General features: G+C 62.7%; 144 protein-coding genes and 2 pseudogenes. 88 read left to right on the top strand and 58 right to left on the bottom strand.

Translation table 11 applies throughout. The features are described 5' to 3' along the window. Positions 1-98: 98 nt before the first annotated feature. Positions 99-920 carry a substrate-binding periplasmic protein gene (locus tag ACIPOO_RS20530; protein WP_400609415.1) on the bottom strand — a complete coding sequence of 274 codons (822 nt, stop codon included), beginning with the start codon at positions 918-920 and terminating at the stop codon, positions 99-101. Positions 921-1,077: 157 nt separating this feature from the next. On the opposite strand from ACIPOO_RS20530, the gene dnaX reads away from it, so the two are divergent. From dnaX to recR, 4 genes are all read left to right on the top strand, one after another. Then, positions 1,078-3,198, top strand: coding sequence for a DNA polymerase III subunit gamma/tau (dnaX, locus tag ACIPOO_RS20525; RefSeq protein ID WP_400609413.1), 2,121 nt, complete (start codon positions 1,078-1,080; stop codon positions 3,196-3,198). Positions 3,199-3,274: 76 nt separating this feature from the next. After that, complete coding sequence (locus tag ACIPOO_RS20520; protein WP_062385680.1) at positions 3,275-3,601, top strand: YbaB/EbfC family nucleoid-associated protein; 327 nt, start codon at positions 3,275-3,277, stop codon at positions 3,599-3,601. Positions 3,602-3,885: 284 nt separating this feature from the next. Beyond that, on the top strand, positions 3,886-4,914 hold the full coding sequence (locus ACIPOO_RS20515) for an NADP-dependent oxidoreductase (protein WP_400609411.1): 1,029 nt from the start codon (positions 3,886-3,888) through the stop codon (positions 4,912-4,914). Positions 4,915-4,981: 67 nt separating this feature from the next. After that, the gene (recR, locus tag ACIPOO_RS20510; RefSeq protein ID WP_274132495.1) at positions 4,982-5,584 is read left to right on the top strand and encodes a recombination mediator RecR; all 603 of its coding nucleotides are present in this window, start codon (positions 4,982-4,984) and stop codon (positions 5,582-5,584) included. Positions 5,585-5,744: 160 nt separating this feature from the next. On the opposite strand, the gene ACIPOO_RS20505 is transcribed toward recR, so the two are convergent. From ACIPOO_RS20505 to ACIPOO_RS20485, 5 genes are all read right to left on the bottom strand, one after another. After that, a complete protein-coding gene (locus ACIPOO_RS20505; RefSeq protein WP_274133675.1) occupies positions 5,745-6,293 on the bottom strand; it encodes an adenine phosphoribosyltransferase in 549 nt (182 codons plus the stop codon). A 64-nt stretch (positions 6,294-6,357) separates the two neighbouring features. Next, positions 6,358-7,092 (bottom strand): fumarate/nitrate reduction transcriptional regulator Fnr, encoded by a 735-nt coding sequence (gene fnr / locus ACIPOO_RS20500; protein WP_274133676.1) that lies wholly within the window; start codon positions 7,090-7,092, stop codon positions 6,358-6,360. Positions 7,093-7,213: 121 nt separating this feature from the next. After that, positions 7,214-8,596 carry an oxygen-independent coproporphyrinogen III oxidase gene (gene hemN / locus ACIPOO_RS20495; RefSeq protein ID WP_400609408.1) on the bottom strand — a complete coding sequence of 461 codons (1,383 nt, stop codon included), beginning with the start codon at positions 8,594-8,596 and terminating at the stop codon, positions 7,214-7,216. Between the two features lie 93 nt (positions 8,597-8,689). After that, a complete protein-coding gene (locus tag ACIPOO_RS20490) occupies positions 8,690-10,054 on the bottom strand; it encodes a heavy metal sensor histidine kinase (RefSeq protein ID WP_400609406.1) in 1,365 nt (454 codons plus the stop codon). Continuing rightward, positions 10,054-10,734, bottom strand: a complete 681-nt coding sequence (locus tag ACIPOO_RS20485; protein ID WP_274133679.1) for a heavy metal response regulator transcription factor — start codon at positions 10,732-10,734, stop codon at positions 10,054-10,056. The genes ACIPOO_RS20490 and ACIPOO_RS20485 overlap by 1 nt, the downstream gene beginning before the upstream one ends. Before the next feature lie 160 nt (positions 10,735-10,894). Between ACIPOO_RS20485 and ACIPOO_RS20480 the strand changes: the two genes are divergently transcribed. Both ACIPOO_RS20480 and queF read left to right on the top strand, forming a co-directional pair. Continuing rightward, the gene (locus tag ACIPOO_RS20480; RefSeq protein WP_400609404.1) at positions 10,895-11,410 is read left to right on the top strand and encodes a plastocyanin/azurin family copper-binding protein; all 516 of its coding nucleotides are present in this window, start codon (positions 10,895-10,897) and stop codon (positions 11,408-11,410) included. 99 nt (positions 11,411-11,509) lie between these two features. After that, positions 11,510-12,340, top strand: a complete 831-nt coding sequence (gene queF, locus ACIPOO_RS20475) for an NADPH-dependent 7-cyano-7-deazaguanine reductase QueF (protein WP_400609402.1) — start codon at positions 11,510-11,512, stop codon at positions 12,338-12,340. Positions 12,341-12,546: 206 nt separating this feature from the next. On the opposite strand, the gene ACIPOO_RS20470 is transcribed toward queF, so the two are convergent. Together ACIPOO_RS20470 and ACIPOO_RS20465 are read right to left on the bottom strand one after the other, a co-directional pair. Continuing rightward, the gene (locus tag ACIPOO_RS20470; RefSeq protein WP_274133682.1) at positions 12,547-12,810 is read right to left on the bottom strand and encodes a DUF4404 family protein; all 264 of its coding nucleotides are present in this window, start codon (positions 12,808-12,810) and stop codon (positions 12,547-12,549) included. Between the two features lie 116 nt (positions 12,811-12,926). Next, entirely contained in the window at positions 12,927-13,562 is a 636-nt protein-coding gene (locus tag ACIPOO_RS20465; protein ID WP_274133683.1) for an HAD family phosphatase, read from the bottom strand. A 205-nt stretch (positions 13,563-13,767) separates the two neighbouring features. Here ACIPOO_RS20465 and ACIPOO_RS20460 point away from each other — a divergent pair, with 205 nt between their 5' ends. Next, on the top strand, positions 13,768-14,469 hold the full coding sequence (locus ACIPOO_RS20460) for a VacJ family lipoprotein (RefSeq protein WP_400609400.1): 702 nt from the start codon (positions 13,768-13,770) through the stop codon (positions 14,467-14,469). 100 nt (positions 14,470-14,569) lie between these two features. Here ACIPOO_RS20460 and ACIPOO_RS20455 read toward each other — a convergent pair whose 3' ends face one another. Further along, complete coding sequence (locus tag ACIPOO_RS20455; protein WP_400609398.1) at positions 14,570-14,869, bottom strand: PilZ domain-containing protein; 300 nt, start codon at positions 14,867-14,869, stop codon at positions 14,570-14,572. Positions 14,870-15,135: 266 nt separating this feature from the next. Between ACIPOO_RS20455 and rssB the strand changes: the two genes are divergently transcribed. Together rssB and rssC are read left to right on the top strand one after the other, a co-directional pair. Next, positions 15,136-16,317 (top strand): two-component system response regulator RssB, encoded by a 1,182-nt coding sequence (gene rssB, locus ACIPOO_RS20450; protein ID WP_274133686.1) that lies wholly within the window; start codon positions 15,136-15,138, stop codon positions 16,315-16,317. Further along, the gene (gene rssC / locus ACIPOO_RS20445; protein ID WP_081569474.1) at positions 16,317-16,799 is read left to right on the top strand and encodes an anti-sigma factor antagonist RssC; all 483 of its coding nucleotides are present in this window, start codon (positions 16,317-16,319) and stop codon (positions 16,797-16,799) included. The genes rssB and rssC overlap by 1 nt, the downstream gene beginning before the upstream one ends. A 237-nt stretch (positions 16,800-17,036) precedes the next feature. On the opposite strand, the gene tal is transcribed toward rssC, so the two are convergent. Beyond that, complete coding sequence (tal, locus tag ACIPOO_RS20440) at positions 17,037-17,963, bottom strand: transaldolase (RefSeq protein ID WP_274133687.1); 927 nt, start codon at positions 17,961-17,963, stop codon at positions 17,037-17,039. 551 nt (positions 17,964-18,514) lie between these two features. Here tal and dusA point away from each other — a divergent pair. Beyond that, positions 18,515-19,525: a tRNA dihydrouridine(20/20a) synthase DusA gene (gene dusA / locus ACIPOO_RS20435; RefSeq protein WP_400609395.1), complete on the top strand. Its 1,011-nt coding sequence runs from the start codon at positions 18,515-18,517 to the stop codon at positions 19,523-19,525. Positions 19,526-19,606: 81 nt separating this feature from the next. Here the strand turns inward: dusA and ACIPOO_RS20430 are convergent, their stop codons facing one another. From ACIPOO_RS20430 to xylA, 7 genes are all read right to left on the bottom strand, one after another. After that, complete coding sequence (locus ACIPOO_RS20430) at positions 19,607-19,891, bottom strand: type II toxin-antitoxin system RelE/ParE family toxin (RefSeq protein ID WP_274133689.1); 285 nt, start codon at positions 19,889-19,891, stop codon at positions 19,607-19,609. Beyond that, entirely contained in the window at positions 19,881-20,123 is a 243-nt protein-coding gene (locus ACIPOO_RS20425; RefSeq protein WP_274133690.1) for a CopG family ribbon-helix-helix protein, read from the bottom strand. The genes ACIPOO_RS20430 and ACIPOO_RS20425 overlap by 11 nt, the downstream gene beginning before the upstream one ends. 108 nt (positions 20,124-20,231) lie before the next feature. Next, positions 20,232-20,822: a DUF4157 domain-containing protein gene (locus ACIPOO_RS20420; RefSeq protein ID WP_400609392.1), complete on the bottom strand. Its 591-nt coding sequence runs from the start codon at positions 20,820-20,822 to the stop codon at positions 20,232-20,234. Between the two features lie 187 nt (positions 20,823-21,009). Further along, the gene (locus ACIPOO_RS20415) at positions 21,010-22,146 is read right to left on the bottom strand and encodes a sugar ABC transporter permease (RefSeq protein ID WP_274133692.1); all 1,137 of its coding nucleotides are present in this window, start codon (positions 22,144-22,146) and stop codon (positions 21,010-21,012) included. Continuing rightward, the gene (xylG, locus tag ACIPOO_RS20410; RefSeq protein ID WP_400609390.1) at positions 22,147-23,715 is read right to left on the bottom strand and encodes a D-xylose ABC transporter ATP-binding protein; all 1,569 of its coding nucleotides are present in this window, start codon (positions 23,713-23,715) and stop codon (positions 22,147-22,149) included. A 152-nt stretch (positions 23,716-23,867) separates the two neighbouring features. Beyond that, positions 23,868-24,869 carry a D-xylose ABC transporter substrate-binding protein gene (gene xylF / locus ACIPOO_RS20405; protein WP_400609388.1) on the bottom strand — a complete coding sequence of 334 codons (1,002 nt, stop codon included), beginning with the start codon at positions 24,867-24,869 and terminating at the stop codon, positions 23,868-23,870. Between the two features lie 235 nt (positions 24,870-25,104). Beyond that, complete coding sequence (gene xylA / locus ACIPOO_RS20400; RefSeq protein WP_400609386.1) at positions 25,105-26,424, bottom strand: xylose isomerase; 1,320 nt, start codon at positions 26,422-26,424, stop codon at positions 25,105-25,107. Positions 26,425-26,595: 171 nt separating this feature from the next. On the opposite strand from xylA, the gene ACIPOO_RS20395 reads away from it, so the two are divergent. Both ACIPOO_RS20395 and ACIPOO_RS20390 read left to right on the top strand, forming a co-directional pair. Next, entirely contained in the window at positions 26,596-27,783 is a 1,188-nt protein-coding gene (locus ACIPOO_RS20395) for a XylR family transcriptional regulator (RefSeq protein ID WP_274133696.1), read from the top strand. Positions 27,784-27,837: 54 nt separating this feature from the next. Further along, on the top strand, positions 27,838-28,764 hold the full coding sequence (locus ACIPOO_RS20390) for a Gfo/Idh/MocA family protein (protein ID WP_400609384.1): 927 nt from the start codon (positions 27,838-27,840) through the stop codon (positions 28,762-28,764). Between the two features lie 151 nt (positions 28,765-28,915). Here ACIPOO_RS20390 and ACIPOO_RS20385 read toward each other — a convergent pair whose 3' ends face one another. The 3 genes from ACIPOO_RS20385 to ACIPOO_RS20375 form a co-directional block, all read right to left on the bottom strand. Continuing rightward, entirely contained in the window at positions 28,916-30,013 is a 1,098-nt protein-coding gene (locus ACIPOO_RS20385) for a D-alanyl-D-alanine carboxypeptidase family protein (protein ID WP_400609424.1), read from the bottom strand. 181 nt (positions 30,014-30,194) lie between these two features. Further along, positions 30,195-31,595 (bottom strand): sensor histidine kinase, encoded by a 1,401-nt coding sequence (locus tag ACIPOO_RS20380; protein ID WP_400609382.1) that lies wholly within the window; start codon positions 31,593-31,595, stop codon positions 30,195-30,197. Then, a complete protein-coding gene (locus tag ACIPOO_RS20375) occupies positions 31,573-32,250 on the bottom strand; it encodes a response regulator transcription factor (RefSeq protein ID WP_400609380.1) in 678 nt (225 codons plus the stop codon). Before ACIPOO_RS20375 ends, ACIPOO_RS20380 begins: the two co-directional genes overlap by 23 nt. Positions 32,251-32,407: 157 nt before the next feature. Here ACIPOO_RS20375 and ACIPOO_RS20370 point away from each other — a divergent pair, with 157 nt between their 5' ends. Continuing rightward, positions 32,408-33,211 carry a molybdate ABC transporter substrate-binding protein gene (locus tag ACIPOO_RS20370; RefSeq protein WP_400609378.1) on the top strand — a complete coding sequence of 268 codons (804 nt, stop codon included), beginning with the start codon at positions 32,408-32,410 and terminating at the stop codon, positions 33,209-33,211. A gap of 477 nt (positions 33,212-33,688) precedes the next feature. On the opposite strand, the gene ACIPOO_RS20365 is transcribed toward ACIPOO_RS20370, so the two are convergent. Further along, positions 33,689-35,434 carry an OPT family oligopeptide transporter gene (locus tag ACIPOO_RS20365; protein ID WP_400609376.1) on the bottom strand — a complete coding sequence of 582 codons (1,746 nt, stop codon included), beginning with the start codon at positions 35,432-35,434 and terminating at the stop codon, positions 33,689-33,691. 209 nt (positions 35,435-35,643) lie between these two features. Between ACIPOO_RS20365 and ACIPOO_RS20360 the strand changes: the two genes are divergently transcribed. Next, a complete protein-coding gene (locus tag ACIPOO_RS20360) occupies positions 35,644-36,213 on the top strand; it encodes an NUDIX domain-containing protein (RefSeq protein WP_400609374.1) in 570 nt (189 codons plus the stop codon). Positions 36,214-36,271: 58 nt separating this feature from the next. Here ACIPOO_RS20360 and ACIPOO_RS20355 read toward each other — a convergent pair whose 3' ends face one another. The 7 genes from ACIPOO_RS20355 to ACIPOO_RS20325 all read right to left on the bottom strand — a co-directional run bounded on the left by ACIPOO_RS20355 (position 36,272) and on the right by ACIPOO_RS20325 (position 42,598). After that, positions 36,272-37,399: a hypothetical protein gene (locus tag ACIPOO_RS20355; RefSeq protein WP_400609372.1), complete on the bottom strand. Its 1,128-nt coding sequence runs from the start codon at positions 37,397-37,399 to the stop codon at positions 36,272-36,274. A 243-nt stretch (positions 37,400-37,642) separates the two neighbouring features. Further along, positions 37,643-37,996 carry a hypothetical protein gene (locus ACIPOO_RS20350; RefSeq protein WP_400609370.1) on the bottom strand — a complete coding sequence of 118 codons (354 nt, stop codon included), beginning with the start codon at positions 37,994-37,996 and terminating at the stop codon, positions 37,643-37,645. Positions 37,997-38,717: 721 nt separating this feature from the next. Then, complete coding sequence (locus ACIPOO_RS20345) at positions 38,718-39,389, bottom strand: DUF2931 family protein (RefSeq protein ID WP_400609368.1); 672 nt, start codon at positions 39,387-39,389, stop codon at positions 38,718-38,720. Further along, complete coding sequence (locus ACIPOO_RS20340) at positions 39,382-39,507, bottom strand: hypothetical protein (protein WP_400609366.1); 126 nt, start codon at positions 39,505-39,507, stop codon at positions 39,382-39,384. Before ACIPOO_RS20340 ends, ACIPOO_RS20345 begins: the two co-directional genes overlap by 8 nt. Next, complete coding sequence (locus ACIPOO_RS20335; protein ID WP_400609364.1) at positions 39,494-40,165, bottom strand: DUF2931 family protein; 672 nt, start codon at positions 40,163-40,165, stop codon at positions 39,494-39,496. The genes ACIPOO_RS20340 and ACIPOO_RS20335 overlap by 14 nt, the downstream gene beginning before the upstream one ends. Continuing rightward, the gene (locus tag ACIPOO_RS20330) at positions 40,158-42,014 is read right to left on the bottom strand and encodes a phospholipase effector Tle1 domain-containing protein (protein WP_400609362.1); all 1,857 of its coding nucleotides are present in this window, start codon (positions 42,012-42,014) and stop codon (positions 40,158-40,160) included. Before ACIPOO_RS20330 ends, ACIPOO_RS20335 begins: the two co-directional genes overlap by 8 nt. 98 nt (positions 42,015-42,112) lie before the next feature. Beyond that, the gene (locus ACIPOO_RS20325) at positions 42,113-42,598 is read right to left on the bottom strand and encodes a hypothetical protein (protein ID WP_400609360.1); all 486 of its coding nucleotides are present in this window, start codon (positions 42,596-42,598) and stop codon (positions 42,113-42,115) included. Between the two features lie 583 nt (positions 42,599-43,181). On the opposite strand from ACIPOO_RS20325, the gene ACIPOO_RS20320 reads away from it, so the two are divergent. From ACIPOO_RS20320 to ACIPOO_RS20285, 8 genes and pseudogenes are all read left to right on the top strand, one after another. Then, positions 43,182-43,685, top strand: coding sequence for a sigma-70 family RNA polymerase sigma factor (locus ACIPOO_RS20320; RefSeq protein WP_274133710.1), 504 nt, complete (start codon positions 43,182-43,184; stop codon positions 43,683-43,685). 49 nt (positions 43,686-43,734) lie between these two features. Then, complete coding sequence (locus ACIPOO_RS20315) at positions 43,735-45,429, top strand: multidrug ABC transporter permease/ATP-binding protein (RefSeq protein ID WP_400609358.1); 1,695 nt, start codon at positions 43,735-43,737, stop codon at positions 45,427-45,429. Positions 45,430-45,591: 162 nt separating this feature from the next. Further along, positions 45,592-46,920: a lysine N(6)-hydroxylase/L-ornithine N(5)-oxygenase family protein gene (locus tag ACIPOO_RS20310; protein WP_400609356.1), complete on the top strand. Its 1,329-nt coding sequence runs from the start codon at positions 45,592-45,594 to the stop codon at positions 46,918-46,920. Between the two features lie 126 nt (positions 46,921-47,046). Then, complete coding sequence (locus ACIPOO_RS20305) at positions 47,047-56,763, top strand: amino acid adenylation domain-containing protein (protein WP_400609354.1); 9,717 nt, start codon at positions 47,047-47,049, stop codon at positions 56,761-56,763. Further along, positions 56,763-70,502, top strand: a pseudogene (locus tag ACIPOO_RS20300) (non-ribosomal peptide synthase/polyketide synthase); the annotation flags it as partial. The gene ACIPOO_RS20305 and the pseudogene ACIPOO_RS20300, both read left to right, overlap by 1 nt. After that, complete coding sequence (locus ACIPOO_RS20295) at positions 70,482-72,905, top strand: condensation domain-containing protein (RefSeq protein ID WP_400609422.1); 2,424 nt, start codon at positions 70,482-70,484, stop codon at positions 72,903-72,905. The pseudogene ACIPOO_RS20300 and the gene ACIPOO_RS20295, both read left to right, overlap by 21 nt. Then, positions 72,898-74,304 carry an aspartate aminotransferase family protein gene (locus ACIPOO_RS20290; RefSeq protein ID WP_400609352.1) on the top strand — a complete coding sequence of 469 codons (1,407 nt, stop codon included), beginning with the start codon at positions 72,898-72,900 and terminating at the stop codon, positions 74,302-74,304. Before ACIPOO_RS20295 ends, ACIPOO_RS20290 begins: the two co-directional genes overlap by 8 nt. 182 nt (positions 74,305-74,486) lie before the next feature. Further along, positions 74,487-76,703 carry a TonB-dependent siderophore receptor gene (locus tag ACIPOO_RS20285; RefSeq protein ID WP_400609350.1) on the top strand — a complete coding sequence of 739 codons (2,217 nt, stop codon included), beginning with the start codon at positions 74,487-74,489 and terminating at the stop codon, positions 76,701-76,703. Between the two features lie 596 nt (positions 76,704-77,299). Here ACIPOO_RS20285 and ACIPOO_RS20280 read toward each other — a convergent pair. Together ACIPOO_RS20280 and ACIPOO_RS20275 are read right to left on the bottom strand one after the other, a co-directional pair. Then, positions 77,300-78,616 carry a methyl-accepting chemotaxis protein gene (locus ACIPOO_RS20280; protein WP_400609348.1) on the bottom strand — a complete coding sequence of 439 codons (1,317 nt, stop codon included), beginning with the start codon at positions 78,614-78,616 and terminating at the stop codon, positions 77,300-77,302. Positions 78,617-78,864: 248 nt separating this feature from the next. Beyond that, positions 78,865-79,674 carry a TatD family hydrolase gene (locus ACIPOO_RS20275; protein WP_274133718.1) on the bottom strand — a complete coding sequence of 270 codons (810 nt, stop codon included), beginning with the start codon at positions 79,672-79,674 and terminating at the stop codon, positions 78,865-78,867. A gap of 185 nt (positions 79,675-79,859) precedes the next feature. On the opposite strand from ACIPOO_RS20275, the gene ACIPOO_RS20270 reads away from it, so the two are divergent. The 3 genes from ACIPOO_RS20270 (at position 79,860) to ACIPOO_RS20260 (ending at position 82,560) form a co-directional block, all read left to right on the top strand. After that, positions 79,860-81,284 (top strand): transglycosylase SLT domain-containing protein, encoded by a 1,425-nt coding sequence (locus ACIPOO_RS20270; protein ID WP_400609346.1) that lies wholly within the window; start codon positions 79,860-79,862, stop codon positions 81,282-81,284. Between the two features lie 100 nt (positions 81,285-81,384). Then, positions 81,385-81,822, top strand: a complete 438-nt coding sequence (locus ACIPOO_RS20265; RefSeq protein WP_274133720.1) for a DoxX family protein — start codon at positions 81,385-81,387, stop codon at positions 81,820-81,822. A 420-nt stretch (positions 81,823-82,242) separates the two neighbouring features. Further along, positions 82,243-82,560: a class I SAM-dependent methyltransferase gene (locus ACIPOO_RS20260; RefSeq protein ID WP_274133721.1), complete on the top strand. Its 318-nt coding sequence runs from the start codon at positions 82,243-82,245 to the stop codon at positions 82,558-82,560. Here the strand turns inward: ACIPOO_RS20260 and ACIPOO_RS20255 are convergent. Both ACIPOO_RS20255 and ACIPOO_RS20250 read right to left on the bottom strand, forming a co-directional pair. Beyond that, positions 82,547-83,479: a hypothetical protein gene (locus ACIPOO_RS20255; RefSeq protein WP_400609343.1), complete on the bottom strand. Its 933-nt coding sequence runs from the start codon at positions 83,477-83,479 to the stop codon at positions 82,547-82,549. The two genes, ACIPOO_RS20260 and ACIPOO_RS20255, sit on opposite strands and share 14 nt — an antisense overlap. Before the next feature lie 153 nt (positions 83,480-83,632). Further along, positions 83,633-84,649 carry a zinc-dependent alcohol dehydrogenase family protein gene (locus tag ACIPOO_RS20250; RefSeq protein ID WP_400609342.1) on the bottom strand — a complete coding sequence of 339 codons (1,017 nt, stop codon included), beginning with the start codon at positions 84,647-84,649 and terminating at the stop codon, positions 83,633-83,635. A 181-nt stretch (positions 84,650-84,830) separates the two neighbouring features. On the opposite strand from ACIPOO_RS20250, the gene ACIPOO_RS20245 reads away from it, so the two are divergent. Beyond that, the gene (locus ACIPOO_RS20245) at positions 84,831-85,307 is read left to right on the top strand and encodes a RidA family protein (RefSeq protein ID WP_400609341.1); all 477 of its coding nucleotides are present in this window, start codon (positions 84,831-84,833) and stop codon (positions 85,305-85,307) included. A 3-nt stretch (positions 85,308-85,310) separates the two neighbouring features. Here the strand turns inward: ACIPOO_RS20245 and ACIPOO_RS20240 are convergent, their stop codons facing one another. After that, positions 85,311-86,213 (bottom strand): LysR family transcriptional regulator, encoded by a 903-nt coding sequence (locus ACIPOO_RS20240; RefSeq protein WP_400609340.1) that lies wholly within the window; start codon positions 86,211-86,213, stop codon positions 85,311-85,313. A 98-nt stretch (positions 86,214-86,311) separates the two neighbouring features. On the opposite strand from ACIPOO_RS20240, the gene ACIPOO_RS20235 reads away from it, so the two are divergent. Beyond that, positions 86,312-87,541 (top strand): aspartate aminotransferase family protein, encoded by a 1,230-nt coding sequence (locus ACIPOO_RS20235; RefSeq protein ID WP_400609338.1) that lies wholly within the window; start codon positions 86,312-86,314, stop codon positions 87,539-87,541. A gap of 84 nt (positions 87,542-87,625) precedes the next feature. Here ACIPOO_RS20235 and ACIPOO_RS20230 read toward each other — a convergent pair whose 3' ends face one another. Further along, positions 87,626-88,864 carry a M20/M25/M40 family metallo-hydrolase gene (locus ACIPOO_RS20230; RefSeq protein ID WP_400609336.1) on the bottom strand — a complete coding sequence of 413 codons (1,239 nt, stop codon included), beginning with the start codon at positions 88,862-88,864 and terminating at the stop codon, positions 87,626-87,628. Between the two features lie 156 nt (positions 88,865-89,020). On the opposite strand from ACIPOO_RS20230, the gene ACIPOO_RS20225 reads away from it, so the two are divergent. From ACIPOO_RS20225 to ACIPOO_RS20215, 3 genes are all read left to right on the top strand, one after another. Continuing rightward, entirely contained in the window at positions 89,021-91,390 is a 2,370-nt protein-coding gene (locus tag ACIPOO_RS20225) for a DNA polymerase II (protein ID WP_400609334.1), read from the top strand. A 303-nt stretch (positions 91,391-91,693) separates the two neighbouring features. Beyond that, complete coding sequence (locus ACIPOO_RS20220; protein ID WP_274133729.1) at positions 91,694-91,966, top strand: DUF1652 domain-containing protein; 273 nt, start codon at positions 91,694-91,696, stop codon at positions 91,964-91,966. 142 nt (positions 91,967-92,108) lie between these two features. After that, entirely contained in the window at positions 92,109-92,438 is a 330-nt protein-coding gene (locus ACIPOO_RS20215) for a hypothetical protein (protein ID WP_400609332.1), read from the top strand. 66 nt (positions 92,439-92,504) lie between these two features. Here the strand turns inward: ACIPOO_RS20215 and ACIPOO_RS20210 are convergent, their stop codons facing one another. Together ACIPOO_RS20210 and ACIPOO_RS20205 are read right to left on the bottom strand one after the other, a co-directional pair. Further along, positions 92,505-93,191: a tetratricopeptide repeat protein gene (locus ACIPOO_RS20210; protein ID WP_400609330.1), complete on the bottom strand. Its 687-nt coding sequence runs from the start codon at positions 93,189-93,191 to the stop codon at positions 92,505-92,507. Between the two features lie 14 nt (positions 93,192-93,205). Continuing rightward, positions 93,206-93,871 (bottom strand): hypothetical protein, encoded by a 666-nt coding sequence (locus ACIPOO_RS20205; protein WP_400609328.1) that lies wholly within the window; start codon positions 93,869-93,871, stop codon positions 93,206-93,208. 160 nt (positions 93,872-94,031) lie between these two features. On the opposite strand from ACIPOO_RS20205, the gene ACIPOO_RS20200 reads away from it, so the two are divergent. Together ACIPOO_RS20200 and ACIPOO_RS20195 are read left to right on the top strand one after the other, a co-directional pair. Next, positions 94,032-95,603 carry a gamma-glutamyltransferase family protein gene (locus tag ACIPOO_RS20200; RefSeq protein WP_400609326.1) on the top strand — a complete coding sequence of 524 codons (1,572 nt, stop codon included), beginning with the start codon at positions 94,032-94,034 and terminating at the stop codon, positions 95,601-95,603. A 119-nt stretch (positions 95,604-95,722) separates the two neighbouring features. Beyond that, complete coding sequence (locus ACIPOO_RS20195) at positions 95,723-96,415, top strand: GntR family transcriptional regulator (RefSeq protein ID WP_400609420.1); 693 nt, start codon at positions 95,723-95,725, stop codon at positions 96,413-96,415. A gap of 688 nt (positions 96,416-97,103) precedes the next feature. On the opposite strand, the gene ACIPOO_RS20190 is transcribed toward ACIPOO_RS20195, so the two are convergent. Genes ACIPOO_RS20190 through ACIPOO_RS20175 form a run of 4 tightly spaced genes read right to left on the bottom strand, consistent with a single transcriptional unit; the run spans position 97,104 to position 102,921 of the window. Further along, positions 97,104-98,330: an amidohydrolase family protein gene (locus ACIPOO_RS20190; protein ID WP_400609324.1), complete on the bottom strand. Its 1,227-nt coding sequence runs from the start codon at positions 98,328-98,330 to the stop codon at positions 97,104-97,106. Continuing rightward, the gene (locus ACIPOO_RS20185; RefSeq protein ID WP_400609322.1) at positions 98,327-100,819 is read right to left on the bottom strand and encodes an ATP-binding cassette domain-containing protein; all 2,493 of its coding nucleotides are present in this window, start codon (positions 100,817-100,819) and stop codon (positions 98,327-98,329) included. The genes ACIPOO_RS20190 and ACIPOO_RS20185 overlap by 4 nt, the downstream gene beginning before the upstream one ends. Further along, a complete protein-coding gene (locus tag ACIPOO_RS20180; protein WP_400609320.1) occupies positions 100,816-101,685 on the bottom strand; it encodes a branched-chain amino acid ABC transporter permease in 870 nt (289 codons plus the stop codon). The genes ACIPOO_RS20185 and ACIPOO_RS20180 overlap by 4 nt, the downstream gene beginning before the upstream one ends. Before the next feature lie 42 nt (positions 101,686-101,727). Next, a complete protein-coding gene (locus ACIPOO_RS20175; protein WP_400609318.1) occupies positions 101,728-102,921 on the bottom strand; it encodes an ABC transporter substrate-binding protein in 1,194 nt (397 codons plus the stop codon). A 241-nt stretch (positions 102,922-103,162) separates the two neighbouring features. Between ACIPOO_RS20175 and ACIPOO_RS20170 the strand changes: the two genes are divergently transcribed. The 7 genes from ACIPOO_RS20170 (at position 103,163) to xylB (ending at position 110,575) form a co-directional block, all read left to right on the top strand. Beyond that, positions 103,163-103,507 carry a nuclear transport factor 2 family protein gene (locus ACIPOO_RS20170; RefSeq protein ID WP_400609316.1) on the top strand — a complete coding sequence of 115 codons (345 nt, stop codon included), beginning with the start codon at positions 103,163-103,165 and terminating at the stop codon, positions 103,505-103,507. Positions 103,508-103,662: 155 nt separating this feature from the next. Beyond that, positions 103,663-104,043 (top strand): hypothetical protein, encoded by a 381-nt coding sequence (locus ACIPOO_RS20165; RefSeq protein ID WP_274136328.1) that lies wholly within the window; start codon positions 103,663-103,665, stop codon positions 104,041-104,043. Positions 104,044-104,327: 284 nt separating this feature from the next. Further along, positions 104,328-105,878, top strand: a complete 1,551-nt coding sequence (locus ACIPOO_RS20160) for a sugar ABC transporter ATP-binding protein (RefSeq protein WP_400609314.1) — start codon at positions 104,328-104,330, stop codon at positions 105,876-105,878. A gap of 180 nt (positions 105,879-106,058) precedes the next feature. Beyond that, a complete protein-coding gene (locus ACIPOO_RS20155; protein ID WP_400609312.1) occupies positions 106,059-107,051 on the top strand; it encodes a ribose ABC transporter permease in 993 nt (330 codons plus the stop codon). Positions 107,052-107,109: 58 nt separating this feature from the next. After that, the gene (locus ACIPOO_RS20150) at positions 107,110-108,051 is read left to right on the top strand and encodes an ABC transporter substrate-binding protein (RefSeq protein WP_400609310.1); all 942 of its coding nucleotides are present in this window, start codon (positions 107,110-107,112) and stop codon (positions 108,049-108,051) included. Between the two features lie 14 nt (positions 108,052-108,065). Continuing rightward, positions 108,066-109,064, top strand: a complete 999-nt coding sequence (locus ACIPOO_RS20145) for a LacI family DNA-binding transcriptional regulator (protein WP_400609308.1) — start codon at positions 108,066-108,068, stop codon at positions 109,062-109,064. A 29-nt stretch (positions 109,065-109,093) separates the two neighbouring features. Beyond that, positions 109,094-110,575, top strand: a complete 1,482-nt coding sequence (gene xylB, locus ACIPOO_RS20140; protein WP_400609306.1) for a xylulokinase — start codon at positions 109,094-109,096, stop codon at positions 110,573-110,575. A 4-nt stretch (positions 110,576-110,579) separates the two neighbouring features. Here xylB and ACIPOO_RS20135 read toward each other — a convergent pair whose 3' ends face one another. The 5 genes from ACIPOO_RS20135 to ACIPOO_RS20115 form a co-directional block, all read right to left on the bottom strand. Next, positions 110,580-110,843 carry a hypothetical protein gene (locus tag ACIPOO_RS20135; RefSeq protein ID WP_400609304.1) on the bottom strand — a complete coding sequence of 88 codons (264 nt, stop codon included), beginning with the start codon at positions 110,841-110,843 and terminating at the stop codon, positions 110,580-110,582. Between the two features lie 147 nt (positions 110,844-110,990). Then, positions 110,991-111,416, bottom strand: a complete 426-nt coding sequence (locus ACIPOO_RS20130; protein WP_400609302.1) for a cupin domain-containing protein — start codon at positions 111,414-111,416, stop codon at positions 110,991-110,993. 98 nt (positions 111,417-111,514) lie between these two features. Next, positions 111,515-112,846 (bottom strand): OprD family porin, encoded by a 1,332-nt coding sequence (locus ACIPOO_RS20125; protein ID WP_274136318.1) that lies wholly within the window; start codon positions 112,844-112,846, stop codon positions 111,515-111,517. Between the two features lie 226 nt (positions 112,847-113,072). Next, positions 113,073-113,387 (bottom strand): putative quinol monooxygenase, encoded by a 315-nt coding sequence (locus ACIPOO_RS20120; protein WP_274136316.1) that lies wholly within the window; start codon positions 113,385-113,387, stop codon positions 113,073-113,075. 202 nt (positions 113,388-113,589) lie between these two features. Beyond that, positions 113,590-114,753: an acyltransferase family protein gene (locus ACIPOO_RS20115; RefSeq protein WP_400609300.1), complete on the bottom strand. Its 1,164-nt coding sequence runs from the start codon at positions 114,751-114,753 to the stop codon at positions 113,590-113,592. 250 nt (positions 114,754-115,003) lie between these two features. Here ACIPOO_RS20115 and ACIPOO_RS20110 point away from each other — a divergent pair, with 250 nt between their 5' ends. The 5 genes from ACIPOO_RS20110 to ACIPOO_RS20090 all read left to right on the top strand — a co-directional run bounded on the left by ACIPOO_RS20110 (position 115,004) and on the right by ACIPOO_RS20090 (position 120,373). Further along, positions 115,004-116,020, top strand: a complete 1,017-nt coding sequence (locus ACIPOO_RS20110; protein ID WP_400609298.1) for a 2-dehydro-3-deoxygalactonokinase — start codon at positions 115,004-115,006, stop codon at positions 116,018-116,020. Between the two features lies 1 nt (position 116,021). Then, positions 116,022-116,657, top strand: a complete 636-nt coding sequence (locus ACIPOO_RS20105) for a 2-dehydro-3-deoxy-6-phosphogalactonate aldolase (protein WP_274136310.1) — start codon at positions 116,022-116,024, stop codon at positions 116,655-116,657. Between the two features lie 58 nt (positions 116,658-116,715). Next, entirely contained in the window at positions 116,716-117,864 is a 1,149-nt protein-coding gene (gene dgoD, locus ACIPOO_RS20100) for a galactonate dehydratase (RefSeq protein WP_400609296.1), read from the top strand. A gap of 329 nt (positions 117,865-118,193) precedes the next feature. After that, positions 118,194-119,507 (top strand): MFS transporter, encoded by a 1,314-nt coding sequence (locus ACIPOO_RS20095; protein ID WP_274136307.1) that lies wholly within the window; start codon positions 118,194-118,196, stop codon positions 119,505-119,507. Between the two features lie 65 nt (positions 119,508-119,572). Beyond that, complete coding sequence (locus tag ACIPOO_RS20090) at positions 119,573-120,373, top strand: IclR family transcriptional regulator (RefSeq protein WP_400609293.1); 801 nt, start codon at positions 119,573-119,575, stop codon at positions 120,371-120,373. Between the two features lie 134 nt (positions 120,374-120,507). On the opposite strand, the gene ACIPOO_RS20085 is transcribed toward ACIPOO_RS20090, so the two are convergent. After that, positions 120,508-121,560, bottom strand: coding sequence for an NAD(P)-dependent alcohol dehydrogenase (locus ACIPOO_RS20085; RefSeq protein ID WP_400609291.1), 1,053 nt, complete (start codon positions 121,558-121,560; stop codon positions 120,508-120,510). 177 nt (positions 121,561-121,737) lie between these two features. Here ACIPOO_RS20085 and ACIPOO_RS20080 point away from each other — a divergent pair, with 177 nt between their 5' ends. Beyond that, positions 121,738-122,643 carry an AraC family transcriptional regulator gene (locus tag ACIPOO_RS20080; RefSeq protein WP_274136304.1) on the top strand — a complete coding sequence of 302 codons (906 nt, stop codon included), beginning with the start codon at positions 121,738-121,740 and terminating at the stop codon, positions 122,641-122,643. A 151-nt stretch (positions 122,644-122,794) separates the two neighbouring features. Here ACIPOO_RS20080 and ACIPOO_RS20075 read toward each other — a convergent pair whose 3' ends face one another. Further along, entirely contained in the window at positions 122,795-124,459 is a 1,665-nt protein-coding gene (locus ACIPOO_RS20075; RefSeq protein WP_400609289.1) for an electron transfer flavoprotein-ubiquinone oxidoreductase, read from the bottom strand. Positions 124,460-124,997: 538 nt separating this feature from the next. Between ACIPOO_RS20075 and ACIPOO_RS20070 the strand changes: the two genes are divergently transcribed. The 9 genes from ACIPOO_RS20070 to ACIPOO_RS20030 all read left to right on the top strand — a co-directional run bounded on the left by ACIPOO_RS20070 (position 124,998) and on the right by ACIPOO_RS20030 (position 132,373). Then, positions 124,998-125,747, top strand: a complete 750-nt coding sequence (locus ACIPOO_RS20070; RefSeq protein WP_274131418.1) for an electron transfer flavoprotein subunit beta/FixA family protein — start codon at positions 124,998-125,000, stop codon at positions 125,745-125,747. Next, positions 125,747-126,676 (top strand): electron transfer flavoprotein subunit alpha/FixB family protein, encoded by a 930-nt coding sequence (locus tag ACIPOO_RS20065; RefSeq protein WP_400609287.1) that lies wholly within the window; start codon positions 125,747-125,749, stop codon positions 126,674-126,676. The genes ACIPOO_RS20070 and ACIPOO_RS20065 overlap by 1 nt, the downstream gene beginning before the upstream one ends. Before the next feature lie 142 nt (positions 126,677-126,818). After that, on the top strand, positions 126,819-127,646 hold the full coding sequence (locus ACIPOO_RS20060) for a substrate-binding periplasmic protein (RefSeq protein ID WP_400609285.1): 828 nt from the start codon (positions 126,819-126,821) through the stop codon (positions 127,644-127,646). Between the two features lie 49 nt (positions 127,647-127,695). Beyond that, positions 127,696-128,022, top strand: a complete 327-nt coding sequence (locus ACIPOO_RS20055; RefSeq protein WP_274131435.1) for a DUF4398 domain-containing protein — start codon at positions 127,696-127,698, stop codon at positions 128,020-128,022. Then, positions 128,019-128,834 (top strand): OmpA family protein, encoded by an 816-nt coding sequence (locus ACIPOO_RS20050; protein WP_400609283.1) that lies wholly within the window; start codon positions 128,019-128,021, stop codon positions 128,832-128,834. Before ACIPOO_RS20055 ends, ACIPOO_RS20050 begins: the two co-directional genes overlap by 4 nt. Before the next feature lie 230 nt (positions 128,835-129,064). Then, on the top strand, positions 129,065-130,504 hold the full coding sequence (locus ACIPOO_RS20045) for a PLP-dependent aminotransferase family protein (RefSeq protein ID WP_274131414.1): 1,440 nt from the start codon (positions 129,065-129,067) through the stop codon (positions 130,502-130,504). Positions 130,505-130,623: 119 nt separating this feature from the next. After that, positions 130,624-131,343, top strand: a complete 720-nt coding sequence (locus ACIPOO_RS20040; protein WP_400609281.1) for a translation initiation factor 2 — start codon at positions 130,624-130,626, stop codon at positions 131,341-131,343. A gap of 96 nt (positions 131,344-131,439) precedes the next feature. Continuing rightward, on the top strand, positions 131,440-131,697 hold the full coding sequence (locus tag ACIPOO_RS20035; protein WP_400609279.1) for a YkgJ family cysteine cluster protein: 258 nt from the start codon (positions 131,440-131,442) through the stop codon (positions 131,695-131,697). Between the two features lie 70 nt (positions 131,698-131,767). Beyond that, the gene (locus ACIPOO_RS20030) at positions 131,768-132,373 is read left to right on the top strand and encodes an START domain-containing protein (RefSeq protein ID WP_400609277.1); all 606 of its coding nucleotides are present in this window, start codon (positions 131,768-131,770) and stop codon (positions 132,371-132,373) included. A 74-nt stretch (positions 132,374-132,447) separates the two neighbouring features. On the opposite strand, the gene gltA is transcribed toward ACIPOO_RS20030, so the two are convergent. Beyond that, positions 132,448-133,737, bottom strand: coding sequence for a citrate synthase (gene gltA / locus ACIPOO_RS20025; protein WP_274131409.1), 1,290 nt, complete (start codon positions 133,735-133,737; stop codon positions 132,448-132,450). Positions 133,738-134,100: 363 nt separating this feature from the next. Between gltA and sdhC the strand changes: the two genes are divergently transcribed. The 10 genes from sdhC (at position 134,101) to brnQ (ending at position 147,364) form a co-directional block, all read left to right on the top strand. Next, positions 134,101-134,475: a succinate dehydrogenase, cytochrome b556 subunit gene (sdhC, locus tag ACIPOO_RS20020; RefSeq protein ID WP_274131408.1), complete on the top strand. Its 375-nt coding sequence runs from the start codon at positions 134,101-134,103 to the stop codon at positions 134,473-134,475. Beyond that, positions 134,469-134,837: a succinate dehydrogenase, hydrophobic membrane anchor protein gene (sdhD, locus tag ACIPOO_RS20015; protein WP_274131406.1), complete on the top strand. Its 369-nt coding sequence runs from the start codon at positions 134,469-134,471 to the stop codon at positions 134,835-134,837. Before sdhC ends, sdhD begins: the two co-directional genes overlap by 7 nt. A gap of 3 nt (positions 134,838-134,840) precedes the next feature. Beyond that, complete coding sequence (gene sdhA, locus ACIPOO_RS20010; RefSeq protein WP_274131404.1) at positions 134,841-136,613, top strand: succinate dehydrogenase flavoprotein subunit; 1,773 nt, start codon at positions 134,841-134,843, stop codon at positions 136,611-136,613. A gap of 11 nt (positions 136,614-136,624) precedes the next feature. After that, on the top strand, positions 136,625-137,329 hold the full coding sequence (locus ACIPOO_RS20005) for a succinate dehydrogenase iron-sulfur subunit (RefSeq protein ID WP_274131402.1): 705 nt from the start codon (positions 136,625-136,627) through the stop codon (positions 137,327-137,329). 287 nt (positions 137,330-137,616) lie between these two features. After that, complete coding sequence (locus ACIPOO_RS20000) at positions 137,617-140,448, top strand: 2-oxoglutarate dehydrogenase E1 component (RefSeq protein ID WP_274131401.1); 2,832 nt, start codon at positions 137,617-137,619, stop codon at positions 140,446-140,448. A gap of 41 nt (positions 140,449-140,489) precedes the next feature. Further along, on the top strand, positions 140,490-141,728 hold the full coding sequence (odhB, locus tag ACIPOO_RS19995) for a 2-oxoglutarate dehydrogenase complex dihydrolipoyllysine-residue succinyltransferase (RefSeq protein WP_400609273.1): 1,239 nt from the start codon (positions 140,490-140,492) through the stop codon (positions 141,726-141,728). A gap of 166 nt (positions 141,729-141,894) precedes the next feature. Further along, entirely contained in the window at positions 141,895-143,334 is a 1,440-nt protein-coding gene (lpdA, locus tag ACIPOO_RS19990; RefSeq protein ID WP_274131396.1) for a dihydrolipoyl dehydrogenase, read from the top strand. Between the two features lie 205 nt (positions 143,335-143,539). Then, positions 143,540-144,706, top strand: coding sequence for an ADP-forming succinate--CoA ligase subunit beta (sucC, locus tag ACIPOO_RS19985; RefSeq protein ID WP_274131394.1), 1,167 nt, complete (start codon positions 143,540-143,542; stop codon positions 144,704-144,706). Next, a complete protein-coding gene (gene sucD, locus ACIPOO_RS19980; RefSeq protein ID WP_274131393.1) occupies positions 144,706-145,590 on the top strand; it encodes a succinate--CoA ligase subunit alpha in 885 nt (294 codons plus the stop codon). The genes sucC and sucD overlap by 1 nt, the downstream gene beginning before the upstream one ends. Positions 145,591-146,050: 460 nt before the next feature. Beyond that, positions 146,051-147,364 carry a branched-chain amino acid transport system II carrier protein gene (gene brnQ / locus ACIPOO_RS19975; RefSeq protein WP_274131392.1) on the top strand — a complete coding sequence of 438 codons (1,314 nt, stop codon included), beginning with the start codon at positions 146,051-146,053 and terminating at the stop codon, positions 147,362-147,364. A gap of 63 nt (positions 147,365-147,427) precedes the next feature. Here the strand turns inward: brnQ and ACIPOO_RS19970 are convergent, their stop codons facing one another. Beyond that, positions 147,428-147,682 carry a hypothetical protein gene (locus tag ACIPOO_RS19970; RefSeq protein WP_074753404.1) on the bottom strand — a complete coding sequence of 85 codons (255 nt, stop codon included), beginning with the start codon at positions 147,680-147,682 and terminating at the stop codon, positions 147,428-147,430. Positions 147,683-148,013: 331 nt separating this feature from the next. Between ACIPOO_RS19970 and htpG the strand changes: the two genes are divergently transcribed. Together htpG and ACIPOO_RS19960 are read left to right on the top strand one after the other, a co-directional pair. Further along, complete coding sequence (gene htpG / locus ACIPOO_RS19965; RefSeq protein WP_274131390.1) at positions 148,014-149,918, top strand: molecular chaperone HtpG; 1,905 nt, start codon at positions 148,014-148,016, stop codon at positions 149,916-149,918. A 77-nt stretch (positions 149,919-149,995) separates the two neighbouring features. After that, a complete protein-coding gene (locus ACIPOO_RS19960) occupies positions 149,996-150,721 on the top strand; it encodes a dienelactone hydrolase family protein (protein WP_400609269.1) in 726 nt (241 codons plus the stop codon). Between the two features lie 147 nt (positions 150,722-150,868). Here the strand turns inward: ACIPOO_RS19960 and ACIPOO_RS19955 are convergent, their stop codons facing one another. Next, a complete protein-coding gene (locus ACIPOO_RS19955; RefSeq protein WP_400609267.1) occupies positions 150,869-151,732 on the bottom strand; it encodes a pirin family protein in 864 nt (287 codons plus the stop codon). Positions 151,733-151,938: 206 nt separating this feature from the next. Between ACIPOO_RS19955 and ACIPOO_RS19950 the strand changes: the two genes are divergently transcribed. Together ACIPOO_RS19950 and ACIPOO_RS19945 are read left to right on the top strand one after the other, a co-directional pair. Then, positions 151,939-153,564 carry a methyl-accepting chemotaxis protein gene (locus tag ACIPOO_RS19950; protein ID WP_274131387.1) on the top strand — a complete coding sequence of 542 codons (1,626 nt, stop codon included), beginning with the start codon at positions 151,939-151,941 and terminating at the stop codon, positions 153,562-153,564. A 312-nt stretch (positions 153,565-153,876) separates the two neighbouring features. Next, positions 153,877-164,481 carry an autotransporter-associated beta strand repeat-containing protein gene (locus ACIPOO_RS19945; protein WP_400609265.1) on the top strand — a complete coding sequence of 3,535 codons (10,605 nt, stop codon included), beginning with the start codon at positions 153,877-153,879 and terminating at the stop codon, positions 164,479-164,481. A gap of 559 nt (positions 164,482-165,040) precedes the next feature. Here the strand turns inward: ACIPOO_RS19945 and fabB are convergent. The 3 genes from fabB to ACIPOO_RS19930 form a co-directional block, all read right to left on the bottom strand. Then, positions 165,041-166,261 carry a beta-ketoacyl-ACP synthase I gene (gene fabB / locus ACIPOO_RS19940; RefSeq protein ID WP_274131385.1) on the bottom strand — a complete coding sequence of 407 codons (1,221 nt, stop codon included), beginning with the start codon at positions 166,259-166,261 and terminating at the stop codon, positions 165,041-165,043. A gap of 10 nt (positions 166,262-166,271) precedes the next feature. Further along, entirely contained in the window at positions 166,272-166,787 is a 516-nt protein-coding gene (gene fabA, locus ACIPOO_RS19935; RefSeq protein ID WP_274131384.1) for a 3-hydroxyacyl-[acyl-carrier-protein] dehydratase FabA, read from the bottom strand. 197 nt (positions 166,788-166,984) lie between these two features. Continuing rightward, positions 166,985-168,910: a response regulator gene (locus ACIPOO_RS19930; protein ID WP_400609262.1), complete on the bottom strand. Its 1,926-nt coding sequence runs from the start codon at positions 168,908-168,910 to the stop codon at positions 166,985-166,987. Between the two features lie 283 nt (positions 168,911-169,193). Between ACIPOO_RS19930 and ACIPOO_RS19925 the strand changes: the two genes are divergently transcribed. From ACIPOO_RS19925 to ACIPOO_RS19890, 8 genes and pseudogenes are all read left to right on the top strand, one after another. Then, positions 169,194-170,219: an NAD(P)H-dependent glycerol-3-phosphate dehydrogenase gene (locus ACIPOO_RS19925; protein ID WP_274131382.1), complete on the top strand. Its 1,026-nt coding sequence runs from the start codon at positions 169,194-169,196 to the stop codon at positions 170,217-170,219. Positions 170,220-170,240: 21 nt separating this feature from the next. Next, positions 170,241-170,585: a DUF4389 domain-containing protein gene (locus ACIPOO_RS19920; RefSeq protein WP_274131381.1), complete on the top strand. Its 345-nt coding sequence runs from the start codon at positions 170,241-170,243 to the stop codon at positions 170,583-170,585. Further along, entirely contained in the window at positions 170,582-171,049 is a 468-nt protein-coding gene (sixA, locus tag ACIPOO_RS19915) for a phosphohistidine phosphatase SixA (protein ID WP_400609259.1), read from the top strand. The genes ACIPOO_RS19920 and sixA overlap by 4 nt, the downstream gene beginning before the upstream one ends. 180 nt (positions 171,050-171,229) lie before the next feature. Further along, positions 171,230-171,673 (top strand): hotdog fold thioesterase, encoded by a 444-nt coding sequence (locus ACIPOO_RS19910; protein ID WP_274131379.1) that lies wholly within the window; start codon positions 171,230-171,232, stop codon positions 171,671-171,673. A 117-nt stretch (positions 171,674-171,790) separates the two neighbouring features. Beyond that, complete coding sequence (locus ACIPOO_RS19905; RefSeq protein ID WP_274131378.1) at positions 171,791-172,624, top strand: alpha/beta fold hydrolase; 834 nt, start codon at positions 171,791-171,793, stop codon at positions 172,622-172,624. Continuing rightward, positions 172,621-173,474: pseudogene (locus ACIPOO_RS19900) on the top strand (alpha/beta fold hydrolase). The gene ACIPOO_RS19905 and the pseudogene ACIPOO_RS19900 overlap by 4 nt, the downstream one beginning before the upstream one ends. Before the next feature lie 150 nt (positions 173,475-173,624). Continuing rightward, positions 173,625-174,455 carry a DUF4892 domain-containing protein gene (locus ACIPOO_RS19895; protein ID WP_274131376.1) on the top strand — a complete coding sequence of 277 codons (831 nt, stop codon included), beginning with the start codon at positions 173,625-173,627 and terminating at the stop codon, positions 174,453-174,455. Positions 174,456-174,552: 97 nt separating this feature from the next. Beyond that, on the top strand, positions 174,553-175,605 hold the full coding sequence (locus ACIPOO_RS19890) for an AI-2E family transporter (RefSeq protein ID WP_400609256.1): 1,053 nt from the start codon (positions 174,553-174,555) through the stop codon (positions 175,603-175,605). A gap of 55 nt (positions 175,606-175,660) precedes the next feature. On the opposite strand, the gene xopAW is transcribed toward ACIPOO_RS19890, so the two are convergent. The 3 genes from xopAW to ACIPOO_RS19875 form a co-directional block, all read right to left on the bottom strand. Further along, positions 175,661-176,197 carry a XopAW family type III secretion system calcium-binding effector gene (xopAW, locus tag ACIPOO_RS19885; RefSeq protein ID WP_400609254.1) on the bottom strand — a complete coding sequence of 179 codons (537 nt, stop codon included), beginning with the start codon at positions 176,195-176,197 and terminating at the stop codon, positions 175,661-175,663. Between the two features lie 252 nt (positions 176,198-176,449). After that, complete coding sequence (locus tag ACIPOO_RS19880) at positions 176,450-177,535, bottom strand: sensor histidine kinase (protein ID WP_400609252.1); 1,086 nt, start codon at positions 177,533-177,535, stop codon at positions 176,450-176,452. Beyond that, positions 177,532-178,284 carry a response regulator gene (locus tag ACIPOO_RS19875; protein ID WP_274131372.1) on the bottom strand — a complete coding sequence of 251 codons (753 nt, stop codon included), beginning with the start codon at positions 178,282-178,284 and terminating at the stop codon, positions 177,532-177,534. Before ACIPOO_RS19875 ends, ACIPOO_RS19880 begins: the two co-directional genes overlap by 4 nt. 377 nt (positions 178,285-178,661) lie before the next feature. Between ACIPOO_RS19875 and kdpF the strand changes: the two genes are divergently transcribed. The 6 genes from kdpF to ACIPOO_RS19845 all read left to right on the top strand — a co-directional run bounded on the left by kdpF (position 178,662) and on the right by ACIPOO_RS19845 (position 186,852). Beyond that, positions 178,662-178,757: a K(+)-transporting ATPase subunit F gene (gene kdpF / locus ACIPOO_RS19870; protein ID WP_037009437.1), complete on the top strand. Its 96-nt coding sequence runs from the start codon at positions 178,662-178,664 to the stop codon at positions 178,755-178,757. 5 nt (positions 178,758-178,762) lie between these two features. Further along, on the top strand, positions 178,763-180,457 hold the full coding sequence (gene kdpA / locus ACIPOO_RS19865) for a potassium-transporting ATPase subunit KdpA (protein ID WP_400609250.1): 1,695 nt from the start codon (positions 178,763-178,765) through the stop codon (positions 180,455-180,457). Positions 180,458-180,467: 10 nt separating this feature from the next. Further along, positions 180,468-182,531 carry a potassium-transporting ATPase subunit KdpB gene (gene kdpB, locus ACIPOO_RS19860; protein WP_274131369.1) on the top strand — a complete coding sequence of 688 codons (2,064 nt, stop codon included), beginning with the start codon at positions 180,468-180,470 and terminating at the stop codon, positions 182,529-182,531. Positions 182,532-182,604: 73 nt separating this feature from the next. Further along, positions 182,605-183,156, top strand: coding sequence for a potassium-transporting ATPase subunit KdpC (gene kdpC / locus ACIPOO_RS19855; protein WP_400609247.1), 552 nt, complete (start codon positions 182,605-182,607; stop codon positions 183,154-183,156). 200 nt (positions 183,157-183,356) lie between these two features. Continuing rightward, positions 183,357-186,017 carry a DUF4118 domain-containing protein gene (locus ACIPOO_RS19850; RefSeq protein ID WP_400609244.1) on the top strand — a complete coding sequence of 887 codons (2,661 nt, stop codon included), beginning with the start codon at positions 183,357-183,359 and terminating at the stop codon, positions 186,015-186,017. A gap of 145 nt (positions 186,018-186,162) precedes the next feature. Next, the gene (locus tag ACIPOO_RS19845; RefSeq protein WP_400609242.1) at positions 186,163-186,852 is read left to right on the top strand and encodes a response regulator; all 690 of its coding nucleotides are present in this window, start codon (positions 186,163-186,165) and stop codon (positions 186,850-186,852) included. Here the strand turns inward: ACIPOO_RS19845 and ACIPOO_RS19840 are convergent. Next, a complete protein-coding gene (locus tag ACIPOO_RS19840; protein WP_400609240.1) occupies positions 186,849-187,907 on the bottom strand; it encodes a patatin-like phospholipase family protein in 1,059 nt (352 codons plus the stop codon). The genes ACIPOO_RS19845 and ACIPOO_RS19840 overlap by 4 nt on opposite strands. 177 nt (positions 187,908-188,084) lie before the next feature. On the opposite strand from ACIPOO_RS19840, the gene ACIPOO_RS19835 reads away from it, so the two are divergent. The 6 genes from ACIPOO_RS19835 to ACIPOO_RS19810 all read left to right on the top strand — a co-directional run bounded on the left by ACIPOO_RS19835 (position 188,085) and on the right by ACIPOO_RS19810 (position 194,229). After that, entirely contained in the window at positions 188,085-188,363 is a 279-nt protein-coding gene (locus ACIPOO_RS19835; protein WP_166595210.1) for a hypothetical protein, read from the top strand. Positions 188,364-188,647: 284 nt separating this feature from the next. Beyond that, a complete protein-coding gene (locus tag ACIPOO_RS19830) occupies positions 188,648-189,565 on the top strand; it encodes a MoxR family ATPase (protein WP_274131364.1) in 918 nt (305 codons plus the stop codon). Beyond that, positions 189,535-190,518: a DUF58 domain-containing protein gene (locus ACIPOO_RS19825; protein ID WP_274131363.1), complete on the top strand. Its 984-nt coding sequence runs from the start codon at positions 189,535-189,537 to the stop codon at positions 190,516-190,518. Before ACIPOO_RS19830 ends, ACIPOO_RS19825 begins: the two co-directional genes overlap by 31 nt. A gap of 13 nt (positions 190,519-190,531) precedes the next feature. Continuing rightward, on the top strand, positions 190,532-192,535 hold the full coding sequence (locus tag ACIPOO_RS19820) for a DUF3488 and DUF4129 domain-containing transglutaminase family protein (protein ID WP_400609417.1): 2,004 nt from the start codon (positions 190,532-190,534) through the stop codon (positions 192,533-192,535). Positions 192,536-192,555: 20 nt separating this feature from the next. Beyond that, a complete protein-coding gene (locus ACIPOO_RS19815) occupies positions 192,556-193,335 on the top strand; it encodes a CHAD domain-containing protein (RefSeq protein ID WP_400609237.1) in 780 nt (259 codons plus the stop codon). A gap of 99 nt (positions 193,336-193,434) precedes the next feature. Then, the gene (locus ACIPOO_RS19810; RefSeq protein WP_400609235.1) at positions 193,435-194,229 is read left to right on the top strand and encodes an acyl-CoA thioesterase; all 795 of its coding nucleotides are present in this window, start codon (positions 193,435-193,437) and stop codon (positions 194,227-194,229) included. Positions 194,230-194,284: 55 nt separating this feature from the next. Here the strand turns inward: ACIPOO_RS19810 and ACIPOO_RS19805 are convergent, their stop codons facing one another. Next, positions 194,285-194,506, bottom strand: coding sequence for a hypothetical protein (locus ACIPOO_RS19805; protein WP_274131360.1), 222 nt, complete (start codon positions 194,504-194,506; stop codon positions 194,285-194,287). Positions 194,507-195,134: the final 628 nt, after the last annotated feature.

Below are 195,134 nucleotides of genomic sequence, written 5' to 3'. Positions count from 1 at the left end.
CGGTCTGTACTGCGGCTAACAGTCAGAAGCTGGCTTTTGGTCCCACCCACCCCTTCGAGTCCTACCATACAAGCTGGCTTGCCAGCGAAGGCGTACTGTCAGTCGCCGCCAGCGGTACATGACACACCGCTTTCGCGGGCGAGCCCGCTCCCACAGTGGCGAGGCGTATCGGGGGGCAAGCCGGTCACGGTGTTGTAGCGCGCCGTGATGCGGTCGATTTCTCCGGACATGCGCATGCGCAACAATACCCTCATCAAAAGCTGCGCCGGGACGTTGCTGTCATTGCGTACGATACAGCCCACCGGCTGCTCGTCGATGACCGCGACGCTGCGCAGCTTCTGCTCCTGGGGCAGGTTGCGGTTGAACCAGTCCAGTGACCACTGGTTGGCGACCGCGTAGTGATAGCGGCCGATCAGCAGCTTTTGCAGCACCTGGTCTTCGCTGCGTGCGTCTTCGCGCAGCAGTCTGCGAGTGTCGAACGCCGGTTGCAGGGTAGGGTAGGCGTAGCCCAGCACGGTCCCGACCACTTCATTGTGCAGTTGGGCGGGGTCCACCGGCGAGGCGTTGTCAGGAGTGCTGATCAAGAGGTCGCGCTGCACCAGCAGCGGCAGGCTCCAGGTCACGTCCCCGGAAAGGGTCGGCATCCAGGATTGCGCGGTGTAGCAGCGCACATCGATCTGGCCCTGCTCCAGCGCCCGCTGCACGCGGTTGATCGACAGCACCCGAAACTGCGCAGGCTGCCCGGCGTGGCTGGCGAGGCTGCGCATGATGTCGACCATGATCCCGCCTGTCGCCTGATGGTTCACCACCTGCGCCATGGGCATCGACCAGGAATCGGCGACGGCGAACCGCAGCGGCACAGGTTCCGCGCGAAGGGGCCCGCTCATCAACAGCAAGGCGCTCAGTGCCAACAGACGCATAGCATCCCTCAGTGTGTCCATGACATGGCGGTTTGGCATCGGTGGCAGTTTAGCGCCAGATGATTTAAATGCGCGCGGGCAAATCGTCCCGGATGCAATTTTGCCCCCGCTCCGCTAGCATTAGCGGTCTTCCGCAACCCAGTCGCGACGGTTTTCAATGAGTTATCAGGTTCTTGCACGTAAATGGCGTCCGCGCTCGTTCCGCGAAATGGTCGGCCAGACCCATGTGCTCAAGGCCTTGATCAACGCGCTGGACAGCCAGCGCCTGCACCATGCCTATCTGTTCACCGGCACGCGCGGGGTCGGCAAGACCACCATCGCGCGGATCATCGCCAAGTGCCTGAACTGCGAAACCGGCATCACCTCCTCGCCGTGCGGCGAATGTTCGGTGTGCCGGGAGATCGACGAGGGGCGTTTCGTCGACCTGATCGAAATCGACGCCGCCAGCCGCACCAAGGTCGAAGACACCCGCGAGCTGCTGGACAACGTGCAGTACGCGCCAAGCCGCGGTCGCTTCAAGGTCTACCTGATCGACGAAGTGCACATGCTCTCCAGCCACTCCTTCAACGCCTTGCTCAAGACGCTGGAAGAGCCGCCGCCGTACGTCAAGTTCATCCTGGCGACCACCGACCCGCAGAAGCTGCCCGCGACCATCCTGTCGCGCTGCCTGCAGTTCTCCCTGAAAAACATGACGCCGGAGCGTGTGGTCGAGCACCTGACCCACGTCCTGGGCGCCGAAAACATTCCGTTCGAAGACGACGCCCTGTGGCTGCTGGGCCGTGCAGCCGACGGCTCGATGCGCGATGCCATGAGCCTGACCGACCAGGCGATTGCCTTCGGTGAGGGCCGGGTGCTGGCCGCCGACGTGCGCGCCATGCTCGGCACCCTCGATCACGGGCAGGTGTATGACGTACTCACCGCGCTGATCGATGGCGACGCCCGCAGCCTGCTCGAAGCCGTGCGTCACCTGGCCGAGCAGGGCCCGGACTGGAGCGGCGTGCTGTCGGAAATCCTCAACGTGCTGCACCGCGTGGCCATCGCCCAGGCGCTGCCGGATGGCGTCGACAACGGCCATGGCGACCGCGAGCGAGTGCTGGCCCTGGCCCAGGCGCTGCCTGCCGAAGATGTGCAGTTCTATTACCAGATGGGCCTGATCGGTCGTCGTGACCTGCCCTTGGCGCCGGACCCTCGCGGCGGTTTCGAAATGGTCCTGCTGCGGATGCTGGCGTTCCGCCCGGCCGATGCCGAGAACGCGCCGCGACAGCCGTTAAAGCCAGTGGGGATCAGCCCGGCCACGGCTGATTCCCAGGCAGCGGTGGCCCCTGCTGCACCGGTCTCGTCCACGCCCGCGCCTGCACCGGCTTACATGCCGGCGCCGGTTGCCGAGCAGCCTGCGACGGTCATCGAACCCCCCGCGCCTGTGCCTGCGCCCGCCGCCAAGCCTGTCGAAGACCTCGACCTGCCCTGGAATGAGCGCGCGCCTGCTGCTGAGCCCGAGCCCGAGCCGGTTGCGGCGCAGGTCGCCGAAGACATCCCGGAGCCGGTGCTCGACACCGTGGCCGAGCAGCCTGACCTGACGCCGATGCCTGCCCCCGCACCGGCCAGCCCCGTGCCGGACGCGCCGGAAGTGGAGTCGCCCGAGCAGGTGCAGGCCGCCGCCGAAGTGGTGACGCCGGCCATGCTCGAACACGTGCCCGACGCCGTGGCCTACGTGCCTGCGCCCATGGAGCGCGATGATGAGCCGCCACCGGACGACGACTATTACGAGCCGGACGTGGACATCGACCCCGCCTCGTTCGCCTATCTGGATGACCTGGCCCATGACACCGTCGAAGCGGTGGAGAAGGAGCCGGAGTTGCTGCCAGCGGCGGAGCCCGCGACCGGCCTGGCTGCCGAGTGGCTGGAGCTGTTCCCGAAACTGCCGGTATCGGGCATGACTGGCAGTATCGCCGCCAACTGCACGCTGATCTCCGTCGATGGCGACAACTGGCTGCTGCACCTGGACCCGGCCCACAGCGCCTTGTTCAACTCCACGCAACAGCGCCGCCTGAACGATGCGTTGAACCAGTATCACCAGCGCACGATCAACCTGAGTATCGAGCTGATCAAGCCATTGCAGGAAACCCCGGCCCAGGCGGCTGCGCGCAGGCGTGCCGATCGTCAGCGTGACGCCGAGGCGTCGATTCATGGCGATCCGTTCATCCAGCAGATTTTGCAACAGTTCGGTGCCAGCATCCGTGAGGATACGATTGTCCCGGTGGACAGTCCGGCGGCCTGAGCCCTTTAACGACCGCGAGGCGCTAAGCTGATTTGGCGCCACGCAAAGACCCCAACGACTTTCGAGGAGAACTCCCATGATGAAAGGTGGCATGGCTGGCCTGATGAAGCAGGCCCAGCAAATGCAGGAAAAAATGGCCAAGATGCAGGAAGAGCTGGCCAATGCCGAAGTGACCGGCCAGTCGGGCGCAGGTCTGGTGAGCGTGGTGATGACCGGTCGTCATGACGTCAAGCGCGTGAGCCTGGACGACAGCCTGATGCAGGAAGACAAGGAAATCCTGGAAGATCTGATCGCCGCCGCCGTCAACGACGCCGTGCGCAAGATCGAAGCCGCCAGCCAGGAAAAGACCGCCAGCATGACCGCCGGCATGCAACTGCCGCCAGGCATGAAGCTGCCGTTCTGATCCTGCGACAAGTGCGTCACCCAATGCCAGGCCCAGTGCCTGGCATTTTTGTTTGTGGTAATTACCGATTTCGTGGCGTTCCCATTACCTGTAGGAGCGCGCTTGCCCGCGACGGCGTCAGGTCAGAGACACATGGATGGCTGACACACCGCCGTCGCGGGCAAGCGCGCTCCTACAGGCGGGCGCAGGGTTTATGATATGTGTCATATCGGCCTGCAGATCCAACCGAACCCCTCCTGACCGCCACGGTCTGCTTTCTATAGCCATTCAAGGAGCCGCGCCTCATGTCGCAAGAAATGATCCTCAACCAACGCATCGTCCTGGCCTCCCGCCCGCAGGGGGCGCCGGTGCCCGAGAATTTTCGTCTTGAGCGCGAGGCATTGCCTGACCTGCAGGACGGCCAGATTCAACTGCGCACCCTCTACCTGTCCCTCGACCCCTACATGCGCGGGCGAATGAGCGATGCGCCATCCTATGCCGCGCCCGTGGAGCTCAACGCGGTCATGGAAGGCGGAGCGGTGAGTGTGGTCGAGCAGTCGCTCAACCCGGCATTCAAGGTGGGCGACCTGGTGGTCGGGCAGACCGGCTGGCAGACCCACAGCATCTCCGACGGCAAGCAACTGCTGCCGGTACCCAAGGACCTGCCCAGCCCGTCGATGGCCGTAGGTGTGCTGGGCATGCCGGGCATCACCGCCTACATGGGCCTGATGCACATCGGCCAGCCCAAGGCCGGTGAAACCCTGGTGGTGGCCGCAGCGTCCGGCGCGGTGGGTTCGGTGGTCGGCCAGGTCGCCAAGCTGCATGGCCTGCGGGTGGTGGGCATCGCAGGCGGGATCGACAAGTGCCGCTACGTGATCGATGAGCTGGGTTTCGACGACTGCATCGACCACCGCAGCCCACATTTCGCCGAGCAATTGGGTGAAGCCTGTCCTAGTGGCATCGACATCTATTTCGAGCTGGTGGGCGGCAAGGTTTTCGAGGCGGTGATCCCGCTGCTCAACCAGCATGCGCGGATTCCCCTGTGCGGCGTGATCGCCCAGTACAACGCTCAAGGTCAGTCCGATGGCCCGAACCAGCTACCGCTGCTGATGCGCACTTTGCTGACCAAACGTGCGCGGATCCAGGGCTTTATCGTCTATGAGGAGTACTACCATCGCCTGGACGAATTCATGCAGGCCATGGTGCCGCTGGTGAAGGACGGCAAGGTCAAGTTCCGTGAAGACGTGGTCGAAGGCCTGGAACACGCACCTGATGCGTTCATCGGTCTGCTGGAAGGGAAGAACTTCGGCAAGCTGGTGGTCAAGGTGTCCTAAGTGATTTGACGCTGTCCGGAGGCGCGGGTATAAACCGCGTCTCGTGTTTTTGTGAGATTTTTCTTCAATGAGCTTCAGCCCTCTGATTCGCCAGTTGATCGATTCCCTGCGCATTCTGCCGGGCGTGGGTCAGAAAACCGCCCAGCGCATGGCCTTGCAGCTGCTCGAGCGTGATCGCAGTGGCGGTTCGCGCCTGGCGCAGGCGTTGAAGCAGGCGATGGAAGGGGTCGGGCACTGCAAGCAGTGCCGCACGCTCACCGAAGACGAACTCTGCCCGCAATGCTCGGACCCGCGCCGCGATGACACGCTGCTGTGCGTGGTGGAAGGGCCGATGGATGTGTACGCCGTCGAGCAGACGGGCTTTCGCGGACGTTACTTCGTGCTCAAGGGGCACCTGTCGCCCCTCGACGGCCTGGGCCCGGAAGCCATCGGCATTCCGCAACTTGTGGCGCGCATCGAAGAGCAGGGCACGTTCAGCGAAGTGATCCTGGCCACCAACCCGACGGTCGAAGGCGAGGCCACCGCCCATTACATCGCCCAGTTGCTGTCCAACAAAGGCATGGTCACCTCCCGCATCGCCCACGGCGTGCCGCTGGGTGGCGAGCTTGAGTTGGTGGACGGCGGGACGCTGGCGCATTCGTTTGCGGGGCGCAAACCGATCCAGCTCTGACAGATACACCGCCGTCGCGGGCAAGCGCGCTCCTACAGAGGCGATGCACCCGTAGCAGCACGGCTTGCCGGCGGGAGCGATCTTGAGGGCGCTCCTGCCGGCAAGCCGTGCTGCTACGGGACGGATGACACAATACGGGCGTGGTTCGGGCTCGGCGTTGTTACTTATCGGTCAACGCAAACTGCGTCAGGCAGAAGGTCGGGATTTCCATGTCTTGCAGGCGTTGCGAGCCGCCCAGTTCCGGCAGGTCGATGATCGCGGCTGCTTCGTGAACCTTGGCGCCCATGCGGCGGATCAGGCTGGCCGCAGCGATCAGCGTGCCGCCGGTGGCGATCAGGTCATCGAACATCACCACCGAGTCGCCGTCGCACAGGCTGTCGGCGTGCACTTCCAGAAAGGCTTCGCCGTATTCGGTCTGATAACCTTCGGCCAGCACGTCCGCTGGCAGCTTGCCTTGTTTGCGGAACAGCACCAGTGGCTTGTTCAGCTCATAGGCCACAATGGAACCCACCAGAAAGCCCCGCGCGTCCATGGCGCCGACGTGGGTGAAGTCCGAGTCGATATAGCGTTGCACGAAGCTGTCGATCACCAGGCGCAGGGCTTTTGGCGACTGGAACAGCGGGGTAATGTCACGAAAGATGACGCCGGGCTTGGGGAAGTCCACCACAGGGCGGATCAGGGATTTGAAGCTGAATTCGTCGTAAATCATAAAAGTCCCGGGCAGACGGTTGGCACAAAGGTACCAGTTTAAGCCCGCCCGGGATGAATCGCCATCAGCTTTCCAGCGAGCCGCCCGCTAGCGCGCACAGCGCAATAGGGTCAAGAATGTGGATTTCCTTGCCCTCGGCGGCGATCAACTGGTTCTGCTGGAAGCGGGTGAACACCCGGGAAACCGTTTCCACCGCCAGGCCCAGATAGTTGCCGATTTCATTGCGCGACATGCTCAAGCGGAACTGATTGGCCGAGAAACCCCGGGCCCGGAAGCGCGCCGAGAGGTTGACCAGAAAGGTCGCGATGCGCTCGTCGGCAGTCTTTTTCGACAACAGCAGCATCATTTGCTGATCGTCGCGGATCTCCCGGCTCATGACCCGCATCAACTGGCGGCGCAACTGCGGCAATTGCACCGAGAGTTCGTCCAGATGATCAAAGGGGATTTCGCAGACCGATGTCGTCTCCAGCGCCTGGGCCGACACCGGATACGCCTCGGCGTCCATTCCGGACAAACCGACCAGTTCGCTGGGCAGATGAAAGCCTGTGAGTTGCTCTTCGCCACTGTCGCTCAGGCTGAAGGTTTTCAGGGCGCCGGAGCGCACCGCATAGACCGAATCGAAGCCGTCGCCCTGGCGGAACAGGAACTCGCCTTTTTTCAACGGGCGGCCGCGTTTGACGATTTCGTCCAGCGCATCCATGTCCTCAAGGTTCAGCGATAGCGGGAGGCACAATGGCGCCAGACTGCAATCCTTGCAGTGAGCCTGGGTATGAGCGCGGGTTTTGACTGGCTCAGACATCGGAAAAATTCCTTGTGAAGAAACACACTTGAATCGTAAGGGTATCCCACGTGCCAATCCCCCGGCTAGCACATGCCCTCCATGGCGCGAACGTGGTTCCCACTGCGGATACAGAAATTTCCTATATCACTCTCGAAAATCTCTGACGGTTTTGCTGGCTCAGGTAGGCATCGAACACCATGCAGACAGAGCGCACCAGCAAGCGACCTGCGGGTTTCACCTGGATGCCCCGGGCGTCCAGATGGATCAGCCCGTCGCTGGCCATGCCCAGCAGTTGTGGCCACACAGCATTGAAGTAGTGACGAAAGTCGATACCGAAGGCCTGCTCGATGGAGGCGAAGTCCAGATTGAAGTGGCAGATCAACTGGGCAATCACTGCGCGGCGAATGTGATCGTCGGCGTTGCACACCAGGCCCCGGTGGATTGCCAGTTGATCGCCAGCGAGCAGGTTCTGGTACTCGGCCAGGTCACTGGTGTTCTGCGCGTACAGCTCGCCGATCTGGCTGATGGCCGACACCCCGAGGCCAATCAGGTCGCAGTGGCCATGGGTGGTGTAGCCCTGGAAGTTGCGTTGCAGCGTACCTTCCTCCTGGGCGATGGCCAGGTCATCGTCGGGCAGGGCGAAGTGGTCCATGCCGATGTAGCGGTAGCCGGCTGACGTCAGTTGGTCGATGGTGCGCTGCAGCATGTCCAGCTTGTGTTCGGCGCTGGGCAATTGCGCGGTGTCGATACGCCGCTGGGGCATGAAGCGTTCGGGTAGGTGCGCGTAGTTGAAAACCGACAGGCGATCCGGTTGCAGGGCGATCACCTCGTCCACGGTGCGGGCGAAACCTTCCGGGGTTTGCAGCGGGAGGCCATAGATCAGGTCAATGTTCACCGAACGAAATTGCAGCGTGCGTGCGGCTTCGACAATGGCGCGGGTCTCGGACAGGCTTTGCAGGCGGTTGATCGCCCGCTGCACCAGCGGGTCGAGGTCCTGCACGCCGAGGCTTACGCGGTTGAAGCCCAGTTCGCGCAACAGGCCCATGGTCGACCAGTCCGCCTCGCGTGGGTCGATCTCGATGCCATAGTCGCCAGAGTGGTCATCGAGCAAATTGAAGTGCTGGCGCAGGTGGGCCATCAACTGGCGCAGTTCCACATGGCTGAGGAAGGTCGGCGTGCCGCCGCCCAGGTGCAGTTGCTCGACCTTCTGCTGGCCGTCGAGGTGGCAGGCGATCATGCGGATCTCCTGCCGTAACCGTTGCAGGTATTGCTGGGAGCGGCCGCGGTCCTTGGTGATGACCTTGTTGCAGGCGCAGTAGTAACAAATGTTGGCGCAGAACGGCACGTGCACATAGAGCGACAATGGCCGCGATTGCTTGCGGCTTTCGCGCAGTGCGTGAAGCAGGTCGAAACCGCCGATCTGGTTATGGAATTGCACCGCAGTGGGGTAGGACGTGTAACGCGGCCCTGTCAGGTCATAGCGGCGGAGGAGTTCAGAATCCCAACGAAGGTCGTCGAGCATGCGGGCATTCCCGAAAAGGCTGGCGGTGCCGGCAGTTTAGGGAGTGCCCGGGCGGGCTTTATTGATCTGGATCAATGTCCGGCGGATGCCCGGTCAAACGACGCCGTTGGGCAGATCAATTGAAAATCGCGTCAGCCCCTCGCCCGACTCGCAGCGGATTGTGCCGCCATGGGCCTTGATGATCGACTGGGTGATGGCCAGCCCCAGGCCCGCGTGTTCGGTGCTCTCGTGGCGCACGGGGTCGGCCCGGTAGAAGCGGTCGAACAGGCGCGGCAGGGTCTCGGCGGGAATCGTCGGGCCGGTGTTTGCGATGCTGATCCGCACTTGGGCAGCGTCCGAATCCAGCCGCACCGACACCCGGCCCTGGGGCGGGGCGAAGCGCAGCGCGTTGTCCAGCAGGTTGGACAGGGCGCGCCGCAGCATGGGGCGGTCACCCAGCAGGCTGGCCTCGCCCTCGCGGCTCAGGTGCACCTGCGCGTCTTCGGCCAAGGGCAAAAAGAATTCCAGCAGTGCGTCGATTTCCTCCGCCAGTTGCAGGCGTTCGCGACGGGGGTTCAACAATCCGTGTTCGGCCTTGGCCAGGTACAGCATGTCGTTGACCATCTGCGCCATCCCTTGCAACTCCTCCAGATTGCCCAGCAGCGCCTCGCGGTACTGCTCAAGATCGCGCGGACGGGTGAGGGTCACCTGGGTGTGGGTCAACAGGTTCGACAGGGGCGTGCGCAGTTCGTGGGCGATGTCAGCCGAAAACGCCGACAGCCGTTGAAAGGCATCGTCGAGGCGGATCAGCATGGCGTTGAACGCCTGGCTCAACTCGGCCAGTTCCGGCGGCATGTCGGTCTGGGGCAGGCGAGTGGTCAGGGAGCTGGCGGACACGCTGGCGGCCACTTCGGTCATCTGCCGCAAGGGGCGCAAACCGCTGCGTGCCGCCCAGGCGCCCAATAGCGCGGTGGCCAGCGCCGAGAGCCCGACCGTGAGCCAGATCAGCCGTTGCATGCGCTCAAGAAAATGCTGGTGATGGGTAATGTCCAGCAACAATGTCAGCTGCGGCGAATCGGGATGCCCGGGCTGCAGGTCAAGGCTGTAGGCGCGGTAGGAAACGCCGTTGTCGCTCAGGGTGTGCAGCCCTGTGCCAAGGCTGTGGCTGGTGATGGTCTGCGGCAGGCTGTCGAACCAGACGTCGCCGTTGGGGCCGCGCACCCGCAACGCCAGATCCGGCGAATGAGCGAGTTCGCCGAGCAGCGCGGGCTTGTGCTCATTCAGTTGATCGAGGCTGCTGGCCCCGGCCATGGCAGCGCGCAAGCCCGGCAACTTGCTGTCGAGCAACTGCTGATCCAGTTCGATGAAGTGGCTTTTGCTGGCCTGGCTGAACAGCACGCCGGCGGTCAGCGAGACCACGGCGGTGCAGGCGGCGAACAGCAATGCCAGACGGTTGCCCAGTGAGATGCGCCTGAACATCAGAGACTGCGCTCTTCAAGCACATACCCCATGCCGCGCACGGTGTGGATCAGTTTGTTGGGGTATTCATCGTCGACTTTCAGGCGTAGGCGGCGAATGGCGACCTCGATCACGTTGGTGTCGCTGTCGAAATTCATGTCCCAGACCTGCGAGGCAATCAGCGACTTGGGCAGCACTTCGCCCTGACGGCGCAGCATCAGTTCCAGCAGGGCGAACTCCTTGGCGGTGAGGTCGATGCGCTGGCCATTGCGCTCGACCCTGCGCCGCAGCAGGTCCAGACGCAGGTCGGCCAGTTGCAGGTGGGTTTCCTGGCTGGTGCTGCTGCCGCGCCGCAACAGGCTGCGCACCCGGGCCAGCAGTTCGGAGAAGGCGAAGGGCTTGATCAGGTAATCGTCGGCGCCCAGTTCCAGCCCGCGCACGCGGTCTTCGACGGCGTCGCGGGCGGTGAGAAACAGCACCGGGGTGTCCAGCCCTGCGCTGCGCACCGCTTGCAGGATCTGCCAGCCATCGCGACCGGGCAGCATCACGTCCAGGATCAGCAGGGCGTAGTCGCCGCTCAGCGCCAGGTGCTGGCCGGTGGTGCCATCGGCGACCAGTTCGGTGTTGAAGCCGGCTTCGCACAGCCCCTGGCGCAGGTACTGGCCGGTCTTGGCTTGATCTTCGACGATCAGTAGTTTCATGGGTGGCTCAAGGTTCGTGATCACGTGGGGCAAGGGCGCTTTATAGCGCGAGCGGGGCAGGCCGCGGCGAAGCTTACAAAGTTGTAATCTTGCGGTCAGCTGATTGCCAGTGGCCCGGGCCTATCTTAAGGTCATCGATTGTCGTTGACTGGAGAGATTCATGTTCGCTCGTTTGACCGCTGCAGCCGTGTTGTTGGGTGTGAGCCTGTCGTCGCTGGCCTCCCCCGGGGCGCATTTCGATTTCGGCCATGCCGCGAAGGCCGACCAGGCCACCCGCACGGTCGAGCTGACCCTGGGCGACATGTATTTCGAACCCAAGGCGCTGACCGTCAAGGAAGGCGAAACCGTGCATTTCGTGCTGGTCAACAAGGGCAACCTGCTGCACGAGTTCAACCTGGGCGATGCCGCGATGCACGCGGCCCACCAGCAGGAAATGCTCAAGATGGTCGCCAGTGGCATGCTGACGTCCACCGGCATGAAGCATGACGCGATGCCGGGCATGGATCACGGCGAGCACGGCATGAAACATGACGATCCCAACAGCGTGCTGGTGGAACCGGGCAAGACCGCCGAGCTGACCTGGACCTTTACCAAAGCCACCGACCTTGAGTTCGCCTGCAACATTCCCGGCCACTATCAGGCCGGAATGGTCGGCAAGATCGCCATCGATAAATGAGTCAGCGACAATCAGGCGCTGAAAGCGCGGGACAAAACCTATAGACTTGGCGGTCAGGATTTTTCGATCAGCCATTCATATCCGTTTTCAGGTCCCGCCATGCATCCCGCAGCCGAACACTCGCCGCTGGGCAAGTCCAGTGAATACATTTCCACCTACACGCCGTCTCTGCTGTTCCCGATCCCGCGCACTGCCAAGTGGGCTGAACTGGGGCTGACCGCAGAGACGCTGCCGTATCAGGGCGTCGATTTCTGGAATTGCTACGAGCTGTCCTGGCTGCTGCCGTCGGGCAAGCCTGTGGTGGCCATTGGCGAGTTCTGCATCCCCGCCGATTCGCCGAATATCATCGAATCCAAGTCGTTCAAGCTGTACCTGAACTCGTTGAACCAGACGCCGTTCGCTTCCAGTGAGGAACTGGTCGCTGTGCTGGAGAAAGATCTGTCGGCAGCGGCGGGCAAGCCGGTGGGCGTGCGGGTTCGTTCGCTCAGGGACATCGAGGCGGACGGCATCGTGGCGGTGCCGGGCGTGTGCGTCGACGAGCTGGACGTGAGCATTTCCAGCTACGACCGGCCACAGCCGGAGCTGTTGCGTTGTGACGAGTCGCGCGTGGTCGAAGAAGCGCTGCACAGCCATCTGCTCAAGTCCAACTGCCCGGTCACCAGCCAGCCTGACTGGGGCACCGTGGCGGTGGAATACCGTGGTGCAGCGCTGGATCATGCAAGCTTTCTGGCCTACATCGTCAGTTTCCGCCAGCACTCGGATTTCCACGAGCAGTGCGTGGAGCGGATCTTCATGGATCTGCAACGCCTGTTGAAGCCGGAAAAACTGACCGTGTATGCGCGTTATGTGCGCCGCGGCGGGCTGGACATCAACCCGTACCGCAGCACCGAGAAGCTGACGCTTGAGAATGGGCGCCTGGCGCGCCAGTAGAATTTGCCCATGATCGCGTAGGAGCGCGCTTGCCCGCGATGGCGGTGTGTCATGCGACGCAGGGTTGAATGACCCTGCGCAATCGCGGGCAAGCGCGCTCCTACGGGGTGGTGGGGCAAGGGTCGCGGATCCGGCCCGACAGGATGATCATTCCCACGCGAAACGTGGGAACGATCAGGGCAGGGTGGTGGGGCGGTAGTTACGGATCAAATCCCGATATTGCCCAACGTTTGCACAATGTTACGCAACGTCCCGGCGATGGTCGGGTGATCGACTTCGAATCGTTCCACGGCCAGGTTCACGCCGTCGGCCAGGCTGTTGTCCTGGGTGGCGGTTTCCACGGCGATCTCGGCCTGGATCTGGGCCATCAAGGCGTGCAGGTCTTCGCGTTCTGCTTCAGTCAGCGGCGGGTTCTGATCCAGTTGCTCGCGCAGGGTGTCCAGTTGTTCTTGCAGTTCGCGGGCGGGCATAGCGTGCTTCCTTCTCGAATAGTCTCAGCATGGACAACGATGCCTTGGCAAAGGTCCTTGACGTCTTAAGACTAATCCAGTCGGCGCCACCTTGCATGGTGGCGGTCGCACGCGACTCAGGGCTTTTCCGACTTCTGCCGGCGCAGCGTGATGTCGGCCAGGCACGAATCCAGCTCGCCCAAGTGATCGATCACCGAATGCGCGCCGGCGGCATACAACTCCAGCGTTGCCCGGCCGCGCAGGCGCTCGCGTTCCAGATCGCTCAACGCCTCCCATTGCGCCGGTGACAGCCCGCACAACGGGCCGGTGGAGGCAATGCCCACTGTCCACAACCCTGCGTTGAGCCCGGACATGACCAGGCGCGGATCGCCGCTGACCATCACGCAGCCGTCGATCTGCGCCACGTTGAGGCTCATCAGCGCCTGCCAGCAGGCGTCCGGCGCTGGCCAGTGATTGTTCGGGCCTGGAGTCGGCTGGATCAGATCCTTGAGGGGCGCGGCCAGTTGTTCGGCGATGCTGGCGGGGTACTCTTCGATCCAGGCGCAGGGCACGCCTTGCAGCTTGAGGTTCTTCAGGGCGCTGAGGGCCCCCGGTGTCGGCGCGGCAAAAGCCTTGGCGTCGTGGGAGAGCAGGGTGGTGCCGTCCTGGTCGCGCAATGTCCGCGCCTGTGCGCCGAAATCGACGAGGCAACCACTCAGGCCGAACAGCACGGCGGTGAACGATGGGGCGGGCGCGGCGACCGGGGCGAGCATGGAATTCCCTCTCAAATGGCAATGACGCTAAGGGATTTGCATGACAGAGAGATGACGGGATCGTGACTTTGTCAGCGGATGTTTTGACGCCTGTGCAAATGTGTCGGTTTTCAGCGACGTAAAACGTTACAGAAGGCTTTATACTCTCGCCTTTGGTTCGGGGGCGTAGCGCCCGCTTCATCACTTTTGACTGGGAGTCTCAGCTATGCCCGTGACCGGTGCAGGCTTTATCAATCGTCTGGCGTTAACCTGTTTGTGGACCGGCCTGGCCGTGGTGCCGATGGCCGCTCAGGCAGCCGACGAAGATCCATGGGAAAGCGTCAACCGCCCGATCTTCCGCTTCAACGACACCGTCGATACCTACGCGCTCAAGCCGATCGCCCAGGGCTACCAGTTCATCACCCCGCAGTTTCTGCAGGACGGCATCCACAACATGTTCCGCAACGTCGGCGAGGTGACCAACTTCGCCAACGACGTGCTGCAGGCCAAGCCTGAGGCGGCGGGTGTCGATACCGCGCGCCTGATCCTCAACACCACCTTCGGCCTGCTGGGCTTCTTCGACGTGGGCACCAAGATGGGCCTGCAACGCAACGACGAAGACTTCGGCCAGACCCTGGGCAAGTGGGGCGTGCCGAGCGGCCCGTTCGTGATGCTGCCGCTGCTGGGCCCAAGCACTGTGCGTGACGGGCTCGCCAAGTACCCGGACACCTACACCCAGCCGTACCGCTACATCGATCACGTGCCGACCCGTAACACTGCATTTGGCGTGAGTGTGGTCGATACCCGTGCAAGCCTGTTGTCCGCCGAGAAGCTGATCAACGGCGACAAGTACATCTTCATCCGCAATGCCTACCTGCAGAACCGCGAATTCAAGGTCAAGGACGGCCACGTCGTCGACGACTTCTGATTGGTCCACGCATCATTGCGATACAAAAAAAAGGCGACCTTCGGGCCGCCTTTTTTCTTCTGGGAATTTGCTGAAACTGTGATCTGGTTCCGATGTGCCATCACTTCATGGTGAGGATGGTCAGCCCCAGTTTCTGTTCGTCACCTTCGACATCGGCCACCCACACCACCTCGGTATCGGCTTCCAGGCCCTTGAGCGCAGCGTGGTCGGATTCGATTCGCACGCTGATCCGGTCACCCACCCGAAACGAGCGCGGCGCCTGTATCTGCATGCCAGTGCTGGATAAATCCACGCAAACGGCGGGGATGATCTGGCCGGCGTAGATCAGGCTGATGTCCGCGTCGACGCGCATGCGGATGTAGTCTCGTTTCTCGGCATAGTCACGATCAATCTGGCCCATGGGCTCATCCTTCGTTTTTGTTGCTGATTTAGCGGTTCTTATAACTCCGGGCGATTTGCGATGTAAAGACGCCCACCGACCACTGGAGCACGCTTGAAACGCCCGGCGGATGGGAGTACCGTCTGCGCCTTGAAGGGCACCTCTGACAAGTGAAGCGTTTGACCAAAAGTCCGCTACCGTTTCCAGAGAGGCTAGAAGCGAATCCAGTACACGGCCTGACAACCTCCGACCGCGTACGCCAACCTGATCTGGCGCCGTTTGCCCACATGCAAAAAACCAGTGCCACGCTGCTGATTATCGATGACGACGAAGTAGTGCGCGCGAGTCTCGCGGCCTATTTGGAAGACAGTGGGTTCAGCGTCCTGCAAGCCAGCAATGCGCTGCAGGGTCTACAGACCTTCGAGCAAAAAAAGCCTGATCTGCTGATCTGCGACCTGCGCATGCCTCAGGTGGGCGGTCTGGAGCTGATACGTCAGGTGACCAGCCTTGCCCCGGAAACCCCGGTAATCGTGGTGTCCGGCGCAGGCGTCATGAGCGATGCCGTCGAGGCGTTGCGCCTGGGTGCGGCCGACTATCTGATCAAGCCCCTCGAAGACCTGGCAGTGCTCGAGCACTCGGTTCGCCGTGCGCTGGACCGTGCGCGGCTGCTGCAGGAGAACAAGCTGTACCGGCAGAAACTCGAGACCGCCAACCGCGAACTCGAAGCCAGCCTGCATCTTCTTCAGGAAGACCAGGACGCCGGTCGTCAGGTGCAGATGAACATGCTGCCCACCAGCCCCTGGGCCATCGACTCGTTCGAGTTCGAACACGAGATCATCCCCTCGCTTTACCTGTCGGGGGATTTCGTCGACTACTTCCGCGTCGATGAGCGCCGCGTGGCGTTCTATCTGGCGGATGTGTCGGGCCATGGTGCGTCGTCGGCGTTCATCACCGTGCTGCTCAAGTTCATGACCACACGGCTGCTGTTCGAGTCCAAGCGTGGCGGCATGTTGCCCGAATTCAAGCCTTCGGACGTGCTGGGCCACATCAACCGTGGCCTCATCAGCTGCAAGCTGGGCAAGCACGTGACGATGGTCGGCGGCGTGATCGACGAACAATCCGGCAAGCTGACCTACAGCGTGGGCGGGCACCTGCCGTTGCCGGTGCTGTACACCCCGGCCGAAACCCGCTATCTGGAAGGCCGCGGCCTGCCGGTCGGGCTGTTCAACGAGGCAACGTACACGGACCACGTGCTGGACCTGCCTGAGTCCTTTAGTCTGACGTTATTGTCTGATGGCATTCTGGACCTGTTGCCAGGTGATACACTCAAAGAGAAAGAAGCCAACTTGCCCGAACTGGTCAAGTCGGCGGGCGGCAGCCTGGATGGCCTGCGTGATAAATTTGGATTGGCCACACTCGGGGAGATGCCGGATGATATCGCCTTGTTGGTGTTGAGCAGGAACCTTTGATGAGTACCGGTAGAATCCAGTTTGCCGAGCAAGATGGCACCTTTGTCCTGAAATTCGTGGGTGAAGTGCGCCTGACGCTATGCTCGGCGTTGGATGCGACGATTGAGCGGATCTTCACCTCGATGAATTTTTCGACCGTGGTGATCGATCTGACCGAGACCCGCAGCATTGACAGCACAACCCTTGGCCTGCTGGCCAAGCTTTCCATTCTGTCCCGTCAGAAGGCGGGGCTGTTGCCGACCGTCGTGACCACCCACGAAGACATCACGCGCCTGTTGCAGTCGATGGGCTTCGATCAGGTGTTCAACATCGTTGGCCGACCGATTCCCCGTCCCGAGTCGCTGTGTGACCTGCCATCGCAGGACCAGTGCGAGGACGTGGTCAAGGCCAAGGTGCTGGAAGCCCACAAGATCCTGATGGGGCTCAACGATTCCAATCGCGAGGCATTCCGCGATCTGGTCAATGCGTTGGAACACCAGTAAGCCCGAAGCCTGAACCGAATCCGGCAGTAACGACGATCCCGGCCACAAAGTTATTCCTGTGGGAGCGGGCTCGCCCGCGAATGCGTCCTGTCTGACGCATCGGAGTTTCCTGACCCACCGCCTTCGCGGGCAAGCCCGCTCCCACAGGGACGTAGCAAGCCCTCAGACAGACCAGCAAGCCATAAAAAAGGGCAGCCCCCGAAGGAGCTGCCCTCTTTGTGCTTCAGGGCCTGCCGATCACGCCTTGGCGCGCAGCAATGCCTCAAGCTTTTCCTGGTCGCGTGCGAACTGACGAATACCTTCGGCCAGTTTTTCGGTCGCCATCGCGTCTTCGTTCGAGGCCCAGCGGAACTGGGCTTCGTTCAGCGTCTGGCGTGGCTCGCCCGGATTGCCTGGCTTGAGCTTCTGCACCAGGGTGCCGGTGTCTTCGGACAGCTTCTGCAGCAGGTCAGGGCTGATGGTCAGGCGATCGCAACCGGCCAGTTCTTCGATCTGGCTCAGGTTGCGGAAGCTGGCACCCATGACCACGGTCTTGTAGTCATTGGCCTTGTAGTAGTTGTAGATGCGGGTCACGGACTTCACGCCCGGATCTTCAGCACCGACGTAATCCTTGCCCTCGGCTTTCTTGTACCAGTCATAGATCCGGCCCACGAACGGCGAGATCAGGAACACGCCCGCGTCGGCACAGGCCTGCGCCTGGGCGAAGGAGAACAGCAGGGTCAGGTTGCACTGGATGCCTTTCTTTTCCAGCTGCTCGGCGGCACGGATGCCTTCCCAGGTGGAGGCCAGCTTGATCAGGATGCGGTCGCGGCCGATGCCGGCCTTGTCGTACAGGTCAACCAGACGCTCGGCGCGTTCGATGCAGGCGTTGGTGTCGAAGGAAATACGCGCGTCCACTTCGGTGGAAACACGGCCCGGCACCACCTTGAGAATTTCCTGGCCGATGGCCACGGCGAAACGGTCGCTGGCAAGGCCGATGTCACCCTTGGCGCCGCTGAAGGCTTCCTTCAGGCGCTCGGCATTGCTGTCGCTGGACGCAGCCTTGAGCAGCAGGGAAGGGTTGGTGGTGGCATCGACCGGCTTGAGCTTTTCGATGGCAGCGAAATCGCCGGTATCGGCAACGACGGTGGTGATCTTTTTGAGTTGTTCCAGCTTGGAAGTCATGAGCGTGCTCTGTCCTGTGGGTCTGATGACATTACCCGAGCACCGCCAGTCACTCAAGGGTATAAACCGCATCAAGGAGGCTGATTCAGAGGCCTGCGTTTGCGCAAACAGCAGACTTGCCCGTTCAGTCACGCGCCCTGCGAAACACGATCGTGAACGGATCAGCCAGGGTTGATGAGTTTTGATTGCCGAGGAGGGCGGATACTCGATCCAGACAGGTTGGAGCCTGTATCCGGCCAGTGGTTCCCGGCGGCTGGAACCGGACTCTCGCGTCACTGGTGTACCAACGCCGTAGTCAATGGCTTACACGCGCTGACGCGAACTCGCTCTATGAACTGTAACAATGGAGCGGTACATTGGATCCATCAACTGAAGCCAAGGATGCGCTTCGACGATCAGGACGATCAGCCATGGCGCGGAGCGCTACCGACAGGATGTTGGAATGGTGTTGAACTGAAAAACGACCCGCTTCGGCGGGTTTTTTTATGCCCGCCCGCCAGGCCCTGCGAACTGGTAAACTGTGCGGCCATTACGCTTGTCCGATCGCCCCCATGTTGCCGACCACCACCTCTGTTGCTGCAAGCCAGACCTTTGAGCCTTCCCGGCGTTTTTCCGTTGCCCCGATGATGGACTGGACTGACCGCCATTGCCGGTTCTTCCTGCGCCTGCTGTCGAAAAATGCCTTGCTGTACACGGAAATGGTCACCACCGGCGCCTTGCTGCACGGTGACAGCGAGCGGTTCCTGCGCCATGACCAGAGCGAACATCCGCTGGCGCTGCAGCTGGGCGGCAGCAACCCGGCGGACCTGGCCGCCAGCGCGCGGCTGGCAGAGGCGGCGGGGTATGACGAGGTCAACCTCAACGTCGGCTGCCCAAGCGACCGGGTGCAGAACAACATGATCGGCGCGGTATTGATGGGCCATCCGCAACTGGTGGCCGACTGCGTCAAGGCCATGCGCGACGCCGTGTCGATCCCGGTCACGGTCAAGCACCGCATCGGCATCAATGGCCGCGACAGCTACGAGCAGCTCTGCGAATTCGTCGGCACCGTGCGCGAAGCGGGCTGCACCAGCTTCACAGTGCACGCCCGCATCGCCATCCTCGAAGGCCTGTCGCCCAAGGAAAACCGCGAGATCCCGCCGCTGCGCTACGACGTCGCTGCACGCCTGAAACAGGATTTCCCCGATCTGGAATTCATCCTCAACGGCGGCATCAAGACCCTTGAACAATGCTGTGAGCACTTGCAAACCTTCGACGGCGTGATGCTTGGCCGCGAGGCGTACCACAACCCCTACGTGCTGGCCGAAGTCGACCGCGAACTGTTCGGCAGCACCGCCCCCCAGATCACCCGCGCCCAAGCCCTGGCGCAGCTACGCCCCTACGTCGAAGCCCACCTGCGCGACGGCGGCGCCATGCACCACATCACCCGCCACGTCCTGGGCCTGGGCACCGGCTTCCCCGGCGCCCGCAAATTCCGCCAGTTGCTCTCGGTGGACATCCACAAGACCGACGATCCGCTGGGCTTGCTGGACAAGGCAGGGGAGTTGCTGGAGGGGCGGTGAGGGCGGAGGGAGCCTGCGGTCACTCCTGACGGTCGGTCCGATCCATCATTGGGCTGACGGCGTCACCTTCGGCCACATTGCTCACCATTTGTGCCGTGGCCTTTGCCGGGTATGGAAAACGCCCAGGATCTGCAGGCGGTTGTTGTGTACACGATACGGAATCAGGTAAGGCCAATCGGGGACAACCCATTCTCGTGTGTTCTTTACCCTGCCGACCCGTCCCAAGGCCGGGAAGATGGCCAGCCGGTCGACGCTTGCGAAGATCGCGTCTGAAAAGTCGTCAGCTGCCTGAGGACTTTCAAGGGCCAGGTAATCGGATTCGTCCTCCAGATTTTTAAGGGCTTTTTCAAGCCACTCAACCTGCATCCTTGTTCCTGCGTCGTGCGCGGACAGCGGCTACCTGTTCATAGGTGGCGAACTTTCCGTCATCGGCCTCTTTAACTGCCAGTTCGATCTGACCGGCCAGCGTCGTTTCGTACTCGATGTATTCGCGCAGGATATCCAGGGCGAGGTAGCTCGCACTCTGTCCGTGGTTCTTGGCCAACGCAGTGAGGGAGTCAGACAGATCTTCCGGCAGGTTCAAGGATATCTCGGTCATGGGCACCTCGGTTGGTGGGGCTGGGACGGCACCTATCTTACACCCACCGATACCTAGTGGAGCGGGCAGGTTGTCGCGTTCTGTGTCGAGAGCAACGTTCGACAGTCATCAAGGATCAAGCCCCCGCATCACCCGCCCCACTTTGGTCTGTATCTCATACGCCGGTGCTTCGACCTCGTTGAAGTCCTGGGTATAGCGCTGGGCGAACCCGTTGACGCCCCATTCCTGGTATTGCTGCACGTGCTTGAGTTCGTGGGCCCAGAGGGAGACGTTGTTTTCGGCATCCTGGGCGGTGCGGAAGACGATGATGTCGATCAGGGTGACGGCGCCGATGTCGGGGTTTTGCAGCATGGTGCGAGCGGCGCTGAGTTCGCCGTCGTCGCCGACCTTGTAGAGCGCGGCGTCGAGTACGCTGGGCGGGTACCAGCGCAGCAGTTTTTCGCGAATGCCTTCGGGGATCGGCTGGGTCAGGCCGTTGGCGGCTTCGGCGCGGGACTGGGTCAGCCACAGGGCAAGGGCCGGGCCGGCGATCTGGGTGACGTCGGTGGGCATGCCGCTGCCCAGCACCTGGCCGATGTCCGGCAGGCAGAAGCAGCCGTTGAGGCAGATGAGTTTTTCGCCGGTGGGGCAGGAGGTCGGGTCGGCGTGGGCGCTCGCGGTGAGGCAGGTCAGGAGCAGGGCGAGCAGGTGGCGGTGCATGGACGGTTCCGGCGGGGGATTGCTGCATAGCCTAGCTGGTTGCACGCGATTTCCGTAGCAGCACGGCTTGCCGGCGGGGGCGGTGGATCAGTCAGCGATGTGTTGCCTGACACGACGCCCCCGCCGGCAAGCCGTGCTGCTACGAGGGCGTGGTGTGCAGGCAAGCCGGGTTGGTGGGGGCGGGCTCTTACCGGCGTCCGGCTCGCGTACTCACATCGACCCACACCGCCAGCACCAGGATGCTGCCCTTGACGATCATCTGCCAGTAGCTGTCGACGTCGAGCATCGACATGCCGTTGTCCAGGCTGGTGATGACCAGCGCGCCGAGCAGTGCGCCGTAGACGGTGCCCGAGCCGCCGCGCATGGAGGTGCCGCCGATGAAGCAGGCGGCGATGGCGTCGAGTTCGCCCATGTTGCCCGCCGACGGCGAGCCGGCGGCCAGGCGGGCGGTGTTGACCAGCCCGGCCAGGGCGCACATCACGCCCATGATGCCGAAGATCCACAGTTTCACCGCCTGCACGTTGATCCCGGACAGCCGCGTGGCTTCCATGTTGCTGCCCACCGAATAGATGCGGCGGCCGAACACGGTCTGGCTGGTGATGTAGCTGAACACGCCCAGCAGCACCAGCAGCAACAGCACCGGCACCGGAATGCCATCGTAGCTGTTGAGGGTGTAGACGAAACCGGCCAGCACCGCGCCGATTGCCACCACGCGCAAGACGTCCCGCACCAGAGAATGTGCCGCCAGGCCGTGCAACGCCCGGTTACGGCGCTGGCGCCAGGTGAGGAACAGCGTCAGGGCGAACAGCAGAACACCCAGGGACACGCCCACCAGCGGCGGCAGGTAGCCCTGGCCGATGTACACCAGTTGCGGCGAAACCGGCGCAATGGTGGTGCCGCCGGTGATGCCCAGCAGGATTCCGCGAAACGCCAGCATGCCGCCCAGGCCGACGATGAAGGAGGGGATCCGCAGGTAGGCGGTCATGCTGCCGTTGGCCAGGCCGATCAACAGCCCGCACAGCGCCACGATGGCCAGGTTCAGGGGCAGTGACAGGTGATAGACCACGTCGAGAATCGCCGCCAGCCCACCCAGCAACCCGAGCAGTGAACCCACCGACAGATCGATCTCGCCACTGATGATGACCAGCACCATGCCGCAGGCCAGAATCCCGGTGATGGACATCTGCCGCAGCAGGTTGGACAGGTTGCGCGGGGTGAGGAAGCCGCCTTCGGTCTGCCAGCTGAAGAACAGCCAGATCAGGGCGATGGCGATGACCAGCGCGAGCATCTTGTAGCGGGTGAACAATTGTTTGACCTGATTCATTTACAGCGTTCTCTCGGCAGTTGGCCGTTCGTTATTGTTATGGCCCGCAGGGGCGGTGAGCGCAGCGGCGAGGATCTGCTCCTGGGTCAGGTCCTTGTTGATGAAGTCGCCACGCAACTGGCCTTCGCCGATCACCAGCACCCGGTCGGAGACGCCCAGCACTTCGGCCAGCTCCGAGGACACCATGATGATCGACACGCCGTTGGCGGCCAGCGCGCCCATCAGTTTGTAGATCTCGTACTTGGCCCCCACGTCCACGCCGCGGGTGGGCTCGTCGAGGATCAGCACCCGGGGTTTGGTCAGGAGCATTTTCGCCAGCACCGCTTTTTGCTGGTTGCCCCCCGAAAGGCTGGTAATCGGCAGGAAGGGGCTGGCGGTTTTCAGGTGCATGCGGGCGATTTCCTTGTCGATGCTGCCAAGCTCGGCTTCGGCATCGATGCGCGTCATGTGCGAGAAACTGTCGAGCACGGCGAGGGTGATGTTCTGGCCGACCCCCAGATCCGGAATGATTCCCTGGCGCTTGCGGTCCTCGGGGACCATGCACAGCCCGGCACGAATGGATTTGAGCGGCGTGCGGCTGTCGATGAGCTTGCCCTCCAGCAGCACTTCGGCCTGGTAGCGGCCCGGATAGGAGCCGAACAGTGCCGACACCAGCTCCGTGCGCCCGGCGCCGACCAGCCCGGCGATGCCGAGGATTTCCCCGCGCTTGAGCGAGAACGAGATGCGGTCCACGCGCTTGCGGGCCGGGTTGTCGACGTCGTAGCAGGTGACGTTGCGCGCCTCGAACATCACCTCGCCAACGGCATGGGGCTCTGTGGGGTAGAGGTTGCTCATCTCGCGGCCGACCATCTGGGTGATGATTTTCGGGATGTCCATGTCGGCCATGGCCGTGGTCGCGATGTGCTTGCCGTCGCGGATCACTGAAATGGTGTCGCAGACCGCCGCCACTTCATCGAGTTTGTGCGAGATGTAGACGCAGGCCACGCCCTTGGCTTTGAGGCCTTTGATGATGTCCAGCAGGACCTCGATTTCCGAGCGGGTCAGGGCCGAGGAGGGCTCGTCGAGGATCAACAAGCGGGCCTGTTTGTTCAGCGCCTTGGCGATTTCCACCAACTGCTGATAACCGCCGCCGTACTGCGAGACCGGCAGCGAGACGTTCATGTCCGGCACCTTGAGCTCGCGCATCAGGGCTTCGGCGCGGTGGATCATGGCCGGGTAGTTCATGCGCCCGCCGGGCAGGGTCAGCTCGTGGCCCATGAAGATGTTTTCAGCCACCGACAGGTCAGGCACCAGGGTCAGTTCCTGGTGAATGATGACGATGCCGGCCGCTTCGGTTTCGCTGATGGACTGGGCCCTGAGCGGCTGGCCGTCCCAGAGAATTTCGCCTTCCCAGGTGCCGTGGGGGTAAACCGCTGACAGGACTTTCATCAGCGTCGATTTGCCCGCACCGTTCTCGCCGCACAGGCCGACGCATTCACCGGGGCGGACCTTGATGTCGATGCCGTTGAGGGCTTTGACACCGCCAAAGGTTTTGACGATGCCATTCATTTGCAGCAGGTAGTCGGACATGGCGCAGGTTCCAGAGTACGCAGGTGCGTAGCAGCCCGGCCGGGCGGCGCTCCGCTTGCCGGCGGGCGCGGTGGATCAATGGACTTTTACGTCACTGACACACCGCTCCCGCCGGCAAGCCGTGCTGCTACGGGACGTGATTGAGCCTGTGACTATTGCCCGGCCAGTTGCGCCTTGGTGTAGAACCCGTCCTTCTCCAGCAGATCGATATTGTCCTTGGTCAACGGCGTTGGGGTCAGGAGGATGGTGTCGACCTTTTTCGTGCCGTTGTCGTACTGCGAGCTGAATGCCGGTTTCTCGTTGCGCGCCAGTTGCACCGAGAGCTTGGCGGCTTCGGAGGCGATGAGTTTCAGCGGCTTGTAGACGGTCATGGTCTGAGTGCCGTCGAGCACGCGCTTGACTGCGGCAAGGTCGGCGTCCTGGCCCGAGATCGGCACCTTGCCGGCGAGCTTCTGCGCAGCCAGGGCCTGGATCGCGCCACCGGCGGTTGCGTCGTTGGAGGCAACGATGCCGTCGATCTTGTTGTTGTTCTTGGTCAGGGCGTTCTCGACGATGCTCAGCGCCTCGGTCGGGTTCCATTCCTTGACCCACTGCTGGCCGACGATCTTCACGTCACCCTTGTCGATGGCCGGCTGCAGCACTTTCATCTGCCCCTCGCGCAGCACCTTGGCGTTGTTGTCGGTCGGCGCGCCGCCGAGCAGGAAGAAGTTGCCTTTTGGCTGGGCCTTCAACACGCCAGCGGCCTGCATTTCGCCGACCTTCTCGTTATCGAAGGAGATGTAGGCGTCGATGTCGGCGTTGAGAATCAGTCGGTCATAGGACACCACTTTGATCCCGGCCTTCTTGGCCTCGGCCACGGCGTTGGTCAGCACGGTGGCGTTGAAGGGCACGATGACGATCACGTCCACGCCACGGGAAATCAGGTTTTCGATCTGGGAAATCTGCTTCTGCTCGTTGGCGTCGGCCGACTGCACGAATACCTTGGCGTCCATCTTTTCAGCGGCGGCGACGAAGTAATCGCGGTCGCGGGACCAGCGTTCAAGGCGCAGGTCATCGATGGAGAAGCCGATTTTCGGATGGGCCGAGTCGGCCATGACCGGCAGGCTGAAAAGCGCCAGAGCACTGGCCAGGAGGGTGAGTTTCAGGTTTTTCATTGTGGTGCGTCCTTTTATTTTTGTTTAGAGGCACTTCCTGAGCGTGAAACGTATTGCCGGTAAAACTGTAGAGAGTTCGCTGGCGATGCGGTGCAGAGAATTGTCGCGAGATTGTCACCGTCACCTCGCTGCACATGCTGTAGGAGCGCGCTTGCCCGCGACAGCGTGGTGTCGGCCACGCTGAATGTCACAGGCAGATCGCATTCGCGGGCAAGCGCGCTCCTACGGGCCTCGTTTATCGAGGGAAAATAAACCGGTTCACCACCCCCTCCAGCATCTCCTGCCGCCCACTGACCGCCTGCGGGTCGAGGTCATGGGCCAGCGCGTGCTGGGCCAGGGATTCGAGGCTGTAATCACCGGACAGCACGGCCTGGCCGAAGGGCTTGTCCCACCCGGCATAGCGCTGGGTCTTGAACTGTTGCAGCACGTCGTGCTCGATCATCGCGGCGGCGCGTTCCAGGGCCAGCGCGAGCACATCCATGGCAGCCACGTGGCCGTAGAACAGGTCGATTTCGTCCAGGCTCTGGCGACGTACCTTGGAGTCGAAGTTGAAGCCGCCGCTCTTGAAGCCGCCTGCCTTGAGGATTTCGTAGGTGGCCAGGGTCAGCTCTTCGACGCTGTTGGGGAACTGGTCGGTGTCCCAGCCGTTCTGCGGATCGCCGCGGTTGGCGTCGATGCTGCCGAAGATGCCCAGCGACGCCGCCGTGGCGATTTCGTGATGGAAACTGTGGCCAGCGAGGGTCGCGTGGTTGGCCTCGATATTGACCTTGATCTCCTTCTCCAGCCCGAACTGATGCAGGAAGCCAAACACCGTGGCGCTGTCGTAATCGTACTGGTGCTTGGTGGGCTCCTGCGGCTTGGGTTCGATCAGCAGGTCACCCTTGAAGCCGATCTTGTGCTTGTGCTCGACCACCATGCGCATGAAGCGCCCCAGTTGTTCACGCTCACGCTTGAGGTCGGTGTTGAGCAGGGTTTCATAGCCTTCGCGACCGCCCCACAACACATAGTTAGCACCTTTGAGCCGTTGGGTGGCGTTCATCGCGCTGAACACCTGGGTGGCGGCGCAGGCGAAGATTTCCGGATCGGGGTTGCTCGCCGCACCTGCCGCGAAACGCGGATTGCTGAAGCAGTTGGCGGTGCCCCACAACAGGCGGATGCCGCTCTGTTCCTGATGCCGCTCCAGTTCATCGACCATCTGCGCGAAGTTGCGGCTGTACTCTTTCAGGCTTGCGCCTTCGGGGGCGACGTCGGTGTCGTGGAAGCTGTAATAGTCGATGCCCAGCTTGGAGAAGAACTCGAATGCGGCCTCTGCCTTGAACCGCGCCAGCTCCATCGCATCACCGGGTTTGCTCCAGGGCCGCTTGAAGGTGCCGACGCCGAACATGTCGGCACCCGGCCAGACGAAGGTGTGCCAGTAGCAGGCGGCCATGCGCAGGTGCTCGCGCATCGGTTTGCCAAGCACTTTTCTGTCGGCGTCGTAGTGGCGGAAGGCGAGGGGCGATTCGCTGTCCGGGCCTTCGTAGCGAATGCGGTCAATCTGGGGGAAGCAGGGCATCATCAGGTTCCTTGTTGTTCTGGTTCGAGCTGCGATTGACCCGATACTAGCAACGGCCCCAGGCCTTCCGATTACGAAAATCACCAACCCGGTGTTCGATTTTGAGTATTGAGATTCCGCCTGCGCAGGCCTAGTCTGTGCCATCTGTTCGAGACAGGCCCGGGGAAAACAATGAAAACCGTCCCGCCCGTTCACCGCATCGCCTTGTTGTTCAATGGCGGCAAAATCTACGACCGCGGCATCATCACCGGCATCGGCAATTACCTGAGCAGCACACGCGCGTCCTGGGACCTGTTCCTGGAGGAGGACTTTCTCTGCCGCCTCAAGGGCATCGAGCGCTGGCAGGGCGACGGCATCATTGCCGACTTCGACGACCCGCTGATCGGTGAAGCGCTGGCTGCGAGCAAACTGCCGGTGGTGGCGGTGGGCGGCTCTTATGAAGACCCGGACGCCTACCCGAAGAACATTCCCTACGTGGCGACGGACAACTTCGCCCTGATCAAGCTGGCGTACGAGCATCTGATCGAAGCCGGTTTGACCCGTTTCGCCTGTTTCAGCCTGCCCGAATCCCACAGCAACCGCTGGGCCCAGGAGCGCGAGCGGGCCTTTCGCCGCCTGCTCAAGCGCGACGGTTTGCACGGTGAAATCTATCGCGGCCTGGGCACCAGCGCGCCGCTCTGGGACAGCGCCGTGGAGCAGCAGATCGCCTGGCTGCGCAGCCTGCCCAAGCCGATCGGCATCATCGCGGTCAGCGACGCCCGCGCCCGACAGTTGTTGCAGGCTTGCCTGACCGCCGGGATCGCGGTGCCCGAGCAAGTGGCGCTGATCGGTATCGACAACGATCCCTTGACCCGCACCCTGACCCGCGTGCCTCTCAGCTCGGTGATCCAGGGCACCCAGAGCATGGGCCGCACCGCCGCGCGGTTGCTGCATCAGATGCTGCACGGCGTGCCCTCGACCACCAGCCAGATCCTGGTGCCGCCCGAGGCGATCAACGTGCAGGCGTCCAGTCTGCACCAACCGCTGGGCAACCCTTACGTGATGCAGGCGCTGCACTTCATTCGCCAGTACGCGTGCCAGGGCATCAAGACCGCGCAGGTGGCGGGGTACGTCGGCATTTCACGGTCATCGCTGGAGTCGCACTTTCGCAAGGCGCGCGGTTGCAGCGTGCACGATGAAATCCTGCGCTTCAAACTGGCGGCAGCGGCGGCCCGGCTTGAGAAAACCGACTCGGCCATCGCCGACATCGCGCAGCACTGCGGCTTCAAGTCCGCGCAATACCTGCACACGGTTTTTCGCCGGGAGTTCGGCTGCACGCCACGGGAATACCAGCAGGACGTCACGGCGCCAGTTCACTGATTCGCTTAGAAGCGGGTTCTGTACAAAACAACGACAACATCACAGGAGTCATCGATGCATCCGATTCGTTTAGGGCTGGTGGGCTACGGCAAGATCGCGCAGGACCAGCACGTTCCGGCGATCCTCGCCAACCCGCAGTTCGAGCTGGTGGCGGTTGCCACGTTGGGCCAGCCGTGCCCGGACGTTGCCAATTTCAGCTCGCTGGCCGAGTTGCTCGGCACAGGGCCGCAGGTGGATGCGATTGCCTTCTGCACCCCGCCACAAGGGCGCTTTGCCCTGGTGCAGCAGGCGCTGGATGCCGGCAAGCACGTGCTGGTGGAGAAACCGCCGTGCTCGACCCTGGGCGAAGCCATGGCGTTGGTCGATGACGTGGAAACCGCCGGTGTGACGGGCCTGTTCGCCTGGCATTCGCGTTTCGCGCCGGGGGTGCAGACTGCCAAAGACTGGCTCGTGGGCAAGACCCTCAAGCAGGTGCGCGTGGAGTGGAAAGAGCAGGTGCGCAAGTGGCACCCCGGACAGACCTGGATCTGGCAGGCGGGCGGGCTGGGGGTGTTCGATCCGGGCATCAATGCGCTGTCCATCGTCACGGATTTGCTGCCGGGTTCGCTGTTCGTCGAATCCGCTGCGCTGAGCGTGCCGGACAATTGCCAGTCGCCCATTGCGGCGGACCTGAAGATTCGTGGCGCCGGGCCGGTGGAGGTCCTCGCCGAATTCGATTTCGATCACAGCGACAACGAACTGTGGCGCATCGAGCTCCACTGCGAGGAAGGCACGCTGAGGCTGGACTCGGGCGGTGCTCAGGTCAGCCTCGACGGTGTTGCGCAGCGGGTGTCGGAGGAGGGCGAGTACCCGGCGATGTACCGGTATTTTGCGCAGTTGATCGCGGATCGCCAGAGTGATCTGGACCTGCAACCGCTGCGCATCGTGGCGGACAGTTTTTTTGTCGGCAGCAAGCAGACGGTGGCGGCGTTTCATGAGTGACAAAACCTGACGCAAATCCCGTAGCAGCACGGCTTGCCGGCGGGGGCGGTGGATCAGCCACCGATGTATCGCCTGACACGACGCTCCCGCCGGCAAGCCGTGCTGCTACGGGTCCGAGGCGAGCCCGACATTCAACATTCGGGCGTCATGCTTACGCAGCCTCGGACCACTCCCCGAACAGATTCCCCACGAACAGCCGCAGCGTGTCCCACGCCCGGCTCAGCAGCGAGCCGGGTTCGGTGGCTTGCAGTGCGATGAGCGGCCGTTCGGCGAGTTTGGTGTCGCCTTCGTACAGCGCGTAGCTGCCCACCACGTCACCCACGGCGATGGGCGCCACCAGCGGTGTGTCGATGTGCAGCCGGGTTTCGGTCTTGCGGTGCGGGTTCTTGGGCAGCGTCAGGCTGACGTCATCCAGCAGGCCGACCTGCAGGATGCGGCTGTCGGCTTTCCAGACCATGGGCGTGGTCAGCGTCTGCCCGGCTTTCTGGTAGGTCTGGGTGTCGTAGAAGCGGTAGCCGTAGGTCAGCAGTTTTTCCGCATCGGCCGCCCGGTTGGCGATGCTGGTGGAGCCGAAGGTGGCGGTGATCAGGCGTCGGCCGTCGCGTATCGCGGAGGTCACCATGCAGTAGCCGGCCGCCTCGGTGTGCCCGGTTTTCAAGCCATCGACCGTGTTGTCGCGCCACAGCAGCAGGTTGCGGTTGGGCTGCTTGATGCCGTTCCAGGTGAAGTGCTTGTGGGCGTACAGCTCGTAGTAGGCGGTCTCGTCGTTGATGATTGCCCGGGCCAGTCTGGCCATGTCATCGGCTGACGAATAATGCCCCTCGGCGGGCAGGCCCGTAGGGTTCATGAAGTGAGTGTTGTTCAGGCCCAGTTTCTGCGCGGTATTGTTCATCAGCCCGGCGAAGCTGTCTTCGCTGCCGGCGATGTGCTCCGAGAGCGCCACCGCCGCGTCATTGCCCGAGTCGATGACCACGCCCTTGAGCAGGTCGTGGACCGAGACCTGGCTGCCGGGAACCAGGAACATGCGCGAGCCTCCGGTGTGCCAGGCGTTCTCGCTGACGGTCACCAGGTCATCGGCCTTGAGCCCGCCGGCCTGCATCTGCCGGGTGGCGACGTACACCGTCATCAGCTTGGTCAGGCTCGCAGGCGGCAGGCGTTCGTCCGGCTCTTCGCTGGCGATCACATTGCCGCTGGCGGCGTCCATCAGCACCCAGGCCTTGGCGGTGAGTTGCGGCGGCGCCGGGATCATCGCGCCGGACGGGCCTGCCGGAATGGGCGCCGCAAAGGCGCAGGTCAGGTGCGAACAGACGAGAAACAGGCTGAGCCGCAGGATCGGATGCTTCACGGAATAGGGGCCTTGGCTGGACAGAAGGGCCGCCAAACTAGTGGCAGCGCGCCAAGGCCTCAAATGAAGCGAAGTTAAGAAATGTTTATGTTGGCGCCCCCGCAGTGCCATGCAGCGGGCAATCGATCAGCACCCGAGTGCCGCGGCCGCCTTCGCCATCCTCGATGCTCAGGTTGAAGCCATGCAGCCGGGCCACGGCCGTGACCAGCGACAGGCCAAGGCCATGCCCCGGTGTCTGGCGCGAAGTGTCGCCCCGGTAAAGCCTGCGGGTCACGCTGCTGCGCTCGCTGGGCGCAATGCCGGGCCCGTTGTCGCTGACCTCGATCAGCACCCGGTCTGCCTCCTGACGGCATCCCAGCAGGATGGTCCCGCCCTGGGGCGTGAACTTGATCGCGTTATCCAGCAGGTTCACCAGGGCTTCGAACAGTAGCGCCGCGTCGCCTTGCAACGGCGCGACATCAGCCGCCAATTGCAGCAGCAGGACCTGGCCCTTGTCATGGGCCATGGGCTCGTAGAACTCATGGGCCTGACGCAGCAGTTCATCGGCGGCGAGCGTCTGGAAGGCGCCCCGGCGACGAGTGTCCTCCAGCTCCGAGATGCGCAGCAGGCCCTGGAAACGCAGCATGATCGACTCGCTTTCTTCCAGTGCCAGGTTCAACGTGTGGCTGTGGCCGGTTTCCAGAGGCAGTTGCTGGAGTTGGTACAGCCGCGTGCGCAGGCGCGTGAGCGGGGTGCGCAAGTCATGGGCGATGCCGTCGCACACGCTTTTGACCTCATGCATCAGTTGCTCGATGTGTTCGAGCATGATGTTCACTGCGTTGGCGAGCATGTCCAGTTCGTCGCGGCGGGTCGACAGCGGCAGGCGTTCGCGCAGGTTGCCCGAGACGATGCGTTCGGTACTGCGCTGCAAGCGTTCGACCCGGCGCAAGGGCCTGCGGCGCAACAGTCGCCAGCCGATCAGACCGGGAATCAGCGTCAGCGACAGACCCCAGAACAACGCCTGGCCGATGATCCCGCCAACGGCTGAAATCGAGCCGCCGTCGCGGGCCAGAATCAGGATCCGACCGTCCGGTCGATTCACCCGCAAGGCATGGCTGCTGCGGGTCTGTTCATCGGGCTGGGCAATGCTCAGGCCGCGCTCCAGATAGTGCACCCGCCCATCGTCGGGCAGGCTGGAGCGCAGCTTTAGCAGGTCGCCGGCGATGTGCGTGCCGTCCGCCTCGAACAAGCCGTAGGCGTCGATGCCGGTCACGGCGTAGGCTTCGCTGGCCGCCAGTTCACCGACCAGCGAGGCGTCGTCGATCTTCTGGTAGTAATGGGCCCGTTGCATCAGCGTGCGTTCGGCAACCTTGCCCAGGTACTGGGAGATTTCCCAATACAGCACGCCGGTGAACATCGCCCCCCAGGCCACGAAAAACAGCGCGTACAGGCCGATCAGCCGGCTGTTGCTGGAGCGCCAGCGGTCAGGCCTTTTCGACCAGAACATAGCCCGCTCCCCGTACGGTCTGGATCACTGGCGTGGCAAGGCCTTCGATCTTCTTGCGCAAGCGCCCGATGTGCACCTCGATGATGTTGGTGCCCGGATCGAAGTGATAGCCCCAGACTTCCTGGAACAGCATGGTGCGGGTGACCAGTTGCCCGGCGTTGCGCAGCAGGTAGGTCAACAGCTTGAATTCGGTGGGCAGCAGGGCGATGGGGGTGCCGTCGCAGGTCAGGCGCTGGTCGATCAGCTCAAGCTTGAGATTGCCCAGGCACAGGCAATGATCGGCGCCGGTGGCGGCGGGGTTGCGCAACAGCACTTCGAGGCGCGCCACCATCTCGACCATGGAAAACGGTTTGGTCAGATAATCGTCACCACCGGAACGCAGCCCGCGCACGCGTTCGTCCACGTCGGACAGCGCACTGATCATCAGCACCGGTGTCTGGATATTGAGCTGGCGCAGGGTGCTGACGATGGTCAGGCCGTCGAAGTCCGGCAGCATACGGTCCAGGGTAATGACGTCATGACCGCCGGCAATGGCCAGCGACAGGCCCTCGCGGCCGTTGTCGGCCCACTGGGTGGTGAAGCCGTGGGCGGCGAGTTCGGCGATGATGCCCTGGGCGGTGACCTCGTCATCCTCGATGACCAACGCTCGGTTCATGGGGTGCTCCGGTTGGGATGACCGGCCATTGTACGGTCATCGGTACCCAAAACTGGACCGCCATAGGGCAAACTAAACTTTTCTTAACCTGGGTTAATGCTCGATGGGGCAGCTCTGGGTTAGCGTTCGACCCTTTACCCCCGAGGAAGCACCCTCTGTGAGACGTTCATTGACGGCCCTGGTGCTGGGCCTTTCGTTGCTGTGCTGCAGCCAGACTCCAGCCGCAGCGCCTGCAAAGACATCTGTAAAGTCAGCTGCAAAAACACCGTCCGTCACCCTGACGCTGTTCAGTGCCGATGCCATCACCGCCGCCGTGCAGAGCCTGGTCACCGAATATGAAACCGTCAGCGGGACGAAGCTTGCGGTGGTGCAGTTCTCCGAGGCGTCGCGTCAATCCACCGGTGCCGAACTGGCGGCGGCCCAGGCGGCGGATGTGGTGCTCAGCGCCCGTTCGACCATGGACACCCTGGTGGCCCAGGGGCGAGTGGACAGCGCGTCGCGGATCGATTTCGGCAAATCCTTCATTGCCGTAGCCGTGCGCGCAGGCAGCGCCAGGCCGGATATCGGCAGCCAGGCAGCGTTTCGCGAAACCCTGGTGAGTGCGCCGTCAGTGGCGTATTCGAACAATGCCAGCGGCATGTACCTGACCCACTGGCTGTTCCCGCACATGCAGTTGCCCGAGGATTTCAAGAACAGACTGGTGGAGGGGAATTCGGCCGGTGAAACCGTGGCCAGGGGAGAGGCGCAGATTGGGCTGCAGCAGATGAGCGAGTTGAAATCGGTGAGCGGCATCGAGGTCGTCGGCCTGATTCCCGACGCGCTCCAGCAGATGAAGCTCTACTCGGCAGGCCTTGTCAAAGGCAGTCCGCACCCGGCCGAGGCCGCGGCGCTGCTCGCCTGGTTGCGCTCCGGCGCCTCGAGCAAGGCCGTGGAACGAGGCGGGCTGATGCCGCTGCGCTGAGGGACACGATTTCAGAACTGCCCGACACCTGCCAATGCAATGGAGAAGGAAACAATCAGCATCAGCAGAATGGTCATGTTGATGGACATCGGGGGCAATCCTTGTTCGGGTTTTCGAGGTTGCCATGATCCTGAACTGCGCCGGCAAAATGAACGGCGATCTTGCGTATGTTGGTTATCGATACAATCGATAGTTCCACGCTTTCAAGCGGCCCGGCGTCGGCGATCTTGCGGGCGCCCCCGCCGGCAAGCCGTGCTGCTACGGTTTCGAGGCGATTCCAGATCCCTCAGACACCCCCAACCTGTAGGAGCGCGCTTGCCCGCGACGGCGCCCGCAAAATCGCTGGCGCCGGCAAGCCGTGCTGCTACGGTTTCGAGGCGATTCCAGATCCCTCAGACACCCCCAACCTGTAGGAGCGCGCTTGCCCGCGACGGCGCCCGGCCGGACTGCTACGACGCTGTGGCGATTGCGAATCCCTCAAAAACTCCTGAACATCTCCCAGAACGACGCACCCACCCCGACGATGCTTTCCCCGGCAATCAACCCGGCGGCGGCGGTGATTGCGAAGCGTTCGGTGAGGCTGGGCCAGCGGCGGCTGACGATCCAGGTCAGCACGGCGCCAAGCCCCATCATCAGCGAGGTAGACGCTGGCAACACGAACGCCAGCCCCAGTGCCGCCGTGCTCGGCAGCCAGCGCGCCAAACGTTGCGGCAGCAAGCTGTCCAGCGCACCCAACAGCACCCCGGACACGGCGCCCAGGAAAATCGCCCAACGAATCTCTGGCGACAGCGATTCCAGCCCATGGGTCAGGGTTTGCGCCACGGCCTTCCAGGTGGCAACGGCTGGGGCCGGCCATTGCTCGGTCAGCAGCATGTGCTGCGGATCGGGAATCAGCGCCAGGTACACCAGCACCCCCACCACGCTGCCGATGAAGATCCCGATGCACTGCGCCACTACCTGTTTCTTCGGCGTTGCGCCAATCGCCAGGCCCACCTTGAAATCGTTCATCAGGTCAGTGGACTGACCGGCCGCGCCGCCTGCGGTGTTGGCGCTCATCAGGTTGATCGGCACCTGACCGGGGGCGATCAGCCCGAAGGTCAGTTGCGACAGCTTGCCGATGGCGCCAATGGGCGCAATTCCAGTGGCACCCACCACCCGCGCCGCCACCACCGCAAGACAGATCGCCAGCGGAATGCTCAGCAAGGCCATCCACAGATCGATTCCGAACAGCGCCGCTTGCAAGCCCACCACCAGCGCAATCGACAGCAGCAGCCCCAGCGCGGGACCAGCCGAGAAAGGCGCCTTGGCCTTAGGCGTGTTGCTGGCCGACTCACGCCTCGGTGCCTTGAACAACCGCACCGCCAGAGCGGTGAGCGTCGAACACACCATCAGGCTCACACCGGGCCACAACAACCACTCCACCAGTTTGGCGAACTGCGGCCCGCTGGCATCAGGCGCAAGCAGCACCCAGCCGTGAGCGATCAGCCAGGGCGCCAATCCACCCCAGGCCAGCAGCGCGCCGAACAGCAGCGTCAGCCCGACGCGAATGCCGATGATCCCGCCAAAACCCACCAGCAACAGCGACGGATCGAGGGTGAAGGTCAGCCGTTCCAGTTGCGCCGTCGGCGCCCAGCGCGGGATGGCCCAGATGAAGCCATCCACCCACTTCACCAACCCCGACAACAACGCCGCGCCGAACAACACCTTGATCCGCACTACTGCCTCCTGGCCATGGCGGTAGATGTGCTGCAGGGTTTCCAGCGTTGCCATGCCCTCGGGAAATTTCAGGCCGTGATCGTTGAGCAGGGAAGGGCGCAGGTACCAGGCGATCCAGATGCCCAGAAAACTCACGGAAAACACCCAGGCCATCATCGGCACCGGGTCCAGTTGCTGGCCGGTAAGCAAGGTGTAGGCGGGAATCGGCGCCACCAATCCCCCGGAAATGATCGACGCGGCAGCCGAAGCCACGGTCTGGTTGATGTTGCTTTCATGCAGCGTCCAGGCCGGCAGCTTGCCGTTGCGCCGCGCCAGGCTCTGCCACAGGCCAAAGCCCACCAGCAGCGCGATGATCGACATGTTGAACGACCAGCCGATCTTCAAGCCCGCGTACACGTTCGAGGGGGTCAGCAGGATACCCAGCACGGCGCCGGTGAGTACCGCGCGCGGGCTTAGTTCGCGCTCGATGCGTGTCGTCGAAGGGGGCATGCTGGCGGTTGAACCCATGGACAATCCTGTTCTGCCGATCGGATCCGGACTTGAACAAGTGAGTGTCGTCGTTTCGGAAGGTTCAGCGTCGCGCCACCCGCGCCAGCGAGCGTAAGGCAGTGAACGGTCCGGGCTGGTACCGAGTCATTCCCCCGTGACGGGCAAATCCGCGATATAAATCCATGTCCTGAAATGCTTCCAGCCTCAGTTCGTCCAAGGAGTGCCGAATGCCGATACGCATCACCGCTGAACACACCCTCTCCGATAACTGGTACGTGCTCAAGAAATACAGCTTCGACCTGCAACGCCGTGATGGCAGCTGGCAATCGCAGACCCGCGAGGTCTATGACCGGGGCAACGGCGCGACGATCCTGCTTTACAACCTGGAACGACGCACTGTGGTATTGACCCGACAGTTCCGTATGCCTGCGTTCGTCAACGATCACAGCGGTTATCTGATCGAAGCGGCTGCGGGACTGCTGGACAACGCGAGCCCCGAACAGCGCATCCGTCTGGAGGCTGAAGAGGAAACCGGTTACGTGGTCCGATCAGTGCGTAAGATTTTCGAAGCGTTCATGAGCCCCGGTTCCGTCACCGAGCGCATCCACTTTTTCATTGGCGAGTACGCCCCCGATGACCGAACCGGCGACGGTGGTGGACTGGAAGAGGAGGGCGAAGACATCGAAGTGCTGGAGCTGGGCTTCGACCAGGCCATCGCCATGGTCGAAAGCGGTGAGATCGCCGATGGCAAGACCATCATGCTGTTGCAGTATCTGGAGTTGCGGTTGATGGGGTGACAGGCTCGGAGGCTGCGGCGAAATCGGTCGACATTTCTCAAGCATGCTGGGGGGATCATCAACTCTGGCGTATGAAGCAGCCTTTGTCGGTTCCAAACTGCATAACCAGACATCCAGGCTCGACCTCCAGTCGCAGATCATCGAAGAGTACCGACAGGTCACCCTGTTCAGGAGCGGGGTGAGCCTTCCATTCCACGCTTAACCAACGGGCATCCGGATTTACCTCAAACCATTCGATCTCGCTCGCCGTTTCTTTCATGCGCATACCGATTTTCTGTAACACTCGGTCCGGTGTGTAAGGCAGGGTCAGTTGATTTGCAGTCGAGTCAGACCATGTTGTTTGCTGGATGGCACCGTCATCAAACTGCCAGTAAAAATTAACCGGACTGATACGGGGTGCAGGGACGGGATCGTCATGATAAACGCTGAATACATAGTGAGTATCCACCGGCGTATCGACATCATATTGAGTCCAGCGCTGTGCCTTCGCTAGATCTGGCTCTTCTGGTTCTCCAAATATGATGGGTTGCTGTTTTGGCTTTTTCCAATCGACGAGGAACATACGGCTTTGATCGGACACGTTGAACCACTGTAGTGGCGTTTTATTCGAGCCTGAAGGCGACGCGATGCTGAATCTTTTTAAGATTTTCTTGGCGTCATAAGGATAAACGACGTCTACGGAAAGCCCTTGTTCAACGGGTAGTTTAACTGAGCCAGTACTTCCATCATCGAACTCCAAGTGAACAGCCTCAGGCTTGAGTTTCGGGGGATTTCGTTGCTTGGGAAACTTCATCTCAAGAATATAGTGAGTACGCCATGCAGTTGATGTAAACGCCGGGTTGTCGCGAGTTTTTTCCTCAAGCCGCGCCTGCGATTGAGTATAGGCCATGTCGAATTCTAGTTTTCTTGCTGGCTGAGCGTGGGAATCGTCTTCCAGGCGGACCAGGCCGTCTTCCAGATACCAAGTCCCTTTTGCGAATCCGTGAGCACTGCCGTAGTAGGCTTCAGCCGAAAAAGTCTGGTTCTCTCGCAGGACCAGGTTGGCGCCCATCTCCATGACGCCTTCAAGATTATATATGCCGTCAACTCGGTCAGCGTTTGCATTGGCCGCATTGCTCGTCAGCCCAAGGATGAGTGCCAAAGCTAGGTAAATTGTTTTTGGTCTTAAAGATGCAATGTTTTTCATCAGCCGTTGATATATCCATTTGCGTGACGACGTCGAGTGTGTAATTTCCCCTCGCATGGAAGAGGCGCGAGAGGGGATCAGGATGACGATTTTAATTGAGGCAGAGGCGCGGTGACAGAGGTATGAGGGGACGGCTGTTGTCAGGGTTTTCGGTCAAATCTGTAGTCCCTTTCCTACGGGGTAGAAATTTGTCTCCATTCAAGCGGTGCTGCGGTGTTATTGCGCATTTCGCTCTTGACGTGTTTATCCATTACCACTGATGAGTGCCGCAATGGAGAGGTTAGACAACTGATTGTTAGGGTAGGTGTTTTTGTATTTTTCGGTTGCCGCAAAAAAATAGGAATCCTCGATTTTGCCCTGGCTTGCGAGGTAATAACGTGCTGACTCTATTTCATGCGCCGAAAACGTCAAGTCATTATTTGAGGAAGACTGAGACGGCTCGAATGTTGCTCCCAAACTGGCTAATGTTGATAAAAATATCAGCGCTCCTGAGAATGAAGTCTGTTCAAATTCAGTATTGCCGCTACAAATGAAATCGCAATGAGCGGATGCCCTCGTCGATAAGAGGACCGCGAGAAATAAAAAGCTGTATCGCATGGATGATTCTCCAACTGTCACTATTTAAAAAAAGCCAAAATATATCTCTGGGGTGAAATTTCCCCTGCATGGACTTGCATGAAAGAGGCGTGAGAGGGGATCAGATGACGATTTTGACTGAGGCAGAAGCGCAGTGACAGAGGTGTGAGGAGACTGCTGTTGTCAGGGTTTTCGGTCAAATCTGTAGTCCCTTTCCTACGGGGTAGAAATCTGTCTCCATTCAGGCGGCGCTGCGGTGTTATTGCGCATTTCGCTTTTGACGTGTTTATCCATTACCACTGATGAGTGCCGCAATGGCGAGGTTTGATAACTGATTGTTAGGGTAGGTGTTTTTGTATTTTTCGGTTGCCGCAAAAAATAGAAATTCTCGATATTGCCCCGGCTTGCGAGGTAATAACGTGCTGACTCTATTTCATGCGCCGAAAACGTCAGGTGGTTATTTGAGGAGGACTGAGACGGCTCGAATGTTGCTTCCAAACGGGCTAATGTTGATAGAAAATTTCAGCACGCCTGAGAATGAAGTCTGTTCAAATTCTGTATTGCCGCTACAAATGAAATCGCAATGAGCGGATGCCCTCGTCGATAAGAGGACCGCGAGAAACAAAAAGCTGTATCGCATGGATGATTCTCCAACTGTCACTATTTAAAATGCCCAACATATTTCTGGGTTTGCGTGCTTGAGTTATATGGTCGACAAAAAGAGCTATTCACACCCGGTCACTCACCACGATCCAAACGGCACACCGAACTTTTCGACGTAGGCTTTGGATGCTGGTGTCAGTGGTCGGTGTCTCCCCTCGGACTTGCCGTCGTACGGCCCGACCGGATCGACCTTCATCTGCACCCGTGCGAACTCGATGGCAGGCAGGCAGGGGCCCATTACCCAGGCCTTGGCGATACCACCGGGGGCCAGGCCGATGACGATGGCTTTGCGGTACTGCACTTCCTTTTTTCCCGTGAACCGGCAATAGGGTTGTTCTTTTTCAACCATGGTTTGTCGTACCCATTCGGTTACATCCACTCGGCCATGGTAAGTCTGAGGTTCGACCAGGGATTGCCAGCGTACGTAGATCTGCTTGGGGAGATCTGCATGTCTGACGTATTTGCCTTTCCCCCAGCCGGGACGATCTGGCCAGCCTTTAGGATCGCCTTTGAACACATCAGGAGCATCTTTGGAGAGGGCCCTTGGGTAGGCGATGGCCGGTATGCCGCTGCCAGCGCGCTGAAACACCCAGCCAGAGTTGTCAATCACATCGGCTGTCTCTATCCACACTTCCATGTAGTCCGGAGCAAAGAAACCCAGTCGCCAAGCGTCGTAGGGCAACGAGTGTTTACCCGACGCACAACCAGTCAACAGCAGGGCCAACAACGCACAGAAGGCCAACTTACTCATTGGGATGTTCCATACGCAGGTCGTCTGTATCGGGCCGATTGATGAATACCGCATCCAGCTCACTGTGTTTCCAGTCCTTGACCGGGTTCCAGTGGTCACGGTCATCACCACGATCCATACGGCACACCGAACTTCTCGACATAGGCTTTGGACGTCGGTGTGAGTGGTCGGTGCCTGCCCTCGGATTTGCCGTCGTACGGCCCGACGGGATCGACCTTCATCTGCACCCGTGCGAACTCGATAGGTGGTAGGCAGGGCCCCATGACCCAAGCTTTGGCGATGCCGCCTGGGGCTAGACCTATGACGATGGCTTTGCGGTACTGCACTTCCTTTTTTCCCGTGAACCGGCAATAGGGTTGCTCTTTTTTAACCATGGTTTGTCGTACCCATTCGGGTACATCCACTCGTCCATGATAGGTCTGCGGCTCGACCAGCGATTGCCAGCGCACATAGATCTGCTTAGGCAGGTCTGCTCGCTTTACATATTTGCCTGCGCCCCAGCCGGGGCGCTCGGGCCAGCCTTTGGGATCACCTTTGAACACTTCGGGAATTCCCTTGCTCAGTGGTCTTGGATAAACCATTGAAGGCAGCCCGCTCCCAGCCTGCGGATATCCCCAGCCGGACATGTCATAGACGTCGGCCGTTTCAATCCAGGCTTCCATGTAGTCAGGTGCTGAAAATCCCAATCTCCACGCATCGTAGGGCAATGAGTGTTTGCCTGACACACAACCGGTCAACAGCAGGGCCAACAACGCACAGAAGGCCAACTTACTCATTGGGATGTTCCGTACGCATGTCGTCTGCATCAGGCCGATTGATGAACACCACGTCCAGATCACTGTGTTTCCAGTCCTTGACCGGGTTCCAGTGAGCGGATAGATGGACGTAGCGGCGATACATCAGCAGTTCCTCGTCGCGGGTCAGGCCGTAAGTCCTGGTCTTGTCTTGGGTATAGGCAAGCAGCTTGCTGTAGACAGGCACTAAGGCGTTTGGAAGCGCAAGGCGGGCATTGTCAGGGTCGATTTCCTCGAATGGCACGCCATGTTTCACAGCCAGTTCACGCATGATGCGCAGATACACCAGCGACAGATCACTCTGCACTTTGCGTTCGCTGCTGACGACGGCGTACACGCGCTTGCTCTGGACCAAGTCGCCTTTGGCTCGGGTGCTGGTGTCGACCTCCCAGGTAAGCAGGCTGAGGGACAAATCGTATTTGGCGTATTTTCGCTGCAGCCGTAGCAGATCGGCTTGGGCGAGCTTGTAACTCGGAGCAGATGTAGAAGGTGTCAATCCGTGTACATCGCTGTGATGAGGCTTGCTCAGTAGCACGCGTTCCGTGACGTCGGGACGGTATCCGCCACCGAGGTCAGAGTGTGCGCCAGGCAGAACGATGTCGGCACCATCGGCCTTGTTCAGTGCGAAGTTGAAGCGATGCTCGTCGCCTGCAACGAGATGGACGACCTTTTTGGCAGCGCCCCTCGGGATGCGAATGTCGATGCCGGCGTTATCGGCATTGTTGCCGCTCCAGTCCCACCTGAGTGGGGCTGAGATCGACGCCACGGTGTCATAGATGCCCAGGTAGTTGATGCTGAAATCGTAACGGTGCCGCCACGCGAAAGTGTCCGCGAAGCCCGGTGATCCTGTCGGCAAGGCTTTGGCAAGGACGCCGTCGTGGCCCTTGAGCACCTCATTGACGAAGTCACGGGCAGCGGCAGCGCCGCGACTGAATCCGAAAATGTCGAATTCGACGCGTTGTATGAGTTTTTCCGGGTTGTTGTCCTGAAAGGTCGATAACGTTTCAGTCAACAATGCCGGACTTGCCTCTACCCGAGCCCTGACGCCTTGGGCGCCACGTCCTGTACCCTGTGAAAACCACGAATCGCTCCCGGTACTGCTGGTACCAATACCTTCGACGTAGACGCGGAGGAACGCTTGCTCAGAATCCTCCGGCAGTACTCGCTGAGCATCATCCGTATACAGCTGATACAACCGCGCCACATTACTGCTGTCATTCCCATGGCTGTCGTCCGGTGCACCGCCGTTCTCGTCATACCCGTTCGCAAGACAAAACCGGCGTATGTCTTCGCCCGCATCTGCAAGGTTTACGTCCCGAGCAAAGCAATTCAGAACTTTTTCGCTGTTATCCCGATTGTTCCCAGTACCATCGAAGAACATCCCGATGCGCAGGGTGATGAGCTGTTCGACCTCGACTTCTTCCTCTTCCTCCTCGATTTCATCTTCGGCAGGCGGGGCAGCATACGTCGCAGTCGCCGTGAAAGTGGGGACAGCAACCGGCACGGCTGATCTGCTTGAGGGGGAAGCGGCCACAGCAACCTCATCATCGCCGTCATCGCTATAACTCGCCGCATCCAGAGAATGGTAAAGCTGGGCCTGGCAAGGACAGGCGCTATAGCTGTGCAGTGTGCCGGCTACGCATCTGTCGTCACTTCTCATGAAGGGGATGCCGCCAGCAATCCAGTAGGTCTTGCCGTCGACGCCGCAACTGACCGGATCGAACTCGCACGCGTGGTCCTGATCGTCCCAACCCATTCCGGAGGTAGCATCCAGGACCATCCCGCCACAGCTGGTTTTGTCGAATTTGCGAATGAAATAGCCTTTGGGCATGTGGTTGTAACCCCTGTCCACGTACCGCATCCATGCGATTTTCGAAAGTGATCGGGGAGGCGCAGACATGCGCTGCCCCGTAGATGGACGGCGGCCAGTCAGCCGTCGATCGTTGGCAGGAAGTCTTCAGGCAGGGGCACGTCTTTACGCGCCACGATCACTCCCATGTGCTGCAATGTGTTGATGATTTCGTCGCCGTTGTCGAGGCGACTGCCGACCAGTGCGATGTCGGAATACTTGCTACCTGCACCGGTAATGATTCTGGCGCTACTGCCATCGGGATAGATCACCAGATCCCCTTTGTGCGCGCCCCGAACCTGCTGGCCATCATCGAGCGTGAACGCGGCAATTGAACGGGTTCTCTCGATTACACCGCCGTCGCGCGTCTGGCTGCCCTCCGTCGCCAGTCGGTAAATACCGGTCACTGGGTGGGCCTTGCAGTACTCCTGTTGCTGACGAATCATTGCTTGGGACTCGACGTCAAATTCGGCGATCTGTTCGTCGGTAAAGACTGCTTTATCCATTCGGAGCAGTAACTCAGGTGTGGCTTCGTTGGTATAGGGCGAGGGGGTAAGAGGCTTCATATCGGTATCCATTTCCGTGACGACGTCGTGCTTCTCCGTGCGTGGAAAAAGCGTGATCGGGATCAGGATGGCGTGAGGCAGGCAGCGCGGGGGAGGAGGGAAAGGTAGGCTGTGGTGAGGGCTTTTCTTTCAGATCACTAGTCCATTTCCTACAGATAGGGACTCATCGACTTCACGGGGTTTAACGCGAAAAGGTCAGACTGGCCTGACCAAAATCTGCGACGCAAGTCTCAGCTTCAAATCGAAATGTATCGTCCATGAAACATTTTTTTGACAGGCAAAAATCCTCGTCTAGCCTGAATAATCCCTTCGTCCGACAATCTTCAATAATCGCAAAAATGCTTAATAATCAGTAATTTAAGTCTATTCGGCCATCATCTGGCCGCCACTCGTCGGACAACAAAACGACCACGCCGTTATAACGAAAGTTTCACAAGACGGTAAATTTTCTTACATTGCAATGAGAATCGTTTGCGTTATTCTTCGCGTTCCTTTGTATCCGGGGATGTCGAAAAACATGGAATTTCGTCCTGCAATGAGCCAGCCAGTCAGGCTTCGCGCAACCGGACCTGGCGGGGGCTGTGTGGCGATCGATCCTCATCTCGATGCCTTGATGGGCACCTACAACACCCATCGGGAAGGTCTCTTGCGCCTGGCTGCAAAATTCCTCGGCTGTCGTGCCCGCGCCGAAGACGTGGTGCAGGATGCCTTCGTGAAAATGCTCGAAAGCGACCTGGCGTCCATCGAGCCTGCGCGCTACATGTTCCGTGTGGTGCGCAACCTGGCCATCGACCGCCTGCGCCGTCAGCGTCTCGAGCGCAACCACGGTGTCGAAGCCGAACTCGACGAGCAGCAACGCTTCGAGGTCTCGCCGGAGCGGGTGCTGGCGGGCCGCGAGTCGGTCAGCCAACTGGTCGGTGCCCTCAACGAGCTGCCCAAGCGCATGCGCATCGTTTTCAACCTCAGCCAGATCCAGGGTTACACCCAGCGCGACGTGGCCAAGGTCATCGGCACTTCGCCCACCATGGTCAATTTCCTCCTGCGTGACACGCTGTCCCATTGCCGTTCGCGGCTGGGCGAGATCTGAGCGTGGGTTTCACTTTTTCTGCCTTTGCCTTTACTGCCCGGAGTCATCCATGAAATTAGTTCGTCTGGTCTTCCAGCAATACCGCTGGCCCCTTGCGATGGTGCTGTTGCTGAGCATCAGCAGTGGCCTGCTGAGCGTGGGCGTGATTGCCTTCGTGAACCAGCGCATGATCAGCACCCACGACGGTCTGGGCACCGCGCTGTGGCAGTTCGGCCTAATGCTGGTGGTGTTGCTGGCGCTGGCATCCGGTGCCTCGCTGTCACTGACGGCGCTGGGGCATCGTTTCGTCTACGGCCTGCGCCGGGTGATGGTCAAGCGCCTGCTGGACACCAATATCGAACGCATCGAAGCCATCGGCGGGGCGAAGATCTTCGCCAGCCTGTCCAGCGATATCCGCGCCGTGACCATGGCCTTCGTGCAGTTGCCGGACCTGATCTACGGCACGGTGTTGAGCGTCGCGGCGTTCAGTTACCTGGCCTGGCTTTCGCCTTCGCTGTTCGTCACCACCCTGTGCTGGATGGCCTTCACCCTGGGTGTCGGCTGGCTGCTGGTGGGCAAGCTCAACGCGCACATCCGGGCGCTGCGTGAGTCCGAAGACAAGCTGTACCAGAGCTATCAGGGCGTGATCGACGGGCGCAAGGAACTGACCCTCAACCGCGACCGCGCCCGCCGCCTGTACGAAGAAACCTTCGACGCCGCCGCACTGCGCTACCGCGAGCATTTCACCCTGGCCGACCGCTACCACGGCCTGGCCAGCAACTGGGCGAACATCATGGTGCTGGGCACCATTGGCCTGGCGTTCTACCTGGCCAACGGCCTGGGCTGGGCGCCGACGGAAGTGGCAGCGACCTACGCGCTGACCGTGCTGTTCATGCGCACGCCGCTGGTGCTGGCGGTGGCGGCAATTCCGGCCCAGGTCTCCGGGCGCGTGGCGCTGGACAAGGTCGAATCCCTGGCCCTGGCCGAGCACCACGACAGCTTCGAAGTCGCCCCGAGTCACATCGCCGGCCATTGGCAGACCCTGGAATTGCGTGACGTGGAATATCACTACCCGCCCCAGGGCGACGAGCCTGGCTTCGACGTCGGGCCGGTCAACCTGACCCTGCGCCGTGGCGAAACGGTGTTCCTGATGGGCGGCAACGGCAGCGGCAAGTCCAGCCTGGCGCGCCTGCTCAGCGGGCTGTATCGCCCCTCGGCCGGGGTGATCCTGATCGATGGCCAGGCGATCGGCGCCGACGACTGGCTCGCCTACCGTCACCTGTTCGCCAGCGTGTTCACCGACTTTCACCTGTTCTCGCAGTTGCTGGGGGAGAAGGGCGAGAACGCCGACGCGCCGCACATCGAGCATTGGCTTGAACAACTGCACATGAAGCACAAGGTGCAGATCGGCGACGGGCACCTGCTCGACACCCGTTTCTCCCAAGGCCAGCGCAAGCGTCTGGCGCTGTTGCTGGCGCTGCTGGAGAAGCGCGACATCCTGCTGCTGGACGAGTGGGCCGCCGACCAGGATCCGCTGTTTCGCCGCTTCTTCTACCGCGAGCTGCTGCCGATGTTCAAACAGGCAGGCATTACAGTATTCGCGATCAGCCACGACGACCAGTACTTCGACCTGGCCGACCGGCTGGTGAAGATGGAGTCCGGCCAGCTCAGCGAATTGCAGGGCGATCGCCGGGAAAACGCCAGCCGCGATGCGGTGCATGAGATCGGCGGCGCGTACCGGATGCAAAACGTAAAGGCTTTGTAAGTTTTTCATCGCAAGAGACTAAACAGCCTGAAGGCTCAGGCGTCTTTGTAATGATAATCAGTCTTACTCATTCTCGATGCGCTCTCACTGCCCGAATGCCGCTGTGACCTGGGTCACGCAAGGCTCCACCTGAGGGCGCATCGCTCCAAACGAGAGGGAAGCATGGAACTCGTCTACGACTACATCGGCATAGGATTCGGCCCGTCCAATTTGGCACTGGCCATCGCCACCCAGGAGCATGCGCTGCGCACCGGTCTCGCGCCCAAGGTGTGTTTCCTGGAGAAGAAGCCAGCGTTCAACTGGCACGAAGGCATGCTGATCGACGGCTCCACCATGCAGATTTCCTTCCTCAAGGACTTGGTCACCCAGCGCAACCCGGCCAGCCGCTTCACCTTCGTCAATTACCTGAAGGAGCGCGGGCGCCTGCAGGACTTCATCAACCTCAAGACCTTCTTCCCGACCCGCGAGGAATACACCGACTACCTGAGCTGGGCCGCCTCGCACTTTGCCGAGCAGGCGCACTACGGTGAGGAAGTGATCTCGGTCGAACCGCATTTCCAGGACGGCCGATTTGTCGCAGTGGACGTGCTGTCCCGTGGGCCGAGCGGTGGTATATCCCGGCGCCGGGCGCGCAATCTGGTGTTCGGGATCGGTGGCATTCCCCAGGCGCCAGCGGCATTCGACGGCCTGAGCGATCCGCGCGTGCTGCATTCGGCAGGCTACCGTGGCGGCATCGAAAAACTGCTGACCAACCGCCCCGGCCCGGTGCGGGTGGCGGTAGTGGGCGGCGGCCAGAGCGCGGCGGAAATCTTCGAAGACCTGGCCAGCCGCTTCGACAACGTCGAGGCCAGCCTGGTGATTCGCGGCAGCGCGCTCAAGCCGTCCGATGACAGCCCCTTCGTCAACCAGATCTTCAACCCGTCGTTCACCGACACCATCTTCAACCACAGTGAGGAGCGCCGTGACGCGCTGTTTGCAGAGTTTCGCAACACCAACTATTCGGTGGTCGACAACGACCTGATCGAGACCATCTTCCAGCGCCTCTATCACCAGAAGGTGCGCGGCGAGCAGCGTCATCGCCTGCTGACCAACCGCGAAGTGGCTCACGCCGAAGTCAGCGCCGCCGGCATCGAGCTGTTCCTGCGCGACGCCCCCCATGACCAGATGCACAGCGAGTCCTTCGACATCGTGGTGCTGGCCACCGGTTACCGCCGTGACTACCACCTGGAGTTGCTGGCAGGCGTGCAGGACCACATTCAGGGCGCAGGCGTTGACCGCAACTATCGCCTGCCACTGGCCGCCGGCAGCGACGCAGGCATTTTCCTGCAGGGCTGCTGCGAAGACAGCCACGGCCTGAGTGACACGCTGCTGTCGGTGCTGGCGGTGCGTTCCCAGGAAGTGGTCGAGTCGATTTTCGACGGGCACGAACAGTCCTGCGCCAGCCGACCGGCCAGCGCCCACGAGCGCGTGGCGTTGAAACTGGCGCGCTGATTCGCGCCCGCCACACCCGTCATCACGGTGGCTGCTGGTCGGCCACCCACTCTTTTCTCACAACGTTGCGGGCGGCCCGAGAGGCTGTCTGTGGGTTGAGCCTTGCCGAAACAAATAGGTGAAAGAATGAAATCCATACGAGATCAGGCCGCGCATTTTCCCGAACTGGTGGGCCTTTATGCGCAGAGCCAGCCGGACCGGATTGCCCTTCGACACATCGTTTCCGAAGACCATGAACCGCTGCTGACCAGCTACGCCGAGCTGGACCTGCAGGCGCGATCCATTGCCGGATTGTTGCAGCATCACCTGGGCGTCCAGGGTGGCGAGCGCTGCGTGCTGATCCTGCCCACCGGTGCCGACTACGCGGCAGCGTTCCTGGGCTGCCTGCATGCCGGGGTCATCGCGGTTCCGGCATTCGCGCCCGAGTACAACCGCCAGACGCATCTGGATCGCCTGACCGGTATCCTGCAGGACGCCGCCCCTGGTATGGTGCTGGGTCGCCGCGAAGACCTGGATAAATTCCAGCACCTGCTGCAACCCTTCATGCCGGCGGGCGGGCGCTTTGTCGCCATCGAAGAGGTCCACGGCTGGCAGGCATCGTTCCAGCCTTCGCTGATCGACACCTCGTCGCTGGCGTTCCTGCAATACACCTCCGGTTCCACCAGCGCGCCGAAGGGCGTGATGGTCTCGCACAACAACCTGATGGCCAACGAAGTGGCCATGGCCCGGCACTTCGTCACCGATGCCGCCACCGAAAGCTGGGTCAGCTGGCTGCCGCTCTACCACGACATGGGCCTGATGTGCGGCCTGCTGCTGCCGCTGTACTACGGTGGCACCCTGAACCTGATGTCGCCCAACTACTTCCTCGGTCGCCCGGCGCGCTGGCTGGAAGTCATGAGCCAGTACGGCGGCACCTTCTCCGGCGGCCCGGATTTCGCCTATCGCCTGTGCGTCGAGCGGATCAAGCCGAGCGCCGTGAAGAACCTAAAACTCGACAACTGGAGCCTGGCGTTTTCCGGTTCCGAGCCAATCCGCATCGCGACCCTGGACGCCTTCAGCGAGCACTTCGCCGCCGCCGGTTTCGACCGCCGCGCCTTGACCCCCAGCTATGGCCTGGCCGAAGCCACGCTGTTCGTCGCTGCCGCCATGCGCGACAAGCCGTTCGGCATCAAGCGTTTCGACGGCAATCAATTGGCGCCGGGGGACTCTGCCGAAGCGCTGTTCGCCAACGGGAACGCCACTAGCCGCCTGCCAGGTTGCGGCTGGTGCCGTGACGATCATGAGCTGCGCATCGTCGATCCGGCCACCCAACAGGTGCTGCCGCAAGGGCAGGTGGGTGAAATCTGGATCGCCGGCCCAAGCGTTGCCGAAGGCTATTGGCAGAACCCCGAGGCCACTGCCCAGACCTTCGTTCAGCACGACGGCCAGCGCTGGCTGCGCAGCGGTGACCTGGGGATTGCCAGTGCCGGCGAGCTGTTCATCAGTGGCCGTTTGAAGGACCTGATTATCCTCAACGGCCAGAACCTCTACCCGCAGGACATCGAACAGTCGCTGGAAAAAAGCGTCGAGCTGCTGCGTCGCGGGCGCATCGCCGCCTTCCCGGTGACCGACGAGCAGGGCGCCGAAGGGGTGGGGCTGGCCCTGGAAATCAGCCGCAACGTGCGCCGCCTGATGAAGCCGCAGATGATCTGCGAAGCGGTGCGCGATGCGGTGTCCGAACTCTTTTTGGTGGCGCCGAAAGTCATTGTGCTGCTGGAACCGGGTGCCTTGCCGCGCACCACCAGCGGCAAGTTGCAGCGTTCGGCCTGCCGGGCCGGTTGGCAGAACGGCAGCCTGGACAGCTTCGCCCTCTGGCAGGATGGCCGTCTGCTCGACACCGCCGGCGAGCAAGGCCCTGCCGACGCCCAGCCGGTTCTGCCCGAAGTGCTGGCCGCCTGGCGTGAAGTGCTGGGCAAGCAGGACCTCGCCCCACACGACCACTTCTTCGCCCGTGGCGGCGACTCGGTGGGCGTGGTCCAGGTGCTTTCGCGGCTCAACCGCGAGCTGGTCCTGAAGCTGGAACCCGCGCACCTGTTCGAGCACCCGACCCTGGGCCAGTTCAGCGCCCATGTCGCAAGCCAGACCCGCAGTGGCGAACGCCCGCAGGCCGTAGCCCGTATCCCGCGTGATCCTGCGCCGGAGCAGTCCTTCGCCCAGCAACGGCTGTGGTTCCTCGCGCAACTGGAACCGGACAGCAGCGCCTATCACCTGTGCGGGCAATTGAGCCTGAATGGCGCGGTGGATGACCTCGCCCTGCAACGCAGCTTCGACGATCTGGCGGCGCGACATGAGAGCCTGCGCACCACCTTTGCCATCGACGCCAAAGAAATGCTGGTGCAGCGCATTCATGCACCGCAACCGGTCATCATCGAACGTCATGATTTGAGTCTGCATGCCCAGCCGGTCGAGGCCCTGGGCGAGCTGGCCAAGGCTGCGGTCGAGCAACCGATGGACCTGCAGACCGGTCCCCTGTGGCGCGTGCTCAACGTGCGTCTGGCTGCCGACCAGCAACAACTGGTGCTGGTGCTGCACCACATCATCGCTGACGGCTGGTCGGTGCAGGTCATCCTCAAGGACTTCGCCGCGCTGTACCGCGCCCATGGGCAAAACCGCACGCCCGCGCTGCCGGAGCTACCGATCCAGTACGCCGACTTCGCCGCCTGGCAGCGTGAACGGCTGGCCGCTGGCGAGCGCGAGCGTCAACTCAAATACTGGCGCGAGCGCCTGGGCGACACTCAGCCGGTGCTCGACCTGCCTGCAGACCGCCCGCGTGCAGCGCAGCAAAGCCATCGCGGCGCACGTTATGCCATTGCCTTCGACAGCACGCTGAGCCAAGGGCTGCGGGATCTGGCGGCGGGTCACGGCGCCACACTGTTCATGGTCATGCTGGCGGCCTACAAGACCTTGCTTCAGCGCTACAGCAGTCAGACCGACCTGCGCGTCGGCGTGCCGGTGGCCGGGCGTACCTGCACCGAAGCCGAGGGTCTGATCGGCCTGTTCGTCAACACCCTGGTGCTGCGCACCGAAGTCCTGCCACAGCAGTCGTTCAGCGCGCTGGTCGAAGCGGTCAAGCACAGCGCACTGGGCGCGCAGAATCATCAGGAACTGCCGTTCGAACAACTGGTGGAGGCGCTGGGCGTGAGCCGCAACCTCAGCCACAACCCGCTGTGCCAGGTGAAATTCACCCAGCAGTTCGTGCTGCCGCAGAACGTGGACTTGGGCGACGTGCGCATGGACGTCAACCAACTCGACGACTTCTCGGCGCACTTCGACCTGGGCCTGGACATCACCGACAGCGCCGACGGCATCCAGGCGGTGTTCACCTATGCCTGCGACCTGTTCGACGAGCCGCGCATCGCCGGTTTCGCTGCCGACCTGCTGCGCATCTGCACGCAAGTGGTGGCTCGCCCCGAGGGGCGCCTGAGCGATCTGCAGGTGTCGGCCGTGCCGTCACGGCTGGACGCCGAAGCCGTATCGTTCCCCGCCACTGACGTGCTGCAACTGTGGAACGCCAGCGTCAAGGCACAGCCGAACACGACTGCCCTGCAGCATGAAACGCAACGGGTTGATTTTGCCGAGGTCGACGCTCAGGCCAACCGCCTGGCGCAGTACCTGCGTGAGGCGGGTGTCGCTGCCGAGAGCCGCGTCGGGGTGCTTCTGGAGCGCTCGGTGGAGTTCGTTGTTGGTCTGCTGGCCATCGTCAAGGCCGGCGCTGCCTACGTGCCGCTGGACCCGAAATGGCCCGCCGAGCGCCAAGCGTTCGTGCTGGCCGACAGCGGTGCGCGCTGGTTGGTGAGCGATGCGCAAGCCCCAGCCGAGTACCAGGGTGAAGTGATCGCGGTGGACGCGCACGCGGCCTGGCGCGGTCAGCCGGACGTGGCGCCGCAGGTGCAAATCCATCCCGACCAGGCCGCGTACCTGATCTACACCTCGGGCACCAGTGGCACGCCAAAAGGCGTGGTCATCAGCCACGGCGCCCTGGCCGACTACGTGCAGGGCCTGCTCAAGCGCGTTGAATTCGACGCCCAGGCCAGCATGGCGATGGTCTCCACAGTCGGCGCCGACCTGGGCCACACCGTGCTGTTCGGCGCCCTGTGTTCGGCGCGCACGCTGCACCTCATCAGCCCCGAACGGACCAACGACGCCGACCGCTTCGCCGCCTACATGAGCGAGCACAAGGTGGGCGTGCTGAAGATAGTGCCGACTCACCTGAGCGGCCTGCTGCAAGCCGCCAACGCCGCGGACGTGTTGCCGGAGCAGGTGTTGATTCTGGGTGGGGATGCACTGCCCTGGGAGCTGGTGGCCCAGGTCAAGCGCCTCAAGCCCGCCTGCCGGGTGATCAACCACTACGGCCCGACTGAAACCACCGTCGGCGTGCTCAGCAATGAACTGCCTGACGCCACGCCCATCGCGCAGTCCGCGCCCATCGGCCGTCCGCTGCCAAACGCCGTGGCATTGGTGCTAAACGACCAGCTTGAACCAGTGGTGCAGGGCGACGTCGGCGAGCTGTACATCGGCGGGCCAGGCCTGGGCCGTGGCTATCATGACCGCCCGGCGCTGACGGCTGCGGTGTTCATTCCCGATCCAAATGGTTCGGGCGCTCGCCTGTATCGCAGCGGTGACCGCGCGCGCCTGCTGGCCAACGGGCAGATCCAGTTCCTCGGCCGCGCCGACGATCAGGTCAAGGTCCGCGGCTATCGCGTGGCCTTGGGTGAAATCGCCCAGCGCCTGCGCACCCTCGATGGCCTGCGTGACGCCCATGTGCGGGTGGATGATCGCGGCCAGTTGATCGCCTATGCGTTGGTCGGCAAGGGCGAGCAGGTCGATGGCGAGGCGCTGCGTGCGCAGTTGGCCGAGAGCCTGCCGGACTACATGGTCCCCAGCCACGTGTTGACCCTTGAGGCCTTCCCGGTCACCGCCAACGGTAAGCTCGATCACGCGGCCTTGCCGACGCCGCAGCTGGTTTCGCAAAGCTTTGAAGCGCCCCATGACGGCGTCGAAGCGACCTTGGCCGAGCTTTGGCAAAAAGCGCTGAACGTCGAGGCCGTGGGGCGTCACGACAACTTCTTCACCCTCGGTGGTGACTCGATCCTGAGCTTGCAGATCATCGCCCGGGCCCGTCGTCAGGGCATTCGCCTGACGCCCAAGCAACTGTTCGAAAAGCAGACCATCGCAGAACTTGCGCAAGTGGCCGTGGTGTCCGAGGCCAAGCCTGCCGCAATCCCGGCTGCCGCGCCTGTGGCCCCCCGTGACTTCGCCCTGACGCCGATTCAGGCGCGCTTCTTTGCGCTGCCGGTCAGTGAGCGGGCGCACTGGAACCAGTCGCTGTTGCTGAATCTGCCGCAAGCGATGGACGTCGCGCTCTTGCAGCAGGCGCTGGGCATGATGCTGGCCCAGCACGACAGCTTGCGCCTGAGCTTCCATCAGGGCAGTGACGGGCAGTGGTTGCAGCGCTATCGCGACAGCGAAAGCGCCGAGCGCGTGCTCTGGACCTGCGAACTCACTCGCGAACAAGACCTGGCCTCCCTCAGCGATGAAGCCCAGCGCAGCCTGAACATCGAAACCGGCCCGTTGCTGCGGGTGGTGCATGCGCGCCTGCCTTCTGGCGAAGGTCGCCTGTTGCTGGCGATCCATCACCTGGCCGTGGACGGCGTGTCGTGGCGGGTCCTGCTCGAAGACCTGCAGCACGCCTACAGCCGTCTGGTCGCGGGGCAACCGGTGGCATTGGCGGAAAAGACCGCCAGTTTCCAGGCCTGGTCGCAGTCACTGCAGAACCTGGCCCAGAGCGCCGAGCTGGCCGCGCAACTGCCTTATTGGCAGGCGCTACAGGTCGATGACGCTTGTCTGCCGGGGGATAGCTCCATTCAAAGCCTGGTCGGCGATGGCGAAACCCTCAGCCTGACCCTCGATGCACAGGACACCCGCCGTTTGCTCAGCGAAGCTCCGGCGGCCTATCGCACGCGTATCGACGACCTGCTGCTGGCGGCGCTGTCCCAGGCCTTGTGGCTATGGAGCGGGCGCCGTCGGCATGTCATCAGTCTGGAAGGCCACGGTCGTGAAGACTCAAGCGGTGCCTTGGACCTGAGCCGCAGCGTGGGCTGGTTCACCAGCCTCTATCCAGTGGCGCTGGACGCCTGCGATGACGCCATCGCCACGCTCAAGGCGGTCAAGGAAAGGATCCGCACCGTGCCGGAAAAGGGCCTGGGCTACGGCGTGCTGCGGTACTTGTCCAAGGCGGACTTGCCCGAACTGGTGGGGCAGGGCGTGACCTTCAACTACCTCGGCCGCTTCGATGATACCGAGGGCGCGTTGTTCTCCCTGTCGGGCCAGGCGCCAGGCAACCTGCGTGACCCCAAGGGTCCACTGGCCAATGCCCTGGCGGTGGATGGCCAGGTACGCGACGGCCAGTTGCACCTGGACTGGACCTTCAGCCGTCAGCGCTTCAGCCGCGAGACCATCGAGCATTTGGTGGCGCTGTACCGCGAGCAACTGCTGCACCTGATCGCCCATTGCAGCGACGAGCACAACGCCGGGCTCACCCCGTCGGACTTCCCGCTGGCGGGCCTCAATCAAGCCCAACTGGACGCCCTCGACATCCCGGCGCGGGACATTGAGGACATCCTGCCGCTGGCACCCATGCAACAGGGGATTCTGCTGCACAGCCTGCTGGAGCAGGGCAACGGCATCTACCTGATGCAGGACCAGTACGAAGTCGGCAGTCACGTCGATTTCGACGCCTTCAAGTTCGCCTGGCAGCAAGTGGTGCAGCGCCATCCGGCCCTGCGCACGGCGTTCCATGGCCTGGAGAGCGGCGTACAGCGCCAGGTGGTGATGCGCCGCGTGCCGTCGCCTGCGCAGTTGATCGATCTCAGTCACCTGTCCCGCGAGGCGGCCGAAGCGGAGCTTGAGGAGGTGCTCGCCGCCGAGCGCGAACAGGGGTTCGACTTCGCCCGCGCGCCGCTCTTGCGTTTGCGCCTGGTGAAGTTTGGCGAGGCGGATTTCCGCATCGTCCAGAGCCACCACCATGCGCTGATCGATGCCTGGTGCCGCGGCCTGATGCTCACCGAATTCTTCGCTCATTATCGTGCGCACCTGCAAGGCCGCCACGTCAGCCTGCCGGCCGCGCGGCCGTACCGCGACTTCCTCGCCTGGCTGGCCGAGCAGGACGAAGCGATCAGCCGTGACTACTGGCGCCAGACGCTGGCCGGTTTCACCGATGTCACGCCGCTGCCGTACCGCCACAGCCCGCAAGGTGAGCCGCAGATGCGCGACGTCACGCTGGCGTTGGGCGTCGAGCAAACCGCGAAGCTCGCCGATCAGGCCCGCCAGCATCGCCTGACCGCCAACACTTTCGTGCAGGCCGCCTGGGCGCTGTTGCTGATGCAGCACGCTGACCGTGACGAGGTGCTGTTCGGCGTCACCGTCGCCGGTCGTCCCACCGAGCTGGAAGGCATCGAAGGCGCACTGGGCCTGTTCATCAATACCTTGCCCCTGCGCCTCAAGCGTCCGGGTGCGGGCGCGCCGGCGCTGGAGCTGCTCAACGCCTTGCAGGCGCAGAACGCCGAAATGCGTCAGCACGAGCACCTGTCCCTGGCTGACATCCAGCTGCTGGCCGACATCCCGCGTGGCCAGCCGCTGTTCGACAGCCTGTTCGTCTTTGAAAACGTTCCGTTGGGCGCAGAGGTTCAGCAGGCCGTGAACGAATACCGGATCAACCCCCTGGCCAACCGCACCCACACCAACTACCCGTTGACCGTGGTGCTACTGCCGGGCGAATCGCTGCAACTGCAACTGACCTACGACAGCCGTCACTTCCACGACCACGACATGACCACCCTGGTGGGGCATTTCCGTCGCCTGCTGACGCAACTGATCGACAACCCCCAGCAGACCCTCAGCCACTTGCAATTGCTGGAGCAGGCCGAGCGCGAGCAACTGCTGCAACAGGGGCAGGGGCCGGTGGAAAAACACTGGTACGGCATCAGTTACCTGGAGCGTTTCGAGTCCCGGGTGCAGGCCCATCCATCGCTGGAAGTTGCGCGTTGCCAAGGCCAGAGCCTGAGCTACAGCGAACTCAACCGCCAGGCCAACCGCATCGGCCACGGCCTGATCGCTGCGAATGTTCAGGGGGACGACGTGGTGGCGCTGTACGCACCCCGTGGCCTGGCGTTGCTGAGCATGATCATCGGCGCGTTCAAGGCCGGTGCTGCCTACCTGGCAATGGACGATCGTCATCCGGCCGGGCGCAGTGCGCGGATGCTGGTGAGCAGCCGGGCGCAGGTGTTGATCACGCCCCGCGACTGCCTGGCGCTGGTCCGGGCCATTGTCGAGCTGGCCGAGGTCAAGCCACAGCTGCTGATTCTTGAGGACCTGCTGGCAGGCACCGTCGAGAGCAACCCCGGTCGCTACGCCAGCGCCGAACAACTGGCCTACGTGATCTACACCTCGGGCTCCACCGGCGAGCCAAAAGGGGTGATGGTCAACCAGCGCGGCATGCTCAACAACCAGATGTCCAAGCTGCCGTACCTGCGCCTGGCCGAGGGCGATGTGATCGCCCAGACCGCCGCCACCGGCTTCGATATCTCGGTATGGCAGTTCCTCACCGCACCACTGTTCGGTGGGCGAGTGGAAATTCTGCCGGATGCAGTGGTGCACGATCCCCAGCGTTTGCTGGAGGAAGTGGTTGCCAATCAGGTCAGCGTTCTGGAGTGCGTGCCTGCGGTGATTGACGGCATGCTCGCGGTGGCCCCGCACAAGCTCGATGCCCTGCGCTGGTTGCTGCCGACCGGCGAAGCGCTGACCGTGGACCTGGCCTCGCGCTGGTTCGCACGCTACCCCAACGTGCCGCTGGTCAACGCCTATGGCCCGGCCGAGTGCGCCGATGACGTGGCGCTGCACACGCTGACGGCGGCACCGGCAGCCAGGTCGAACATGCCGATTGGCCGCGCGACCGACAACAACCGGCTGTACGTGCTCGATTCCAGCCTGCAACTGGCAGCGCCGGGCGTGGTGGGCGAGCTGTACATCGGCGGCGTCGGGGTCGGTCGCGGTTATGCGGCGCGCCCAGGCCTGACCGCCGAGCGCTTCCTGCCCGATCCGTTCGGCGAGCCCGGTGCGCGCCTGTACCGCAGCGGTGACCTGGTGCGCTGGAACGCTGAAGGCGCGCTGGAGTACGTCGGCCGGGCGGACTTCCAGGTGAAGATCCGCGGCCAGCGCATCGAGCTGGGTGAAATCGAAAGCGTGCTGCTGGCTCAGCCCGCCGTGCATGACGCGGTGGTCAGTGCGCAACCGACGGCCCATGGCCCGCAACTGGTGGCGTACGTGGTCGCGCAGGCTTCGCACAGCTTGTCCGTGGATGTCCTGAAAACTGCGCTCGCCCTGGAGCTTCCGGCGTTCATGGTGCCGGCCCACGTGATGCTGCTCGACCGCCTTCCGCGCAACGCCAACGGCAAGCTGGACCGCAAGGCCTTGCCGGCGCTGACGTTGCAGGAACGCCACTTCGAAGCGCCCCGGGGCGAGCGCGAGCAGGTGCTCGCCGAACTCTGGCAGGGCCTGCTGAAAATCGAGCGGGTAGGGCGCGACGACAACTTCTTTGAACTGGGTGGGCACTCGCTGCTGGCGACACGGCTGTTGTCGCGCATTCGCGAGCGCCTGGGGGTGAGCATTCCGCTGGCGCAGGCCTTCGAAGCCACCACCGTCGCCGCACAGGCGGCCCTGATCGACACCTTGCAGGGGCAGACCCTGACGCTCGAGGGGCTCGATGCCCTGGACGAGTTCATGAATGAGCTGGAGGAAAGCAACTGATGTCGCAACCGAGCATGACTTCGCAAAGCAAGCTGCTGGCCCTGGCCACGCGCTTTCTCAGCCTGGGTGCGGCACAGCGCCGGGTGTTTCTGGGCAAGCTGCGCGAACAGGGGCTGGATGCGTCGGCGCTGCCGATCCCGTCCGGCGTGGCGGGCGAGCGCAGTCCGACGTCCTTTTCCCAGCAGCGCCTGTGGTTCCTGGAGCAACTGGAACCTGGCAACAGCACGTATTACCTGCCGGGTGCTCTGCGCCTGAAGGGCGCGTTGAACATTGCAGCCGTGCAATCGGCCTTCGAACGCGTGGCCCAGCGTCACGCCAGCCTGCGCACGGTGTTCGACACCGCCGAGGACGGCACGCCGCAACAGGTGGTGCTGGCGCAGCAGGCGTTGCCGTTCGAGCGCCTGAGCGCGGTCAGCGAAGACGACCTCAAGGCGCTGTCCGACGAATTCGCCCGTCGTCCGTTCGATTTGGCGCAGGGCCCGCTGTGGCGCGTGGCGCTGGTTGAGCGCGCGGCAGACGAGCATGTATTGCTGGTCTGCCTGCACCACATCATCGCCGACGGCTGGTCGATCCAGGTGCTTTTGCTGGATTTCGTCCAGGCCTACCGCGCAGCCCTTGAAGGCGAGGATCAAGCCTTGCCGCAGCTCCCGCTAAGCTACGCCGATGTCGCCCTGTGGCAGCGCGCTTGCCTGGAAGCGGGTGAGGCTGATCGTCAGCTGGAGTACTGGAAACAGCAACTGGGCGATGAACCGCCGGTGCTGGAACTGCCCGCCGACCGTCCGCGCCCGGCACGCCAGAGCTTCCGCGGTGCGCGCCTGCCGTTCAGCTTCGACGCAACGCTTGCAACCCGCATGCGCGAGCTGGCCAGGCAGCGCGGTGTGACCCTGTTTACCGTGATGCTGGCGGCCTATCAGGTGCTGCTGCAGCGCCTGAGTGGCCAGAATGACCTGCGCATCGGCGTACCCATCGCCGGACGTCAGCGGGCGGAAACCGAAGGGCTGATCGGCTTCTTCGTCAACACTCAGATCCTGCGCGGCGACGTCACGGCCGACGCCAGTTTCAACCGCATCATCGATAACGTTCGCCACGCCTCCCAAGGCGCCCAGGCCAATCAGGACCTGCCGTTCGAACAGCTGGTCGATGCCCTGGCGCCCGAGCGCAGCCTGAGTCACAACCCTCTGTTCCAGGTGCTGTACAACCATCAGCAGCGCCAGGACGAGGCGCTGCAACTGATGCCTGGCCTGAGCGCGACCCTGATGCCGCTGGACAGCGGCAGCGCCCAGTTCGACCTGGCGTTGCACACCTGGGAGAACGCGGCGGGTGAACTGGCGGGCAACTGGAATTACGCCACGGATCTGTTCGATCACGGCACGGTCGAGCGCCTGCATCAGCGTTTCGTGCAGTTGTTCGCCCAGTTGCTGGAGCAGCCGGATGCGGCGATTGGTGATTTTGAACTGCTGGATTTGCAGGATCGGGCGCAACTGGCTGTGGTCAATGACACCGCGCGGGGATGGGCGACTGACGATTTAGTTGTACATCGGCAGTTTGAGCGCTTGGCTCAGTTGCATCCTGATCGTGAAGCTTTGCGCTTCGGCGAGCAGGCGCTGACCTATCGGGAACTGGATCAGCGGGCCAACCAGCTCGCTCATTACCTGCGCATTCAAGGTGTGGGACGTGAGTCGTTGGTGGGCGTTGCTGCGCTGCGTTCGACTGAAATGGTGGTCGCGCTATATGCCGTGGTGAAGGCCGGCGCTGCCTATGTGCCGCTGGACCCGGAATACCCCGCAGACCGTCTGCGCTACATGCTGGAAGACGCTGGCGTTGGTCTGGTGCTGAGCCATGCCGCGGTCATCGATGACTTGCCGGTTGTTGAAGGCGTGCAGGTGCTGAATCTGGATCGTCTGGATGTCAGTGGTCAGCCTGTTACCTCGCCTGTGGTTGAGATTCACCCTGAGCAACTGGCCTACATGATCTACACCTCCGGCTCGACTGGTAAGCCGAAGGGCGCGGGCAACACCCATGCTGCATTGTTCAACCGCCTGGCGTGGATGCAGGAGGCTTATCAGCTCGACGCAACCGACGCCGTCCTGCAAAAGACCCCATTCAGCTTCGACGTCTCGGTCTGGGAGTTCTTCTGGCCTCTGATGGTCGGTGCAAGGCTGGTCATGGCGCAGCCAGGGGATCATCGCGACCCTGTGTTGCTGACTGCCTTGATTGCAGATCATCAAATCACCACGCTGCATTTCGTCCCGTCGATGCTCGCCGCGTTCATGGCCCAGGACGATCTGTCCAACTGCACTTCGCTGAAACGCATCGTCTGCTCCGGCGAAGCCTTGCCTGCGGACTTGGCCCGGGACACCCTACAGCGTCTACCCAACGCAGGCCTGTTCAACCTCTACGGCCCCACCGAAGCCGCCATCGACGTCACCCACTGGACCTGCCGCAGCGAACCGGGCGCCTCGGTGCCCATCGGTCGTCCGATTGCCAACCTGCAAGTCCACATCCTCGACAGCCGCCTCAACCCGCAACCTATCGGCGTACCGGGCGAGTTGTACATCGGCGGCGACGGTCTGGCCCGTGGTTACCATCTACGTCCTGGCCTGACGGCTGAGCGCTTCGTCGCCAGCCCGTTCGGCAAGGGCCAGCGCCTGTACCGCACCGGTGACCTGGCGCGCTGGCGTGCCGATGGCGCGGTGGAATATCTGGGTCGTCTCGATCACCAGATCAAGCTGCGCGGCCTGCGTGTGGAAATCGGCGAGATCGAATCGGCACTGCTGGATCATCCTGCGATCAGCGAAGCGGTGGTCGTGGCCCGGCAACTGGCCAACGGCATCCAACTGGTGGGTTATGTCGTCGCCGAAGCTTTCGACGAGGAGCAACTACGCACCCAGCTCAAACAACGCCTGCCGGACTACATGGTCCCGGCGCACCTGGTGACGCTGGAGAAATTCCCGCTGTCGGCCAACGGCAAACTGGACCGCAAGGCCCTGCCAGAGCCGCAGGTGCAGCAGCGGGCGTTCGAAGCGCCGCTGGCCGGTGTGGAAAGTACACTGGCCGAACTCTGGCAGGATCTGCTGGGCGTGAAGCAGGTTGGCCGGCAGGACAATTTCTTCGAACTGGGCGGCGATTCGATTCTCAGCCTGCAAATCGTTTCCCGCGCCAAGAAACGCGGGATCGGGCTGTCGCCACGGCAGATGTTCGAACGGCAGACCATTGCCGAGCTGACGCAAGTGGCCCAAGTGGTCAACCACAGCGAAGCCGCTGCGCTCTCGCGCATCGAATTCAACCGCGACATCCCGCTGACGCCGATCCAGCACTGGTTCTTCGAGCAGCCCATGGGCAACCGCAGCCACTGGAACCAGTCGCTGCTCCTCACGCCATCCGAGGCTTTGGACCCTGTAGCTTTGGGCCAGGCGCTACAGGCGCTGGTCAATCATCACGACGCGCTGCGCATGAGCTTCGTCCAGCAGGACAACGGCCACTGGCAACAGCGTTATCGCGCCGAGGAAGACGCCGCACGCCTGCTCTGGCAGCGTGAGGTCGGGGCCCGGCAGCTCGCTGAAATCTGCGATGAAGCCCAGGCCAGCCTGCGCTTGAGCGACGGCCCGCTGCTGCGCGCCGTGCAGTTCAAACTGGCAGAAGGCGGCGAGCGTCTGCTGCTGGTGGTGCATCACCTGGTGGTGGACGGCGTGTCGTGGCGCCTGCTGCTCGAAGACCTGCACAACGCCTACGTCCAGGCCCAGGCGGACTTGACCATCGATCTGGGCGAGAAGGGCCTGTCGTTCCAGCGCTGGGCCAATCGCCTGCTGGATTTCGCCTACAGCGATGCGCTGCTGGCCGAAGCCGACTACTGGCGCAACCTGCCGCCTGCGCCACAACTGCCGTGTGCCAACCCTCAGGGCAAGGCGCAGCAAAGCGTGGTGCAACATCAGCACCTGCAACTGGATGCCGCTCGCACCCAGGCGCTGCTCAACCAGGCCCCTGCGGCCTATCGCACCCAGATCAACGACCTGCTGTTGACCGCGCTGACCCGCGCCCTTGCCCGGTGGAGTGGCCAGCCCCGTGCCTTGATCGCGCTGGAAGGTCATGGTCGTGAAGACCTGTTCGACGGTATCGACCCGGCCCGTACCCTGGGCTGGTTCACCAGCCTGTACCCGGTCAGCCTGCAGGCTCACGACAGCCTCGATGCAGCGCTCAAGCACACCAAGCAAACCCTGCGCGCCGTGCCCAATGGCGGCTTGGGCTACGGCCTGCTGCGCCATCTGCGCGGCGAGGCGTTGCCGTCGCTGGAAGGCTGCGTGCTGTTCAACTACATGGGTCGCGTGCAGGACAGCAGCGGGCTGTTCAGCCTGTCCGCTGAAGGCAGCGGTGCCCAACGTGCCGCCGATGCGCCGCTGGGCTGCGAATTGTCCATCGATGCCCAGGTGCGCGACGGCCAGTTCAGCCTAACCTGCAGCTACAGCGGCGAACGTCACGAAGCAGCGTCGATCCAACACCTGCTCGACGCCTACTCGACAGCGTTGGACGAGGTCATCGAGCATTGCCGCAGCCACTCGGCGGTCACGCCCTCGGACTTCCCGGCGCTTGAATTGACCCAGGCGCAACTGGACGCACTGCCGGTCGCCGCCCGCGACGTCGAGCAACTGTACCCGCTGACGCCGATGCAGCAGGGCCTGTTGTTCCACAGCGAACTGAGCGACGTGCAGTCCGCTGACGATGCCCGCGACCTGTACATCAACCAGGTGGCGCTGGATGTCGATCACCTGCCTCTGGCGCGATTCAAGTCGGCCTGGGCGGCAGCGGTGCAGCGTCATCCGATTCTGCGCGCCTCGTTCCTGCGCTTGAGCGGCAGCCAGCAACCGGTGCAACTGATCCGTCGCGATGCGCAGCTTGAGGTCCGCGAACTGGACCTGCGCGGGCGCACCGAAGCACTCGGCGAAGTGCTGGCGGCCGAACGGGAAACCCCCTTCAACTTGCAGCAAGCGCCGCTGATGCGTGTGTTGCTGGTGCGCCAGAGCGAGACCCTGTGGAAACTGGTCTGGACCTTCCACCACATCCTGCTCGATGGCTGGAGCAGCGCGGCTGTGCTGGGCGAGGTGATCCAGGCGGCGATGTCCGATGCCGCGCCTCAGCCTGCCGGGCACTACGGCGATTACGTGCAGTGGCTCAACAGCCGCGACGCCGAACACAGCGCGCGGTTCTGGCAGACCCATCTGGCCGGTTTCGAACAACCGACGCTGATGGCCACGGCCCTGACCGCACCGACTTCGAGCAATGGCGAGCCGCTGCCGACCCAGGTGCTGGTCAAGACTATGCATCTGGACAGCGAGCTGCTAGGCACGGCCGCCCGCCGCCAGCGCGTGACCGCCAATACCCTGATTCAAGCGGTCTGGGTGCTGCTGTTGCAGCGCTACACCGGTCAGCAGCGCGTGGCCTTCGGCGCCACGGTGTCTGGCCGCTCGGCCCAGGTGCCGGGCATCGAGCGCATGCTCGGGCTGTTCATCAACACCTTGCCGCTGGTGCAGGCACCCCAGGCGCAGCAGACGGTCGGTGACTGGCTCAATGAGCTGCAACAGCACAACCTCGAACTGCGTGAGCACGAACACACGCCGCTGTTTGAGGCCCAGCGCTACGCCGGGCATGCGGGCCGCGATCTGTTCGACAGCCTGGTGGTGTTCGAGAACTACCCGGTGGACGCCGTGCTGCGCGACAAGCAAGCCGGCGGCATCGAACTCGGCGCGGTCGAACTCAGCGACAAGACCCACTACCCGCTGAGCCTGGCGGTGGTGGCGGGCGAGCGCGCGCATATCCATGTGAACTACCACAGCAATGTGTTCAGCGCCGAACAAATCGAACGCCTGTGCGGGCATTTCCAGACCCTGCTCGACGGCATTTGCCGCTTCCCTGAAGCGCGCATCGGCGATCTGTCGATGCTCACCCAGAATGACGTGGATGAGATGCACGGCTGGAACCAGCCACCATTCTCGCCGTACGTTGATTGCCCGATTCACGAACTGATCGCCGATCACGCCCGTTTGCGCCCCGATTCCATCGCCTTGGTCCATGGCGAGCAGCGCCTGACCTTCGCCGAGTTCGACCGTCGCGCCAACCAGTTGGCCCACGCCCTGCGCGCTCGCGGCATCGGCACTGAGGTGCGGGTGGCGATTGCCATGGAGCGCGGTGTGGATTTGTGGCTGTCGTTCATGGCGGTGCTAAAAGCTGGCGGCGCCTACATCCCGCTGGACCCGGACTACCCGACCGAGCGCCTGCGCTACATGCTCGAGGACGGCGGCGTGAAGCTGCTGATTTCCCACGATGCGGCGCTGGATAGGGTGCCGGTGGGGGATGTGCCGCTGCTTAATCTGGATCAGCTGGATGTCTCGGATGAGCCCGAAACTGCGCCCGAGGTGACGATCCATCCGCACCAACTGGCGTACCTGATCTACACCTCAGGTTCGACCGGCAAGCCAAAAGGTGCAGCCATCGCCCATGGCGACATCTCGATGCACATCCAGACCATCGGCGAGCGCTATCGCTTCACCGCCGAGGATCGCAAGTTCCACTTCCTGTCGATCAGCTTCGACGGCGCCCACGAAGGCTGGATGATGCCGATGTGTTACGGCGCTCGCGTGGTGCTGCGCGACCAGGAGCTGTGGAGCGTCGAACAGACCTACGACACGCTGATTCGCGAAGGCATTACCGTGGCATCGTTCCCGCCGAGCTACCTGCGCCAGTTGTCCGACTGGGCCGGCTTGCAGGGCAAGGGTCCCGGAGTGAAAACCTACTGCTTCGCCGGCGAGGCCTTCAGCCGCGAAATGCTGCACGACGTGATCCGCAACCTGCAGCCGCTGTGGATCATCAACGGCTACGGCCCGACTGAAACCGTGGTCACCCCGACTCTGTGGCTGGCGTCTGCGGAGACGGCAGATTTCACCACGGCCTATGCGCCAATCGGTGATCTGGTGGGGGATCGTCAGGGCTATGTGATGGACGCGGACCTCAACCCGCTGCCTCAGGGAATCGCCGGCGAACTCTATCTGGGTGGCGCCGTGGCGCGGGGTTATCTGGACCGTCCGGGTGCGACTGCCGAGCGCTTCCTGCCGCATCCATTCCGGGCCGGCGAGCGCATCTATCGCAGTGGCGACCGTGTGCGCCTGAATAGTCAGGGCCTGCTGGAATACCTGGGCCGTATCGACCACCAGATCAAGATTCGTGGCTTTCGCATCGAGGCCGGTGAAATCGAGGCGGCACTCAAGGGTTGCGAAGGCGTGCGCGAAGCGCTGGTCATCGTGCGTGACGGGGTGAACGGCAAACAACTGCTGGGCTATGTCGGCGGCAACGATCTGAACGAAGAGCAGATCAAGCAGCAACTCAAGGTGACCCTGCCCGAGTACATGGTCCCGGCTCACATCATCTGCATGGCGCGCCTGCCACAACTGCCCAACGGCAAGCTGGACCGCAACGCATTGCCGGCGCCGCAGCTCGCGTCCAGCGATTACCAGGCGCCGCAAAGCCAGATCGAACAGCATCTGGCGGCCCTCTGGCAGCCACTGCTGGGCATTGATGCGGTAGGGCGTAATGATCACTTCTTCGAGCTGGGCGGCCATTCGCTGCTGGCGATGCAACTGATCTCGCGCCTGCGTCATGAACATGAACTGAGCGTGCCATTGCGGCTGTTGTTCGAAGCACCGCGGCTGGCGGATTTCGCCCTGCGCATCGAGCAACTGGAGCAGCCGGGCAAGCAGCTGGAACTCATCAAGCGCAACGCCAGCCAGGCGGTGCAGTCGTTCTCGCAACAGCGGTTGTGGTTCCTCGACCAGTTGCAGCCGGGCGGCCACACCTACAACCTGCCGGGCGCGGTGCATCTGCGCGGCGAGGTGAATGAAGCGGCCCTGCAATCGGCCTTCGACGGCCTGACGGCACGGCACGAGGTGTTGCGCACGCGATTCATGGCGGGCGAAGGCGTGCCGTTGCAGCAGATCGATGCGGCGGGCGCGGTGCAGATCGAACGGCTGGACATCAGCGGCGAAGCCGACGCCGAAGCGGCGTTCAAGGCGCTCGCGCAGGAGTTCGTCAAGCGTCCGTTCGACCTCTCGCAAAGCCCGGTCTGGCGCGTGGCGCTGGTGCGGGTGGCGGCCGATGAGCAGCGCCTGCTGCTGTGCCTGCACCACATGATCTCCGACGGTTGGTCGGTGCGGGTGTTGTTGCAGGAGTTCAGCGAGCTGTATCGCGCTGCCGTGGAAAATCGCGCGCCGTTGTTGGCGCCGTTGCCGTTGCAGTACGCCGATTTCGCCGCCTGGCAGCGTGAATGGCTGGCGGCGGGCGAGGGCGAGCGGCAGCTCGATTACTGGCGCGAACAACTGGGCGACGAGCATCCGGTGCTGGAATTGCCGAGCGACCGGCCGCGTCCTGCGCAGCAGAGCTATCAGGGCGACCGCCTGCTGTTCGACTTCGACGAGACCTTCAGTCAGCGCCTGCGCACTTTTGCCAGGCAACAGGGCGTGACGCCATTCATGGCGATCCTGTCGGCGTATCAGGTGCTGTTGCATCGCCTCAGCGGGCAGAGCGATCTGCGGGTTGGGGTACCGATTGCCGGGCGTTCCCGTCTGGAGGTCGAAGGCCTGATCGGCTTCTTCGTCAGCACCCAGGTGCTGCGTGCCCAGGTGTCTGCCGAGCTGACGTTCCGTGAGGTGCTGGAGCAGGCCAACGCCGCGACCCTGGGCGCACAGGCCCATCAGGACCTGCCGTTCGAGCAACTGGTGGAAGCCTTGCAGCCGCAGCGCAGTCTCAGCCACAACCCATTGTTCCAGGTGGCCTACGACCACCAGCAGCGCGATTTCGAACCGCTGTCCGGCTTGCCGGGGCTGGTGGCCGACGTGCTGCCGCTGGACGACGGCAGCAGCCAGTTCGACCTGGCGCTCAACACCCATGAAGACGCCGATGGTGGTTTGGGTGGGTCGTGGAATTACGCCACGGACCTGTTCGATCACGGCACGGTCGAGCGCTTGCACCAGCGTTTCGTGCAGTTGTTTGCGCAGTTGCTGGAGCAGCCGGATGCGGCGATTGGTGATTTTGAGTTGCTGGACTTGCAGGATCGGGCGCAGTTGGCGTTGGTCAATGATACGGCGCGGGATTGGGCTGTTGATAATCTCATCGTCCATCGCCCATTCGAGCGTCTTGCGCAGATGCATCCGGATCGGGAAGCCTTGCGCTTTGGCGAACAGGCGCTGACCTATCTGGAACTGGATCAGCGGGCCAACCAGCTCGCTCATTACCTGCGTGCTGAAGGCGTGGGGCGTGAGTCGCTGGTGGGTGTTGCTGCATTGCGCTCTGTGGAAATGGTGGTCGCGCTGTATGCGGTGGTGAAGGCCGGCGCTGCCTATGTACCGCTAGACCCTGAGTACCCGGCTGACCGTCTGCGCTACATGCTGGAAGACGCAGGCGTTGGTCTGGTGTTGAGCCATGACGCGGTCATCGATGACTTGCCTGCCGTGGAAGGCGTGCAGGTCTTGAATCTGGATCGTCTGGATGTCACTGGTCAGCCTGTGATGGCGCCGGTGGTTGAGATTCACCCCGAGCAACTGGCCTACATGATCTACACCTCCGGCTCGACTGGTAAGCCGAAGGGCGCAGGCAACACCCACGCAGCGCTGTTCAACCGCCTGGCGTGGATGCAGGAGGCTTATCAACTTGACGCAACCGATGCCGTTCTGCAGAAAACTCCATTCAGCTTCGACGTCTCGGTCTGGGAGTTCTTCTGGCCTCTGATGGTCGGCGCCCGGCTGGTCATGGCGCAGCCCGGCGATCATCGCGATCCTGCCTTGTTGAACGCTCTGATCGATCTGCATCAGATCACCACGCTTCACTTCGTGCCGTCGATGCTGGCCGCGTTCATGGCCCAGGACGATCTGTCCGGTTGCACGCCCCTGAAACGCATCGTTTGCTCCGGCGAAGCCTTGCCTGCGGACTTGGCCCGGGACACCCTACAGCGCCTGCCGAATGCCGGGCTGTTCAACCTCTACGGCCCCACCGAAGCCGCCATCGACGTCACCCACTGGACCTGCCGCAACGAACCGGGCGTTTCGGTGCCCATAGGCCGTCCGATTGCCAACCTGCAAGTCCACATCCTAGACAGCCGCCTCAACCCACAACCCATCGGCGTACCCGGTGAGCTGTACATCGGCGGCGACGGTCTGGCTCGTGGTTACCATTTGCGGCCGGGCCTGACGGCCGAGCGCTTCGTCGCCAGCCCATTCGGCAAGGGCGAGCGCCTGTACCGCACCGGTGACCTGGCGCGCTGGCGTGCCGACGGCGCGGTGGAATATCTGGGCCGTCTCGATCACCAGATCAAGCTGCGCGGCCTGCGGGTGGAAATCGGCGAGATCGAATCGGCGCTGCTGGATCATCCAGCGATCAGCGAAGCGGTGGTGGTTGCACGTCAACTGTCCACTGGCATGCAACTGGTGGGCTACGTCGTCGCACAGGCTTTCGACGAAGAGCAACTGCGCACCCAGCTCAAGCAACGCCTGCCGGACTACATGGTCCCGGCGCACCTGGTGACGCTGGAGAAATTCCCGCTGTCGGCCAACGGCAAACTGGACCGCAAGGCCCTGCCAGAGCCGCAGGTGCAGCAGCGGGCGTTCGAAGCGCCGCTGGCCGGTGTGGAAAGTACGCTGGCTGAACTCTGGCAGGATCTGCTGGGCGTGAAGCAGGTTGGCCGACAGGACAATTTCTTCGAACTGGGCGGGCATTCGCTGCTGGGCATTCAACTGGTGGCGCAGATTCGTCGCGAGCTCAAGCTGGAACTGCCGCTGCGCGCGCTGTTCGATTCGGCGGTGCTGGCAGACCTTGCGCACTACCTGAGCACCCGCGCCGAACGGGCAGCATTGCCAGCCTTGTTGCCTCGGGGTGAAGCTGCCTTCGCCCCGCAATCCTTCGCCCAGCAGCGCCTGTGGTTCCTCGCGCAACTGGAGCCGGAAAGCGCCGCTTACAACTTGCCCTGTGTGCTGAACCTGAGCGGTGCGCTGGACATCGATGCGCTGCAGCACAGCTTCGACGCCCTGGAAGCCCGCCATGAAAGCCTGCGCACCTGCTTCCAGCCCGGCGAGGCGGGCGTGCCGTTGCAGCGCATCCTGCCGGTGGCCGGCGTGAACATTGCCCGGCATGACCTGCGCGACAGCGCCTCGATGGAGGACGACTTCGCCGAACTGGCCCACGCCTTCATGAACCAGCCGTTCGATCTCGATGCCCCTCAGGCGCCGTGGCGCGTGGCGCTGGTGCGAGTCGGCCAGGATCAGTGGCGCCTGCTGCTGTGCATGCACCACATCATCTCCGATGGCTGGTCGGTGCAGGTCATGCTCGAAGATTTCGCCCGTCTGTACCGCAGTTTTGCTGAAGGCCAGCAATCCCAACTGCCTGACCTGAGCGTGCAGTACGCCGACTACGCCAGCTGGCAGCGCGAGGTGCTCAGCGGGCCCGAGCGCGAACGGCAGTTGAATTGGTGGCGTGAAGCGCTGGGCAACGAGCATCCGGTGCTGGAGCTGCCGGCTGACCGCTCGCGGCCTGCCGAGCGCGATGGCAAGGGCGGGCGGCATGCCTTCGTATTGCCCCAGGATCTGGCCGACAGACTGCGACACACGGCCCGGGCCCAGGATGCCACGCTGTTCATGCTGTTCCTGGCCTCGTTCGACACCTTGCTGTATCGCCTCAGCGGCCAGCGCGACCTGCGCATCGGCGTACCGGTGGCGGGCCGTGCCGAGGTGCAGACCCAGGGGCTGATCGGCTTCTTCGTCAACACTCTGGTGTTGCGTGCCTAGGTCAGCGGCGATCTGCCGTTTACCCGGTTGCTGGCGCAGGTGAAGGACAACCTGCTCGGCGCCCATGCCCACCAGGACCTGCCGTTCGAGCAACTGGTGGAAGCCTTGCAGCCGGCGCGCAGCCTGAGCGTCAACCCGCTGTTCCAGGTCAGCTACAACCACCAGCAGCAACCGGACATGTCGCTGCTGCAGTTCGATGGCCTGAGCATCGAAGCGCAGCAGTGGGACATCAAGGGTGCGCAGTTCGACCTGGTGCTCGGCACCTTCGAACATCAGGACGGGCGCATCAGCGGCTACCTGGATTACGCCACTGACCTGTTCGACGCCTCGACCGTCGAGCGCCTGTACGGCCAGCTGCTGACGGTGTTGAACGCCGTTTGCGCGCAACCGCACACCGCCATCGGCGACCTGCCGTTGCTGGGTGAGGCGGACCTGGTGGCGCTGGATCGGTGGAACACGCCGCCGTTCTCGCCCTACGCTGACCGCCCGATTCACGAGCTGATTGCCGACCACGCACGCTTGCGTCCCGATGCCATCGCTCTGGTCCATGGCCAGCAGCGCCTGACCTTCGCCGAGTTCGACCGTCGCGCCAACCAGTTGGCCCATGCCTTGCGGGCTCGTGGCATCGGCACTGAAGTGCGAGTGGCGATTGCCATGGAGCGCGGTGTGGATTTGTGGTTGTCGTTCATGGCGGTGTTGAAAGCCGGTGGCGCCTACATTCCACTGGACCCTGATTACCCGACCGAACGCTTGCGCTACATGCTCGAAGACGGCGGCGTAAAGCTGCTGATCTCCCACGATGCGGCGCTGGATCGGGTGCCGGTGGGTGATGTGCCGTTGCTCAATCTGGATCAACTGGATGTCTCGGATGAGCCCGAAACCGCGCCAGAGGTGACGATTCACCCGCAACAACTGGCGTACCTGATCTACACCTCGGGTTCGACCGGCAAGCCGAAGGGCGCAGCGATTGCCCATGGCGATATCTCGATGCATATCCAGACCATCGGCGAGCGTTATCGCTTCACCGCCGAGGACCGCAAGTTCCATTTCCTGTCGATCAGCTTCGACGGTGCCCACGAAGGCTGGATGATGCCGATGTGTTACGGCGCCCGCGTCGTACTGCGGGATCAGGAACTGTGGAGCGTCGAGCAGACTTACGACACGCTGATTCGCGAAGGCATCACCGTGGCGTCGTTCCCGCCGAGCTACCTGCGCCAGTTGTCCGACTGGGCGGGTTTGCAGGGCAAGGGGCCGGGGGTGAAAACCTACTGCTTTGCCGGTGAAGCCTTCAGCCGCGAAATGCTGCATGACGTCATCCGCAACCTGCAGCCGCTGTGGATCATCAACGGCTACGGCCCGACTGAAACTGTGGTCACGCCGACCCTGTGGCTGGCGTCTGCGCAGACGGCGGATTTCACCACGGCCTATGCGCCAATCGGTGACCTGGTGGGGGACCGCCAGGGCTACGTGATGGACGCGGATCTGAACCCGCTGCCTCAAGGCATCGCTGGCGAACTGTACCTGGGTGGCGCCGTGGCGCGGGGTTATCTGGACCGTCCCGGCGCCACCGCCGAACGCTTCCTGCCGCACCCGTTCCGGGCCGGCGAGCGCATCTATCGCAGTGGCGACCGCGTGCGCCTGAACAGCCAGGGCCTGCTGGAATACCTGGGCCGCATCGACCACCAGATCAAGATTCGCGGCTTCCGCATCGAGGCCGGTGAAATCGAGGCGGCCCTCAAGGGTTGTGAAGGCGTGCGAGAAGCCTTGGTCATCGTGCGTGACGGGGCGAACGGCAAGCAGCTTCTTGGGTACGTCGGCGGCAACGATCTCAACGAAGAACAGATCAAGCAGGAACTGAGCCTTACGCTGCCGGAATACATGGTGCCGCACTACATCGTCTGCATGGAGCGCCTGCCGCAGTTGCCCAACGGCAAGCTCGACCGCAACGCGCTGCCCAATCCGCACGTCAGCAGCCACAGCTTCGAAGCGCCTCAGGGCGAGCGCGAAGAGCACTTGGCAAAAGTCTGGCAGCAGCTGTTGGGTGTCGAAAGCGTCAGCCGTCAGGACAGTTTCTTCGAGCTGGGCGGTGACTCGATCCAGTCGCTGGCGGTGATTACCCGTCTGCGTCAGGTTGGCTTGAAACTGCTGCCCAAGGACGTGTTCAGCCACCCACGGCTCAAGGACCTGGCCCTGCGCCTGACCCTGGTCGAGGCCACTGGTAAAGTGCTGGTCGATGAAACACCAACCGGCGAGCTGCCGTTGACGCCGATCCAGGCGCATTTCTTCGAGCAGCCGATGGTCAACCGTGCGCACTTCAACCAGGCGCTGCTGCTGGAGGTTAAGCGCCCGGTCGAGGCGCCTCTGTTGGCCCGTGCGCTGGAGGCGGTGCTGCGTCATCACGATGGCCTCAACCTGAGCTTCCGGCAGTTGACCGACAACCGCTGGCAGCAGGCTTACCGGGAAACACCGGTCAGCGACAGCCTGTGGGTGCGTGACGTCGCCGATGACAACGAGCTGACCGCCCTGTGCGAGCAGGCCCAGCGCAGCCTCGACCTGCAGGACGGCCCTTTGCTGCGGCTGGTACTGGCGCAGATGCCGGATGCCAGTGAGCAGCGCCTGCTGCTGGTCGCGCACCACCTGGTGGTGGACGGTGTGTCCTGGCGTGTGTTGCTGGAGGACCTGGCCCGTGCCTACGCGCAACTGGCGTCGAACAGCGTCGTCAATCTGGGCCCGAAAGCCAGCAGCTACCAGCGCTGGGCGCGCCACTTGCAGCAGGCAGCACTGAGTCCTGAACGTGAAGCCGAGGCTGGGCAGTGGCTCGCGCAGGTCGGTCAGGACGATACCCTGTGGCCGGTGGACAACGCTCAGGGGCGTGCGACTCAGCAGGATCTCGAACAGTGTGAATTGCTGCTCGATGCCGACTCGACCCGCCGCCTGTTGCGCGAAGCTCCGGCGGCGCTGGATGCGCGAATCGATGAAATCCTGCTGGCGGCATTGGCCCACACGCTCGAAGGCTGGACCGGTCGCAGCGACAACCTCGTTGCCCTGGAAGGTCATGGCCGCGAGGCGCTGTCCGAGGCGCTGGATGTGGGCCGAACCCTGGGCTGGTTCACCAGCCTGTTCCCGGTACGGGTCAAGGCCGCCAGCAGCATTCGCCAGACGCTGGAACAGGTTCGCGCCCTGGTGCGTGGCTTGCCGGACAAGGGCCTGGGCTTCGGCCTGCTGCGTTATCTGGGCAATGAGCGGGTGCGTGAACAACTGGCCGCGCTGCCGGAGCCCAAGGTGGTGTTCAACTACCTGGGGCAGTTCGATCAGGATCTGGGCGACGGTCGTTTTGCGCCGTCGAAAGTGTCTGTCGGCGCCTTGATCGATCCGGCCACGGCGCTCAATCGCGAGCTGGAAATCAACGGCCAGGTGTACGCCGGGCAGTTGGGGCTGACTTTCCGTTTCAGCGGCCAGCGCTACCAGCGCCAGACCATCGAACGCCTGCAAAACGCTTATCGCCAGGCGTTGGTTCAACTGCTGGAATCACTGCCGGTGGCACAGCCAGAGTCGCCGGCAAGCGCCAAGCCATCGAGCAACAACGGCGCGCCCAACCCGCTGATCCGCCTGACCAGCGGCCCCAGCGACAAGCCGCCGGTGTTCTGCGTGCACCCGGTCAGCGGCACGGTGGTGGGCTATTACGCCCTGGCTCGTCGGCTGTCCGCGCAGTGGGACGTGTGGGGCATCCAGAACCGTCAGGTGCTGGACGGCAACTGGCGCGATTCCTCCATCGAGCAGATGGCCCGGGATTACGTCAAGGCGCTGCTGGAGCAGCAACCGGGCGGGACCTATCGCCTGGTCGGCTGGTCGATGGGCGGCACCATGGTGCTGGAAATGGCCCGCCTGTTGACCCGTCTGGGCAAGCGTGTGGAGTTCGTCGGCCTGATCGACGGCTACGTGCCGGGGGCAGGGCAGCCGCGGCCACCTGTGCCGGAAAACAGAGCGCTGGACAGCGATCCCGACAGCGAAGGCGACGAGCACTGGCAACAGTTGCTGGGCGTCGAGCGGCACATGCGCACGCTGGCCAATCAATGCCGGGAAATCCACCACCAGAGCGTGCCGGTGTACGCCTGGTGGGCCGAGCGTTCCCCGGAAAATAACGATAACGCACCGGCTCTTCTGGAGCAGGGCATGGGTGCTCGCATGCAGGTTTCGGCCTGGATCGACGCCGACCACCTTTCGATTGTCCGTGATCAGCAGTTCATCACCCAGCTTGCCGAGGCCCTCGCGCAGGTCAACGAGCGTCCTCAATCACATGATTTCCAGGAGCAGGAATATGCATAGCCAACACAACGTGACGCCGATCAACGCTGAAAGCGGGCCAGACGCAGCGCTGGTCAATGCGAACTACCAGTTCGCGCCGACCCCGCGGCTGGAGCGTCAGGCAGCGGTGGAGTCCAACGCCCGCAGCTATCCGCGGCGCATTCCGCTGGAACTCAAGCGCGCCCAGGGCATTCACGTGCAGGACAGCGAAGGGCGCTGGTTCATCGATTGCCTGGCCGGTGCCGGCACCCTGGCGCTGGGGCACAACCACCCGGAGGTGGTGCAGGCAATGCGCAGCACCCTCGATGGTCAACGCCCGCTGCACACCCTGGACCTGATGACCGAGGCCAAGGACGACTTCATCAATGAACTGTTCGCCCTGTTGCCGGCGGAGTTCGCCAGGGATGCGCGCATCCAGTTCTGCGGCCCGGCGGGCACCGACGCGGTAGAGGCGGCGCTGAAACTGGTGCGCACCGCCACCGGCCGCAGCAACCTGATGGCGTTCCACGGCGCCTACCACGGCATGACCCAGGGCGCACTGGGGTTGATGGGCAATCTGGGGCCCAAGGCGTATCTGGACGGCATGGCTTCGAACGCGCAGTTTCTGCCGTTCCCGTACGACTACCGTTGCCCGTTCGGCGTGGGTGGCGAGGCGGGCGAACGCATTGGCCTGCATTACATCGAAAACCAGCTGACGGACCCGGAAAGCGGCGTGTTGAAACCGGCCGGGATGATTCTGGAAACCCTGCAGGGCGAGGGCGGCGTGGTGCCAGCCTCGGCCAACTGGTTGCGTGAGGTGCGGCGCATCACCCGCGAGGCCGGGGTGCCGATGATCCTCGACGAAATCCAGTGTGGCGTCGCCCGAACCGGCAAGCCATTCGCCTTCCAGCACGCCGACATCATCCCCGACGTGCTGGTGCTGTCCAAGGCCATCGGTGGCAGCCAGCCGATGGCGGTGGTGGTCTACAACAAGTCGCTGGACGTCTGGAAACCGGGCTCCCACGCCGGGACCTTCCGTGGCAACCAGCTGGCGATGGTCGCCGGCTCCACCACCTTGCGTATCGTGCGCGAGCAGCAACTGGATCAGCATGCTGCGGCGATGGGCGAGCGCCTGACCGGGCATCTGCGGGGGTTGCAGAAGGACTATCCGCAGATGGGCGATGTGCGCGGCATGGGCCTGATGCTCGGAGTGGAGATGGTCAACCTCGAAGGGCGCACCGATGCCTTGGGCCGCTTCCCGCAGAACGGTGAACTGGCTTCGAAAATCCAGCGTGAGTGCCTCAAGCGCGGCTTGATCATCGAAGTGGGTGGCCGCCATTCCAGCGTCATCCGGTTCCTGCCGCCCCTGATCGTCACTGCTGCCCAGATCGACCAGATTGCCGAGATCTTCGGCGCTGCGGTCGCTGCTGCAACTCGCTAGAACCCCTCCCGAATGTATCAGCGATGTGTCAGCCCCGCGGGGCAGAGATGGCATTTCGCTGTTACACGTAATACTAATGGTAATGAGAATAATTCTTTGCTACATTTTCACGCTTTTTTGACATTTCCGGTCAAGATTCAGGGGCTTGGGGCCCGCGATAATCAAAGGGAGGGGGAGTAAGGATGGGTAGCTACAACAACAATCAATTCAAGGTGAAAGCCTTGGCGGCGCTGGTTGCAACGGTCGCCTGCCACGGTGTGGCCTGGGCCGAGGATGCCCCGGTCAAGCCGGCAAAAGGCAACACCATTCAACTGCAGAATTCGCTCGTTTCCGGGGAAGCCATAGCGGTAGAGAATGAAACCGGCTACCAGGCCAAGAACAGCACCGCAGGCACCAAGACCAGCACTCCATTATCGGAAACACCGCGCTCTGTATCCGTCGTGACACGTCAGCGCATGCAGGATCAGGCCTCGCAGACCCTCACCGACGTGCTCGGTTACGTGCCGGGTATTTTCGCGCCGCCGTTCGCCGTGGGTGACGGTCTGGCGGGCGACCTGTTCTCCATTCGCGGCTTCAACGCCACCGACTACGGTTACGGCCTGCTCAAGGACGGCCTGCGTCTGCAAGGCAACCGTTACGACACCACCACCGAGCCTTATGGCCTGGAACGCACCGAAGTGTTCCGCGGCCCAAGCTCGATCCTGTACGGCGAAAACGCCCCGGGCGGCCTGGTCAACCTGGTCAGCAAACGCCCGACCGAAACCGCACAGGGCGAGGCCAAGTTCAGCTATGGCAGCAACAATCGCCGCCAGCTGGGCCTGGACGTGTCCGGCCCGCTGACCGACGACAACCGCATCCTGGGCCGCATCGTGATGCTCGGCCGCAACGCCGACACCCAGGTCGACTCGGTGCCGGACGATCGCCTGTACATCGCTCCGTCGATGACCTTCAACTTCGACGAAGACACTGCCCTTACGTTGCTGTCGTCCTACCAGCGCGACCGCACCAAACTGCTGCTGGGCTATCCGGCGGCGGGCACGCTGCTGAACAACCCCAACGGCAAGATCGGCAAGTCGCAGTTCAACGGCAACCCGAACTGGGATGACTTCGAGCGTGAAACCTGGACCCTGGGTTACGAGTTCAGCCATCAGTTGAACGAGAACTGGCAGTTCCGCCAGAACTCGCGCTACATGGAATCGCGTCTGAACCGTCACGAAACCTGGCCGAACAACCTGAACAACGCAGGTTTTGGCACCACGCTGAGCAGCACCGCATACGACCGCGACAACAAGTCCGTGACCTACTCGGTGGACAACCAGTTCGAAGGCCACTTCACCAGCGGCGCACTGGAAAACACCGTGCTGCTGGGCGCCAGCTACGACCGCACCTCCTTCAATCAGGACTGGAACGCAGGCCTGGGCGGCACCTACAACGTGTTCAATCCGGTGTTCTCGCCGGTTCAGCCGCGCACCACGCAGTACGTGCAGAACTCCCAGCTCGACCAGCACATGTACGGTGCCTACGGCCAGTTGCAGAGCAAGTACGACAACTGGATCTTCCTCTTGGGCGGTCGTCAGGACTGGGTCCACAGCGAATACCGCAACCGTGCGAGCGCCGCTCGCGCAGGCAGCGCAGCAGTGGCGGCCACCGATCTGGATGGCTGGGATCATCGTTTCAGTTGGCAGACCGGCCTGATGTACCAGTTCGACAACGGCATCTCGCCTTACATCAGCTACTCGACTGCGTTCACTCCGGTGCAGCAGTCGTCGCAGCCGAACGGTGAATTGCTCGATCCGATCCTGAGCCATCAGTACGAAGCGGGTGTGAAGTACGAGCCTAAAGGCTGGAACACCACGTTCAGCGCGGCGGTCTTCCAGTTGACCAAGACCCACGATGTGGTGGCCGGCTCCAACGGTTTCAGCCAGCAGGTCGGGGAGAGCGAGTCCAAGGGGATCGAGCTTGAGGCCAACAGCGACATCACCAAGAACCTCAGCCTGATGGCGTCGTACACCTACACCGATGCACGGGTGACCAAGGATGCACCGGGTTCGCTGTTCGAAGATCACCAACTGACCGGCATCCCGCGTAACCAGGCGTCGGGCTGGGCGACCTATCGCTTCCTCGATGGTCCGCTGAGCGGGTTCCGTCTGGGCGGTGGTGTGCGTTATTTCGACAACACCTTCGCGTACACCTCGCCGACGCTGTACGGCAAGTTGAAGACGGGCGATGTGACGCTGGTCGATGCGCTGGTCGGGTACGACATCGACAAGCACTGGTCGGTGGACGTGAACGCCAAGAACCTGTTCGACAAGGAATACGTCAGCGGGTGTAACAACGCCGGTCGCTGCTATTGGGGTGAAGAGCGTACCGTCATGGGGACCGTTGCCTTCCGTTGGTAAGGGTTGATTGACCACCGACCGTAGCAGTCCGGCTTGCCGGCGGGGCGTTTTCAAGATCGCTCCCGCCGGCAAGCCGTGCTGCTACGGGGATTTTTGATCGTGTTTGATCGTTCCCACGCTTTGCGTGGTAACGGCTTGTTTGACGCTCCGCGTCTTTCGGCGACGCTGGGGTTGTGTGTATATCCGTTATCGCGGTGGTTGGACTTTAGGGTTTCGCCCCTTACGGGCGACCTACTTTCTTTCGGGAAAGTAGGCAAACCATTTGCTCCTGGCTGGGGTCCTTCGGACTTCCCTCGACTCCGGCGCCGTTCCGGGGGCACGCCATGATGGGCCATCCATGGCCCGCACGGCTTTCGCGGCTTCCTGCCGCTCATCCCCCTCCACGACACCTACGCTCGGCCTGGCGCCTTGACGTCGCGCCCTGTGTCGCCTGCACCACCGCGCATGAAAAGCAAAATCAAAATCTAGAACACACCACCATCCCGTAGCAGTCCGGCTTGCCGGCGTCGGCGCCCCCAAAATCGCCGACGCCGGCAAGCCGGACTGCTACGGGCCGATTGAACGACGCTGAGATAGGGTGCAGATCCGTCATTGGGTCAATTGCACCTGAGGGTCCCAATCACCGTATTCAACTCACCCGCCAATGTCGCCAGTTCATCACTGGTGCTGGCCGAATCCACTGTCTGGCGCACGGTACGCTCGGTCACGTCGCGGATGCTCACCACCGCGCGGTTCATTTCTTCGGCCACTTGGCTCTGCTGCTGGGCGGCGACGGCGATCTGGGTGTTGCTTTCGCGCATCTGCGCCACGGCTTCGGTAATGGCCGTCAGTGCTTGTCCAGCTTCTCGGGCGTGGGCCACGCAATCGTCGGCCTTGTGCGAGCTTTCCTGCATGAAGTCCACCGCATCGCGGGTACCGGCCTGCAGCACCGAGACCATGGTGGTGATCTCGTCGGTTGAGGTCTGCACGCGCCTGGCCAGGTTGCGCACCTCGTCGGCGACCACCGCAAAGCCGCGCCCCATCTCCCCGGCGCGGGCCGCTTCGATGGCGGCGTTCAGGGCCAGCAGGTTGGTCTGCTCGGCGATGCTGTGGATCACGTTGACCACGCCGTTGATCTTCTGGCTGTCCTCGGCCAGGCGCTGGATCATACCGGCGGTCTGCTGCACGCCACTGGACAGCCCGGCGATGGACAGTTGCACCCGGTCCACCACCGCCTTGCCGCTGCCGGCCAGCGCATCCGCGCTTTGCGACTGATCGCGGGTGGCGCTGGCGTGTTGGGCGATGTGGTAGACGGTAGCGGTCATTTGGTTGATGGCCGTGGCGACCTGATCGGTCTCGCTCTGCTGGCCGAGCATGCCTTCGCGCACATCGCTCATGCCTGAAGCCAGGTGCACGGCACCCTGGTCCAGCCGCGCTGCCGATTGCGCGACGGTGCCGACCACGCGCTGATACCCGGCCTGCATGGCGTTGAACGCCTTGGCCATCTGCCCGACTTCGTCATCACCGGCCAGCGGCACCCGGGCGCACAGGTCGCCGCTGTGTTCGACGTGCAGCATCACGTCCTTGAGGGTGTTGAGATGTGTCAGCAGGAAACGGATCAACAGTTGGGAGGCACCGAGCATGGCCAGCATCAGCACGAACACCGCAAGGGCGTACTGGCCGAGGTGCTCGGTCAGGACCTGATTGAAGGAGGGAGGGGCGGCAATCGGGTGGATGTCCGCAAGCGCTTGTCCGGCGGGCCATGCAGCCTGCCATTGTGCCTGGACCTGCACCGCCTGCCGGGCATCCTCGGCGCGGCTGTGTTGCTCCAGGTTCACGGCGTACAGCACCAGCAGCAGAGTGGTGAAGAAGGCGACCGCGTTCACCGCCCAGAATTTGTATTTCAGCGAAATGTTGCTCAGCCAGCGGCTCATGAGAAGCTCTTCTGTGATTGCACGGGGTAAGGCAAGGTGCCATTAGTGTGTGCAATCGGCTGGGGTCAGAGGTTGATCTGGATCAATGAGCGAGATGAGGCACGTTGCCTGTCACGCCACCGTACCTGTGGGAGCGAGCTTGCTCGCGAAAGCGGTGGCGCGCCGATACGGCGTTGTCGGGACGAACGCTTTCGCGGGCAAGCCCGCTCCCACAGAGGAAGCTGCAAGTCACTGGCATCGGTGAGGCATCAGCCTGCGAGCTGCGGCAATCCAAAGAACGCCTGGGCGCACGCGGTGGTGTGGGCTGCAACATCCTGCGCGGTTTCACCCCGGTGCAACGCCACTTCCCGCAACACTTCCGGAAGGTACGCCGGCTCGTTACGGCCGTTCTTCGGCTTGGGCCGGAGGCTGCGCGGCAACAGGTACGGCGCGTCACTTTCCAGCATCAGCCGGCCACGGGGGATTTCTCGCACCAGCGGGTGCAGGTGCGTGCCACGGCGCTCGTCGCAGATCCAGCCGGTGATGCCGATGTGCAGGTCCATGTCCAGATAACTGAACAGCGCGCGTTTCTCGCCGGTGAAGCAATGCACCACCGCAGCGGGCAGGTGGTCGCGGTATTCGCGCAGGATGGCCAGCAGCCGTTCGTCGGCTTCCCGCTCGTGGAGGAACACCGGCATTTTCAGGGCAACCGCCATGGCCAGTTGGGCGTGCAGGGCCTTTTCCTGCTGTGGACGAGGGGAGAAGTCGCGGTTGAAGTCCAGCCCGCATTCGCCCACCGCACGCACGGCATTTTCTTTGAGCAGGGCATGCAACTCTTTCTCGGTTTCGCTTGTCCAAGCGCTCGCCGAGTGGGGGTGCACCCCGGCGGTGCTGAACAATCGCACACCGCTTTCATCCAGTTGGCGGCACATTTGCAAGGCTTGTTCGCTGCCTTCGACATCGGTTCCCGTGAGGATCAATTGACCCACGCCAGCGGCGTAGGCGCGGTCGAGTACTTCCCGTTCCTTTGAAGCGAAGCTTGAGTTGGTCAGATTGACGCCGATGTCGATTAATTGCATGGTTTCACCCTTGGCCTAGGCCCAGAAGAATACCAGAGCGTTTGAAGCGATAAAAAAACAAGCGGGTTCAACTGCTTAACAATTTTAATTCCCTGTGACGTCGCAGGCCGTTGCGCCTTGCGCAGCTCGCGCGGCTGTCCGGCACAGGCTTCAAGTCCGTTTTTCGGCATTTTTCCGGAGCTTCAATGATTCGAGCCCCCATGCTCACGTTGCTGTGCCTGTTTTCGGTGCCGTCTCTCGCCGATGCGACGCAACACACTGCCGGGCCGCCGGTGGTCATCAAGAAATCGCAGGTTCGTGACCTGTCCGCGATCCGCAGCAGCAAGGTGCTGAGGGTGCTGGTCAATCAGAGCCGCAACAGTTCCGGCGAAGTGCAGGGCGAGGCCATCGGTGTCGAATACCGTCGCCTGCAAGCCTTCGAAAAGTATCTCAATGGCCACGCCCGCGATGGCCAGAAGGTCTCCCTCAAGCTGATCCCCAAGGCCAAGGACCAGTTGCTCGCCGCCCTGCAGCGTGGCGAAGGCGATCTGGTTGCCCCCGGCGAGTTGCTCGACGCCAGCGCGGCCAAGTATGTCGACCCCACCAATGCGGTGGTCAGCGGTGTGCCGCTGGTGCTGGTGGGCGTGCGCGGCGAGCGCAGTTTCAAGCGCCCCGAGCAATTGTCCGGGCGCACCCTGATGCTGACCTCCGGCAGCGCTGCCAACCAGGCGGTGGTGCAATTGAACCAGAAACTGGCATTGCACAAGCTGGCGCCGGTGAAGGTCGAATGGGTCGATCCGAGCCTGGCGGTGGAGGATGTGCTGGAAATGGTTCAGGCCGGTATCTATCACCTGACGGTGGTCGAACAACCGATTGCCGAGCGCTGGGCCAAGGTGATGCCCAAGCTGCGGGTCGACCGTTCGGTGGCCCTGAGCAACGGCGACATGCAGTGGTTCGTGCGCAAGGACGCCGTGATGCTGCACGCCACGGTGGACCGCTTCCTTGAAACCTGGCAAGCGCCGGCCAACCAGGACGTCGCGTTTCAGAAGGCCTACAAGGACCTGTATCGCGTGCACTACCCCTTGGCTCGGGAGGATCGCCAGCGCCTGGAGAAACTTCGCCCGACCCTGCAACGCCATGCCGACGCACAGAAGATGGACTGGCTGGACCTGGCCGCCCTGGCGTTCAAGGAGTCCCAGCTCAACCCGGGCGCCAAGGGCGGCAGCGGTGCCACGGGCCTGTTGCAGATCACGCCATCGGCAGCCCAGCGGGTTGGGGTGGGCAACATCCGTGATGTGGACGGCAACGTGCAGGCGGCCAGCAAATACCTGGCAATGATTCGCCGCAAGTTCTTTTCAAGCCCCAGGATCAACGAACGCGAGCGCATGGCGTTCACCCTCGCGGCCTACAACCTGGGCCCGGAGCGGGTGCAGGCGATGCGCACCCAGGCCAAGCGCCAGGGGCTGAATCCCAACCAGTGGTTCTTCCAGGTCGAGCGCGTGGCGATGGAACAGGTGGGGATGGGCGTGGTGAGCTACGTTAATAGTGTGAACAAATACTATCTGGCGTATGACCAGGAGCGCAGTTCGCTGGAGAGTCCTTCACAACGTAAAGTGGCTTCCAGAGACTGATCGATTAATTCGATGTTTATGGCGGGATTTTTGCGATTTTCATATTTGATGATTCGATTATGATGGCGCCACTTCTTCTTACCAAATGGAATTAAACGCCATGAACGCTCAAATCAAATCGCTGTTCAACACCAACGCCGGCTACGGCATCACTGTCCTGCGCATTCTTGTGGGCATCATCTTCATGGCTCACGGCAGCCAGAAACTGTTCGGCATGTTTGGCGGTTACGGCCTGGAAGGCACCGGCCAGTACATGGCGAGCCTGGGTCTGAATCCGGGTTACCTGATGGCGTTGCTGTCGGGCAGTGCCGAGTTCTTCGGTGGCCTGGCGTTGTTCCTGGGCCTTCTGGTGCGCCCTGCGGCGGTGGTGCTGATCGTGATGCTGGTGGTGGCGATCCTCTCGGTGCACATCCATAACGGTCTGTTCATGGCCAACAACGGTTACGAGTTCGGCCTGGCACTCCTGGGTGCGGCGGTTGCGGTGCTGTTCGAAGGGGCAGGCCGGGTTTCGCTGGATCGGTTGATTGCCGCGAAGTAAGCAGCAAGTTCCACCTGTAGCAGCACGGCTTGCCGGCGGGGGCGTCATTGAGATCGCCCCCGCCGGCAAGCCGTGCTGCTACGGGGCGTGAAAGGATCGACGATTATCGATCAGAGGATTTCTGTGGGAGCGGGCTTGCCCGCGAAAGCGGCGGGCCAGCCAGCATCAAGGCATCAGGGCCAATGCATTCGCGGGCAAGCCCGCTCCCACAGGTGCTGTCCTGGCGCTAGCAGAAAAATGGCTACACGCAGAATTGACAATTCCCCTGCGGCTTCTCTAGGATGCCGCTCATGCGCCGATTTAAACAGCTACTTGCGGGGCGCCTGATGTCGTGAAAACGCCATCGAAATACCGCTAAAGCGCTGGTTCGGTGTTGCCTCTCACCTGCCCGGCGGAACATTGAGGCAGAGAAACTACACCATGAGCAGCCACGCCAACCCGCGCCCTCTCATTCGTCTGGCACCTATCGCCGGCCAATTCGTTCGTCGCAATCCGAAGATTCTCCTGGGCGGTTCCCACCAGCCGACGCTCTTGCGTTATCTGGACGGCTGGCCCCGTCGTCAGAACGGCCCCCACGCATTTCTCATCAAATTCATCGAAGCCAACGCGCCCCTCGACCGGTTCGCAAACGACCAGTTCGACCTGGCCGTCATTCAGGCACCCAGCGCCGAGCGCGCCGAGTCGGTGATTGGACACCTGACGCGCATCGCCCGGCAGGGTTTGATCACACGCTGCTGATCGGGCGGCGGCTGGGTTGCAGTCGGCCGTCCGGGTCAGTCTTTTTGAGCGCGCTGCGGATCTGGTTGGCGTGCCGGCAGTTGGCGACGATATTGCTGCGCAACGACCAGTCAGTGTTGATGATGAAAAAGTTCTGGATGTAGCTGTTTTCATCCACCGACTTGAACCACTCATCGATCTTGTTGCTCAAGTCCGTAGGGGCGTGGAAGGGCAGCGAGTACTTGGCGCACTGCACGGCCTTGAGCTCGAAGTCGCGCTTGCTCTCCTTGCCAATCCTGTCGACAAACGCTTTGAGTGTGTTGGTGTTGAACAGGTTTTCCCCCGGCCAGCACTGCTCGACGCCCGGCCACAATTCATGACTGGCCGATCCGTGGTTATAGGCCACGACCACGTTCTTGCCCGGGTGTTCGTTCCAGAGCTGTGCAAGGGTCTGTCCGCGCAAGGCGTAGGGCAGCCGCCTGGAGCCCAGCCCGGTATAGATCAAGGCTTGCAGCTCTTCATGGGCTTGCGCTGTGAACTTGTCGAACTGATGAAAATCCAGAATGACGATTTCCCGAGCCTTGCTCCCGTCCTGTTCCAGTTCGGCGAAATACTCCCGCGTACGCTGCAGGATATCGACAGCCACCGTCCTGCCCGATGAGGTCAGGTGAAAGACCTGGAAGCGCCTGGCGTCGCCCTCGGGATAAGAGGAGTAGAACCTGATGCGCAGGTCGAGCGCCCTGATGCCGTTGCGCAATTGTTGGTGTGGCGAGACGTCCTGCGCGAACTCCTGAAGGACGCCCAGGTTGGGTGATTGCTTGTCGCTGCCTGAGTTGTGGGTGCCTGGCAGAATCAGCTCATCGACCCGCAGGCTTTCCAGCCCAGGGGTGCGCGCCATCCAGTTCAGGTGCAGAGGGGGATTGCTTGAGGTGCTGGCCATGTCGTCATTCCTTGACGTAATGGCGGCGCGCGGAGAGCACGGCCGCGTGAAAAGTCCAGGGATCACGTTACCGAACGAAAACGCCCGGTCAATGAAGGCACCGGGCGCGAACTGTTGCAGGATGTTGGGAGGGCGCAGCCTGCGTAGCCCGCCTCAGCTTACCCGCAGCACCACGCGACCGCGCACCGGATCTTCGTCCAGGTGGTTGTGGGCCTTGCCGAACTGCTCGAAGGGCCAGGTGCGATGGATGTCCGGCTTGAGCAGGCCTTTGACGGTCAGATCGTTGATCGTGTCCAGGGCGCGCTTCATGGCCTCGCTGTCCTGGGCGATGCCCAGTTCCGGTTTGCCGGTGAAGTTCTCCAGGCAGTGCACGAAGAAGCGCATGTTCTTGCGGAAGGCCTGCATCGCCGGGAAGGGAGTGGTGTTGCCGCCGCGCAGGCCATACAGCACCAGGCTGCCACGGGGCGCCAGCACGTCACCGAGCCGCGACATGTGCATGCCACCGTAGCCGTCGAATACCGCTTCGATGCCCTTGCCCTTGGTCAATGCGTCGATGCGCAGGCAAATGTCGTCCTCTTCGGTCACGATCACCCGCTCGGCACCATTGGCCAGCAGGTATTCGCGGTCCTCGGCATGTTCAGTCGCCGCGATAACCCTTAGGCGCAGCGCCTTGCCCAGTTGTACGAAAGCGATACCTGGGCTGTAGGCCGCGTCGGTGACCAGCACCGTCTGCCCGGCCTGCACCCGCGCCAGATCGACGAGGGCGAAGTAGGCCAGCAGCATCGGCGTGTAATGAACGCTGGCTTCGACCGGCGTCAATGCATCGGGATAGCGGGTCAGGGCGTTGCGCGGCACCAGCACATGGTCGCCGCACACCGGGTAGTCGTTGGCGCTCATGGCCTTGAAGCTGGCGACCTTGTCACCTACTTTCAGATCGGTGACGTCGGCGCCCACGGCCTCGACGATCCCAGCCATTTCGCTGCCGATACCGGCTGGCAATTGCACCTTGGCCAGGGCCAGGTTCTGGCGCCACAACACATCGTCCCAGCTGATGCCGATGGCTTCGGCACGAACCAGCACTTCCTGTGGACCGGGCAAACGGTCAGGCTGCTCCTCGCAACTGAGCACATCGGCTTTGCCGAAGCGATGAAATTTGATGGCGCGTGACATTTCCAACCTCGACTCATTTGATTAGCGTTGGAATGACTCTACGGGGCAGGGGGCTCGGGGACCATTTCTGTCTGTCGATACCCGACATGTCTGTTATCAATTGAGAATCGCGGAACTCTCAAACGGTGCGATCAGGGTTTATGATCCAGCTCACCCATTCTTCGAACAACAGAGGCTGACAATGTCGTGTGATGCTCGCTTCAAACAGCTGTGCGCCCAGTCCGGTCATGACTTCGACGGCGAGATCAAGATCGGTGGCAACTACGTGCCGCTGGTGCGCCATGAGGATCAGATCTACATCAGCGGGCAGATCCCCCGGGTCGGCGACAGGGTGGTGGTGACCGGGCGCGCCGGTGGTGATGTGACGCTGGAAGCTGCGCAACAGGGCGCCAGGATCAGCGCGCTGCGGGCCATTGCACTGTTGCAGCGCGGCGTCGGCAGCCTGGATCGGATCGTACGGGTGCTGCGCATGACGATGTACGTGCAGTGCACCGACAGTTTCACCCAGCACAGCGAAGTGGCCGACGGCGCGTCCGAGGTGCTGTTTTTCGTGTTCGGCGAGGCGGGCGCCCATACCCGCAGTTCGGTGGGGGTGTATCAGTTGCCCAAGAATGCGACGGTCGAGATGGATCTGATCGCGGTGGCTGAGCGGGATTGAGCATTATTTGCCCCATGTCGCCAGCACGCTGTCCACGAAATGCCGGACCTTGGGCAGCCGATAGCGATCCTGGGCGTACATCAGCCACATGGGCCGGCTCGGCGGACGATAAGCCTGCAGCAACGGTATCAGCTTGCCCGCCTGCAAGTCCTCGCTGATCAGCACGTCCGGCAACATCGCGATGCCCATGCCCGCCAGCGCCGCCTGACGCAAGGCGGGCGAGCTGTTGACGATCATCGAGCCTGCCACCGGAATCTCGATCACCCCTTCAGGCCCCGTGAGTTTCCACAGCTTGTCGGTGGCCCGCCAGTCGTCCCCGGCCGGATAGGCGAACGCCAGGCAATTGTGCTCGCACAAGTGCGCAGCCTTCAGTGGCGTGCCACGGCGCTCCAGGTAATCGCGCGAGGCGCAGATGGTCAGGGTGTAATCCCGCAAGGGGCGGGCGATCAGCGCAGAAGATTCGGGCATCCCCAAGCGAATCGCGGCGTCGAAGCCGTGCTCGATCAGGTCCATCAACTGGTTGCTCAGCACCACCTCGACTTTGATCTGCGGGTACTGGTCCATGAAATCCTTGAGCATCGGTGACAGGCGCTCGGCACCAAAAGCTGGAGGAGCAGTGATGCGCAACGTGCCGCTGGGCCGGGTCTGGATGTGTTCGGCCATGCGCTCGGAATCGTTGACCAGCGCCAGTACGTCGAGGCAGCGGCGGTAGTACTGCGTGCCGAATTCCGTCAGGTTCTGGCGACGGGTCGTACGCTGCAAAAGGCTCACGCCCAGTCGCTGCTCCAGTGCCTTGAGGTGATTGCCGACCATGGTCGTCGACATTTCGCACTGCCGAGCGGCGGCGGTCAGGCTGCCGCTTTCCACCACCTTCACGAATACCGTCATTGCCTGGAACACATCCATTAGCCACTCCAGCTTTAAAGTCACTCAAGAAATGCCATCTTTATACAGCATATCGGGCTAACGATACTGACGTCACCCACTGTGATGGAGCAATCGAGATGACCGCCGCCTGCCTGATGAACACCTACAAACCGCTGCCCCTGAGCTTTGTCAGAGGAGAAGGCGCGCGCCTCTGGGACGAGACCGGTCGCCAGTACCTCGACGCCATGGCGGGCGTGGCCGTGACCAACGTCGGGCACAGCCATCCGCAGCTGGTGACGGCAATCAGCGAGCAGGCCGGGTTGCTCCTGCACACTTCCAACCATTACCGGATCGACTGGCAACAGCGCCTGGCTGCGAAGCTGACCCGCCTGGCGGGGCTGGAGCAGGTGTTCTTCAACAATTCCGGGGCCGAGGCCAACGAAACCGCACTCAAGCTGGCGCGTTTGCATGGCTGGGCCAAAGGCATCGAACAGCCGCTGATACTGGTCATGGAAAACGCCTTTCATGGCCGCACGCTGGGCACGCTGTCGGCCAGTGACAGCGGTTCGGTGCGCTTGGGGTTTCAGCCGTTCTCCGGGGAATTCGTCAAAGTGCCTTTCGGTGATATCGAAGCGGTGCGCCAGGCGAGCCGGGTGTACGGCGAACGCATCGTCGCGGTGATGCTGGAGCCGATTCAGGGGGAGGGCGGTGTGATGCTGCCACCGCCGGGGTATCTCAAGGCGCTGCGTGCTCATTGCAGCAATAACGCCTGGCTGATGATCCTCGACGAAATCCAGACCGGCATAGGCCGCACCGGACACTGGTTCGCCTTTCAGCACGAAGGCATCGTGCCGGACGTCGTCACCCTGGCCAAGGCGCTGGGCAACGGCATTCCCATTGGCGCGTGCCTGGCCACGACCGCGGTGGCGCGCTTGTTCACCCCGGGCAGCCACGGCAGCACTTTCGGCGGCAACCCGCTGGCCTGTCGCGTTGGCTGCACGGTGCTGGACATCGTCGAGCAGCAAAGCTTGCTTGAGAATGCCGCAATCCAGGGAGAGCGACTGTTGGCGCGTCTGCGCGAAACTCTGGCGGGGCATCCGGACGTGATGCAGATTCGCGGCCTGGGCCTGATGATCGGCATCGAACTGGCCCGCCCCATCCGCGACCTGACCCACATCGCCGCCCATGAATACGGCGTGCTGCTGAACGTCACCCGCGGCCAGACCATCCGCCTGCTGCCGCCGTTGATCATCGAAGAGTCGGACGTCGAGCAGATCCTCGCCGCCGTGGCGGGGGTGTTGGGGTGTGTTATTGACCGGAATTCTGCTCGCCACACAACCCGTAGCAGTCCGGCTTGTCGGCGATAGCGGTCTTGAGTACGCCCCCGCGGGCAAGCCCGGCTGCTACGGGATTTGGGGTATTCACGGGATCTGTGTATCACCCCGGCGGGGTCATTTTGCGCTGGACAACTGCATGATCATTGCCACGGTCAGGTAAAGGCGGGGTGCGATGCTGGAAAGCTCGGAATATTCGTCATCGGCGTGCAAGCCGGCGCCGACCACGCCCATGGTTTCAAGCACCGCTGGTTTCTGACTGTCGGGGACGTAGGCGTAACCGGCGTCGGTGCCGAAGCGCATGGCGATCGGTTCGATGGTGCGGCCGATCTTGCCGTACAGCGCCTGGGCGGTTTTCGCCAGGTCTTCGCTGCCCGGGTTCTTGACCAATGGCGGCCGGCCCTTGTCCAACCGGAAGGTCACATCGGTGCCGTCGATCAGCTTGTCCTTGATGATCCGCTGCCCATCGGCCAACACCCGGTCCGACTCGCTCGGGTCCGAATAGCGCATGTCACCTTCCGCTGCCGCGCTGGCAGGAATGATGTTGCGTTTTTCTCCGCCCTTTATCAGGGTCCAGTTGACGGTCGTGCCCTTCGCCGGATCGCCCAGGTCCTTGAGCTGGACCAGTTGATGGGCCAGTTCCATCGCCGCGTTGCGACCCGCTTCAGGCGCCGAGCCCGCATGGGACGACTTGCCCTTGACGTCGACGAACACGCCATTGATGCCGTTGGTGGCGACGGTCACCGCATCCTTGTCCGGTGGCTCGTAGGAGAAGACATAGTCATGCTCGCGCGCAAGCTCGGCGATGAGTTTCTTCGAGCCTGCCGAGCCGGTTTCTTCATCCGGGTTGAACAGCACGGTGATGGTGCCGAAGTCCTTGAAGTTCTGATCCTTGAGCAGTTTCAGCGAATGCAGAACCATGGCCACGCCGCCCTTGGCATCGGCCACGCCAGGGCCGTAGGCGCGTTCGGCGTCCACCCGGAACGGCCGTTTGGCAGCGGTCCCCGGGCCGAACACGGTGTCGTAGTGAATCATCAGCAGAAAGCTTTTCGAGCCGCTGCCTTTAAGGGTGCCGACAATGTTGTCGCCCGCCGAGGGCGTGGCCGGTGTGGTCTGAACGCTTGCGCCCAGCGCCTTGAGGCGATCGACCAACACCGCGCTGACCGTTTTAAGGCCGGGGGCCTGGCCGGTGCCGGTGTCGATGTCCACCAGTTGTTTGACCGTGGCCAGATAGGCTTTCTGTTCCGCCTGGGCCTTGTTCATGAGCTGGTCGGCGGGCAGGTCGGCCGCAAGGGCCAGTGAGCAGAAGAGTGAAGTGGCGACGGCGGCCGCCAGGGTGGTGCGTCGGACGAGCATGCTGGATCCCTCAGAGGTGTGAACGCTTTTGCTGTGAACCCTGTGACGGGGCATCGTTCCACCGCATCCGCCTCCGGGAAAGCCAAACCGGCGCGCGTTTGCCCGCCGATCCCCGTAGAATCCACTTCCTGAAAGCAGGTTTTCGAGGTTGTACAGGTGGAACTAGAGCAGGGCTTCGTCCTGACCCGGCATTGGCGCGACACCGACGCGGGCACCCAGGTCGAATTCTGGTTGGCGACTGACAGCGGCCCGCGCCGCGTGCGCCTGCCGTTGCAGACGTCCGTGGCGTTCATTCCTGCGCAGCATCGCGAGCGGGCCGAGGTGGTGTTGCGCCAGGAAAGCAATGTCCAGCTCAAGCCGCTGGAGCTCTGCGACTTCCGCCATCGACCGGTGCTCGGGCTCTACACCGGCCAGCATCGCCAGTTGATGAACCTTGAGAAGGAGCTGCGTCGGGCCAGCGTCGATGTCTACGAAGCCGACGTGCGCCCGCCCGAGCGCTACCTGATGGAGCGCTTCATCACCGCGCCGGTGGAGTTCAGCGGCACGCCCGATGCCAGCGGCCTGCTGCTGGATGCGCAGATGCGGCCCGCTCCCGACTATCGCCCACGCTTGAAACTGGTGTCTCTGGACATCGAAACCACCGAGCGCGGCGAGTTGTACTCCATTGCCCTGGAAGGGTGCGGCGAGCGTCAGGTGTACATGCTCGGCCCGGCCAATGGCGATGCTGCGCAGGTGGACTTCACCTTCGATTACTGCGACACCCGCGCAGCGCTGCTGGAAAGCTTGAATGCCTGGATGGCACGCCACGACCCTGACGCGATCATCGGCTGGAACCTGGTGCAGTTCGACCTGCGGGTTTTGCACGAACACTCCCGGCGTCTGAACGTGCCGTTGCGGCTGGGGCGCGACGGCGAGGTGATGGGCTGGCGCGAACACGGGGCGGGCAACAATCACTTCTTTGCCTCGGCGGCCGGACGGCTGATCATCGATGGCATCGAGGCATTGCGCTCCGCCACCTGGAGCTTCCCCTCGTTCAGCCTGGAAAACGTCGCCCAGACTCTGCTCGGCGAAGGCAAGGCCATCAGCACCCCGTACCAGCGCATGGACGAAATCAACCGCATGTTCGCCGAGGACAAGCCGGCGCTGGCTCGCTATAACCTCAAGGACTGCGAACTGGTCACGCGGATTTTCGAGAAGACCGAGCTGCTTACCTTTCTGCTCGAGCGTGCCACGGTCACCGGCCTGCCGGCTGATCGCAATGGTGGTTCGGTGGCGGCTTTCGAGCATCTGTACATGCCGCTGATGCACCGCCAGGGCTTCGTGGCTCCCAACCTTGGTGAACGCATGCCCGAGGCCAGCCCAGGCGGGTTCGTCATGGACTCGCGTCCGGGGCTGTATGAATCGGTGCTGGTGCTTGACTACAAGAGCCTTTACCCGTCGATCATCCGCAGCTTCCTGATCGACCCGGTGGGCTTGATCGAAGGCCTGAAACACCCCGACGACCAGGACTCGGTCGAAGGCTTTCGCGGGGCGCGCTTTTCCCGCACCCGGCACTGCCTGCCGTCCATCGTTTCCCGCGTCGCCGAGGGGCGCGAAGCCGCCAAGCGCGAACGCAACGCACCGCTGTCCCAGGCCCTGAAAATCATCATGAACGCCTTCTACGGTGTGCTCGGTTCCAGCGGTTGCCGCTTCTTCGATACGCGCCTGGCGTCGTCGATCACCCTGCGCGGCCACCAGATCATGCGCCAGACCCGCCAACTGATCGAAGCCCAGGGTTATGAGGTGATCTATGGCGATACCGACTCCACCTTCGTATGGCTCAAGCGCCCCCACGAGCAAGAGGAAGCGGCGCGGATCGGCAAGGCGCTAGTCAAGGGCGTGAACGACTGGTGGCGCGAGCATCTGCACAACGAGTTCGGCCTTGAAAGCGCGCTGGAACTGCAATTCGAAACCCACTTCAAACGCTTCCTGATGCCGACCATCCGTGGCGCAGAGGAGGGCAGCAAGAAGCGCTACGCAGGCCTGGTGACCCGCGCCGACGGTGAAGACGAGATGGTCTACAAGGGCCTGGAAACCGTACGCACCGACTGGTCGCCGCTGGCCCAGGTGTTCCAGAAAGAGCTGTACCTGCGCATCTTCCAGCGTCGCCCGTTTCAGGAATACCTGCGCGATTATGTGCGCCGCACGCTGGCGGGGGAACTGGATGAGCAGCTCATCTACCGCAAGCGCCTGCGCCGTTCGCTGGACGAATACGAACACAACGTCCCGCCCCACGTGCGTGCTGCCCGCATCGCCGACGATTACAACCGCCAGCAAGGTCGCCCGCTGCAATACCAGAACCGCGGCTGGATCAGCTACGTCATCACTGTCGCTGGTCCCGAACCCCTGGAAGCCCGTAGCGCCCCGATCGACTACGACCACTACATCACTCGCCAGCTGCAACCGATTGCCGACGCGATCCTGCCGTTCGTGTTGCCCGGCACGATCAACCTGCAGAGCCTGGATCAGATGAGTTTCGATTTCTGAGAAGACTCCATCCAGCACCGAACCCGTAGCAGCACGGCTTGCCGGCGGGCTGCTGCGTAGCAGCAGTAGAATCAGACACCTGCGTCGTGTCAGACAGACCGCGTCCACAGGGTTTACTGCCGCTGCGCGCCAGCCCGCCGGCAAGCCGTGCTGCTACGCCCTGCGGGCAGAAGCGAACGCCTGTTACATTCGGACATCGTAAATACGGCTGATTCAACGAACCTCTGCTACAACCAATGGGGGTGTCCCGGCACAGCAGTGCCCCTGGATACCCGTTAACCATAATTACAAGGAGTTTTGTCCATGGCCCTGTCTGAACTTGAGCTGCGCCACATCATCGAGCGCAGCTTCCTGCCGCTCCAGTGCAAGTGCTCCATCGATTCGCGTGGTGAGGTTTCCATCGAACTGCTCGATCGCTCGACCGGGTTCAACGTGGCGGCCAGGGGCATTCCCCGTTCGAGGTTCGAATCGTCCCGGGAGTTATCCAGTTTCGTGGCGCAGATGAGAGCGCAATTGTCTTTCGCTAACGCAGGGGAAGCACCCGCCAAGACAAGATCCAGTGGCCGACAGCTCTGATCTGTCCGGCGTGATGAACCGCTACTATCGCGGCCGGTAATAGTGAGCATCAACAATCAAAAGTTCTGTTTTGCGGGTAGAACCGGAAAATGGCGATATCAAGGCCACTGCCCATCGGCAGGCCGTCCACAGGATATCGCCCATGCGACTTTTGACTTCCTCCGCCTTCTCTGCGGTTTGTGCCCTTGTGCTTGCCGGTTGCGCGTCCGCGCCAAACGAGCCGACGCTGACGCTGGAAACCAGCAAGACGCCCGAACAGTACACCGCCTGCGTGGTGCCCAAGCTGCAAAGCCGTTCGTTGAGCCCGGTGCTGTCGCAGGCCCAGCGGCATTACAAGATCGTGATGTCGAGTTCAGTCACGGCGGACAATGTGATCGAAGCCTACAAGGCCAACAGCGGCGGCAAGGTGTTCGTCTATGAGCGCAGCCTGCTCGGCGCAGGGGTGGGGAAAGTCGCGAAAGAGTGTGCCTAGCCCCAGAATTGGCCGGCGAATCCACAGCAGCAGGGCAGACCCGCCGGGCCTGCCTTGCGCCTTCGTTCAGGGCAGTGCGATCTGGTATTCGGCCAGCTTCGTGCGCTGCTCTGCCTCTACGTACTTCTTGTCGACGATCTTGGCGAAGGTCGTGAAGTCGGCCCTGGCGTCGTCCTTGTCATTCAGGTGGTCATAGGCAACGCCACGCGCATAGTACGCCCAGGCGAAATCCCGCTGGCGTTGCAGCCCGGTGCTGAAGGATTCGGCGGCTTCGCGATACATGCCAAGGTCGTTCAGCGCCAGGCCCAGGTGGTAATAGGTCGGCATGTTGAAACCATTGCCCTTGCCGGCTTCGCCCAGGTTGTTGTCCAGGTTGTACTGAACCAGTTGCAACGCCTTTTTCGGGTTGCCGGCCTTGCGATACATGTAGCTCAGGTCAAGGTATTCCCGAGGGGAGGGCTTGACCGACAGTTGCATCGACTTTTCCTTGGCCACGATGGCCTCGGGGTAGCGATTGAGATTGCCGTAGGCATCGGCCTGCACCAGGTAGATCAGGCTCTGCATCGGGTTGGACAGGGTGTTTTTCTCAAGGCACAGATCGCCTTCCTGCAACACCAGCGGGTAGTTGGTGGCCTTGGAGGCCTGAAGCTGCGCGCGGCAGTGCGCAAGGTTCGGGTTGACCGGTTTCTGCATCCCGGCGCAGCCTGCCAGAAGAGCCGTGCAGGCGATCAGAGCGGTGAAACGAGCATTCATCAGAAACATCCTTGTCAGTCCAGCAGATGGGCGTTGAGGTCAGGGCGATACACCTGCAACAGCGGCGCGGTGACGGTGCCCTGCAACGAGCAGAACACGGTGGTGTGCCCGCCCAGCGGTGGGGTGGTGTCGCCGTTGTCGACCATCAACACCCGGTCGACGAATCCGAACGGCGTCGCCACGCCCGGGCCGGTCAGACCTTCGGTACGCCATTGGTTGATAGGGTCGCCGATCCGGCGGATTTCGGCGCGGGTGAAAGTCTTGCCCATCGGCACGAAGCGCGAGTTGTCGACGATCAGCGGCTTGAGTCTGGCGGCCACTTCAGTTGGCGTGCCGTCGGCCACGAACCCCCAGAACAGGAAATTGCCGGCGTCCTTGATGGTCTGTGCCTGATTGTAATAACCCACCATGCGCACGCCGTTGACCATCAGCGGGTTCTCGAACGCCTGGTAGTTGCCACCTTCCTGCAAGGGGTTCATCACAGTCGGTGCCTTGACCTTGCCGTAATCGCCCAGACGAATCGTACCGGCCGGCAAACGCGCATCGCGCAGGCCCTCGAAGAAGCTCGCGTCGCAGCGGGAGAACTCGGTCAGCAGTTGTTCGGGAGTGGAGACGGCCTGGGCCTGGGCGGTGCAGGCAATGGCCAGCAGGCCAATACCGGAAAGCAGAGGGCGGAACATGTAAATCATCCGTGACGGGGAAAAGAAGGTTATCGGCAGGTGGCGCGCAAGCTTTAGGCAAACAGCGGAACAAGGGTATCCGAAAGCCCAACGGCACACCTCTTGCTTTGCTAGCTACAGAAAACTAAATAGCTAGCAATATGCAAAAGGACCCTCGCTCATGATCGCGACTTCTCGCCGTGCCGTCATCGCCACTCCCCATGCCGAAGCCAGTGCTGCCGGGCGGCGTGTTCTGGAGGCTGGGGGAACGGCCATCGATGCAATGCTGGCTGCCAGCGCGATGCTTAGCGCAGTTTTTCCGCACATGACCGGGATCGGCGGCGATGCCCTGTGGATGATCCATGATCGCCAGGTGCGCACCATCGTGGGGATCGGTCAGGCAGGAATGCGCTTGCCCGAGGCAGGCAGCATTACCTTGCGCGGGCCAAGTTCGGTGGCTAGCACTGCAGGGGCGCTGGCTAGTTGGCAGACGGCTGCCAATATCAGTCGTCACGAGTGGGGCTCGCGTTTCGGCTGGGCGGACTTGTTGACAGACGCCGCCGTGATGGCGGACGAAGGTGTGCCTGTCTCGCAATCCCAACTGTTCTGGCAGACCCTGCGCCAGCCGTTGATCGAGCAATTGCCCGATCTGCATCGGCTGTGCCGCACCGACGGGCGCTGGATGCGCGAGGGGGATGTGCTGCGCCAGCCTGCGCTGGCGAACACGCTGCGGCATCTGGCTCGCCACGGTGTCGAGGATTTTTACCAGGGCGAGCTGGCCAATGCCTTCGGCGAAGCCTTTGCTCGCTTGGGTTGCGGGCTGACCACCGCCGATCTGCGGGCAACGCAGGCGCCGGAAGTGGCGCCGGTTTCGGTGCGTTATCGTCGGGGCCAACTGTTCAATGTCGCGCCCCCCAGCCAAGGGCTGTACACCTTGCAGGCCATGGGATCGCTGCTGCACAAACCCCTGGCCGATATCGCCAATGGCAGCGCCGCGTACTATCACCTGTTGGTCGAAGCAATAAAGCAGGGGTTGCTGCGACGCAATGCACAGCTGTGTGATCCGGGTTTTAGTGACTGGGATTTCGCGGCCAGCCTGTCCGATGAAAACCTCGCACAGTATGCCGATGCGATCGATGATGAACGCGCCGCTTCGTGGAATGAGCCGGGCCGTCCGGCCGATACCATCTGGATGGCGGCGACCGATGAGCAGGGGCGTACGGCCTGTCTGATCCAGAGCCTGTTCCATGATTTCGGGTCGGGCTGCATTCTGGGCGACACCGGTGTGCTGTGGCAGAACCGCGCCGCCGGTTTCAACGTCGACCCCCGGCACGTCAATGGCTGGGCACCGGGCAAGCGCCCCGCGCATACGCTCAACCCGTCCTGCTATCTGGCGGACGACGGTCGGCGCTTCTTCTTCGGCACCCAGGGCGGCGACGGGCAGCCGCAGACGCAGATGGTGCTGGCGACTCAATTGATCGACTACCGCCAACCCATCGACCGCGCCTTGGGCACGCCGCGCTTTCTCCTGGGCCGCAGCTTTTTCGACAGCACCGATAACCTCAAGCTCGAAGGCGACATCAGCCCTGATGCGGCGGTTGGCCTTGCCGAGCTTGGGCACGAGGTGGAAATGATCGCGTCACATAGCCCCATGACCGGGCATGCGGGGATCATCAGCATCGAGCCCGACGGTGTTCGTCATGCCATGCACGATCCTCGCGGCGAAGGTATGGCGCTTGGTCTGGCCGGATAGGCCGGGCGCCATGCACGCCGGGTTTGCCGAGTCCGGGGCGCTGGCGGATAATGCCGGCCGTTGCCCGCTCGCCACTGCTGCGCGTGTGGCAGAAGGTCTTCTGCACGAACGAGGAATGGATGGGCTTGAGCACTGTCACCGCCAAACAGCTTGAGGTGCAGCGTATCGTCGATGCGCTGTACAAGGCCATTGCCCAGCACCGCCTGCCGCCCGGCACGCGGCTGATCGAAGCGCAGATCGTCGAAACCCTGCAAGCCAACCGCAACCACGTCCAGGCGGCGATCCAGCGCCTGGCATTGCAGAAGGTGGTGACCATCGAGGCCAATCGCGGGGCGATGGTGTCGCAACCGACGGCCAAGGAAGCGCGGGACATTTTCAGTGCACGCCGGGCCATCGAGCGGGCGATCGTGGAGTCCATCACGCCGGCCATCATGCGCAAGCAGCGCCAGCGCATCGCCACCCACATGAGCAACGAGCGCAAGGCCACCAACGACACCGACCGCCGCGCCATCGTGCGTGAACTCAGCGAGTTCCACCTGATGCTCGGCGCGATCTGCGGCAACACCGTGCTGAGCGATATTCTCGGTAACCTGATGGTGCGCAGTTCGTTGATCGTCGCGTTGTACCAGCGCAACGACGTGCCGTCCTGCGCGTCGGACGAACACCAGCAGATCATCACCGCGCTGGAAGAAGGCGACCACGAAAAAGCCGTGGCCGTGATGATCGAACACCTGGACGAGCTGGAAGGCCAACTGGCACTGGGCGCCGAGCCACCGGCCGAGTTCAACCTCAAACAGGCGCTCAGCGACTGAAGAACCGTAGCAGTTCGGCTTGCCGGCGTCGGTGATTTTGAGGACGCCATCGTCCGAATGCGGCCCAGACCAAGCGCGCTCCTACAGGTTGGGAAGAATTTCATTTTTTTGCCATACCCCAAACCCGTAGCAGTCCGGCTTGCCGGCGTCGGCGATCGTGAGAACGCCATCGCGGGCAAGCGCGCTCCTACAGGGTTGGGGTGAATTTCATTTTTTCGCCATACCCCAAACCCGTAGCAGCACGGCTTGCCGGCGGGGGCGATTTTGAGGGCGCCGACGCCGGCAAGCCGGACTGCTACGGGAAGGTGGTGTGTTTTAGATTTTGATCTTGATCTTCGTGCGCGATGGTGCAGGCGCCGCCGAACGCGACGTTAAGGCGCCAGGCCGAGCGCAGGTGTCGTGTAGGGGGATGAGCGGCAGGGATGCCGCGAAAGCCGTGCGGGCCATGGATGGCCCATCATGGCGTGCCCCCGGAACGACGCCGGAGTCGAGGGAAGTCCGACGAAGGAGGACCCCAGCCAGGAGCAAATGGTTTGCCTACTTTCCCGAAAGAAAGTAGGTCGCCCGTAAGGGGCGAAACCCTAAGTTCGGACCACCGCTGAAACGGGTATACGCACAATAACAGCGTCACCCAAAGACGCGGAGCGTCAGACCCGCCCGTTACCACGCGGAGCGTGGGAACGATCATTCAACGCGTCCTCAACAACCGTCCCTGCGGCCGCTCAAACGTCCGTATCCCCCGCTTGTACCCCATCAACGGCGCGCTGATTTCAGCGATCACCGCCGCAGGCGAGGGCGCATCGAACACGATGAAATCGGCCAGGCACCCAGCATCCAACCCATAGTCCGTCAGCCGCAACAGCCGCGCCGACTCACTCGACACCCAGGCCAGACACTGCAGTAACTCAGGCCCCGTCCCCAACTGACTGACATTGGCAAACAGATTAGCCTGCCGAACCAGCGAAGCATCACCGTACGGCGTGAACGGATTACCGATGTTATTGGTCGACAGCGAACAGGTCACCCCACAGCCATGCAGATGAGCCAGCGGCGCCAGCCCTCGGGGCTTGTTGTGGAAATGCTCGCGACCGGTCAGGAACAGATCGGTGCTGGGCAGGCACGTCACCTGCACCCCGACCTCTGCCAGCCGCACACCCAGCGACATCAGCGCCTCCATCGGCAAGGCCGACAGTTTGGTAGCGTGGCCGACCGTCACACGGCCACCCCAGCCATGGCGGTCGGTACAAAGGGCGACGTGGTTGATAGTCATGCCCTGGGGGTTGAGGTCGAAGTCCAGGTGCAAATCCAGGTCACAGTCGTATTCCACCGCCAACTCGAACAGCCGCTCGATCTGCCCCAGCGGATCGCTGTCGGTGTAAGGACAGCCACCCAATACCGTCGCGCCATTCTCCAGGCCGTGGCGCAACAGCGCCTCGGTGCCCGGATTGTTGAGCAGACCCTCCTGGGGAAACACGCAGATTTCCAGGGTGATGGCCCACGCGTAATCCGCTTGCAGGCGCTTGATGGCGGCGAACCCGATCAGGCCGATCTGCGGGTCGAGTTCGACGTGGGTTCGCATGTAGCTGGTGCCCTGCATGATGGCCTTGTCCAGCACCCCGGCGCCGCGCTGGTAGACGTCTTCTTCGGTGAATTCGGCCTTGGCGGCGCGGGTCTGTTGCACGGCTTCGGCCAGAGTTCCGGCCTGCAACTGGCAGCGCTGCATGATGCACGCCTTGTCCAGATGAATATGGGTTTCGATCAGGCCGGGCAGCAGCAGCCGGCCTTCAAGATCAAGGTGTTCACCCAGGCTTGAGTCCCGGCTCAAGGCATGCACGAAGCGGCCGTTTTCCACGTACAGCGTGGTCGGTGTCGGGTCATTGCCCACTCGGGCGTTGCTGATCATCAAGGTGCTCATGCGCAGGCTCCTTCGCCCAGATAGGCCGCCGCCAGTTCGCCATCCTCATGCAGCTCGGCGGCGGTGCCGGACTTGATCACCTGGCCGGTCTCCAGCACGTAGGCGCGGTCGGCGACCTGCAGCGCGAGGTTGGCCATCTGGTCCACCAGCAACAGGGTCACGCCTTCATCACGCAGGGCGGCCAGTGCGTCGTACAACTCGCCGATCATCGAAGGGGAGAGGCCCAGCGATGGTTCGTCCAGCAGCAGGATTTTCGGCTTGGCCATCAAACCGCGACCCACCGCGACCATTTGCTGTTCGCCGCCGGACAACAGACCGGCAGGGCTGTCGATACGGTCCCGCAGGCGCGGGAAACGGCGCAGGATCGCTTCGATTTCTGCGTCCAGGTCCACCGCGTCGCGCCGTGAATAACTGCCCAGCAACAGGTTGTCGCGCACGCTCAGGTAAGGGAATACCTGCCGGCCTTCGGGCACCAGCGCCAGGCCTTGCGCGGCGATGCTGCTGGCGCTGGCCTGCTCGATGTTTTCGTTGTCCAGCAGGACGCTGCCGCCAGAGGCGCGATGCAGACCGGCCAGACATTGCAGGATGCTGGATTTGCCCGCGCCGTTGGCACCCAGGATCGCAACCAGCTCGCCCGGATTGACCACCAGGTTGACCTTATTGACCACCGGCGCTGCGCCATAGTCGATCACCAGATCCTTCACGTACAGGCGCGCATCGCGGCTGCCGTTCCAGGCCTCAACCCTTGGCGTGGCCTGATACTCGGTGCCACCCAGATAGGCTGCGATCACGCGTTCGTCCTGCTGCACCTGGGCCGGTGTGCCCACAGTGATCGGCTTGCCGGCGTCGAGCACCAGCAGGCGCTCGGATACCGCCATGACCAGCGCCATGTCGTGCTCCACCAGAATCACCGTCAGGCCGAACTGCGCCAGTTGTCGCAACAGGATCGCCAGTGCATCGGTATCGCGGCGGCTCAGGCCCGCAGCCGGCTCATCGAGCAGCAATACGGCGGGCGCGGTGGCCAGTGCCCGGGCGATTTCCACCAGGCGGCGGTCGACGTGGGGCAGGTCTTCGGCGGGAATATTGACCGCACCCCGGTAACCGACCAGTGCCAGCAGGTCGAGGGCCAGCGCCCGTTGCGCAGCAGCCGGATGGCTGAAGATCGGGCCCAGCCGGCCTTGCTGCATCGCCACCAGCACGTTATCCAGCACTGACATTTCGCCGAACAACTGGGTGGTCTGGTAGGTGCGGGCGATGCCGGCCCGGGCGGTTTTCCAGGCGGGCAGCCCGGCCAGCGGTTGATCGAGGTCGATCTGTCCGCTGTCGGGGGCGTAGAAGCCGCTGATCATGTTCAGCACGGTGGTTTTCCCCGCGCCGTTGGGACCGATGATGCTGGTGATGCTGCCAGCCGGTGCGTGCAGGCTGACCTGTTGCGCGGCCTGCACGCCGCCGAAGCGAATGCCGATATCGCGAATGTGCAGGCCGTCGCGGTTCTTGCGCTGGCCAAGGTGCCGGGCGATGCGACCGTGGTCGATCCGGACCGGTGGCGTCAGCGACGTCGGCTTGACCCAGCGACGGGCGAGGGCGCCGAGCAATCCGTTGGGGGCAATCCACAACACCACCAGCAGCAGTACCGAGAAAATCAGCAGGCGATATTCGGCGAAGTCCGACAGCAACTCGGGCACCAGCACGATCAGCAGCGCACCCAGCACCGGACCGAACAGCGTGCCGCTGCCACCGACGATCACCGCGAGCACGAACAGGATCGACTGCGAAAACGGAAACGACTCGGGGTTGATGAACATCAGCAATGGCGCGAGCAAAGCACCGGCCAGGCCCGTGAGCAGTGCCGAGAGGGCGAAGGCCAGGGTCTTGCTGACCACCGGGTTGAAGCCCAGCGAACGCGCGGCGATCTCCGACGCCTTGACCGCACGCATCGCCTTGCCCCAGCCGCTGTGATGCAGACGCTGGTAGAACACCAGCGCGCCGATCATCAGGGCCGTGGCAATCAGCGCCAGCAGGATCGAGGGATCGAGCCCGGCGAAGTCAGGCAGCGGAATGCCCATCAAGCCATTGGAGCCACCAGTGACGTCACGCCACTCGATCAGGCTGTGATGCACCACGAACGAAAAGGCGATGGTGATCATCGCCAGATACGGCCCCGAGACGCGCAGCGCAGGAATCGCCAGCAAGGCGCCAACGGCACCCGCCACCACACCGGCCGCGGGCACTGCCAGCCACAGCGGCAGGCCGGCTAGGGTCATCAGTGCCGAAATGTACGCACCGATGGCGTAGAAGGCGATGTGACCGAAGGAAATCTGGCCACTGAGGCCGATCAGCACGTTGAGGCCGACACCCACCACTGCAGCCAGTGCGCAGAGGGTGAAGACCAGCAGCGAATAGCTGTCGAGCATGAACACGGCCACCACGCTGGCAATCGCCAGCAGTGCGATGGAAGCGGGGGCGAGCAGGGTTTTCGGGTCTTTCATACTTTCACCAGTGCCTGTTTGCCGAACAGCCCGTTGGGACGAATCGCCAGCGCCAGAATGACCAGCGCGAAGGTAAAGATCTGGGTGAAGGCCGAGCCGAAGTACAGGGTAATCAGCGCTTCGGTCAGGCCGAACAGCAGCCCTGCACCGAACACGCCGCCCGCGCTGGAAATCCCGCCGAGAATCGCCACCGCAAAGGCCTTGAGCCCGAACAACATGCCCATCTCGGCGTTGACGCTGAACAGCGGCGCGATCAGCAGCCCCGCGACGGCGGCGAAAACGGTAGAGATCGCGAAGGCGATGGCCACCACCCGGTTGACGTTGATGCCCATCAGCATCGCCGCACGGGGATTCTGCACGCAGGCTTCCAGCACCTTCCCCAGCCGGGTGTAGCGACGCACCACCAGCAGGGCCAGGGCAATCGCCGCGCCCACCAGCGGGATCAACAGTTGCAAGGCACCGATGCCGTTGCCGAACAACTCGACCTTGAGGCTGACCAGGCTGCTTTCGAACTGCCGTGGCTCCTTGCCGAAGGTGAACAGCGCCAGGTTGTCCACCAGAATCCCGCCCGCCACCGTCGCCATCAGCCAGGCCTGGGAGCCGCGGCTGTGAAAGGGCCGCACCAGCCAGCGTTCGATGGCCAGGCCGTAGATCGCGCTGAGCAGCAGCGTCAGGGGCAGCGCCAGCCAGAGCGGCAGGCCCCAGGTGATGCACAGCGTGTAGCCCAGTACCGCGCCGACCATCATGGCACTGCCCTGGGCGAAATTGACGGTGCGCGAGACCACGTAAGTCAGGTGAAATCCCAGGGCCAGCAGCGCGTACATGCTGCCCAGTCCGAGGCCGGTAACGATGGCGGCGGTGAACATGGCGTGATTCCTTAAGGCGTGAAAACAGCTCGGTCAGGCGGGTCAGGGTTTGGCGTTCAGCGGCACGATCTGATCGCCGACGAACTGGGTGAACACGTAGTCGTCAGGCCCCAGGGCATCGTGTTTCTGCGCCGTGAAGGGCTGTTTGTAGTCTTTGATCAGGCCGTCGTAGTCGGTGATCCCGTAGAAGCCGTCACGCACCGCGCGGCCCTCGGTGTTGCCGGCCTTGGCGATGGCCAGCGCGCTCAGGTGCAAGGCGTCGTAGGCGTTGGCGATACCCACTGCAGGGGTGACATCGGCCAGGGTCTTGATCTGCGGGTAGGCGGTCTTCAGCGAAGCGAGCAGGGCGTCGCCTTTGGGGTTGTTGTGATCGGTGAACACGTAGGTCTGGATGAAGTGCACGCGCGACGCGCCAGGACCTGCCAGCTCGCCGAAACGTCCGCCCGCCGGGCCCCAGTGCGAAACCACCGGGACGTCCCAGCCCATGCGGTCGAGGGATTTGACCACCTGCGCCGACGGGCCGACGTTACCGACCATCAACAGGGTGTCGGCACCGGCATTCTTCAGGCGCGTCAGTTGCGGCACCACGTCCAGGTCACTGTCCTGAATGCGCTCGACCCCGGCGTTCTCCAGGCCGCGTTTTTCCAGGGCACGCTTGAAGCCCGCCTCGTTGGATTCGCCCCAGGGGTTGTTGATCAGGATCATGCCTGGCTTCTTCATGCCCTGGCTCGCGCCGTACTTGACCAGTGCTTCGTCCACCAGCTCATCGACCGCCGAGACGCGAAACACGTAGTTGTCCGCCGCGCCGTTCTCGGTGATCTTGGTGCCGGCTGCCCAGATGCCCATGAACGGCACTTTCATCTGGTTGGCCAGCGGCACGATGGCCAGCGACACCGGAGTGTCCAGGCCACCGAACAGCACCGTGACCTTCTCGCGCTGGATCAGCTCACGGGCCGCCAGCATGCCTTTGGACGGGTTGCTTTCATCGTCCCGGCGCACCAGTTCCAGCGGCCGCCCCAGCACGCCACCCTTGGCATTGACCTCGTCGATGGCCATGGTCAGGCCGCGGGTCAAGGCTTCACCGGATTTGGCCGACTGACCCGAAAGCGCCGCCACCAGCCCGACCTTGATCGGTGGCTCGGCAGCCTGGACGCTGGCCGAAAGGGCCAGTTGCAGGGAGAAAGCCGCAGCCACGGGGAACAACAGACGCTGCACGTTTGGAAGCCGGAAGGACATGGGTGATTCTCCTGATTGCTAGCACTTGTAAATTTATTGCTAGCAAGTAGGATGCCAGTCCAAGGCCGCCTGAAATCCTTGTCTGGCGCGGGCTTTGCCCTGGTTACACGCTCCAAAACAAGGCGCCTTGCACCACGTGGAGGCATTCGGCCTATCAACGTCCATCGATGAAGCAGGAGAGTGGAAGATGTCGGAAGCAAACAAAGATGTTCAGATTGTTAGCAATTTTCTGGAAGCGTCCATGGCCCCGGATCCGGTCCGCGCCGCGACCTTCATGAGCGATGACGTGAAGATCACCTTCACTGGTGGCCGCGCCATGCCCGACCCGCAAACCATTACCGGCTTCAACGGCGCGCGTTATGCCTGGGTGAAAAAAGCCCTGGGCAACTTCGACTGGATGGACCGGGGCGACCACACCGTGGTGTATTCCAACGGCACGCTGTACGGCGAGTGGCCGGACGGCCGCAGTTTCTCCGGTAATCGCTACCTGGATCGCTTCGAAGTGCGTGACGGCAAGATCACCCGCATGGATGTGTGGAACGACAGCGCGGAGTGGATCCTGACGCCCGAGATTGCCAAGGCGTAGACACAGGATGCGGGCCTGAAAAAATATTCTTCAGCAGGGTGGAATAAACACCCCGCCCAAACGTTTACCTAGGACTGCCGCATCAATCGGCAGCGGGAGCCTGGGAGGTTTCTGGCATTGCTCCCCCAATCAAGAACAACATCAAGGAGTTCACCATGCTGAAGAAATTCATCCTCACCGCCGCCGTTGCCCTGACCTGCGCATCGAGCCTGGCGTTCGCCGCGGCGCCTGCCATGACCGGCAAGACCGACAAAGGCGAAGTGCTCACCGACCACAAGGGCATGACCCTCTACACCTTCGACAAAGACAGCGGCGGCAAGTCGATGTGTAACGGCGATTGCGCCACCAACTGGCCGCCGCTGATGGCGGGTGCAGGCGCCAAGGACGAAGGCGGCTATACCGTCGTGACCCGTGACGACGGCAGCAAGCAGTGGGCCTACAAAGGCAAGCCGCTGTACACCTGGGTCAAGGACAAGAAAGCCGGCGATGCCACCGGTGATGGCGTCAAGGACGTCTGGCACGTCGTCAAACCCTGATTCGCCGTTATCCCTGAAAACGCCTTGCTCGCGGGTGATCGATCCGTGAGCAAGGCGTTTTTTTTCAGGGGTGAAAAGCAAGCGCTTGCGTGAATCGTTTCAGCTAGTCTAGAGTGTTTCAAATCAAGTCTGCTGGGCCGCCTACAACGAAGTGGCCAGCCAGCGACACGAAAAAAACAAGAACAAGAAACCTCGGAGATTCGCATGAACAGCTTGCCTGCTCTGTCGCCGCGTGTTTTTGCTGTGCGCGCTGCCGCCAATTCCCTCATTCCGGGTGCTCGACCATGAGCGCCGTCCTCCAGGAAAATCCCGTACCCGTACTGGAAATGTCAGCCATTTCCAAGACCTTCAATGGCCTGCGCGTGCTGAAAAACGTGGCGCTGAAGGTCTATGCCGGCGAAGTCCATGCGTTGATGGGCGAAAACGGCGCGGGCAAATCGACCTTGATGAAAATCCTTTCCGGCGCCTATCAGGCCGATGCCGGTAGCGAGATTCGCATCGACGGTCAACCGCTGGCCGCCTTCGACCCGTTGACCGCCAAAGAGCGCGGCATCGCGGTGATCTATCAGGAGCTGAGCCTGTGCCCGAACCTCAGCGTCGCGGAGAACATTTACCTGGGCCGTGAGCTGCGGCGCGGCTGGAGCATCGACCGCAAGGCCATGGAGGAGGGTTGCGTTGAAGTGCTCGCTCGCCTCGGCGCCGATTTCAAGCCATCGACCAAGGTCAGCGTGCTGTCCATTGCCGAGCGGCAACTGGTGGAAATCGCCCGGGCACTGCACGCCAGGGCCAAGATCCTGGTGATGGACGAGCCGACCACGCCCCTGTCTTCCCGCGAGACCGACCGCTTGTTCGCGCTCATCAAACAACTGCGCGACCAGGGCCTGGCGATCATCTACATCAGCCATCGCATGGCGGAAATCTACGAGTTGTCGGACCGGGTGTCGGTGCTGCGCGACGGTGAGTACGTCGGCATGTTGCAGCGCGACGGGCTTTCCGCCGAGACGCTGGTGAAGATGATGGTGGGCCGCGATCTTTCCGGTTTCTACAAGAAGGAGCACGCCCCGTATGACCCCGGCGAGGTGGTGATGCGGGTGCGTGACATGGCCGATGGCAAGCGCGTGAAGCCGTGCAGTTTCGACCTGCATGCCGGCGAGGTGCTGGGCATCGCCGGGTTGGTCGGGGCCGGTCGCACGGAACTGGCGCGGCTGATCTTTGCCGCCGATCCGCGCACCTCAGGCACGCTGGAAATCGCCGGCAAACCGGTCGGCAATCTGCGTACGCCCACCGATGCGATCAAGGCCGGCGTGGTCTATCTCACCGAGGACCGCAAGGCTCAGGGTCTGTTTCTGGACATGAGCGTGCGCGACAACATCAACGTCTGTGCCTGCGTGCCCGACGCCCATGCCGGCGGCGTGCTGGATCGCGGGCGAGGCGCGCAACGGGCGGTGGAGGCGATCCGCTCGCTGTCGATTCGCGTGGCGTCGGGCAAGGTCAATGTCGGTGCGCTGTCCGGGGGCAACCAGCAGAAGGTGCTGCTGGCGCGGCTGCTGGAGGTCAAACCCCATGTGCTGATCCTCGATGAGCCGACTCGCGGCGTGGACATCGGCTCCAAGTCCGAGATCTACCGCATCATCAACGAGCTGGCCAAGGCCGGTGTGGGGATCGTGGTGATCTCCAGCGAACTGCCGGAAATCATCGGCACCTGCGATCGGGTGCTGGTCATGCGCGAGGGCCAGTTGGTGGCGGAGGTGGGCGGGGCGTCAGGGCAGGTGATTTCCCAGGAGCGGATCATTGATCTGGCGACTGGGGGTGAGCAGGTGGCCGTACATGTTTGAACAGCCCGGCATGTCCACCCCGAACGCCCATGATTGTTCGCCGAACACCTGTAGGAGCGCGCTTGCCCGCGATGGCGGTGTGTCATCGAACACCCCGTGCCCTGACACACCGCGGTCGCGGGCAAGCGCGCTCCTACAAAATTCTTAACCCTCGATAACAAAAACAAAGGAGGCCAGCCCATGAGTCTGACCCTGGAAAACTCGCCAAGCGTGGCCGCCATCAGCAAGCGCGAACGGGCCCGTGAACTGATGCGCACCTTAGGGATGCTGCCGGTCCTGCTGTTGCTGCTGATCGGCTTTGCCCTGATGACCGACAGCTTCATGACCTGGCAGAACCTGTCGATCATCACCCAGCAGGCGTCGGTCAACGTGGTGCTCGCCGCGGGTATGACCTTCGTGATTCTCACAGCCGGCATCGACCTGTCGGTAGGCGCGATTCTGGCCGCCTCTGCGGTGGTCGCGTTGCAGGTCTCGCTGTCGCCGCAGTTCGGCATGCTGGGCATCGTCGCAGGCGTCGGTTTCGGCCTGCTGCTGGGCCTGGTCAATGGCGGCCTGATCGCCTTCATGCGCCTGCCGCCGTTCATCGTGACCCTGGGTGCGCTGACCGCCATGCGGGGCCTGGCCCGTTTGCTGGCCGACGACAAGACCGTGTTCAACCCTGACCTGCCGTTCGCCTTCATTGGCAACGATTCGCTGCTGGGCGTGCCGTGGCTGGTGATTATCGCCGTTGCTGTGATCGTGATCTCCTGGTTCATCCTGCGCCGCACGGTGATGGGCGTGCAGATCTACTCGGTGGGCGGCAACCCTGAAGCGGCGCGGCTTTCCGGGATCAAGGTGTGGAAGGTGCTGCTGTTCGTCTACGCGCTGTCCGGCGCACTGGCAGGCCTGGGAGCGGTGATGAGTGCATCGCGGCTGTTCGCTGCCAACGGCCTGCAACTGGGGCAGTCCTACGAGCTGGACGCCATCGCGGCGGTGATCCTGGGCGGTACCAGTTTCACCGGTGGCGTCGGCACTATCGGCGGCACGCTGATCGGCGCGCTGATTATCGCGGTGCTCACCAACGGCCTGGTGTTGCTGGGCGTCTCGGATATCTGGCAGTACATCATCAAGGGCATCGTGATCATCGGGGCGGTGGCGCTGGACCGTTATCGCCAGTCGGGGGCGCGGACGTAATTCAGCGTGTCCCAGGGTTCAAAAAATGCGTTTCAACAACAATCACAAGAGAGAAAACATGAACTTCAAACGCAAATTTCCTGCTGTCGTTTCCCTGTGCCTGGCCGCGTTCCTGGCCCAGGGCGTCGAGGCCCGCGAGCTGAAATCGGTGGGCATTACCCTAGGGTCGCTGGGCAATCCGTACTTCGTCACCCTGGCCGACGGCGCCAAGGCCAAGGCCCAGGAGATCAACCCCAACGTCAAGGTCACCTCGGTGTCTGCCGACTATGACCTGAGCAAGCAGTTCTCGCAGATCGACAACTTCATCGCTGCCGGCGTCGATCTGATCCTGATCAACGCCGTGGACCCGAACGCCATTGCCTCGGCGGTGATGAAAGCGCAGAAGGCCGGCATCAAGGTGGTGGCCGTGGACGTCAACGCCGCCAAGGTCGATGCTACCGTGCAGACCGACAACGTCGAGGCTGGCAAGCTGGCCTGCCAGTTCATCGTCGACAAGCTCTCAGGCAAGGGCAACGTCATCATCGAGAACGGCCCGCAGGTGACCGCCGTGACTGACCGCGTCACCGGTTGCAAGGCCGCCTTCGCCGCCGCGCCTGACATCAAGATTCTCTCAGACGACCAGGACGCCAAAGGTTCCCGCGACGGCGGCCTGAATGCCATGCAGGGCTACCTGACGCGCTTCCCGAAAATCGACGGCCTGTTCGCGATCAACGACCCGCAAGCCATCGGCAGCGATCTGGCGGCCAAGCAGCTCAAGCGCAGCGGCATCGTCATCACCTCGGTGGACGGTGCGCCGGACATCGAGCACGCGCTCAAGTCCGACACCCAGATCCAGGCCTCGGCCAGCCAGGACCCCTGGGCCATGGCCCAGCAGGCTGTGGTGATCGGCAACGACCTGCTCAACGACAAGAAGCCGGCTGAAGCGGTGACTCAACTCACGCCAAAACTGATCACCCGCGACAACGTGGGCACCTACAGCGGCTGGTCGAGCAAGCATTAAGAAAGGGGACGTCCGTGGTCAAGATGGAGGACGTGGCGCGGCGGGCGCGGGTGTCGACTTCGACGGTGTCCCATGTGCTCAACGGTACGCGCAAGGTCAGCCCGGAAACGGTCGTGGCGGTGCAGCAGGCGGTCAGGGAGCTGGGCTACATTCCCAACACCCTGGCCCGCTCGCTGGCCCGTTCGCGCACCAATACCATTGGCGTGGCGATTTCGGCGCTGTCCAACCACTACTTCAGCGAGACGGTGCACGCCATCGAAACCGAGTGCGCGCGCCACGGCATCATGATGCTGTTTGTCGACACCCACGATGATCCGGCCCAGGAACTGCGCGTGGTCGAGGCGCTGCATCATCGGCGCGTGGACGGGATTCTGCTGGCGCCGTCCAGCGATCCACAGCAGGCGGCACTGGCCTACCTGCAGGCCAATGCGATTCCTGCGGTGCTGGTGGACCGGCTGGCGCCGCAAGGCTTCGATCAGGTCGGGGTGGAGAACCGGCACTCGACACGGGAGCTGGTGGGCCACCTGATCGGTCACGGCCACCGACGCATCGGCATGATCGCCGGGCATCGCGGCCTGAGCACCACCGAGGAGCGCATCGAGGGGTATCGGCTGGCGCTGGCGGATGCCGGGATCGCCTTCGATCAGGCGCTGCTGGTCAACGGCGAATCCAACAGTGAGTCGGCGCGCCGGGCAGCCTCGTCGCTGCTGGCATTGGCCACGCCACCGACTGCGATCATGGCCGCCAATAACCTGATGACCATCGGCGCCATGCATGCGCTGCGGGACGCCAGGATCCACGTCCCTGAACAGATGGCGCTGGTGGGCTTCGATGACTTCGACTGGGCCGATTTCTTCCAGCCGCGCCTGAGCGTCATCGCCCAGCCGGTGCAGGCCCTGGGTGAGCGTGCGGTGCAGTTGCTGTTGCAGCGCATCGCTCATCCTGATGGGCCGCGGCAGTCGGAACACTTGCCTGCCAGCCTGAAAATTCGCAATTCATGCGGGTGCCATTGAGCATTCGCGCTGACAGGAACTGAACGTAGATGAGTCAAGTTGTCTCGCTGGGCATCGACCTGGGCACCTCGGAACTCAAGGCCATTCTGCTCGATGCCAAAGGTCAGGTGCTGGGGCGGGCAGGGGCACGGCTGAACGTTTCGCGTCGGCAGCCGGGCTGGTCCGAACAGAACCCCGAGCATTGGTGGCAGGCGTGCGTGGAAGCCCTGGCGGCCTTGCGTGCCAGCCAGCCTCAGGCCTGGGCGCGCATTGCCTGCGTGGGGTTGTCGGGGCAGATGCACGGCGCGGTGCTGGTCGATGCCCGCGATCAGGTGCTGTATCCGGCGGTGCTCTGGGACGATTCGCGAGCCGTGGCCGAAGCCGATCGCCTGAACCGGGATTTTCCGGGCTATGCCCAGGTCACCGGCAGCCTGGCCATGGCCGGGCTGACCGCGCCGAAGCTGCTGTGGTTGCAGCAGCACGAGCCCGAGGTCTTCGCGCGGATCGACTGCGTGCTCTCGCCTAAGGATTATCTGCGCCTGCTGCTGACCGGCGAGCGCGTCAGCGACATGTCCGATGCCGCCGGTACGCTGTGGCTGGACGTGGCACGACGCCGCTGGCACGAGCCGATGCTGCATGCCTGCGGCCTGACCCTCAAACAGACGCCTCGGCTGCTGGAGGCCGATCAGTTGTCCGCTCGCCTGAATACCGAGGCTGCGCAGGCGCTGGGCTTACCCAAGGGTTTGCCGGTGGCGGCGGGCGGTGGTGACAACCCGGTGTCGGCGGTGGGCATCGGCGCGGTCAACGCAGGGGATGCCTTCGTCACCCTGGGCACCAGCGCTGCCATCGTGGCGATCACCGATCACGCGGCGGGCAATCCGCCAAGCGCGGTGCACAGTTTCTGCCATGCGCTGCCGGGGCGTTGGTACACCATGGGTGCGATGCTCGCCGGTGCCAGTTGCCTGCGCTGGGTGACGCGCCTGCTCGGGCAGCCCGATGAGCAGACGCTACTGGACCTGGTGCACAGCGCCGTGCCCATCGAGCAGCCGGTGGCGGTCAGCGCTCCGATGTTCCTGCCGTATCTGGCAGGCGAGCGCACACCGCACAATGATCCCTCTTTGCGCGGCGGCTTCATGGGCCTGGGCCACGACAGCACCCCTGCGATGCTGGGTTATGCAGTGCTTGAAGGGGTCGGGTTCGGGCTGCTGGACGCGATGAATGCGGCGCTGTCTGCCGGCGCTGCGGTGAACGCCTGCGCCTTGGTGGGCGGTGGGGCGCGCAGCGAATATTGGGCGCAACTGCTGGCCAATATCCTGGATCGCGAGGTGTACACCCTGCATGGCAGCGAATCGAGCGCGTGCATCGGCGCAGCGAAGCTGGGCTTTCTGGCGATCGGGCAGGGGGTGGATGTCGAGGCCGGGTTGCCGGTCAAGGCGCGCTACCGGCCCAATCCCGATGTGCAGCCTGCGCTGCGGGCGCGCTACGCGAAGTTTCGCGGGTTGCTGCCTGCGGCGCAGGGGCTGCATGGATGAACGATCAATGCAACGCCCACGATCTCGGCGCCGGGGTGTGGGTGAATTTGGCGATGCCCTTGACCCAGTAACGTCGGTGCGACGTCTGGTCCGGTGGCAGCAATGGCTGGCTGGACCAGCGATGCTGCTGTTTGACTTCCTGGCGATAGGCTTTCCACTCCATCGCTTCTGCGGTTTCCTGTGCCGCGCGTTCATCATCGAACCAGCCAAGAACGCTCACTTCGCCGTGATCGCGGCCATGTTCCACCAGCAGGAAAATGTTGTACATGTCTGTGCCTTTCGCTCATCGAGTCCGGCCCGCTATTCGGGCTCTACTGATGGCTTATCGACACTTGGCAGGAAAAATTGAGTGCACGAGCAGGGGAACCAGACCGATGGCGCCGCGCGCTAGAGCGGCACCGGCCCGGTCAACGGCTTATTTAGGCAGCGGCGTGAGGATCTCGCCATTGTCGTCCAGCAGGATGAACACCAGCAGTTTTGCAGGCTTGGTCTTGCTGGCGTTGCGCGACTCGTAGTGCTTGGAGCCGGCCGGCTCGTACCAGCTCTGGCCTGCCTTGTAGGTGATCGCCTTGCCGTCATTGACCCGCGACACCACTTCGCCTTCCAGCACATAGGCCAGGGCGCTGCCGCTGTGGCTGTGGGGAATGGACACTTGGCCCGGCTTGTAATCGACCGTCAGCATCATCGCTTTCTTGCCCGGTGCGTTGAGCATCGGATGGGTTTCCAGCACGGTGACTTTTTCGTGCTCGCCATCGTGTGCCATCGCCGTGACAGGCACAGTCAAAGTCAGGGAGAACGCCACGCAAGCGACACCGGCGGCCAGCAGTTTCATCGGTTTCATGATCGATCCTGTTCGTTGGGAGTGATGACCTACACGCTATGCCTGGGGCTGCGGTGGTCACACTCCCAATCCGGGGAAAGATCAGGGGGCCAATTACCTCATAGCACCGAAATCGGGTAGTCGACGATCAGGCGAAACTCATCCTGATCCCCTTCGGCCTGATCGGCATTGCCGCGGTGCCACGCCTGACGAATCCTGAACGACAGGTTCTTGGCCGGGCCATTCTGGATCACGTACTTGGCTTCCAGGTTGGTTTCGTGGTGCTTGCCGTCCTCGCCATAACCGTAGGCGCGGTAGGGGCTGTCCAGGGCCATTTTGGTCCCGTCGATATCCCGGCCATTGGCATAACGCGCCATGAAACTGAGCCCGGGAATGCCATAGGCGCTCATTGCCAGGTCATAGCGCGCCTGCCAGGATTTTTCCCCCGGTCCGTTGAAGTCCGAATATTGAATGGAGTTGGCCAGGAAGATCGAATCACCGGTAGTGCCCGGCCCGTTATCGCCAAACGCGACATAATCGAACGGCGTGTCGCCATGCACTTTCTGATAGGCCAGGGTAAAGGTATGGCCGGCCATGAAGTTATAGGCTGCGGCCAGCGACCAAGTGGTGTTATCGATATTGCCGGCCTTGGCCTGGCCTTCGTCATTGGTGCGATAGATATTGAAGTCGAATGTCATCGACTGGTCGTGTGGCATGGCCCACGCATAGTTGGCATTGCCGTAGTACTGACGCCAGATGTCTTCAAACTCCGAACCGTACAACGAGAATGTCAGCGCATCATTGACGGCGTATTTACCGCCGACAAAGTCGACACTGTTGGCGGTGACATTGGCGTAACTGGCAAAGAGTTCACCGCTTGAGCTGGTGTGTTGCGGCCCGTTACCCGCGGTGAAGTGTCCGGCTTCGAGGTCCAGGTCCTTGATTTCACTGCTTTGCAGGCTGAAGCCGGTGGCGGTTTGCGGGAACAGGCGCGTGCCGCCCGCTGCAAAGACCGGTGCGGTGGGCTGCATCGTGCCCCACTTGAGTTCGGTCTTGGAAATGCGCATCTTCACTGCGCCGCCGGCTGTTGCGAATTCATCTTCCGGACTGCCGCTGCTGTCCACGGGAATATTACCGGTGCCCGAATGCCCGGCGCCGCCATCCAGTTTCAGGCCGTACCAGCCATAGGCATCGACACCAAAACCGACGGTGCCCGGCGTGAACCCGGAACTGAAGTTGGCCAAGGCGCCCTGAGACCAGTCACGTCGATCGCCGGCGCCGCTTTTACCATCCCGGTTGAAGTAATAGTTGCGCAACAGCACATCGAGCTTGGCATCTTCGACGAAGCCTTTTGCATCGGCCTGACTGCTGACGAAGGGTTCTGCTTCTACGGATTGAACATATCCTGCCGATACCGCCAGAGCGATCAGACTCAGACTTATCATTCTCATGATTGCATTACCTCTTGGGTCTTTGAGGCAATTGGCTACTATCTGGAGGGGAAATAGCACAAACTTGCCCGCAAGACGCAAAGGATAATCGCGGTTCTGGACTTCGCCACTTCAAGGGCGAAATCAGCCGTCCGATGGCCGATTTTCTGACGATTGGTTTAGTTAACAGCCAATTAAGGGGTCTGCTTAAAGTGGATGTTCAAGAATCACCGCCAAATGAACTCTGTCAGCGGTTGCCCGGCAGGTTGCAGCGCTCTGAATCACTCTGGAAGTCGATATGGCGGATGAACAGATTGTTCAGCAGGCCGTTCAACACCTCGTTGCTGGGCTGCGAGAAGTGCTCGCCCATTGCCTGGCAGGATTCCCAACGCACATCGATGATCCACAGGTCGCGATCATCCTCGTCGCGGTTGAGCACACTGCTTTCGCAACCTGGCAGCAGCGGAAGATTCTTGACGACAGTGGCCAGATATTCGCCCAGCTCCTCGGAGCGGCCATGGGCGGCATGAATACGAACCGTGTTATTGGCGTGCTGGGTCATGCTGATGTCTCCGTGGCGATGAGATCGTCTTTCAACGGTTGCCATAGTAGTGGGCATCAACGCAATTTCCAGCGTCCAATCATATGATTGACCAGGAGGCCAATTTGGGTGTTGGGGGTATTTGAAAATTTACGGCTTAGCGCACGGCTTGCCGGCGGGGGTGTCCTTGAAACCGGCACTGCCCCACGCCTGGCCCATCCCCTCACGTCTGCTCCTGCGGTGGATCGTCCTTGCGGCGGCGGAACAGGGTGCCGTGTTTCCAGTGTTTGCCGAACCGAATCCCCGGCGCTTCGATGTAGCAGTGGGTGAGCATCGAAATCACCACCACGGCCACCACCACCAGCACCATCAGCAGGTTGTCGTTGAGCGTGCTGCCGGTGCTCAGGTAGCGCAGCATGGTGCCGGTTGTTTCGCCGGGGCGGTCCACCAGCAGGCTGTAGCCGGTGAACTTGGCGGCCACTGCAAGGCCGGTGGCGAGTACGAAGATCACTGCGGCGTGTGTCAGGTAAATCGACAGCCACAGCTTGCCCAGCGCCGGAAACAGCCGCAGCCGCAGCAGCCGCGAGATCAGCCCGGACTCGAACGAGAAGATCAGGATGGCCGCACAGAACAGCAGTCCCAGCTCGATCGTCAGGGGCTGCTCGCCCTCGGTCATGACCCAATAGATCGCCGCCAGTACTCCCACCTCCAGCAGGCTGGCCAGGCCCACGTTGGGCACCGAGTCGTGCAATCTCACGTACAGGCGATAGGTAATCGCTCCTGCGAAGAAACAGGAAACACCCCACAGCACATTGCGCGGGATCAGGTTGAAATCCTTGTAGAGCGCCACAAAAGCCAGCACGCATAGCAGTGAAAACAGCTTGCGGGCGATCTGTGGCACGCAGAACACCAGGAGCCCGAAGATCATCCAGATCCAGAACTCGACGCTGATGAACCACGAGGGGTAATTGAAGGAAAGTGCGTTGAATGTCGGCCACCAGGCCTGTATCAGCAGCAGATTGGGCAGAATCTCGCTCGGCGCGCGGTCACCGCTGAAGGCCGGATAGTTGAGCGACAGGCCATAGCGTTCAAGCACCAGTTTCAGGCATTCGAAGCCGATGAAAAACAGCAGCACCGCGATGTGCAGCGGCATCACCCGGCAGGCCCGGGTTACCGCGAATTCGCCCAGCAGCCTGGGTGTGCCGAGGTTGCCCACGTAGCGGCGATAGATCAGAAACCCGCTCAGGGCGAAGAAAAACCCCACGAACTGGCTGGCGTTTCGGAAGAACGTCAGTTCGGTGATGCTGCGCTCAATGTGCGAGTGATGAATGATCAATGCGACTGCACAGAGGCCGCGAAAGCTGTCGAGCACGAGGAATCGCTTCATCTGACGGGTCCTTTTGTAGATGAGTGTAGACGGTGGCAGACAGCGGGTTGGCAGTGCAGGGAGGACCAACGAGCCGAGTATGCCCCAGGGATTTGTCGGCGCACCAGTCACGGCGCCCGTTACGCTCGTACGTTTGTCGCAAAACGTAAAATCCCACAATATGGGATTGATAATTACATATTGAGATAATCCGCTTTTCGGGTTTATAGTCCTCCCTGCATTCACACTTCAATAACAATCAGGTGAAGCCATGCAGGCGCAATTGATCGCGCTCGATTGGGGCACGACGTCCCTTCGCGCGTATCGGCTCGGCGAGAGTGGCCGGGTGCTGGAACAACGCTCGCTCAGTGCGGGCATCATGCAGCTGCCGTCGGCGCCACGCTGGGTGGCCGGGCAGATGTGCAGCGACGGTTTTGAGCTGGCGTTCGACGAAGCCTGCGGCGACTGGCTCGACGCCCAGCCGGGCGTGCCGGTGATCGCCTGCGGCATGGTCGGCAGTGCCCAGGGCTGGCGCGAAGCCCCCTACCAACAGACGCCAGCCAGCGTTGCGGCCCTGAGTGCGGGTCTTGTGCAGGTGCGCAGCCTGCGCCATGCCGATGTGCATATCATTCCCGGGGTGATCCAGCGCTCCGAGCTGCCCAACGTGATGCGCGGCGAAGAAACCCAGGTGCTCGGCATCCTCAGCGCGTTGTCCGCCGACGAGGCGCGTCGCCCCCTGCTGATCGGCCTGCCCGGCAGCCACTCGAAGTGGGTGAGGGCGGTGGATGGGCGCATCGTGCATTTCGATACCTTCATGACCGGCGAGGTGTATGCCGCGCTGTCCAGCCACACCATCCTGGGGCGAACCATGCAGCGCCGCGAAGGCTTCGATGCGGCTGCGTTCGACCGTGGCGTCAGCGTGGCGCAATCGGCCAGCGGCAGCGCCGGCCCCTTGTCGACCATCTTCAGCTGCCGGACCCTGGGCCTGACTGGCGAGCTCGCTGGCACGGCGCAGCCCGATTATCTGTCGGGCCTGCTGATAGGCCATGAAATCGCCGCCCTGGCGCAGATGCTGAACAGCGATGGCGCAAGCCTGCCAGGCGTGATCCTGATTGGCAGCGGTGCGCTGCTGGAACGCTACCAGCGCGCGCTCAAGGCCAACGGCTTCCCCCAGGTGACCCTGGCTGAGCAGGCTACCGAGCGTGGCCTGTGGCAGGTCGCGGTGCAGGCAGGCCTTATTCCTTCCCATTCGGCGGCCCCGAGCCAGCCCCTTTCTGTCGAGAACTGAGATGCTCAAACAAGCCCTGGCGCAAAACGGTCTGGTCGCGATCCTGCGTGGCCTGCGCCCCGAAGAAGCGATTGCCATCGGCGAAGTCCTGTATACGGCAGGATTTCGCGTCATCGAAGTGCCGCTCAATTCCCCGCAGCCGTACGACAGCATCCGTCTGCTGCGTCAGAACCTGCCCGCCGATTGCCTGATCGGCGCGGGCACAGTACTCACCCCTGAACAGGTGCGTCAGGTGAAGGAAGCGGGCGGCCAGGTCATCGTCATGCCCCACAGCGATCCGGAAGTGCTGCGCGCCGCCAAGGCCGAAGGCCTGTTTCTGTCGCCGGGCGTGGCCACGCCGACCGAAGCCTTCGCCGCCCTTGCCGAAGGCGCCGATGTGCTGAAGATGTTCCCTGCCGAGCAGATGGGCCCCGCCGTGGTCAAGGCCTGGCTGGCGGTGCTGCCTGCGGGCACCGTGCTGCTGCCGGTCGGCGGCATCACCCCGGACAACATGAAGGTGTTCCTGGATGCCGGTGTGCGCGGTTTCGGTCTTGGCTCGGGGCTGTTCAAGCCGGGCATGAGTGCCGACGACGTCGCCGAGCGCGCCCGCGATTACGTGGCCGCCTGGAACCGCAACCGCCCCGCGAACCCTCAATGAATTGCACAGGCGTCCACGGGCGTCTTGAACTGCCGTCTTCGAATAAGAGAGAACTGACATGAAAATCACCAAACTCACGACCTTCATCGTTCCGCCGCGCTGGTGCTTTTTGAAAGTGGAAACCGACCAGGGCGTCAGCGGCTGGGGCGAGCCTGTGGTGGAAGGGCGTGCGCACACTGTGGCGGCCGCTGTTGAGGAATTGTCCGATTACCTGATCGGCAAGGATCCGCGCAATATCGAAGACATCTGGACCGTGCTCTATCGAGGCGGTTTCTACCGTGGCGGCGCGATCCACATGAGTGCGCTGGCCGGTATCGACCAGGCGCTGTGGGACATCAAGGGCAAGGCGCTGGGTGTGTCGGTCAGCGACCTGCTCGGCGGCCAGGTGCGGGACAAGATTCGTGTGTACTCGTGGATCGGCGGCGATCGCCCGGCCGACACCGCGCGCGCTGCCAAGGAAGCAGTGGGCCGTGGCTTCACGGCGGTGAAGATGAACGGCACCGAAGAGCTGCAATTCCTCGACACCTTCGAGAAGGTCGATCTTGCCCTGGCCAACGTCGCTGCCGTGCGTGATGCGGTCGGGCCGAACGTGGGCATCGGCGTGGACTTCCACGGGCGCGTCCACAAACCCATGGCCAAGGTGCTGATGAAGGAGCTGGACCCGTACAAGCTGATGTTCATCGAGGAGCCGGTGCTCAGCGAGAACTACGAAGCCCTCAAGGAGCTGGCGCCGCTGACCAGCACGCCGATTGCCCTGGGCGAGCGGCTGTTCTCGCGCTGGGACTTCAAGCGCGTGTTGAGCGAAGGCTACGTCGACATCATCCAGCCGGACGCCTCCCACGCCGGCGGCATCACCGAAACCCGCAAGATCGCCAACATGGCCGAGGCCTATGACGTGGCGCTGGCGCTGCATTGCCCGCTGGGCCCGATTGCCCTGGCCGCGTGCCTGCAACTGGATGCGGCCTGTTACAACGCCTTCATTCAGGAGCAGAGCCTGGGCATCCATTACAACGAGAGCAATGACCTGCTCGACTACGTGAAGGATCCGGCGGTGTTCGACTACGACAAGGGCATGGTCAAGATCCCGAACGGCCCGGGCCTGGGGATCGAGATCAACGAGGAATACGTCAAGGAGCGCGCCGCGGTCGGCCATCGCTGGCGCAACCCGATCTGGCGCCATGCCGATGGCAGTTTTGCCGAGTGGTGAGTCGAATCAGGGGTTGACGCAAATCCTGCGTCGACCCCATTCGCGAGCAAGCTCGCTCCCACAGGGTGTGCGTGTGCTTTCGATCTGCGCTGCACCTCAAATCTTGCGTGGGAGCAAGCTTGCTCCCACAGGGTGTGCGTGTGCTTTCGATCTGCGCTGCGCCTCAGATCCTGGGTGGGAACAAGCTTGCTCCCACAGGGTGTGCGTGTGCCTTCGATCTGCGCGACACCTCAGATCTACTGTGGGAGCGAGCTTGCTCGCGAAGGCGTACGTATAGGCACCACGAATCTTCCTGACCTCAAATAAACATAAAAAGAGGCACGTTCCCCATGCGCACACAGACGCTGCAAGAGGCGCGGGCGATCACCGCCACGCCGACCCGCAAACGCTATTTCATCATGGTCCTGCTGTTCATCACGGTGGTCATCAACTACCTGGACCGCAGCAACCTGTCCATCGCCGCGCCCGCACTGACCAGCGAATTGGGCATCGACCCGGTGCACGTCGGCCTGATCTTCTCGGCCTTCGGATGGACCTACGCCGCCATGCAGTTGCCCGGCGGCTGGCTGGTGGATCGCGTGCCGCCGCGCATTCTCTACACCGTCGCCCTGGCCCTGTGGTCGGTCGCGACCATCTTCCTGGGCTTCGTCGGCAGTTTCATCGGCCTGTTCGTGTTGCGCATGGCAGTCGGTGCGCTGGAAGCTCCGGCGTACCCGATCAACAGCCGGGTGGTCACCGCCTGGTTCCCCGAAAAAGAACGGGCAACGGCGGTGGGCTTCTACACCTCCGGCCAGTTCGTCGGCCTGGCCTTTCTGACCCCGGTGCTGGCCTGGCTGCAAACCGCGTTCGGCTGGCACATGGTATTCGTCGCCACGGGCGCGGTGGGCGTGCTATGGGCGGTGATCTGGTACATGGTCTATCGCGAGCCCCGGGATTTCAAAGGCGTGAACCAGGGCGAGATCGACCTGATCAAGGAGGGCGGCGGCCTGGTGGATATCCAGACCGATACCGCGAAGCAGAAAGCCGGGTTCAACTGGAGCGACCTGGGCATCGTCCTGAGCAAGCGCAAGCTGTGGGGGATCTACCTGGGTCAGTTCTGCCTGAACTCGACGCTGTGGTTCTTCCTGACCTGGTTCCCGACCTATCTGGTGAAATACCGGGGCATGGATTTCATCAAGTCCGGTCTGCTGGCCTCGCTGCCGTTTCTGGCGGCCTTCGTCGGCGTGTTGTGTTCGGGATTCTTCTCCGACTGGCTGATCCGTCGCGGCCACACGGTCGGTTTTGCCCGCAAGCTGCCGATCATTGCCGGGCTGCTGATTTCCACCTCGATCATCGGCGCCAACTACGTTGAATCCACGCCGCTGGTAATCATGTTCCTGGCCCTGGCGTTCTTCGGCAATGGCCTGGCGTCGATCACCTGGTCGCTGGTTTCGACCTTGGCGCCGGCTCGCTTGCTGGGGTTGACAGGCGGCACCTTCAACCTGATCGGCAACCTGGCGGCGATTGCCACGCCCATCGTCATCGGCTTTCTGGCGTCCGGTGCGTCGTTTGCACCGGCCATCACCTATATCGCTGTTCTGGCACTGCTTGGGGCGCTTTCCTACATCCTGCTGGTGGGCAAGGTCGAGCGCATCGAGCTGTAACGGCTGACATGGACCCTGGCGGGCATTGATAATGCCGCCAGCTTCCCGATTCGATAAGGCGTGATATGCAACAGTCTTCAGACACCACGACCGGCAAAGAGGCCGCACCCACCGGCACGCAGACCCTGCTGCGCGGTTTGGGTGTGGTTCAGGCCGTGGCCAGCGGCGCCCGGGATCTCAAGGAGATTGCCCGGCTGATCGGCACCACGCGCAGCACGACCCATCGCCTGGCCAGTTGCCTGGTGGAGGAGCGCTATCTGCGGGTGCTGCCGCAGGTGGGTTATCTGCTGGGCCCCAAGCTGATCGAACTGGGCTTCCAGGCCCGCGAAGAATTGCCCCTGGCCATGCTGGCGCAGCCATTTCTAGATGAGTTGTCGGCGTTGACCGGCGACACCGTGCACCTGGCGATCCGGGACGGTGACGAGGTGTTGTACCTGCACAAGAACCCAGGCCGCAACGGCCCGGAAATGCGCTCCCGGGTCGGGCACCGCATGCCGCTGGCGCGGACCGGAATCGGCAAGGCGCTGTTGCTCGACAGTCCGGAGAGCGAATGGCAAAGGCTGTACGACATCAGCGTGCCTGAGGTGGCCAGGCAGCCTCAGTGGCCGGCGCATCAGGAACAGACCTGGGAGCAGGTGCGCGCGCGGATGCACGAGTACGTGAAGGGCGGGTATGCGTTCGATCTGGAAGACAACGAACCGTCGATTCGCTGCGTGGCGGCGCCGATTCGCGATGCCGGGAGGCAGATTGTGGCGGGGATCAGTATCGCCAGTACCGTGCCTTACATGCCGCTTGAGAAGATGGACGATCTGGTGCCGGTGATCAAGGAGGTGGCGGCGCGGTTGTCGGCGGAGTTGGGCGGGTAAACATGACCATCATGGCTCTGTAGGAGCGCGCTTGCCCGCGACTGCGGCGTGTCTGCGAAATGTAAATCGACTGACACACCGCAATCGCGGGCAAGCGCGCTCCTACAGGCCGGGTTCCCGACCGAGAGGAAGGCTTACGCCTTCAACGTCGCCATGTCGATCACGAAACGGTACTTCACATCACCGGCAATCATGCGCTCGTACGCCTGGTTGATGTTCTTGATGTCGAGCATTTCGATGTCGCAGCTGATGTCGTGTTCGGCACAGAAATCCAGCACTTCCTGAGTCTCGGCGATGCCACCGATCAACGAACCTGCCAGCACCCGGCGTTTCATCACAAGGTTGGCGGCGTGGACGGCCGGGTCGATCGGCTCGATCAGGCCCACCAGGATGTGCACGCCATCGAAGCGCAGGGTTTCCAGGTAAGGGTTCAGGTCGTGCTGCACCGGGATGGTGTCGAGCAGGAAGTCGAAGTGCCCGGCGGCAGCTTTCATCTGTTCGGCATCGGTGGACACGATCACGTGGTCAGCGCCCTGGCGGCGGGCTTCTTCAGCCTTGCTCGCCGAACGGGTGAACAGCGTCACTTCCGCGCCCATGGCCTTGGCGAACTTGATGCCCATGTGGCCCAGGCCGCCCATGCCCAGCACGCCGACCTTGTCACCGGCCTTGACGCCGTAGTGCTTGAGTGGCGAGTAGGTAGTGATGCCGGCGCAGAGAATCGGCGCAGCGGCGGCCAGGTCGAGTTTCTCGGGGATGCGCACGACGAAGTGCTCGCTGACCACGATGCTGTTGGAGTAGCCGCCCATGGTGTTGCTACCGTCGACGCGGTCCGGGGTGGCGTAGGTCAGGGTCGGGCCTTCCAGGCAGTACTGCTCAAGGTCCGCCGCGCAGGCTTCGCAATGGCGGCAGGAGTCGACCATGCAGCCGACGCCGACCAGATCGCCGACTTTGTGCTTGCTGACGTTGGCGCCGACTTCAGTGACCTTGCCGACGATTTCGTGGCCCGGCATCAGTGGGTAGACCGCAATGCCCCACTCGTTGCGTGCCTGGTGGATGTCGGAGTGGCACACGCCGCAGTACAGAATCTCGATGGCCACGTCGTCCGGGCGCGGGCTGCGACGGTTGAAAGTCATGGGGGCGAGGGGAGCCGTGGCCGACTGGGCGGCGTAACCGATAGCTGTGTACATGTGAAGCCTCGCAAAATGCTGAGTGGTGAGGCGATGCATTTTGCGCAGCAGGGCGGGGTGCGGCCATGTCGGTTCCTACGTGAGTCATGCCTAATCCTCCGAAGGTTGCTGATCGAGGGATGCGCATGGCCGTAGATCTGCGATCATGTCAGTGTCTAATCCTCTGTCCGGTTGCCCATGCTTTTGACTTCCCGCTCCGATGCCAACCAAACCCTGGTGTCGCTCATCAAGCCGCTGTCCCACACCCCGGGCTTTCTCGACACCGGATTGCCGGGCGTGCAGACGCTCTCGTGGAGCTACTACGTGGCCAGCAGCCCGCAGATCTACGAACCCAGCCTGATTATCCTGGCCCAGGGCAGCAAGCTCGCGCGCCTGGGACCGCGCACCTTTGAATACGGCGCCGGGCATTACCTGGTGCAGGCGCTGTCGGTGCCGTTCATGTGCGAAACCTTCGCCACCCCCGAGGAGCCGCTGTACGGCGTGTCGGTGTCGATTGACCGGATCGTGCTGGGTGACCTGGTGCAAGCCATGGGGTTGCCGGCGGATGCGTCGGTCAAGGCGCAGACACCAGAATCCATGACCTCTGCCGAGCTGGATGCGCAGATGCGTGAGAGTGTCGAGCGCCTGCTGCGCTGCCTGCACGACCCGATGGACCGTCAGGTCATGGGGCCTTCGCTGGTGCGCGAGGTGCTGTACGCCGCCCTGCGTGGCCCGCAGGCGGGGGTGTTGCGGGCGCTGGTCGAGCAGCAGGGCCATTTCGCCAGGATCGCCGCGGCGCTGCAGCATCTGCGTGATCACTACCACGAGGCGTTGAGCGTGGACGAACTGGCCGGCTGCGCCAACATGAGCGCCTCGACCTTCCACGAGCATTTCAAGCGCACCACCTTGCTATCGCCGGTGCAGTACCTCAAGCGTCTACGTCTGTTGAAGGCGCAGCAGATGCTGATCGGCGAGGGCATGGCGGTGGGGCAGGTGGCGCACCGGGTGGGGTATCAGAGCACGTCGCAGTTCAGCCGCGAGTACAAGCGGTACTTCGACCGAAGCCCGGGGGAGGAGGGAGTGTTGCTGAGGATTTCTGCGTAACACCGCCATTCGTGATGCGGGGTGTACGCCACATCCGGATTCCACCATTCCCGTAGGAGCGCGCTTGCCCGCGATGGCGTCGTGTCAGGCAACGCAGGGGTTGCAGACCGAACGCCGTCGCGGGCAAGCGCGCTCCTACAAGGGATGTGGTTTACATGTTTGGATACGTCGGCCCGCCCGCACCTTCCGGGGTCACCCAGGTGATGTTCTGCGAAGGGTCCTTGATGTCACAGGTCTTGCAGTGCACGCAGTTCTGGGCGTTGATCTGGAAGCGCTTGGCGCCGTCTTCCTGGGTCACCACCTCATACACGCCGGCCGGGCAGTAGCGCTGCGCCGGTTCGTCGTACTTGGGCAGGTTGACGTTGATCGGAATGCTCGGGTCCTTGAGCTTGAGGTGACACGGCTGCTCTTCTTCGTGGTTGGTGCCCGAGATGAACACCGAACTCAGTTTGTCGAAGCTCAGCTTGCCGTCCGGTTTGGGGTAGTCGATCTTTTTCGAGTCCGCTGCCAGCTTCATGCACGCGTAGTCAGGCTTGTTGTCGTGCAGGGTGAACGGAATCTTGCCGCCGAACAGGTTCTGGTCGATGAAGTTGAACGCACCGCCCAGTACCGGGCCGAACTTGTGGATCGCCGCGCCAAAGTTGCGGCTGGCGAACAGTTCTTCGTGCAGCCAACTGCCCTTGAAGGCCTCGACGTAGGTGCTCAGCGCGTCGCCACCTTCACTGCCGGCCAGCAACGCATCGGCCACCGAGTCAGCGGCCAGCATGCCGGATTTCATCGCGGTATGGCTGCCCTTGATCTTGGCGAAGTTCAGGGTGCCCAAATCGCAGCCGATCAGCGCGCCGCCGGGGAAGACCATCTTCGGCAGCGAGTTCAGGCCGCCTTTGCAGATGGCACGGGCGCCGTAGCTGACGCGCTTGCCGCCTTCCAGGTACTGCTTGAGGATCGGGTGATGCTTGAGGCGCTGGAACTCGTCGAACGGCGACAGGTACGGGTTGGCGTAGGACAGGTCGACGATCAGGCCGACCACCACCTGGTTGTTTTCCAGGTGATAAAGGAACGAGCCCCCGGTGTTCTCGGTGCCCATCACGTCCAGCGGCCAGCCGGCGGTGTGCACCACCAGACCTTGCTGATGCTTGGCCGGGTCGATTTCCCAGATTTCCTTCAGGCCAATGCCGTAATGCTGGGCGTCGGCTTCGCTGTCCAGGTTGAAGCGCTTGATCAGCTGCTTGCCGATATGGCCACGGCAGCCTTCAGCGAACAGGGTGTACTTGCCGCGCAGTTCCATGCCCGGGGTGTACATGCCGTCTTTGGGATTGCCTTCGCGATCCACGCCCATGTCACCGGTGACGATCCCGCGCACCACGCCATTCTCGTCGATCAGCGCTTCCTGGGCGGCGAAGCCCGGGTAGATCTCGACGCCCAGGTTCTCGGCCTGCTGTGCCAGCCAGCGGCACAGGTTGCCCAGGGAAATGATGTAGTTGCCTTCGTTGTGCATGGTCTTGGGCACGAACATGCCCGGCACCTTGGTACCGGCTTCGCTGCTGGTCAGCACATAGATGTCGTCGCCTTTGACAGGCGTGTTGAGCGGTGCGCCCAGTTCTTTCCAGTCAGGGAACAGCTCGTTCAGCGCGCGAGGTTCGAACACTGCGCCGGAGAGGATGTGGGCGCCGACTTCGGAGCCTTTTTCCACCACGCAGACGCTGATTTCCTGGCCAGCTTCGGCGGCCTTCTGTTTCAGACGGCATGCGGCGGACAGACCGGCAGGGCCGGCGCCGACGATGACGACGTCGAACTCCATAAATTCGCGTTCCACTGACTCTCTCCTGATCAAGGCTCAACGGTATTTTTTTATAGGTAGCTAAAAACTGGCACCTGGGGGCGTTGTCACCCAAGTGTCATCTCAAAGGGGGCCATTATATCTACACCACCTTGCAGGTCCAATACAAACGTTTGTTTGAAATGGCTGAAACCCTGATAAAACATAGGGACACGACTTGTGACTGGCGTTTTTGTCGTATTGACCCGAATAGGTGTTCCGGTCAAGATACGGGCGGTTTTGCGCTCGCCGTAGGCTGGCCGTTGGCCAATGGAATACCTCTGAAAGCTGCGCGGGTGCCGTGTTGCAACCCCGCCCGATCACCCGTTTACAGGGGCGATGCAGGCGGTGTGCAGTTTACACGCATGGTCGGGCGCTGGCTTGGATTGCGCGGGTCGAGCGGTTGTTTTTTGCCGAACTCACCCTTAAGCAACGACGAATACGCTGTTTTCAAAGGTGTTCTTTACACTGACGTGTACCCATCGCCGGGCAGGGCCGGGCGATTTTCTTTTCACCGGAGAGTAACGAGGAATCCATGAAGGTTCTTGTAGCTGTCAAACGAGTGGTCGACTACAACGTCAAGGTTCGCGTCAAAGCGGACAACTCCGGCGTCGATCTCGCTAACGTCAAAATGTCGATGAACCCTTTCTGCGAAATCGCCGTGGAAGAGGCCGTTCGCCTGAAAGAGAAAGGCGTTGCGACCGAGATCGTCGTCGTTACCATCGGCCCGGCCACCGCTCAGGAGCAACTGCGTACCGCACTGGCACTGGGTGCCGACCGCGCCATCCTCGTCGAATCCGCTGAAGAGCTGACTTCCCTGGCCGTGGCCAAGGCGCTCAAGGCCGTTGTCGATAAAGAGCAGCCTCAGCTGGTCATCCTCGGCAAGCAGGCGATCGACAGCGACAACAACCAGACCGGCCAGATGCTGGCGGCCCTGAGCGGTTACGCTCAAGGCACCTTCGCCTCCAAGGTCGAAGTCTCGGGCGACAAGGTTGCCGTGACCCGCGAAATCGACGGCGGCCTGCAAACCGTTTCGTTGAACCTGCCGGCCATCGTCACCACCGACCTGCGCCTGAACGAGCCACGCTACGCGTCGCTGCCCAACATCATGAAAGCCAAGAAGAAGCCCCTCGAAGTGCTGACGCCTGACGCTTTGGGTGTGTCCACGTCCTCCACCAACAAGACCCTGAAAGTCGAAGCCCCGGCTGCTCGCAGCGCTGGCATCAAGGTCAAGTCGGTTGCAGAACTGGTCGAGAAACTGAAAAACGAAGCGAAGGTGATCTGATGACTACCCTGGTAATCGCTGAACACGAAAATGGCGTGATCGCACCCGCCACCCTGAACACCGTTGCCGCTGCCGCCAAGATCGGTGGTGACATTCACGTGCTGGTCGCAGGCCAGAACGTGGGCGCTGTCGGTGAAGCCGCCGCGAAAATCGCAGGCGTCGCCAAGGTACTGGTCGCCGACAATGCGGCCTATGCGCACCAACTGCCGGAAAACGTAGCGCCACTGGTGGCCGAGCTGGCCTCGGGCTACAGCCACGTAATGGCCGCTGCCACCTCCAACGGCAAGAACATCCTGCCGCGCGTTGCAGCCCAACTGGACGTTGACCAGATCTCCGAAATCATTTCGGTTGAATCGGCTGACACCTTCAAGCGTCCGATCTACGCCGGTAACGCCATCGCGACTGTACAGTCGTCGGCCGCCGTCAAGGTCATCACCGTTCGCGCCACCGGCTTCGATCCTGTTGCTGCTGAAGGCGGTTCGGCTGCTGTCGAAGCTGTATCGGCGGCCCACGATGCAGGCAAGTCGTCCTTCGTCAGCGAAGAGCTGGCCAAGTCCGACCGTCCTGAGCTGACCGCTGCCAAGATCGTCGTCTCCGGCGGTCGCGGCATGCAGAACGGCGACAACTTCAAGCACCTGTACGCCCTGGCCGACAAGCTGGGCGCAGCCGTCGGCGCCTCCCGCGCTGCGGTGGACGCAGGCTTCGTGCCCAACGACATGCAGGTCGGCCAGACCGGCAAGATCGTTGCGCCGCAGCTGTACATCGCCGTCGGTATCTCCGGCGCGATCCAGCATCTGGCTGGCATGAAGGACTCCAAAGTGATCGTTGCGATCAACAAGGACGAAGAAGCGCCGATCTTCCAGGTGGCCGATTACGGCCTGGTAGCGGATCTGTTCGAAGCAGTGCCTGAGTTGGAGAAGCTGGTCTAATCCAGCCACCTGACTTATAAAGAGAACCCGTTCGTTTCGGGCTGATCGAAAGCGTTGATCATCGGCAAGCTGTTGATGACCCGCATTCGCTTCAGTCTTGAATTGAACGGGTTTTTTATTGAATTGGAAAAAGGACGTGACCATGTTGCCGCTCAGGCACACGCTGACATCGCTGCTTGCCGGTCTGTTCTTGTTGCCATCGATGGCGGTCGTAGCGGCAGGCAAATGTGATCGCCTGGTCGTGACCGGCAGCCCCGATGCGCCACCCTACATGTGGCGCGATCCGCAAGACCCCGCGCATCTGATGGGCGCCAACGCCGACCTGCTCAAGGAAGCGGCGGGGCAGATGGGCATCAAGCTGGAATTCCTGTTCGCCGGCAAGCGCAGCCAGGCCCTGGAAGAGGTGCGCACCGGGCGAATGGACCTGCTCGCCGACACGCCGTTGAAATCGTCGGAGCTGGAGTCTCTGGATTTCATTCATCCGCCCATCGCGCAAAACGAGATCATGGTCTGGACCCGGGCCGGGCGGCCACAGCCGTTCAATTCCCTGGCCGATCTGCAAGGCCATCCTGGCGCCATTTCCGAGAAAACCCGGGTGACGTCGGCGTTTGAAAACGCCATCAAGGATCACCTGACCCTTGAGAAGCAGCCGAACCTGACCCAGGCCTTTCAGAAGCTGATGCTGGGGCAGGTCGAATTTGTACTGGCCGGTCGATATGCCGGCATGGCGTTGACCCAGACCTTGGGGATGTCCAGGGATTTGCTGGCGCAACCGCTGCCGCTGGACAGGCCGGGGCTGTACCTGGCGCTGTCGTTCAACTCGGCGTGCAATGACCCCTGGTTGCGCGGACAGCTGGCGAAAAAAATGACAGAATTGGCAGCTTCCGGTCGCTCGAACGAAGCCGTCACCCGCAATCTGGAGCTATGGAAGGCCCAGCTGCAACAGCCGACCAGCGCCACACATCAGTAGGAATGTTTTTTTGAGCTTTCTTTTCAGAACCAGACCTTTACTCGCCGCCATGGCGCTCGCTTCGTTGTTCGGTTGCGCCAACGATCCGGCTCCCAACGAACAACTGAAACTGACCGAGCAGGCCGTGGCCCAGGCTACGGCGGTCGGCGCCACCGACGATCAGCCGGACATGGCCACCGCGCAGTCCAAGCTGACCCAGGCGCAGGCCGACATGGCCGACAAATCCTACAAGGACGCCCGCATGCAGGCTGAGCAGGCCGAACTGGACGCGCGTCTGGCAGAAGCTCGCGTGCTGACCGAAAAAAGTGCCGAGCAACTTGCCCAGGTGAACGCTCGCCTCGAACGCCTGCGCAAGCAGTTGGGGGCGGCACAATGAATCGTATTCCACGGGTCTTGAGTGTGTGCCTGTTGCTGACCAGCGCCGGGCTGTACGGCTGCGCCGGCCATCAGAACAGCGAGAAGGCGTTGCAGGGTGCCAGCGCCGATTTCCAGAAAGTGAAGAACGACACCAACGTCTTGCGCAGCGCGCCCAAGGACGTGATCCGTGCCGGTGAATTGCTGGGCCGTGCCGAACGGCTGTCCAGCTACATTGGCAGTGGTGATGATGTGAGTCACTACGCGTATCTGAGCAGTCGCTACAGTGCGATTGCCACCGAGCACAGTCAGTTGCTGCTCAACCAGGAAAAGCTTGCCCGCCTTGAGCTTGAACGCCAGCGCCTGCAACTGGCATTGCGCGAAGCCAAGCTGGCCGGCGCCCAGCAGCAGGGCAAATGGGCGGAGGATCAGGTCATCAGCCTGTCGACCCAGCAGAACGAGCGGGGCCTGGTCATGACCCTGGGTGACATGCTGTTCGACACCGGTCGTGCCGAACTGAAAAGCTCGGCCAATCGCACGGTGCTCAAGGTCGTGCAGTTCCTGCAGTTCAACCCCAAGCGCGTGGTGCGCATCGAGGGTTACACCGACAGCACCGGCGACAGCCAGGAGAACCTGCAACTGTCTCGCGATCGCGCGCAATCGGTGGCCGACGTGCTGTCCGATCTGGGCATCGAGGACGAACGCATTCAGGTCGAGGGTTACGGCGATCAGTTTCCGGTGGATGTGAACACCTCGGAGCGTGGCCGGGCGCAAAATCGTCGGGTCGAAATCGTGTTTTCGGATGAAAAAGGCAAGCTGAGCGCCGCTCGCTGACATTTATTTTTCACCGAGCCCGGCTTTTTTCGAAAAGCCGGGCTTTTTTGTGCGCGAAAGGCCGGTTGTTTGGCGTATATGCCGTATGAAATTTTTCATCAAACTGAAGTATGACTAGCCGATGAATCAACTGTCCCCGTACACTTATCAACTGTTCTGGTGATCTTTTCCTGTCGATCACCGCCCTGTGCTCAGAATGGCCGTGAAAGAGTGGAATCGAGGGACGCGAAATGACCAATCTTCTGCTGTATCAACGTATCGCCCAGCAGTTGGCTGAGGATATTCGTCGGGGTGTGTACCAGCCAGGCGAGCGCGTGCCTTCGGTGCGAAAAATGAGCTCCCAGCTCAATGTCAGCCATGCGACGGTGCTTCAGGCCTACGCCAATCTCGAAGACCAGGGGCTGATTCGTGCACGTCCGCAGTCCGGCTATTACGTTCACCAGACCCCCGCGCTGACGGCGCCAACCCCGGATATCGCTCGGGTCGAGCGGCCCGGCCTGGTCACTCGCGCCAGCATCATCCAGCAGGTGCTGGTCGAAGCGCGTCGTGAAGGGGTGTTCGCCTTTGGCGCAGCCGTCCCGCACATCGACTACCTGCCGCTGCGCGCGCTGCATCAGCAGTTGGCCAAGGTCACGCGATTCCAGAGCCCGCGGGCGTTCAACTACATGTTCAGCCCCGGTTTCGAGCCGCTGCGCCGCCAGGTCGCGATCCGCATGCGCGACGCAGGCGTGGTGGTTGATCCCTCTGAAGTGGTGATCACTCACGGTTGTGTCGATGCCTTGCAGATGTCGCTGCGGGTGCTGACCAGCCCGGGTGACCTGATTGCCGCCGAATCGCCGACGTATTACGGCTTGCTACAGTTGGCCGACCTGCTGGGCCTGAAAGTGATCGAGATCCCGAGCGATCCGAACACCGGCATCAGCCTTGAGGCACTCCAATTGGCTGCCAACCAGTGGTCGATCAAGGCGCTGGTGATGACCTCGCGCCTGAGTAATCCGCTGGGCAGCACCATGCCCGAGGAGCGCCAGAAACAACTGCTGCGCCTGGCGTCTGACTTCGACATTCAGGTGATCGAAGACGATATCTACGGCGAATTGATGTATGAGCAGAACAAGACCAAGGCGCTGAAGGCTTTCGATCGCCTGGGGCGGGTCATCTACTGTTCGAGCTTTTCCAAGACGCTGTCCCCGGGTGTGCGCATTGGCTGGATGATTGCCGGCAAATATCAGGCGGAAATCCAGCGTTTGCAGACCTTCAGCACCCATTCGGCGTGCAGCGTGACGCAGATGGCGGTGGCGTCCTACCTGGAGAACGGTGGCTATGACCGGCATCTGCGCTACATCCGCCAGGAGCACCGCAAGAACGTCAGTGCGTTCCAGTTGGGGGTGCAGCAGATGTTCCCTGAAGGCACGCAGATCAGCCGGCCTGCCGGTGGTTTCATCCTCTGGATCAGTCTGCCGGGGCGGGTGAACACCCAGGAACTGCATGTGCGCGCACTGGAGCAGGGCATCAGCGTGGCGCCGGGCCTGATTTTCAGCAACACAGAGCAGTTCAACCACTGCATTCGTCTAAACTGTGGGTTGCCGTGGAACCGCGAAGCGGAGAGGGCGCTGATGACCCTGGGCATGCTCGCCAAGCAGCTGTGCCAGGACGCCGGTCAATCCTGGTGAACTCTGCGGGCTGAACGTTTTTCACACCCTCAAGAGGCCGGCTGACAGGTCCTTCACTTGTCACCGGCCATGCAAAGAGCCAGCATATCGGCTCCTGCCTTTTTTCTGCCGTTTGATTTATGAATTCACTACGCTGTGCCGGATTGATGTTGGTGGTATTGCTCAGTGCCTGTGACGCTGACAAACCGCCTGCGCCACCGCCCAAAGTCACCGCTGCCGCGCCTGTCGCGCCTGCTGCAGCGCCCGTTGTCACGCCTGAGGTCAAGCCTGAGCCTGCCGCGGCTGTTGCGCCGCAGCCTGCCGCCCCGGAGAAGCCGGCGGACGTGGTCCATCACCTTGCGCCCAATGTCGGGGTCGTGCCTGTGGTCGCGGCGAGCAAGCCGGATCCGGTCAAGCCCAACCCTGCGAAGAAGATCACCACGCCGGCCAAGGCTGCGGCCGTGGAGCAGAAAACCCCAAGTGCGAATGCCAAATCCGCCAAGGTCAAAGCGGATAATGCCGCCGTGGCTAACCGTGCGCCGGTTGCCAGCAAGACCAAGCCTGCCTCCCAGGTGGTCAAGGAAACCAGGCTGCCCAAGGCTGCTCTGGACCTGAGCTTGCCGCCTGACATGGTCAAGCAGCTGACGCCGCCGCCTAACGTGATCACTGCGGGCAACAAGGCCAAGTCCACGCCTGGCGGGGGCAAACCGCTGTTGCCGAAGATGTTCCCCGATGCTGGCAGTGATTCGGACTTCCAGTTGCAGGGTCGGTTGTTGAGCAATGAAATGGAGTTGCAGCTTCGCAACGAGGCGCGCAAGGAAGTGGACGGCGCAGCGCTGGACTTCAAATTCAAGCAGTGACCTGGCGTCGGCTGGTCCTTAATCCTTCATTTTCAAACGCGCGTTTTAGCGGGTAAGATCCTGTCAACTTTCACTGCCTCTCAAGAGGATGTTTCCATGGATTGCCGTCCGGGCTGTGGCGCATGCTGCATTGCGCCTTCGATATCCTCGCCGATTCCCGGCATGCTGTTGGGCAAGCCGGCCGGCGTGCGCTGCGTGCAGCTCTCGGATGACAGGTATTGCCTGATCTTCGGGCAGCCTGACCGGCCAGCGGTGTGCGGCGGGTTCGCCGCCGATCCGGAAGTCTGTGGCAGCAGTTCCGAGGAAGCGATTCGCTTGATCGGGTGGTGGGAGCAGGCCACTTCCGTCGCCTGATGGGCGAGGAGGGGAGCCGATCGAGGCATCTGAAACGACACCTGAACTGCAGACAATAAGGAATAAGACAATGGGTTCGCTGTACCGGATTGCGTTTGGAGTTGGCTTGACTGTACTGGTCGCCGGGGCTGCACAGGCCGATGACTGGAAGGTCGCCAAGAACGAGGACGGCATCAAGGTTTCTCTCAGTGACGTCGCGGGCTCCCAGTACAAGGCCTATCAGGGCGTGACCACCATCAAGGCCAGTGTCGCCAAACTGCGCGGCCTGCAGGAGGATGTGGCGGGTGCCTGCGCCTGGGTTCACGAGTGCAAGTCGCAGAAGGTGCTCAAGCATGAGGGCGACAAGACCTGGACCTACACCCAGTTCAACACCCCGTGGCCGGTGACGCCGCGTGATTCGGTGCTGCAGATCACCACGGTCGAAGGCGCTGATGGTAGCCTGACTCGTAACCTGCTGGGCCAGCCGACCTACATCCCTGAAGAGAAAGGCTTCGTGCGCGTCGCCCAGGTGGAGGGTTTCTGGAAGCTGGTGCCCAAGGGCCCGAACGAGACTGAAGTGACCTATCAGGTGCACACCGAGCCAGGTGGCAGCGTGCCGTCGTGGCTGGCCAACAAGTTCGTGGTCGATGCGCCGTTCAACACCCTCAAGGCGCTCAGGGAGCGTGCGATGAAATGATCGGGTGACCGATACAATTTCTGCGGGAATGAAAAAAGGCTGCCACTGGCAGCCTTTTTTGCGTCGCTCGAAACTTACTTGCGTTCGGCCAGTGGCACGATGTCGCGAGCTTTTTCGCCGGTGTACAGTTGGCGCGGACGGCCGATCTTGTACGGGCTGGAGAGCATTTCCTTCCAGTGCGAGATCCAGCCGACGGTACGCGCCAGGGCGAAGATCACGGTGAACATGCTGGTCGGAATGCCGATCGCCTTCAGGATGATGCCCGAGTAGAAGTCGACGTTCGGGTACAGCGAGCGCTCGATGAAGTACGGATCGGTCAGGGCGATCTCTTCCAGGCGCATCGCCAGTTCCAGCTGCGGGTCGTTGGTGATGCCCAGCTCGCGCAGGACTTCGTCGCAGGTCTGCTTCATCACGGTGGCGCGCGGGTCGCGGTTCTTGTAGACGCGGTGACCGAAGCCCATGAGCTTGAACGGATCGTTCTTGTCCTTGGCCTTGGCGATGAACTTGTCGATGTTCGAGACATCGCCGATTTCATCGAGCATGGTCAGTACGGCTTCGTTCGCACCGCCGTGGGCAGGGCCCCACAGTGCAGCGATGCCGGCGGCGATACAGGCGAACGGGTTGGCACCCGAGGAGCCCGCCATGCGCACGGTGGACGTCGAGGCGTTCTGTTCGTGGTCGGCGTGGAGGATGAAGATCCGGTCCATGGCCTTGGCCAGCGTCGGGCTGATCGGTTTGATCTCGCACGGCGTGTTGAACATCATGTGCAGGAAGTTTTCCGCATAGCTCAGGTCGTTGCGCGGGTACATCATGGGCTGGCCCATGGAGTACTTGTAGACCATCGCGGCCAGGGTCGGCATCTTGGCGACCAGGCGGATCGCGGAGATTTCGCGGTGCTGCGGGTTATTGATGTCCAGCGAGTCGTGGTAGAACGCCGACAGGGCGCCGACGACGCCGCACATGACGGCCATCGGGTGGGCATCACGACGGAAGCCGTTGAAGAAGGTCTTCAACTGCTCGTGCACCATGGTGTGGTTCTTCACGGTGACGACGAATTGGGCTTTCTGCTCGGCAGTCGGCAGTTCGCCGTTGAGCAGCAGGTAGCAGGTTTCGAGGTAGTCGGACTGCTCGGCCAGTTGCTCGATCGGGTAGCCACGGTGCAGCAGAATGCCGTTATCACCGTCGATGTAGGTGATCTTGGATTCGCAAGAGGCGGTCGACATGAAGCCTGGGTCGAATGTGAAGCGTCCGGTGGCGGTCAGGCCGCGTACGTCGATTACATCGGGACCAACTGTGCCGGTCAGAATGGGCAGCTCGACGGGGGCAGCGCCCTCGATGATCAACTGCGCTTTTTTGTCAGCCATGTGGCCTCCTAATTATGCTTCAAATCATCAGACAGGCCCCCCACGCAGGGCCCGCATCACTATAGTGAGATAAATTCTAAAGTCAATTTGCCAAAAGTCTTGTGGCAGAAGGCTTTAAGCCGAGGTTTTCCGCGAAATTACCTGCCATTTACGCCTTTTATTCCACTAATGCAATCCGCCATTAGGGGAGGGCTGGTGCGTTGTCATTAGGCGGCTAACTGTCTATACTCGGCGTCCGACCGCCAGGGGCTTTCAGGCCCGGTTTTCTGGGGTTGGTCACTTCCTGGGTAGTGGGTACCTGACCAGTGCACTTCCCAACAACTTGCCCTGATTGTTAGGGGCTCTTCAGTGTGAAAAAAAGCCGTGAAAAGCCAACGACCTGTAAACCTAGACCTAAGGACCATCAAACTCCCCATCACAGCGATCACGTCGATCCTTCATCGCATCTCCGGCATCATTCTCTTTGTCGGCGTCTTCTTCATGCTTCTGGCATTGAGCAAGTCGCTGGGTTCTGAAGAGGGCTTCGCCGATGTGAAGGCGACCTTGACCAGTCCGCTGGCCAAGTTCATCGCATGGGGGCTTCTGTCTGCCCTGTTGTATCACCTTGTGGCAGGTGTTCGTCACCTGATCATGGATACGGGTGTCGGTGAGACGCTGGAAGGCGGAAAGCTGGGCTCGAAAATCATCATCGCCATCTCCGTGGTGCTGATCATTCTGGCGGGAGTTTGGATATGGTAACCAGCGTTACGAACCTGTCTCGTTCGGGCCTCTACGACTGGATGGCGCAGCGCGTCTCCGCAGTAGTGCTCGCGGCTTATTTCATTTTCCTGATCGGGTACCTGGTCGTGCACCCTGGCATCGACTATGCCACGTGGCACGCTCTGTTCTCCCACGTAGGGATGCGCATCTTCAGTCTGCTGGCCCTCGTTGCCCTCGGCGCTCACGCCTGGGTCGGCATGTGGACCATCGCGACCGACTACCTGACTCCGATGAGTTTCGGCAAGTCCGCGCTGACTGTGCGTTTCCTGTTCCAGGCTGTATGCGGCGTTGCGATGTTCGCGTACTTCGTCTGGGGTGTGCAGATTCTTTGGGGTATCTGATTCATGGCTAGCATTAATACAATCTCCTTCGACGCCATCATCATCGGTGGCGGCGGTGCGGGCATGCGCGCTGCCTTGCAGCTGGCTCAGGGCGGCCACAAGACCGCCGTAGTCACCAAGGTCTTCCCGACTCGCTCCCACACCGTATCCGCCCAGGGCGGCATCACCTGCGCCATCGCTTCGGCCGACCCGAACGACGACTGGCGCTGGCACATGTACGATACCGTCAAGGGTTCCGACTACATCGGTGACCAGGACGCTATCGAATACATGTGTCAGGAAGGTCCTGCCGCGGTCTTCGAACTGGACCACATGGGTCTGCCGTTCTCGCGTACCGAAACCGGCCGTATCTACCAGCGTCCGTTCGGTGGCCAGTCCAAGGACTTCGGCAAAGGCGGTCAGGCTGCACGTACCTGCGCGGCCTCCGACCGTACCGGTCACGCACTGCTGCACACCCTTTATCAGGGCAACCTGAAAGCGGGCACCACGTTCCTGAACGAGTACTACGCTGTCGACCTGGTGAAGAACTCGGAAGGCGCCTTCGTCGGTGTCATCGCGATCTGCATCGAAACCGGCGAGACCATGTACATCAAGTCCAAGGCGACTGTACTGGCCACCGGCGGTGCTGGCCGTATCTACGCCTCGACCACCAACGCCCTGATCAACACCGGTGACGGTATCGGCATGGCGCTGCGTGCAGGCGTTCCGGTCCAGGACATCGAAATGTGGCAGTTCCACCCGACCGGCATCGCCGGCGCAGGTGTACTGGTCACCGAAGGTTGCCGCGGTGAAGGCGGTTACCTGATCAACAAGCACGGCGAGCGTTTCATGGAGCGTTATGCTCCGAACGCCAAGGACCTTGCAGGTCGTGACGTCGTTGCACGTTCCATGGTCAAAGAGATCATCGCCGGCAACGGCTGTGGCCCTAACGGCGACCACGTGATGCTCAAGCTCGACCACCTGGGCGAGGAAGTGCTGCACAGCCGCCTGCCAGGCATCTGCGAGCTGTCCAAGACCTTCGCACACGTTGACCCGGTGGTTGCTCCGGTTCCTGTGGTTCCAACCTGCCACTACATGATGGGCGGCGTTGCCACCAACATTCACGGCCAGGCCATGACCATGGACGCCGAAGGCAACGACCAGGTCATTCCTGGCCTGTTCGCAGTCGGTGAAGTGGCGTGCGTCTCGGTTCACGGTGCCAACCGCCTGGGCGGCAACTCGCTGCTCGACCTGGTGGTATTCGGTCGCGCTGCCGGCCTGCACCTGGAAAAAGCGCTGACCGACGGTATCGAATACGCCGACGCCAGCGACACCGACATCGAAGTTGCACTCAACCGCCTGAACAGCCTGAACTCCCGTGCCGATGGCGAAGACGTCGCCACCCTGCGCCGCGAGCTGCAGAGCTGCATGCAGAACTACTTCGGTGTGTTCCGTACCGGCGAATACATGAAGAAGGGCATCGAGCAACTGGCCCAACTGCGTGCACGTATCGCCAACGTGAAGATCAACGACAAGTCCCAGGCCTTCAACACCGCGCGTATCGAAGCGCTGGAGCTGCAGAACCTGCTGGAAGTCGCTGAAGCGACCGCCATCGCGGCCGATACCCGTACCGAGTCCCGCGGCGCCCACGCCCGTGAAGACTTCGAAGACCGCGACGACGTCAACTGGCTGTGCCATACCCTGTACTACCCGGGTGAAAAGCGGGTTGCCAAGCGTGCAGTCAACTTTGCGCCGAAGACCGTTCCGGCGTTCGAACCAAAAGTACGGACTTACTAAGGGTGGCTGCTATGTTGAAAGTCGAAGTTTATCGTTACAACCCCGATACCGACTCGGCGCCTAAAACCCAGGTGTTCGACGTTGATACCGGTGGCAAGGATCTGATGGTCCTGGACGTACTGGCGCTGATCAAGGAACAGGACGAGGGCTTCTCCTATCGTCGTTCCTGCCGTGAAGGCGTCTGTGGTTCCGACGGCATGAACATCAACGGCAAGAACGGCCTGGCGTGCATCACGCCGCTGTCCGCCGTGGTCAAGAACAACAAGCTGGTGGTGCGTCCGCTGCCTGGCCTGCCTGTTATTCGTGACCTGGTCGTCGATATGAGCATCTTCTACAAGCAGTACGAGAAGGTGAAGCCATTCCTGCAGAACGACACGCCGGCTCCGGCCATCGAGCGTCTGCAGTCGCCGGAAGAGCGTGAGAAGCTGGACGGTCTGTACGAGTGCATCCTGTGCGCTTGCTGCTCCACGAGCTGCCCGTCCTTCTGGTGGAACCCTGACAAGTTCCTGGGTCCGGCCGCGATCCTGCAAGCCTATCGTTTCCTGGCTGACAGTCGCGACAACAAGACTCAGGAGCGTCTGGCTGCGCTGGATGATCCGTTCAGCGTGTTCCGCTGCCGCGGGATCATGAACTGCGTCAACGTTTGCCCGAAAGGCCTTAACCCGACCAAGGCCATCGGTCACGTTCGACACATGCTGCTGACCAGTGGTGTCTGAGTTCGTTGCACCTGTAGCACCGATGTATCTGTAAATGTTGCACCCGTAAACGCTGCGGCGCAGGCTTCAACCGGCGCCGTAGTTTTAACCTGAGCAGTGGCCGTACGGCTTCGGCTCTTATTTTGAAGAAATGAGACCAGCAGGGGCATCCGGGCTGGTACCCGGGCTATCAGCGTGATCCTTGGCGACTTGCTACAGTCAGCGATTCGATACATTCGCTGCATGGACTGTTCAAGCCTGCGACGGTGTGCACGCCGGTGGTGTCCCCTAACCGAGGGTGACCAAGCATGCAAGAAAGCGTGATGCAGCGCATGTGGAACAGCGCCCACCTTTCAGGTGGTAACGCTGCCTATGTGGAAGAGCTCTATGAGCTCTACCTGCACGACCCTAACGCTGTGCCAGAAGAATGGCGCACCTACTTTCAGACGCTGCCAGCCGATGGCGGCGCTGCCACCGATGTATCGCACTCTACGGTTCGCGATCATTTCGTGTTGCTGGGCAAAAACCAGCGCCGCGCTCAACCGGTCTCCGCCGGTAGCGTGAGCAGCGAACACGAGAAGAAGCAAGTCGAAGTGCTGCGACTGATCCAGGCATTCCGTATGCGCGGCCATCAGGGTGCGCAACTCGATCCTCTGGGCTTGTGGAAGCGTACTGCGCCAGCTGACCTGTCGATCAACCATTACGGTTTGACCAACGCTGACCTCGATACCACATTCCGTGCCGGCGACCTGTTCATCGGCAAGGAGGAGGCGAGCCTACGCGAAATCGTCGACGCTTTGCAGAAGACATATTGCCGCACCATCGGCGCCGAGTTCACGCACATCGTCGATTCCAACCAGCGCAACTGGTTCATGCAGCGCCTCGAAAGCGTGCGTGGCCGTCCAGCTTACCCTGCCGAGATTCAGAGCCACCTGCTCGAGCGCGTCACCGCGGCAGAAGGTCTGGAGAAGTACCTGGGCACCAAGTACCCGGGCACCAAGCGTTTCGGTCTGGAAGGCGGCGAAAGCCTGATCCCGATGCTCGACGAGCTGATCCAGCGCTCCGGTTCCTACGGGACCAAGGAAGTCGTGATCGGCATGGCCCACCGTGGCCGTCTGAACGTCCTGGTCAACACCTTCGGCAAGAACCCGCGCGAGCTGTTCGACGAGTTCGAAGGCAAGAAGAAGGTCGAGCTGGGCTCCGGTGACGTGAAGTACCACCAGGGCTTCTCGTCCAACGTGATGACCGCAGGTGGCGAAGTTCACCTGGCGATGGCGTTCAACCCGTCGCACCTCGAGATCGTCTCCCCGGTGGTCGAAGGTTCCGTGCGCGCTCGTCAAGACCGCCGCAACGACGCCACTGGCGAAAAAGTACTGCCGATTTCCATCCACGGTGACGCTGCGTTCGCAGGTCAGGGCGTGGTCTTGGAAACCTTCCAGATGTCGCAGACCCGCGGCTTCAAGACTGGCGGCACGATCCACATCGTGATCAACAACCAGGTCGGCTTCACCATCAGCAACCCGCTGGACTCGCGTTCTACCGAGTACGCCACCGACGTTGCCAAGATGATCCAGGCGCCGATCCTGCACGTGAACGGCGATGACCCTGAAGCGGTCATGTTCGTGACCCAGCTGGCCATCGACTACCGCATGCAGTTCAAGCGTGACGTGGTGATCGACCTGGTCTGCTACCGTCGTCGCGGCCACAACGAAGCTGACGAACCAAGTGGCACCCAGCCGCTGATGTACCAGCAGATCGCCAAGCAGCGCACCACCCGTGAGCTGTATGCCGACGCACTGGCTGCATCGGGCGTGCTCGACGCCGCTGGCGCTCAGGCCAAGGTCGACGAGTACCGCAACGCACTCGACAACGGCATGCACGTTGTGAAGAGCCTGGTCAAAGAGCCCAACAAGGAACTGTTCGTCGACTGGCGTCCATACCTGGGCCACGCCTGGACCGCGCGTCACGACACCCGTTTCGATCTGAAGACCCTGCAGGAACTGTCGGCCAAGCTGATGGAACTGCCGGAAGGCTTCGTGGTTCAGCGTCAGGTCCAGAAGATCTACGAAGACCGCCAGAAGATGCAAGCCGGTGGCCTGCCGATCAACTGGGGTTACGCCGAGACCATGGCCTACGCCACTCTGGCGTTCGAAGGTCATCCGGTGCGTATCACCGGGCAAGACGTCGGTCGCGGTACGTTCTCGCACCGTCACGCCGTCCTGCACAACCAGAAAGATGCCACCACCTACGTGCCTCTGCAGAACCTGTATGCCGGTCAGCCTCGCTTTGACCTGTACGACTCGTTCCTGTCGGAAGAAGCGGTACTGGCATTCGAATACGGCTACTCGACCACCTCGCCAAACGCGCTGGTGATCTGGGAAGCCCAGTTCGGTGACTTCGCCAACGGTGCACAGGTCGTGATCGACCAGTTCATCACCAGCGGCGAGCACAAGTGGGGCCGTCTGTGCGGTCTGACCATGCTGTTGCCTCACGGCTACGAAGGTCAGGGTCCGGAGCACTCCTCGGCTCGTCTTGAGCGTTACCTGCAGCTGTGCGCCGAGCACAACATCCAGGTGTGCATGCCGACCACCCCGGCCCAGATCTACCATCTGTTGCGCCGTCAGGTGATTCGTCCGCTGCGCAAGCCGCTGGTCGTGCTGACGCCCAAGTCGCTGCTGCGTCACAAGCTGGCGATCTCGACCCTGGAAGATCTGGCCGAAGGCTCGTTCCAGACTGTCATCCCGGAAATCGATACCCTCGATGCCGCCAAGGTGACCCGTCTGGTGCTCTGCAGTGGCAAGGTCTACTACGACCTGCTGGAAAAACGCCGTGCCGAAGGCCGCGAAGATATTGCCATCGTGCGTATCGAGCAGCTCTATCCGTTCCCGGAAGACGACCTGATGGAGGCCATCGCGCCTTACACCAACCTGACCAACGTGGTCTGGTGTCAGGAAGAGCCGATGAACCAGGGCGCCTGGTACAGCAGCCAGCATCACTTGCGCCGCAGCATTGGCAATCACAACCGCAACCTCGTTCTCGAGTATGCCGGCCGTGATGCCTCCGCAGCGCCTGCTTGTGGCTACGCTTCGATGCACGCCGAACAGCAGGAAAAACTGCTGCAAGACGCGTTCACTGTTTAACGCCTTCGCGCACTAGAAACCGAATTAAGGAATTACAGATAATGGCTATTGAGATCAAAGCCCCCTCTTTCCCGGAATCCGTTGCCGACGGCACCATTTCCAAATGGCACAAACAGCCGGGCGAAGCGGTCAAGCGTGACGAGCTGCTGGTCGACATCGAAACCGACAAGGTCGTGCTCGAAGTTCTGGCCGAAGCTGACGGCGTGCTGGCATCCATCGTGAAAGGCGAGGGCGACACCGTCCTGTCCAACGAACTGATCGCCACCCTGGACGCAGGCGCTACCGCGTCGGCTGCACCGGCTGCCGCTGCTGCTCCGGCCGCTGCACCTGCTGCCGCGCCAGCTGCCGCTCCGTCGGCTGCTGACGAAGACGCCATCGGCGCTCCAGCTGCTCGCAAGCTGGCTGAAGAGAACGGCATCAACCTGTCCAGCGTCAAAGGCACTGGCAAAGACGGTCGCGTCACCAAGGAAGACGTCGTTGCTGCCATCGAAGCGAAGAAATCCGCTCCGGCTGCCGCACCTGCTGCCAAGCCTGCCGCTGCACCGGCTGCCGCTGCTCCTGTGTTCGCCGCTGGCGATCGCACGGAGAAGCGCGTACCGATGACTCGCGTTCGTGCCACCGTTGCCAAGCGTCTGGTCGAAGCCCAGTCGAACATGGCGATGCTGACCACGTTCAACGAAGTCGACATGACCGAAGTCATGGCCCTACGTTCGAAGTACAAGGATCTGTTCGAGAAGTCCCACAACGGCGTACGCCTGGGCTTCATGTCGTTCTTCGTCAAGGCTGCCACCGAAGCGCTGAAACGCTTCCCGGCTGTCAACGCGTCGATCGACGGTTCCGACATCGTCTACCACGGCTATGCGGACGTCGGCGTTGCCGTCTCCAGCGACCGTGGCCTGGTGGTTCCGGTGCTGCGTAACGCCGAGCAGATGAGCCTGGCTGAAATCGAAGGCGGCATCGCCACCTTCGGCAAGAAAGCCCGTGACGGCAAACTGTCCATCGACGAGATGACTGGCGGTACCTTCACCATCACCAACGGTGGTACCTTCGGTTCGATGATGTCGACCCCGATCGTCAACCCGCCACAAGCCGCTATCCTGGGCATGCACAACATCATTCAGCGCCCGATGGCGATCAATGGTCAGGTTGTCATCCGCCCGATGATGTACCTGGCGCTGTCCTACGATCACCGCCTGATCGACGGCAAAGAAGCTGTGACGTTCCTGGTGACCATCAAGAACCTGCTGGAAGATCCGGCTCGTCTGTTGCTGGACATCTGATGAAGCAGCCGCAAGTTGCAAGCCACAAGCTTCAAGCCAGAAGCGGCCCGGTGTGCAGCTTGCGGCCAGTAATTCGCATCCAATGAATAAGTCGTGAGTCTGAACTGCAGATCACCGCAGATCAGCTTGCAGCTTAATGCTTGCAGCTAGAGAGGAACTCTTAGTTATGTCCCAGAAATTCGACGTGGTAGTGATTGGCGCAGGCCCTGGCGGTTATGTTGCCGCCATCAAGGCTGCGCAACTTGGTCTCAAGACTGCCTGCATCGAGAAGTATCAGGATAAAGAGGGCAAGCTGGCTCTCGGCGGTACCTGCCTGAACGTAGGCTGCATCCCGTCCAAGGCGCTGCTGGACAGCTCCTGGAAATTCTATGAAGCCAAGAACCAGTTCAACGTTCATGGCATCTCCATTTCCGGCGACGTGAAAATGGACGTACCGGCCATGGTCGGTCGCAAGTCCCAGATCGTCAAAGGCCTGACCGGCGGCGTTGCCAGCCTGTTCAAGGCCAACGGCGTGACCTCCCTGCAAGGCCACGGCAAGCTGCTGGCCGGCAAGAAAGTCGAGCTGACCAAGCCTGACGGCACCACCGAAGTCATCGAAGCCGACAACATCATCCTGGCTTCGGGCTCGCGTCCGATCGACATTCCGCCGGCTCCGGTCGATCAGAACGTCATCGTCGACTCTACCGGCGCCCTGGAATTCCAGACCGTGCCTGAGCGTCTGGGCGTCATCGGCGCTGGCGTCATCGGCCTGGAACTGGGTTCGGTATGGTCGCGCCTGGGCTCCAAGGTCACCGTTCTGGAAGCGCTGGAGAAGTTCCTGCCAGCCGCCGACGAAGGCGTTGCCAAAGAAGCTCAGAAGACCTTCACCAAGCAGGGTCTGGACATCAAGCTGGGCGCTCGCGTCACCGGCTCGAAAGTCAACGGCAACGAAGTTGTCGTGAACTACACCGACAAGGACGGTGAGCAGAACATCACCTTCGATCGCCTGATCGTGGCCGTAGGCCGCCGTCCGGTGACGACCGATCTGCTGGCCTCCGACAGCGGCGTCGATATCGACGAGCGCGGCTTCATCTTCGTCAACGATCAGTGCGAGACCAGCGTTCCTGGTGTCTATGCGATCGGTGACGTGGTCCGTGGTCTGATGCTGGCACACAAAGCCTCGGAAGAAGGCATCATGGTGGTCGAGCGCATCAAGGGTCACAAGACCCAGATGAACTATGACCTGATCCCATCGGTTATCTACACTCACCCGGAAATCGCGTGGGTTGGTAAAACCGAGCAGACCCTGAAGGCCGAAGGCGTTGAAGTCAACGTGGGTCAGTTCCCGTTCGCGGCCAGCGGCCGTGCCATGGCGGCGAACGACACCGGCGGTTTCGTCAAGGTCATCGCTGACGCCAAGACCGACCGTGTACTGGGTGTACACGTCATCGGCCCAGGCGCTGCAGAACTGGTTCAGCAGGGTGCAATCGGCATGGAGTTCGGCACCAGTGCCGAAGACATCGGCATGATGGTCTTCTCCCACCCGACCCTGTCCGAAGCACTGCACGAAGCTGCTCTGGCTGTGAATGGCGGCGCCATCCACATCCAGAACAAGAAAAAACGCTAAGAAAAAAACCACGGCGGACCGCCCGTCGTAAGCCCTGCTCGCATGGCTTACCGCGGAAGGTCCGTCGGACTCGAACTCCCGGCGGATTTCGCCCAGGCACCCCGAGTGCAGGGGCGGGGCCTTCCGGGGGAAGCGGTCACAGGTGGTGCGGCACGCTCTAGCGAGCAGCACCGAAGCGCAGTACCTAACGAAGACGGTAAAAAGCATGAATCTTCACGAGTATCAGGGTAAACAGCTGTTTGCTGAATACGGCCTGCCAGTATCCAAGGGCTTTGCAGTAGACACCCCCGAAGCAGCAGCAGAAGCGTGCGACAAGATCGGCGGAACCGAGTGGGTCGTCAAAGCCCAGGTTCACGCAGGTGGTCGCGGTAAAGCGGGCGGCGTCAAACTGGTCAAGAGCAAGGAAGACGCAGCTGCGTTCGCCGCTCAGTGGCTGGGCAAGCGTCTGGTCACTTACCAGACTGATGCCAACGGTCAACCGGTTACCAAGATCCTGGTTGAATCCTGCACTGACATCGCCAAAGAGCTGTATCTGGGCGCTGTAGTCGATCGCTCGAGCCGTCGCATCGTGTTCATGGCCTCCACCGAAGGTGGCGTGGACATCGAGAAGATCGCTCACGAAACTCCTGAGAAGATTCTCAAGGCCACTATCGACCCACTGGTTGGCGCTCAGCCATTCCAGGGTCGCGACCTGGCATTCCAGCTGGGTCTGGAAGGCAAGCAGGTTGCTCAGTTCGCCAAGATCTTCGTTGGCCTGGGCAAGCTGTTCCAGGACCACGACCTGGCCCTGCTGGAAGTGAACCCGCTGGTAATCAAGGCTGACGGCGATCTGCACTGCCTGGACGCCAAGATCAACATCGACGCCAACGCCATGTACCGTCAGCCTAAGCTGAAGGCTTTCCACGACCCATCGCAAGATGACCCACGTGAAGCCCACGCTGCCAAGTTCGAACTGAACTACGTGGCACTGGAAGGCAACATCGGCTGCATGGTCAACGGTGCTGGCCTGGCCATGGGTACCATGGACATCGTCAACCTGCACGGCGGCAAGCCAGCCAACTTCCTCGACGTAGGTGGTGGCGCTACCAAAGAGCGCGTGACCGAAGCGTTCAAGATCATCCTGTCCGACAGCAACGTCGCAGCAGTACTGGTCAACATCTTCGGCGGCATCGTTCGTTGCGACATGATTGCCGAAGGCATCATCGGCGCCGTGAAAGAAGTCGGCGTGAAAATCCCGGTCGTTGTTCGTCTGGAAGGCAACAACGCTGACCTGGGCGCTAAAGTACTGGCGGAAAGCGGCTTGAACATCATCGCTGCAACCAGCTTGACCGACGCTGCTCAACAAGTTGTCAAAGCTGCGGAGGGCAAATAATGAGCGTCCTGATCAATAAAGACACCAAAGTTATCTGCCAGGGCTTCACCGGCTCGCAAGGTACTTTCCACTCCGAACAAGCCATCGCCTACGGCACCAAGATGGTTGGCGGCGTGACTCCAGGCAAGGGTGGCACCACTCACCTGAACCTGCCGGTGTTCAACACCGTTCGCGAAGCAGTAGAGCAAACCGGCGCTACCGCCAGCGTGATCTACGTTCCGGCTCCTTTCTGCAAAGACTCGATCCTGGAAGCTGCTTTCGGCGGCATCAAGCTGATCATCTGCATCACCGAAGGTATTCCTACCCTCGACATGCTGGATGCCAAGGTCAAGTGCGACGAGCTGGGTGTTACCCTGATCGGCCCTAACTGCCCAGGCGTCATCACTCCGGGCGAGTGCAAGATCGGCATCATGCCAGGTCACATTCACTTGCCAGGCAAGGTCGGTATCGTGTCGCGTTCCGGCACCCTGACCTACGAAGCTGTGAAGCAGACCACTGACGCCGGTTTCGGTCAGTCCACCTGCGTCGGTATCGGTGGTGACCCGATCCCGGGCTCCAACTTCATCGACATCCTGAAGCTGTTCCAGGAAGACCCACAGACCGAAGCGATCGTCATGATCGGTGAGATCGGTGGTTCGGCCGAAGAAGAGGCTGCTGCCTACATCAAGGCTAACGTGACCAAGCCGGTCGTTTCCTACATCGCTGGTGTGACTGCTCCTCCGGGCAAGCGCATGGGCCATGCTGGCGCGATCATCTCCGGCGGCAAAGGCACTGCAGACGAGAAATTCGCTGCTCTGCAAGACGCTGGCGTGAAGACCGTGCGTTCGCTGGCAGACATCGGCAAGGCCCTGGCCGAGCTGACCGGTTGGGAAATGAAGAAGTAAGCATCGCTTGCTGATCATTGTCTGATCGACAAAGGCCACCTTCGGGTGGCCTTTGTGTTTTCCGGAGAAGCACATTCTGATGCGTAGGAGCGCGCTTGCCCGCGACGGCGTCAGGCCAGGCGTCACCCACCCTGTGGGAGCGGGCTTGCCCGCGAAGGCGTCAGATCAGACGGCTCGAGGTTGATTGACAGGTCGCTTTCGCGGGCAAGCCCGCTCCCACAGGGTGTGTTGAGCCAGAGAGGTGTAAGACCTTTCCGATATGCGACACGAAAGTGCAGACATCGGTCGGGGCGCCCTGTATTGGAGCGCCAAATAGGGTAGGCTACCCGCCATTTTGCGACGTCGACCCCCACAAGGGGCCACTTCGCACCCAGGGCCTGTTCTAAAAGGACGGGCAGCATTTCCCTCACCCATTGGGAAATCCTCTTCTTAATTCCGGTTCAGCAGTGTGGTTTCCTTGATGAAAGTGTTGAAAGGCCAGGACATCCTGGCGCTTGGTTTCATGACGTTCGCGTTGTTCGTTGGTGCTGGCAATATCATCTTCCCCCCAATCGTAGGCCTGCAGGCCGGTCCGCATGTGTGGATGGCAGCGCTTGGCTTTCTAGTGACTGCGGTCGGCCTGCCCGTGGTGACGGTAGTGGCCCTGGCCAAGGTCGGTGGCGCCATGGACGCCCTGAGCAGCCCCATCGGCAAGATCGCCGGCACCGTTCTGGCCGCCGTCTGCTACCTGTCGGTGGGCCCGCTGTTCGCGACGCCGCGTACCGCCACCGTGTCCTTCGAAGTAGGGCTTGCGCCGATCACCGGCGAAAGCCCGATGGCGCTGTTCCTCTATAGCCTGGTGTATTTCCTGCTGGTGTTCTGGATCTCGCTGTATCCGGGGCGTCTGCTCGACACCGTGGGCCGTTTCCTTGCGCCGCTGAAGATCATCGCCCTGGCCGTGCTGGGCATCGCCGCGTTCGCCCTGCCAGCCGGTGATATCGGCGCTGCGCAGCCTGCCTATGTGGCGGCGCCGTTCTCCCAGGGCTTCATCAACGGCTACCTGACCATGGACACCCTCGGTGCGCTGGTGTTTGGCATCGTCATCGTCAACGCCATCCGTTCCCGTGGGGTCGAGTCGCCACGGCTGATCACCCGTTACGCCGTCATTGCCGGCCTGATCGCGGGCGTGGGCCTGGCGCTGGTGTATGTCAGCCTGTTCCGCCTGGGTTCGGGCAGCCATGCGATCGCCGCAGACGCCAGCAACGGCGCGGCGGTTCTGCATGCCTACGTGCAGCACACCTTTGGCACCCTGGGCAGCGGCTTCCTGGCCATCCTGATTTCCCTGGCGTGCCTGGTGACGGCAGTGGGCCTGACCTGCGCCTGCGCCGAATACTTCAGCCGTCTGCTGCCGCTGTCCTACAAGGCGCTGGTGGTGATTCTGGCTGGCTTCTCGCTGCTGGTGTCGAACCTGGGCCTGACCAACCTGATCCACTTCTCCATCCCGGTGCTGACTGCCATCTACCCGCCGTGCATCGCGCTGGTGGCGTTGAGCTTCTGCAAGGACTTCTGGCACGTTCAGGGCCGCATCGTCGCGCCTGTGATGCTGGTGTCGTTCGTGTTCGGCATGGTCGATGCGGTGAAGGGGGCAGGGCTGGAAGGCTATCTGCCTGACGTGCTGGCGCATCTGCCGCTGAGCGATCAGGGCCTGGCGTGGCTGATCCCGTCGCTGATTACCCTGTTTGGCGCGTTCGTGATTGACCGCGTGATCGGCAAGCGCAGCGAAGCGCTGGCCTGATCTTTTCGCCGAACAAAAATAAAGCCCGCTAATGCGGGCTTTATTTTTTTGAAACTCTGGAACTTACTGCTTAGTTGGCGCAGGCGCTTGTTCGTTGGCCTCTTTGGCGCGCTCTTGAGCGGCTTCGGCGTTCTTCTGGGCAGCTTCCTGACTTTCCTTGGCGGCGTCGTTCACTTTGTCTTGAGCCTTTTGCATCGACTCTTGGGACTGCTGGGCAGCCTTGTTGGCATCCTGCTGTTTATCCTCGGATTTCTTGTCGCACGCAGCGAGACCCAAAGTGGCAGAAAGCATGAGGGCAATGGCTAAAGTCTTACGCATGGGGTGTTTCTCCTTATTGAACATCTACGTGCCTTCGAACGCCCCGTTATTGTGTTAGTTCCATTTTCGCAGCAGATATTTAAATAGTTGTTTCGCAGCTGTTACGCCTGTTCGATGGTCGTCGCAGGTTAAACGTTTACGCTGTGACAGATGTGCACGCTCTGACAAACAGTCTGACTTTATTGTTCATGAAGATGCGGCCCTCAGGTTCAGTGTGCCCTTGAAATCCATCGCCGAGCCCCCACCTTGATGACAACCCGCCGTCCAGCCTCTCTATCGCACGGCTTGGCGGCTATCCCTGTTTGTGTGGACTGATTGGAGTTTGATGACCATGAGTGTGGAAACTCAAAAGGAAACCCTGGGCTTCCAGACCGAGGTAAAGCAGCTGCTGCACCTCATGATCCATTCGCTGTATTCGAACAAGGAAATCTTCCTGCGTGAGCTGATTTCCAACGCCTCCGACGCCGTGGACAAGCTGCGCTTCGAAGCGCTGTCCCGGCCTGAGCTGCTTGAAGGCGGCGCCGAACTGAAAATCCGTGTGAGCTTCGACAAGGACGCGCAAACCGTCACCCTCGAAGACAACGGCATCGGCATGAGCCGCGAAGACGTCATTACCCACCTTGGCACCATCGCCAAGTCCGGTACGGCCGATTTCATGAAGAACCTGACGGGCGACCAGAAGAAGGATTCGCACCTGATCGGTCAGTTCGGCGTGGGCTTCTACTCGGCGTTCATCGTCGCCGACAAAGTGGACGTGTTCAGCCGTCGTGCCAGCCTGCCCGCCAGCGAAGGCGTGCATTGGTCCTCGAAAGGCGAGGGCGACTTCGAAGTTGCTACCGTCGAGAAGGCTGACCGCGGCACCCGTATCGTCCTGCACCTGAAAAAAGGCGAAGACGAATTCGCCGACGGCTACCGTCTGCGCAACATCATCAAGAAGTACTCCGACCACATCGCCCTGCCGATCGAACTGCCCAAAGAGCAGATCGCTGTCGAAGGCGAGCCTGCGCCGGTGCAGGAATGGGAAACCGTCAACCGTGCCAGCGCCCTGTGGACCCGTCCTCGCACAGAAGTGAAGGACGAGGAATACCAGGAGTTCTACAAGCACATCGCCCACGATTTCGAGAACCCTCTGAGCTGGAGCCACAACAAGGTCGAAGGCAAGCTGGAGTACAACTCGCTGCTGTACGTACCGGCCCGCGCCCCGTTCGACCTGTACCAGCGTGAAGCGCCGCGCGGCCTGAAGCTGTACGTCCAGCGCGTGTTCGTCATGGACCAGGCCGAATCGTTCCTGCCGCTGTACCTGCGTTTCATCAAGGGTGTGGTCGATTCCAACGACCTGTCGCTGAACGTTTCCCGCGAGATCCTGCAGAAAGACCCGATCATCGACTCGATGAAATCGGCGCTGACCAAGCGCGTGCTGGATATGCTGGAAAAACTGGCGAAGAACCAGCCTGAGGAATACAAGGGCTTCTGGAAGAACTTCGGTCAGGTGATGAAAGAAGGCCCGGCAGAAGACTTCGCCAACAAGGAGAAGATCGCAGGCCTGCTGCGTTTCGCCTCGACCTCCGACGAGAGCGGCGAGCAGAGCGTTTCCCTGGCCGACTACCTGGCGCGCGCCAAGGAAGGTCAGGACAAGATCTACTACCTCACCGGCGAAAGCTACGCGCAGGTCAAGAACAGCCCGCATCTGGAAGTCTTCCGCAAGAAAGGCATCGAAGTGCTGCTGCTGACCGACCGCATCGACGAGTGGCTGATGAGCTACCTGAGCGACTTCGACGGCAAGGGCTTCGTCGACGTGGCCCGTGGTGACCTGGACCTGGGCAAACTGGACTCCGAAGAGGACAAGAAGGCTCAGGAAGAAGTTGCCAAGGACAAGGAAGGCCTGATCGAGCGCCTGAAAGCCGCCCTGGGTGATGCCGTCAGCGAAGTGCGGGTCTCGCACCGCCTGACCGACTCGCCAGCGATCCTGGCCATCGGTGAGCAGGACCTGGGCCTGCAGATGCGTCAGATCCTGGAAGCCAGCGGCCAGAAGGTTCCGGATTCCAAGCCGATCTTCGAATTCAACCCGACTCACCCGCTGATCGGCAAACTGGACAACGAACAGAGCGAGGAGCGCTTCGGCGAACTGTCGCACATCCTGTTCGACCAGGCGGCCCTGGCGGCTGGCGACAGCTTGAAAGATCCGGCCGCATACGTGCGCCGTTTGAACAAGTTGTTGGTCGAGCTCTCGGTTTAAGATCGAACCCTGTCAAAACCCGCTTCGGCGGGTTTTGTCATTTGATCTCCCCCCATTCTCAAAAGCAGGAGTCAGCAATGAGCAACATTACTGTGCAGTCCGTGGTTTATCAGGTTGATGGCCAGAGCTACGAGAGCCGCCTGGTGTTCGGCGAAGGCGCGAAAGCCGCTCCGGGCCTGGTGATGGCGCCGAACTGGATGGGCATCAGCGAAGACGCCGAGCAGATCGCCAGGGAAGTGGCGAGCAAGGGTTATGTGGTGTTCCTGGCTGACCTGTACGGGCAGGGCGTGCGTCCGACCAACGCCGATCAGGCGCTGGCTGCCATGATGCCGCTGAAGAACGACCGTGGCCTGCTGAACAAGCGCATGCTGGCAGCGCTGGATCAACTGAAGTCGCAATCGCTGGCGGCAGTGGATACGGGGCGTCTGGCTGCATTCGGTTTCTGCTTCGGCGGATGCTGCGCGCTGGAACTGGCCCGCACTGGCGCGCCTCTGAAAGCCGCAGTGTCGTTCCACGGCACACTGGACACCACCAACCCGGCCGACGCGAAAAACATCCAGGGCAAGGTGCTGGTGCTGCACGGGGCGTCCGATCCATTGGTGCCCAAAGAGCAACTGCCAGCCTTCGAAGCCGAAATGAACGCGGCCAATGTCGACTGGCAACTGCTGAGCTACGGCGGCGCGTTCCACTCGTTCACCGACCCGCATGCGAACAATCCTGGCGTGCAGATGTACAACCCGATTGTGTCCAAGCGTGCGTTCACCGCCATGCATAACCTGCTGGATGAAGTGTTCGCCGGTTAACACCGTACCCGTGGCACACCGCTGAACCCTGTAGGAGTGAGCTTGCTCGCGATAGCGTCCTTGTCGTCACCATCAGGGTGAACAGGCAACCGCCTTCGCGGGCGAGCCCGCTCCCACAGGTTCTGCGCTCGACGTGAAGAGCGGGCGTTATTTCCTGCCCACCGGCAATTCGATGCGCGCCACTTCCCCCGGCACCGTCGGCCAATCGCCCGCTGCCCACTTCGCCCGGGCCTGATCGATCAGCGCCGGGTCGCTGGCCACGAAATTCCAGTTCATTCTCCTGGGCCCATCCAGCGGCGCGCCGCCAATCAGCACGGCGTGGCATTCGCTTTCGGCGCACAGCGTCGGCTCTTCCCCGGGCTCCAGTACCACCAGCGAACGCGCTTCCACCGGCTCGCCATCCAGCAACACCTCACCCTCGATCACATACAAAGCACGTTGCTCATGCTCGGCGGGGATCAGCAGCGTGGTCGCAGTCTGCATCCGGATTTCGGCGTACAGCGTGGGGGACAGCACCGGCACCGGCGACTCCAGGCAAAAACCGTTGCCGGCAATCATCCGGATGCAGATACCCATGGCATCGCTGACCGGCAGGGTCGCCGCAAGGTGATGGCTGTAATGCCCCGGCCCTTGTTCATGGCTTTTGGGCGACGCCAGCCAGACTTGCAGCCCATGCAGCCGCGAGCCCGCATCGTGGACCTCCTGGGGCGTGCGCTCGATATGGGCGATGGCGCTGCCGGCCGTCATCCAGCTGACTTCGCCGGGCATTACATGCTGATCGCTGCCCAGGCTGTCCTTGTGCTGGATCTGGCCTGCGAACAGGTAGGTCAGGGTCGACAGACCGATGTGCGGGTGCTGGCGAATGTCCATCCCGGTCCCGGGGGCGTAAGTGGTTTCCAGCATGTGGTCGAAGAACACGAAGGGTCCGACGCTGCGGCACTGGGCCGAGGGCAGGGGGCGCAGGATCGGCTGGCCTTCGACGTCTTCGGCGCGGGGTTTGATGGTCAACATGGCAGGGCTCTCGGTGAACATGGCGACAGAATACAAAGCATAGGCTGCGGTGTCTGGATGGTCTGTGCTGCGCTGTCGCATCTGCTTGCAAATTCCTCACGCAGTCGTCGAATTGTCCTACAGGTTTTTCAGATATCCGCCGATATCAGGGGCGACAACCGGCTGCACATTTTCGGTGCAGGGTTTTATCTGGGAAGGGACCCATTATGAGCGTCAGAAACATGAATATTGCACCCCGTGCTGCATTGGGCTTCGGGGTGCTGGCGCTGTTGGTATTCGCGTTGGGGGCATTTGCCTTGTTGCAGATGTCGAACATGCGCAAACAGTCGGATCTGGTGGAGAACAAGTGGCTCCCCAGCGTGATGGAGCTGGGCACCATGGGCCAGGACCTGATGCGGATCAGAACCCTGACACTGCGCCTGATGCTCGATCGCAATGCGTCGTCGCTGCAGCAGAACTACAACAAGATCGACCAGCTCAAGGCTGGCCTGCAGAGCACCGAGCAGCGCTATCAGGCATTGATCGAATCACCCCGGGAGCGGCAGCTCTACGATGGCTTCACCGTGGCCAAGCAGGCCTACATGCAGCGCCAGAGCCGGGTGATGGAATTGTCTCGGCAGAACCAGCTCGACGAGGCGCTGGTGGTCATCAACAGCGAAATGAACCAGTACGCCGACACCATGACCCAGGCGCTCAACGACCTGACCGCCCTCAACCGCCAGGGTGCCAGCCAGGCCGGTGAACTGGCGTTGCAGGTGTTCGGCAGTGCCAAGGGCTGGGTGATGGGCATGATCGTGCTCACCGCCGTGATTACCCTGCTGCTGGCCTGGGCGCTGATTCGCAGCATCCTGCAACCGCTGGCCCAGGCGCTGGGCATCGCTCAGGTGATTGCCTCGGGTGACCTGACCGCGCGGATCGAGGTGCAAGGGCGCGATGAGCCGGCACGCCTGCTCGAAGCGCTCAAGGCCATGCAGTTGAGCCTGCGCAATACCATCTTGCGGATTTCCGACTCTTCGAACCAGTTGGCGTCGGCCTCGGAGGAATTGAGCACGGTGACCGAAGATTCCACCCGTGGCCTGCATCAGCAGAGCCTGGAAATCGACCAGGCCGCCACCGCCGTGAACCAGATGACAGCGGCAGTGGAGGAGGTGGCGCGCAACGCAGTGGCGACGTCGCAGGCATCCGACGAATCTGAGAGGGTTGCCCAGCGCGGCCGCCATCAGGTGCAGGAAACCGTGGCCTCGATCAATCACCTGGCGCAGGACGTCACCCGCACGGGCGATCAGGTGGAAACCCTGGCGCAGAAGGTCTACGGCATCAGCAAGGTGCTGGACGTGATTCGTTCGGTGGCCGAGCAGACCAACCTGCTGGCGCTCAACGCTGCCATCGAGGCGGCGCGGGCGGGAGAGGCGGGACGTGGTTTCGCGGTGGTGGCTGACGAGGTGCGTGCGCTGGCCCATCGTACCCAGTCATCGACCCAGGAAATCGAATTGCTGGTGGGCGATATCCGTCAGGGCACCGATCAGGCAGTGGCGGCGATGCAGGGCAGCAATGACCGTGCCCGCGCGACGCTGGAGATGGCGCAATCGGCGGGGGTGGCACTGGATGAAATCGCTTCGGCCATCACGTTGATCACCGAGCGCAACACCGTGATCGCCAGCGCCTCGGAAGAGCAGGCGCAAGTCGCCCGGGAAGTGGACCGCAACCTCACCAACATCCGTGACCTGGCGCTGCAAAGTTCGGCAGGCGCCAACCAGACCAGCGCCGCCAGCCAGGACCTGTCGCGTCTGGCGACGGATCTGAACGGGATGGTAGCGGCGTTCTCGGTCTAGGCCTCATCACCCCGTAGGAGCGCGCTTGCCCGCGATGGCGGTGTGTCAGGCGATGATGCAGTGCCTGACCGGGCGCCGTCGCGGGCAAGCGCGCTCCTACGGGGGTGGTGTTTGTTACATAGCTTTCTGCATGTCCTTATCACCAAAGTATTAACACTATTTATTCAACGCCGTCCCGCCGCTTTGAACTAGCGTGTCTCTGAAATCTATCGGTTTTTGTCAGGACCGATACAGTCTTGATTCGCGTGTCGAACGAGATCGTCGTGTCGTACGCCCTTCAAGGATGATGTTCAGCCACGCAAGGAGTAGGACGTGGAATCACGGTTTGGCGTCGCCCCCGCTTGGAACATTTCCCCCCTTTCTCTCGCCGTAAAACTGAGCATTGCCGGACTGTTGTTCTGGGCACCGGTGCCCCAGGCCAACGCGACGTGCTCGGCGGCTGGCTCCACCATCACCTGCACCGGTGTGCCGACCCTGCCGCTGTTTCTAAATGACTACTCCAGCGCCACGAACGGCCTGACGGTCAACGTCAACTCCGGGGCGCAGATGAACGCGACCCTGGGTGGCAAGGTGCTCAACCTGACCGGGGTGAACATCACCCTCAACAACTCCGGCACCATCGACCCTGCCTTGCTGGGTCTGGTGTCCATATTGAGCGGCGGCGCGTTCATCGGCACCGGAGGCAGCAGTGTCGTCAATGTGCTCAACAACACCACAGGGATCATTCGTGGCACCGGCATGATGCTGGGCCTGAACCTCACCAGCATCGACGGCCTGGCGCTTGCGGTGAACAACGCCGCGTCCGGCACCACCACCGTCGCCAACAATGGCACCATCACCTCCACCGGTCTGTCGGTCGGCGGTATCACCCAGGCCGATACTCCCGTGGTCGGTATCTATGGCGGCTCGCAGGTCAACATGACCAACAGCGCCAGCGGGACGATCCTCGGCCGCGTGGCGTTCGAGACCTCGGCTGCGGGCAACACCTTCACCAACGCCGGCAACATCACCGGCAGTGTGTCCCTGGGGGTGGGCAGCACCAACACCTTCTACGGGATCACCGGTTCGAGCGTGAACGTCGGTGACGGCGTGCAAGTCACCACGGGCCTGGGTGGCCTGATCGGGGTCAACCTGACTTTCGCCCCCACCGGGACTGTCGATGGCGGTGCGGCCGGCAGCAACACGCTGATCTTGCAAAATCCCATCGGACTGGGTGGCGGGACCACCGGGACCGGCACGGCGTCCAGTGCCACCTACGTCAACTTCAACAACCTGACCCTCAACAGCGGTACCTGGACCTTGCAGGGGCCGCTGGTCAGCGGTTCGACAACGCTCAATGGCGGTGTGGCGCAGTTCAATGACAATGGCACCTTCGGCAGCGGCGTGCTGACCTCCAATGGCGGGATTCTCCAGGCCAGCAACGCCGGTTTGACCCTGGCCAACCAGATCAACCTTGGCGCGGGTGGCCTGACCCTGCAGGGTATCAACGGTACAACCCTCAACGGTGTGATTTCCGGCACCGGCGGCCTGACCAAGATCGGTAGCGGCCAGCTCAACCTCAATGGCATCAACACTTACTCCGGCAACACCACACTCAACGGTGGCGTGGTACTGGTGGGCAACAATCAGGCGTTCAGCAGCGGTGGCATCACCGTCGGCGGCTCGTCGAGCATTTCGGCGACGGCGCCGATTTCGCTGGCCAACGCGATCACGCTCAACAGCACCCTGACCGCGACCGGCACCGGTGCGTTGACCCTGGGCGGAGTGATCAGCGGCGCGGCCAACCTGACCAAGACCGGCAGCGGCAGCCTGACCCTCAACGGCATCAACAATTACACCGGGATCACCAGCCTCAGCGCCGGCACCCTGCGCGTGGGCAACAACAGCGCCCTGGGCACCGGGGTGCTCAACACCAGTAACGGCACCAGCCTGGACAGCACGGGCAATGTGACCCTGGCCAACAACGTGGGCATCACCGGCACGCTCAACGTGCTGGGCAGCAATGCCCTGACCCTGGCCGGCATCGTCTCGGGCACCGGCGCGATCACCAAGAGCGGTGCTGCCAGCCTGACCCTGACCGGCAACAACACCAACAGCGGTACCACCGCGCTCAACGGCGGTAGCTTGTTCGTCGGCAGCAATACCGCGCTGGGCACGGGCGCATTGAACGCAGCGGCGGGCACCACGCTGGATACGACCACGGCAGTCACGCTGGCGAACGCCGTTGCGCTGGCCGGAGGGCTGAGCCTCGGAGGGACCCAGGCGCTGGGCCTGAGCGGTGTCGTCAGCGGCGCCGGCAACCTGATCAAGAACGGCACCGCGAACCTGACCCTGAGCGGCAACAACACTTTCTCCGGCGGCACGACGCTGAATGCCGGGACGCTGATCGTCGGCTCCAACACCGCGCTGGGCACCGGTGCGCTGAACACCGCGGCGGGCACCACCCTGGATGCCAGCACCTCGGTATCGCTGGCCAACGCCGTCAATCTTGGCGGGAATCTCAACGTGGCCGGCAACGCCAACACGACCCTGGGCGGCGTCGTCAGTGGCAGCGGCGGGCTGACCAAGAACGGCGCCGCCAATCTGATTCTCAACGGTGCCAACACCTTCACAGGCGGCACCAACCTCAATGCCGGTACGCTGACCGTCGGCAACAGCGCGGCACTGGGCAGCGGCGATCTGAACGTCGTCAACGCGGCGACGCTGGACAGCAACACATCTGTCATGCTGAACAACAACGTTGCACTCAACGGCAACCTGGCCGTCGGCGGCAGCAACGGCCTGATCCTGGGCGGCGTGCTCAGCGGTGCCAACCAGTTGATCAAGAACGGCACCGCCAACCTGACGCTCAACGGCGCCAACACCTTCACCGGCGGCACCGCCATCAATGCCGGGAGCCTGACCGTCGGCAATGGTGCAGCGCTGGGTTCCGGCACCCTCACCGTGGGCGGCGCGGGCGCCACGCTCAACAGCAGCGCCAACGTGACGCTGAACAACGCGATCGCGCTCAACTCCAACCTCACCACTGGCGGGGCCAACCCCTTGACCCTCGGCGGCGTCATCAGTGGCGCCAGCAACCTGATCAAGACCGGCTCTTCGACACTGACCCTGACCGGCAACAACACCTACACCGGTGCCACGTCGCTGAATGCCGGAACACTGGTGGTCGGCTCCAACACAGCCCTGGGCACCGGCGTGCTCAACGCAGGCAACAACACCACGCTGGACGCCAGCACCGCGACCAGCCTGGCCAACAACGTCAACCTCGGCGGTAACGTCGCCATCGGCGGCAGCAACGCGCTGACCCTAGCCGGCGTGGTCTCCGGTGTCGGCGGCCTGACCAAAAACGGCCCCGCCGATCTGATTCTCAATGGCCCCAACACCTATTTCGGCAACACCGCGCTGAACGCCGGCAAACTGGTCCTCGGCAGCAACACCGCGATCGGCAGCGGCGCGCTGAATGCAGCGGCCGGCACCACGCTGGACACCAATACCGCAGTCACCCTGGGCAATCAGGTCAACCTCGCCGGTGCGCTCAATGTGGACGGCAGCTCTGACCTGACCCTGAGCGGCACTGTCGCCGGTGCCGGCAGCCTGGTGAAAAACGGTGCGGCCAACCTTAACCTCAACGGCATCAATACCTACCTCGGCGGCACCACCCTGAACGCCGGGACCCTGACCGCCGGCAACAGTTCGGCGCTGGGCCTGGGAGCCTTGACCGTTGGCGGTGCGTCGACGCTGGACAGCAGTTCACCGCTGGTGAACCTCGGCAACTCGGTGGTGCTCAATGCGGCACTGAGCAACGGCGGCACCCAGGACCTGACCCTGGGCGGCGTCATCAGCGGCGCGGGCGAGCTGATCAAGAATGGTGCGGCCAACCTGACCCTCAACGGCACCAACACCTACAGCGGCGGCACCACCCTCAATGCGGGCACGCTGACCCTCGGTTCGGCTGCTGCATTGGGCAGCGGCGGGCTGAACGTCGGTGGCGCCTCGACGCTGGACAACAGCACCGCCATGAACGTCGGCAACAACATCACGCTCAATGCCGACCTGACGCTGGCAGGCAACAATGACCTGAACCTCAGTGGCGTGATCGATGGTGCGGCCGCCCTGAACAAGGACGGCTTCAGCGATCTGACACTCAGTGGCAACAACACCTTCACCGGTCCGCTGAATATCCAGTCCGGCAGCGTGACCACCCTGAGCAGCGGGGCGCTGGGCAACACGTCCGGTGCCAATATCAGCGCCGGTGCAGGCTTGAACCTGGGCAGCGATGCGAGCCTGGCGGCGCTCAGCGGCAGTGGTAGCGTGCAGATCGGCGGTGGCAACACCCTGTCAGTGGGCGGCGTGAGCACCACCAGCACCTTCGACGGCGACCTCGGTGGCAGCGGCGCGCTGACCAAGGTCGGCACCGGCACCCTGAACCTGACCGGCACCAATGGCATCACCGGCAACACCACCGTCAATAGCGGTACGCTGAACCTCACAGGTTCCCTGGCCAGCACCCAGCTCAATGTCAACAATGGCGGCACGCTGACGGGCACCGGTTCAGCGCTTGGTTTCATCACCATCAACAACGGCGGCCACCTGGCGTTGTCTTCGGGCAATACCTTGTCGGCCTCGTCGCTGGTGCTTGACGCCAACAGCAACGTCGATGCGAGCCTCTCCACGCCATCCACCAGCTCGCTGATGAACGTCGGCGGCAACCTGACCCTGGACGGTAACCTCAACGTCACCGATGCCGGCGGGTTCGGTGTGGGTGTCTATCGCCTCTTCAACTATATTGGCGCACTGACTGACAACGGCCTGACCGTTGCTGGCGTGCCGGTGGGGTATAGCCTGGGCGACATGCTGGTGCAGACCCTCGGCAATCAGGTCAACCTGATCGTCTCGGCGCCGAACGCCACCCTGCGTTTCTGGGACGGCAGCCAGACCATTCCCAACGGCACAGTGGATGGCGGCAGCGGCACCTGGAATGCCGGCGGCACCAACTGGACCAATTCCAACGGCACGCTGAACCAGACCTGGGCGGATGACTTCGCGGTGTTCCAGGGCACGGCGGGTACAGTGACGGTCAATGGCACGCAGCTGTTCACCGGGATGCAGTTCCTCACCGATGGCTACAACCTGGTCAATGGCACGGCGGGGCTGCTGACCGCCGCCAACGGTACCGGCGGCACCACGGCGATGCGGGTCGATCCGGGCGTGACCGCCACGGTCGGCGTGGACATCGAGGGCAGCGGTACCCTCAACAAACTCGACAGCGGCACCCTGGTGCTCAACGGCGCCAACAGCTACACAGGTGGCACGCAACTGGACGGCGGCACCTTGGTGGTCGGCAGCAACACCGCACTGGGCACTGGTGCGCTGATCGCCAATGCCGGCACGCAACTGGACAGCAACACCGCCGTGACCCTGGCCAACGCTGCCACGCTGAACGGCAATCTCACCGTGCTCGGCAGCAATGCGCTGACCCTCAACGGTGTCATTTCCGGCACTGGCGGCTTGATCAAGAACGGTACGGCCAGCCTGACTCTCGGTGGCAACAACGCCTTCCTCGGGCCGGTTGCACTAAACGCTGGCGGTCTGATTCTGGCGTCTAACAGTGCGCTGGGCTCGGCCACCCTGAACGCGGCGAACGGCACCACCCTGGATTCCAGCGCCAGCGTCAGTGCGGGCAACGCGATCAACCTGGCAGGCAACCTTGGCATCGTCGGCAGCAACGATTTGACACTCAGCGGAGCCATCAACGGCGCCGGCAGCCTGACCAAGAACGGCGCGGCCAACCTGATCCTTAGCGGCGCCAACAACTTCCTGGGTGGCATCACCCTCAACGCCGGCTCGCTGACTGCGGGCAGCAACGGCGCCCTTGGTCTGGGCAACCTGACCGTGGCAGGCGCCTCGGCGCTGGACAGCAACACTTCGGTGTCGCTGGGCAACAACGTGGTGCTCAACGCCAATCTGACCAACACCGGCAACAGCGACGTGGCCCTCAGCGGCGTGGTCAGCGGCAGCGGCGCACTGATCAAGAACGGCGCGTCCAACCTGACCCTCAACGGCATCAACACCTACTCCGGCGGCACCACGCTGAATGCCGGCACCCTGACCCTCGGCACCTCTGCGGGCCTGGGCTCCGGCGCGGTGACCGTGGCTGGCAGCTCGACCCTGGACACCACCGCGCCGCTGGTGCTGGCCAATGACCTCGACATCAATGCCAACCTCAGCGTAGCCGGCAACAACAACCTGACTCTGGGCGGCGTGATCGGCGGGGCAGGCACGCTGACCAAAAACGGTCTGGCCGACCTGACGCTGAGCGGCGTCAACACCTTCAGCGGCACCTTCGACGTGCAGTCCGGTAGCCTCACCACCCTGGGCAACTCGGCGCTGGGCAACGACGCCGGGGTCAATCTCGGCAATGCCGCGACCCTCAACCTCGGCGGCTCGGGCAGCCTCGCCAGCCTCACCGGCAGCGGCACCGCGCTGATCGGCGGCGGCAACACCCTGAGCATCGGTGGTAACGGTGCCAGCAGCATTTTCGACGGTGTGCTCACCGGCACCGGCGAATTGAACAAGCTCGGCACCGGTACTCTGACCCTGACGGGCATCAACAGCCTGACCGGCAACACCACGGTCAACGGCGGCACCTTGAGCGTCAACGGATCGCTGGACAGCGCCAGCGTGCTGGTCAACAGCGGTGGCACCCTGGCCGGCAGCGGTTCGCTGGGCGGGGCAGTGACCGTGGCCGATGGCGGTCATCTGGCGGGCGTCACAGGCAGCACCCTGTCGGTGAACTCGCTGGTCTTCAACGGCAACTCGATCTTTGATGTCGGCCTCGGCGCCCCGGTTTCCGGTGGTGGCAACGCGCTGGTGAATGTCGGCGGCGACCTGACCCTGGACGGCACCCTCAATGTCAGTGACATCGGCGGCTTCGGCAGTGGTGTGTACCGCCTGATCAACTACACGGGCGGTCTGACCGACAACGGCATGCTGATCGGCGCCGTACCCGGCAGCGTCACTCCGGGTGACCTGAGCCTGCAGACCGCGCTGGCCAACCAGATCAATCTGCTGGTCACTGCGCCAGGTGTCACCGTGCAGTTCTGGGACGGCAGCCAGCTGGCCGCCAACGGCTCGGTGGACGGCGGCAACGGCACCTGGGCCACTGGCAGTGCCAACTGGACCGACGTCAACGGCACCTTCAACCAGGCCTGGACCGGCAACTTCGCGGTGTTCCAGGGCACTGCGGGCACCGTGACCGTCGATGGCGCGCAGACCATCACCGGCATGCAGTTCGTCACCGACGGCTACAGCCTGCAGGACGGCACCGCGGGGTCTCTGAACCTGGTCAACGGTTCCTTGGGCAACGCTTCGGTGCGCGTCGATCCAGGCGCCACCGCTACCGTCGGTGTTGCGCTCAACGGCGCAGGTACTTTGGGCAAGTACGACAGCGGCACCCTGGTACTCGACGCTGCCAACGGTTACTCCGGAGGCACCGCACTCAATGGCGGTAAGATCGTCGTGGGCAATGACGCGGCACTGGGTACCGGTGTGCTGACCGCAGCCGACGGCACCGCCCTGGACAGCAATCGCGCCATCAGCCTGGCCAACGACGTGGTGCTCGATGGCGGCCTCACCGTCGCCGGCTCCAATGCCCTGACCCTGGGCGGCGTGGTCAGCGGCAGCGGCAGCCTGATCAAGGCCGGCGCCTCGACGCTGACCCTCAACGGCAACAACACCTACAGCGGCGGCACCCGTCTGGGCGGCGGCACCTTGCTGCTGGGCAACAACAGCGCCCTGGGCAGCGGCGCAGTGAGCGTGCTGGCCGACTCGAGCCTGGACAGCACCTCGGCCCTGCAACTGGCCAACGCCATCAACCTGGGCGCGCAACTGACCCTGGCCGGGAACCAGAGCACCACGCTGATCGGCGCTGTCACCGGTACCGGCAGCTTGGTGAAAAATGGCAGCGGCGAGCTGTTGCTCAGCGGTGCCAACACCTACAGCGGCGGCACCACGCTGAACGGCGGTACGACTCGCGGCGACACCAGCAGCCTGCAAGGCGCCATCGTCAACAACGCGGCCTTGACCTTCGAACAGAACGCGGACGGCACCTATTCGGGCAATCTCACCGGTACCGGTACGCTGAACAAGACCGGCACCGGCCAACTGCTCCTGACCGGCAACAACAGCTTCACCGGCAACACCTCGGTGCAGGCCGGTACCCTGACCGTCAACGGTGTGCTGGACAGCGCCAGCATCAACGTCGCCAGTGGCGCGAAGATCGGCGGCAGCGGTCAGTTTGGCGGGACGCTGCAACTGGCTGACGGCGCGACGCTTGCGGGCGGTGGCAGTGCATCGCCGCTGTCGGTGGGCTCGCTTGCGTTGTCCTCGGGCACCAACCTGGACTTCAGCCTGGGTTCGGCCGCCAGTTCCACCACGGTGGTCAACGTGGCCGGCGACCTGACTCTGGACGGCACGCTGAACATCAGCAATGCCGGCGGCTTCGGCGCCGGGGTGTACCAGCTGTTCAGCTACGGTGGCAACCTGACCGACAACGGCCTGGTGTACGGCAGCCTGCCGGTTTCGGCAGCCAGCCTGACCCTGCAAACCGCCATCGCCAATCAGGTCAACCTGCTGGTGCAAGGCTCGCCAGGCGAGGTGCAGTTCTGGAACGGCGGCACCACCAATCCTGACGGCAGCATCGGCGGCGGCGATGGCGTGTGGGGCCCAGCCACCAACTGGACCGATTCGACCGGTACCCAGGCCCTGGCATCGAATGGGCAGTTCGCGGTGTTTGGCGGTCGGGCCGGTACGGTCACCGTGCTTGGCAACCGGCGCTTCACCGGGCTGCAATTTCTCGCCAGCGGCTACAACCTGACTGCGGGCACCGATGGCAGTCTGACCCCCGTCAACGGCGACGACGGCAGCCTGGCGCCGGTGCGGGTCAATGCCGGCGGCACTGCGCAGCTTTCCGTAGCGCTGGTGGGCGAGGGCGGTATCGAGAAAATGGATTCAGGCACCTTGATCCTCAGCGGCGCCAACACCTACAGCGGTGGCACCATCGTCAGCGGCGGTACCTTGATCGGCGATACCACCAGCCTGCAAGGCGACATCACCAACGACGCGCAACTGGTGTTCCAGCAAAACGCCGACGGGCAGTTCAACGGCGCACTCAGCGGCACCGGGCAGCTGTTCAAACGAGGTTTCGCGCGGCTTCTGCTGACGGGCAACCAGTCGTTCAGTGGACCGTTGTCGCTGGATCAAGGGGTGCTGCAGGTCGGCAATCGCGAGGCGCCAGCATCGCTGGGCGCTGAAGTGACGGTCGCCAGTGGTGCCGGCCTCAGCGGTAACGGCAGCGTCGGCGGGGTGATCAACAAGGGCGTGGTCGCGTCCGGCGGGACGGACGGAACCTTGAGCGTGGCCGGCAACCTGACCAACACCTCAAGCGGGATCCTGGACCTGACCGCCGTTGCCCCAACCACCACGGTAGAAGCGGCGCCTGTCGCCAGGTTCGCAAGCCTGGCCAGAAGCAGGGTGCTGGCCCTGGCCGTCGCGCCAGCGACCGGCACTTCCCTGGTGGTGAACGGCACGGCCAACCTGGACGGCGGCTTGCGCGTCACGGGCATCACGCCGTTCACCGGCAATACCACCTACTCGCTGATCACCGCCAGCGGCGGGGTGGTCGGCACCTTCAGCAGCACCGACCTGCCGCAGTACGCTTTCCTGAATACCTTGCTCGCCTACAACCCGGACTCGGTGACCTTGGCGGTCAGCCGTAACAGCAGTGCATTCGCCGACGTGGCGGCCACCCGCAACCAGCGCAACACCGCTTCGGCGCTGGCGGCCAACGGTGCGGCCGGGGATGCGTTGCAGAATGAAATCGTCAACCTTACGGTGGGCAGTGCGCGCAATGCCTTCGACAGCCTGTCCGGGGAAATCCACGCCAGCGCCGCCAGCGCGATCCTTGAGGATTCGGGTCACGTGCGTAACGCCGTCAACGACAGGATGCGCCAGCCGTCGTGCGGTGCAGTTGGAGATCCACGTCTGGCGCTGGCGCCAAGCGACAATCAGCTGAGCAGCAATGGCTGCCATGGCGAGATGGTCGGTTGGGCCCGTGCACTCGGCGCCTGGGGGAAATCGGATGGCAACAGCAACACGGCCAGCCTGGATCGCAACCTGAGCGGCTTCATGCTCGGTACCGACAAGCAGCTCGATGACGCCTGGCGCGTGGGCATGGCAGCCGGGTACACCCGCAGCGACCTGGATGCCCATGACCGTCGTTCCGATGCGACGGTGGAAAGCTACCATGTGGCGGCGTACCTCAACTCGCAGTTCGATGCCCTGGCGGTGCGCCTGGGTACGGCGTACAGCTGGCATGACATCGAGACCAAGCGCGATGTCAGCGTCGGCAACTACAATGATCGCCTCAAGGCCGACTATGACGCACGCACCGCTCAGGTCTTCGGTGAAGTGGGCTACACCCTTGAAGCGGCAGGTGTTGCACTCGAGCCGTTCGCCGGGCTGGCCTACGTCAACTACGACTCGGACAAAGCAAAGGAAAAGGGTGGGGTAGGGCGCCTGACGGCCGAGGCTGACCAGGACATCACTTTCTCGACCCTCGGCCTGCGCGCTGGCAAGGTGATTACCCTGAACAACGGCGGCCAGTTCACCCCGCGCGCGGCCATCGGCTGGCGGCATGCGTTTGGTGACACCAAGCCCGACGCAGACCTGACCTTCATCGACGGCGGCGGCTCGTTCAAGACCCAGGGCGTGCCGATCGCCAAGGACAGCGCCATCGTCGAGGCCGGCGTGGACTTCCAGATCAGCCCGACCGGCAAACTGGGGATTGGCTACTCGGGGCAACTGTCAAACGAAGCCAAGGACCACGCCATGACCGTGAGTTTCAGCCTCGGGTTCTGATGCGCACCGAAAGACAAAAAACGCCCGAAAGGGCGTTTTTTCATGCCGCAGGTCCTACGGCGCTCACCATATCCCCGTAGCAGTCCGGCTTGCCGGCGTCCTCGCCCTCAAGCTCGCCCCGCCCTCAAGCCCGCCCCGCCGGCAAACCGTGCTGCTACGGGTTCAATGCGAACCTGTGACTATTGCCTGGCTCAAAACTGTGGGAGCGGGCTTGCCCGCGAAGGCGTTGTGGCAACCACCATCGAACTGTCAGGCCTGCCGTCTTCGCGGGCGAGCCCGCTCCCACAGGTTACAGGTCCAGCCCCGGGATTTTGTGATCATTCCGATCCCGTAGCAGTCCGGCTTGCCGGCGCCGGGGCCCTCAAGACCGTTCCCGCCGGCAAGCCGTGCTGCTACGGTACCGAGGGGTGCCCAGAACCGGTGACCGCCCGCAATCCCGTAGCAGCCGGGCTTGCCCGCGGGGAGGCCCGCATGTTCACCGCCGCCATCAGATCGTGCCGCGACAGGCATAAAAAAAGCGCCCCGAAGGGCGCTTTTCTGGATGCTGCGAAAGACCGTATTACTTGCCGGTCCAGCGCTTCATCACCAGCGTGGCGTTGGTGCCGCCGAAGCCGAAGCTGTTGCTCATGACCAGGTTGATCTCGGCGTTTTCGCGAGTCTTGGTCAGGATCGGCAGATCAGCCACCGCAGGGTCCAGTTCGTCGATGTTCGCCGAACCTGCCATGAAGTTGCCTTCCATCATCAGCATGCAGTAGATCGCTTCGTGAACGCCGGCGGCGCCCAGGGAGTGACCCGACAGGCTCTTGGTGGAGCTGATGGCCGGAGCGTCGGTGCCGAACACTTCACGCACGCCTTTCATTTCCGCGACGTCGCCGACCGGGGTCGAGGTGCCGTGGGTGTTCAGGTAGTCGATCTTGCCATCAACGGTGGACAGCGCCTGCTGCATGCAGCGGATCGCGCCTTCGCCGCTCGGGGCGACCATGTCGTAGCCGTCGGAGGTGGCGCCGTAGCCCACCAGTTCGGCGTAGATCTTCGCGCCGCGAGCCAGAGCGTGTTCCAGCTCCTCGACCACGACCATGCCGCCACCGCCGGCGATGACGAAGCCGTCACGGTCGGCGTCATACGCACGGGAAGCCTGCTCAGGGGTTTCGTTACGCTTGCTGGACAGTGCGCCCATGGCGTCGAACAGGAACGACTGGCTCCAATGCTCTTCTTCACCGCCGCCGGCGAACACGATGTCCTGCTTGCCCATCTGGATCTGTTCCATGGCGGTACCGATGCAGTGAGCACTGGTGGCGCAGGCAGAGGCGATGGAGTAGTTCAGGCCCTTGATCTTGAATGGCGTCGCCAGGCAAGCCGAGACGGTGCTGCTCATGGTGCGGGTCACGCGGTACGGACCTACACGCTTGACGCCTTTTTCGCGCAGGATGTCCAGCGCTTCCATCTGGTTCAGGGTCGACGCGCCGCCGGAACCTGCGATCAGGCCGGTGCGCGGGTTGGACACCTGCTCTTCGGTCAGACCCGAGTCCTTGACCGCGTCCTGCATGGCCAGGTAGGCGTAGGCAGCAGCGTGGCCGACGAAACGGTAGATCTTGCGGTCGATCAGCTCTTCGAGGTTCAGGTCGATGGAGCCGGAAACCTGGCTGCGCAGACCCATTTCGGCATATTCCGGGTTGAATCGGATGCCAGGGCGGCTTGCACGCAGATTGGCGGAAACGGTGTCTTTGTCATTGCCCAAGCAGGAAACAATGCCCAGACCAGTGATAACGACGCGGCGCATGCGAATACCCTTAGAAATTGTCAGTGGAGGTGAACACGCCGACCCGGAGGCCTTCGGCGGTGTAGATTTCGCGGCCGTCCACGGTCACCGAACCGTCGGCGATGGCCAGGTTCAGCTTGCCCTTGAGGACGCGCTTGATTTGAATGTTGTAGGTGACCTTCTTGGCGGTCGGCAGGACCTGGCCGAAGAATTTCACTTCGCCCGAACCCAGCGCACGGCCGCGGCCCGGCAGGCCTTGCCAGCCCAGGAAGAAACCGACCAGTTGCCACATGGCATCCAGGCCCAGGCAGCCCGGCATGACCGGATCGCCTTCGAAATGGCAGCCGAAGAACCACAGGTCGGGAGTGATATCCAGTTCGGCGACCAATTCACCTTTGCCGTACTTGCCGCCTTCTTCGCTGATGTGAGTGATCCGGTCGATCATCAGCATGTTGGGGGCGGGCAGTTGCGCGTTACCTGGGCCGAACAGCTCGCCGCGGCTGCAGCGCAACAGATCTTCCCGGGTAAAGGCGTTTTGTTTGGTCATGCGAGCTCCTCGATAATCCTGTGCGGCATACGTACATCTGACCAGCGGGTCATCCCTCGGCTGGCAGCCTACTCATAGACTATTGCGTTGTAATGAAAGTCACAGCACAGGTGAAATGAATGCACACCTGTGCACTGAAATTGTCCGTTCGCACGCATCTGCGGATCGATCACGGCACACAAGACTGCCGCAATTTATCATTTATCGCCAGTCGCAGATGGCTTAAAGGTCAGCCAGCGTTGCAAAACCTGCGCGAGATCAGCTCGTTTGAAGGGTTTGGCCAGGTAGTCGTTCATGCCCGCCTGCAGGCAAATCTCCCGGTCTCCGTGCCGCGCATTGGCGGTCAGCGCCACGATGGGCAGGGTGTCCAGGCCCGGGAGCTGACGGATCCGGCGGGTCGCTTCATAGCCGTCCATGACCGGCAGGCGGCAGTCCATCAGCACCAGTGCGAATTTTTCCTTGCTGGCCATGCTGACCGCTTCGGCGCCATCGCCGGCCATGCTGACCTGCAATCCGAGGCTGCGCAGCATGGCGTCCACCACCGTGCGGTTGACCGGGTTGTCCTCTACCAGCAGCACACAGCCTTCGCGCTCCTGTGGCAATTCGCCCACCGCGCCGGGGGCCGGTTGGGGATCTTCCTGCTGGACCACCTGCAACGGAATTTCCAGGGTAAACACCGAACCCAGGCCTTCGCTGCTCTGGGCCATGAGCGTGCCGCCCATGCGCTCGGCCAGGTTGCGGGCGATCGGCAGGCCAAGGCCCGTGCCGCCGTAACGTCTTGAAATGGAATTGTCGGCCTGCTGAAACGCATCGAACATCGATTCCACAAGATCCGGCGAGATGCCGATGCCGCTGTCACGCACCGCGCAAGTGAACAGGATCTGCTGGGCGTCGGTGTGCTGCCAGGTGGTTTCCACGCGCACGCTGCCAAATTCGGTGAACTTGAGGGCATTGCCTATCAGGTTGACCAGGATCTGCCGAATCCGCGTCGGGTCGCCCTTGACCCGCAGCGAATCCAGCCCCGGCGACAGATCGACTTCCAGCGCCAGACCCCGCTGTTGGGCGTTGTGGGCAAAAGCCTGCACTGAGGTGGAAATCAACTCTGCCAGGTTGAAGGAAATGTTCTCCAGCTCCATGGCGTCGCGTTCGAAGCGGGAAAAGTCGAGGATGTCGTTGATGACCCGCAGCAGATGCCCGGTGGACTCACTGGCCAGCGCAGCGTATTCGGCCTGCTCTTCGGTCATGCGGGTGGTTTCCAGCAATTGCAGCATGCCCAGCACGCCATTCATCGGCGTGCGCAATTCGTGGCTCATCATCGCCAGGAATTCGGACTTGGCACTGTTGGCGCGCTCGGCTTCTTCCCGGGTGCGGATCAGCTCGTCCATGGCCTTTTTCTGCTCGCGGCTGGCTTTCTCCAGGCCCAGCGCCAGGTTGTTGATGTGGCGGGCCAGGTCGCCCAGTTCCGCATCGTCGGCCACCGGCAACGGAACGGTGTAGTCGCCGTGCTGGATGGCCTTGACTGCATCGCTCATGGCGCTGATCGGCTGCGACAGGCTCAGGGACAGGCGCCGCGCGAGAATATAGGTAAACAGCAGGGCGAAGAGGGCGAGGATGCCGGCCTTGAGCAGGATTTCCTGCTCGCGCAGGTTGAAGGCTTCACTGGACATCCCCACCAGCACCCGACCCAGGTAGTCCTCGACCGGGACGCTGGTGAAATCGTCGATGTCATTCAGCGGTCCGTCCTTGGGGCTGACCTGCTGCAGGCGGATCGGTGCCTGGAACACCTCGATCTGCCGCGCATGGCCGGCCTCGACGGGCTGCTCGACATGCACCAGCACGCTGCCGTTGCTGTCCTGGACTTCGAGAAAACGCACGTGGGGCGTGCTCATGGTGGCTTTCATCAGCCGTTCGAGCACGTCATCGTTGCCGACGATCACCCCGTATTCCGAGGCCGGGGCCAACTGGTTGGCGATCAGCTGGCCGGTGTGGGTCAGCTCCTGGCGCAGATCCTGGATGCGCACCACGGTAAAGAAACTGATCAGCAGCAGGGTCAGCAGCAAGGCGGGGCCAAGGCTGAGGATCTGCGTGCGAGTGCTGATATTCCAGCCCCGTTGTGCCGTCATGCCAGGATCCCGGTCGTCATGGGTGCTTGATTCGCCATCGTGGGTGCAAGGTCGGTCTCATCGAACGGAATTTCATCGGCGCGCGTGCTAAAGATAGCGCATCAGAGGCATCGCGGAATTTTCATCCGGGGCGCGCATCTTAACCGAGTTGTCAGGCATTTCCTTGTGAAAGGTAGGGTTTGGCTTATATGTATCCACGGCCGTGTTTTGCCGCTGGTGGCGAGCACGGCGCTCCGTATAATGCTGCCATCGCCAGTTCTGATGGCTCTAGATGGATTGTTTTATGACCCAACAGCAACCGATCGCAGTTCTGGGTGGCGGCAGCTTCGGAACGGCAGTGGCGAACCTGCTGGCCGGCAATGGCCACCGCGTGCTGCAGTGGATGCGCGATCCCGAGCAGGCCGAGGCGATTCGCGTCAACCGTGAAAACCCGCGTTACCTCAAGGGCATCAAGGTGCTCGACGGGGTGGAGCCGGTGACGGACCTGCAACAGGCCCTGAGCGCCAGCCAACTGGTGTTCGTCGCCTTGCCTTCCAGCGCCCTGCGCGGCGTGCTGACGCCCCATGTCGAACTGCTCACCGGCAAGATGCTGGTCAGCCTGACCAAGGGCATCGAGGCGCAGACCTTCAAGCTCATGAGCGAGATCCTCCAGGACATCGCGCCCAAGGCCCGCATCGGCGTGTTGTCGGGGCCCAACCTCGCCCGCGAGATCGCCGAACATGCGCTGACGGCCACCGTGGTCGCCAGTGAAGACGAAGAACTGTGCCAGCAGGTGCAGGCCGTGCTGCATGGCCGCACCTTCCGCGTGTACGCCAGTGCCGACCGTTTTGGCGTGGAGCTGGGCGGCGCGCTGAAAAACGTCTATGCGATCATCTCCGGCATGGCGGTCGCGCTGGGCATGGGCGAGAACACCAAGAGCATGCTGATCACCCGGGCACTGGCTGAAATGACCCGCTTTGCGGTGAGTCAGGGCGCCAACCCGATGACCTTCCTGGGGCTGGCCGGCGTCGGCGACCTGATCGTGACCTGCTCCTCTCCCAAGAGCCGCAACTACCAGGTCGGTTTTGCCCTGGGCCAGGGCCTGAGCCTGGATGAGGCCGTTACCCGCCTGGGCGAGGTGGCCGAAGGCGTCAATACGCTCAAGGTGCTCAAGGCCCGCGCGCAGGAAGCGCAGGTCTACATGCCGCTGGTGGCCGGTCTGCATGCCATCCTGTTCGAAGGGCGTACGCTGGAACAGGTCATCGAACTGCTGATGCGCGCCGAGCCCAAGACCGACGTCGACTTCATTTCCACCAGCGATTTCAACTGATTCCTTGTCCGGGAGAAACACTTGAACGAGTCCAAAATCAAGCAACACGAATCGATCCTGCTGCGCGTCCTCTGGATGCTGGTGTTTCTGGTGGTCTGGCACGTCGCGGAGATCGTCCTGGCCGTCGTGGTGCTGGTGCAGCTTGCCTATCGCCTGTTCTATGGCGCGCCAAGCCTGAGCCTGCTGTCGTTTGGTGACAGCCTGAGCCAGTTCCTGGCGCAGATCGGCCGTTTCGGCACCTTCCATACCGACCAGAAGCCCTGGCCGTTCGCTGACTGGCCAGCGCCACGCCCACCGGAAGGCGAGGCGCCGCACAAGGTGCCTGCCGCCGCACACCCGGTGCGCGACGAGGAACCCAAGCTATGAAATTGTGGATTCTGCGTCACGGCGAAGCCCAGTACCGGGCGCGCACCGACGCCGAACGGGAACTGACCGCCAACGGCCGGGAAGAGGTGCTCGCAAGCGCCGCGCACCTGCTGGGCCAGCCGCTGCGCTTCATCCTCGCCAGCCCCTACGTGCGTGCGCAGCAGACGGCGGAGCTGGTGCGCCAGGCGCTGGGTTTCGCCGAATCGGTGGTGACCGTGCCCTGGCTGACCCCGGACAGCGACCCGCGCAAGGTGCTGGACAACCTGGATCTGTATGCCGCGGATGAAGTGCTGCTGGTCAGCCACCAACCGCTGGTAGGCACGCTGATCGGCCTGGCAGTGCACGGCAACCTGCAACAGGCCCAGGCCATGCACACCGCAAGCCTTGCCGAACTCGAGGCGGACTTCCCGCTGGCGGGGGCGATGAACCTGGTGAGCGTTCGGCATCCTGCTTCCGGCGCCTGACCTGTAGGAGCGTGGCTTGTCCCGCGATCGGCTGCGCAGCAGTCGTAAAACCTGCACATGCGGCAGGTCTGGCGCACCGCGATAACCGGATTTGCGACGACTTCGTCGCCGATCGCGGGACAAGCCACGCTCCTACAGTGCGCAGGTGTACCTGTCACTCATCAACAACAAGGAAAAATCATGAGTCTATGGCGCGACACACCCAACCTTGAAGCCCTCAATGCCATGCAGAAAAACACCATCGGTGAGCTGCTGGACATCCGCTTCGAAGCCTTCGACGACAACTCGCTGACCGCCAGCATGGCCGTCGATCATCGTACCCATCAGCCCTACGGCCTGTTGCACGGCGGTGCGTCGGTGGTGCTGGCGGAAACCGTGGGTTCCAGCGCCAGTTACCTGGCCATCGACACCAGCAAGTACTTCTGCGTGGGCATCGAGGTCAACGCCAACCATCTGCGTGGTCTGCGCAGCGGGCGGGTGACGGCGGTGGCGCATCCGGTGCATATCGGCCGCACGACCCACGTCTGGGACATCCGCCTGACCAGCGACGACGGCAAGGCCAGCTGCATCTCGCGCCTGACCGTTGCCGTCGTGCCCCACGGCGAGCAGCCTCCGGCGCGCTGAGCCACGCTTGGCTCGCATGACCGGAGTGTCATCCCCGATGGCAGTTCCGGTCATTGCCGCTGCCGCGGGCCGGTGCGCACAATTGAGTCCTGATCGAGGTTCACTGGACACGCCCGCATGACCCAACCGGTTTTTTTCGCCCACGCCAACGGCTTTCCTTCGGCGACCTATGGCAAGTTGTTCGCCGCGCTGGGTGACGAGTACGAAATCGTCCATCTGGGCCAGCACGCCCATGACCCGCGTTTCCCGGTCACCGACAACTGGCCCAACCTGGTTGACGAGCTGATCCACCATCTGTCGCAGCAGCCGCAACCGGTCTGGGGTGTGGGGCATTCCCTGGGTGGCGTGCTGCATTACCACGCAGCCTTGCGCCATCCCGAGTTGTACCGAGGTGTGGTCATGCTCGATTCGCCAGTGCTCACCCGCTTTGACCAGTGGATGATTCGTGCGGCCAAACGTTTCGGTTTCATCGACCGCATCACGCCAGCGGGCCGCACTCTGGGGCGGCGCGAAGTATTCAGCGACCTGAGCGCTGCCCGGCAGTATTTCTCCGGCAAGAACCTGTTCCGTCGGTTCGACCCCGAGTGCTTCGAAGCCTATCTGTTGCACGGCCTGCAGCCCGATGGCGAACAGTTGCGCCTGCGCTTCGACCCGGCCACCGAAATCAGCATCTACCGCAGCGTGCCCCACACCAGCCCCGGCATGGCCCGGCATCTGCGGGTTCCGCTGGCGATGGTGCGCGGCGAGCACAGTGATGTGGTGCGGCGCCATCACGCGATGTCGGTGAAAAGCATGCGCGAAGGCGAGTATCTTTCGGTACCGGGTGGGCACATGTTCCCGCTTGAACACCCCGAGGATACCGCGCAGATGCTCAAGAACCTGTTTTCCCGCTGGTCCGACAGATCGCTGCACGCCAGCAACCCGCAGGGCAGCCAGCGAGCCCGCGCATGAGCTGTTCGGTCGAAGAGATACGCCTGAGCCTGCCGCATATCGAACTGGCGGCGCACCTGTTCGGCCCGCAGGACGGCCTGCCGGTAATTGCCTTGCATGGCTGGCTGGACAACGCCAACAGCTTCGCCCGCCTGGCACCGCGCCTCAAGGGCCTGCGCATCCTGGCGCTGGACATGGCCGGGCATGGGCATTCCGATCACCGCCCACCGGGCGCCGGTTACGGCTTGCCCGACTACGCCCATGACGTGCTGCAGGTGGCGCAGCAGATGGGTTGGGAGAAGTTTTCCCTGCTGGGGCATTCGCTGGGGGCCATCGTTTCGGTGATCCTGGCGGGCGCGGTGCCGGAGCGGGTCAACCGCCTGGCGCTGATCGACGGGCTGATCCCGCCCCTTGGCGAACCGGAAGCGGCGGCCGAGCGAATGGGTGCTGCCTTGCAGGCGCAACTCAATCAGTTCAACAAGCGCAAGCCGGTGTATCAGGACATGGACCGCGCCGTGGAGGCGCGCATGCGCGGCATGGTCGCGGTCAGTCGCGAAGCGGCCGACTGTTGGCCCAACGCGGCCTGATGCCGGTGCCCGGCGGCTACACCTGGCGCAGCGACAGCCGCCTGACCCTGGCGTCGCCGACCCGGCTGACCCGCGCCCAGGCGATGTCCTTCGTCAATGCGGTGCGCTGTCCGGCGCATCTGGTGGTGGCCGAGGAGGGCATGCTGGCACAGAACAAAGAGCTGCTGGCCAGCGTGCCGTTTGCCGTCAGCGTCTTGCCTGGCGGCCACCATTTGCACCTGAACGACGAGGCCGGTACACACGCTGTTGCAGACTGTTTCAATCGGTTCTTCGCCGTTTCTTGACTTGCGCGGCGCAACTGCCGACGCTGGGCGGGTAGAAACAGGAGACTGCCCGATGGACCACTGCACACGCTTCACCCATTCATCCACCCGTTATCCCTCACAACGCCGGCACCACGCGCCGGTTTTTGTGTGCCCGCCGATGGCTGGCCTATGAACTTCCCTCTGGGGCGTGGCTACGCGCTCGGGTTGCTGCTGTGCCTGACCGGCTTTGCCAGCGCAAGCCAGGCGGCTGACGTGGCGGGCAGTCAGGATTTTTCCATCGTGCCGCGCCCCACCGATGCTGAAATCGTCGATTACAAACCTGCGGTCGAACTCGAACGCATCTACCCCATGGGCTCGATCCGCAAGATCAGCGGCCAGTTGCGCTTCGACGGCCAGGTGGCCGCGCGGGGCAATGCGGCTTCCGTGACTTACCAGTTGCCCGCCGAGCGTTCCGCCGACGAAGCGTTCACCGCTGCCCGCGAAGCGTTGCAGAAGCAGGGGGCGCAGTTGTTGTTCTGGTGTCAGGCTCGCGATTGCGGCGAGAGCAGCCTGTGGGCCAACGAGGTGTTCGGCAACGCCCGGCTGTACGGCGCCGACAACGGCCAGGCCTATCTGCTGCTGCGTCTGGCCGAACCTGCCAACGACACGCTGGTGGCGCTGTACAGCATCACCCGGGGCAATCGCCGGGCACTGCTGCACGTCGAGCAGTTCCAGGCCAGTGCGCCACTGGGCGAGCTGCTGCCGACCTCCGCAACCTTGCTGCGCGAACTCAAAAGCACCGGGGATCTGGATTTGCCGATGCTCAGTGGTGCTCCCGCCCAGCCCTGGATCACCCTGTTGTCACGGGGCCTGAACCTGGACAGCACGGTGCGCGTGACCCTGTCCGGCGCGCAAAGCGAGGCCTGGCGCCAAGCCCTGACCGATGCAGGCGTGCGCGCGGCGCGGCTTGAAATCGGCGCCGCACAAACCCGGGGGCTGGCCATCGAACTCATTCGCTGATGCAGGTTCTATCATTGGCGTTATCACGGGGAACGGTGAACGTCATCGTTCGCCCCTATGCTTGAATACTCTCGATTTCTTTTCAGCGGACTGATCCATGCTCAATAACGACCGCCTGTTGGTGCAGATTCTTCTGCTCGCCTTGCTGGGCGCCTGTCTGTGGGTGATGGCGCCGTTCTGGTCGGCGCTGTTCTGGGGCGCGGTGCTGGCCTTCGCCAGCTGGCCGCTGATGCGTCTGCTGACCCGCGCATTGAATGGCCGCGAATCCCTGGCCGCAGGTATCCTGACCCTGGGCTGGATGCTGCTGGTGGCGGCGCCTCTGGTGTGGCTGGGCTTCAACCTGGCGGACCACGTGCGCGACGCCACGGTGTTCGTCAAGGATGTGCAGGTCGATGGCCTGCCTGATCCTCCCACCTGGCTTGGCAACATTCCTCTGGTGGGCGAGCGCCTGGTGGGCTACTGGACCACCATCGATCAGCAAGGCGCGGCATTGCTGGCCAGCATCAAGCCGTATTTCGGCCAGGTGGGCAACTGGCTGCTGGCCCGCAGCGCGCAGATCGGCGGTGGCATTCTCGAGCTGACCCTGAGCATCGTTTTCGTGTTCTTCTTCTACCGCGACGGCCCGCGACTGGCGGCGTTCGTGCTCAGCCTGCTGGAGCGGCTGATCGGTGATCGTGCGCAATACTACGTCGATCTGGTGGCAGGCACGGTGCAGCGGGTGGTCAACGGCGTGATCGGCACGGCGGCGGCCCAGGGCATCCTGGCGCTGATCGGCTTCCTGATTGCCGGCGTGCCGGGCGCGCTGGTGCTGGGCATCGGTACCTTCCTGCTCAGCCTGGTGCCCATGGGCCCGCCGCTGATCTGGATTCCGGCCACGGCTTGGCTGGCCTGGAAAGGCGAATACGGGATGGCGGTGTTTCTGGGGCTGTGGGGCACGTTCATCGTCAGTGGCGTGGACAACGTGCTCAAGCCATACCTCATCAGCCGTGGCGGCAACCTGCCGCTGGTGATCGTGCTGCTGGGCGTGTTCGGCGGATTGCTGGCCTTTGGTTTCATCGGCCTGTTCATCGGCCCGACCTTGCTGGCAGTGGCCTACAGCCTGTTGCTGGACTGGGTGGCCGACAGCCGCGCAAGGCAGTTGCCCAAGTAGACCGGGCGTAACACGCGACCGCCGTCGGGCACTGACCCGGCGGCGGTCTTTTTTGTCAGGCAGAAATACTCACGTACTTGCCCGCCGTCGCGCTGCTTGTGAGGTTGTAGCTTTGGCTGATGGCCGCGACCATGCGATTCAGTGCTTCGGTGGCCTGGGTGCTGGTGTTCGAGTCGCTGCTTGAATCGTCGCCTTGCAATGCAGCGGTCAGCTCCGACTCGCTGATGCTGCCATCACCGTCGGCATCCAGTGCACTGAGCAGGTCCTGGGCCTGGTCTGCGGCCGAGCCTGCGTCCATCTGCATGGGCGGTGGCGGTGGCGGGGTCATGGCGGCCAGCTCGTCGACATCCAGACTGTCATCGTCATTGCTGTCCAGATCGCCGAACGCCTTGCTCAGACTGACCGTGATGCCGTCCTTGGAGTCGGAAGACAAGGCTGAGCTGAGTTCATCCTTGTCGATGCTGCCATCGCCATTGGTGTCGAGTTTCTTCAGCAGATCCTCGGCGAATTTCTTGCTCTTGTCGGTGCTGGTGGTGCTGCTTGAGCTGGCGTACCCGGAATAACTGCTGCTGCCGCTGATGCCTGAGATCATCGGACTGCCTCCCTTCGAATGGATAGAGCCGGCTCGGTTTACCGGCTCATGCAGCGTCGGGGGTGTGGGTGTCGGGGGTGTGTGGGGTTTGTAACGCGGGGCTTACGCGGCGCCTGCGTACATGCACCGTAGGAGCGCGCTTGCCCGCGACCGCAGTGTGTCAGGGCACCTGAAGGTCAATGACACACTGCGGTCGCGGGCAAGCGCGCTCCTACAGGTGTGCCTTTGGAACGGCCAGCATGGAAAGAGCATTCAGATACGTGGCAGGTCGAGCACGGCGGTCAGGCCGCCGCCCGGCGTTTCCTCCAGGCGCAGATCACCGCCCATGCGCCGGGCGGCCTCCCGGGCGATGGTCATGCCGATGCCGACGCCGCCGGAGTTGCGGTTGCGCGAACCCTCGACGCGGTAGAAGGGCTCGAACACCGCTTCGCGCAAATTCTCCGCAATGCCCGGGCCCTGATCGATCACGCGCACCTGCAGTCTGTCGCTGGCATCCTCGATCACCACTCGCGCGTGGCCGGCGTAGCGCAGGGCGTTGTCGATCAGGTTGTGCAGGCAGGAGCGCAGGGCCATGGGTTGTGACTTCAGCGGTTTGCAAGTGCCGCTGGCCTGCACGTCGTCGCCATTGTCCTGGGCGTTCTCGGTCAGCGATTCGATCAGCGCCTGCACGTCGAAATACTGCAGGGCCTCGCTGGTGCGCTGCTCGTTCAGGTAGGTCAGGGTCGCATCGAGCATGCCGATCATGTCGTTCAGATCCTGGGTCATCTGGCCATGCAGCCTGGGCTCTTCAATCTGTTCGACGCGCAGTTTCAAGCGCGCCAGGGGCGTGCGCAGGTCGTGGGAAACGGCGGCCAGCATGCGCCCGCGTTGCTGCACCTGTTCGCGAATACGCTCCTGCATCAGGTTGAACGTCGCAGCCGCCTGACGCGCTTCCCTGGGGCCGGTGATGGTCAACGGCGGGCTGTCGAGGTTTTCGCTCAGGCGCTCGGCCGCGTCACTGATACGCTGGACCGGTCGGCTCAAGGCCTTGGCCCCGAACCAGGCGGCAATCACCAGGGTGACCAGTTGAAAGAACAGCGGGATCAGCGGAATGCCGAGAAACGGCGGGCGTCCGGGTGGCGGCGGGGGCGGGCGCAGGGCGTCGAGGGCCGACGAAAGCTCGCTCTGTTCCCCTGCAGGCGGCATGGGATGAACGTTCTGCTGACCGGTGGGCGGCGGTGGCGGCATCGCCGGGCCGTAGTGGTGAAACCAGATGAACGCCAGCAGGTGCGCCAGGACGATGGCCAGCAGCGCGCCGCCGAACAGGCGGGCGAAGAGGGTGTCGGCCGAGCGGATCAACCAATGTCCCTGGCGTCGAACATATAGCCTTCGCCACGTACGGTCTTGATCAGTTGCGGGGACTTGGGATCGTCACCCAGTTTCTGGCGCAGGCGCGAGACCAACAGGTCAATGCTGCGATCGAATGCCTCGATGGAGCGGCCACGGGCGGCATCGAGCAGTTGTTCGCGGTTCAATACCCGGCGCGGGCGTTCGAGGAACACGCGCAGCAGGCGGAATTCGGCGTTGGACAGCGGCACTACGAGACCGTCGGGCGCGGTCAGTTGGCGCAGCACGCTGTTCAGGCGCCAGTTGTCGAAGCGCAGGGTGGTACGCTCCTCGGTGCGGTCGTCGCGCACCCGGCGCAGGATGGTCTGGATGCGCGCCACCAGCTCGCGAGGCTCGAAGGGCTTGGCCATGTAGTCGTCGGCGCCGAGTTCAAGGCCGATGATGCGGTCGGTCGGCTCGCAGCGGGCGGTCAGCATCAGGATCGGAATGTCAGAGGTGCTGCGCAGCCATCGGCACAACGACAGGCCGTCTTCGCCCGGCAGCATCAGGTCCAGCACCACCACGTCGTAGGTTTCCTCGGCCAGGGCCTGGCGCATGGCATTGCCATCGGTGACGCCGGTGCTCTGGATGTTGAAACGGGCCAGGTAGTCGCACAGCAGTTCGCGGATCGGCACGTCGTCATCGACGATCAGCGCGCGAGTGTTCCAGCGCCGCTCTTCAGCCGGAGCGTTGGCGGTGTTGCTGTCAGGGGTCGTTTGCATGTTGCTGCCGCCATGTGATGCCGCCGGGAAGGCCGCGGGTGAGGAACGACGCTGCCATGCTACTGCGCAGGCGAGCGGGGCGGAAGGGTGAGCCTGTCGGGTGTCGGCGCGATGTCTTGAATGTATCAAGAAATGTACAAAGCGGTTAATAACGTTTGTTGTAGGAGCGCGCTTGCCCGCGACCGCGGTGTGTCATTCAACATCAGATGCCCTGACACACCGCGGTCGCGGGCAAGCGCGCTCCTATAGACTGGGGTGAAATCGGCACTCTTTACGCTTTCTTTATGCCCCGCGCCTACCCTCGATCTCGTTCCTTTACACCCGTCATGACGACAATTCCTACACACGGCAATCGCCGTATGACGGAGAGTTTTTTCATGAGCGTTCTGGATGGGGTGTCACTGCTGTTGGCGGCAGGGTTGTTCGTGTACTTGCTGGTGGCGCTGCTGCGCGCCGGTCGGGTCGAGGAGTGACGGCCATGCACGGGTATGACTATCTGCTGATTCTGGCCTTCTTCGCATTGGTGCTGCTGCCCGCGCCGTTGCTGGGCCGTTTCTACTACAAGGTCATGGAGGGCGAACGTACCTTCCTGACCCCGGTGATGGGGCCGGTGGAGCGCATCTGCTATCGCCTGTCCGGCGTTGACCCCAAGGTCGAACAGAACTGGAAAACCTACACCCTGGCCCTGCTGGCGTTCAACCTGGCGGGCTTTGTCGCGTTGTTCGCGATTCTGCTGTTTCAGGGCGCGCTGCCCCTCAATCCCCAGGGCTTGCCGGGGATGGAATGGTCGCTGGCGTTCAACACGGCAATGAGTTTCGTCACCAACACCAACTGGCAGAGCTACAGCGGCGAGTCGTCCCTGAGCTACCTGAGCCAGATGGCCGGCCTGACCGTGCAGAACTTCGTCAGCGCCGCCACCGGTATCGCGGTGCTGGTGGCGTTCTGTCGCGGGATCGGTCGCCGCTCGACACAACACCTGGGCAACTTCTGGGCCGACATGACCCGCGCCACCCTCTACGGCCTGCTGCCGTTGTGCATCGTGCTGGCGTTGTTCCTGGTCTGGCAGGGCGTCCCACAAACCTTCGCCCATTACGTGGATGCCGTGACCCTGCAAGGCGCTGACCAGACCATTCCCCTGGGCCCGGCGGCCAGCCAGATCGCGATCAAGCAACTGGGCACCAACGGCGGCGGCTTCTTCGGCGTCAACTCGGCGCACCCGTTCGAGAACCCGACCGCCTGGAGCAACCTCTTTGAGCTGGTGTCGATCATCCTGATCCCGGTGGCGCTGGTGTTCACCTTCGGCCATTACGTCAAGGACATGCGCCAGAGCCGCGCGATCATCGCCTGCATGCTGGCACTGTTCCTGATCGGCGGCGCGACGGCGCTGTGGGCCGAATACCAGCCCAACCCGACGCTGAACCTGGCCTCGGTCGAGCAGACCGCGCCGATGGAAGGCAAGGAAACCCGCTTCGGCACCACCGCCACCGTACTGTGGGCGACCACCACCACTGCGGCATCCAACGGCTCGGTCAACGGCATGCACGACAGCCTCAACCCACTGACGGGCATGATCGCCCTGGCCAACATGATGGTCGGCGAGGTGATCTTCGGCGGTGTGGGCGCGGGGCTCTACGGGATGTTGCTCAACGTGCTGATCGCCGTGTTCCTCGCCGGCCTGATGATCGGCCGCACCCCGGAATACCTGGGCAAGAAGCTACAGGCGCGGGAAGTGAAGCTGCTGGTCGCGACGTTGATCGTGATGCCGGTCGGCGTGCTGGTGCTGGGTGCGCTGGCGGCATCCCTGCCGGGGCCTGCCGGTGCGGTGAGCAACCCCGGCCCCCACGGCTTCAGTCAGCTGCTTTACACCTACACCTCAGCCACCGCCAACAACGGTTCGGCATTCGGCGGTTTCAGTGCCAACACGCTGTTCCACAACCTGATGCTCAGCCTTGCGATGTTCATCGGCCGCTTCGGCTACATCCTGCCGGTGCTGGCACTGGCGGGCAGCCTTGCGGCGAAGAAAACCGCGCCGCTGGGCCTGAACAGTTTCCCGACCCACGGCCCGCTGTTCGTGAGCCTGTTGACCGTGACCATCTTGCTGGTGGGCGGCCTGACATTCCTGCCGACCCTGGCGCTGGGGCCGATTGCCGAACATTTGAGCCTGGGTTTCTGAGGACCGAATCATGAACATGCCTGCACCTGTAATCAAAAATGCTCAACAGCCGGTGACGGAGTCGGCCAAAACCGGTTTCGCCCAGCTGTGGCGCCCGGCGTTGATTCAAGCCTTCGTCAAGCTCGACCCGCGCCAGTTGCAACGCGCGCCGGTGATGCTGGTGGTTGAGCTGACAGCGATCCTGACGACGATCCTGTGTGTGATCCCCAATCCTGCCGTGCCGACCTTTGTCGCCGTGCAGATCGCCCTGTGGCTGTGGTTCACCGTGCTGTTCGCCAACTTCGCCGAAGCACTGGCCGAAGGCCGTGGCAAGGCGCGGGCCGACAGCCTCAAGGCCGGGACCGAAGGTCTCAAGGCGCGCCTGCAAGGGGCGACCGGGGCCTACATCACGGTCAACGCCAGCACCCTGCGCAAGGGCGATGTGGTGCGCGTCGAAGCCGGGGAGCTGATTCCCGGTGACGGCGAGGTCATCGAAGGCATCGCGGCGGTCAACGAGGCGGCGATTACCGGTGAGTCTGCGCCGGTGATTCGTGAGTCCGGCGGTGATCGTTCGGCGGTCACCGGCAATACCCGGCTGGTGTCGGACTGGCTGCTGGTGCGCATCAGCGCCAACCCCGGCGAGTCGACCCTGGACCGCATGATCGCCCTGGTCGAAGGCGCCAAGCGCCAGAAAACCCCCAACGAAGTGGCGCTGGACATCCTGCTGATCGGCCTGACCCTGATCTTCCTGCTGGTGGTCGTGACCTTGCAGCCATTTGCCCATTTCGCCGGCGGCGACCTGCCGCTGGTGTTCCTGGTGGCGCTGCTGGTCACGCTGATTCCCACCACCATCGGTGGCTTGCTGTCGGCCATCGGCATTGCTGGCATGGACCGCCTGGTGCGCCTGAACGTGATCGCCAAATCCGGCCGTGCTGTGGAAGCGGCGGGGGACGTGCACGTCCTGTTGCTGGACAAGACCGGCACCATCACTTTCGGCAACCGTCGTTGCGCGGCGGTGTATGCGGCGCCCGGCGTCAGCGGCAAGGAACTGAGCGAAGGCACGCTGCTGGCCTCGCTGGCGGACGACACCGCCGAAGGCAAATCGATTGTCGAATACCTGCGCGGGCTGCATCAGTTCGCCGAACCAGCGGCGAGCCAGTTGACCGCCGTACCTTTCAGCGCCGAAACCCGCTTGTCCGGCGTCGATTACGACGGTCGCGTGTTCCGCAAGGGCGCAGTGGATTCGCTGCTGGCGTTCCTGGGCCGTGATCGCAGCGACCTGCCCGCGCCGCTGGCCCGGGAAATCGACAAGATCGCCAAGACCGGTGGCACGCCGCTGCTGGTGTGTGGCGACGGCAAGCTTTTGGGGGCCATTCACCTCAAGGACGTGGTCAAGCCCGGTATCCGCGAGCGTTTCGACGAGCTGCGCAAGCTGGGGATTCGCACCGTGATGGTGACTGGCGACAACCCGCTCACCGCCGCTGCGATTGCCGCCGAGGCGGGGGTCGATGACGTGCTGGCTGAAGCCACGCCTGAGAAAAAGCTGGAGCGCATTCGTCAGGAGCAGAACGACGGGCGTCTGGTGGCGATGTGTGGCGACGGCGCCAACGATGCCCCGGCGCTGGCCCAGGCGGACGTCGGCATGGCGATGAACGACGGTACCCAGGCGGCGCGGGAAGCGGCGAACATGGTCGATCTGGACAGCGACCCGACCAAACTGCTGGACGTGGTGCAGATCGGCAAGGAATTGCTGGTGACCCGTGGCGCGCTGACCACCTTTTCGATTGCCAACGACGTGGCCAAGTACTTCGCGATTCTGCCGGCGCTGTTCGCGGCGATCTACCCGCAGCTTGGCGTGCTCAACATCATGCACCTGGCCAGCCCCCAGAGCGCGATTCTCTCGGCCATCGTCTTCAATGCGCTGATCATCGTGGTGCTGATTCCCCTGGCCCTGCGCGGCGTGCGGGTGCAGGCGGCGAGCGCGGCGCATCTGCTGCGGCGCAACCTGCTGATCTACGGGCTGGGCGGGATCGTGGTGCCGTTTGTAGGGATCAAGCTCATCGACCTGCTGCTGACCGCGCTGCACCTGGTGTAACCGTTACCTGCGCTGCGGGCGGGATTGCCAGAGGGCGACCGCCGCAGCCACTGAATTGATCGAGGATTGAGAGATGTCGACTATAGTGCGTCCCGCCGTGAGCCTGATTGTGCTGATGACCCTGATCACCGGCGTGGCATATCCGCTGGTGGTGACCGGCCTCGCCCAGGTGGCGTTCCCGGAACAGGCCAATGGCAGCCTGGTGTACGACGATCAGGACAAGGTGCGCGGCTCGGAACTGATCGCGCAGAATTTCACTGGGGAAGAGTGGTTTCATTCGCGTCCGTCCGCAGGGGCCTACGCCACGGTGGCCAGCGGCGCGAGCAACCTGTCGCCGAGCAACCCGGCGTTGGCCAAGCGCATCGGCGATGATGCCGCGCAGGAGAAAGTCGAAGGGCAGGGGCCGGTGCCGCTGAACCTGTTGACCACCTCGGGCAGCGGCCTGGACCCTCATCTGTCGCCTGCTGCGGCCGATTACCAGGTAACCCGCGTGGCCGTCGCCCGGCACCTGCCGCGCGAAACCGTGCAGCGGCTGGTGGCGGCCAACACCGAACATTCGCTGATCGGCCCGCCGGTGGTGAATGTGCTGGCGTTGAATCAGGGTTTGAGTGAGATTCGGCAGTAGCAGGCACACCGCGCTCCTACGATGGGCGGTGATAGGGAAAAGGTAATTGACCTGGCAACCCTGTAGGAGCGCGCTTGCCCGCGACGGCGATCTCCCTGTGAAACATATGGTGCATGACACACCGCAGTCGCGGGCAAGCGCGCTCCTACAGGGTGTGTCTCGGGATTATCGAACAGGCAATTTTCATCAGGACAACCATCGTGAATTCAGACAGCCGCGCCGACGCCTTGCTGGCCTCTCTTCCCCGGGACGACCGTGGCCGGCTCAAGGTCTTTCTGGGGGCCGCGCCAGGCGTTGGCAAGACCTACGCCATGCTGCAGGCCGCGCACACCCAGTTGCGCCAGGGCGTTTCGGTGCTGGTGGGCGTGGTGGAAACCCACGGCCGCAGCGAGACCGAAGCCTTGCTCGGCGGGCTGGCCCAGCAACCGATGCTGCGCAGCGAATACCGTGGCGTGATGCTCGAAGAAATGGACCTGGACGGCCTGCTCAAGGCCCGGCCGAAACTGGCACTGGTGGACGAACTGGCCCACAGCAACGCGCCGGGCAGCCGCCACGCCAAGCGCTGGCAGGACATTCAGGAGTTGCTCTCGGCGGGCATCGACGTCTACACCACGGTCAACGTGCAGCATCTGGAAAGCCTCAACGACCAGGTGCGCGGCATCACCGGCGTGCAGGTGCGCGAAACCCTGCCGGACTGGGTGCTGCAGGAAGCCTTCGAACTGGTGCTGATCGACCTGCCGCCCCGGGAGTTGCTGGAGCGTCTGCGCGACGGCAAGGTCTATGTGCCCGAGCAGGCGCGGGCGGCCATCGACGCGTTCTTCACCCAGACCAACCTCACCGCCCTGCGCGAACTGGCGATGCAGACCGCCGCAGCCCAGGTCGATAACGATCTGGCGCTGGGCTATCGCCAACTGGGCCAGGCCGCGCCTGCGGTACGCGGCCGATTGCTGGTGGGCGTGGACGGCGATGCGCAGGCCGAACGGCTGGTGCGCCATGCCAGCCGCGTGGCTCAGCGCCGGCATTTGCCGTGGACCCTGGTGCACGTCGATAACGGCCGGTTCTTCGATGAAGTCGCCCGCAGCCGTCTGCAAAACGCCCAGCAACTGGCCGAACGCCTGGGTGGCGAGGTCGTGGTGTTGCGTGCCCCGGAAGTGGCGAAAACCCTGATTCAGCACGCCGCCGAACGTCGGGCCAGCCTGGTGCTGGTGGGCCAGTCGCGGCCTCTGTTGCGCCGCCGTGTGTTCGGCGGTGGCCTGGCGGCCCGGTTGCTGCGCAACGCCCACGGCCTTGAGATCAACGTGCTGGACAGCGAAGCGCGGCCTGATCAACCTCGCTCGAACACGCCCCGTGCGACGCCCTGGTTCGACTACCTGCTGGCGGTGCTGGCGACGATCTGCGCCAGTGCCCTGGCCTGGGCAGTAGCGAGCGTGCTGGCACTGCCAAATATCTCGCTGGTGTTCCTTGCCGCCGTGCTGCTGGTGGCGGTGCGCAGCAGCGTGGGCCCGGCGATGGTCTGCTCGGTGCTGTCGTTCCTGGCCTATGACTTCCTGTTCATCCCGCCGAATTTCTCCCTGAGCATCCAGCGCGAAGAAGACGTGCTGACCTTGCTGTTCTTCCTGCTGATGGCGGCCCTGACCGGCAACCTCGCGGCCCGGCAACGGCGACAATTGCAGGCGCTGCGCGACACGCAGGAAGAAACCAGCGAACTGCTTGACCTGTCCCGGCGCCTGACCGCCGCGACCGACCGCCAGGCCGTGCTCAGCGCCGCCGAGCAGCATCTGGCCGGCTGGCAGGAGCTGGAGGTGTGCATCCTCGACAATCAGAACCAGCAAGGCTGGAAAGTGGAAAGCGGCGGCGCCCTGCAGTTGTCCGAGTTCGAGCGGGCCGCCGCCGATTGGGCCTGGCAGCACGGCCAACCTGCGGGGAAGGGCACCGGCACCTTGCCGTCGGGTGCCTGGTGGTTCCTGCCGTTGTGGGTCGATGATGCGCCGCTGGCGTTGCTCGGCGTCCGGCCACGGGCCGGGCAGAGTTTCACAGCCCAGCGCCGACGTCTGCTGACTGCCCTGAGCCAGCCATTGGGTCAGGCGCTGGCGCGCGCGCGGCTGGCCGAAGACCTGGAAGCCGCCCGCCTGCATGGCGAAACCGAACAACTGCGCAGCGCCTTGCTGGCCTCGGTGTCCCATGACTTGCGCACGCCTCTGACCGCCATGCGTGGCAGCATCGACAGCCTGCTGGCGCTGGGCGAGGCGATCCCGCTGGCGGATCGTCAGGAATTGCTGGAAGGCACTCGCGACGAGGCCGAGCGCCTGGATCGCTACATCCAGAACCTGCTGGACATGACCCGCCTGGGCCACGGTGCGCTGAAACTGGCCCGGGACTGGGTCGCCCCGGCAGATATCGTCGGCAGCACCCTGAACCGCCTGCGTGCGGTGCTGGCGCCGTTGCAGGTCAATACCGAGCTGCCCGTCGAGCTGCCGTTGCTGTACGTGCATGCGGCGCTCATCGAGCAGGCGCTGATCAACGTGGTGGAAAACGCAGCGCGCTTTTCGCCGCTCCATGGCCGCTTGCAGATGGAAGTGAACGCCTCGTCCGATGAGCTGGTTTTTTCAGTCAGCGACGAGGGGCCGGGCATTCCCGAGGATGAACGGGCGAAGATCTTCGACATGTTCTACACCGCCGCCCGCGGCGATCGCGGCGGGCAGGGCACGGGGCTAGGGCTGGCGATCTGTCAGGGCATGGTCGGCGCCCACGGCGGGCGGATCAGCGTGGGTGACGGCATCGACGGACGCGGCACCCGCATCAGCCTGCACCTGCCGCTGCAGACGCAGCCCCAGGGGGAAACCGAGGCGGCAATGGGTTAGGCTTCTGCTGACAAAATGAGGACCCGTAGCAGCACGGCTTGCCGGCGGGGGCGGCGTGTCAGGCGATGCATCACTGACGGATGTACCGCTCCCGCCGGCAAGCCGTGCTGCTACGGGTCCCAAGTGACTATTTAACAGGAAAACCATGAGCCAGACGGCAACCATTCTGGTGATCGACGATGAACCGCAGATTCGCAAGTTCCTGCGCATCAGTCTCGCCTCACAGGGCTACAAAGTGCTGGAAGCCGGCACCGGGAGCGACGGGCTGAGCCAGGCGGCGCTGAACAAGCCCGATCTGCTGGTGCTCGACCTGGGCCTGCCGGACATGGACGGCCAGGACGTGCTCAGCCAGTTCCGCGAATGGTCGGCAGTGCCGGTGCTGGTGTTGTCGGTGCGCGCCAGTGAAGGGGAAAAGGTACGGGCGCTGGATTCAGGCGCCAACGACTACGTGACCAAGCCGTTCGGCATCCAGGAGTTTCTGGCGCGCATCCGGGCCCTGTTGCGCCAGGCGCCGGACTCCGGTCAAGCCGAGTCGGCGCTGGTGATCGGTCCGCTGACCGTGGATCTTGCCTATCGGCGGGTGATGCTCGACGGCAACGAAGTCGCCCTGACCCGCAAGGAATACGCAGTCCTTGCGCAACTGGCGCGGCATCCGGGGCGGGTCATCACCCAGCAGCAACTGCTCAAGGACATCTGGGGGCCGACCCACGTGGAGGATACCCATTACCTGCGCATCGTCGTCGGCCACCTGCGCCAGAAACTCGCCGATGACCCGACCGCGCCCCGCTTCATCGTGACCGAGGCGGGGGTGGGGTATCGGCTGATTTCGGCCTAGTGCTCGCGCTCGTACCGATCCAGCGTATCCCGGGCAATTTCACGCCCCAGCGCGATCAGCTCCGGGGCCTTGTAGAACTCGAAGAAACGGCAGACCCGCTTGGGCACGTTGATCAGGATGTCGGGCGGGTAACCGGCGATCTTGTATTGCGCCAGTGACGTCTGCATGACCTCGAAGCTCTGGTTGATCAGGTCCAGCAGTGAGGCGGGGCCGACGTTATCGATGATCACCGCGCCGCTGGCCGACTTCGGCGCGCCGGGTTCGGTGGGGGCCGCCGCCGGCTGCTGGCCCTGAGGGTTGGCCGACTCGCCTCCCGCGCTGGGCCAGGGATCCGGCAGCACGGCGGCGGTGGCCTTGAGGCTGTCCTGCTGCAGCCGCAACACATCGCCACCGCCGACCTCCAGCTTGCGCCGGAATGGCAGGTGCGAGCCGATGGAGGCGATCAGGCTGTCGAAGCGTTTCTTCACCGCCGGCGGGCGTTCGATCACCGGGAGCTGATACTGCTTCTGGTTGGTGGAGTTGAGGTTGACCGCCACGATCAGGTCGCAGTGGCTGGAGACCACCGGCACGATCGGCAAAGGGTTGAGCAGGCCGCCGTCCACCAGGGTGCGGTTGCCCTGGACCACCGGGGTGAAAAGGGTGGGGATCGCCGCCGACGCGCGCATGGCCGCATGCAGATTGCCCTCCTGGAACCAGATTTCCTGCTGGTTGGTCAGGTCGGTCGCGACGGCGGTGTAGGGGATGCGCAAATCCTCGATATTCACCTCGCCGACGATCTCGCGAATCTGCCCGAACACCTTCTCCCCGCGAATCGCCCCCAGACGAAAGCTCACGTCCACCAGACGCAGCACGTCCAGGTAATCGAGGCTTTCGATCCAGGCCCGGTACTGCGGCAATTTTCCGGCGGCGTAAATCCCGCCGACCACTGCCCCCATCGAACACCCGGCGATGCAGGCGATGTCATACCCGCGCCGCTCCAGTTCCTCGATCACCCCGATGTGCGCATACCCCCTGGCACCGCCGGACCCCAACACCAGCGCTATTCTTTTTTTCATTGGCAGGTCCCCCGTTGCAGTGCTTCTACCCTACGCCCAAGCCTGCCGCGAATCATCAGGTGTTTGTATAACCCGTGCGACATAAAACAGATACTCTGCGACGCGCCGTTATGGCACTTTTGCATCGACGCACCGTCCAACTCGCATTGTCGATTTCCATTGTTGAGGTAACACCCGATGAAAGCCTGGATCTGCCTGCCATTGCTCGCCCTTGTTCTCACAGGCTGCGCCGGTAAAACCGCCTACCGCGACAGCTGCGCCACCAATCTGGACGCCGCCTGGCACGAGCTGGACCTGGCCAAGGCCGAAGGCTTTGCCGGTACCGTCAGTTACTCCAAGGCCCTGTCGTTGCTGACCGGCGCCAAGACCCAACAGCAGTTCGAAGCCTTTGAAGGCTGCAACGAGAAGGCCGAGAAAGCGCGCTTCTACATTCGCGAATCCCGCGCCGGCCGCTGAGTTCGGATAATGATCGTTCCCACGCTCCGGCGTGGGAACGATCATGTGACGCTCCGCGTCACGGGGCGCGGAGCGTCCCCGGCGGCATCCCCACGCAGAGCGTGGGGACGATCAATGCCATGGAACGCTTCGTTCTTGCCGCTCTGCCTCGCCCATGTGCAATAAATCCATCCCCAATCCCATCCCGCTCTGGCGAAAAGGCCTACGCTGATTTTAAAGTGGCTGTACGCTAGGTCTTTTCTGCGGTCCTTGAGCCGTGAGCAGTCGCCTGGGGAGGCTTTCCAATGGGCAGAAAACTCGATCTGTGTCTGAACGCGATCAACGAGGTGGTACTGGGCAAGGAGCCTCAAGTGCGATTGGCCCTGACCTGCCTGCTCGGCGGGGGCCATCTGCTGATCGAGGATTTGCCCGGCATGGGCAAGACCACCTTGAGCCACACCCTGGCCCGGGTCCTGGGCCTGAGCTTCCAGCGCATCCAGTTCACCTCCGACCTGCTGCCGGGCGACATCCTCGGTACCTCGATCTTCAACCGCGAAACCGGGCAGTTCACCTTTCATCCGGGGCCTATCTTCGCCGAACTGGTGCTGGCCGACGAGATCAACCGGGCCACCCCCAAGAGCCAGAGCGCGTTGCTCGAAGCCATGGAGGAAGGGCAGGTGACCATCGAGGGCGCAACCCGGCTGCTGCCTGATCCGTTTTTTGTCATCGCGACGCAGAACCCGTTCAGCCAGGGCGGCACCTTTGCCTTGCCCGAGTCGCAACTGGACCGTTTCCTGATGCGCCTGTCGCTGGGCTACCCGGCGCGCTCGGCGGAAAAGGCGCTGTTGCAGAGCGAATCCCGCCGCGAGCTGCTGCCGCGCATCGAGCCGATCATCGATCACGGGCAACTGGCCGCCTTGCAGGAAGAGGCCCGGCGGGTGCGGGCCAGCGATGCGCTGATCGACTATGTCCTGCGCCTGGTGGACGCCACTCGCAGCCAGCCGCAGTTTGCGTACGGGCTGTCGCCCAGGGCCAGCCTTGCGATTCTGTCGGCGGCGCGGGCCTGGGCGTTGTTGATCGGTCGTGATTACGTGATACCTGAAGACGTCCAGGCGATCCTGCCTGCGGTGATCGGCCATCGCTTGCGCGATCGTACCGACCCCACCGGGCATGGAGGCGGGGCGTTGGTCCAGTGGCTGCTGCGCGAGGTGCCGGTGCTTTGATCGAACAGTTCAAGCCGCTCTGGCAGCGCTGGGTGGGACGCCGTATCCCCCCGGCCTCGCGGATCGAGCTGAATCACCGTCGAATCTTCATACTGCCGACCCGGGTCGGTGGCACCTACGCGTTCGTGCTGGTGTTGCTGTTGCTGGTGTCGATCAACTACCAGAACAGCCTGGCCTACGGCCTGACATTCCTGATGCTGTCGGTGGGCATCCTGGCGATTCTGCACACCTACCGCAATTTCACCGGGCTGGTGCTCAGTGCCAGCAACGCCCGCTCGGTGTTCGTCGGCGAGCCGGTGCAACTGCGCCTGCGTCTGGAGAGCGCCGGCAGCGGCCATCATGCCATCGCCCTGGGCTGGGACACCGAACAGCTCGAACAGGCCGACGTCGCTGCCCATAGCCAGCAGGAAGTGGCGCTGACCCTGCCTGCGATCAACCGTGGCTGGCTGCGGGCGCCGCGCCTGCGGGTCGAAAGTGTGTTTCCGCTGGGCATCTTCCGCGCCTGGAGCTGGCTGGACCTGGAGCAGACGGTGTTGATCTACCCGCGCCCGGTGCCCGGCAGCATGCCGTTGCTGCAAGGGGTGCAACCTCATGCCGAGGACGACGGCCAGGCCACGCGCGGGGAAGGCGTCGACGATTATCAGGGCCTGCGCCCGTGGCAGGCCGGCGATTCGCTGCGGCGCATGCACTGGAAGGCGTGGTCCCGGGGGCAGGGGCTGATGGTCAAGGAGTTCACGGACCTGTCGGGCCACGATTTGTGCCTGGATTTCATGGCGCTGGGCGGCGACATCGAAGAGCGCCTGTCGCGCTTGTGCTACTGGGTGCTGGAGCTGTCGCAACGCCAGCAGCCGTTCGCCCTGCGCCTGCCGGGCTTCCTGTCGGCGGTGGACAGCGGCGATGCCCATCGTGAAGCCTGCCTGCGCCAGTTGGCGCTGTACGGCGTGCGGGCATGAGGGGCGCGCGGCCATGACCCTGGGCAATCTTGCCAAGCCCATCCCCAGGGCCAGCCTGAACTGGCTGCTGATTGCCCAGGCACTGGTCATCGTGCCGTTTTCCCTGCACGTTCCCGTTTCCTTGATCGTGCTGTGGCTGGCCTGCACCTTCTGGCGCATCCAGATCTTTCGCATGCGCGTGCGCATGCCCGGCAACTGGGTCAAGTCCGGGTTGCTGGTGGGCACGGCGGGCGGCATCTTCCTGGCCCGAGGCAGCCTGGTGGGGCTGGACGCGGGGGCGGCGTTGCTGATCGCGGCGTTCATCCTGAAGATGCTGGAAATGCAGACCCGCCGCGATGCCCTGGTGCTGATTTTCCTGGGGTTCTTCTGCGTGTCGGTGGGGTATCTGTTCGAGGATGCCCTGCTCTGGGGACTGTTCACGATTCTGCCCATCGTCACCCTGCTGGCGGCGCTGATCGGCTTGCAGCAGTCCGGTTTTGCCAGCAAGCCGGCGGACACCCTGATGCTGTCGGGCAAGCTGGTTTTGCAGGCTGTGCCGCTGATGTTGCTGCTGTTTCTGTTCTTTCCGCGCCTGGACCCGCTGTGGTCGCTGCCCCAGCCCAGCAACAAGGCCCTGACCGGTCTGTCCGACAGCATGGCGCCGGCCGATGTCACCGAATTGAGCAAGTCGGCTGCGCTGGTGTTCCGAGCCAGTTTCGAGGGGCCGGTGCCACCACGCGATCAGCAATACTGGCGCGGCCTGACCCTTGAACAGTTCGACGGACGCCGCTGGTCCCAGTCATCCCGGGCCCAGGTGCCCGATGCGCCGGACTGGCGCCGCGATGGCGAAAAGGTCAGCTACAGCGTGGTCATGGAGCCGACCGGCAAACCCTGGTTGATGACCCTGGATGTGGGTGAGACGGACCTTGCCGGGGTGCGCCAGATGAGCGATTTCCGCTGGCAGCGCAGGCGGCCCATCGACCAGTCGATCCTCTACACGGTCAACTCCTGGCCTGACGCCGTGCGGGAAACCACCCTCAGCGACGGCGCCCGTTCCCAGGACCTGCAGCTGCCGGCGAAGGTCAACCCCGAGGCCCGGGAATGGGCGGCCGACCTGCACCGGCGCTACCCTCAGCCCGACAGGCTGGTTGACGCCGTGCTGTCGAATTTCGCCGAACAGCCGTTTCACTACACCCTCAAGCCGCCGGCGCTGGGCCCCAACAGCATCGATGACTTCCTGTTCGGCAGCCGCTCGGGGTTCTGCGCGCACTACGCGGGGGCGATGACCTTCGTGCTGCGGGCTGCCGGCATTCCGGCACGAGTGGTGGCGGGCTATCAGGGCGGGGAGCTGAACCCTGACGGAAATTACATCAGTGTGCGTCAGTTCGATGCCCACGCCTGGGTCGAATACTGGCAGACGGGTGTGGGCTGGCGCAGCGTCGACCCGACGGCGGCGGTGGCACCGGCGCGAATCGAACAGGGACTGGAACAGGCACTGGCCGCTGACGAGGAATTTCTCGGTGACTCGCCGATGTCGGCCCTGCGCTACCGCCATCTGGCCTGGCTCAACGCGATCCGCATGAGCTGGGATAACCTCAACTACGGCTGGCAGCGCTGGGTACTTGGCTATCAGGGGCAGCAGCAGTTGCAGGTGCTGGGGCGCTGGTTCTCCGGGTTTCACGCGCCGGTGTTCGCGGGCGGCGCCGTGGCGATCCTCGGCTTGCTGGCGCTGTGGGTGTTCAAGCCCTGGCGGCGGGAAAGCGATTCGCAGTTGCGGCTGTTCAACGCATTCGAACGACTGCTGGCCCGTCATGGTCTTAAACGACAGCAGGGCGAAGGTGCGCAGGCGTTCGCCCGACGCGCGGCCCAGCATTTTCCCGCGCAGGCCGAGGCCATCGAAGCGTTCGCCCGGGAATTCGAAGCCCAGCGGTACGCCGGAGTTGCAGGCTCGGTCGGGCATTTACGCCGACGTTTGAAATATCTACGCCGTAGCCTGCCCTGGCGCCTGTCGGCGGTCAGAGACAAGCCGCGGTCATGAATGAATAAAGGAGTGGTTCGATGTCCTCAATGGTCGATCATCTGGTCGCCGAGATTCTCAGTCTCAACGTCAAGTTGCTGGCCTGTCACGCACGGCTGGCCGCGTCGACGGACAGCGAAGCGCTGCACGATCTGCGCACCACCGTCAGGCGTCTGCGCAGCGTTCTGCGCCCGCTGCGCGGTCTGCCGGGGATGGATCAGGTCGAAGAGGCGGCCAAGGGCGTCGGTGACCTGACCACGCCGCTGCGTGACATGCAGGTGCTGGCGGCCTTCCTGCACAAGCAAGGCATGCACGAGCCTGCCCGCAAACGCACGCACTATCTGGACACGGCCTGCCCGCAAGTGGCCACCAGCGCTGAACTCAATCGCCTGCTCGGCGTGCTGGACCAGTTGCCGTCGTTCCTGCGTGCCCAGCAACGCCATGGCCTGCTCAAGAAGCTGCGTCAGCGGATCGAGAAGCGCATGGACAAACAGTGGAAGAAGCTGCGCGAGGCGATGGCCGACCCTGCCCATGACCGCCATCGCCTGCGCCTGCTGATCAAGCGGGTGCGCTACGCCGCCGAGGCCTACCCTGAGCTGAGCCATCAGCCTGACGGGATGCAGAAGCGCCTCAAGGCGGCCCAGGGCGCGCTGGGCGACTGGCACGATCACTTGCAGTGGCTGGCCCAGGCCGAAGAACAGAAGGACCTTGCGCCTTGTTTGGCCGGATGGGAATTGGGGATTCTGCGTGCCGAGGAGAAATCCGACAAGGCGCTGGATCGCCTGTTTCATGCCTGCTTTGGCGAAAAGCCCGCCCACTGATCCCGATCAGGCCGCAGGATTGGCAGTTATGAACCCTGTCCTGCGCCATCGGCCTCGCTAACATCCGGAAAACCCTGTCGTCCGCCTCCAGGAGTGCGCATGAAATTTTCCGAATTACTCGATGCCGTGCGGGATAACCCGGGTAACGTTTCCATCCCCGCTGCCTGGGGCCAGGGCCGTTCCTGTTTCGGTGGCCTGATGGCGGCGCTGCAGTTCGAAGCCATGCGCGCCAGGGTTGCGGCTGACCGGCCCGTGCGTTCCCTGGCGATCTGCTTTGTCGGGCCGCCTGCGGTCGATGTGCCGATTTCCTTCGAGGTGGAGATTCTGCGTGAGGGCAAGGCGGTCAGCCAGGTGCTGGGCCGGGCGGTGCAGAACGGCCAGACCGTGACCTTGATCCAGGGCAGCTTCGGCGCGCCGCGTGAATCGATGATCGCGGTACAGGCCGAGCCCGCGCCGTCGTTCAAACCGGTGCAGGACGTACCGGCCTTTCCGTTCATCCCCGGTGTCATGCCCGAATACCTGCGCTTCATCGTAATGCGCTGGGCGCTGGGCGGCTTTCCCTATTCGAACACGCCATCGCCCGCCATTGGCGGCTACGCGCGCCTGCGCGACGTGGAAGAAGAACCGCTGACCGAGGCGCATCTGTTGGCCCTGGTAGATACCTGGCCGCCAGCGACCTTGCCGCACCTGAGCAAACCGGCGCCGGGCAGCTCGCTGACCTGGACCATCGAATTCGTTCAACCCTTGCCGGCCATGACTACCCATGACTGGACGCAATATCGTGCGGTGATCGAACACGCGCGAGACGGTTACGGCCATGTGGCCGCCGCGTTGTGGACGCCGAAAGGAGAGTTGGTGGCGATCAGCCGCCAGACGGTGACGGTGTTCGGATAGGTACGATGTGCTGAAGAAGGGCGTATCAACGCTGTTTTTGGGCCGCCCCGATACCTTACTGGCCCCGGGCTTTGATGGCCTGCGCCGCGATCAGACCCAACACGCCGATCCCCGCTGACGTCACGCTGGCGTTCAACGCGCCGTCGAGCAACAGCAGACCCGAGACGATGGACAACGGGAACGCCATCGACGACAGCACCAGATTGGATGACAGGCCGGATTTGTTCACGGCCGAGAAGAAATCGTCGAGGTGCAGGTTGGTGATGAACTTGGGCATGATGCAGGCCTCCATGGACACTGAATAAGAACTGTTTTCGATGGATTCAGAATAGGCCCGCCAGCCCATCGCGGCGAATGGAGGTTTGCTATCGCCGCGATAGGGGGCATGGGTTTAGCCAATCGCATCGGCGCCACCTCCCGTAGCAGCACGGCTTGCCGGCGGGGCGATTTCTGGGCCGTCGACGCCGGCAAGCCGGACTGCTACGGATGTCGTCACCTCAACCTTGTAGGAGCGCGCTTGCCCGCGATGGCGTCCGGAAGACCGCCGACGCCGGCAAGCCGGACTGCTACGGGTGTGGTCACCTTAACCTTGTAGGAGCGCGCTTGCCCGCGATGGCGTCCGGAAGACCGCCGACGCCGACAAGCCGGACTGCTACGGGTGTGGTCACCTCAACCTGTAGGAGTGAGCTTGCTCGCGATGGCGCCTTTGAGATCGCTCCCGCCGGCAAGCCGTGCTGCTACGGGATGGGATTCAACCAAAGATTTTGATCTTGCTTTTGATCTTGTGCGCGAAGGTGCAGGCGCCGCAGAACGCGACGTCAAGGCGCCAGGCCGAGCGCAGGTGTCGTGGAGGGGGATGAGCGGCAGGAAGCCGCGAAAGCCGTGCGGGCCAGGGACGGCCCATC

Source organism: Pseudomonas sp. NPDC090201 (assembly GCF_044746825.1).
Lineage (GTDB): Bacteria > Pseudomonadota > Gammaproteobacteria > Pseudomonadales > Pseudomonadaceae > Aquipseudomonas > Aquipseudomonas putida_AD.
This window is presented reverse-complemented; position numbering and strand designations above follow the sequence as displayed.

Coding starts and splice junctions, on each gene's coding strand:
- ACIPOO_RS20530 (WP_400609415.1), bottom strand. CDS start 920: ATGCGTCTGTTGGCACTGAGCGCCTTGCTGTTGATGAGCGGGCCCCTT.
- dnaX (WP_400609413.1), top strand. CDS start 1,078: ATGAGTTATCAGGTTCTTGCACGTAAATGGCGTCCGCGCTCGTTCCGC.
- ACIPOO_RS20520 (WP_062385680.1), top strand. CDS start 3,275: ATGATGAAAGGTGGCATGGCTGGCCTGATGAAGCAGGCCCAGCAAATG.
- ACIPOO_RS20515 (WP_400609411.1), top strand. CDS start 3,886: ATGTCGCAAGAAATGATCCTCAACCAACGCATCGTCCTGGCCTCCCGC.
- recR (WP_274132495.1), top strand. CDS start 4,982: ATGAGCTTCAGCCCTCTGATTCGCCAGTTGATCGATTCCCTGCGCATT.
- ACIPOO_RS20505 (WP_274133675.1), bottom strand. CDS start 6,293: ATGATTTACGACGAATTCAGCTTCAAATCCCTGATCCGCCCTGTGGTG.
- fnr (WP_274133676.1), bottom strand. CDS start 7,092: ATGTCTGAGCCAGTCAAAACCCGCGCTCATACCCAGGCTCACTGCAAG.
- hemN (WP_400609408.1), bottom strand. CDS start 8,596: ATGCTCGACGACCTTCGTTGGGATTCTGAACTCCTCCGCCGCTATGAC.
- ACIPOO_RS20490 (WP_400609406.1), bottom strand. CDS start 10,054: ATGTTCAGGCGCATCTCACTGGGCAACCGTCTGGCATTGCTGTTCGCC.
- ACIPOO_RS20485 (WP_274133679.1), bottom strand. CDS start 10,734: ATGAAACTACTGATCGTCGAAGATCAAGCCAAGACCGGCCAGTACCTG.
- ACIPOO_RS20480 (WP_400609404.1), top strand. CDS start 10,895: ATGTTCGCTCGTTTGACCGCTGCAGCCGTGTTGTTGGGTGTGAGCCTG.
- queF (WP_400609402.1), top strand. CDS start 11,510: ATGCATCCCGCAGCCGAACACTCGCCGCTGGGCAAGTCCAGTGAATAC.
- ACIPOO_RS20470 (WP_274133682.1), bottom strand. CDS start 12,810: ATGCCCGCCCGCGAACTGCAAGAACAACTGGACACCCTGCGCGAGCAA.
- ACIPOO_RS20465 (WP_274133683.1), bottom strand. CDS start 13,562: ATGCTCGCCCCGGTCGCCGCGCCCGCCCCATCGTTCACCGCCGTGCTG.
- ACIPOO_RS20460 (WP_400609400.1), top strand. CDS start 13,768: ATGCCCGTGACCGGTGCAGGCTTTATCAATCGTCTGGCGTTAACCTGT.
- ACIPOO_RS20455 (WP_400609398.1), bottom strand. CDS start 14,869: ATGGGCCAGATTGATCGTGACTATGCCGAGAAACGAGACTACATCCGC.
- rssB (WP_274133686.1), top strand. CDS start 15,136: ATGCAAAAAACCAGTGCCACGCTGCTGATTATCGATGACGACGAAGTA.
- rssC (WP_081569474.1), top strand. CDS start 16,317: ATGAGTACCGGTAGAATCCAGTTTGCCGAGCAAGATGGCACCTTTGTC.
- tal (WP_274133687.1), bottom strand. CDS start 17,963: ATGACTTCCAAGCTGGAACAACTCAAAAAGATCACCACCGTCGTTGCC.
- dusA (WP_400609395.1), top strand. CDS start 18,515: ATGTTGCCGACCACCACCTCTGTTGCTGCAAGCCAGACCTTTGAGCCT.
- ACIPOO_RS20430 (WP_274133689.1), bottom strand. CDS start 19,891: ATGCAGGTTGAGTGGCTTGAAAAAGCCCTTAAAAATCTGGAGGACGAA.
- ACIPOO_RS20425 (WP_274133690.1), bottom strand. CDS start 20,123: ATGACCGAGATATCCTTGAACCTGCCGGAAGATCTGTCTGACTCCCTC.
- ACIPOO_RS20420 (WP_400609392.1), bottom strand. CDS start 20,822: ATGCACCGCCACCTGCTCGCCCTGCTCCTGACCTGCCTCACCGCGAGC.
- ACIPOO_RS20415 (WP_274133692.1), bottom strand. CDS start 22,146: ATGAATCAGGTCAAACAATTGTTCACCCGCTACAAGATGCTCGCGCTG.
- xylG (WP_400609390.1), bottom strand. CDS start 23,715: ATGTCCGACTACCTGCTGCAAATGAATGGCATCGTCAAAACCTTTGGC.
- xylF (WP_400609388.1), bottom strand. CDS start 24,869: ATGAAAAACCTGAAACTCACCCTCCTGGCCAGTGCTCTGGCGCTTTTC.
- xylA (WP_400609386.1), bottom strand. CDS start 26,424: ATGCCCTGCTTCCCCCAGATTGACCGCATTCGCTACGAAGGCCCGGAC.
- ACIPOO_RS20395 (WP_274133696.1), top strand. CDS start 26,596: ATGAAAACCGTCCCGCCCGTTCACCGCATCGCCTTGTTGTTCAATGGC.
- ACIPOO_RS20390 (WP_400609384.1), top strand. CDS start 27,838: ATGCATCCGATTCGTTTAGGGCTGGTGGGCTACGGCAAGATCGCGCAG.
- ACIPOO_RS20385 (WP_400609424.1), bottom strand. CDS start 30,013: ATGATCCCGGCGCCGCCGCAACTCACCGCCAAGGCCTGGGTGCTGATG.
- ACIPOO_RS20380 (WP_400609382.1), bottom strand. CDS start 31,595: ATGTTCTGGTCGAAAAGGCCTGACCGCTGGCGCTCCAGCAACAGCCGG.
- ACIPOO_RS20375 (WP_400609380.1), bottom strand. CDS start 32,250: ATGAACCGAGCGTTGGTCATCGAGGATGACGAGGTCACCGCCCAGGGC.
- ACIPOO_RS20365 (WP_400609376.1), bottom strand. CDS start 35,434: ATGGGTTCAACCGCCAGCATGCCCCCTTCGACGACACGCATCGAGCGC.
- ACIPOO_RS20360 (WP_400609374.1), top strand. CDS start 35,644: ATGCCGATACGCATCACCGCTGAACACACCCTCTCCGATAACTGGTAC.
- ACIPOO_RS20355 (WP_400609372.1), bottom strand. CDS start 37,399: ATGAAAAACATTGCATCTTTAAGACCAAAAACAATTTACCTAGCTTTG.
- ACIPOO_RS20350 (WP_400609370.1), bottom strand. CDS start 37,996: ATGCGATACAGCTTTTTATTTCTCGCGGTCCTCTTATCGACGAGGGCA.
- ACIPOO_RS20345 (WP_400609368.1), bottom strand. CDS start 39,389: ATGAGTAAGTTGGCCTTCTGTGCGTTGTTGGCCCTGCTGTTGACTGGT.
- ACIPOO_RS20340 (WP_400609366.1), bottom strand. CDS start 39,507: ATGGATCGTGGTGATGACCGTGACCACTGGAACCCGGTCAAGGACTGG.
- ACIPOO_RS20335 (WP_400609364.1), bottom strand. CDS start 40,165: ATGAGTAAGTTGGCCTTCTGTGCGTTGTTGGCCCTGCTGTTGACCGGT.
- ACIPOO_RS20330 (WP_400609362.1), bottom strand. CDS start 42,014: ATGCCCAAAGGCTATTTCATTCGCAAATTCGACAAAACCAGCTGTGGC.
- ACIPOO_RS20325 (WP_400609360.1), bottom strand. CDS start 42,598: ATGAAGCCTCTTACCCCCTCGCCCTATACCAACGAAGCCACACCTGAG.
- ACIPOO_RS20315 (WP_400609358.1), top strand. CDS start 43,735: ATGAAATTAGTTCGTCTGGTCTTCCAGCAATACCGCTGGCCCCTTGCG.
- ACIPOO_RS20310 (WP_400609356.1), top strand. CDS start 45,592: ATGGAACTCGTCTACGACTACATCGGCATAGGATTCGGCCCGTCCAAT.
- ACIPOO_RS20305 (WP_400609354.1), top strand. CDS start 47,047: ATGAAATCCATACGAGATCAGGCCGCGCATTTTCCCGAACTGGTGGGC.
- ACIPOO_RS20295 (WP_400609422.1), top strand. CDS start 70,482: ATGGAGCGCCTGCCGCAGTTGCCCAACGGCAAGCTCGACCGCAACGCG.
- ACIPOO_RS20290 (WP_400609352.1), top strand. CDS start 72,898: ATGCATAGCCAACACAACGTGACGCCGATCAACGCTGAAAGCGGGCCA.
- ACIPOO_RS20285 (WP_400609350.1), top strand. CDS start 74,487: ATGGGTAGCTACAACAACAATCAATTCAAGGTGAAAGCCTTGGCGGCG.
- ACIPOO_RS20280 (WP_400609348.1), bottom strand. CDS start 78,616: ATGAGCCGCTGGCTGAGCAACATTTCGCTGAAATACAAATTCTGGGCG.
- ACIPOO_RS20275 (WP_274133718.1), bottom strand. CDS start 79,674: ATGCAATTAATCGACATCGGCGTCAATCTGACCAACTCAAGCTTCGCT.
- ACIPOO_RS20270 (WP_400609346.1), top strand. CDS start 79,860: ATGATTCGAGCCCCCATGCTCACGTTGCTGTGCCTGTTTTCGGTGCCG.
- ACIPOO_RS20265 (WP_274133720.1), top strand. CDS start 81,385: ATGAACGCTCAAATCAAATCGCTGTTCAACACCAACGCCGGCTACGGC.
- ACIPOO_RS20260 (WP_274133721.1), top strand. CDS start 82,243: ATGAGCAGCCACGCCAACCCGCGCCCTCTCATTCGTCTGGCACCTATC.
- ACIPOO_RS20255 (WP_400609343.1), bottom strand. CDS start 83,479: ATGGCCAGCACCTCAAGCAATCCCCCTCTGCACCTGAACTGGATGGCG.
- ACIPOO_RS20250 (WP_400609342.1), bottom strand. CDS start 84,649: ATGTCACGCGCCATCAAATTTCATCGCTTCGGCAAAGCCGATGTGCTC.
- ACIPOO_RS20245 (WP_400609341.1), top strand. CDS start 84,831: ATGTCGTGTGATGCTCGCTTCAAACAGCTGTGCGCCCAGTCCGGTCAT.
- ACIPOO_RS20240 (WP_400609340.1), bottom strand. CDS start 86,213: ATGGATGTGTTCCAGGCAATGACGGTATTCGTGAAGGTGGTGGAAAGC.
- ACIPOO_RS20235 (WP_400609338.1), top strand. CDS start 86,312: ATGACCGCCGCCTGCCTGATGAACACCTACAAACCGCTGCCCCTGAGC.
- ACIPOO_RS20230 (WP_400609336.1), bottom strand. CDS start 88,864: ATGCTCGTCCGACGCACCACCCTGGCGGCCGCCGTCGCCACTTCACTC.
- ACIPOO_RS20220 (WP_274133729.1), top strand. CDS start 91,694: ATGGCCCTGTCTGAACTTGAGCTGCGCCACATCATCGAGCGCAGCTTC.
- ACIPOO_RS20215 (WP_400609332.1), top strand. CDS start 92,109: ATGCGACTTTTGACTTCCTCCGCCTTCTCTGCGGTTTGTGCCCTTGTG.
- ACIPOO_RS20210 (WP_400609330.1), bottom strand. CDS start 93,191: ATGAATGCTCGTTTCACCGCTCTGATCGCCTGCACGGCTCTTCTGGCA.
- ACIPOO_RS20205 (WP_400609328.1), bottom strand. CDS start 93,871: ATGTTCCGCCCTCTGCTTTCCGGTATTGGCCTGCTGGCCATTGCCTGC.
- ACIPOO_RS20200 (WP_400609326.1), top strand. CDS start 94,032: ATGATCGCGACTTCTCGCCGTGCCGTCATCGCCACTCCCCATGCCGAA.
- ACIPOO_RS20195 (WP_400609420.1), top strand. CDS start 95,723: ATGGGCTTGAGCACTGTCACCGCCAAACAGCTTGAGGTGCAGCGTATC.
- ACIPOO_RS20190 (WP_400609324.1), bottom strand. CDS start 98,330: ATGAGCACCTTGATGATCAGCAACGCCCGAGTGGGCAATGACCCGACA.
- ACIPOO_RS20185 (WP_400609322.1), bottom strand. CDS start 100,819: ATGAAAGACCCGAAAACCCTGCTCGCCCCCGCTTCCATCGCACTGCTG.
- ACIPOO_RS20180 (WP_400609320.1), bottom strand. CDS start 101,685: ATGTTCACCGCCGCCATCGTTACCGGCCTCGGACTGGGCAGCATGTAC.
- ACIPOO_RS20175 (WP_400609318.1), bottom strand. CDS start 102,921: ATGTCCTTCCGGCTTCCAAACGTGCAGCGTCTGTTGTTCCCCGTGGCT.
- ACIPOO_RS20170 (WP_400609316.1), top strand. CDS start 103,163: ATGGCCCCGGATCCGGTCCGCGCCGCGACCTTCATGAGCGATGACGTG.
- ACIPOO_RS20165 (WP_274136328.1), top strand. CDS start 103,663: ATGCTGAAGAAATTCATCCTCACCGCCGCCGTTGCCCTGACCTGCGCA.
- ACIPOO_RS20160 (WP_400609314.1), top strand. CDS start 104,328: ATGAGCGCCGTCCTCCAGGAAAATCCCGTACCCGTACTGGAAATGTCA.
- ACIPOO_RS20155 (WP_400609312.1), top strand. CDS start 106,059: ATGAGTCTGACCCTGGAAAACTCGCCAAGCGTGGCCGCCATCAGCAAG.
- ACIPOO_RS20150 (WP_400609310.1), top strand. CDS start 107,110: ATGAACTTCAAACGCAAATTTCCTGCTGTCGTTTCCCTGTGCCTGGCC.
- xylB (WP_400609306.1), top strand. CDS start 109,094: ATGAGTCAAGTTGTCTCGCTGGGCATCGACCTGGGCACCTCGGAACTC.
- ACIPOO_RS20135 (WP_400609304.1), bottom strand. CDS start 110,843: ATGTACAACATTTTCCTGCTGGTGGAACATGGCCGCGATCACGGCGAA.
- ACIPOO_RS20130 (WP_400609302.1), bottom strand. CDS start 111,416: ATGAAACCGATGAAACTGCTGGCCGCCGGTGTCGCTTGCGTGGCGTTC.
- ACIPOO_RS20125 (WP_274136318.1), bottom strand. CDS start 112,846: ATGAGAATGATAAGTCTGAGTCTGATCGCTCTGGCGGTATCGGCAGGA.
- ACIPOO_RS20120 (WP_274136316.1), bottom strand. CDS start 113,387: ATGACCCAGCACGCCAATAACACGGTTCGTATTCATGCCGCCCATGGC.
- ACIPOO_RS20115 (WP_400609300.1), bottom strand. CDS start 114,753: ATGAAGCGATTCCTCGTGCTCGACAGCTTTCGCGGCCTCTGTGCAGTC.
- ACIPOO_RS20110 (WP_400609298.1), top strand. CDS start 115,004: ATGCAGGCGCAATTGATCGCGCTCGATTGGGGCACGACGTCCCTTCGC.
- ACIPOO_RS20105 (WP_274136310.1), top strand. CDS start 116,022: ATGCTCAAACAAGCCCTGGCGCAAAACGGTCTGGTCGCGATCCTGCGT.
- dgoD (WP_400609296.1), top strand. CDS start 116,716: ATGAAAATCACCAAACTCACGACCTTCATCGTTCCGCCGCGCTGGTGC.
- ACIPOO_RS20095 (WP_274136307.1), top strand. CDS start 118,194: ATGCGCACACAGACGCTGCAAGAGGCGCGGGCGATCACCGCCACGCCG.
- ACIPOO_RS20090 (WP_400609293.1), top strand. CDS start 119,573: ATGCAACAGTCTTCAGACACCACGACCGGCAAAGAGGCCGCACCCACC.
- ACIPOO_RS20085 (WP_400609291.1), bottom strand. CDS start 121,560: ATGTACACAGCTATCGGTTACGCCGCCCAGTCGGCCACGGCTCCCCTC.
- ACIPOO_RS20080 (WP_274136304.1), top strand. CDS start 121,738: ATGCTTTTGACTTCCCGCTCCGATGCCAACCAAACCCTGGTGTCGCTC.
- ACIPOO_RS20070 (WP_274131418.1), top strand. CDS start 124,998: ATGAAGGTTCTTGTAGCTGTCAAACGAGTGGTCGACTACAACGTCAAG.
- ACIPOO_RS20065 (WP_400609287.1), top strand. CDS start 125,747: ATGACTACCCTGGTAATCGCTGAACACGAAAATGGCGTGATCGCACCC.
- ACIPOO_RS20060 (WP_400609285.1), top strand. CDS start 126,819: ATGTTGCCGCTCAGGCACACGCTGACATCGCTGCTTGCCGGTCTGTTC.
- ACIPOO_RS20055 (WP_274131435.1), top strand. CDS start 127,696: ATGGCGCTCGCTTCGTTGTTCGGTTGCGCCAACGATCCGGCTCCCAAC.
- ACIPOO_RS20050 (WP_400609283.1), top strand. CDS start 128,019: ATGAATCGTATTCCACGGGTCTTGAGTGTGTGCCTGTTGCTGACCAGC.
- ACIPOO_RS20045 (WP_274131414.1), top strand. CDS start 129,065: ATGACCAATCTTCTGCTGTATCAACGTATCGCCCAGCAGTTGGCTGAG.
- ACIPOO_RS20040 (WP_400609281.1), top strand. CDS start 130,624: ATGAATTCACTACGCTGTGCCGGATTGATGTTGGTGGTATTGCTCAGT.
- ACIPOO_RS20035 (WP_400609279.1), top strand. CDS start 131,440: ATGGATTGCCGTCCGGGCTGTGGCGCATGCTGCATTGCGCCTTCGATA.
- ACIPOO_RS20030 (WP_400609277.1), top strand. CDS start 131,768: ATGGGTTCGCTGTACCGGATTGCGTTTGGAGTTGGCTTGACTGTACTG.
- gltA (WP_274131409.1), bottom strand. CDS start 133,737: ATGGCTGACAAAAAAGCGCAGTTGATCATCGAGGGCGCTGCCCCCGTC.
- sdhD (WP_274131406.1), top strand. CDS start 134,469: ATGGTAACCAGCGTTACGAACCTGTCTCGTTCGGGCCTCTACGACTGG.
- sdhA (WP_274131404.1), top strand. CDS start 134,841: ATGGCTAGCATTAATACAATCTCCTTCGACGCCATCATCATCGGTGGC.
- ACIPOO_RS20005 (WP_274131402.1), top strand. CDS start 136,625: ATGTTGAAAGTCGAAGTTTATCGTTACAACCCCGATACCGACTCGGCG.
- ACIPOO_RS20000 (WP_274131401.1), top strand. CDS start 137,617: ATGCAAGAAAGCGTGATGCAGCGCATGTGGAACAGCGCCCACCTTTCA.
- odhB (WP_400609273.1), top strand. CDS start 140,490: ATGGCTATTGAGATCAAAGCCCCCTCTTTCCCGGAATCCGTTGCCGAC.
- lpdA (WP_274131396.1), top strand. CDS start 141,895: ATGTCCCAGAAATTCGACGTGGTAGTGATTGGCGCAGGCCCTGGCGGT.
- sucC (WP_274131394.1), top strand. CDS start 143,540: ATGAATCTTCACGAGTATCAGGGTAAACAGCTGTTTGCTGAATACGGC.
- sucD (WP_274131393.1), top strand. CDS start 144,706: ATGAGCGTCCTGATCAATAAAGACACCAAAGTTATCTGCCAGGGCTTC.
- brnQ (WP_274131392.1), top strand. CDS start 146,051: ATGAAAGTGTTGAAAGGCCAGGACATCCTGGCGCTTGGTTTCATGACG.
- ACIPOO_RS19970 (WP_074753404.1), bottom strand. CDS start 147,682: ATGCGTAAGACTTTAGCCATTGCCCTCATGCTTTCTGCCACTTTGGGT.
- htpG (WP_274131390.1), top strand. CDS start 148,014: ATGAGTGTGGAAACTCAAAAGGAAACCCTGGGCTTCCAGACCGAGGTA.
- ACIPOO_RS19960 (WP_400609269.1), top strand. CDS start 149,996: ATGAGCAACATTACTGTGCAGTCCGTGGTTTATCAGGTTGATGGCCAG.
- ACIPOO_RS19955 (WP_400609267.1), bottom strand. CDS start 151,732: ATGTTGACCATCAAACCCCGCGCCGAAGACGTCGAAGGCCAGCCGATC.
- ACIPOO_RS19950 (WP_274131387.1), top strand. CDS start 151,939: ATGAGCGTCAGAAACATGAATATTGCACCCCGTGCTGCATTGGGCTTC.
- fabB (WP_274131385.1), bottom strand. CDS start 166,261: ATGCGCCGCGTCGTTATCACTGGTCTGGGCATTGTTTCCTGCTTGGGC.
- fabA (WP_274131384.1), bottom strand. CDS start 166,787: ATGACCAAACAAAACGCCTTTACCCGGGAAGATCTGTTGCGCTGCAGC.
- ACIPOO_RS19930 (WP_400609262.1), bottom strand. CDS start 168,910: ATGACGGCACAACGGGGCTGGAATATCAGCACTCGCACGCAGATCCTC.
- ACIPOO_RS19925 (WP_274131382.1), top strand. CDS start 169,194: ATGACCCAACAGCAACCGATCGCAGTTCTGGGTGGCGGCAGCTTCGGA.
- sixA (WP_400609259.1), top strand. CDS start 170,582: ATGAAATTGTGGATTCTGCGTCACGGCGAAGCCCAGTACCGGGCGCGC.
- ACIPOO_RS19910 (WP_274131379.1), top strand. CDS start 171,230: ATGAGTCTATGGCGCGACACACCCAACCTTGAAGCCCTCAATGCCATG.
- ACIPOO_RS19905 (WP_274131378.1), top strand. CDS start 171,791: ATGACCCAACCGGTTTTTTTCGCCCACGCCAACGGCTTTCCTTCGGCG.
- ACIPOO_RS19895 (WP_274131376.1), top strand. CDS start 173,625: ATGAACTTCCCTCTGGGGCGTGGCTACGCGCTCGGGTTGCTGCTGTGC.
- ACIPOO_RS19890 (WP_400609256.1), top strand. CDS start 174,553: ATGCTCAATAACGACCGCCTGTTGGTGCAGATTCTTCTGCTCGCCTTG.
- xopAW (WP_400609254.1), bottom strand. CDS start 176,197: ATGATCTCAGGCATCAGCGGCAGCAGCAGTTATTCCGGGTACGCCAGC.
- ACIPOO_RS19875 (WP_274131372.1), bottom strand. CDS start 178,284: ATGCAAACGACCCCTGACAGCAACACCGCCAACGCTCCGGCTGAAGAG.
- kdpF (WP_037009437.1), top strand. CDS start 178,662: ATGAGCGTTCTGGATGGGGTGTCACTGCTGTTGGCGGCAGGGTTGTTC.
- kdpA (WP_400609250.1), top strand. CDS start 178,763: ATGCACGGGTATGACTATCTGCTGATTCTGGCCTTCTTCGCATTGGTG.
- kdpB (WP_274131369.1), top strand. CDS start 180,468: ATGAACATGCCTGCACCTGTAATCAAAAATGCTCAACAGCCGGTGACG.
- kdpC (WP_400609247.1), top strand. CDS start 182,605: ATGTCGACTATAGTGCGTCCCGCCGTGAGCCTGATTGTGCTGATGACC.
- ACIPOO_RS19845 (WP_400609242.1), top strand. CDS start 186,163: ATGAGCCAGACGGCAACCATTCTGGTGATCGACGATGAACCGCAGATT.
- ACIPOO_RS19840 (WP_400609240.1), bottom strand. CDS start 187,907: ATGAAAAAAAGAATAGCGCTGGTGTTGGGGTCCGGCGGTGCCAGGGGG.
- ACIPOO_RS19835 (WP_166595210.1), top strand. CDS start 188,085: ATGAAAGCCTGGATCTGCCTGCCATTGCTCGCCCTTGTTCTCACAGGC.
- ACIPOO_RS19830 (WP_274131364.1), top strand. CDS start 188,648: ATGGGCAGAAAACTCGATCTGTGTCTGAACGCGATCAACGAGGTGGTA.
- ACIPOO_RS19820 (WP_400609417.1), top strand. CDS start 190,532: ATGACCCTGGGCAATCTTGCCAAGCCCATCCCCAGGGCCAGCCTGAAC.
- ACIPOO_RS19815 (WP_400609237.1), top strand. CDS start 192,556: ATGTCCTCAATGGTCGATCATCTGGTCGCCGAGATTCTCAGTCTCAAC.
- ACIPOO_RS19810 (WP_400609235.1), top strand. CDS start 193,435: ATGAAATTTTCCGAATTACTCGATGCCGTGCGGGATAACCCGGGTAAC.
- ACIPOO_RS19805 (WP_274131360.1), bottom strand. CDS start 194,506: ATGCCCAAGTTCATCACCAACCTGCACCTCGACGATTTCTTCTCGGCC.